This window comes from Paludibacterium paludis (assembly GCF_018802605.1).
Lineage (GTDB): Bacteria > Pseudomonadota > Gammaproteobacteria > Burkholderiales > Chromobacteriaceae > Paludibacterium > Paludibacterium paludis.
Genome location: NZ_CP069161.1, coordinates 1,023,492 through 1,249,910 on the forward strand (window position 1 = coordinate 1,023,492; position 226,419 = coordinate 1,249,910).

Sequence of the window (226,419 nt, forward strand, 5' to 3'; positions counted from 1 at the left end):
GTGGTCTGACGATGCCCGCGTTACGTTCGAGTATTTGTGATGAAAAAAAGATTCGCTATCGCATTCTTTCCAGTGCTCGGCGCAGGGCTCCGGTTCGGGGTGGCCATCTTTCTGGCGTTATCCCTTGCGGCGTGCGCGACGCTGGGAAACCGGAAACTGGCCGATCTGGATCTTCTCCAGGCCGAGGCGCTGACCGCCCAGGATGCCGGCGGGCAAACCGGTATCGCCGCCAGGCTTGGCAAACCTCAGAGCGAAATCGTTTTCTCCGATGGCGGGCGCGTATGGGTATACAGTTACGTTCGACAGACGCCGAAGTGGCAAAATTTCACCAATGTTGGATTCTTGTTCAAAGCGCAGAGCAATTACGCCAAAGAATTCGTCGTGTATTTCGACCGGACCGGCGTGGTCAGGAAATGGCGGCTGTCCGAGAATTCGGCGGAAGAAAAGACCGGTCTGGCGTATCAGTTGGCCCGCAAGCCCCGCGACGAAGCCACTTTGGCGCCAGATGCGAGGGATCGCGGAGCACAATGAAGCGGGCCGAGGGTGTTACAATGGAGAATTGCCATGGTCCTATGCCATTGTCGATAACCTGATTTGCGAGACCGCTCATGACCACCATCCGTCAGGAAGATTTCATTCAGAGTATCGCTGATGCGTTCCAGTACATCAGCTACTACCACCCCGTTGACTACATCAAGGCGCTCGGCGAAGCCTGGCGGCTGGAGGAAAGTCCCGCCGCCAAGGACGCCATGGCCCAGATCCTGATCAACAGCCGCATGTGCGCGGAGGGTCATCGGCCGATTTGCCAGGACACCGGTATCGCCGTGGTGTTCCTCAAGGTGGGCATGAATGTTCGGTGGGACAGTGCCCTGAGCGTTCAGGACATGGTCAACGAGGGCGTGCGACGCGCCTACAATGATCCGGACAACAAGCTGCGCGCCTCCGTGCTGCTCGACCCGGCCGGCGCGCGGCGCAATTCGCGCGACAACACGCCCGCCGTGGTGCACTATGAAATCGTGCCCGGCGACCATCTGGAGGTGATTTGCGCGGCCAAGGGCGGCGGTTCCGAGAACAAGTCCAAGATGGTCATGCTCAATCCGTCCGATTCGATCGTCGACTGGGTGCTGAAAACCGTTCCCACGATGGGCGCCGGCTGGTGTCCGCCGGGAATTCTCGGCATCGGCATCGGCGGCACGCCGGAGAAGGCCATGTTGCTGGCCAAGGAATCCCTGATGGCTCCGGTGGATATCCACGAACTGAAAGACAAGGCGGCCCGCGGTGAACCCCTGAGCCGTGTCGAGGAGCTACGCCTCGAATTGCTGGAGAAAGTCAACGCGCTGGGCATCGGCGCCCAGGGCCTGGGCGGTCTGACCACGGTGCTCGACGTGAAAATCCTCGACTACCCGACCCATGCGGCATCCTTGCCGGTGGCGATGATCCCGAACTGCGCCGCGACCCGCCACGTGCATTTTCATCTGGACGGTTCGGGACCGGCGCGGCTGGAACCGCCATCGCTCGCCGATTGGCCGGAAATCCCCTACGACATGTCCGCCGGCAAGCGCGTCGATCTTGACACCATCACCCGCGAGGAAGTCGCCAGCTGGCAGCCGGGGGATGTGCTGCTGCTCAACGGCAAACTGCTCACCGGCCGTGACGCGGCCCACAAGCGCCTCGCCGACATGCTCGCCAAAGGTGAGGCGCTGCCGGTCGATTTCACCAACCGCTTCATTTACTACGTCGGCCCGGTCGACCCGGTTCGCGACGAAGTGGTCGGCCCGGCCGGTCCGACGACGGCCACGCGCATGGACAAGTTCACGCGCCAGATGCTCGAGGAAACCGGTCTGCTGGGCATGGTGGGCAAGGCCGAACGCGGGCCGGCCGCGATCGAGGCGATTCGCGACAACAAGGCGGTGTATCTGATGGCGGTGGGCGGCTCCGCTTACCTGGTGTCCAAGGCCATCAAGGCGTCGCGCGTGCTGGCCTTCGAGGACCTGGGCATGGAGGCGATCTACGAGTTCGAGGTCAAGGACATGCCGGTGACCGTGGCGGTCGACGCCTGTGGCACCTCGGTGCACCTGACCGGTCCTGCCGAATGGCGCGTGAAGATCGGCAAGATTCCGGTCAGCGCCGCCTGAGGAATCCGGCCTCCGTGTTTCCCGCAAAGGGGCGGAGGCGGGAAATTTGCCATGGATCAGGGAACATGCTTGCCGCGCGATGCCCGGCCGCTGCCGGGCGACATGGCGAAATGAAGTTGTGGGATGATACGTCCATGGATCCGGAAACCGGCGATCAAGGAGAGTCTCGCGTGAGCAAGTCGCACTATCATCCGCTGAGTATCGGTCTGCACTGGCTGATGTTCATTCTGTTCGTCATCGCGCTGGCCGCGATCGAGATTCGCGGCTACGTTCCCAAGGACGCCGGAGCCGAGTTCCGCGCCCAGCTGCGCCAGTGGCACATCCTCTCGGGGTTGTTCGTGTTCGTGCTGGTGTGGCTGCGCATCGCGGTCAAGCTCCGTTTCGGCGCGCCCCCCATTCTTGGCGAATCGGCCTGGCAGGTCAGGGCCGCCCACGCGCTGCACGGGCTGCTCTATCTGGTGATGATCCTGCTGCCTGTCACCGGCGTGGTGTTTTCCCAGGCGGGGGGGCGGGAGATCGGTGTTTTCGGTGTGGTGCTGCCGATGATGGTCTCCCCCGATCCCGAACTGAGGGCACTGGTCAAGAACGTGCATGAACTGCTGGGCAACGCGGTGTATTTCCTGGTCGGTCTGCATGCCGTCGCGGCCCTGTGGCACCATTTCGTGCTCAAGGACGATACGCTCAGGCGCATGCGTTTCAAACAGGACTGACTCAGCCGTTCTCGTCGATGACCACGTCGGTGCCGACCGGCGTGGCGTCGAACAGCTCGATCACGTCGTCTCCCCGCATGCGCACGCAGCCTAGCGAGGTGGGCGTGCCGAACGCGACATGCCTGCCCGCGCCATGGATGTAGATATTCCTGTCGTGGCTGTCCACCTCGCCGCCAAGATTGCGTCCCGGCTCCATGCCGCACAGCCAGAGAATCCGCGTGAGAATCCAGTCCTTGGCGGGGTAGTCGCGGTGCAGGGCGTCGGTGTATTTCCAGGGCGTCACTTCCCTGCGGAAAATGATTCTGTCGACCTCCACGCCATCTCCGATCTTTTCGCAGACACGGTGCCAGCCGCGTGGCGTTTTGTAGCTGTTGACCCGCTCCCCCGGACCGTTTTTCGCGGTGGACACGAGGTATCGCCGGGTTTCCCTGCCCCATTCGTCGAACCGGACGAGCGTCTGGCTTTTCAGCCCGATGCGGATCCAGGGCGCGCCGTAGGCGTGGGGATTCGGCTCTGTGGGTAACAGCGGCGCGGCCAGTTGCGCCTGGATGGCAAACGATTCTGTGCCGTCTGCCGGTGGTGACGCATCGCCGGCCCGGCATGCCGGAACGAGCAACAACAACAGGAAGAGCGGTTTCATGTCAGGAGCGGCGAGCGGCAAAAAACTCTCCCAGAAGCGCGGCCGACGCGTCGGCCTGGTGACCGCCGAAGACGGCGGTGTGATGATTGAGCCGGGTCGCGAAAAGATCGATGACACTGCCGGCCGCGCCGGTTTTGTCCTCGCGCGCGCCGAATACAACGCGATCCAGCCTGGCATGGAGAATGGCCCCGGCGCACATCGCGCACGGCTCCAGCGTCACATAAAGATCGCAGCCTGACAGCCGGTAATTGCCCCGTGCGGCGGCCGCTTCACGCAGTGCCTGCATTTCCGCGTGGGCGGTCGGGTCGTGCGCGCCAAGCGGCCGGTTGTAACCACGGCCGATGACACGGCCTTCGCATACCACCACCGCACCCACCGGCACTTCCCCTTCGGCGAAGGCTTTTCTTGCCTCCTCCTGGGCCATGCCCATGAAACGGTCGATTTGAGCCTGATCGGGCGCCAGTCTCACCGGCGGATGTTCGAGCAGCGCGTGGTCGAGATGCCGGCGCTCTTCCTCAGTCAGGTCCTGCCAGTGCGCGCCGCGGCGGGCGGCTTCAAGGGCGTAGAGCAATTTGCGGGTGACCGTGTGCCCGCGCGCCTTGAGCGTCAGGAAAGCGGACACGACGCCGAAGGTGTCGAGGCTTGACGCGGAGTCGATGCCAAGTTCGCGTAGCGCCAAGATGGCGGCGGGAGGCAGGGGCGGGGTGGTCAACGGCACGATACGATCCGGAACAGGTGATGGCGGAATTATACGCGCTGGGCGGCAGCGTAGGGGTATGGACAGATTCGCGGTCAAGTTTGCTGTCAGGACGTCGATATATGAATAATACTTGTCATAGTGTAAGTCTTATAGCATGAAGATTACTCTCCACATTCCTTCCCGGAGTCTTCCGCCGGATACGGCGCCCGCGCTCAAATCTCTTGCCGGCAATGGGCAAGGTTCAGCGGGGCAGGCGGCTTCTCCATCTTATATCCTGTCGCTGGGTAAAGAAAAAACTCCCGCGGATAATCCGCTGTACAGCGATCTGCTCAATGGCGCGGACAGCATCAAGCAGCAGCGCAAGGCGTCGATCAGCCAGCGCGCCGCCCAGCTTAAGGAGGAGATCAAGTCGCTGCGCAAAATGCTGGCGATGGCGACCCGGGAAAACGCCAAGGGATTCATCGCGAGTCTGGCACGGCTCTCCCAGGAGTTGCGCAGTCTGGTCGGCGCGCTCAAGGGATCGGAAGGCGACGCGCCGCCGTCGTCCGTGACGACCGTGCAAGCCGGGGGCGGTGCCGATGCGGCCAACGGGGAGCAAGCGCAAATGGATGAGACCAAGGGGGACGGGAAGTCCGCCGACGCGCCGACAACCGTTTCCGCCACCGGCGAGGAGAAAACGGAAGCGGATGCGGGTCAGGGATCCGTAGCCGTGGCTGCCGGAGCATCGGTCGACCCGCAAAAGGATCCGGATGCCGCCCTCAAAGGTGAACTGGCCCAGATGGCCGGTGATTTGAAAGCGATACACCGGCATATCAAGCAACTGCTCAAGAGCGCGCCGCCCGACCGCGATACCCGGGAGCAGATGGAAAAGATCGAAAAGCAATTGACCGACAGCCTCAAGGCGTTGACGACGCAGGAAAACAGCGAGTCGAATCAGGTTTCCGTCGAGATCCGGAGCGGCGGCCCGGACGTTGGGACAGGTTCGGGCAACTGACAGGCTTTTCTGATACCGGAATACCTCCATCTTTGATATGGTTGATTTGTAATCGATCAATTAAAGGTGTTGTATGTATTTTCGGTTTTTTATGTCTATTTCGTTATTCTCTATGGTTGGCGGCTTGGCCGGCTGCGCCACCAACAAGCCGATCGTGCTGCGCTATGAGACAGGTATGGTCGCGCAGTTCTATGCGGATTCCCCGGACGATGCCGAGAAAGCCACCATCAAGGCGGCCGAGGCGCATTGCGCCAAGCTCTCAAAAGAAGTGGTGGTGGTCAAGATGGATACCGGCTATCGCGGCAAGACCGACGAAACGGTCAACAAGGCGCTCAACGCCGCTTCGTCCAATCCGTTCACTCCGCCGGTGATCAAGCCCTTCATCAATGCGTTCTCGGAAAAGAATCCTTATTCCACCACGCTGACATTCCGTTGCGAATGAGCGGCTGAAAGCGTTTTTGCGCCGGCCAGAAGGCTGATCAACCGGGATCGGGTATCCACCGAGAAACTTCGCAGGAGGCCGGCCACGTGGTTCTTGGCCGTACCGGCCGACATGCCCAGCTCCCGGGCGATTTCCTTGTTGCGCTTGCCCGACAGCAGCAGGCGCAGCACATCCTGCTGCCGCGGCGTCAGCGGCGGCCTGCCGACACGGGCGAGGCAAGGCGCCCGCTCGCGAAGGGCGGCGAACAGATCGGCCGGATCCTGATCGAGCGTGATGCCGTTCCCGGGGCCCGCCCCGAAACGTAGCGGCACGACGCGTGCGCCGGGATAGCGCGCGGACAGTGCGCGGCAGAGTCCCGGTGTCTGCGCGCCGCCCAGAAGTATCAGCGCCGGCGGCCCGCTCAGCACCGAGTCCAGACCGGCCGGATCGTTCGATTCGGCGACCCCGTGAAATCCCCGTTCACGAAACAGGCAGACCAGGGCGTAGCGGATGAGGGGATGCGGGTCGACAATCGCGATGGCGGAAGAAATGGCGCTTTGGGGTCGTGTCATGACGTGATGGCCTTTGTGAGGTCAGCAATGCTTGCCAGGCGGTTTTTCTGTCCGTTGTTTCACCTTGCCCGTCATCGTGCTGACCGGATAGGGGAACGATCTGGCGCGCATTATATTTGGCGCCGTGTTCTTGTCCAGAAATATCCTCCTATATTTCACATCGATACTTTATATATCGAAATATGTTTTGACCGACCGTCCAATTTATTTCGGGTCGTTTCTCTTTTTTCATCGGTATCGTCCTGCATTTTGTCGTATTCGTTTTTTTTAATAACTGGGTTCATATTTAATGCATATGAATGAACTGCGTTCTCCATGCCAATAGGCACATTTCTGCCCTGGGCGGAAATTGGTATATCTGATGGTGGTTTACGAAAACGCTTAATCGGTTATCAGGAGAAACGGTTAAATGAAAAGGGTAAAACGTACAAGCCGCTGGGCCTGCATGATTTACGCGGGCCTTTGGCTGGCAGGGTGCCATGGAGGCGGAGGCGGTGGTACGGAGGGCGCGACCTTGCCTCTTGAGGTGCTTGGCGCGCGGGGCGGAACGCTGCTTGCCCGCGCCGGCCATTGTCCCCAGGGGGCGCGCCTTGTCTGGCGCGATGCGCGAGGAACGGTGGTGGCCGATGGCGAGCGGGTGGATGATCCGGTTCCCGACGAGGCGCTGACCGTGACCGCCACATGCGGCGACCGCCGTGCCGGCGCCGTGCTTGCGGTGCGTTCTGTGTTCTCGACCTCTTCCGCGTTCGCCATCCTCCGCGAGGACGGAACGGTGACGGCCTGGGGAAGCCCGGCGGCGGGTGGTGATATGGGGGGCCGCGAACCGCGCGGGGCGATTCAGATCGCCGCGAGCGAGCGGGCTTTTGCCGCGCGCGGCAGGGATGGAGGTGTCGTGGCCTGGGGCGATGCGGCGGCGGGTGGAGACATCGGCAGACCGCTGTCCGGAATCGCCGGGTTGTACGGTTTGCACCGCGGATTTCTCGCGCGTGGCGCGGATGGGCGCGCGCATGTCTGGGGCAGTGCCATCCGGCCGTTCGACGAGGACGGTAACCAGGACAACCTGTCCGATGTGCTGGATGCGCCGGCGCTTGACGCGTTGCGCAATGCCACTCATGTCGTGTCGAGCCTTGGCGGACACGCGGTGTTGAAACGGGATGGCCGCGTGGCCGCCTTTGGCGATGCGCAGGTTGGCGGCGACGTTTCCCCCGTTGCCGACGATTTGTCGGATGTGGTGCGTCTGGTGGCGACGGATTACTCGATGGCGGCATTGCTCGCGGACGGTCGGGCGGTGGTCTGGGGGGGCGTGACCGATCCGGGCGTGCATGCGGGGGGGCTGTCGGGCGGTGTGCTCTCCCTGGCTTCCAACAGCGCGGTACATGCCTTGCTGCACGCCGATGGTTCGGTGAATGTGCTTGGAGTCGGTCTCCTTGGCCGGGGTGAAGAGATCAGCGGGGTACGTGGCAGGTTGACCGCGGTGCGACGGATTTACGCCAGCAAGACGGCGTTTGCCGCGCTCGGCCACGACGGTCGTGTGGTCGGCTGGGGAGATGACGAACGGATCGGGGAAAGCTTCCGGGAGGTGGAACCGCGCCTGCGCGATGTCGTTTCCATCGCCTCGACGGAAACGAGCTTCGCGGCATTGACGCGGGATGGCCGGGTCGTGACCTGGGGAGAGGCGCGCACCGGCGGCGACAGCCGGGCGGTGGCGCCGGAACTGACAGGGGTGGCGCTGCTGTTCGCCAATGACTACGCCTTCGCCGCCTTGAAAACCGATGGCACGGTGGTGACCTGGGGCGCGGCGGGCGAAGGGGGGGACAGTTCGTCCGTCCGCGGGATGCTGCGTGATGTCCGCGCCATTCACTCGACCCCCCTTGGCGGTTTTGTCGCGATTCGCCGCGACGGCACGCTGGTGGCATGGGGCAGCGCGTCGGCCGGAGGCGTGCTGCCACGCTCGCACGCGAGTCGTGTCCCCCATTCCGTCGTCAATTCTTTACGGAGTCAGTACCGATCATGATCAAACGCATTGCTTGCCTGGCGGGTCTCGCGGTGGCGATGTCCGCGGGCGCGGCCGAACCGATGGCAGCGGGGTTGATTGTCAAATACCGCGATGCCAGGGGGGTCAGGGCTTTGGCTCTTTCCGCGCCCCCCGTAGGCGACGAGGTACGGGCGCGTGCCGCGTCGGTGAAGTCTCTGGCGCGCCGCCTGGGATCTTCGATCGATTACCGCGGCATCATACCGAGCGGAGCTCTGGCCTTCGCGTCGCGCAGACCCATGAAACTGAGCGTTGCCCTGGCCCTGAGCCGCAACGTCAGCCAGGACGCCGCCGTTGAGTACGCGGAGCCGGATCTCCTGCTCAAACCGCTGTCGGTCTCGTCTCACGCGCGGTTTGCCGGACAATGGGCCCTGCACGGCAGTACCATGGCGGGCGGGGCGCTGAATGTCGCCGATGCATGGCGCATAACGCGTGGCGGCGGCGTGACCGTCGCGGTGCTCGACAGCGGGTATCGGCCGCACCGGGACCTCGCACGCAATGTTCTGCCCGGCCATACCTTTATTTCCGATGCCGACAATGCGCGCAACAGCGTCGGGCGCGAGGCGGGCGCCGTGGATCCGGGAACGTACCGGGCGGAGGACGAATGCGATGCGGACTCGCCGGCGTCTGACAGTAACTGGCACGGTACCCAGGTGGCGGGAATCATCGCGGCCAATGGCGCGGTGGCGGGGGTGGCGCCCGAGTCGCGCATCCTGCCGGTCCGCGTGCTGGGGCGTTGCGGTGGAAAAATCAGCGATGTGGTCGCCGCCCTGTACTGGGCCGCCGGCCTGCCCGTTGCCGGCGTGCCGGACAACACCAGCCCGGCGCGCATCGTCAATCTGTCGCTGGGCGCCGAGCTGCCCTGCATGCATTCGATGCGCAGAGCCATCGCCGATCTGTTCCGGCGGAATGTGCTGGTGGTCGCGGCGGCCGGTAACGCGGCGCGCAACGCACGCAATTCGATGCCGGCAAGCTGCCCGGGCGTGCTGAGTGTCGCGGCGTCGGACCGCAACGGCAATATCGCCTATTACTCCAATTACGGGGCAATGGTATCCATGACGGCACCGGGGGGCGATCAGTCCCGCGGTCCGGATGAAGGGATTCTGGTGGTGTCCAACGATGGCCGGACCGTGCCCGGCGGGGACAGTTACGACCATTCCCAGGGCACGTCGATGGCGGCGCCCCATGTCGCGGGCGTCGCGGCGCTGGCCCTTGCCGCCAACCCGGCGCTGACGGCGGCCGACCTGAGAAACCTGCTGATCCGTACCGCCCGCCCGGCACCGGGGGCGTGCCCGGGATGCTCTGCGGGGATTGTCGATGCCGCCGCGGTGGTCGGGGAGGCGGCAAGGCGACGTTCCGGGACGGTCAGATAAAGTTCCCGTCGGCAAAGCGCAGGTTGACCGTCGTATCGTTGAACAGCCCGGCGTTGTGCCGGGCCTTCTCCGAAAGGAGGCGCAGCAGCACGGCCTTGCCAAGGTCGTCGCTATTGAGCGCGCCGGGTTTGTCATTGCCGACAAGGCGCAGTTTCACGGCTTCCCGCCAGGGCCCGGCTCCCTGGTAAAAGGGCAGCAACGGCCTGTCGCAGGTGAACAGCGCGATATCGGCGTCGCTGTGCAAGATGGCGCGGGTGGCGGTGCCGACGACTTCGCGGCCCAGACCTCGCCCCCGATGATCCGGGTCGGTGGCCACGCAGCTGAGCCCCGCCGCCTGGAATATCTCCTCCCCGTGGTGAAGCGGAAATCGTACGACCGCCGCGTAACTCACGACCCGGCTGCCTTCCATGACGAAGAAGCTGAGTGCTTCGAGCGCCGGATCATGCATGGGCGCCTCATCGGGCTCCAGCTCCGGATACACCCGCTCCTGCAGCGCCGCGAAGGCGAGACGCAGATCCGCAGAGGCATGCTGGTAGGGAAGACAGTATGGAGTCATGATGGTGTGATCGGAGTTGCCCATGTCCGGCCAACATTGTGCCTGAATTGTGAGCCAAGGGCGATCTACGTGACGCGCGTTTTGGTTGAGTCCGTCAAGATGGGGTAACTATTTCGGCCTGAACTCCGGTCAGATTTGTGGTTTACATCCCCAATAGCGGGGGTGTGCTATCGGTTAACGCCTCGGCAGGCTCCGCCATCGAATGCTGCGGCATATAGCGATTCTGTCGCTGCCATTCTTCGTTCTGCTCCATCAACACCGCGCCAATCAAGCGCCGGAGACTGGCTTCGTTCGGGAAGATCCCGACCACGTTGCTGCGGCGTTTGATTTCCTTGTTCAACCTCTCCAGCGTATTGGTCGAATGGATCTTGACCCGGTGGGCCGCCGGGAAGTCCAAGTGCGCCAGCACGTCATATTCGGCGTCATCCATGATCGCCGCGGCCTTGGCGAACTTCGGTCGTAGCTCATCGGCCACTTGTCGCCAGGCCTGGTGGGCGCGGCTTGCGCCGGGCTGCTGGAACACCTGCCGGATCAGCGTACTGACCAGCCCCTGGTGCGACTTCGGCACGCACACCAGGACGTTGCGCATGAAGTGCACGCGGCAGCGCTGCCAGGTGGCGCTAAACACCTGGGCGATCGCGGCTTTCAGCCCTTCGTGGGCGTCCGAGATCACCAACTTCACGCCGGAAAGACCGCGCTGGCGCAGCCCACGCAGGAACTCGATCCAGAATTCCTTGGCCTCGGATTCACCGATGCCCAGCCCCAGAATCTCCCGCCGGCCATCCTGATTCACCGCGCAAGCCACTATGGCGGCGACCGACACCACCCGTCCGCCCTTGCGCACCTTCAGGTAGGTCGCGTCCAGCCACAGATACGGCCATTCGCCCTCAATGGGACGCGTCAGAAACGAGTCAACGCGTTCATCGATGCCTTTGCACACTTCAGAGACTTGGCTCTTGGAGATGCCGGTCATGCCCATCGCCTGCACCAAATCATCGACCTTGCGGGTGGAGACGCCATGGATCCATGCCTCCTGGATCACCGCGGCCAACGCTTGTTCCGATAGTCGCCGAGGCTCCAGGGATGACGGGAAATAGCTGCCTTGGCGCAGTTTCGGCACATGAAGATCCAAAGAGCCCAGCCGCGTGTGCAGCATGCGATCACGATAGCCATTGCGGTAGGCCTGGCGTTCGCCGTTACGCTCGTGTAGATCGGCACCAATCTGGTGGCTGACCTCGCATTCCATCAGGTCCGCCAGAATCGACTCCACCAGGGATCGTAAAAAGTCACCCCCGCCCTGTTGCTTGAAGCGGTCGATAAATGCCATGCTGTCATGGGTCATCGGGTTCTCCGTTTTGGTAAGGGTTGGTCTTCGCAAAATCAACCTTACCGGAGTTCTTCGATGGCCATCTACCATTCCGCCTGATTTACACCACTTCCGTGGACTCTATCCGCGTTTTCTATTATTGCGATTCAGCTCTGGTTTATCTGACGGGTTTGCCCTGTTTGAGGGGATGGCATCAATAATGGCGTTACGTTGGGTTTCATTCCCAAATTTGATATCTTGGCTGCTTTCACATTGTTTTCGTGTTTTTTACTTAGTTCATTTGCTACTCGAAATACGGTGACTAGTGGTTTGAAACGATAAGGTGCGGCTTGGTTTGCGAGTTTATAACCATATTTTGTGAAAGATTTTTTGTATTTATCGAGAGTGTTGTCAGATAGCTGGATGTTATTGTCACTAGCCGTGCATGGAGCCATATTCGGCTCGCTATGAGCTTCCAACATGTTATGCACATATGGGGCGATGCCATTGTTATGGGTGTCAGCCTGCTGAATGCGCTGGTTGGCGGTAGAAGAGGGATAAATGAAAGGCATAGGGGCTCCTTGATCGTCAGGCTGTGCGATGAGTGCAGTACAGATTTAGCTGGACTCGGCAGTCGTTGTTTGTCGTGAGATTCTCATGGAAAACCCTATAACCTTCTTCCAAAAAATGCTTTTTTCTCTCGACTTGCCGCCAACCTTCGATCTGGTGCAGCCGGACGGGGCAAAAGCGTTGTATCGGGATATGCAGAGGCTGCGGGAGGAGCGGCTCGTGCGGGGCGCCCCCAACGTGGCCGATAATGCCGATGACAGCACCGATTACCTCATGCGCGCGCGCTCCTCTACCGGCGGTTATTTGTCAAAACCGTTCACGGACGACATCGAGTTGCCGCTGAAGCTCGGCTGATCCAGATGGATGCCGAAGCCAGTTTCTCCGGGGAGGAGATCCGGTCTCAGTGTCAGTTCAGGAATCAGGTAGTAACCGGCATTCTGTTTGCGAAATGGAATGGGGGCGTCCGTCCAGAGTGAATCCAGCCGTTGCCCCAGCTCTTCGCTCACCGTTGCGAATCCGGCTTCGCCAAGCTTGCCTGTGCGGTAGACCACATAGGGTGGCAGGACCTCGAATCCCGGGTAGAACAGAATGCCGTGCTGGATAGAGAATGTCGTCGATGGCGCCGTTGATGCCTCGTGGCGCATAGTGAGATGCCCAGCCACCGACCGTGACCACCAGCATGGCGCGCTTGCCGGCCAGCAGCCTTCTCCATAGCGAATTCCCCAGCGTGTGTCGGAATGCTCCCCAATACCGTAGGCAAAGCCGCAGGCATAGACACGTTCGACCCACCCTTTGAGGATGGCCGGCATCGAGAACCACCACAAGGGAAACTGCAGTATCACGGCATCGGCCCAGCGCAGTTTGTCCTGTTCTTGTTCAATGTCGGAGCGCTGCGTGCCGTTTTCGTACACGTCTTGCGAATCGCGTGACGGGTCTAAACGGATCTCTTTTCTCGCTACCGTGTTGTCAGCCGCATCCAGTACGGCCTTCCAGTCCATCGCGTATAAGTCGGACACCTGAACGGTATGGCCTGCCTGCTCCAGGTGGCGGATGATGAAGTTTTTGATCGAACCGTTCAAGGAACGTGGTTCGGGATGGGCGTAAACAAGCAGTACATTCATGGCATGGTGACTCCACCGGAAAAGGGAATCACGATAGGCCCGTACAATGTATAGTTGAAATGAATTTTTATTACGCCAGCTATTCCTATGAACAATGCCTTGCGCCAACTGGATCTGAATCTCCTGGTAACGCTCGATGCCTTGCTTGCCGAGCATAATGTGACCCGAGCCGCCGAGCGCCTGCATCTGTCCCAGCCTTCGGTCAGCGTGCAGTTGGCCAAATTGCGGAATGTGTTCGACGATCCCTTGCTGTTGCCCGGTCCGCGCGGCATGCGACCCACCGCTCGTGCCGATGAGCTAAGAGAACCTCTGCGTCAAGCGCTGGACGCGCTGGAGCGAGCGGTCACACCCGGGCGTGTCTTCGACCCGGCTCTCGCGAGTCACACCTGGCGTGTCGCCGCGACCGACTACGGCGCTTCAACAATCCTGTTGCCAGCCCTGGCCGACTTGCGCGAGGCGGCGCCCGGTACGCGGTTGACGCAGGCGGTGCGTGCGTGTCTTGAAGGGGCTTGGGACGCGTGTTTGAGGACATGGATTCATGCCCATGTCGAGGCGTATGTCCAGACTTGCCGCAAGCATGATATCGTCATGTATAAGCTAAATAAATAATGGCTTTATCAAATAGTTAAATAATGTCATTCTTGACCCGTTGCAGGAAATCCTCGAGAGGGGGCGGGCTCCGCCGGAGCTTGGGTAACGGGTGAACCAAGGGGTGTGGCGCTGCTGATTTATTACGGATTGTGCTTGTGACACGTGCCGACCTGTCTCGGACATACCGCACTTATCCCCTATATGGAGACTGTTGTGGAGAAGATCGACTTCAAAAAACGTAATAAGGCGCTATACCAACCACCGACAAAAGAGTTTGTCTTGATCGACGTTCCGACAATGCAATTCGTGATGATCGACGGTGAAGGCGACCCCAATACCGCGGACAGCCATCGAAAGGCCATCGAATGGCTGTATTCGGTCAGCTACGCCATGAAGTTCGCCGCCAAAGCCGGCGCCGGCCAGGATTATGTCGTCCCGCCGCTGGAGGGGTTATGGTGGGCTGACGACCCGCAGAGTTTCGTCGACCGGCGCAAGGATCAATGGCGATGGACCATGATGATCATGGCCCCGGACTTTATCGATCAGACCATGTTCCAGGATGCGGTCGCCAAAACATCGAAAAAATTCGGCGCGCCTCCGACAACGCTGAGACTGGCGGCTTACCAGGAAGGACCTTGTCTCCAGACGATGCATATCGGCTCGTACGATGACGAAGGTCCGACCCTTGCGCGATTGCACGATGAAATCATGCCGTCGCGAGGCTATGGATTCGCCGGCCCTCACCACGAAATCTATATAGGTGATCCGCGCAAGGTCGAACCCTCGAGACTGAAGACGATTCTGCGTCAGCCGGTGCGGCCGGCTTGAGTGGATGAATCCCGCTCAAGCCGTCGCCCTGCCACGGTCAGGCGTACATCTCATTCAGTTGTCGCTGCATTTCTTCGCCTGATACTTGTTTCTTGTGCGTGGCGATGGTCCAGGTATTGCCGAACGGATCGATCACGCGGCCTTCGCGCGAGCCGAAAAACATATCGGTCACCGGGCTCAATTCCTTGGCGCCTTCCTTGATGGCCAGCGCGAACGTGGCATCCGAGTCGGGGACGTAGATTTGCGCCAGCAAGGGCTGCTCCGGCCAGCCTTCCATCGATTCGCCCAGGTTGATGCGCGAGTCGCCGAATTTCAATTCGCAGTGAACCACCTTGCCGTCCGGTGTGTTCAGGCGCAGCAGTTCTTCCGCACCGAACACTTTCTGGTAAAACTTCACGGCATCGGCCACGCTGCTGACGATGCTGTTTGGAGTGATGGTGCTGACGCCTTCAGGTTTTCCTGTGGTATTCATCGATCTCTCCTTCGATTAGCCAACGTGCGCAATGACATGGCAATCGCTGCCATGGAATAAATATCCATGGTGGACCTGACCTTTGCAAGAACAGATTGCCGGCGACTGACTGACGAAGCTGGCATGCTCTTGCATGGATGCCCTGCCAGCCAAGTCGTCGGCCCTGGAAAATGCCTGCAACCTGCATGAGCAGAGCGATTCATGAGCATCTCACCGATGCTGAACGTCGGGAAATCAACATACTGACCACAGAAGCCCGCGGAAAATCGAGGGATAACCCCATGGTTATCGACTTTTTTTCCGTGCGTACCTGGACCCGATGATCGGCCTGAGTCACCCCTTGGCGATATGGGCGAACCGGCTGCCTTGATGCGGGACGAAGCGGTGCGGGCTCCAGGCATGTGAGCGCCAGACTTTCCGCATGGAGTATTCCTTCCCATTTCATCTGATATTCACTATATCGAGATGTTTCTTGGTTACGTTGTTTAAATACAATTTATTGTGTATTAAATTGCTTTTTTGTTGGATAAACAACATTTATCGGGAGTTATCTTGCGTGATCGACTTTACGGTTAAATCTATAATTTTGTGTGTTAACGAGGAAAAGTCGTCAGGAAGTACGCTATGTTGGATTTAAGCTTCAGTAAGCCCAGTGAGATCGTCAAGCGACTTTGCGAGCGTCTGCGTACGGAGCGTCTGGCGTCGCAGATGACGCAATCCGAGGTGGCTGCCCGCGCTGGCATCGGGACCAATACCGTGTCCAATCTGGAGGCAGGGCGCAATGTCGGATTTGAGAATATCGTCCGCGTCGCCATGGTCCTTGGGCGTACCAAAGAGCTTGAGGGCCTGTTCTTGCCGAGATTGGACAGCCTTGACGACATTCGCCGCTATGAAAACAGCGCCAATCGTCGTCGTATCAAGAGGAAGCCGGGCAATGCTTGAGCAAGTGGACGTGTACTACGAGGGCTGGAATGAGCGGTGGCGATGGGGCACGCTGATGTCGACGACCGCTATCACTGGTCGCCCTCAGATTGTGTTTGAGTACAGCCAGGAAGCCAAGCAAAAAGGTCTGGAGCTGTCATCCTATACGTTGCCGCTCAAGGGCGCTCAGCTGCGTCGAGGTTTTCCATCCCACCAGTTGGGTTTGCCCGGGCCTGTCTATGACGCATTGCCCGATGGGTGGGGCATACTGTTGATGGATCGTTTGTTCCGGCGCCGAGGTCTCAACGCGGCGCGTATCGGAGCACTGGAACGACTGGCTTACATCGGCGGCAATGCGATGGGGGCCATGTCGTTCGAACCCGTTGCGCCTGAGGGGCTGGCGCCGCAAGTGCATATCCCGCTGGACCTGCTGGCCGCCGAAGTGCGGGAAGTGCTTCATGGGGACGGCGGGGAATTTCTGCAAAGATTGCTGCTCGTGGGGGGCGCCCTCACGGAGCCCGGCCAAAAGCACTGGTCTATCGCAACCCTCAAACCGGTGAATTCACCACCACTGCCACGTCGGGATTTGACGCTTGGCTGGTTAAGTTCCCGGCCAGGGATGAGCATGCGGAGGTGTGTGCTATCGAAATGGTCTATGCCGAGTGTTTGCGAATGTGCCAGATCCAGACACCCGACACGCACTATTTCAGTCTGCCCAATGGACTGGCGGCATTCGCCAGCAAACGTTTTGATCGCGAAGGCGATCTGCGCGTGCCCATGCAAAGTCTCGCCGCTTTCACCGGAGCGGATTATACGTCTCCGGGAGCCTTGGACTACGTGAATTTCTTGCGCGCGACCCAGATGTGTACCAACGATGTACGAGAGAAGTCGGTTGCCTTCGAGCGTGCCGTCTTCAATGTCGTGTTCAACAATCGGGACGATCACCCCAAAAATTTCGCCTACTTGATGTCGCCAAGTGGCGACTGGAAACTGGCGCCGGCTTACGACGTGACCTTCTGCGAGGGGCCTGGCGGATATCACCAGATGGATGTGATGGGTGAGGCATTGGCCATCGATCGCGCCGCGATGTTGCAACTTGCTGAGGAGGCCGAGGTTTCCGCGGAGGACGCACGCAGCATCATTGACGGCATTTGCGAGGTAGGCAGCCGGTTTGCCGCAATCGCCGATAGCCTGTTTCCGCAGCTTATCACCCGGGACACCCTGCACATGATCCAAAGCCGCATCGACCAGAATGGTAGTCTGCTACGCAAGGGTTAGGTCGTCACGAACGCGCTGAAATGAATTGTCAAACTACTGTTCACAGAATTCCTGACACCTCCGACAATCGGAATTGACCTGACAGTCGGGCTCCGTCAAAACGGGAGACTGTCAGGTCAAGTCTGAACTTCTTACGTTTTTATGCATGTCTGCGGTCAGAATACTAGCGCTGTGCTCCTCGGCGGTTTTCTCCCCGCTTGCGCAGCATTTCATACAGCTGGCCAGGCCCCAGCAGCGTATCGCGGATGCCGTCGCGCACCCGGCTGGAGTTGAGTGCCTGAGAGCTCATGCTGTTGTGGGCATCCAGCGCGTCCATGATGGCGTTCAGCAGGGAATTGGCCAGGTCGGGCGAGTTGGAGAACTGCTCCTTGGTGTTGTTCATCGCCTGGTCGATCAATAGTTCATCTTCCAACAGCTTGCCCTTGATCACGCCATCCACGTAGACCAATTGGTCGCCGTCGGTCAGCTCGCCTTCGAACAGGCCGTTCACCTTGGCGATGATCTCGTCCAGCAGCGCCTTTTCCTTGTCCTGCAGCGCGCCAGAGCCGGTGGCGTCGATGGGCGGTAGCTTGGGCGTTTCGCCTTCGGAGAGGTTGAGCCGCTGCCGGCCCTTGTCGCGAAGGGAGTGGTGGGTCAACACCAGCTTGGACAGGTCTACCGTCTCGCGCTCGCGGCCAAACTCCAGCAGCGGGATCAGGCGCTTGTAGAACAGATAGCGCTTCTCGATGTCGGTGTTGCCGTAGTCGAAGATCTGCGACAGGAAGGCATACAGCCGCAGATAGGCGCCCATATCGCCCTTGAACAGCAGCAGCGCGTCCTGTTTGTCCTTGGCGGCCTGGGCGGCGGCTTCGTCCTCTCGGGCCAGGGCGTCGATGCGTTCCTGCTGCGCGGCGCCGTAGCGTTTGAGCAACCGGTCCGCAACGGGCGCGATGGCGGCGACCAGATCGCTTTGCTTGGCCTTGGGATTGGTCTCCACCGCGGCCACCCGGTCCACTTCGAAGTCGTCGTAGTAGCCCAGGGAATCCAGCTTGGCGCGCAGGTCATACACCAGATGCGGGTCAGTGCAGGCCTCCAGCTCAGCCGTCTCGTAATAGGTCTTGAACGCGGCCAGAATGGCTTCCGGCTCGTTGACGAAGTCCAGGATGTAGGTGGTGCCCTTGCCTGGATGGGCGCGGTTCAGGCGAGACAGCGTTTGCACCGCCTGTATGCCGCCCAGCATCTTGTCGATATACATGCCGCACAGCAGCGGCTGGTCAAAGCCGGTCTGGAACTTGTTCGCCACCAGGAGCAAGTGGTAATCAGGCGTGGCGAAGGCCTCGCGGATGTCGCGGCCATTGAGGCCAGGGTTCAGCTCGGCGCTGGCTTCCGTCACGGCTTCCGGGAAGGACTCGCTGTCTTCCACCTCGCCGGAAAAGGCCACCAGGCAGCCCAGCGGATAACCCTGGCGCTTAATGTAGCCGGCGATGGCCTTCTGCCAGCGCACGGCCTCCTTGCGCGAAGCCACCACCACCATCGCCTTGGCCTTGCCGTCCAGCAAGGGCTGAACGTTTTCGCGGTAGTGCTCCACCACCACTTGAACCTTCTGGGCGATGTTGTAGGGATGCAGGCGCACCCACTGCATGATGCCCTTCATCGCCTCGCTGCGCTCCACCGTCTTCTCGTCCCACTCCTTGCCCTCGTTGGCCAGCTTGAAGGCCATTTTGTAGGTGGTGTAGTTCTTCAGCACGTCGAGGATAAAGCCTTCCTCGATGGCCTGGCGCATGGAGTAGACGTGGAACGGTTCCGGCTTGCCGTCCGCGCCCTTGCGGCCAAACAGCTCCAGCGTCTTGCCCTTGGGCGTGGCGGTAAAGGCGACATAGGTCAGGCCGTCGCTGCCGGCGCGCGCGGCCATCTGGGCGGCCAGCACGTCCTCGGTGCCGATCTCGCCGCCATCTTGCAGTGCTTGCAGCTCTTCGGCCGAGAGCAGCTGTTTGAGCTTGGAGGCCGCTTCGCCGGTTTGCGAGCTGTGCGCCTCGTCGGCGATCACGGCGAAACGCTTGCCCTCGGTGGCCGCCAGCTCTTGCACCGCTTCCAGCGCGAAGGGGAAGGTCTGGATGGTGCAGACGATGATCTTCTTGCCGTCCTTCAGTGCTCGCGACAGTTGCTGGCTCTTGCTGCCATGCTCGTTGGTGATGGTGGCCACCACGCCGCGCGTGCGCTCAAAACTGAAAATCGCCTCCTGCAGCTGGCTGTCCAGCACGGTGCGGTCGGACACCACCAGCACGCTGTCGAACAACTTCTGGCCTGCCGCGTTGTGGAGGTCGGCCAGGAAGTGCGCGCTCCAGGCGATGGAGTTTGTCTTGCCGGACCCGGCAGAGTGCTGGATCAGATAGCGCAGCCCCGGCCCGTTTTCGCGCACATCGGCCACCAGCTTGCGGGTGGCGTCCAGCTGGTGATAGCGCGGGAAGATCATGCCGGTCAGCTGCTGCTTGTCGTTGCGTTTGGCAATCAGATAGCGGCCCAGAATTTCCAGCCAGCTGTCGCGTGCCCACACCTCTTGCCACAAGTAGCCCGTAGCCGGCGTATACGCCGCCGGGTCATTGCCCGCGCCGCCGTGGTTGCCGCGGTTGAAGGGCAGGAAGAAGGTTTGCGCGCCGGCCAGGCGGGTGGTCATCATCACTTCGCTGTGGCTCACCGCGAAATGCACCAGCGCGCCGCCGGGGAAGCTCAGCAAGGGTTCGACGAGCTTGCCCTTGGGCGCCGGCTCGCGGTCAAAGCGGTATTGGTCCACCGCATCCTGCACGCTCTGGGTGAAATCGGATTTCAGCTCCACCGTCGCCACGGCGATGCCGTTGAGGAACAGCACCAGGTCTATCGCTTCCTGCGGGTTGTTCAGCGAGTGACGCACCTGCCGCACCACGCGCAGCCGGTTGGCGGCGTAGCGCTCGGTGATGGCCGGGTTCAGGTCGAAAGCCGGCTTGAACTGCGCCAGCATCAGCTTCTGTTTCAGGCCCAGCATGTCGATGCCGTGGCGCAGCACGTCCAGCGCGCCATGCTCGTTCATCTGCTTGCGCAGGCGCTCGGCCAGCACCGTCTTCGCCTGCGCGCCGTGGGTGGCCTGCAGCTTCTGCCAGCTGTCGGCCTGGGCGGCTTCCAGCCAGGCGATCAAGTCCGGCATAAACAGGGCGTGCTGCTTGTCGTAGCGCGCGTTGTCGCCTTCGGCATACAGCCAGCCGTGGGCGGCAAGGTGTTGGCAAATCTCGGTTTCGAAGTGGTGTTCCCGGTGCAGGTTCATGGCGTGCTTCGTTTTGTTTTTGTGCCCGGTTGGGCTCAGGATTCGAGATAACAGCGTTCAATCAGCGGCTTGGCCTTTTCCAGATCGTCAGCGGTGCGCAGCGTCAGCTCCAGATCTCCCGTGCCCCAGTGGCCTATCCCGCTCACGTCGCGCGAGAAGTTGTCTTCCAGCGCCACCTGCTTGGGGTCCAGTTTCAGCGTTACCTGCAGCCGCTTGGGCAGCGCCACCACGCAGGCGAAGTTCTTGATGCGGCGGAAGGCGGTATACAGCTTGAGCTGGCGCTCCTGCACGTCTTCGCCCAAAGACAGAATGAACGCCGTCAGCGCGGCATACAGTTCGCGGATCTCCGGGCTGTTTTGCGCCAGTTGCTCTTCATGGGTCTTGTCGCGGGCAGTTTTGGAAGAGGAGGGCGCGGCCGACTCGTCCGCCGCTTCGGCCGGGGCCACGTCCAGCGCCTTTTCGCTGATAGTGTTCACCCGCTCCAGCAGCAACAGGTCGGGGTCGAAAAAGCGGTAGCGGATCAGCTCGATATTGCGCGGAATCTGCTGCACGGCGTGTTCGTCGTAGCGAGTGAAGTCGCTGGCAATGCATAGCAAGCGGGTGCCTTTCCACTCGATGTCCTCCACCGCCTGCTTGCCAAGCTTTTCCATCACCAGCCAGTTGAACTCGGCCTTGTGGTCCAGCAGCCAGTCCAAATAGAACAGGCCCTGGTTGATCACGTTTTCGTTGCTGGCGCGCTTGTATTCGATGATCACCGGGCAGCCGTTCTCGTCCAGCCCCAGCGAGTCGATGCGGCCGCGATGGGTTTTGCCGGTGGTGTATTCGCTGGCCAGAAAGCGCACGCCCAGCAGCGTTTCCATCTGGCCTTCCACCAGGTTTTGCAGCTGGCGCTCGCGCTTGGCGTGATAGGCGGCCAGCTCCACCGTCTGGCTGCCGTTGCAGCGGAACAGCTGGATAGTGCTCATAAATCCGCCACCCAACTATCGTCATACCAGGCATCCTGCAGTTCGCTGGCATTGGCCTCGGAAACCGCCGGATAGCCGCGAACCCAGGCCAGCAGCGCGTCGCGCTGTGCTGGTGTCACGCTGCCACGTTCCCATGTCGTGACAAAGCCGCCGGTATCGCCCCCGCCATAGGCCAGACCCATGCGCTCTACCACTTCAATCAAGGCATCTACATAGGCATCACATGCAGCCTCATCAAGTGGCGCATGAAAACGCACATTGAGCGCAAAACCCAGCTCCTGAAATTCGCCAACATGGAATTTCTTTCGCTGGCGGCGGTTCCAGTTGGTGAGGCGGCGTTGGGAGAGGCGGGGCAAAGTTTTCATCTATTTACCTTGTGTTTTTATTGGCAAAGCCTGCCAGCGCAGGATGCGTGCGCGGCGATGTCCAGCTTGCGCGTTGAACCGCAGGCCGTCAGCCGCCGTGGGCATGGTGTTCATGCGGCGCTTGCCTCCGGTTGCCAGTTGCGCACGTCGATTTTTCCGGTGACGGCGGCGGAGATCAGTGCGGAGCGGCGTTCTTTGAGGAGGGTGATAGCTACACCTACGTCATGGCTTAATGCGTCAAGCTTTTGAATTGCTTCATTCAGGTGAATCACAATTCGATCTTGCTCTTCTAGGCTTGGTAACGGTATTTGAAAGCGACTGATTTGGTCGCATGTTATTGCGCCTTTTGTGCTGCCCACACTATCGCTTTCTGTGCGCAAATTTTCATAAGCACTTTCCAAAACTCGAAGCAAGAAATCCTCACTTAATACGTCGATATTTGGTGATATATAAGCGAGATGCTGGTTAATTGTTGCTTTGAATCCAAGTTTGGTCGCCATGCCGCGTGTTTTACCTTGGCCTGTTATGCCCAAGAGCATAGTAGGAGGAGATATAACAGGAAGATGGCACTCTTTCAAAGCGAATTCAGTCACAAATTGGTCTGACTCAGTTACTTCTTCTTGGTTAACAACTGAGCTATTTAGCCAAGGAAAACCTTCCTCGGCCCAATAGTCCGGGTTGTCTCTGCTTGGTGTCGAGCCATTTCCAATTTTTGCCAAGTAGCGTAAAGGTGATGTTTCCCAATGCGCCGGCACCTCTCCCAGCCACGCAATGCCAGAGTCCTTCATCGGCGCATCCGGGTTCAAGCCCTTGGTGACGGCGTGGGAGATCACGGCTTGGCGCTTTTCGGCCAATAGCGCGATCAGTTTTTCCTGCTCGGCGATGAGGGCATCGATTTTGGCGGTTTCACTATCGGTAAATGTAGCTATGGAGAGCAGCTCATCTTTGTCAGGAAGCGCAAATTTGATCTTTTCTACATCTAAAGATGACAGATGCTTTACAGTTGTGGAGTAAGTAACATCATTAATAGCTTTTAATGGAATAGGAAGGCTATTTCGGATAAGCGATGATAGTGCTAAATCACCAATGCGCACGCAACACATCCGCTGATTTAGGAGAGCTGGTTCTGAGCCGAGCCAGTATCCAACATTAAAATCACCGTCCATCCCTATCAGGATGTCACTACGCGTGACTTCGGCGGCCTTAATATATTCACCGCTATATTTTGTTGCGGTAGTGGCCGAATCCAGATCTCGAATGCGAATGAGGGGGTAGCCACTAGACTCGGTAAAAAGTGCTGAGTTGAAAGGATATCCGTTAAATACCGTAGCAATATCTCTCAGACGAACTATACGCCAATGCACCGGCACCTCACCCAGCCACGCCACGCCGCTATCTTTATATTCCGCATAGGGCCGCAAACTCATTCCGCCAACTCCCCCAGCATGCGCAGGATGTTGGCCGACACGGCTTTCAGCTCTTCGTCGATCTCATGCAGACTGCGCGGCGGCTCGAACACGTAGAAGTGGCGGTTGAAGGGGATTTCGTAACCCACCTTGCTCTTGCTCTCGTCTATCCAGGCATCCGGCGCGTGCGGCAGCACTTCGCGCTCGAAATAAGCCTGAATGTCTTCGGTGAGCGGCACGTTCTCGGTGTCGCGCAGCGCGCTGTCCGGCTGCGGCTTGCCTTTTTGCTTGCCCTTGAGACCGAGCACGATGTTGCCGGCTTCGTCGCGCAGCGGGCGCTCCACGGTTATGGTGGTGTAGCCGAATTCCTCGTTCTTGAACATGCGCGACAGCGGGGCCAGCTTGACCTTACCGCCGGCCGGCGCTGCCGGTTTTGTGTCGGTGCTGCTGACGATGCGGCGCTCCACTTCCTTGCCGTCGGCGTCCAGCACGGTGGCGAGGTCGGCTTCGATGAATTCGCCATACAGGCGCGAGATATCGCTGATGTGCTGGTCCGACATTTCCTTGCGCTTGCTGCCCAGGCTCTTGCGCATCTTCTGCCAGAAGCTGCTGCCGTCTATCAGTTGCACCCAGCCCTTGCGGTCTTCTTCCTTGCGGTTGGACAGCACCCAGACATAGGTGGCGATGCCGGTGTTGTAGAACATGTCGGTGGGCAGGGCGATCAGCGCTTCCAGCAGGTCGTTTTCCAGCACGTAGCGGCGGATTTCGCTTTCGCCGCTGCCGGCGCCGCCGGTGAACAGGGGCGAGCCGTTGAGCACGATGGCGAAGCGGCTGCCGCCGTCCACCGCCGGGCGCATCTTGGAGATCAGGTGCAGCAGGAACAGCATGGAGCCATCGGACACGCGCGGCAGGCCGGGGCCGAAGCGGCCGTCGAAGCCTTTGTCCAGATGCTCCTTGCGCACCTCTTTTTCCACTTTTTTCCACTCCACGCCAAACGGCGGGTTGGACAGCATGTAGTCGAACTTGCGGCCGGCGTGGCCGTCGTCGGACAGGGTATTGCCGGCGATGATATTGCCCACGTCCTGGCCCTTGATCAGCATGTCGGCCTTGCAGATGGCGTAGGACTCGTCGTTCAGCTCCTGGCCATACAGGGTCAGGCGGGCCTGCGGGTTGTGCTCGGCCAGGAATTCGTCGGCCACCGACAGCATGCCGCCGGTGCCGGCGGTGGGGTCATACAGGGTGCGCACGGCGTGGGAGCCTGCCAGCAAGACGTCGTCGTCTTGGTGGAACACCAGATTCACCATCAGGCGGATCACTTCACGCGGGGTGAAGTGTTCCCCGGCGGTTTCGTTGGAGAGTTCGGCGAACTTGCGGATCAGTTCTTCAAAAATCAGGCCCATCTGCATGTTGTCCACTGCTTCCGGATGGAGGTCGATATTGGCGAACCTCTCCGTCACCAAGTACAAGAGGCCGGCTTTGTGCAGGCGATCGATCTGGGTGAAGAAGTCGAAGCGCTCGAAAATGTCGCGCGCCTCTTCCGAAAAGCCCTGGATGTAGCTGTAGAGGTTTTCGCGGATGTGGTCCTGATCGCCCTTGAGCCTGGTGAGGTCCAGCGGGCAGGTGTTGTAGAAGATCTGCCCGGCTGTGCGTTTGAGGAAGGGATCGGGATTCAGTCCCTGTGCCTGCTTGGCCGCGTTCTCGGCCAATACGGAGTTTTTGGTGGCATCCAGCACGCAATCCAGGCGGCGCAACACGGTGAAGGGCAGGATCACCTTGCCGTAATCGGATTGTTTGAAGTCGCCGCGCAGCAAGTCTGCGACGGACCAGATGAAAGCGGAGAGGGTTTGCTGGTTCATGGGGTCTTGTATTGCCTCAGTCAGTCATGACTGAATGCCATTTGGCTGAAATTGCCGTCCATTATACGGTGCCAATGCCTGCTATGGCGTGATCTTGATAAGGTTTGCACCGTCCGGACTGACTTATGTCATACGAGGCGAAGTCTGGATCATGCTTGGTGTGAATTTCAATCAAAAAAGTAGAAAGTCCCACTGGATCTCGAGATCGTGAAGGGATAACCGTCCGGGTGCTTTGGCCTCATAGACTGAGAAGCATGATGAACAGATGATCATTTCTGAGTATGAGTGTCTGGCCGGCTGTTAAGCGATATCAGGGAAAGTCCCCTGGCATTATTCGGCATGACCCCTCCCGCTAGATGCGGTGTGAACGGTTCCAACCCGGCTGCAGGAATTCCGGATCAGTATTGTGTGGAAAGTTGAAATCTGGATCTTGTTGTCGTTTTGCCTGTCACGGACCGACCCCTGGCCTCCGGACAAAAAAAGGGCCGGCATGGTTGCTGGCCCTTTTCACTCTGGAGTCACTCGATCACTAAACCATCAGCGCTCTATCATTCCCACTCGATCGTTGCCGGCGGCTTGCCGCTGACGTCGTAGACCACGCGGTTGATGCCGCGCACCTCGTTGATGATGCGGTTCGACACCTTGCCCAGCAGGCTGTAGGGCAGCTCCGCCCAGTGCGCGGTCATGAAGTCGCTGGTGACCACCGCGCGCAATGCCACGACGTAGTCGTAGGTGCGGCCGTCGCCCATCACGCCCACCGATTTCACCGGCAGGAACACCGCGAAGGCCTGGCTGGTCTTGTCGTACCACGACAGGCCGTCCTCGTCGCGGGTGTTGCGCAGCTCTTCGATGAAGATCGCGTCGGCGCGGCGCAACAGATCCGCGAAATCCTTGCGCACTTCGCCGAGGATGCGCACGCCCAGGCCCGGGCCCGGGAACGGATGACGGTACACCATGTCGTGCGGCAGACCCAGCGCCACGCCCAGCTCCCGGACTTCATCCTTGAACAGCTCGCGCAACGGCTCGAGCAGTTTGAGGTTAAGGGTTTCCGGCAGGCCACCCACATTGTGGTGGCTCTTGATGGTGTGCGCTTTCTTGGTCTTGGCGCCGGCCGATTCGATCACGTCGGGGTAGATGGTGCCCTGGGCGAGCCAGCGCGCGTTGGTGAGCTTCTTGGCTTCGCGCTGGAACACTTCGACGAATTCGGCGCCGATGATCTTGCGTTTCTTTTCCGGGTCGGTTTCACCGGCGAGCTGGCCCATGAAATCGGCCGAGGCGTCGACATGCACCACCTTGACGCCGAGGTTCTTCGCGAACATGTCCATCACCATCTGGCCTTCATTCAGGCGCAGCAGACCATGGTCCACGAACACGCAGGTCAGCTGGTCGCCGATGGCGCGATGGATCAGCGCGGCGGCCACCGAGGAGTCCACCCCGCCGGAGAGGCCGAGGATGACTTCTTCGTCGCCGACCTCGGCGCGGATGCGCGCCACGGCGTCATCGATGTAGTTGGGCATCGTCCAGGACGGGGTCGCGGCGCAGATGTCCAGCACGAAGCGGTGCAGCATTTCACGGCCCTTGCGGGTGTGGGTCACTTCCGGATGGAACTGCACGCCGTAGAGGCGGCGGCGCTCGTCGGCCATCGCGGCGACCGGGCAGGAGTTGTTGCTGCCGATCACGGTGAAGCCCTGGGGCGGTACGGAGACCTTGTCGCCGTGACTCATCCAGACTTCAATCACATGCTCGCCATTGGGCAGGGTCTTGTCCGCCAGTCCGTCGAACAGGCGGTTGGCGACCGTGCCGACTTCGGCGTAGCCGAATTCGCCGACGTGTCCGGATTCGACCTTGCCGCCCAGCGATTGCGCCATCCACTGCATGCCGTAGCAGATGCCGAGCACGGGGATGCCCAGTTCGAGAAGGGCGGGATCGGCCTGGTAGTCGCTTTCGTACACCGAGTTCGGCCCGCCCGAAAGGATGATCCCGGCCGGATTGAATGCACGGATTTCTTCGATCGGCATGTCGAAGGAATGCAGTTCGCAATAGACGTGGGCCTCGCGCACGCGGCGCGCGATGAGCTGGGTGACCTGGGAGCCGAAATCGAGGATGAGGATCTTGTCCATGCGTGTCCTAAGGTGAGTCTGAATCAATAATCAAAAAGGTATGAGGTCAATCGTTGCCCCTGGCCGGTTCTTCCCGCCGGCGCATCAGCGGCCGTGAGCGTTCCGGAATGCGGTCGCTGCGGGCGAACAGGAGCAGGATGCCGAGCAATACCATGCCCAGCGACAGGACGTGACTCATGCGCAGGGAAGCCGAATCGTAGTAGTAGACGGCCGCGCCGCCATAGACCAGCATCGGGGCGCTGACCAGGGTCGATTTGTTGAGTCCGTCCACGATAATCAGCAGCACGCCGGTCGCGGCGAGCAGCAGGGCGAGCAGGGTGGCGGTATCCGGCAGCAGCGAGGTGCTCTTGAGAAACCAGGCGGAGCCTAGCGTGATGAGAACGATCGGGGCGGCAAGACTCTGTTTCATCGCCTTACCCCTTGTTGCGCATCAAGCGCTGCTTTTCCCGCTGCCATTCGCGGTCCTTCTCGGATTCCCGTTTGTCGTGCTGCTTCTTGCCCTTGGCAAGGCCGACATCGGCCTTGATCCTGCCTTTGGCGTAGTGCAGGTTGAGCGCGATCATGGTGTAGCCCGCACGCTCCACCTTGCCGATGAAACGGTTGATTTCGCTTTCGTTGAGCAGCAGTTTGCGGGTACGGGTCGGATCGGGCTTGACGTGGGTCGAGGCGGATTGCAGGGGCGTGATGTGGGCACCGAACAGCCAGAAGGCGCCATGCTGCCAGATCACGTAGCTTTCCTTGAGCTGAACGCGACCGGCTCGAATGGCCTTGACCTCCCAGCCTTCCAGCACAAGCCCGGCTTCCACGCGATCCTCGATGAAGAAGTCGTGAAACGCCTTGCGGTTGTCGATGATGCTCATGCAGGGATCCTTGAAATAATCCGATATTCTAGCAGACTCGGGCGTCAGGCTAAAGTTGCGCAAATTCAGCGGCTTGGCGATCCCGGTCTTGCCGGGGCTTTCCGGGTCAGGTAACGTAACGGTTTTTCGTCAGACAGATCATGCAGGTTGTAGAAAAGAGCGTTCTGGTGATGCACACTCCGGCGCAGATGTTCGCCCTGGTGGATGCCATCGACAACTATCCGCGGTTTCTTCCCTGGTGCGGCAATACCGAGGTGCATTCCCGGGAAAACGGGCATGTCGTGGCCAGCCTGCATATCGACTACCTCAAAATCCGCCAGCATTTCACCACGCGCAACATCAATACGCCCGACTCGGAAATCCTGATGGAGCTGGTGGACGGGCCGTTTAGGCATCTGGACGGACGCTGGCGCTTTCTTCCCCTGGGCCAACGCGGTTGCAAGGTCGAATTCCGCCTGAGTTACGAATTCTCCAGCCGCGTGCTGGAAAAAATCATCGGCCCGGTGTTCGGGCATATTTCCGGGACCCTGGTGGACGCCTTCATCAAGGAAGCGGACAAGGTCTATGGCGATGACTGAGACGGTTCGCGTCGAAGTGGCGCTGGCCACTCCCGAGCGTCAGGCATTGATCGCCCTCGAGGTTCCCGCCGGTACCACGGCGGCGGAGGCGGTCGCGCTGTCGGGCATCGCCGCGCGCTTTCCGTCACTCGACGTGGCGGCGATGCCGCTGGGGATTTTCGGGAAAACCGTGCCGGGTAGCCGGGTACTGATCGAGCGCGACCGGGTCGAACTGTACCGGCCCCTGATCGCCGACCCGAAAACCGTGCGCCGCGATCGAGTCGAGGCCGAACGGGCGGCGAAGCGAAAGAAAACCGCCTAGCGTTCGCGCCATCAACAGAAAAACGCCGCATCATGCGGCGTTTTGTCATCGTGCGATACCCGCCATTCATCATGGCTCCTGGGCATCATCCTCCGCGGAGAACACCCGGTTCTTGCCGGCGAGTTTGGCCTGGTACATCGCCCGGTCGGCCCGCTCGATCACTTCCATGTCGGTTTCGCCGCGATGCCATTGGGCGACACCGGCGCTGAAGGTGATGACCAGCCGGTCGTCATTGGCGAGGAAGAACGTACGCGTCAGCTCGCGCTGCAAACGCTGGATGGTCTGCATCGCTTCGGCCGGCGCGGTGTCCGGCATCAGGAGCACGAACTCCTCCCCGCCGAAACGCGCCACGATATCGGCCGGGCGCAGATTGTGGCGGATCACATCGACCAGGTACTTGAGCGCGTCGTCGCCGGCGAGGTGACCGTAGCGGTCGTTCAATTGCTTGAAATTGTCGACATCGATCAGCGCCACGGACAGCGGCGTTCCGCTGCGTTCGGTGCGGCTGATCTCCCGCTCGAAAAACTCCGCGAGGCCATGACGGTTGTAAGCGCCGGTCAGCTGGTCTTCCTTGACCTTGGCGCTTGCCGCTTCCAGCGCGGACTCCAGCTCGCGGATGCGCTCCTCGGCCGCTTCCACTTGATTGCGGGCGGATACGAGTTCGTCGTGGGATTCGCGCAGGCCGGTCTGCATGTTCGCCGTGTCGTCGAGCAGTTCGCCGACGATGCGGGTCAGGTGCTCGACATCCTGGGTTTCCTGCAGACGGACATTGTGGGCGCTGATGCGGGAATAGAACTCGCTGGTGCTGTCCGTCATGCTGCCCAGGCGGGCGATGAAGCTGTCCAGCAGCGCCTTGAGCGAGTTGGTGGCTTCGTCGAGCGAGGTCTTGAGCGTGCCCTGCTTGCGGATGACTTCCTTGAGATTGGTTTCCAGCAGATAAACCTGCTGCATCGACAGGGGCTCGTGGGCCAGGACTTCCTGCAAGGAGCTGACCTGCCCGACCAGGTAACTGTCGTCGCGGTTCAGCTGGGCGATGTTTTCCAGCATCAGCCGGATCAGTTGTGTCAGGCTGGTGACGAGACGGCCTTCCTGCTGGGCCTGCAGCTCCAGACGGATCATGAAGGAGCGCAGGCGGGCCATGAAGCTTTCCAGCGTCGTGGCATCGCTGACCGTATCCAGATCCCGGATCAGGGTTTCCAGCATGTCGACCAGCTCGGGGAAGCTGACGAGCCGCGGCTCGAGACCGTGTTTCAGCGCGAAGGCGAGGGCGCGCTGCCAAGTGTTCCAGCTCGCGCCATCGGAGATTTCTCCCAGTTCGACCAGGGAGGCTTCGCCCGCGGACTCGGCGTCGGCGTTCGTTTGGACGCCGGGCGCATCACCCTGTCCCGAAGTCCAGTTCTGGATCAGGCCGACCAGTTTCTGGTTGAGTTCTTCGGGCGAATTGCCGTAATTGATCAGGACCCGGTCAAGGGTCGATTGCTTGAAGTGCTGCGGGACCTCGGGGTTGCGCAAGTCCCAGGCGCGCAGGAGGTTCTGGATCAGCGCGCCCCAGGATTGGGCCAGCGCCATGTCGCGGGCGGCATCCTGCACATAATCGATGACCAGTTGCGGTACCTGCTCCCAGCGGCTCTCCTCGATGACCTGCTTGAGCCGGCTGAGGGTGACGCGGGCGGCGACGCTTTGCGCCTGCAGGGATTCGATCGCCCGGTACAACTGGGTGGCGAGCTTGTTTTCCCGCTCGACGGGGGTGCCGGTCAATTCGTGGTAGACGCGCTCGAAGTTTTCCGGAGTCGGCAATAGCTTGCGGACACTCAGTTGCTTGAGTGTTTCTCGAGCGACCTCGATCGGGTTGCTTGTCGTCATTCTCCAGAACCTGAAAATCGTGTGACCGGCCATTATGCGATGCATCCGTGCGAAACGTCATCTGGCCGGGTCACGGCCGGGACCTTAGCGGGGTGGGTTCCCGTTATTCGAGCCGAGCAATTGGAAAAATACCTCACCATTGCGGATCATGCCAAGCTCGTTGCGTGCCCGTTCCTCCATGGCGTCGGTCCCTTGCTTCAAATCCCGGACTTCGGCGTCGAGCGCGGCATTGCGGGCGATCAACTTCTGATTGGTCGCCCGCTGCTCCTGCAACTGCTTGTCAAGTTGCCATACCCTGAGCCAGCTGCCCTTCCCGAACCAAAGCGGCCATTGAAGGGCAGTGATCAGAATCACCAGGGTCAGGGTCAGCCAACGCATGACTTACTTGATATGGTAGAACGCCGCACGGCCCGGATACCAGGCGGCTTCGCCCAGTTCTTCCTCGATGCGCAGCAACTGGTTGTATTTGGCCATGCGATCCGAACGCGACAGGGAGCCGGTCTTGATCTGCATGCAATTGGTGGCCACGGCGAGGTCGGCGATCGTGCTGTCCTCGGTTTCGCCCGAGCGATGGCTCATTACGCTGGTGTAGCGCGAGCGCTTGGCCAGATCCACGGCCTTGAGCGTTTCCGACAGGGTGCCGATCTGGTTGACCTTCACCAGCAGCGAATTGCACAGGCCCTGACGGATGCCTTCGGCGAGAATGGCCGGGTTCGTCACGAAAATGTCGTCGCCAACGAGCTGGATGCGATCGCCAAGACGGGAGGTCAAGAGCTTCCAGCCTTCCCAGTCATGTTCGCTCATGCCGTCTTCGATGGAGATGATCGGGTAGAGGTTGACCAGATTCTCGAGGTAGTCGGCGAATTGCGCGGAATCCAGCGACAGGCCTTCGGCCGTCAGGTGGTACTTGCCGTCGCGGTAGAACTCGGAGGAGGCGCAATCGAGCGCCAGCATCACGTCCTGTCCGGCGACGTAGCCGGCGGCGTCGACCGCTTCCAGAATCAGCTTGATGGCTTCTTCATGGGTCGACAGGTTGGGGGCGAAGCCGCCTTCGTCACCGACCGTGGTGGCATAACCCTTCTTGTCGCAGATCTTCTTGAGCGTGTGGAAGATCTCTGCGCCGCAGCGCAGCGCTTCGCGGAAGGTTTGCGCGCCGACCGGCATGATCATGAATTCCTGGATGTCCAGGGTGTTGTTGGCATGCGCGCCGCCGTTGATGACGTTCATCATCGGTACCGGCAGGGCCATCGGGCCGGCGCCGCCAAGATAGCGGTACAGGGGCAGGCCGGAGTCCTCGGCGGCGGCGCGGGCGACGGCCATCGAAACCGCGAGGAGGGCGTTCGCGCCCAGGCGGCCCTTGTTGTCCGTGCCATCGAGTTCGATCAGGGTCTTGTCGATGAAGGCCTGGTCATTGGCGTCAAGGCCGATGATCGCTTCGCAGATCTCGGTGTTGATATGTTCCACGGCCTTCAGGACACCCTTGCCGAGGTAACGGCTCTTGTCGCCGTCACGCATTTCGAGGGCTTCCTTTTCGCCGGTCGAGGCGCCGCTGGGCACGGCGGCGCGGCCCATTACGCCCGATTCCAGCAGAACATCGGCTTCCACTGTCGGGTTGCCGCGGGAATCGAGGATTTCGCGGGCGACAACATCGATGATCGAACTCATGGTACTCCCCTTACGAATAGACGATTGATTATAGAGGTATGGCCGGCATGCCGGCCGTCAGGACAGCGAGTGCTCCGCAAACCCCCGCTCCTTGACCAGACTGTCGATGGCTTTGAGGGTGGACAGCAGATCCTTCATGCGGTCGAGCGGCCAGGCGTTCGGCCCGTCCGAAAGCGCCGAAGCCGGATCGGGGTGCGTCTCCATGAAAATCCCGGCTATGCCCGCCGATACGGCGGCGCGCGCCAGTACAGGCACGAATTCGCGCTGTCCGCCGGACACGTCGCCCTGACCGCCGGGCAACTGGACGGAGTGGGTGGCGTCGAACACCACCGGGCATGCCGTCTCGCGCATGATAGCCAGGGAGCGCATGTCGGAGACGAGATTGTTGTAACCGAAAGAGGCGCCGCGCTCGCAAACCATGAAACGGTCTTCGCTGAACCCCGCGTCAAGGGCGGCGGCGCGCGCCTTGTCGACGACGTTCTTCATGTCGGCCGGCGCCAGGAACTGGCCCTTCTTGATGTTGACCGGCTTGCCACAGCGGGCGACGGTGCGGATGAAGTCGGTCTGGCGGCACAGGAAGGCCGGGGTTTGCAGCACGTCGACCACGGCGGCCACATGCGGCACGTCTTCCTCGCTGTGCACATCCGTCAGCACGGGCACGCCGATCTCGTCCCTCACCTTGGCGAGGATGGCGAGACCCCGTTCCATGCCGAAACCGCGGAACGACGAACCGGACGACCGGTTCGCCTTGTCGTAGCTGGACTTGTAGATGAAGGGCATGCCGATCTCTTCGGCGATTTCCTTCAGTTTTCCCGCCGTTTCCAGCGCCTGGGCCTCGCTCTCGATGACGCAAGGACCGGCGATCAGGAACAGGGGGTGGGCAAGGCCGGCTTCGAATCCGCACAGCTTCATGGTCAGTGTCCCTGCTTGTCGCCCTTGTGGCTGAGCGCGGCTTTCACGTAGGCGATGAACAGCGGGTGCCCGTCGCGTGGCGTGGAGGTGAACTCGGGGTGGAACTGGCAGGCGAAGAACCAGCGATGGTTCTTCAGTTCGACGGTTTCCACCAGCTTTTCATGGCCGGCGGAGCGGCCGCTGATGGTCAGACCCGCCGCCTCGAGGCGCGGCACGTAGTAGTTGTTCACCTCGTAGCGGTGGCGGTGGCGCTCGACGATCTCGGCCGAACCGTACACGGTCTGGGCGAGGGAACCGGGCACCAGGTCGCACTGCTGACCGCCCAGACGCATCGTGCCGCCGAGGTTGGAGTTCGCGTCGCGGGTTTCCACCTTGCCGTCGTGGTTGACCCATTCGTCGATCAGCGCGACCACCGGGAATTCGGTGGACGTGTCGAATTCGGTCGAGTTGGCGCCGGCCATGCCCGCCATGTTGCGGGCGTATTCGATCAGCGCGATCTGCATGCCAAGGCAGATGCCCAGGTAGGGGATGTTGTTCTCGCGGGCGTAGCGGACCGCCCGGATCTTGCCTTCCACGCCTCGCTTGCCGAAGCCGCCGGGAACCAGGATGGCGTCCATTCCGGCCAGGGCGTCCACGCCGTTGCGCTCGATCTCTTCGGAGTCGATGTAGTGGATGTTGACTTCGCTGCGGGTGTGGATGCCGGCGTGCTTGAGGGCCTCGGACAGCGACTTGTACGATTCGGTGAGGTCGACGTATTTGCCGACCATGGCGATGTCGACGCTCGCGGTCGGGTGCTCGAGCGCGTCGATGATGCCGGACCAGACGGAGAGATCCGCGGCGGGCAGATCCAGCTGCAGCTGCTCGCAGATGATGTCGTCGATGCCCTGCTCGTGGAGCATCGCCGGCACCTTGTAGATGCTGTCCGAGTCGTAACAGCCGATCACGGCGTTTTCCTCGACGTTGCAGAACAGGGCGATCTTGCGCTTCTCGTCAAGCGGCAGCTCGCGGTCCATGCGGCACAGCAGGATGTCCGGCTGGATGCCGATCTCGCGCAGCTCTTTCACTGAGTGCTGGGTGGGCTTGGTCTTGATCTCGCCGGCCGTCGCGATGTACGGCACGTAGGAGAGGTGTACGTACAGGGTATTCTTGCGGCCCAGGTTGGAGCGCATCTGGCGGATGGCTTCCAGGAACGGCAGCGATTCGATGTCGCCGACCGTGCCGCCGATTTCCACGATGGCCACATCGGCATCGCCCGCGCCTTCGCCGACCTTGAGCTTGATCTCGTCGGTGATGTGCGGAATCACCTGTACGGTGCCGCCCAGGTAGTCGCCGCGGCGCTCCTTGGTGATCACGGATTCGTAGACCTGGCCGGTCGTGAAGTTGTTGCTTTTCTTCATCTTGGCGTGGATGAAGCGCTCGTAGTGGCCAAGGTCGAGGTCGGTTTCCGCGCCGTCCTCGGTGACGAAGACTTCCCCGTGCTGGAAGGGGCTCATGGTGCCCGGATCCACGTTGATATAGGGATCGAGCTTCAGCATGGTGACTTTCAGCCCGCGCGATTCGAGGATGGCTGCGATGGACGCGGCGGCAATGCCCTTACCGAGAGAGGACACCACACCGCCGGTTACGAAGATGTACTTGGTCATGGAATTACGGCCCTGTGGGAATCCGGGATTCTAACCCAAAACGGGGTGGTTTTTGAACCGCCCGCGCCAACTCTTTTTTGCCGCCGGCCCCGTTTCCGCCCCCGGGCGTCGCTTCGGGGCTGGTCCGAAGGCTTGTCCCGAAGCATCGCGGACAGTGTTGATTTAGGGGAAAAGGCGACAACTCTCAAGCGAATTCGACTTTGACAGGGAATTTCCGGTAGAATCTTGGTTTGGATCAATTTAACCATGGTGCGGATGGGCAACATTCGCCGCGTCCGTCGCCTGTCAGGCTTGAGCATCTGCCTGTATTTATGATATAAAGCCGGTTTTACCGGTTTTGGGAGTCTTAACCATGGCGCGAGTTTGCAAAGTCACCGGCAAGCGTCCGATGACCGGGAACAATGTTTCCCACGCCAACAACAAAACGAAACGTCGTTTTCTGCCGAACCTGCAGTACCGCAAGTTCTGGGTAGAAAGCGAAAACCGCTGGGTGCGCCTGCGCGTGTCCAACGCTGCATTGCGTACCATCGACAAGCTGGGCATCGAAGTTGTCCTGGCCGATCTGCGCGCTCGCGGCGAGATCTGATTCTGCGGCTCACCACGATAGCGATACTGAGGTATAACCATGCGCGACAAGATTAAGCTTGAGTCCACCGCTGGCACCGGCCACTTCTACACCACCACGAAGAACAAGCGCACGATGCCGGAAAAGATGGAGATCAAGAAGTTCGATCCCGTTGCACGCAAGCACGTGCTCTACAAGGAAACCAAGCTGAAATAAGCCGGTTCTCCCTGAAATAAAAAACCCTTCACTGTCCGATGTGAAGGGTTTTTTATTGCCCGGATTCCGTTCCGCTGCCGGGTGGCGAACCGGCGGTCAGCGGCGGCCCAGTTCCTTCCTCACCAAAACCAGATCGCTCCAGGCGCGCGCCTTGTCCGGCAGGTTGCGCAACAGGTAGGCGGGGTGGTAGCTGACGATCAGCGGCGTGCCGCGGTAATCGTGAACCTTGCCGCGAAGCGACTGGATCGAGGCATCCGTCTGAAGCAGCGTGTGCGCGGCGAAACGGCCCAGCGCAAGAATGAGCGCTGGTTTCAGATGGTGGATCTGCGCGGTGAGGAACGGCTCGCACGCGGCGATTTCATCCGCGGACGGGTTGCGGTTGCCCGGCGGCCGGCATTTGATCACGTTGGCGACATAAATGTCCTTGTCGCGATCAAGTCCGATGGTGGCGAGCATGGTGTCCAGCAGCAGTCCGGCGCGCCCGACAAACGGCTCGCCTTGCCTGTCCTCGTGCTCGCCCGGCGCCTCCCCGACGATGAGGATGCGCGAGTCGGGGTTGCCGCGGCCGAATACCGTCTGCGTGCGGGTTTCGCACAGGCGGCAGGCGCGGCAGGTGGCGACTTCGTGCTGCAGCGTTTGCCAGTCCGGGAAGACGGGAATGTCGGCGGGTTCAGGCGAGGACGGCGCCGCCACGGGTATTTCCCGGCCCGGAGCTTGCTCTTTGGGCAGGGACTCGTCCAGGGCCTGCCCAACGCCGTCCCGCTCATCCGGGCAAGGAGAATCCATGGCCGGGTGATCGGCGAAACAGCCCGGTCGGGGAAGCCATTGCGGGCCCAGCCCCAGCGCGTCGATCACAAGGTCGCGTCGGTTCACGTGCGCTTCTCCATCATTACCGCATGTTCCCGCCCGGTGCCGAGCGGATAGTAGTGTTTGCGCAGGCCGGTTTGCTCGAAGCCCAGCGAGAGGTAAAGCGCCCGCGCCGCCAGATTGCTTTCCCTGACTTCGAGCAGCATCCTCGCCGCGCCGCGCTCTTTGGCGGTGCCGAGCGCGTGTTCCATCAGCCTGCGGCCGAGCCCTTCGCCCCGGCGCCGGGCGTCGACGATCACTTCCAAGAGTTCCGCGTCATCAAGGCAGTGCATCACCACGGCGGCGCCGCAGGGCATGTCTTCATCGCACATCAGGTGTACTGTGTAGCCCGCTTCAATAGCGTCGCGCCATGCGCGCTCACTCCACGCCGCATCGCTATCGCGGGCGCAGGCAAGGATGGAAGCGACGTCGTCCTGTCCGGCGTCCCTGATCCGTATCATGCGCGCAAGGCCTGTTGTTCGCGCGAGGTCAACGCCACCTTGTTGCGCACGTACAGCAGCTCCGCCTGCTCCGGCGCGGTACGCGGATAGCTGCCGGACTGCGCGAGGCGCAAGAGGGCGCGGGCATCGGGCCGCAGCTCCGGGCGGATGGCGGTCAGGCCGAGCGCAGCGGCCTTGCCGCTGTCGGCGAGTCCGTCGCCCGCGCCTTGCCACGTTCCTTGGGGCAGGCTCACCGTGCCAAGAGGGCCCACGCCGATGGGCGAGAGCCGTTCGATGCCGTTTTCCGCGACGCGGTAGGTCGCGTGGTAGACCTCGCCCATGCGGGCATCCAGACAGATCAGCCAGTCGCCGGCTGGCGCCTGGATGGCGACACTGTCGAGTGTCGGCACGCCGATCACGTCAAGCCCCGCCGAGAACGCCAGGCCCTGGGCGATGCCGCAGGCGATGCGCACCCCGGTGAAGGATCCCGGTCCTTGTCCGAAGACCACCGCGTCGAGATCGCGCAGCGCGATGTCAAGCTCGCCGAGAAGTTCACCAAGACGGGGCAGGGCAAGGTCCGAATGTTTCTGGCCGACAGGCTCGTGGCAGTGCGCGATCCGCCCCTGATGGCTTATGGCGAGGGACAGGTAGTCGGTGGAGGTGTCAAGGGCAATGAGATTCATCGGGTAAGGCGTCCTGCGTGAAACGAACCGGGCCCGTGATTATAAGCCCAGTTCCTCCACCCAGGCGAGCGCGCCCATGTGGCACTGGTTGAGCGTGGCGGCGTCCAGTTGCAGCAGCTCGGACAATTCGGGCACGCTCGACAGCCGGTTGTCCTCGCAGGCGCGTGCCAGCTGAAGATAATTGCCGAAGGGACCCTGAGCGTTGCGCAGGGCGAGGATGGCCGCTTCGGACAGCTGGATGTGCTCAAGGATCGACTGCATCGGCATGTCGAACAGTACATCGAGCAGGCTGAACATGCCGACGATGAACAGGTCGTCGCAACGTTCGTGAGGCAGTCCCTTGCTGCGTCCCATCTGTTCCATGAAACGTCCGCGCGTGATGGCGGTTTTCTGGAGGGCCGGGGGCGCGTGGGCATCGTCGGAAGCGGTGATCAGCAGCAGCGTGAGCCAGCGGTAGAGCTTGTGGTAGCCAAGCACCGTCACCGCATGACTGAACGAGGTGATGGTGGTGTTCAGGCCCGCCGCCGCGGAATTCACGTAGCGCAGAAGTTTGTACGAGAGCGCCACGTCCCGCTTGAGGATCGCCTCGATCTCGTGGATATCCGCGTCCTGGCGCAGCAGATTGAGCAGTGTCAGCGTATTGCTGAAGGTGGGATGGATGACTTTGGCCGTCAGGGTCTCCGGCTGGGCGAAGTAATAGCCCTGAAAACCGTCCATGCCCAGTTCGCGGCAATCGTGGAACTGCTCGTGGGTTTCCACGCATTCGGCGATGCGGATCACCGGATAGCTGCGCAGGCGCGACGCCGCCATCTGGAACTGCTGTGTGTCGTGCTGTTGTACGTTGAGTTTGACGTAATTGGCGTAATCGAGAAACGCCGCGCTTGGCGCTTCAAAGGAAAAATCGTCGAGCGAGATCCCGAAGCCGAGCGCGCGCAGGTGCCGTACCCGCGAAATCAGATCGTTGGAGGGCACGACCCTGGGCGAGAGATCGAGAATCACGCGGCGCGGGGGGAGCAGTTCCAGAAAATCGCTGGTCAGCATCGCCGCGCCGACATTGATGAACGCGAGCTTGTTGCCGATCAGCCAGCTGGTCCCCATGTCGTTCAGGGTGTTGACCAGAACCTGGGTGTCGGCCATGAGTTCGGAAGGGTGTCCCGCGCTCATGGCCAGCTTGTTTTCCCGGAACAGCAGCTCATAGCCGATGAGCTGCTGGTTCCGGTTCAGGACGGGCTGTCTCCCGATGTAGGCGTTGGCGGTCGGCATGTTCTCTAGATTATTGGGAAATCAGTTCGGACAGCCGAACCTGGCCCGTTTGCCCGTCGCTGCCGGACAGAAGATCCTCCATGTCCAGAACGAGCACCACCGATCCGTCTCCGGACAGGGTCGCGCCGGCGACGCCCTTGGGGCGGATGTTCTGCAGAGGCTTGATCACCACGTCGTCCCGGCCGACGAACGAGTCGATGGCGAGAATGAAGGACTTTTCCGCCGATTGCATGAGCACGCCGAAGCAGGGCTTCTGGGTCTGCTCCCAGCCGAGCAGTCCGGCGAGGGTCTTGAGCGGCAGGATCTCGTCGCGCACCACGATGGTGGGTTTGCCGGACACTTCCTGAATGGCGGAACCGTCGATCGTGATGATTTCGCGAACCATCGCCAGCGGAACGGCGAACGGCTGGTTGCAGGCGCGCACCACCAGCACCGGCAGGATGGCCAGGGTCAGCGGCAGCGAGATGCTGATCCGCGTGCCTTCGCCCGGCACCGAATTGATGTCGATGCGTCCGTTGAGTTTCTGGATGTTGGTGCGGACCACGTCCATGCCGACACCGCGGCCCGATACGCTGGAGATCTGGTCCTTGGTGGAGAAGCCCGGCAGGAAAATCAGCTGCAGGCACTGCTTCTCGTCCAGCGAGTTGGCGGTTTCGACGTCGATCAGGCCCTTTTCGATGGCCTTGCGGCGCAGCGCGTCGGCATTCATGCCGCGTCCGTCGTCGGAAATCTCGATCAGGATGTGGTCGCCGACCTGTTCCGCGGTCAGCTGGATCACCGCCTGCGGCTTCTTGCCGATCGGAATGCGATCCTGGGGCAGCTCCACGCCATGGTCGACCGCGTTGCGGACAAGGTGAACCAGAGGATCGTTCAAATCCTCGATCATGGTCTTGTCCAGTTCGGTTTCCTCGCCGCTGAGCACCAGTTCCACTTCCTTGCCCAGTTGGCGCGCCAGGTCGCGCGCGAGGCGAGGATACTTCTGGAACAGGCGGCCGATCGGCTGCATGCGGGTTTTCATCACCGCGTTCTGCAGATCGCTGACCAGCAGGTCGAGCTGACTGATCGATTCGTCGAGCGAGCGCAGCGTGTTGGTATCGTTGTTGCCCTGCAGGATTTCGGTCCGCAGCGTGGTTAGCCGGTTCTTGGTCAGGCCGATTTCGCCGGACAGGTTGAGCACCATATCGAGGCGTTGCGTATCGATACGGATGGTGTTTTCCTGTCCACCGCCGCTGCCGCCGCCAGTCGGTTTGCTCTGCACTTGCTGCTTGGGGGCTGCCGCCGGCGCGCTGGGCGCGGCGGCCGGAGCGGCCTCCTGATGAACAGCGGGAGCCGGAGCGGCAGGCGCGGGGGCTGTTGCCACGGGCGCGGCGGCCGGAGCGGGCGCCGGCGCGGCGCCGGATACCGCTTGGTGCAGGGTATTCCAGTCCGGTTCGCCAGGCGTCTGGGACGCCGGCTGCGGCGCGGGGGCGGCCGAAGGCGCGGGCGCCGCGGCCTGTGCCGTGGCGGCGCTGGGCGCTTCGCCGGCGAGTACCGCATCGAGGGCCGCCAGCAACGCCGGATCGGCGGCGCCCGGCATCAGTCCCTGGCCCAGGGTGCCGAACATGTCCTGCACGGTGCCCGTTGCGCTGAGAATGACATCCAGGATTTCCGCCGTCAGCTTCAGTTCGCCGTTCCTGAGTTTGTCGAACAGGTTCTCGGTTCGATGGCAAAGCGTCACCATCGGCGTCACGTTCAGAAAGCCCGCGCCGCCCTTGATGGTATGGAACCCCCGGAAAATATCGTTGAGCAGCGCACGGTCCTCCGGACGCTTCTCCAGCTCCACCAGCTTGTTGTCGACATCCGAGAGGAGGTCGTTGGACTCCATCAGGAAGTCTCCCAACAACTCTTCCATTCCTCCGAATTCACTCATGGTGACTCTCCCGCGTATTCAATAAGCGTTCCGACCCGGGGGATCAGAAACCGAGACTTTCGAGCAGGTCGTCGACCTGCTGCTGGTTGGCGACCACGTCCGAGCGGCCTTCCGGATTGATGACCGGACCGTTGAGCAGGCCCGGATCGATCTCCGCCTTCTTCTCCGTGGGCGAGTAGGCGATCAGGAAAGACAAGAGCTCGGTCTCGATGATCTTGACCATGTCCATCATTTTCTTGATGACCTGCCCTGTCAGGTCCTGGAAGTCCTGCGCCATCACGATATCCAGGAGCTGGGTGTTCGTCGCTTGCGTCTGGGCCGGCACCGACATCAGGTAGTTGCGGGTATCGGCGGCCAACTGGCGGAATTCGTCGACCGACAGCTGGTTGGCGTACAGCTTGCTCCAGCGGTCGCCGAGCGCCTGGGCCTGGGCTTCCATCGCATCCTGGATCGGTCGCGCGATATCGGTCGCGTTGAGCACCTTTTCGGCGGCGCTCTCGGTCAGGGTGGCGATGTAAACCAGACGGTCCTTGGCGTCCGGGAGGGTTTCGGCCATGCGCTCGATGGACTTGTCATAGCCCATGTCCCTCATGGCATCGTGCAGGCGGCGCGTGAGCTGGCCGATATCCTCGTACATTTTTATCGGGTCGGCGATGACCGCTCCCCCTATGGTCAGCACTGCAGCCGGTGCCGGGGTTGCGGCAGCTTCCACCCGAGGCGCGTCCACCGCAGGCGCTTCCTCATGAGGCTGCATGGCGATGGAATCGAACAGAGCTTCGAGTTCCGGCGAATCGCCGCTATCCAAAATATGATCCGGCACGATAAATCCTCCTGAATACAAACCCGGCACAGACGGGCAACACGGCGTTTATTTGTTCATGGCCTGGAAGATCTTGTTCATCTTCTCTTCCAGGGTCGCCGCAGTGAATGGCTTCACAATGTAGCCGCTGGCGCCTGCCATGGCGGCTTCGATGATGTTTTCGCGCTTGGCTTCCGCCGTAATCATCATGAAGGGCAGGTGCTTGAGCTGGGCATCGGCGCGGACGGCCTTGAGCAGCTCGATACCCGTCATGTTCGGCATGTTCCAGTCGGAGACGATGAAGTCGAAATGCTGGGTTTTCAGCTTGTGCAAGGCCACCTGGCCGTCCTCGGCTTCGTCCACGTTGGTGAATCCGAGTTCCTTGAGCAGGTTGCGCACGATCCGTCGCATTGTCGAAAAATCGTCGACCACAAGGAAGCGCATGTTCTTGTCTGACATCGAGGTATTCCTGAAATGGTTCAATAGTCCCGTTGGCTGTAATTCTAGCTGTTACCTCTGCAAGAAAGGAATCAAAGTTTCCGCAAGGACAACGGGATCAAATTTGGCGACGTAGGCGTCCACCCCTACGCTCGAGCCCATGGCCCGGTTCGCGTTGGACGACAAAGACGAGTGCATGACGACCGGAATGCCATTGAAGCGGACATCCGATTTGATCAGGCGGGTCAGCACGTAGCCGTCCATTTCCGGCATTTCCGCATCCACCAGAATCATCTTGAGATTGTCATGCAGCGACTCCCCCTCGCCGAAGTGGCGTTGTGCGAGCAGCTGCAGACGCTCCCAGGCTTCGCGTCCATTGGTCGCCTGCTGGAACTTGATGCCCATTTTTTCGAGCACGCTGGTGATTTCCTTGCGCGCCACCACCGAGTCGTCGACAAAGAAAATATACTGGTCGCTTTCCAGACTGGCGGTAGGGATGTCCGGCACGCGGGATTCGCCGACCACGCTGGCGAGAATCTGCTCCACGTCGAGAATGGAGACCAGTTTTCCATCGTCCAGTTCCGTGATCGCGGTGATCAGGTTGTTCTGCGTCGCCGCGTTGCTCTGCATCATGTTTTCCGGGGCGCGCACCTTGTCCCAGTCCACGCGGATGATGCGGTCGACCGAGTCGACCAGGAACGCCTGGGTGCTCTTGTTGAACTCCGTCACGATCATCGTGTCGTAACGGCGTCCCGAGCTTTCCGCCTGGATGAACTTGGCGAGCGAGATCACCGGAATGATGTTGCCGCGCAGCGACAGCACCCCCTCCACCCCGAAGGGCATGTTGGGTGTCTTGGTGATGGCCGGGGTCTGCGAGACCTCGCGAACCTTGAACACGTTGATGCCGAATGTTTCACGCGTTCCGAGCGAGAACAGCAGGATCTCCATCTTGTTGGAGCCGGCAAGCTTGGTGCGCGCGTCGACAGTGGCAAGCAAGGAGGCGTCATTCGCAGGCATGGTCAATCCCTTCCCGATTCTTCTGGTCAGTCAGTTTGTTCGATCTTGAGCATTTCGCGCAGTTTCATCGACAGCTTCTGCGGCTCGAACTTCGAGACGTAGGAGTCGACGCCCACGGATTCGCCCAGCTTCTGGTTGGACGAGCCCGACAAGGAGGAGTGCATCAGCACGGGGATGCCCTGAAAACGCGGATCGCTCTTGATCATCTTGGTCAGCATGTAGCCGTCCATCTCGGGCATTTCCACGTCGGTGAGCACCAGGTGGAGAATGTCGCTGAGCTTGCGGCTGGCCAGCTCGGCCTGGGTCGCCATGCGCTGCAGTTCTTCCCAGGCCTTCAGACCGTTGATGGCGGACGCGTACTTGATGTTCATCACTTCGAGCGTGCGTTCGATCTGCTTGCGCGCCACCACCGAGTCGTCGGCGAAGAACACCATACGCTCGACCTGGATCGGCTTGATGTTGATGAACAGGTGGGCGTCCTCGGTCAGGGTGGTCTCGGCGAGCACCTTTTCCACGTCCATCATCATCACCAGCGAACCATTGTCCAGTTCCGTCACGGCGGTCACGAGGCCGGCCATGCGGTTGGTGATCATGTCGGGCGGCACGCGCATCGCGGACCAGTCCAGACGCAGGATGGTATCGACCGATTCAACCAGGAAGCCCTGGGTGTGGCCGTTGTACTCGGTGACGATCATGATTTCGGGTTTGCTGCCGGTCACGATTCCCGCATACTTGGCAAGATCGATGACAGGCACCAGTTGTCCCCTCAGACTGACCATCCCCTCAACCGAAGAGGGCATTTCCGGAGCGGACGTGATCTCCGGGGTCCGCATCACTTCGCGAACCTTGAAGACGTTGATCCCGAAGACTTCTTTCCGTCCCGTGCGTTGATCCTGACCCAGGGAGAAGAGCAGGATTTCCAGTTTGTTCGTCCCGGCCAGTTTGGTTCGGGCATCAATTTTTTTGAGAAGCTCTGACACAGAAACCTCCGCAGCATCTTTGTGTGGCGTAACTCATATATTCCCTTTATACGCCAGTTATAGGTCTTTCCCGCGGTTTTTTGACACTGAAATTTTGCCATTGCCAAATTGGCGCGGTTAGGCATGTGTAATTATCATACTGTTTAAGCGAATTTTACAAATATCAGATCGAAAATGCCCGATACTCGTTCAAAATTGGCCGACCAGCAGAAGCTTGAGGCGGCGTTCGAGCAGTTCAACGCCGTTTCCGGCCAGTTGATCGACGCGTACAACCAGCTCGAGTCGCAAGTCAATGTGCTCAATGCGCAGCTTGACGAGGCCAACAACGAACTGCGCCGCCAAGTGTCCGCCAATGCCGCGCTCGCCGAGCGTTTCGCCATGCTGCTCGCGGCTTTGCCCGCCGGCATCGTCGAACTGTCGGCCGAGGGCCGCGTCCTCGCGGAAAACCCCGCCGCCGTGGCGCTGCTGGGCGGCAGCATGGCGTTGGGCTCCTGGCCTGACATCGAGTCCCGGCTTGGCGAGCCGCAGGCCGACAAGACCTATCGCGTGACGGATCCGGGGTCGGGCGCGGAACGCCTGCTGACCCTCGAATTCACCGCCTTGCCGGCCTTGGGCGGACGCATCGCGCTGCTGCAGGACGTGACCGAACTGCACCGTCTTTCCCATGAAGTGGCCCGCCAGCAGAAGCTCGCGGCCATGGGCGGGATGGCCGCTTCGCTGGCCCATCAGCTCAGAACACCGCTCTCCACCGCGCTGCTTTATGCCGCCAATCTCAAGCAGGAAGGGCTGCGCGAAGAGGACCGCCAACGCTTCCTCGACAAAATACTAGCAAGACTGAGGGCTCTGGAAGGGCTGATTCAGAATATGTTGAGCTTTGTCAGAGGAAGAGTGGGAGAAAGGGAGCCGCTGGCCCTGTCTTCGGTGGTCGAGGAGCTGGTGGCCGTGGTGGCCCCGCAATGCGCGACCCGTGGCGTCCGTCTGGAGTGCGGACAGCCGTCCGGAGCCGGCCCTGTTCTGATGGGCGATCGCAAGGCCTTGCTCGGCGCCTTGACCAATCTGCTGGAAAACGCCCTCCACTACACCCCGGCCGGAGGCGCCATCCGCCTGGAAGTCAGCGAGGATGCCGGGCAGGCGGTGATCAGTGTGGAGGACGACGGCCCCGGCATTCCGCCGGCCTGCCTTGACCGGTTGTTCGAACCGTTTTTCACCACCCGGTCGGGCGGAACGGGACTGGGACTTGCCATTGTCAAAAAAGTAGCGGAAGAATTAGGGGGCAGGGTGTCCTGCTCCAACCGTCGGCAAGGGGGCGCCAGATTCGAGGTGTGCCTGCCGACGCTGGGCCATCATCAGGCCGGAGACGGCCAGGGAGGGGCGGAATGAAACCGTTGATCAAGATTGAAGGCACAACCGGGCGCTTGATGCTGATCGGTCAATTCGACTTCAACATGCACAAGGATTTTCGGCAGGCGAGCCAGGAGCTGCTCGACAACCATTCCATCAATGAAATTGTTGTCGACTTCGACCAGGTCCCCTTTCTTGACAGCTCGGCGCTGGGCATGCTGCTGCTGCTCAAGGAGCGGGCCGCCGCGCAGAAAAAGACCATGGTGCTGAGCAATTGCCACGAGACCGTGCAACAAGTGCTGGAAATCGCCTGCTTCAATAAAATGTTCACGATCCTGCGGTGAGGTCCGGAGCGGTTCATGCGGATTCTCGCGCAGGTTTCGGCGCCCACGCGTGCCGCCTTGCGGTCCGACCCGTGGTTGAACGGCTTTGACTGGCATTTCCGGGAAGACGGTCTGGCGTCCTACGACCTGCTGATTGTCGAGGAGGGCGATATCCCGGCGCACCGGCAGGGGCCGGTCTGGATGTTCGGTGGCGGGCTCTCCGGTTTCGATTGTGGCGAGGGGGTTGAGCATTTTCCCGCGCCCGTGGACATGGCCATGCTTTCGGACCGGTTGCTCGCGCTGATGTGGACTCGCGGGCAACTGCTGCCCGCGTGCCTGGCGCGGCTCCCCCTGATGCTGGAAAACGGGGCGCTTTCCATGGCAACCCGGCCGTCGGCGGCCATGCCGCGAGAGAACGGCCATTTTCATCTTCGTGTGGCGCCGTTGCAAACGCATGGCGGCGACATGGCGTTGAGAGTCGATCTGCCGGATCAGACCGTGCTGGCGTTATGCGACGCCATAGGGCATGGCGAAGAGGCGGGCCTCGACTGTGTGCTTTTCGCTCTGCAACTGGCCGAAATGTTGCCGTGCATGGGGTTCGGGCCGCATTTTCTCCGGGCGCTCGACCGTGCTGTCGGCCGGTGTCTTGAGCGCGGGCGTTTTGTGGCGGCCGGTTTTTTGTGTGTCGACTGGCGGTCGGGGCGTGTCCGGATTTTCAATGCCGGCATGCCCGATACCCTCATGGTGCTGCCGGGGCGGCCTGTCGAGCGGTTCGCCTCCGAAGCGCCTCCGTTCGGGCTGGGAATGATCCCCGAGTCCGTTTCCTTTCGATCCTCCGCGTTGCAGCCTTGTTCGCACTGGGTAATGTCCAGCGATGGCGTGGACGATGCCGCGCTGGGCCAAGAGGTTTTGCGCGCCGGCGAGGATTGCCTGTGCGGAGTCGCTGGCGCGGCCGGCAGTGCTATTCCCGTGATACGGACCCCGCTTGCCGAGGACGATGCCTCGCATATCCTGTTCGCCATTTCCCGCCGCTGACTTTCGCCTGACCGGTTGGCCAATGACCCTTGCTATCTAAATATTTTTTTAAATTTTCCTTGCGCTTCGGTCTATTTTGAATGAATACCTTGAGTATCACCATGTCAAATGTTTCCGTAGTGGAAGCCAGGAAATGACAAAAATATTTGCCGTAAACAAGACGTTTCGGCTTGCGATCGCGGTGGGTGCGTGTGTTGTGCTGTTTGTGCTGTCAGGGGTTGGATTGCCGGCCTGGAGCGTCGCGTTGGCCGGCTGCGCGGCGGTTGTCATCCTGCTTCCCCAGCAACGTCAGGGCGAACATCTCCCGGTTTCCGAAGCGTCAAGTCCGGCGCGTCCGGACATGTCCCTGAGCGAACTGGCCGAATTTGCGCATCACCACGCGGTGTCCGCCAGGGAGGAGTCGGTTCGCGTCCAGACACTGGTCAATGATGCCGTGCGGACACTGGTGGAGAGTTTTTCCGGATTGGCCCGCGAAGCCGAACAGCAACTGGCGCTGGCCAGCTCTCTTGCCCGGGGCGAGGCGGCGCTCGACCAGATGGACATGTCGTTCAAGCAGTTCGTCGAGGAAATCGCCGCCGCCATGGCGGAGTTTGTCGACAAGACAGTGGAAAACAGCCGGCTGGCGATGCTGCTGGTCGAGCACATGGAGAAAGTCGTCGGACAGGTGGGGGCGGTGCACGGCCTGCTTGACGAGATCCACACCATCACCAACCAGACCAACATGCTGGCCCTCAATGCCGCCATCGAGGCGGCCCGCGCCGGGGAAATGGGCCGGGGTTTCGCCGTGGTGGCCGACGAGGTGCGCAGCCTGTCGGCGCGAACCCAGAGTTTCAACGACGAAATCCGTTCCATGATGCTCGGGGTGCGCGACTCGATCAACGATGCGGAAAGCCTGATTCATCAGCTCGCCTCCCAGGACATGATGTTCACCTTGCAAGCCAAGCAGAAACTTGGCGAGACATCCGGAAAAATTTCCGATCTGGACGCCCGTATCGCCGAGTCGGTCACGACGCTGACCCACGGCGTGGAGCGGCTGTCCTCCGAGGTGAACGACGCGGTGCGGTGCCTGCAATTCCAGGACATGGTGTCGCAACTGGTCGGTCACGTGGGGCGCCGCCTTGAAGGCATCGAAGAGGTCATGCTGCTGGCCCGCGAGTCGGGTTCGGGTGGCGTGGACGGGCATGCGCTGTCGAACGCCATCGCCGACTGGCAGGGAAGGCTTGAACGCAATCCCGTGCGCCAGGAAGGAATGGACAGCGGCAGCGTGGAACTGTTTTGAATGAGCGGGAAGGCCGTAACGTTATGCCTAAAAAAATTCTCACCGTCGACGACTCCAACTCCATCCGCCAGATGGTGTCGTTCACCTTGAAAAGCGCAGGCTACGAGGTCGCCGAAGCGCCGGACGGGAATGCCGGCCTGCAAAAGGCCCAGTCGGACCGTTTCGATCTGATTCTGACCGACCAGAACATGCCGGGCATGGATGGCCTGACGCTGATCCGGCACCTGAGAAAACTTCCGTCCTATGGTGCGACGCCGATCCTGATGCTGACCACGGAGTCCAGCGACGAGATGAAATCGCTGGGGCGCGCGGCGGGCGCCACCGGCTGGCTGGTCAAACCGTTCGACCCGCAAAAATTGCTGGATGTCGTCAAACGTCTGGTCGGCTGACATGCCGCACCCAAGGAGGCCGCTGTGAGCTTCGATATGTCCCAGTTCCATCAAGTGTTTTTTGATGAAACGGAGGAACATCTTGCCAGTATGGAGTCTCTGCTTCTGGCTTTGCCCATCGAGAGTCCCGATCCGGAGGATCTGAACGCGATTTTCCGGGCGGCCCATTCGATCAAGGGCGGCGCCGCCACCTTCGGCTTCGATGACCTGGCCGATCTGACCCATGTCCTGGAAAACCTGCTTGACCGCATACGCAAGGGCACCATGCCCCTGACGCGCGAGAGCGTCGATATCTTTTTGCGCGCCAAGGACATGCTGGCGGACATGCTCGGCGCCCACCGCGGCGGCGACGCCGCCGATGCCGACGCCGTGAACCGGGTGAAGGAAGAGCTGGTTCGCATCGCTCAGTCGCAGGACGGCGGCGCCGGCGAAGCGGTGCCGGACGACGCGCCGGCCGCGGCTTCGGGCGGCATGACGCACACCCTGTCCATCGAGATTTCCGCCGGCGCCGAAGGCGTGGAGAGCCTCCTGGAAAGCCTGGCCCTGGAGGGTGATCTGACGATCTTGAAGCGGCCGTCCGAGGATGATTCCTCCCCATGGGTCGTGCGTCTGGTTGGCGCCCTCGATGCGGGCGAGGCGGCGGAAACGCTCGCCTTTGCGCTCGTTCCCGAGGCCTTTCATGTCGTCGCCGGGTCGGCGCTCGAAGAGTCGGACGGTTTTGGTCTGTTCCTCGATGAGTCCTCGGATTCGCTGGCGGCACCGGTGACGGCGGCTACCGGGAACGAGACGGTGGAGGACGACTCCGGGTTCGGGTTGTTCGAGCCCTTGCCCGCCACGGGCGATACCGAGACCGGTATCGAAGGATTCGGCCTTTTTGACGCGGTCTCCGCTCCGGAACCTCAGCGCAAAACGGAGCCGGTTCCCGCCGCCTCGGCCGCGCAACCTCAAACCGCCGGTCATCCGGGCGCCAAGGGCGGAGAAAACTCCATTCGGGTCAACATCGAGAAAGTGGACTTGTTGCTGAACCTGGTCGGCGAACTGGTGATCACCCAGTCCATGCTGATGCAGTCGGGCAGCCGGCTCGACCCCGCCGAACACGAGCGTTTGCTTGACGGCATCGGGCAACTGGAGCGCAACTCGCGAGAACTGCAAGAAGCGGTGATGTCGATCCGCATGACGCCGATTTCCTTCGTTTTCAATCGTTTTCCCCGTGTAGTGCGGGATCTGACCGCCCGTCTGGATAAGGAAGTCGAACTGAAGATGATCGGCGAGAATACCGAGCTGGACAAAGGTTTCATCGAAAAGCTTTCCGATCCGCTGACCCACCTGGTGCGCAACAGTCTTGACCATGGCATCGAGTCGCCCGAGGAGCGCTCGCGCAAGGGCAAGCCTCCGGTGGGGCGGTTGACGTTGAGGGCTTTCCACCAAGGCGGCAGCATCGTCATCGAAGTGACCGACGACGGGGCGGGTCTGGACCGGGAACGCATCCTCGCCAAGGCGCGCGAACGAGGCATGACAGTCAGCGAGGCACTGTCGGACAACGAGGTGTGGAACCTGATTTTCGAGCCGGGGTTTTCCACCGCGAGTGTGGTGACCGACGTGTCGGGACGCGGCGTCGGCATGGATGTGGTCAAGCGCAACATCATGTCGATGGGCGGTCATGTGGACATCGACTCGCTCAAGGACTTCGGAACCACCATCAGTATTCGCCTGCCGTTGACGCTGGCGATCATGGACGGCATGTCGGTGCGCATCGGCGAGGAGATCTACATCCTGCCCCTGTCGTTCATCCTCGAATCCCTGCAGCCGCCAACCTCCGATGTTTACACCGTTTCGGGCAAGGGGCTGGTCGTCAACGTGCGCGGCGAATACCTGCCGATCGTGCATCTGGCGGGGCTGTTCGAGGTGTCAGGCGGCAAGGCGACGCCCTCGGAAGGCATTCTGGTGATCGTCGAATGCGACGAGAGCCGTCTGGCCCTGATGGTGGACGAACTGATCGGGCAGCAGCAGTTCGTCGTGAAAAACCTGGAAACCAATTACCACAAAGTGGACGGCATTTCCGGCGCCACCATTCTGGGCGATGGGCAGGTGGCCCTGATCCTGGACGTCACCACGATTGTCCGCAGCAATCAGAAGCAGGCTCTGGCGGCGAATGGCGGTATGGCGACGGTTGCTGGCCTGGCATAAGGAGAATCTCTATGAACGCGACCGACAGTGCGGCCGGCTCGGCCGCCCGGCAATCGTCCCGGGAACTGCTGGTGTTTACCCTGGGCAGTGAAGAGTACGGTATCGACATTCTCAAGGTTCAGGAAATTCGCGGTTATGAATCGGTGACGCGCATCGCGCGCGCCCCGGCCTTTATCAAGGGTGTCATCAACCTGCGCGGCAGCATTGTGCCGATCGTGGACATGCGGCTCAAATTCGCGCAGACGGAAGCGACGTACAACCCGTTCACGGTGGTCATCATCCTCAATATCCTGGACCGCACCGTTGGCATCGTGGTGGACGGTGTGTCGGATGTGGTGGACCTGACTCCCGAGGCCATCCGCCCCGCGCCCGAGTTCGGGGCCGCCGTCGATACGGCGTACATCCACGGCCTTGGCGCGATCGGTGAACGGATGGTGATTGTCGTGGATATCGAGCGGCTGATGAGCAGCGAAGAGATGAGCCTGGTGGATGACGCCGTGCGCGCTCAGAACAACGTGTAAAGGGGAGGCGGATCATGTCGAGCATGAAAGTCAGGCACCGTTTGACGCTGGGCTTCGGTGTGTTGCTGGTGGTTATCGGGGTGGGCATGGGCAGCGCGGTGCGGGAGTTGGGCAACCTTTCGGGCAGCATCAAGGAAACGTCCAGGGTCCATGTGCCTCGCGCCAAGGCCGCCAACGCGACCATCGACAACATCAATGTGGTGGGACGCGGAACACGCCAGTTGCTGATCGACGACCGGCCGGCGGAAATCGCCGACATCAAAAACAAAATGACCGCCGCCTGGAAAGCCATGAACGACGCTCGCCAGGAGCTTCGCTCGGTACCCGGCGACAAGCAGAGCATGGCTTTGCAGGAGATTTTCTTCCAGACCGACGACGTGCACCGCCAGAAGGTCGACCGCTTCATGACGCTGCTCGATGCGGGCAAGCACGATGAAGCCCGGACCTATTTGCTGGCGGAGATGCGTCCCGTGCAATTGAAGGCGATCGACGCGGTCGACGCCCTGGTCGATTACGAAGAAAAACAATCCCAGGATCTGGCCAACGCCACCCTGGATGAGGCGGTCGGCGCGGTGCGCTTCCTCTACGTGATGCTGGCCGTTTCGGTGGTGATCGGCCTGACCGCCGGTTGGCTGATCACCCGCGGCCTGATGCGCCAGCTGGGCGGCGAGCCGGACGAGGCGGTGCAGTTGATGGAACAACTGGCCGCCGGCGAGGTGACATCGGAATTGACGGTGAAGAAGGGCGACACCTCGAGTCTGTTCTTCCACATCCGGCGCGCGGCGGACAAGGCGGTGGAGAACATCCGGGTGCGCATCGCGCTGGACAACGTGAGCACCAGCGTGATGATCGCCGACAACGACCGCAACATCATCTACACCAACCGCAGCGTGGGCGACATGCTGATGCGGGCGGAGGCGGATCTGCGCCGGGCGCTGCCGCAGTTCGACGCGCGCAATGTGCTGGGGGCGAACATGGACATCTTCCATCGCAACCCGGCGCATCAGCGGGAATTGCTGGCGAACCTGCGCGGCACCTACCGGGCGGAAATCAAGGTCGGCGGGCGGGTGTTCGCGCTGGCGGCCAGTCCGGTGTTCAACGCGCGCGGCGAGCGGTTGGGCTCGGTGGTGGAATGGAAAGACCGCACGGACGAAGTGCATGTGGAGGAGGAAGTGGCGGCGATCGTCGGCGCGGCGGCCAACGGCAACTTCGAGGCGCGCATCGGCATGACGGGCAAGGACGGCTTCTTCAAGGTGCTGGGCGAAGGGGTGAACAACCTGCTGGATGTGACGAGCCGGGGGCTGAACGACATCGCGTCGGTGCTGGCGAGCCTGGCGCGCGGGGATTTGACGCGGACGATCGAGAGCGACTACCAGGGATTGTTCGGTTCGCTCAAGAGCGACACCAACACCACGGTGGAGCGGCTGCGGGAAATCGTCGGCGACATCAAGGAGGCGACGGACGCGATCACCACGGCGGCGCGGGAAATCGCGGTGGGCAACAGCAACCTGTCGAGCCGGACGGAGCAGCAGGCGGCGAGCCTGGAAGAGACGGCGTCGAGCATGGAGGAGATCACCAGCACGGTGAAGCAGAACGCGGAGAACGCGAAGAAGGCGAACCAGCTGGCGAGCGGCGCGTCGCAGATCGCCACGCAGGGCGGAGCGGTGGTGGGGCAGGTGGTGTCGACGATGAGCGAGATCAACGACAGCGCGCGCAAGATCGTGGACATCATCAGCGTGATCGACGGCATCGCGTTCCAGACCAATATCCTGGCGCTGAACGCGGCGGTGGAGGCGGCGCGGGCGGGCGAACAGGGGCGGGGCTTCGCGGTGGTGGCGAGCGAAGTGCGCAATCTGGCGCAGCGTTCGGCGGCGGCGGCCAAGGAGATCAAGGCGCTGATCGGCGATTCGGTGGACAAGGTGGAGTCCGGGTCGCGGCTGGTGGACGAGGCGGGCAAGACGATGGAGGAGATCGTCTCGTCGGTGACGCGGGTGGCGGACATCATGAGCGAGATTTCGGCGGCGTCGATCGAGCAAAGCTCGGGGATCGAGCAGGTGAATCTGGCGGTGACGCAGATGGACGAGAACACGCAGAAGAACGCGGCGCTGGTGGAGGAGGCGGCCGCGGCGGCGGAGTCGCTGCAAGAGCAGTCGCAGTCGCTGGCGCAGGCGGTGTCGATTTTCCGGCTCGACGCGGCGTCGGGGCGCGCGGTGCCTGTGGCGCGTCAGCGGTCGTCAGCCATTCCGACCCTGAAGACTGTCGTGACTCCGGCTCCCGCTTCTGTTTCGGGCGACGTGCCGCGGGCGATTCAGGGGGCCAGGACCGACAACGACGAGTGGGAAGAGTTCTGAGCCATCGATCAGAAGCGGGGGAGTATCGATCATGAGAGTGACGGTCAAGCACCGCCTGACACTGGGATTCGGCATCCTGCTGGCGGTCATTGCCGCCGGGCTGCTGCTGGCGCGCCACGAGATCCTGGGTCTGTACGATGGCATTCAGGACCTGACAACGGTTCACGTGCCGCGCGCCGAAGCGGCGAACCATCTGATGGACGAGCTCAATCAGCTCTCGCGCAATCAGCGACTGATGTTCGTGGACGACCGGGCTTCCGACCGGGACGATATCCGCGACAAGATCCGCACGAGCCAGGCTCTGGTCGGCCAGATCCGCAAGGCGCTGCGGGCCATCCCGGCGGAACCGGACAGCGCGCGCCTGCAGGATGAATGGGATGCGATTTATCGCAATCATGATGAAACATCCGATCACCTGATGGCGTTGTTCGGAGCGGGCAAGCTTGATGAGGCGAAGGCGTATTTGCTCGATCACCTGCGGCCGATCCAGTCGCGCCTGATCGCCACAATGCAGAAAGTGGCCGATTACGAGGAAACCCAGGCGAAAAAACACGCCAACGAGGCAATGGAAGGCATGGCGTCGACGCTCAATAACCTGGGCATCATGCTTGCCGTCTCCGCGTTCATCGGGGTGATCGCCGCGTGGTGGATCACCCGTTCGCTGATGCGCCAGCTGGGCGGCGAGCCGGACGAGGCGGTGCAGTTGATGGAACAACTGGCCGCCGGCGAGGTGACATCGGAATTGACGGTGAAGAAGGGCGACACCTCGAGTCTGTTCTTCCACATCCGGCGCGCGGCGGACAAGGCGGTGGAGAACATCCGGGTGCGCATCGCGCTGGACAACGTGAGCACCAGCGTGATGATCGCCGACAACGACCGCAACATCATCTACACCAACCGCAGCGTGGGCGACATGCTGATGCGGGCGGAGGCGGATCTGCGCCGGGCGCTGCCGCAGTTCGACGCGCGCAATGTGCTGGGGGCGAACATGGACATCTTCCATCGCAACCCGGCGCATCAGCGGGAATTGCTGGCGAACCTGCGCGGCACCTACCGGGCGGAAATCAAGGTCGGCGGGCGGGTGTTCGCGCTGGCGGCCAGTCCGGTGTTCAACGCGCGCGGCGAGCGGTTGGGCTCGGTGGTGGAATGGAAAGACCGCACGGACGAAGTGCATGTGGAGGAGGAAGTGGCGGCGATCGTCGGCGCGGCGGCCAACGGCAACTTCGAGGCGCGCATCGGCATGACGGGCAAGGACGGCTTCTTCAAGGTGCTGGGCGAAGGGGTGAACAACCTGCTGGATGTGACGAGCCGGGGGCTGAACGACATCGCGTCGGTGCTGGCGAGCCTGGCGCGCGGGGATTTGACGCGGACGATCGAGAGCGACTACCAGGGATTGTTCGGTTCGCTCAAGAGCGACACCAACACCACGGTGGAGCGGCTGCGGGAAATCGTCGGCGACATCAAGGAGGCGACGGACGCGATCACCACGGCGGCGCGGGAAATCGCGGTGGGCAACAGCAACCTGTCGAGCCGGACGGAGCAGCAGGCGGCGAGCCTGGAAGAGACGGCGTCGAGCATGGAGGAGATCACCAGCACGGTGAAGCAGAACGCGGAGAACGCGAAGAAGGCGAACCAGCTGGCGAGCGGCGCGTCGCAGATCGCCACGCAGGGCGGAGCGGTGGTGGGGCAGGTGGTGTCGACGATGAGCGAGATCAACGACAGCGCGCGCAAGATCGTGGACATCATCAGCGTGATCGACGGCATCGCGTTCCAGACCAATATCCTGGCGCTGAACGCGGCGGTGGAGGCGGCGCGGGCGGGCGAACAGGGGCGGGGCTTCGCGGTGGTGGCGAGCGAAGTGCGCAATCTGGCGCAGCGTTCGGCGGCGGCGGCCAAGGAGATCAAGGCGCTGATCGGCGATTCGGTGGACAAGGTGGAGTCCGGGTCGCGGCTGGTGGACGAGGCGGGCAAGACGATGGAGGAGATCGTCTCGTCGGTGACGCGGGTGGCGGACATCATGAGCGAGATTTCGGCGGCGTCGATCGAGCAAAGCTCGGGGATCGAGCAGGTGAATCTGGCGGTGACGCAGATGGACGAGAACACGCAGAAGAACGCGGCGCTGGTGGAGGAGGCGGCCGCGGCGGCGGAGTCGCTGCAAGAGCAGTCGCAGTCGCTGGCGCGGGCGGTGTCGATTTTCCGGCTCGATGCGGCTTCCGCTGCGGGCGGACCGCGTGGAGGGCGCCATGGGACAGCCCGTACTTGACCGCGACTTGTCCTTCACCAGCGCGGACTTCCGGCGGATCCGCGAGATGGTGTACCGGCAGGCCGGCATCTCGCTTAATGAGACCAAGGCGAACATGGCCTATGCCAGACTGTCGCGGCGCCTGCGCAAGCTGGGACTGAACAATTTTTCCCAATATCTGGATTATCTGGGCGAGCATCCGTCAAGTCCCGAATGGCAGGCATTCATCAATGCCTTGACGACCAATCTGACGGCGTTCTTTCGCGAGTCGCACCACTTCGACGAACTGGCCGGGTTGTTCGCGGCGGCGCAACCGGGCGCGCCATTCCGGGTCTGGAGCGCCGCGGCGTCAACCGGCGAAGAGCCTTACTCGATCGCCATGACCCTGGCGGCGGCACGCTCCCGTCCGGGCAAGATCGAAATACTGGCGTCGGATATCGATACCCAGGTTTTGCAGGCGGCGGCGAGCGGCATCTACCCGATCGAACGTCTGGCCAAACTGGACAAGGCCTTGGTGCAGCGTTTTTTTCTCAAAGGTCGCGGGGCGTTCGAAGGGCAGGCGCGAGTGAGGCCGGAAGTGTCCGGGATGATCCATTTTTTTCAGTTGAATCTGACATCGCCGAACTGGCCGGATCTGGGCCGCTTCGACGCCATCTTTTGCCGGAACGTGATGATCTATTTTGACAAGCCGACACAGTTGCGGCTCCTGGAGCGGATGGCGGCGCTGATGACCCCGTCCTCGCGGCTTTTTCTCGGCCATTCGGAAAACATCCAGTTTCTGACCGGTCTTTTCGTCTCGAGCGGGCGGACCAGTTACCGCCTGGCTTCCGCCTCGCGGAGCGAGCCATGACAAGCACGGCGCGCAAGATTCGTGTGGTGGTGGTCGACGATTCTGCCCTGATTCGCAGCTTGCTGACTTCCTTGCTTAACAGCGCGCCGGATATCGAGGTGGTGGCCACGGCCTCCGACCCCATCGTCGCGCGCGAACGGATCCGGGAAACCTCGCCCGATGTGGTGACGCTGGACGTCGAGATGCCTCGTATGGACGGGCTTGAGTTCCTGCGCCGTTTGATGCGTTTGCGTCCAACCCCGGTGGTGATGATCTCGTCGCTCACCGGCCGCGGTTCGGAAACCTCGCTCGCCGCGCTGGAGCTCGGGGCGGTGGATGTCATCGCCAAGCCGGTCAGCGATGTGGCGCGCAACATGGAGCGCTACGCGGAACAGATCCGCGACAAGATCCGGGCCGCCGCCGGCGCGCGCGTTTTCCATCCTCAGCGCTTTTTGTCGCATGGACCGTTGTCCGCGCCGTCCTCCGCCGCGCATGGCAAGTTCGATGCGCTGGCGATTGTATTCGTCGGCGCCTCGACCGGCGGCACGGAAGCGATCAAGGCCTTTTTGACGCAACTGCCGGCGGACTTTCCTCCGGTGTTGATGGTTCAGCACATGCCGGAAAACTTTACCCTGTCGTTCGCCCGGCGTCTTGACTCGCTGTGCGCGATGAATGTGAAAGAGGCGGAGGACGGCGACAGGATCGAAAAAGGCTGGGCCTACCTGGCTCCCGGGCATTCGCACATGCGCATCCGCCGCGGTGGCGGCGGTTATGTGGTTGCGCTGGACAAAAGCGATCCGGTCAACCGCCACCGCCCGGCCGTGGATGTGCTGTTCCGTTCGGCCGCCGTCGAAGTCGGACGCCACGCCGTCGGCGTGATCATGACCGGCATGGGCAAGGACGGGGCCGAGGGCATGCGGGAAATGAAACAGGCCGGGGCCTGGAATATTGCCCAGGATGAAGCCTCATCCGTGGTGTACGGCATGCCGCGCGAAGCATTGCGTGCCGGCGGCGTGGATGAAGTGTTGCCGCTGAACGCCCTGCCGCTTCGGGTCATCGAGCGATTGCAGGGCCGGGGCTGACATGGCGGCGGCCGGCCAGCCTGGTTTCGGGTATTTCGATGCCCAGTTCCAGCTACCCGCCGTGAAGCTTCTGCCGGGCGAGTATCTGGCCACGCGCGCTCCGCAGTTGCTGGTGACGGTGCTGGGATCCTGCGTGGCGGCCTGTTTGCGCGACAGGAAAACCGGCATTTCGGGAATGAACCATTTCATGCTGCCGGAAGGCGCGCCGACCGGTGACCAGGGGCCCGTCACCCGTTTTGGCATGTTTGCCATGGAACGGCTGATCAACGACATGCTCAAGTTGGGGGCGAGCCGGGAAGGGCTGGAAGCCAAGGTGTTCGGCGGCGGCAACGTGCTGCATGGCATGAAAATCGTCAACATCGGCGCCCAGAACGGCAATTTCGTGCTCGATTATCTGGCCAACGAGCGTATTCCTGTGCTGGCCGAGGATCTGCTGGGCGAGCATGCCCGCAAGGTGTATTTTTTCACGGACACCGGCAAGGTGATGATCCGGCGCCTGAAGTCCGAGCGGCTGCCGACGGTGGCGCGGGAAGAAGCCCGCTACCGGGATACCGTGGAGCATTCCGGCAGCGGCGACGTCGAATTGTTCGACTGAGCGGTCACTTTTCCAGAAGGTGGCGCTTGTCCTTGACCTTCGCCCATTCCTCGTGATCGGGCAGCGGATCTTTTTTCGCGGAGATCACCGGCCATTCCCGGGCCAGTTCGGCGTTGATGCCGAGGAAGGCCTGCTGGTCCGCCGGCAGATCATCCTCGGGGTAAATCGCCTCGACCGGGCATTCGGGCACGCACAGGGTGCAGTCGATGCACTCTTCGGGATCGATCACCAGAAAATTGGGCCCTTCATGAAAACAATCCACCGGGCAGACATCCACGCAATCGGTGTATTTGCATTTGACACAGGCTTCGGTTACAACATAGGCCATGTTTTTGTGCTCCCCGCTGAAAGTTGACTATTCCAGTCAACATTTTAGCGAGAAATTCCTTCCGTGTTGAATACTGAAATGCCTTCCGTGCGCGGCCGTTTCGCGCCGAGTCCCACCGGTCTTTTGCATGCCGGTTCCCTGACCACTGCCGTGGGCAGTTTTCTTGAAGCGCGTACGCGCGGCGGCCAGTGGCTGGTGCGCATCGAAGACCTCGACCCGCCCCGCGAAGTGCCGGGCGCCGCCGACGAAATCCTGCGCACGCTCGAGCGCCTGGGGTTCGAATGGGATGGCGACGTGGTCTACCAGAGCCGGCGCCATGACCTCTACCGCGACGCGCTCGATACGTTGCGGCGGGCGGGAAGCGTGTACCCGTGCACCTGCACACGCCGTGAAATCGGTCTGGTCGCGCACCGGGGCATCGACGGCCCGGTGTATCCGGGCACCTGCCGCGGCGGCTGCCGCGAGTCGCGCAGCGCGCGCGCCTGGCGTCTGCGGGTAGGCGAAGACCCGGTGTCTTTCGACGACCGCCTGCAGGGGCGGGTATCCCAGAGCCTGGAAAACGAGGTCGGGGATATCGTGCTGCGGCGCGCCGACGGCTTTTGGGCCTATCAGCTGGCCGTGGTGGTGGACGATGCCGAACAGGGAGTCACCGATATCGTGCGCGGCGCGGACCTGCTGGTCTCAACCCCCCGGCAGATCGCCGTCTACCGGGCGCTGGGGCAAGCGGTTCCCGGCTATTGTCACCTGCCGGTGATGGTCAATGCCGCCGGCGAGAAGCTCTCCAAGCAGACGCTCGCGCCGGCCATCGATCCGGATGAGGCCGTGAAGGCGCTGTGTCAGGCATTGCGGCGGCTTGGCCATACTCCGCCGGCGGATCCGGGTTCGGTCGCCGAAGTGTGGGCATGGGCCATGGAGCACTGGTCGATAAGCCGGGTGCCGGCCGCTCCGGTTACCGTGATTTCTTGACGCCGAACGGTCACGGACGTGACAAATTACTCGCTTGCCATTTGCCTGCCGAGTGGGGATAATCCGGCCATCGTGCAGGAGAGAGCAGCGCAAGCTGCCGCCGAAGGCGCAAGCGCACCCGCAATCGCTCAGGCAAAAGGACTGCACCATGCACGCCGCAAGTCGAGTACTTCGCGTGCCAACTCTGGAGAGCGGCGCCTTGACGGCGCCCACCGAAGGGGCTAACGGCGTTCTCGCCGGAAAATCTCAGGTTGCCGGACAGAGGGGTGTGAGAAAGAGGAAGAATTCTCCCCCTATTGAGGACGCGACATGACGGCCCCGCAACGTACCCCGCTTTATCAGGAACACCTCGCAGCCAACGCCAAAATGGTGGATTTCGCCGGCTGGGAGATGCCTATCAATTATGGTTCCCAACTGAAAGAACACGAACTCGTTCGCACCGACGCGGGCATGTTCGATGTATCGCACATGACGGTGGTGGACATCACCGGCGCCGATGCCAGGAACTGGCTGCGCAAACTGATCGCCAACGACGTCGACAAGCTCGCTTTCGAGGGCAAGGCCCTGTATTCGGGCATGCTCAACGAAAAGGGCGGTGTGGTGGACGACCTGATCGTCTACCTGACGGCCACCGGCTACCGCATGGTGATCAACGCCGGCACCACCGAGAAGGATCTGGCCTGGATGGAGCGCGAATCGCGCGGGTTCGACGTCGCCCTCTCGGTGCGCCGCGACCTGGCGATGCTCGCCGTGCAGGGGCCCAACGCCATCGACAAGGTGTGCCGCGTCAAGCCCGACTGGGCCGACGCCGTTCGCGCGCTCAAGGTCTTCCAGGGCATGCCGTTCGACGGCTGGTTCGTGGCCCGCACCGGTTACACTGGCGAGGACGGCCTGGAAATCATGATTCCCGAAGCCGAAGCGGCCGGTTTTTTCCGGGCGCTGATCGGCGCCGGTGTCGCGCCGTGCGGCCTGGGCGCCCGCGATACCCTGCGTCTTGAGGCCGGCATGAATCTTTACGGCCACGACATGGATGAAACGGTTTCCCCGCTGGAAGCCGGCATGGGCTGGACCATCGCCTGGGAGCCGGCCGATCGCCGCTTCAACGGCCGCGAAGCCCTCGAAGCGCAAAAGTCGGCCGGCGTCGCCATGAAGCAGGTCGGCCTCGTGCTGGAAGGCCGCGGCGTGTTGCGCGAAGGCCTGACCGTTCTGGTCGATGGCGTTGGCGAAGGCGTCATCACCAGCGGCACCTTCTCGCCCACGCTTAAGCATTCCATCGCCATCGCCCGCGTGCCTGTCGGCACCGGCGAGACCGCCATCGTCGATCTGCGCGGCACACCGACACCGGTGCGCGTGGTGAAGATGCCGTTCGTGCGCAACGGTAAAAAAGTTTTCCATTGAGTCGTCCGAATTCCCGAGGAGAATTGTATGAGCCACATCCCCGCTGATCTGAAATATGTCGAGAGCCACGAATGGCTGCGCCAGGAAGCCGACGGCACCGTGACCGTCGGCATCACCGAGCACGCCCAGTCGCTGCTCGGCGACATCGTGTTCGTCGAACTGCCGAAAGTCGGCGCCGTGCTCAAGGCCAACGACCAGGCCGGCGTGGTGGAGTCGGTCAAGGCGGCTTCGGACGTGTATGCGCCGGTGGCCGGCAAGGTCGTGGCGGTGAACGAAGCGCTGGAAGGCGAGCCGGAGCTGGCCAATAGCGAACCGTATGGCGAAGGGTGGTTTTTCCGGATCGAGCCGGCCAATCCGGCCGATCTGGACGGTCTGTTGAGCGCCGACGCTTACGCCAGTGAAATTGCCTGATCCAGTGTGACAAAAAAGCCTCGCGACCCCGGTCCCGGGGCTTTTGTTCATGGTTTGACTGTTATCCCCATCCGGAACACCACTATGTCGCTATCCCGTCTTTTCCATCACGACGAATTCATTGCACGTCATATCGGCCCTTCGGCCGAAGAGCAGTCCGCCATGTTCGGCGCGATCAAAACCGCTTCGCTGGACTCCCTGGTCGATGAAACCGTGCCGTCCGATATCCATTTCGGCCGCGCGCTCGATTTGCCCGATCCGGTCACCGAGCAGGAAGCGCTGGCCCGTCTGGGCGCCATGGCCGCCAAGAACCGCGTGATGAAGTCCTACATCGGCATGGGCTACCATCCGACCATCACGCCGAACGTGATCTTGCGCAACGTCCTGGAAAACCCCGGCTGGTACACCGCGTACACGCCATACCAGGCCGAAATCGCCCAGGGGCGCCTCGAAGCGCTGCTCAACTACCAGCAGATGGTCATCGACCTGACCGGGCTGGATCTGGCCAATGCCTCCTTGCTCGACGAGGCCACGGCCGCCGCCGAGGCGATGGCCATGGCGCGACGTGTGTCCAAGGCGGGTTCGATGAAGTTTTTCGTGGATGCGGGCGTGTTCGCGCAAACCCTCGATGTCCTGAAAACCCGGGCCCGCTACTTCGGATTCGAGCTGGTCTGCGGCCATCCGGAAGAGGCCGGTAACGACGAATACTTCGGCGCGCTGTTCCAGTACCCTGGCCAAAACGGCGAGCTGACGGATCTGTCCGGCCCGATCGCCGCGGTCAAGGCGCGCGGCGCGGTGGCCATCGTGGCGTCCGACATCATGGCGCTGGCCCTGCTCAAGTCGCCGGCCGAGCTTGGCGCCGATGTGGCGGTGGGCTCGACGCAGCGCTTTGGCGTGCCGATGGGATTTGGCGGCCCGCACGCGGCGTTTTTCGCGTTCCGCGACGAGATGAAACGCTCGGCCCCGGGCCGCATCATCGGTGTCTCGGTGGACGCGCGCGGCAAGACCGCGCTGCGCATGGCGCTGCAAACCCGCGAGCAGCATATCCGCCGTGAAAAGGCCAACTCCAATATCTGTACCTCCCAGGTTCTGCTGGCCAATATCGCCGGCATGTACGCCGTTTATCACGGACCCCAGGGGGTACGCCGTATCGCTTCGCGCATTCACCGTCTGGCGTCGGTGTTCGCTCACGCCCTGCGCGGCGCCGGCCGCACGCTCGCGGCGCAGGCCTTCTTCGATACCGTGATGGTTCAGGCGGGCACCGAGGCTTCGCGTATCGCGGCCGAGGCCGTGGCGGCGGGATACAACCTGCGTATCGCCGACGGCGGCCAGCTCGGTGTGGCGTTCCATGAAGCAACGAGCCTGGAGGATCTGGCGTTCCTGATCCGCCTGTTCACCGGCCGCGACGCCGACATCGCGGCGCTCGATGCTTCCGCTTCCGATGCCGTTCCGGCGTCCTTGCGTCGCGAAAGCGCGATCCTTTCGCACCCGGTGTTCAATCGTTACCACACCGAGCACGAAATGCTGCGCTATCTGAAGCGCCTGGAAAACAAGGATCTGGCGCTCAATCATTCGATGATTTCGCTCGGCTCGTGCACCATGAAGCTCAATGCCACCAGCGAGATGATCCCGATCACGTGGCCGCAGTTCGCCGATATCCATCCGTTCGCTCCCCGCGATCAGGTGCAAGGTTATCTGGATCTGATCGAATCGCTGTCCGGGCAGCTCAAGGCGATCACCGGTTTCGACGCGATTTCACTGCAGCCGAACTCGGGCGCGCAGGGCGAGTACGCCGGCTTGCTGGCGATCAGCCGCTATCACGAATCGCGCGGCGAAGGTCATCGCGATGTCTGCCTGATTCCGCGTTCCGCGCACGGCACCAATCCGGCCAGCGCGCAGATGATGAACATGAAAGTGGTGGTGGTCGACTGCGACGAGGCGGGCAACATCGATGTGGCCGACCTCAGGGCCAAGGCCGAAGCGCACGCGGCCAATCTGTCCGCGCTGATGATCACCTATCCGTCGACGCATGGTGTCTTCGAGGCGGGGGTTCGGGAGATTTGCCGCATCGTGCATGACCATGGCGGCCAGGTGTACATGGATGGCGCGAACCTCAACGCGCAGGTCGGCCTGACCCGTCCCGCCGATATCGGCGCCGACGTGAGCCACATGAACCTGCACAAGACCTTCTGCATCCCGCATGGCGGCGGCGGCCCGGGCATGGGTCCGATCGGCCTGAAGGCCCACCTTGCGCCGTTCATGGCCGACCACGTGGTCGCGCCGGTGCCCGGCGCGCAGCCCGGGCAAACGGCGGTCAGCGCCGCGCCATTCGGTTCGGCGTCCATTCTGCCGATCTCCTGGATGTACATCACGATGATGGGCGCGGAAGGCATGAAGCGTGCGACCCAGGTGGCGCTGCTGAACGCCAACTATGTGGCGGCGCGCCTTGCCGGACATTACCCGGTGCTCTACACCGGGGCGAATGGCCGTGTGGCGCACGAGTGCATCATCGATCTGCGCCCCCTGAAGGCCGCCTCCGGCATTACCGAGGTGGATATCGCCAAGCGCCTGATGGACTACGGATTCCATGCGCCGACCATGAGCTTCCCGGTTCCGGGCACGCTGATGATCGAGCCGACCGAATCCGAGTCCCGTGCCGAGCTTGACCGCTTCGTCGCCGCGATGATAGCGATCCGCGAAGAGGTCAGGAAGGTGGAAGAAGGGGCATGGCCGGCCGACAACAACCCGCTCAAGCACGCGCCGCACAGCAAGGCGGACATCGCCTCCGAGTGGGACCGTCCCTATACCCGTGAAGAAGGTCTGTTCCCGCTGCCTTTTGTTTTCGACAACAAGTTCTGGCCGTCGGTGAACCGTATCGACGATGTCTACGGGGATCGCAATCTGGTCTGCAGCTGCCCGTCGACGGACAGCTATCTCTGAACCCGGGTTGGCGAGCCCTTCCCCCGGTAATGCCGGAGGGAGGGACCGCACCGCTCAAACAGCTCGGTCACGCGCGTGATCGAGCTGTTTTTTTATGCCGGCGGTGCCGCGGGACAGATACGTCTCCAGATAACTCCCCAACTCGGCGCTCTCCCTTGCGATGTCGCGCAAGGTTTCCGCCACCTGGCGGGCCGGCCAGATATTCTTGTCCGCGCGCCACCGGGCGATCCGGTTCGCCGCCTCGCCGTTCGGTGTCGCCCATTGGGCGAAGGGAAGGCCGGCAACGTCCCGCTTGAGTAATCGTTGCGCCTGTCCGGCGAGCGTCCTGACGATCCTCGAGCGGTCCTTCTCCAGTCCCGCGAGTCCCTGCAACGCCGTGGCAATGCCGCGCAGGGTGCCGATGTTGCTGTTCTTTTCGCGACTTTGCGGATTTCTGACCAGCTCGGGATGAGCGTGCAGGAGATCCGAGATCGTCAGATCCTGCAGCCGGCTTCCGCCTTGAAGGGCCGAGGCATAGTTGGGTAATAGCGCTCGGCCCGGATTAAGGGTCAATGCCGTTTTTTCCTTGCTCTTGATGACGTCCAGCAAGGCTCTGGCGCTGATGGGCTGTATCGCCAGACGCGTTTTTTCATTTTCATCCAGTCCTTGACCATAGGCTCGTTTGAGCGCGTTGGATAGCGATTTGACGAGCCGTTCGTTGGATTCTCGAAGGGTGACCAGATGATCGGATATCGTGTGGGTCGGCATGGTTTGCCCGGTGCGGGAACGCAACAATTGCTCCCTGAGCGAGACTTTGTCCTGATCAAGCTGGGATGTGTTTTTGCCAAGAGTCCGCTTCATGACAATATGCTTGTCCGGATGAAGCTGATTCAGGCGGTTCAGAAAGGCATTGATAGAAAGCGACATGGTGGTTTTTCCGTAAATTCTCCCGACAACGATGGGGGGCGATCCGCGCCACCCGGGTTCCCTCGACTGGCCGGTTTCAGTCCCGGCCTTCACAAGGTTTACCGCGCAAATAGCGAGTCTGCGCGTTGGCATCGGCAAAGCGCTTTTAAAAAACAGCTTTCGGCTAAGTGGCCGAATGATGGGGGGCCATGCATTTACCGAAGAAATGTACGCGCGACAGGCATAAGCAAACATCGGAATGTTCCGTAAAATCCGCAGGTAATCTGTTATATTTCGTTTGCATTCCGTAAACGGAGAGTTATTCAAATGCGCACCGCACGATTACTTGTGTCCGCCCTGTTCTTGTCGCTTGCCGCTGTTTCGACAGCCAAGCCTCTGGCGGTTTGCACCGACGCGAGCCCGGAAGGCTTCGATGTCGTCCAGTACAATTCGCTCGTTACCACCAACGCTTCGGCCGATGTACTGATGAACCGGCTGGTCGAGTTCGATGAAACCGCGAGGAAAGTGGTGCCGTCGCTGGCCGTGTCGTGGAAGATTTCCCCGGATGGCCTGAACTATGAGTTCGCGTTGCGGCGCGGGGTCGCGTTCCACTCCACTCCCTGGTTCAAGCCGGGTCGGCCATTCAATGCCGATGACGTGGTGCAGACCTTCGACCGCATGCTCAACCCCGGCAACCCCTGGTTCAAAACTTCGCCGACCGGCTACCCCCATGCCCAGTCGTTGTCCCTGAACAAACTGATCAGGCGCATCGTCAAGGTCGACCCTTATACGGTTCGCTTCGAACTGAACTATCCGGACGCGACCTTTCTTTCCGATCTGACCATGGGGTTCGCGTCGATTTATTCGGCCGAATACCTTGAGCGCCTCTTGGCCGAGGGGCGTCAGGGCGATCTGAACCAGAAACCGGTGGGAACCGGGCCGTTTGTGTTTTCCGGATACGTGAAGGACAGCGTGGTGCGTTACCAGGCGAACCCGGCCTACTTCGGCGGACGCCCGAAGGCGTCCGCGCTGATCTTCGCCATCACGCCGGATGCGGCCACGCGCTATCAACGCCTGGCCGCCGGCGAGTGCCAGATTGCCGTGGGGCTAAAACCCCAGGATGTCGCTTCGGCGCGTGCCAACCGGCAGTTGCGGGTGCTGGAAGCCCCCGCGTTCATGACCGCCTTCGTGGCCTTCAATACGCGCAAGAAACCTTTTGACGATGTCCGGGTGCGCAAGGCGGTGAACCTGGCATTCGACCGGCAGGCCTACCTGTCAGGGGTGTTCGCGGGCAGCGCCTCGCCGGCGACGCTGGTGTTCCCGCCCTCCGCGTGGGGCTATGCCCGTGATGTGAAACCCTGGCCGCATGACATTGCCGCCGCCAAAAAACTCATGGCGGAGGCCGGGCTGGGCTCGGGTGTCGAAACGACGCTATGGGTACGTCCTTCGGGCAGCGTGCTCAACCCGAACCCCCGGCTCGGCGCGGAGCTGCTGCAGTCGGATCTGGCGAAGATCGGCATTCGCGCCCAGATCCGCGTGATCGAATGGGGCGAACTGATCAAGCGCGGCAAGGCCGGCGAACATGATTTGCTGTTCATGGGCTGGTCGGGCGACAACGGCGACCCGGACAATTTCCTGACGCCTCAGTTCAGTTGTGCCGCCGTGGAGTCGGGCACCAATTTCGCGCGCGTTTGCGATCCCAAGCTGGATGGCTGGATCAAGAGCGCCAAGGCGACCAGCGATGTGAAAACGCGCACGGGTCTGTACCGGAATGCCCAGAAGCTGATTCATGACGACGCCCTGTGGCTGCCGCTGGCGCATCCGACTGCTTACGGTGTTACACGGGCAACGGTCACCGGGTGGCATGTCAGCCCCTTCGGGCGTCTGCACCTGGAGACGGCGGCGGCAAATTAGCCTGGCTTGCTTAAGATCAATATGGAATAAATTGGGCATCATATTGGTCTTTTTGGTCGGGCGCGTGGCGCGGTATGGTAGTCGGGTGTAATGCCATCCGACTATTTCCGCGAAAAGGATCCGCGATGAAACTCGAGACCCTGGCCGTCCATGCCGGCTATTCCCCCGACCCGACAACCCGCGCCGTTGCGGTGCCGCTTTATCAGACAACGTCGTACGCCTTCGACAGTACCCAGCACGGCGCCGATCTGTTCGATCTGAAAGTGCAGGGCAACATCTATACCCGGATCATGAACCCCACCACCGATGTGCTGGAAAAGCGCGTGGCGGCGCTGGAAGGCGGAGTGGGGGCCCTGGCCCTGGCCTCGGGGATGTCCGCCATCACCTATGCGATCCAGACCATCGCCGAAGCCGGTGACAACATCATCGCCACCAGCACGCTGTACGGCGGCACCTACAATCTTTTCGCCCATACCTTCCCGCAGTTCGGCATCGAGGTGCGTTTCGTCGATTACAAGGATCCGTCGGCGATCGCCGCTTTGGTGGACGAGCGAACCCGGGCGGTGTTCGTGGAGTCGATCGGCAATCCGCTGGGGAATGTGGTGGATTTCGCCGCGTTCGCCGAAGCGGCGCATCAGGCCGGTCTGCCGCTGATTGTCGACAACACCGTGCCCAGTCCCTACCTGTGCCGACCCTTCGAGCACGGGGCGGATATCGTGGTGCACTCGCTGACCAAGTATATCGGCGGACACGGCAACAGCATCGGCGGCATCATTGTCGATTCGGGCAAATTCCCCTGGGCCGAACACAAAGCGCGCTTCAAGCGCCTGAATGAGCCCGATCCGTCCTACCATGGCGTGGTCTACACCGACGCGCTCGGGGAGGCCGCCTACATCGGCCGTGCCCGCGTGGTGCCGCTGCGCAACACCGGCGCGGCCCTGTCGCCGTTCAATGCGTTTCTTATCCTGCAGGGACTGGAAACCCTGGCGCTGCGCATGGACCGCATTTGCGACAATACCCTGCGTGTGGCGCGGTTCCTGTCGGAGGACCCGGCGGTCGAATGGGTCGAATACGCGGCGCTCGAAGGGCATCCATCGCGGCCGTTGGTGGAGAAATACTTCGGCGGACGCGGTTCGGGCATCCTGTCATTCGGTATCCGTGGCGGAGCGGAGGCCGGGGGTCGTTTCATCGATGCCTTGAAGCTGGTGACCCGGCTTGTCAACATTGGCGACGCCAAGTCCCTCGCTTGCCACCCGGCCACCACCACGCACCGCCAACTGTCGCCGCAGGAGCAATTGCGCGCCGGAGTTCGGCCGGAACTGGTGAGGCTCTCCATTGGTATCGAGCATATCGACGATATTCTCGACGATATCCGCCAGGCCCTCGCCGCCGCGGCCCGTTAACGACCACCCGCCGCGTCGCCTCCGTGCCCCGCGAGGAACAGCCGGGCCAGTTCCATGGCCTGGCTGCCTCCCGGGTTGAAAAGTCCCGCATCGGCCATGTCGGCAAGATCGTCTTGGGGCGCCGCCTCCGGGGTTTGGCAGATCAGCCCCATGTTCCATCCCGGAAAAATCCGTTCGTCGGCGTATTCCCGGCACAGGAGGCGCAGCCGCGTGTGCCGGGAGTCTTTCCGTATCTCACTGAACAGTTCCCCCACGGCGGCATCGGGACCTTCCAGTATCTGCAGAAATGCCTCATGAGCGTGAACGAGCAACCCGGTGATGTCGTGTACGGCATTGTGGCGACGCCAGTGCTCGACGAGCGCGGGCAAGCTGGCGGCGGACAGCGCCGGTCGGGCATGGCTGGTGTAGATGAGGCGCAGCATCGATGGATCCACTGAAATCCGGTATGAAGGAAGTATAGCCATGGGGCCGGGGGCGACAGACGGGAGGAAGAAAGCGGGTGGGTGAAATAACGTGTCGCCGTTTTGCCTTTTTTGCGACACGTTGCCCAACGAGCGCCGGGCGGAGCACAATGCCGGCTTTGCCGCTCCGTTTTCCTGGCGGGCGGCCGTTTTTGCTGGAGACTCCGGGTGACGACCCTCAATATCATCGGCACCGGCCGGGTCGGCCGCGTGCTGGGCCGCCTGTCGCGCGGCCATGTCCGCATCGGCGCGCTGTGCAATCGCCGCCTTGCCACGAGTGAAGAGGCCGCCGCCTTCATTGGCGAAGGCGAGCCGCTCGATCCTGCCGGTCCGCTGCCTGCTGCCGATCTGTGGCTGCTTGCCGTGCCCGACGACGCGATCGCCCCGGTTGCGCAAACGTTGCGACCCTGGGTTCGGGCCGGCGATACCGTTTTTCATGCGAGCGGCGCTTCCGAATCCGCCTTGCTCGGGGTGTTGACCGAACGCGGAGCGCTTGTCGCCAGTGTTCATCCCGCGCTGTCCTTCGCCGACCCGCTTCGCAGTCTCGATGCGTTTTCCGGTACGCTGTGCGCGCTGGAAGGCGACACACGGGCGCTGCCCGGTCTGGAAGACTGGGTGCGCGCGATCGGAGGGCGTCCGTTTCGGCTGTCTCCGGGCGGCAAGGCGGCCTATCACGCCGCCTTGTCGATGGCGGCGAATTATCTGGTGGCGCTCAATGCGCTGGCCATGAAAATGGCGTCGAAGGCGGGTGTGGAATCCGGTGTCGCCGGTGAACTGGTCGGCGCGCTGATGAGTCAGACACTCGGCAATACGTTGGCGCTGGGACCCGCGGCGGCGCTGACCGGGCCGATTTCGCGGGGCGACGCGGGAACCGTGACGCGCCACCTCGCCGCGATGGCGGATGATGCCGTCGTGGACGGCGCGTACCGGGCCATGGGGTTGGCGACGCTCGAACTGGCCGAGGCGCGCCTGTCCCGGGAGGGGGCCGGCGCGCTGGATGCCCTGCTTCGCGGCCGCTAAGCGGCGTGAACGACAAAAATCGCCGGGCGCTTGTGCAGGTTGGGAAGGGTTTTTGGCCAATCGCGGACGCGATGGCTGACGATGAGTTGTTCCGGCAGCGTCAGGTCGCAGGCGACGGCAAGACGCGTCGCGGGCGAGAGCACGGCGAGCAGGTGTTCGAGCATTGCGTGGTTGCGGTACGGCGTCTCGATGAACAACTGTGTTTCATTTTCGCGGCGTGACCTTTCCTCCAGCGTCTTGAGTGTTTTGGCGCGTTCGGCGGGCTCGACCGGGAGATAACCCCGGAAACTGAAACACTGGCCGTTGGCGCCCGATGCCATCAGCGCCATCAGGATGGACGACGGCCCGATCAGCGGCATCACCGGGATGCCGCGGGCGTGCGCCCGCGCCACCAGTTGCGCGCCGGGGTCGGCAACCGCCGGACATCCGGCTTCCGAGATCAGCCCGACGTCATGTCCGTCAAGCAGGGGAGCGAGCAGAGCATCGATATCGCTGTCTGGCGTGTGTTCATTGAGCGTGCCCATCGAGAGTTCGCGGATCGGGGTTTCCACACCGAGCGCCTTCAGATGCCGGCGCGCGGTTTTTTCCGATTCGACGACAAAATGGCGCAGGTGGATCACGGCGGCGCGGTCCGGTTCGGGCAGCCAGGCGCGGTTCTCGTCGCCAAGAGGGGCGGGGATCAGGAACAGTGTCGGCATCAGAGGATCTCCACGCCTTCTTCGGTCAGCATCGTGACGAGATTGAATAATGGTACGCCGATCAGGGCGTTCGGGTCGTCCGATTCGATGCGCTGCATCAATACCCCCCCGAGCGCCTCGCTCTTGGCCGAACCTGCGCAATTGAGCGCGTCCGGTTCCCGGGTCAGGTAGTTTCGGGCCATGCTCTCGGTGATCGGGCGCAGGGTGACGCGCGTGATGCCGACCGTTTCGCGCACCTGCCCGGTGCGGCTATTGCACAGGGCGAGAGCCGAGTGAAACACGACGGTGCGTCCGCCCATCCACATCAACATGCACACGCCGTCCTCGAACGATCCGGGTTTGCCGATCTGGCGGCCGTCCAGCAGTGCGACCTGGTCCGAGCCGATGATCAGCGCGTCAGGAAAGCGTTCGGCGAGCGACATGGCCTTGGTGCGCGCGAGGCGGGTCGCGGTGTCGAGCGCCGTTTCGCCTTCAAGAGGGGTTTCGTCGCAGACCGGCGCAACGGCATCGAAAGGAAGGCCCAGGCGGGCGATGATTTCCCGGCGGTAGGGGGACGTGGAGGCTAGAATGAGTCGCATGGTGGTGAATGCTTGATTCTTTTGACAAAACGTGGTCCCGGATTATATCATGCTGCGTTTATGTCTAACCCGATTTTGATCGATCCGCTCCGTTACGCCCGGGAAGGGCGTGCGCAGTCCGGCAAATTTGCCGTGGCGGCGCTGGATGCGCGCGTGCTGAGCGACCTTGCCGACGAGCGCGGGGAAGTGTCCTGGACACTGACCGGTTTCGTCGATGCGCTTTACCGGCCCTGCCTGAGGCTCGTGCTGGAAGGAGAGGTTACCGTCGCCTGCGTGCGCTGCCTGGACAACATGGCCTTCCGGCTCGAAACCGATTCGGTGATCACCCTGTTCACCGATGAAGCGAAGATGGAGGCGGCCGTGGAAGCCGACGAATCCCTCGACGCGGTGCTGGTCGCCGCCGACGAGGAGTTCGACGTCGCGGCGCTGATCGAAGACGAAATCATCATGGGCTTGCCCCTCTCGCCGAGTCACGGCGAGTGTGGGGAGGAACATCTCTTGCGCGCCAAGTCGGACCGGCTCAACCCGTTCGCGGTGCTGGCGACGCTTAAGGGATCCAAGTCCGAGTAACCGTATTAGCTTGAATTTCTTAGGAGTCGATCATGGCTGTTCAACAGAACAAAAAATCCCCGTCCAAGCGCGGCATGCACCGTGCCCACGATTTTCTGACTGCTCCGGCCCTGGCCAAGGAGCCGTCCACCGGTGAAACCCACCTGCGCCACCACATCAGCCCGAACGGCTTCTATCGCGGCCGCAAGGTCGTGAAGGCCAAAGGCGAGTAATTTCATCCCAGCCTCCTGTCTTTCATAACAACAGGTAGGTTAACTACCGTACACGTTGATGACTATCACCGTAGCGGTTGATGCAATGGGCGGTGACGTTGGCCTCAAAGTCACCGTCCCGGCATCGATCCGATTCCTCAAAGATCATTCCGACGCCAGTCTCGTTCTTGTTGGTGACAGTGCCGCGCTCGACGCGGAACTGACCGGCATCGATCCTGCGTTGCGTCAGCGCATCCGTGTCCAGCACGCCTCTCAGGTCGTGGATATGGATGAGGCGCCGCAGCTGGCTCTGAAGAACAAAAAAGATTCCTCGATGCGGGTCGCCATCAACCTCGTCAAGTCCGGCGAGGCCCAGGCGGCCGTGTCCGCCGGTAATACCGGCGCGCTCATGGCCACGGCCCGTTTCGTCCTTAAAACCATTCCCGGCATCGATCGCCCCGCCATTGCCAAGCTCATGCCCTCCGTGAAGGGCACGACGTGCATGCTGGACCTGGGGGCCAATGTCGACAGTTCGCCCGAGCAGTTGCTGCAGTTCGGCATCATGGGTTCCGAGCTGGTGTCCTGTTTGCAGCAGCGATCCAATCCGACGGTCGGGTTGCTCAATATCGGTTCCGAAGATATCAAGGGAACCGAGAGCATCAAGCGCGCGGCGGAACTCTTGCGCGGCTCCGAGCTTAACTTTTATGGTAACGTCGAAGGCAATGACGTCTACAAAGGCACTGTAGATGTGGTAGTCTGCGACGGTTTTGTCGGCAACGTGGCGCTCAAATCAGCTGAGGGGCTGGCGTACATGATTGCCGCATTCCTGCGCGAAGAACTCATGCGGAGCTGGTGGACACGGCTCTGTGCCCTGGCGGCGATGCCGGTACTGCGACACTTCAAGAACCGTGTCGATACCCGCCGTTACAACGGCGCCAGTTTTCTGGGGCTGCGGGGCATCGTGGTGAAAAGCCACGGCGGAACCGACGAGCTGGGATTTCGTTACGCGCTGGAGCAGGCCCGCGAGGAAGTCCGCTCCAACGTGATCGGTCACATCGCCGACCGGGTCGCCCATCAATTACAAAACCTCAAGCGATCCGAGGCGGAAGCGAACTGACTCTACATTCTATGGTGCATTCCCGCATTCTCGGCACCGGCAGTTTTCTGCCTGCCAATGTGGTCACGAATGCGATGCTGGCCGAACGTGTCGATACGAGCGACGAGTGGATCGTCTCCCGTACCGGCATTCGTTCGCGCCGCATTGCCGACGATCAGGACAAGACCAGCGACCTGGCCCTCAGGGCCTCGCGCGAGGCCATCGCCCGCGCCGGCATTTCGCCCGCCGACATCGACCTGATCATCGTGGCCACGACCACGCCGGACATGGTGTTTCCCAGCACGGCTTGCCTGCTTCAGGAAAAACTCGGCATTCACGGCTGCCCGGCGTTCGATGTCCAGGCGGTCTGCAGTGGTTTCATCTACGCGCTGACCACCGCGCACAATTACATCAAGAGCGGCATGGCCCGTACCGCCCTGGTGGTGGGGGCCGAGATCATCTCGCGCATCCTCGACTGGGAAGACCGACGCACCAGCGTGCTGTTCGGCGATGGCGCGGGCGCCGTGATCCTCGGAGCTTCCGATTCGCCCGGCATCCTGCATGCCAAGCTTGCGGCCGATGGACGTTACAAGGATATTCTCAACACACCGGCCCAGATCGCCGGCGGCAAGATCCAGGGTTTGCCCTATCTGAACATGGACGGCCCGGCGGTGTTCAAGTTCGCCGTCAAGGCTCTGTCGGACATCGCGTCGCGTACGCTCGCAGAGGCGGGAATGCCGCAGAGCCGGCTCGACTGGCTGGTGCCGCATCAGGCCAACCTGCGCATCATCGAAGCGACGGCCCGCCATCTGGGCCTGCCGATGGAGCGCGTGGTGGTGACCCTGCCGGAGCAGGGCAATACCTCGGCCGCTTCCATTCCCCTGGCTCTTGACGCGGCCGTCCGTGACGGCCGCATTCAGCCCGGTCAAACCATCCTGCTAGAAGGTATCGGCGGCGGTTTCGCCTGGGGCGCCGTTCTGCTTGAAATCTGAATTTCACTGGAGAGACTATGGCTTTTGCCTTTCTTTTCCCGGGACAGGGGTCCCAGAGCCTCGGCATGATGGACGGTTTCGCCGAGTTGCCCGTGGTGCGGGAAACATTCGACGAAGCCTCCCGAGTGCTGGGCGAGGATCTGTGGGCCATGCTTGGCGCCCCCACGGCCGACGCCATCAATGCCACCGTGAATACCCAGCCTGTCATGTTGACGGCCGGCGTCGCCGTCTGGCGAGCCTGGCAGGCACGCGGCGGGCAGTTGCCGGTCGCTCTGGCCGGGCACAGCCTTGGCGAGTACACGGCGCTTGTCGCCGCCGGCGCCCTGGCCTTCGAGGATGCGCTACGCCTGGTTCGTCTGCGCGCCGTCGCCATGCAGGAAGCGGTACCGGAAGGCGCGGGAGCGATGGCCGCCATCCTTGGTCTTGACGACGAGTCCATCCGCGCGGCCTGTGCCGAAACGGCGCAAGGCGAAGTGGTCGAAGCGGTCAATTTCAATTCTCCAGGCCAGGTTGTCATCGCCGGAGGCAAGGCCGCGGTCGAGCGCGCCATGGAAGCGTGCAAGACCCGCGGCGCGAAACGGGCGTTGCCGCTGCCGGTTTCGGTGCCTTCCCATTGCGCGTTGATGCGTCCCGCCGCGGATCGTCTGGCCGCGGCTCTGGCCGATGTGATCATCCATACCCCTGTCATCAACGTGACGCATAATGTGGACGTGACCTGCCACGAGGAGCCGGATGCGATCCGCGATGCGCTGGTGCGCCAGTTGTACAGCCCCGTGCGATGGACCGAAACGGTCGCCGCGCTCGCTGGCGGCGGCATCACCAGGATGGCCGAGTGCGGACCGGGCAAGGTGCTGGCCGGTCTTGCCAAGCGCATCGATGGCAACGTCAAGTGTTTTGCCCTGACCGATATGGCCGCCATGGATGCGGCGCTCGCGGAATTGGCCTGAGTGAGGAGAAAATCCCATGCTGTTGAAAGATAAAGTCGCGGTCGTTACCGGTGCCTCGCGCGGTATCGGCGCCGCCATCGCCGAAGCCCTGGCCGCCGAAGGCGCGAAGGTGATCGGCACGGCAACGAGCGAGAGCGGGGCGGCCGCGATCGGCGAGCGCCTGGGAGCAGGTTGCGCCGGACGCGTATTGAACGTCACCGAAGAGGGCGCGGTTGAGCGCTTGATGGATGAAATCACCGCTGAATTCGGTGAAATCGCGATTCTTGTCAATAACGCCGGCATCACTCGTGATACTCTGCTCCTGAGAATGAAGGACGAGGATTGGGATGCGATCATGGAGACCAATCTGAAGTCGGTTTTCAAGGCTTCCAAGGCCGTGCTGCGCGGCATGATGAAGGCGCGTTCCGGGCGCATCGTCAATATCGCGTCGGTTGTCGGCGTGATGGGCAATGCCGGACAAGCCAATTATGCTGCGGCCAAGGCGGGCATCATCGGTTTTACCAAATCGATGGCGCGTGAGGTCGGAAGCCGTGGCATCACCGTCAACTGTGTCGCGCCGGGCTTCATCGACACCGACATGACCCGCGCCCTGCCCGAAGCGCAGCGCGAGGCGCTGGTCGGGCAGATCTCGCTCGGCCGGCTGGGCGATGCGAAGGATATCGCCGATGCCGTGGTTTTCCTGGCATCGGAGAGAGCGTCGTATATCACCGGACAAACCCTGCATGTCAACGGTGGCATGCTGATGCCGTGATCGGCGCAGTTTTCAGGAATTTCGCTGAATTTAGGTAGGCTACTCTAATTTTTTTTTGTAGAATACTCGGGTTTTGTTATCCCGAGACAGAAAGGTAAAGGGTTTAAACAAATGGAAAACATCGAACAGCGTGTTAAGAAGATCGTTGCTGAACAACTCGGCGTCAACGAAGCCGAAGTCAAGGTCGAATCTTCTTTCGTAGACGACCTGGGCGCCGATTCCCTTGACACCGTTGAACTCGTGATGGCACTGGAAGAAGAGTTCGAGTGCGAGATCCCCGACGAAGAAGCCGAGAAGATCACCACCGTTCAACAAGCCATCGACTACGTGACGGCCCACCTGAACAAGTAATCCGGTTCGATCTGACGGGGACCTCTGTCGTCGGTGTCATGCACCGCGGACAGGGGTCTTTTTGCGAACGGGTTCCAAACAACCGTTTGAATCCGTTTTAACCTGATCAACATGCATTCGGGAGTAGGCCCTCCCTCCCTACGCGGAGAAAGCCCCGTGTCCAAACGAAGAGTAGTCATTACCGGCCTGGGCCATGTGTCCCCGGTGGGCAACGATGTCGCCACCGGCTGGGCCAACCTGCTGGCCGGCAAGTCCGGCATCGCCGCCATTACCCGTTTCGATGCCAGCGACATGGCGTGCCAGATCGCTGGCGAGGTCAAGGACTTTGCCATTGGCGACTATATCTCGCCGAAAGAAGCGCGTCGCAACGACCTGTTCATTCATTACGGCATCGCCGCCGCGCTGCAGGCGATCGCCGATGCCGGTCTGGACGACATCCCCGGCCTCGACCGTACCCGTGTCGGTGTCAATATCGGCTCGGGCATCGGCGGCTTGCCGCTGATCGAGGAAACCGGTGTGGATCTGATGCAGGGCGGCCCGCGCAAGATCGGTCCGTTCTTCATTCCGGGTTCCCTGATCAATCTGATCGCCGGCCAGGTTTCCATTCTCAAGGGATTCCAGGGACCGAGCTACGGTATTGTGTCCGCGTGCACCACCGGTGCGCATTGCATCGGCGATGCCGCGCGACTGATCCAGTACGGCGACGCCGACATCATGGTGGCCGGCGGTGCGGAAGGCGCCATCTCGCGCCTCGGCATCGGGGGCTTCGCTGCGATGAAGGCGCTCTCCACCCGCAACGACGATCCGGCCGCCGCCTCCCGCCCGTGGGACAAGGGACGTGACGGTTTCGTCATGGGCGAAGGAGCCGGCGTGGTGGTGCTCGAGGATTACGAGCACGCGGTCAAGCGCGGCGCCCGCATTTATGCGGAACTGGCCGGCTTCGGCATGAGCTCCGATGCTCACCATATCACCGCCCCTTCTAGCGAAGGCCCGGCCCGCGGTGTGACCAACGCCTTGCGCGACGCCCGTGTCAATGCGGACGAAGTGGACTACATCAACGCCCACGGCACATCCACTCCGCTGGGGGACGCCAATGAGACCGTGGCACTGAAAATGGCGCTGGGGGATCATGCCTACAAGGCGGTGGTGAACTCCACCAAGTCGATGACCGGCCATCTGCTGGGCGGCGCCGGTGGCGTCGAGGCGATCTATTCGATCCTGGCCCTGTACCATCAGGTCTCGCCGCCGACCATCAATATCGACGAACAGGATATCGAAGCCGGTTGCGATCTGGATTACGTCAAGGAAGGCGCCCGCCAGATGCCGATCCGTGTGGCGATCTCCAACTCGTTCGGGTTTGGTGGCACCAACGGCACGCTGGTTTTCAGGCGCGCCTGATTTCCGGAATTCACCTTCGGCCAAAACCGCTGCGGTATCGCAGCGGTTTTTTTATGCCAAGTAGTTGGTGCAACGATGGCGGAGTAGGCCGGATCTTGCGTTCTGCCCTCTTGCGCAATACGGGGCACATCATGCTGGTTGCGTTTTCGCCCGGGGAAAGATACCGTCGGATTAACCGGTTCGGAGTCGATCCGGACGGGCATGCGGTGCAAAGAGAACCCATGTCGCCTGGTATGTTAATGTGGAGAACGGACAATGCTGGTCAATGGCATAGCCCAACACACCATCGATGCCGGAGACCGGGGGCTGGCATATGGAGACGGTGTGTATCGCACTCTGGAGTGCCGCGAAGGACAGCCATTGCTGTGGGATCTGCATTTCTCCTGCCTGGCGCGCGATGCGGCGAGCCTCGGTTTGCCCGCGCCCGACGCCGACATACTGCTTGACGAGGTTCGCGCCGAGTCGGCGGGCATGCGTCGCGCCATCGCCAAGATCATCCTGACCCGGGGATCGGGCCGCCGCGGTTATGCGATCCCCGATGAGACCGTTCCCGCGCGGCTGGTCGCGGCCTTCGAGTGGCCAGGTTATCCGCCGGAGTGGAATCGCGACGGCATTACCGCGCGTGTCTGCGATCTGCGTCTTGCCTTGCAGCCCCGGCTCGCGGGCATCAAGCATCTGAACCGGCTCGAACAGGTGCTGGCCCGCTCGGAGTGGCGCGATCCTTCTATCCGAGAAGGGCTGCTGCTCGACTCCGAAGGCTTTGTTGTCGAGGGAACCATGTCCAACCTGGTTCTGGTTCGGGGCGGGGAGTTGCTGACTCCGCGGCTGGATCGTTGTGGTGTGAATGGCTGTTTTTTGGCATGGCTCGCCGGTGTGCGCCATGTGAGATCCGAGCGCTTGACGCTCGCCGAGGTGTTGGCGGCCGATGAGGTGTGGTTCGGCAATAGTCTGGCCGGTATTTGGCCTGTGGCAGAACTGGATGGACGACGCTGGACGGCGTTTCCCGCCGCTGGCGAACTGGCGAGCCGCTGGGCGGAGCGCCGCTGATTCCGGCTTAACTTTTCTTTACGCCGGTCGATAATGGAAAGCAGGGTGATCGCCAGCGGTCGCCATTCCGGATCCACCCCATCAGGAGGTCCCATGTCCACTATTCCCACGGGCAGTACGCAGTCTTTGACAGGCGGTGCGCAGGCCGCCGGAACGGCCGCTTCGCAAACCGGCAAAACCGGTACGCCGGCCAGTGCCACCAGTATCGAGATGAAGGTCAAGTCCGAATCCAACGTGCAGATTCTCAAAGCATCGCTGGAAGTGTCGATCAACAGCGGCAATCAGTCACAGCAACTGGTTTTCCGGGCGGCCATCGACAAAATCAACGAGGAGCTCGAACCCTCTCTCGGCCCCGATGCCATTCAGCATGCCTCGAATCAGGACAACTCGCCCGAAGCGACCGCCGCGCGCATCGTGGCGATGTCGACCGGCCTGTACGGGGCCTATTCGGCCCAGCATCCCGGCGAAGATCCGAAGGAGGTCGCGAAGAAGTTTGTCGACATCATCCGTTCCGGTGTCGACAAGGGATTCAAGGAGGGCCGGGATATTCTCAAGTCGCTCAACGTGCTGCAAGGCGATGTCGCCAGCAATATCGACAAGACCTATGATCTGGTACAAAAAGGTCTGGATTCGTTCTTGTCCAAAATGACAGGAACGGACGCATCCGGTGGCGGAACGGGAACCGGTGCGGATAAAAACGCTTAATACCTTTTGGTAATAAAAAGATAGTATCAGATTATTTTTTAGGATAACGGGAGTGCGTTATAGTGAGGACACGCCGGTCGATCACGGGATCGCCGGTCTTGCGTTCCTCCTCTCAATGTAATGGGATTCGTGTGATATCTCAGGCCGGGCCCAAGGGCCCGGCTTCTTTCTGCCGGGCCGACTATGACGAGTCTGATGGACATCCCTTTGCCGGATGCGGGAGTGGAGCCGGTCGCCGTCGTTCTCAATCCGCTGCTGACCGCCTTGGGATTCGAGCCATCGCCTCTTGTCCACCAGGCGGGGCGGATTTCCGCCTTGCATGAAGACTGGACGTTCTCCTCGGTGTTCCAGCCGGTTTTTTCGCTCCGCGCGACGGATGAGGCGCCCGGCTATATGGGCGCGGAAGCGCTTGTCAGAGTCAGGGACGGAAACGGGCATCCGATTCCCCCGCCCATGTTGTTTGCCGCGGAAACATCACCTCGCCGCACTGTGTATCTCGATCGCTTGCTGCGCTGCCTGCATGTCGCCAATTACCGGCAAAGCCGGATGTCGGCGAGGATGCTCTTCCTCAATGTCAATGCCCGGCATCTTGCCAATGTCAGCGAACATCACGGGCAGTTTTTCTCCACCGTGCTGGAAAAGCTGGGCATGGATCCGGCCCTGGTTTGTCTCGAAATCGTCGAAGATGCTGTCGATGATCCGGCACGATTGCTCCTTGCCGTACAACGCTACCGTCAGTTGGGGTTTGCCATTGCCCTTGACGATTTCGGGCAGGGCGCTTCCAACCTTGAACGCGTCTGGATGCTCGAGCCCGATTTCGTCAAGATCGACAAACGGTTGATGCGGCGTGCCCTGATGCGCCCGGATCTTCGAGACAAACTGGCCAGCCTTGTCGACATCCTGCACCTGAACGAGGCCAGGGTCATTGCCGAAGGCATCGAGAGCGAATGGCAGCTCGCGATCGCCCGTGAAGCGGGCTGTGATTTTGCCCAGGGCTATCACCTGGGGCGACCCGAGGCGTTTGTCGTTTTGTGATGTTCTGAATAACCGCTTATGGTGTGATCCTGATCGTTGGGATTCTCTTTTTTTACCGGGCAAGAAAGACCGCTTCCGGTATGGCGGCATGACTTTCCCGGTTCTGACTTCTCTTCGGCTGATGGAAGTCCGCATTCGGCTATTTCATAATTCCTCTGTATTCTTGAATTAACGAATCCGAAATGAGGAATCTTGGCCGGCGGATTAATCTGTCATTCTCATGCAAAAGATAAATATAAATAAAGCATAAGAAATGCCTTCGTGAATTCTTGAATATCAGTCAAATGGAAAATCTGAGAGGCAGATACGAAATGAGTCCGGAGGAGGTGCTATGTCTTACTCGATTGTTTTGCCAGAGGACTTCACCGAAGAGCAGCGTTGTTTCGTGGAGAAATTCAAGGAAACCATTCAGCTGCTGTCTGATCAGACGAATGATACATTGTTTGGAGTGAAGGATGTAACATCACGCCATATTCTTTCCACTGATCATTTTGCAAAAATAGTTTCATTGCAGTATGGCCGAGATGTGGAAGGGCGTATGGATTATGACATGCCCTGCGAGGGAACCGCGCAATTTGCCGACTGCTTTATCCGAGAAGATCGGCAACTGATCCATGGAGGAAATATCAACAAGAGCATGACAATGCTTAATGTTCATCATTACGGCGACGGGCTCCATGCCAGGGTATTTTCCAAGCATCTGCTCAAACATTTCGACTCTAACTCTGTGTTGGGCACGATTTACCATGGATACGAAATTCAGATAGCCAATTTCTTGAGCCTGATGCCGAACTATATTCTGGAATTCGGGGGGGGCTGCAGCATCGAGCAGGTGGAAGGAAGCCTGGACATCGACTCGGTGACGTTGACCGAATACGAGCAGGAAATCTGCTTCTTGCTGTTATTGAATTGGGATTTCGGCCAGATAGCCGCTTTCATGAACAAATACCGTCCCAAGACTCATGGGAAGGCGCGTGTGGCCGATTCCATCATCAAAAGCAAAAACAGGATTTGCGAGAAGATCGGCCTGCCGTCCGCGACAGTCAGTGCTCTGCGCGATGCCCTGATCGGTCTTGGGGTTCATCGGAAAATGCCGCAATCGCTATTCAAGCGCTTGATCGGATCCAAGCCTATCGGGTGAAGCGATCCGAACCAAGATGCGATGCCGGACAACTGAACATCAGCACCAGTGGCTCCTCGCCGTTATTGATCAATGAATGCTCCACCATGGGAGGAATGGAAAACGAGCACCGGGCACCGACTCGACAGGATTGCCTGGTGCCGTCAGTCATGCCCGCGAGGTGTATTTCTCCCTCCCCTGACAGAATGTGGTAGTGTTCTTCTCCTTGATGGTGATAATGGGGATTGACACGATGGCCCGGCGCAATACGGGTGATATAGGTGCCGAATGATTCATCCCCCAGTAGTTTGACGATGGTTATGCCGGCGATCGTGTCGCAAACGCCTGAGTGCAGCGTTGTATCCCAGTTTATAATTTCCATTTTTAATAACCTATTGTCATTGTGACGTGAAAAATAGTGTATGGAGTTGCGTGTCAGTCGCGTTTCTCCAGTAAATTGGACTTATTTTTTTTGCGCATCTTGGTTATCCTGCTTGGCGTTGGGCCAAATGGTATGACCGGGATGTGGCTAATTGGTATTGTGCCGGCCGTTGTCGGTTTGGCTGTCCAATATTGACTGTGACTGGTGTCGGAATTGAAAGTTGCCGGATTTTTTGGTTGTCATTGTTTTTTGTGATTTCACATTTTGCTTTTGGGGTCGGTTCGAATGTCGAATGGTTAGTGTGGGGTATTGGATGCCATATTTTGTTCATGCTGTTTTGCTAGAAAAATGAGCTTTTAGAGATATCATCATGAACAGTTCAGTCGACAAGATGGAATTCATCGGGATGGCGCTGACGCAATTGCAGCGCTTGGTGGATGACCTGCCTCCAGGCGAGAGACGTACGGCAATGCACTGGCATTTATCGCAGATCATGGTTGCCTGCGGCGAATCACGGCAGTTGCTGGATAGGGTCAGCGGCTCCTTGCACACAATGAACGAAGTGCTGGACGGGATTTCCAGGCTCCTGCATCACCTGGACGAGCGGCCCATTCAGGCTCATTACCTCGCCGGAATGATCGCCATGCTCAGGCGGCAGGCCGGTGGGGCTCCACCCTGAGGCGACCGCTTGATGGTGCAATGGGCGAGGCCGCAAGGCGGGCGGGATCCCGGAACCTTGTGCTTAGTCGGTATTTTCTACAAACCATTCGATATGCCGTCCTTCCTTGCCGATGCCGTGACGCCTTAGCGCGTCGGACAAGGCGGCGGCAAAGGCCTCCTGGTCCGCGATCCCTTCGTAAACCTCCATCCACGTTGTCGCGTCATCGCATTTTCGCATCAGTCTTCCACGCACGCCGCCGTGTTCGGCCAGCCAAGCCTGCATCGCCTTGAGTGTCTCGGCATCGGGGCTGTCGATGCCTGTCAGCCGGTAGTAGATGTAAACATTGCGCTTCATCGGCGGTCGCTCCGGGAAAATTTGGCTTATGATAAGCCAATTCATGGGTAGGTGAACTTGCGAGGGGGACGTGTTGTGCCGCAGGGAATCAAGACCTTGGCGGTCGTCGGTGTCGGGTTGATCGGCGGATCGTTTGCGTTGTCGCTGAAAAAGGCAGGTCTGGTGGAGAGGGTTGTCGGCGTGGGCCGCAGCCTGGAAAACCTGGAGCGTGCCTTGGAATTGGGCGTGGTTGACGCGATTACCCGTGATGCCGCCGAGGCGGCCGCGGAGGCCGACGTTGTTTTTCTGGCGACTCCGGTCGGTCAGATGGAGCGCGTGCTGCGGGCGATGGCGCCCGTTTTGGCGGCAGGTACGCTGGTGACCGATGCGGGCAGTACCAAATCCGATGTGGTGGCGCTGTTCCGCGCCTGCTTGCCGACGCATTTGCGCTGGTGTGTGCCGGCCCATCCGATTGCCGGCGCGGAAATGTCGGGCGCCGCCGCCGCGCGTTATGGCCTGTTCGAGAATCGCGATGTGATCCTGACGCCGCTCCCTGAAAGCGATGCGGATTCCAGCGAGCGCGTTGCCGCGCTCTGGAAGGCCTGCGGCGCGCACCTGCACTGCCTGACGCCGGCCGGACACGATGCCGTCTTTGCCTCGGTCAGTCATTTGCCCCATCTTCTGGCCTTCGCTTATGTTGACATGATTGCGGGTATGCCGGATGCGCGGACCCGTTTCGATTTCGCGGCGACAGGATTCCGCGATTTTACGCGCATTGCCGGCAGCTCTCCCGAAATGTGGCGGGATATCGCCCTCGCGAACCGGGACGCCCTGCTTGGCGAGCTGTCCGCCTATCGCTCCGCGCTTGACGCGATGGTGTTGGAGATCGAGCGCGGCGAGGGCGGGGCCCTTGCCGAACGTTTTACCCGCGCTCGGGAGGCGCGCCACAACTGGTATCAGTCGTTTCTGAAAAAGGGGTGAGCGGCGAGCGCAGCGCGTGCGCGATGACCGCGAGCTTGTCAGCGGGCTCCCAGCCGGGAGGTTTCAGGATTTTACCGTCCGCGCGTTTGACGACCTTGCCATCCTGACATTTGCGCAGGTTGGCTTCGTGAATGGCCTGGGTCATCGCCTCGACGGGCATGCCCTGGGAGAGGAGCAGACCGGTCAGGACATTGAGCAAATCCACGCCTTCGGCCGTCAGTTCCGCCATCGCCTCCACTCTGGTCGCTTCATCGCCAGACGCGGCCATGTCCTTGAAGGCGGCAAGGGCATCGGTGAACTCCCGCCATTCTTCCCCGACCATGGTTTCCCACATCGCCAGCGTTGTTTCCCGATGACCGGGTTGTGCGGGAACCGGCATGTCAAAGCGCCGCATGAAGTCACGGCGCAAAGCGAAAAAATCACTCATTGCATCACTATCCGATGGTTATTCGTCGCAGTGTACCGGATGCGGATCTCATGTGGCGAACCCGCGCCAAGCACGATGACGGGTATCGGTGTACCATGCTCATGGATTTGAAAAATGCATATTCTGTGTTTTTACTTGCCGGGAGCGCTACCATGAGCCATGGTTTGCCGGAGTTCGTTGTGCGTCAGGCGGAACCTGACGATGCCGATCGTATCGCGGAACTGTATACCCAATTGACGGGAAATCCCGGTGTGCGAGTGTTGCCCGCCCGCATCGCCAGCCTGGGCCAGGATGCCAATGCCAGGCTTTTCGTGTGCGAGTACCTGGGCGAGGTGTGCGGCACCGCGCTGGTCGCGCTGTGCGCCGATGCGATGTTCGGGCGTCAACCGTTCGGTGTGGTGGAAAATGTGGTGGTGGACGATGCCTTGCGCGGCAAGGGTGTCGGTTCGCTCCTGCTCAGGCACGCCGAGGCTTTTTGCCTGGCTTCGGATTGCTCGAAAATGATGCTGATGAGCGGTCGAGAACGGGATGACGCTCATCGCTTCTTCGAGGCCGCCGGATTCACCGGCGCTGTCAAGCGGGCCTTCGTGAAATACCGGCGCGACATGGCGTTGCGCATCGATGCGCAGGCCGAAGCCGAGCCGGTCTGATCCGTCACCGGCCGCGCAGCGCGGCGAAGCGGTCGAAATAGTCGGGGAAGGTCTTGGCGACGCATCCCGGATCGTTGATGGTGACCGGCACGCCAAGCAGGCTCACCAGCGAGAAGCACATCGCCATGCGGTGATCGTCATAGGTGTCGATCGCGACATTCGGAATCAGCCTGGCCGGCGGCGTGATGCTCAGGAAGTCGGCCCCTTCCTCCACGATCGCGCCGAGTTTGCGAAGCTCGGTGGCCATGGCGGTCAGGCGGTCGGTCTCCTTGACCCGCCAACTGGCGATATTGCGCAGCGTTGTGGTGCCGTCGGCGGCCAGCGCCGCCACGGCCAGTGTCATGGCCGCGTCCGGGATGGCATTCATGTCGGCGTCGATGGCCTTGAGCCGCCCGTTGCCCGACGCCTCGATCCAGTCGTCGCCCAGGCGCACCTCCGCGCCCATCATGGCGAGCGCCTCGGCGAAGCGCACATCGCCCTGGATGCTGTCGCGGCCGACGCCGTGAACCCGCACCGGTCCTTTCCCCAGCGCGCCGGCGGCCAGGAAGTATGAGGCGCTGGACGCATCGCCCTCCACGCGGATCTCGCCGGGAGACCGGTAGCTGCCGGCCGGAACGAGGAAACGTTGCGCATCCAGCGTAACGACCTCAATGCCGAAGCGCCGCATCAGATTGAGGGTGATCTCGATGTAAGGGCGGGAAATCAGCTCGCCCTCCACGGTCACCACGCATTCGCGCCCGCACAGGGGCAACGCCATCAGCAAGGCGGTGAGAAACTGGCTGGACACGTTGCCCCTGACCGGAATCTCGGCGCGCTCCACTTTTTTGCCCGGTGCGATGGCGAGTGGCGGATAACCTTCCATGCCCGTGTAGCGGATGTCCGCGCCGGCAAGGCGCAAGGCATCGACCAGATCGCCGATCGGCCTCTCCCGCATGCGCGGCACGCCGTCGAGGACGTAGTGCCCGTCGCCAAGCGCCAGTGCGGCGGTCAGGGGACGGAATGCGGTGCCGGCGTTGCCCAGGAAAAGCTCCGCCTGGCGGGCCGGGAAGCGACCTTCCGCACCGCGCACCAGAAAATCCCGGCTTTCGTTGTGTTGCGTTATGCCGACACCGAGCGTTGTCAGCGCCTTGAGCATGTAACGGATATCGTCGGCGTCGAGCAGGCCGCGCACCAGGGTCTCTCCCCGCGACAGGGCGGCCAGCAGCAGGATGCGGTTGGAAATGCTTTTGGAGCCCGGGAGGGTCAGGTCGCCGGCCAGACCGGCGACGGATGGGAGAGTCAATTGTTCCATGGCGTTCGGAGTGTCTTTTGAGAGGTTCTGGGTCTGATCACACTCTAACAACCCGAAGCCACTTCGCGCAACGCGCGGCTCGGAGCAACGTCCGCGCTTCTGGTAAACTGGCGGGCTGTCTCAATTACAAGCAGTCGATCGATCATGACCGTACCCGTCATTACCCTGGATGGCCCTTCCGCATCGGGAAAGGGCTCCGTGGCTTCGCTGGTGGCCTCCCGGCTCGGATTCCATTACCTGGATTCCGGCAGCCTCTATCGCCTGGTGGCGCTGCTTGCCCTGCGCCGCGGGGTTGCGCTGGACGACGCGGCGGCGCTGGCTTCGCTTGCGCTGACGCTGCCGGTGCGTTTCACGGGAGGGCGCATCGTGGCCGAAGGCGATGATGTGTCCGACGCGTTGCGTGCCGAAGAGGTCGGCAACGGCGCGTCGAAAGTGGGCGCCCTTCCCGAAGTACGCGCCGCGCTTCTCGAGCGACAGCGGGCATTTGCCGTCGAACCAGGCCTCGTCACGGACGGACGCGACATGGGGTCGGTGGTCTTCCCCGATGCCGCTCTGAAGGTGTTTCTGACCGCGGACGCCGCGGTTCGCGCGGATAGGCGCTATAAGCAGTTGATCGGCAAGGGAGAATCTGCTAACCTCGCACAAATTACGCAGGACATCATTGAACGGGACGCGCGTGACGCGGCCCGGGCGGTGGCGCCCTTGCGTCAAGAGCCGGATGCCATGCTGCTGGATACCTCTGCCATGACAATCGACGAGGCTGTCGACCAGGTCGCTCAGTGGTACGCCAGTCGGCGGTCATCCGGTTTGTGATTTTTTGTCAGGGCGGTTTGTGCATCACAGCATGCTCCGCCCAGTGTTCAACCCTCAACCCCGCATCCCGAAGTCGGGGATGCACGTGTGAGTAATCTTAATGACTACCCTCGCTATGGAAAACTTTGCCCAGCTGTTCGAAGAAAGCCTGACCCTTCACGATATGCGCGTGGGCGAAGTGATCACTGCCGAAGTCGTGGCGGTTGATTCCAACTTTGTAACCGTCAATGCCGGTCTGAAGTCCGAATCCCTCATCAACGTCGACGAATTCAAGAACGACAAGGGCGAAGTCGAAGTCGCCGTTGGCGATTTCGTTACCGTCGCTATCGATGCCCTGGAAAACGGCTTCGGCGAAACCAAGCTGTCCCGCGAGAAGGCCAAGCGCCTGGCGGCCTGGATCGAGCTGGAAGAGGCGCTCGAATCCGGCAAGATCCTGTCCGGCCTGATCAGCGGCAAGGTCAAGGGCGGCCTGACCGTCATGGTCAACGGCATCCGCGCGTTCCTGCCGGGCTCCCTGGTCGACGTGCGTCCGGTGAAAGACACCACCCCGTACGAAAACAAGCAGGTCGAATTCAAGGTCATCAAGCTGGACCGCAAGCGCAACAACGTTGTCGTATCGCGTCGCGCCGTTCTGGAAGAGACCCTGGGCGAAGAGCGCAAGGCTCTGCTGGAAACCCTCAAGGAAGGTGCCGTCGTCAAGGGTATCGTCAAGAACATCACCGACTACGGTGCGTTCGTTGACCTGGGCGGCATCGATGGTCTGCTGCACATCACCGACCTGGCATGGCGCCGCGTCAAGCACCCGTCCGAAGTCCTCGCCGTCGGCGACGAAGTCGAAGCCAAGGTGCTCAAGTTCGATCAGGAAAAGAACCGCGTATCCCTCGGCCTCAAGCAGCTGGGCGAGGATCCGTGGGTCGGCCTGTCCCGTCGCTATCCGTCGGGCACCCGCCTGTTCGGCAAGGTGACCAACCTGACCGACTACGGTTCCTTCGTGGAAATCGAGCAGGGTATCGAAGGTCTGGTGCACGTTTCCGAAATGGACTGGACGAACAAGAACGTTCATCCGTCCAAGGTTGTTCAAGTTGGCGACGAAGTCGAAGTCATGATCCTCGAGATCGACGAAGACCGCCGTCGTATCAGCCTGGGCATGAAGCAGTGCATGGCCAATCCGTGGGACGAATTCGCCCAGAACTTCAAGAAGGGCGACAAGCTCAAGGGCGCGATCAAGTCGATCACCGACTTTGGCGTGTTCGTCGGCCTGCCGGGCGGCATCGACGGTCTGGTTCACCTGTCCGACCTGTCCTGGAGCGAAGCCGGCGAAGAAGCCGTTCGCAAGTTCAAGAAGGGTGACGAGGTCGAAGCCGTTGTCCTGTCGATCGACGTCGAGAAGGAACGCATCTCCCTGGGCATCAAGCAGCTCGAAGGCGATCCGTTCAACAACTTCGTCGCCATGAACGACAAGGGCTCCATGGTCAAGGGCACCGTCAAGGCCATCGATCCCAAAGGTGCAGTCATCCTGCTCGACAGCGATGTTGAAGGCTATCTGCGCGCTTCCGAAATCTCGCGCGACCGCGTGGAAGACATTCGCACCCACCTGAAGGAAGGTGACGAAGTCGAAACCATGATCATCGCTGTGGATCGCAAGAGCCGCTCCATCAGCCTGTCGATCAAGGCTCGCGACGCCCAGGAAGAAAACGCCGCCCTGAAGGGCCTGCAGTCCGAAAACGTGTCTGCCGGTACCACCAACCTCGGCGCGCTTCTGAAGGCGAAGCTGTCCTCCGGTAGCAACGAGTAAGGGGCGCCATGACCAAGTCTGAGCTGATTGCGAGGCTGGCAGACAGACTTGCCGAGCGCAATTCTCAGTTGGTCTACAAGGACGCTGAGCTGGCCGTCAAAACCATTCTGGATGCGATGGCCGGCAGCTTGTCCCGGGGGCAGCGCATTGAGATACGCGGCTTCGGAAGTTTCGATCTGAACTACCGTCCGCCGCGTGTCGGCCGCAACCCCAAGTCAGGCAACAGCGTCTCCGTTCCTGAGAAATATGTGCCGCATTTCAAGGCCGGCAAGGAACTGCGCGAACGTGTCGATCTGTCGCTGATGGCGGAGACCGGCATCAAGGTGGTTCTTTAGCTCCTCTGCCTTAATCTGTGAGTAACCGGGCGCCGCGTTTACGCGGCGCTTTTTCTATCGGGTTCCGAGATGTGACTTGGGTTGGCGGCCTCATTCGTTTAAACTTGCACTCCGGCACTTTCAAACCAGGAATTGATCATGCGCTATCTCGTGCGGATTGTTGAAATCGTCCTGCTCATCCTGCTCGTCGCCATTACGGTGCAGAACAGCCATAATGTCGAGTTCCGGCTGTTTCTCGGACAATCCTGGAATGCGCCGCTGATTGTTTTCCTGCTGCTGTTTTTCGTGGCGGGCGCCGCTGTCGGCCTGATGGCGGCCTTCACCTATTATCTGCGGATGCGACGCGAGCTTGGGCGCCTGAAAAAGGAGCTCAGACAAAAGAACGCATCGCGCGTGCTCTCCGACCCGAGCGACGCCATCGCCGACTGACCGGTGAGCGTGGGACTCTGAAAGGATATCCTGTTGGATCTGGATCTTTGGTGGCTGCTGCTCTTGCCAGCCTTTTTCCTGCTGGGCTGGTTGGCCGCGCGCGTGGACATGCGCGCCGTACTGACACAGGCCAAGAGTGTTCCCGCCGGTTTTTTCCGCGGGCTCGATGCCCTGGTCGACGATAAAACCGATGTGGCGGCGCGAGCGCTGGCCGAAGTGGCGAGGGCCCAGCAGTCCTCGCTCGAATTGCCGATGACACTCGGCAAGCTCTATCGCAAGCGGGGCGAGAACGACCGCGCCATCCGTCTGCACCAGTCGATGCTCGATTCGAGCGACTTGCCCGCCGAACATCGCGACAGCGTGCTGTTCGAGCTGGCGAGGGATTTTCGCAAGGCGGGACTGGTCGATCGGGCGGAAGAAATCCTCCTGAAACTCCTCGATGGCAATATGGCGTTGAACGCGCGCCGCGAATTGCTCAACATTTACCAGCAGGACCGCGACTGGAGCAAGGCCATCGACACGGCCCGGGCATTGCGCAGCGATGCCCATTCGTTCCAGCACGAGGTTGCCCAGTTCCACTGTGAGCTGGCCCAGGGTGAGCTGTTCCGCTCCAACCTCGAGGTGGCGCGCGACTTGGTCGACAAAGCTCTTCATGCCAATCGAAAATGTGTTCGCGCCAACTTGTTGAAAGGCGATATCGCCTTTACCGAGGAGCGCTACGAAGAAGCGATCGACGCCTGGCAGGGCATCGAGAACCAGAATTACGAATACCTGAGCATGGCGGCCGAACGGTTGTTCGACGCCTATGAAAAACTGGGCAAGCCGGCCGAAGGGATCGCCTTGCTGCGCGGTTATCAGAAGACCTTCCCGCAGCTGGATCTGACGGATCTGCTCTACCAGAAGATCGCAACCTACGAGGGCGAAGCCAGGGCGCTGGAAGCGGCGCGCGAAAGCGTTTATGCCCGTCCCACCCTGTCCGGCGTGTATCGTCTGATCGAGGCGCAAATGACGGGGATGTCGCCGGAGGGCCGCATGGACGCCGAGGTGGCCCGGGCCGTGCTGCAAAAGCATGCGCTGCGTCTCTTGATGCACCGGTGCAAGTGCTGCAATTTCCGTTCGCGCGCTTTTTTCTGGCATTGCCCCGCGTGCGGCGAATGGGAAAGTTTTACCCCGAACCGATCCGAAACCCATTGATGTAGACACAGGACTCCTGAATGAACCCACTTGCCGCCCCTGGTTTTGCCTCCACCACGACGTCGCCCGTGATTGTGGCGCTGGATTTCGCCGATCCGAACAGCGCGCTGGCGTTCGCCGCGCGTCTGGATCCATCCCAGTGCCGGGTGAAGGTGGGAAAGGAGCTGTTCACCGCTTCGGGCCGCTCGCTGATCGACGCGCTGGTCGCCCGGGGGTTTCAGGTGTTTCTGGATCTCAAGTTTCACGACATTCCCAATACCGTCGCCCAGGCCTGCAAGATGGCCGCCGAGTCCGGCGTCTGGATGGTGAATGTGCATGCCAGCGGCGGGCGTCGCATGATGGAAACCGCTCGCGAGGGTCTGGCGCATTACAGCCAGCGACCCTTGCTGATCGCCGTGACGGTGCTGACCAGCATGGAGGCGGGCGATCTGGCCGAAGTCGGCATCGCCGTTCCTCCTGCCGAGCATGTGCTGCGCCTTGCCTCCCTGACCCGCGATTGCGGTCTGGACGGCGTGGTGTGCTCCGCCCTGGAAGCGCCCTTGCTCAAGAGCGAGCTGGGGGCTGCGTTCCGGCTGGTGACCCCGGGAATCCGGCTGTCCGATAGCGCGGCCGACGACCAGCGTCGCGTGATGACGCCGGTGTCGGCCCTGGCCGCCGGCGCCGATTATCTGGTGATCGGCAGGCCGATCACCCGCGCTGACGCCCCGCTTGACGTGCTCTACAAGATCAATCGCGACATTTCCCTTTATCAGGCTGAACACTCATGAAAATCACCGTTATCGGCTCCGGCTATGTGGGCCTTGTAACCGGAACCTGCCTTGCCGAAATGGGCAACCAGGTGTGTTGTCTGGATGTCGATCCGGCCAAGATCGCCATCTTGCGCCAGGGCGGTATCCCTATCTACGAGCCGGGCCTTGACGAAATGGTCAAGCGCAACGTGGCAGCCGGCCGCCTGTCGTTCACCACGGATGTGGCGGAGTCGGTGGCTTTTGGCGACATCCAGTTCATCGCCGTGGGTACGCCCCCGGACGAAGACGGCTCGGCGGATCTGCAGTATGTTCTGGCGGCCGCCCGCAACATCGCCGAGCACATGGACGACTACAAGGTGGTGGTCGACAAATCCACCGTTCCGGTGGGCACCGCCGACAAGGTCCGCGATACCATTGCCGCGACCCTGGCCCGGCGCGGCGCGGACATTCCGTTCAGCGTGGTGTCCAATCCGGAATTCCTCAAGGAAGGCGCGGCCATCGAGGACTTCATGAAGCCCGATCGTGTTGTGGTCGGCGCCGAGGACGAGAGGGCGATCGACGTGATGCGCCGCCTTTATTCCCCGTTCCAGCGTAACCACGACCGTATCCTGTTCATGGATGTGCGCTCGGCCGAACTGACCAAGTACGCGGCCAACGCCATGCTGGCCACACGCATTTCGTTCATGAACGAACTGGCCAACCTCGCCGAGACACTGGGGGCCGATATCGAGCTTGTGCGCCGTGGCATCGGTTCCGATCCGCGCATCGGCTATCACTTCCTGTATCCCGGCGCCGGATACGGCGGCTCGTGCTTCCCCAAGGACGTGAAGGCCCTGGTGAGCATCGGCAAGGAAAACGGCCATCCGCTGCGTGTCCTTGCCGCCGTGGAAGCGGCGAACGATGCCCAAAAGCTGCGTCTCGTGGACAAAGTCGTCGCCCGCTTCGGCGAGGATCTTTCCGGGCGCCGTTTCACGATCTGGGGCCTGGCCTTCAAACCCAATACCGATGATATGCGCGAGGCTTCGTCGCGGGTGATCATTCGCGAGCTTGTCCGTCGCGGCGCGAGCGTTGCGGCTTTCGACCCGGTCGCCTCTCACGAGGCCAGCCGGGTGCTGGAGGACGTCGCTGGCGTGGATTTCGCCGAGGACATGATGGATGCCCTGGACGGCGCGGACGCCCTTTTGATCGTGACCGAATGGAAGCAGTTCCGCAGCCCCGATTTCGAACAGATCCGCGCGCGTCTGAAAGCGCCGGTGATCATCGACGGACGCAATATGTACGATCCGGCCTGGGTGCGCGGATTGGGATTCGATTATCTGGCGATCGGACGCTGAAGACCGGTATGAGTGTGCTTGAAAACTGGGGATTGACCCCGGAGACGCTGTCGTCCAGGCTGGCGGCGGCCAAGGTGCTGGTGGTGGGCGATGTGATGCTCGACCGTTACTGGTTTGGCGATGTGAACCGCATTTCGCCGGAGGCGCCGGTGCCGGTCGCCCGCATTGACCGCAGCGAGGAGCGCGCCGGCGGCGCCGCCAATGTGGCGCGCAATATCGCCAGCCTCGGCGGGCAGGCGACCCTGTTGTCGGTGGTGGGCGACGATGAGCCGGGCCGGGCGCTTGAAGCGCTGATGCGCGCCGACGGCGTGCGCACCGAGTTTCGCCGCGACGCCTCGATTTCGACCACGATCAAGTTGCGGGTCGTGGCCCGGCAGCAACAGTTGATCCGGCTCGATTTCGAAGACGCGCCGAGCCACGAGGTGCTGGCCGATTCGCTCGATGCGTTCGAGGCGGCGGTGGATGGGCACGATGTCGTCATCCTGTCCGACTACGGCAAGGGCGGCCTCGCCCACGTAACGAAAATGATCGAGGCGGCGCGCCGTCATGGCAAGCCGGTGTTGATCGATCCCAAAGGCGACGATTACGCGAAATATGCCGGCGCCACCTTGCTGACGCCCAACCGCAGTGAGTTTCGCGAAGTGGCGGGCAGCTGGAAGGGCGAAGAGGAGCTGGTGCGCAAGGCGGATGCCCTGCGCCGTGAACTGGCGCTCGATGCCCTGCTCGTGACGCGCAGCGAAGAGGGCATGACCCTGTTCACCCAGGATGGCGCGTTGCACCAGCCGACGCTGGCGCGGGAAGTGTATGATGTGTCGGGCGCCGGCGATACCGTGATCGGCACGCTGGGCCTGATGATGGCGGCAGGCCTGCCCATGCCGGCCGCCATGTCGCTGGCCAATGCCGCGGCCGGCGTCGTGGTGGCCAAACTGGGAACCGCGGTGTGCAGTCGGCAGGAGCTGTTCGCGGCCTGACAGATGAAGGAATTCGCATGACTATCGTCGTTACCGGCGCAGCCGGCTTTATTGGTTCGAATATCGTCAAGGGACTCAACGAGCGTGGCATCACCGATATCATCGCCGTCGACAATCTGACCCGCGGCGACAAGTTCCGCAATCTTGTCGATTGCGAGATCGCCGATTACATCGACAAGCTCGATTTCATCGCGGGCATCGAAGCCGGCGATTTCGATGACAGCCTGGATGCCATCCTGCATCAGGGGGCCTGCTCGGACACCATGAATCATGATGGCAAGTACATGATGGAAAACAACTATCAGTACACCATGACATTGTTCGAGTTTTGTCAGGACGAAGAAATTCCGCTGCTGCTCGCCTCCAGCGCCGCGACCTACGGCAAGGGCGAGGTGTTCCGCGAAGAGCGCGAGTTCGAAGGCCCGCTGAATGTTTACGGCTATTCCAAGTTCCTGTTCGATCAGGTTCTGCGCCGTCGCATGGCGGACGGGTTGACCGCTCAGGTCGCCGCCTTCCGTTACTTCAATGTGTACGGCCCCCGCGAGCAGCACAAGGAACGAATGGCCTCCGTGGCTTTCCACAACTTCAACCAGTATCGCGAACACGGCAAGGTTCGCCTGTTCGGCGGATGGGACGGCTGGGGAGACGGCGAGCAAAGCCGAGACTTCGTGTCCGTCGAGGATGTGGTCAAGGTCAATCTGTTTTTCCTGGACAACCCCGACCTGTCGGGTATCTTCAATCTGGGCAGCGGACGTTCCCAGCCATTCAACGACGTGGCGGTCAGCACCGTGAACGCCTGCCGTCGCCATGAAGGTCAGCCGCCATTGACGCGCGAGGCGATGATCGAGGCGGGTATCCTGGAATACATCCCGTTCCCGGATGCGCTCAAGGGCAAATACCAGAGCTTTACCCAGGCGGATATCGGCAAGCTGCGCGATGCCGGTTACACCGAGCCGATGCTGACGGTCGAAGAGGGTGTCGGCCGCTATGTCGATTGGTTGATGAGCCGGTGATACCTTCCGGGACGTTCCGTCCCGATCTTTTCGGCAATGGGCGTTTTATGGATGCCCGTTGCCGCCCTTCCCGATTAATCTTCTCCGGTGATCGATTTTTCTCCGGGGAAACCATGGCTTCCATCGTCGCTTCCTTGCAGGACTCCGCGCTGGGCGGGAAAGTGAAAACGGCACGCGGCGGCTCCGAGCGTCTGTCCGGCCATACGACCGGCGCGATGCCATCGGGGGGGATCGCCAGGCGATCCGGGATGCACCGGCTCTGGCGGGCAGGAACGGTACCGCTGCCGATGCGCGACCGGCCAAGAGCGGCATGAGCCGCAGGCGGGCATACGATCGCACGGGCATGTCGTCGCGGTGACCGACAGGGGTATAATCCGTTTTCCATCGGAGAAACGCTCGTGTACAAAACCCTGGAAGATTTCGTCGGTCACACTCCGCTCGTGCGCCTCAAGCGCCTGCCTGGCGTGACCTCCAATGTGGTTCTGGTCAAGCTGGAAGGCCACAATCCCGCCGGCTCGGTCAAGGATCGTCCCGCCCTGTCCATGATCCGTCGCGCCGAGGAGCGCGGGGAGATCCGGCCCGGCGACACGCTGATCGAACCGACCAGCGGCAATACCGGCATCGCGCTGGCCATGGCTGCGGCCATGATGGGCTACCGGATGATTCTTGTCATGCCCGAGAACTCCAGCGCGGAGCGGGTGCAGACCATGCGCGCGTATGGCGCCGAGGTCATCCTGACACCCGCGTCCCGCTCCATGCCCGGATCGATCGACGAGGCGCGGCGCCTGGAGGCCGAAGGTGTCGGCCGTATCCTTGACCAGTTCGGCAACGAAGACAATCCGCGTGCGCACGAAGAGGGCACCGGACCGGAGATCTGGCAGGATACGGAAGGACGGGTTACCCACTTCGTGTCGAGCATGGGCACCACGGGAACCGCTATGGGTACCGGGCGTTACCTCAAGAGCCGGAATCCGGACATCGTCATCGTCGGGGTGCAGCCGGAACCGGGTAGCCAGATTCCCGGGATCCGCAAATGGGAGGACGCTTACCTTCCGCGCATTTGCGATTTTTCCCGGCTGGACCGGCTGATGCAGGTGTCGCAGAGCGAAGCGGAAACCATGGCGCGGCGCCTCGCCCGCGAAGAAGGCATTCTCGCCGGACCCTCGTCGGGGGGCGCGCTGGCGGCGGCGCTCAAAGTGTCGGCCGAAGTGGAGAATGCCGTCATCGTCAGCGTGGTCTGCGACCGTGGCGACCGTTATCTGTCGACCGGGCTCTTTGCCTTCCCGGACCGTTAAACCGTCAGCAAAAGCGAACCTTCATGGCTCAGCATGTCTTCACTCCCGTCTCGGACGGTACGCTCAGTCCGAGGGACTGGTACGAACAGGCGCTCGCGCAGAACGGTTTCATCCGCGATGAAGCCCAGGCCCGGGCCATCGAACGGCTCGACACGCTCTGGCACGCGCTGGTGGATTTCAAGCAGCGGCGCAACCGTTTTCTCGGGCGCAGCCTGCGCAGCCCCGAGGTGCCTAACGGCCTTTATCTGTGGGGAGGCGTGGGACGGGGCAAGAGTTTCCTGATGGATGCTTTTTTTACTTGCGTGCCTTATCAGCGCAAGCAACGGGTGCATTTCCATCATTTCATGGCGGAGATTCATCGCCAGTTGGGATCGCTCAGCAAGGAGCCCGACCCCCTGGTCACCGTCGCGGATCGCATCGCCAGAACCACCCGGTTGCTGTGTTTCGACGAGTTCCACGTCAGCGATATCGCCGATGCGATGATACTTTCCCGCCTGCTCGAGGCGCTGTTCGCACGTGGGGTGGTCATGGTAATGACTTCAAATTATCCCCCGGACGGACTTTATCCTAATGGGCTGCAGCGCCACAATTTTCTTCCGGCGATCGATTTGCTCAAGTCGAACCTTGAGGTGATCAATGTGGATGGCGGCAATGATTACCGTTTAAGGGAACTGACACGAGAACCGTTGTTCATGGTACCGGCCGGCGAGGCCGCCGATTTACGCATGTCCGCGCTGTTCGACAAATTGGCGGGAGGGCAGGAGCCGCTGCCTGGCGAGTTGACCGTGCTGGGGCGCACGCTTCATGCGCGCCGTCACGTGCATGGCGTGATCTGGTTCGATTTCGACCGGATTTGCGACGGACCCCGCGCGCAAACCGACTATCTGGAACTCGCCCGCGATTACCATACCGTGTTCGTTTCCAATATCCCGAAGCTGGAGGCTCGCGATGCGTCGCAGGCCCGGAGGTTTACCTGGCTTGTCGATGTGTTTTACGACCATCGGGTGAAGTTGGTGGCATCCGCCGCCGTCGACGCGGAGGGGCTGTATACGGAAGGGGTGCAGTCCGGGGAGTTTTTTCGTACGGCAAGCCGCTTGACCGAAATGCAGTCGCAAAGCTATCTGGCTTTGCCGCATCTGGTTGACCAATTCCAGCTGGATCCTTCCCGCAGCGTGGCGCTTTAAGAACCGGCAAAGAAAAAGCCTGCTCGGGAGAGCAGGCTTTTCGGATCGACAAAGAATCGCGTCAGACGCGTTTCTTGAACGCGCCGCCATCACGGGTGTCGATTTCGATCTTGTCGCCGATTTCCACAAAAGCCGCAACCTGGATTTCGAACGTGGTGCCCTTCAGGCGGGCGGGCTTCATGACCTTGCCGGAGGTGTCGCCGCGAACGGCGGGCTCGGTGTATTCGACTTCGCGAACGATGGTGGTCGGCAGTTCGACGGAGATCGCCTTGCCTTCATAGAAGGTCACGTCGCACACGTCTTCCATGCCGTCGACGATGAAGTTCAGGGTCTCGCCCATGTTGTCGGCTTCGACTTCGTACTGATTGAACTCGCTGTCCATGAAAACGTACATGGGTTCGGCGTAGTAGGAGTAGGTGCACTCCTTGCGATCCAGAACGACGACGTCGAACTTTTCGTCAGCCTTGTACACGGCTTCGGAGGCGGCGCCGGTCAGCAGGTTTTTCATCTTCATCTTGACGACAGCGGCATTGCGGCCAGACTTGTTGTATTCAGTCTTTTGCACGACCATCGGATCGTTGCCGATCTTGAAGACGTTGCCTGCGCGGAGTTCCTGTGCGGTTTTCATTGCTCAAAGTCCTGTTTGGAAAACGTTTTCCGTAAAAAAACGGGCTATTGTATCTGGTTTTGCACAAATTGCACCAGTCGCCCCGCAAGATCGCCGTTTTCCCGCAAGAAGGCCGCCCAGCGGTGTGAGTGCATGGCCAGTTCCGGCAGATGAACCGACATGGCGCGCCAGATGGAGGACATCGACGCCGACCGGTTCCAGCACTGCTGTGCCTCGATCAGCGCCGCCGCCGCGTCCGGCGAAAGCCCTGTGGTATAGCGGCGGAGAAAGGCATCGAGCTTCACGAGGTGGATATCGTCTTCCTGAGGATAAATGTGCCACAGAAACGGCCTTTCGGCCCATTGTGCCCGAACGAAGGAGTCCTCTCCCCTGACTATATTGAAATCACTGTTCCACAAGATTCTGTCGTAACCTTCCTGGTCGGTGAACGGCAGGATTTCGAGCGTCAGGGCATCCTGCGCCAGACGCTCGCCGGGCCGGAGTTTGGTGCCAAGCAGCGGTTCGAGGCTTTCCAGCACACGGCCTTCGGGGATGCGGCAGTGGATCGGACTTTCGTGTTCCCGCCAGGCCTGAAGCAGGCTGGCCAGCGCGGGGTTGGGGTAGGAGAACAGGCTGACGTTCAGGACATCGAACGGTGGCTGGCGGCTCGCCTGGGCAAGTCTCACGGCTTCGGGCACATACCGCTCCATCAGCAGTCCGCCCGTGGCCCGACCGAATCCGGGGAAATAAAATGTTTTCACGAGACCGCGCGCGGGATGGACCGACCGCATGCCATGGCAGCCCTCCACCCAGTCTTCGGCCGACAGGTATTCGAGATTGATCCACACCGGCGCGGGGCGGCGCGCCGCCATCGCATCGAGCACCGATTCGGGCAGATCGCAGGCGAAGGCCTCCACGACCACATCGCCGGGTACCGCGTCGCTGGCCGTGTCGTCCCAGCGCATCAACCGGATTCCCTGGCATGTCTGGTCGGCAAGACCGGGATCCAGGTCGCGGATCAGGGGTTGCGCGGCCGCCAGATCGTCGACCCAGAGCCTCACCGAGTGGCCGTGCTCTCGGACCAGTTGCTTCGCCAGTCTCCAGGTGACTCCGATGTCGCCGAAATTGTCGATGACTTTACAGTAGATGTCCCAGTTCAGGGCTGGCGTGGCTAGCATGGTGCAAGAAGGGAAGTCATACGTGGCGCAAGTTTACCATTACCTGACGCATTGTCGTCATGGCTTGGCGGGGGCCCAGGAGGTATCATGCAAGGCAGTTCTGCCGATCTGTCGAAAAAGGACATCATGAAATTTGTTTCAGGTTCCCTGCTACGCCGTTGCGCGGTAACGCTGTGCGCCCTCCTGGCTGTGTGGGCGGGATCCATGGCCGCTCTGGCCGTCTTCGTTCCCGACCTGATACGGAGCAGGGCGGAGGCCTATGTGGCCTCGCTCGGGCGGCATCTGACGCTCGGACAGGTTTCTCTGGAACCATGGTCGATGACGCTCAGGCTCGAGCAGGTGGCCTTGAGCGACAAGGACGGCTCACTGCTGTTCTCCGCGAAACGTGTCGCGGTGAATACAACGCCGACCGCGCTGCTTGTCGGGCAATGGCGCGCCAAATCCTTTTCCTTCGATACCCCCCGCCTGACATTGCGCCGCGAACGGAATGGCTCCTGGAATCTGGCGCGTTTCCTGCAGGATGCCGCCGGACCGGATGCCGCCGATTCAGGAACGACGCCATCGGTCATCGTCGATGAGCTGGATATCCGGCATGCCGCGATCGCGGCCACCGATCTTGGCGCGCCGAACGGCGAAGCGGACTGGCATGTCGGCGAACTCACTCTGAATCTCGTCAACCTGTCCACCCAAGCCCGGGATGGCAATTATGCCTTGACGGCGGGAATGCCGGACGGCACGCGGCTGGCCTGGCACGGCACACTGAACCTGCAACCGTTCGATTCTTTCGGCGAAGCGAAAATCGAAGGGCTGCCCGTTGCCGATCTGTGGCCGTATCTTGGCAGCCAGCTGGCGATCAAGGCTCCCCGAGGACGCTTGAGCGCGGAGGCCACGTACCATTTGAGCTTGCGCGGCGCCAAACCGAAACTGACATTGAGTCCCCTGACGGTTTCGCTCGCAGACTTCAAGGCGGAAACGCCGGATGGCCGCTCCATGGCCGCGCTGAAGACTTTCCGTCTCGAGGACGGCATTTTCGATCTGGCAAAGCAATCGGTGTTCTTCAAGCGCGCCCGGCTGATGGGAGGCGATCTTAACGCACGCCGCGACCGGTCCGGACGCATCGACTGGCAGGCGGCGATCAAGCCCGGCCCGGCCCTCACATCGTCTCCATCCGGGGGAGGCGGTTGGAAATTCCGTGTCGCCGATATTACGGCGGAAGGCTGGCACCTGAATGTGACCGATGAAAGTTTTGTCAAACCGCTGACTCTGGATACCGGTATCGCATCGCTGACCGGCAGTTTGCAGTTGACGCCGGACGACGGGATATCGCTGAACCGCATGACAGCGCGACTGGCCGGTCTGTCTCTGGCCTCGGCGGGGCGGGATCCCTGGTTCAGGCTCGATGAGCTGTCGGTATCGCAAAGCGACATACGGGAAAAGGACCGACAGATCGCTCCTGGTAACGTGACGCTCAACGGCTTGTCTGTCTCCATGCTCAGAAATGCGGCCGGCCGCCTCGAAACCCTTGACGATCTGCGGCGCGTTCCCTTGCCTGGAGCCAGGGCGCGCAATACCGATGCCGCGAAAGGCTGGAATGTCGTGCTTCCTGATGTCGCCCTGGCGGACGGGGCGGTGCGTTTGACCGATAAGAGCTTGCCGTCGCCGCTTTCTGTCGATTTGAACCGGATGACGGGACAATTGCTTTCCGATGACGACGGGCAGCTCGCGTACAGCCTGACCGGGATGCTTGGCGGTGGCAATGTCGATGTGGAGGGCATGCTTCGGCCTGAGCAGGGCAGCCTGCACGCTGTGGTCAAGACCCGTTCCGTTCCGCTCGCCCTGTTCGCGCCCTATGTGTTGTCCGGCAAGCCGTTGCGGCTGGCGGGAGGGACGCTGGCAACCCGGCTCGATATTTCGGCCGGCCGCGACAAGGCGCTGGTGGTTCGGGGAGAGGCCTCGGCGGATTCGGTCTATCTCTACGAAAAGGGTGTGGCAAAACCGCTGGTCGGATGGCGTTCGCTCAAAGCGAAAGGATTGGATCTGCGTCCGGCTTCGCGCGTCTGGTCGGTTTCGGATGTGCTTCTGGAGCAGCCGGAGGCCCGCCTGACCATCGAGGAAAACCGCAAGCTCAACCTGGCTCGTCTTTTGAGCCGGCCTGAGGCTCCCGTCCGGGAAGACGCCGCCCCGGCGGCAACAGATGCCGGCCCCGGCGCGATCCGGGTCAAGGCGATTCATATCGCCCGGGGTGACATCGAGTTCGCCGACCACAGCATGCAACCGGCCTTCTCGTCCCGGATTCATCATTTGCGCGGCAGTTTGACCGGGTTTTCCAATGAACCCGGCCATTCGGGAGTTGTCACGCTGGATGGCGGGGTGGATCGCTATGGCGATGTCAAGGTTCGCGGGCGGCTTGTCCCGACCAAGGCCGCCGACAACTCCGAGTTTTCGCTGGTGTTCCGCAATGTACCGATGAACTCGCTCAATCCGTACTCCATGAACTTTGCCGGCTGGAAGATTGAAGATGGCCGCTTGGGGGTAACACTTCACTACACGATGAAAGACCAACGGCTGGACGGCGACAACCGGATAGTCATCCAGTCCATCCGTCTTGGCGATGAGGTGACGGCGCCAGGCGTTTCCCGGTTGCCGTTGCGGTTGGCGGTCGCTGTTCTGGAGGATAGTGACCGGCGTATCGACCTGAACGTACCCGTGCATGGCAATCTGAATGATCCGAGCTTCAGTTATGGCCATCTGGTGTGGCAGGCGATCGGCAATGTTATCCGCAAAGTTGTCACGGCCCCTTTCAGGGCTCTGGGTGCTTTGCTGGGCAAGGAAGGATTTGACACGATTCGCTTTGTTCCCGGCGAAGCCGGGCTGGCTCCTCCCGAGCGTGAGAAACTTGAGGAACTGGGGCAGATGCTCGCGCGGCGTCCGCAGCTGTCTTTGCAACTGGGAGGCGGCTATGATGATTCCGTCGATCTGCGTGCCATGGCGCGGGCGCGCGTCGACCGGGCCATCCTGAAAGTCCAGGGTTTCAGTCCGGCCCATTCCGAGCCGCTGCCGGAACCCGATGTATCCGCTACCGAGACTCAGGAGGCGGTCAGGACGGTATTCGCCGCCAGGGTCGGACGTCTGACACTGCTGGCCCGGCGCCTGTCGCCCTCTGCGCCGTCCGGAGCGGCATTTGCGCGGCAGCTGCGTGAAGAAATGATTTCCCGCGAGTCGATACCTTCGTCGGATCTTGCCGAACTGGCGAACGAGAGAGTGGCGGCGGCGCACAAACTTCTGCTGGGCACGCATCCGGAGCTGGCATCCCGGGTCACGGTTCTTCCCCCCGCGAAGCTCCGTGCCGAAGAGGCCGGCGTACCACTGAAACTGGAGTTGGGAACGGCTCCGAGGCCATCTTTGTAAACATTTCCGGCATTTTTCTCTTTGATATCGGTCAAGGCCATGCATTACACTATGTAGTGTAATACATGGCCTTGATTTCCATATGTTGTGGAATTATCCAAGGCCGGAGGCGAATGCAATGAATCTGAATTTTCCGGGCCTGCTCGACGAGCAAGTCATTTCCCGAGAAGTCCTGCTGGAGAAATATGCCAAGAATGGCGAATCGAGCGCCGCCGAGGTGCGGCGCCGGGTAGCCGGGGCGCTGGCCTCTCCGGAAAAACAGCCGGAACAATTCGAGGAAGCCTTCTATACCGCCCTGGAAGAGGGGTTCATCCCGGGTGGCCGCATCAATTCCGCGGCGGGGACCGATCTGAGGGCCACGCTGATCAACTGCTTTGTCCAGCCGGTTGGCGATTCGGTCAGCGAGGAGCAGGGGGGGAAACCCGGAATCTACGAAGCATTGTTGCAAGCGGCCGAAACCATGCGCCGTGGCGGCGGGGTCGGCTACAACTTCAGCCGGATCCGCCCGCGCGGCGCCCGCGTCAAGGGCACCGACAGCCGGGCGTCCGGACCGGTATCGTACATGCGCGTGTTCGACCGCAGTTGTGAGACGGTCGAATCGGCGGGCGCGAGGCGCGGCGCGCAGATGGGGGTTCTCGACTGCGACCATCCCGATATCCTCGATTTCATCCATGCCAAGGACCAGGGCGACCTGCGCAATTTCAATATGTCCATCGGGGTCTCGGATGCCTTTATGGCCGCCGTGGAAAACGATGGGGACTGGGAGCTCGCTCACGAGGCGGAGCCCTCGTCCGACGCCTTCCCCGATGCGTACCGGCGAGAGGATGGCCTGTGGGTGTACCGGCGTTTGCGCGCTAAGGATGTCTGGCGCGACATCATGCAGTCCACCTACGATCATGCCGAGCCGGGCGTGTTGTTCATGAGCAGGATCAATCAGGACAACAACCTGAGTTACTGCGAAACCATCGAGTCCACCAACCCGTGCGGAGAACAGCCGCTGCCGGATTACGGTTGCTGTGATCTGGGATCCATCAACCTGACCCGTTTTGTCCGTCATCCTTTCAGTGAATCGGCCTCATTCGATTTCGACGCTTTCGCCAAAGTCGCCAGACAGGCGGTGCGCATGCTCGACAATGTGCTGGACCTCACGGTCTGGCCACTTGAAATGCAGCGCCAGGAGGCGATGAACAAGCGCCGTATCGGTCTTGGCATCACGGGACTTGGCGATGCGCTGATTCTGCTGACCCTGAGGTACGACAGCGAAGAGGGGCGGCAGATGGCGGCGCGTATCGCCAGGACCCTGAGGGATACCGCCTACGATGCCTCGGTGGATCTCGCGATCGAGAAGGGAGCCTTTCCGCTGTTCGATGCCGAGCGCTATCTTGCCGAACCGCATTGCGCGAGCCGTTTGCCCGATGCCGTCAAGGCGCGGATCCGGAGGCACGGGATCCGCAACTCCCACTTGCTGTCGATTGCCCCGACCGGGACCATTTCGCTGGCTTTCGCTGATAATGCGTCCAACGGCATCGAACCGCCGTTTTCCTGGTTCTATACGCGCAAGAAACGCATGGCTGACGGTTCCACGCAGGAATACCTGGTGGAGGATCATGCCTATCGTCTTTACCGGCTGACGTTCGGCGATACCTCGCATCTTCCGGAGTATTTTGTTTCGGCGCTGGACATGAGCGCGCTTGACCACATGCGTATGGCCGCCGCGGTGGCTCCGTTCGTCGATACGGCGATTTCCAAGACGGTCAATGTGCCGGCAGATTATCCGTTCACCGAATTCGAGCACCTTTATCTCGAGGCGTGGCGCGCGGGTCTGAAAGGCATTACCACGTACCGCCCCAACTCGGTGATCGGTTCGGTGCTGTCCGTTGAACCTCAGCGGGAGACTCCGCAGGATCTGGCCGCGAGCCAGGAGTTGGATCCGGATCGGCGTATCGCGCTCAACAGCGCGCCCAGTCCCGCGCTGGCGAGTCTCAAATGGCCACACCGCCCGCGGCTGAAGGATGGCAATCCATCCTGGACGTTCATGGTGGAGCATGAGAGCGGAAATTTCGCCGTGTTCGTCGGTCATGTGGAAAACGGGCGGGCACACGCGTTCGAATGTTGGGTCAACGGTAATGAACAGCCGCGAGGCCTGGGCGCCGTGGCCAAAACCCTGTCGATGGACATGCGCTGCCGGGATCGAGCCTGGCTTGCGCTGAAGCTCGAATCGCTGTCCCATACCCAGGGCGACAAGCATTACGAGGTGTTCATCGGGGACGAAACCTTCCACGCGAGCAGTGCCGCCGCGGTTCTGGCGCGGATCGTGCGTTATCGCGCCGAGGCGCTGGGCAGTCTCGCGTTGCCCGACGGCGAGGCGACGCCCGTCATGGATGCGCTGTTCGCCCGCAAGGAACCGAAATCCGGAGCGGACGGCACCATGAGTTGGTCCGTGGATGTCGTGAATCCGCAAACCTCCGACGATTTCGTGCTGTTCCTCAAGGAGCTGGTGTTGCCCAACGGACAGCGCCGGCCCTATTCGGCCTGGATGGCCGGGCGTTACCCGCGGGAACTGGACGGGCTGTGCAAAATGCTCAGTCTCGACATGCGGGTGATCGACCCGGCGTGGATCGGCATGAAACTGCGCAAATTGCTCAGTTATGCCGAGCCGCAGGGGGACTTTTTCGCGAGGATTCCCGATAGCGAAAAATCCCAGAGCTGGCCCTCCACAGTGGCATACGTGGCGCGGTTGATCATCCACCGTTTCGCCATGCTCGGTATCCTGACCGAAGAAGGATTTCCTGTCGAGGAAATGGGCGTGATGGTGCCCGAGCAGGGAGATCTGTTCGGTGGCGGCGAACGCCGGATGCTTGCCCTGACGAGCGGCAAGCCGTGCCCGGAATGCGGAAACCACGCCCTGATCAAGCGCGATGGGTGCGAGTTCTGCACCGCATGCGGGCATGTCGGGGCATGCGGGTGATATTGCCACTTATTCTCAGGTGATTGCAAAGCCGGACTCCGTCTTCATGGCGGAGTTTTTCTTTTGGAAAGACTCTCGGCGGCAGTACGGCGTTTCCTTTTTCGCACGTCTCTTTCATTATCCTGGCAATGCCATTTTCTTGTTTCTGCTGTGCTTGTTCCCCGGACATCAGATACGAGTGGGTTTCCCATATCGTTCTGACAAAATCGCGCATCTCTCTCACCCTTGAACTTCCCTGAACGCTTGCCTGTCCAGAATCCGGTAGGGTGGCCACGCGTGGTGTCACGTGTTTATCTGTTCATGAATCGCAGGGGGAGGAATATGACCAGGACCCTTGGTTTGCGACCATTGTCGTGGATGGCCGCCTATTTGTTCGTGGCAGGCTGCTCGGGAGGCGGCCAGACGAGCGAAATACGTGCCGAACGTATTGTCCGGGACATGTCCACACGTGAAAAGGTCGGACAAAAAATCATGATGGCATTCCGTTACTGGTGTTCCGGGGAACGTCCGGATTGCACCGAAGGAATGACCGAGTTGCCGGATGCCGCCTTGAGCGCATTGCGCGCCAATCATATTGGCGGGGTTATTCTATTTGCCAATAATTTGACTGGCATTGATCAGACCAGACGGCTGACCGAACGAATCAAGTCTGCGGCACAAGGTTCCCCGGTTCAACTGTTGGTGGGTGTCGACCAGGAGGGGGGCAACGTGTTTCGGCTGCCCCGCACGCTGTCGACGCCGTTTTCCGGCAACATGGCGCTGGGCGCGGCATTCGAAGGCACGAAGCGGGATCAATTGGCCTTCGATCAGGGAAGGGTATTGGCTGCGGAAATGGCGGCGGCGGGATTCAATGTCAATTTTGCTCCGGTTGTGGACGTCAATAGCAATCCGCTCAATCCGGTCATCAATGTCCGTGCTTTTGGCGATGACGCCGCAACGGTCGGTCGGCTGGGGAATTCGATGGCGGAGGGCATGAAGAGCGAGGGAATGATCGCAACCTTCAAGCATTATCCGGGGCATGGCGACACCGAAACGGATTCGCACTACGGACTGCCGGTGGTGAAAAAAACGCGCCGTGAAGCGTATGCCGTCGATTTGGCGCCCTATCGCGATGCCATCGCCGCCGGACGGGCTCCCGAAATGATCATGACCGCCCATATTCAGTATCCGGCGCTGGACAACTCGTTGATCCGGACTCGCACCGGCGAGCAGATGATTCCGCCGGCCACCATGTCGCGGGTCATTCAGCACGATATTTTGCGCGGGGAGTTCGGTTTTGGTGGTGTGACGGTGTCCGATGCGCTGGACATGAAAGGTATCGCTGACTTTTTCGAGCCGGACGATGCCGTGATCAAGGTGTTTCAGGCCGACGTCGATATTGCGCTGATGCCCGTCGAGTTTCGCACGGCTTCGGGCGCGAAGCGGCTGTCCGTGCTGGTCGATCGCGCCGCTGCCGCTGTCGATGCCGGCCTGATCGATCGCGCCGCTGCCGCTGTCGATGCCGGCCTGATCGATCGCGCGGCTCTTGATCGCTCCGTACGCCGGATTGTTGCGATGAAGCTGCGCCATGGCATGGGGCATCCAAAGCCGCTGCCTTCCGCCTCTGTCATCGGCAGCCCCGATCATCGGGAGCTGGAAAAGCATATTGCCCATCTATCCGTTACCGCCTTGCTTAACCGGAACGGCGTGTTGCCCCTGAAAGCCGAGGGGAAGCGGATTTTCATCATGACTCCCTGGGGCGAGCAGGCCGAAGCGATGCGACGCCGTTTCGACGAGCACGGCTACCGTTCGGTCAAGATGGGCAAACTCGCCTCGATGACATGGAGCGATCAAAAGCGGGCGATCGATGAGGCCGACATCGTTGTGCTCGGTACTCTGTCGACAGGGATGTCGCCTGTCGAGCGCAATGGCGATCCCGATGCCGGGATTTCTCGTGTCACGGCGTTTGCCGGTCTGGAGCGGCAGCCCTTCACCTCATCCGGTTCTCTGGTATTCAATGTCGAGGAGGACGCGCCTTCTTCGGTCTTGGCCATGCGCGCTGCGGGACCCTGGGAAATGCAGAGGATGCGTTACGCCATGGAGTACGCCAAAAACCAAAACAAAGTGATTGTTCATGTGTCGATGCGCTCGCCTTACGATGTCGTCAATTTTGATGATATTTCCGATGCGACACTCGCCACATATGCTTATTACGGCTATGAAAACGGCTGGCGCGGACAATCCTTGCCCGCGGCCGTCGATGCCATGCTGGGATACTCGCCATTGTCGGGCAAACTTCCGGTTGCGATCTACGAGCTGCGACCGGATGGTTCGCCAGGAGCGCTGCGTTATTCGCGCGGATTCGGATTGCGTTACTGATCCTGCGCGAGCCACATCATGCCGGTTTCGCCAAGCGTCACGAGTCCCATGCCGAGCCCATTGACCGGCAGGCGGTGTGTCACCTCGCCATTAGGCGCGATGACAACGCTGCCGCCAAGCTGTCTGGCGCCTGGCTCGTTCAGCGACATCGGCCAATTGCACTGGACTAGCCAGGCCGAGGCGGTCCGGGCCAATTGCCTGGCGTTGGGCAAGTAATCGATACCGTCCGCTCCATCGGGGATCGCGCTGATTATGCTGGGCCAGAAAATCATGTCGACACTACCGGGAGGAAGCTGCCTGGCAAGAAGAGCCAGATCCAGCACCTCCCTGCACAGCACAGAGGTGGTGCGCAAATGGCCCAGATGGCCGATAGCGCGGGTGTGGCCGGTTGTCAGGAACGTCTGCTCGCTGGGCGTCAATCCGTTCTTGGCGACGGTGGCTGCCAGGTTGCCCGAGGCGTCGATATGTACGTGGACATTGAATGGCGCGTGGCTTTCCGGCGGAACGAGTGTGCCGAACAGGGCGGCAATACGCAGTGAGCGGCAGTGTGCCCGGATACGATCCAGCGCTTCCGCCTGGGCACGGGATTTTGCCTCCTCCCGGATGCCGCGATGAAAGCCCGGCACGGACAATTCGGGAAAGACGCAAATTTTGGCCCCGTGTTCCGCGGCAAGGGCAAGATATCGGGTTATGGTGGCAAGGTTTGCGTGTGCCGTTGGCGCCATGGGCATTTGCGCGATGGCGAGTCGAGTACCGGCGGAACGTGTCGCGCCGAGCGTTCTGTGGAAAACGGTTTCGTCCGGATCGACCGACATTCTGGGGGGGATGCCTCCGGTCCCGGTTTCGAATCCGGAACGCTTCAGCAGACGCAATGAGGATTCGTTCGCGCATTTGAGCACCGCAAGAAAATGATGTGCGCCATATGTGCCGGCCAGTTCCGCGATCATCTCGGTGACGGCTTCCCCCGCATAACCGTTGCCCCAGACATGGCTGGCGAACACATAGGCGATTTCCGCATGGCGGTCTTCGTAAACGCTCGCCTGGACAAATCCGATCAACCCTTGTTCGGGGTGCCGGACAACCCAGTTCAGGCGATATTCATCATTATGCGGATTCCTGCGCTCCTCGAGGCGTTCGAAGCGTTCCTGCAGCCATCCTATGGATGGAGGAGGCGTGTTTTCGTAGCGATAGATTGCCGGGTCGCTTAAGACATGGAACATTTCTTTGGCGTGCTGGCGGGTCTGGGGTTCCAGGATGAGGCGGGGGGTGTGAAGTGTGCGCATGGCGGTCCGTGGGCAAGCCGTTGGTGTTCGGGTGGTACCATTGGGGTTTGTCATCATAACATTTCAATGTCATGTTTACTGGCTTTCATGTGAGCATCGGCGGGAATGACGCGGTACTTTGGCGTTTGTCTTCCCTTTATATGGCTGTTATGCGAGTGCCGGAGTCTGATGAGGACAACAATGGAGCCTTTTGAAATCAATGAGTTCGGGCAGCCTGTCGGGCGTGTCGTCGAAGGATGGCGCGGTGCGAGGCAGCCGGAGCGGATCGCGATGGCGGGACGTTATTGTGAACTGGCGCCGCTGGATGCCGGGCGTCACGGAGAGGACTTGTTCACGGTGTTGAGTGACAGTGGTCTCGCCAATTGGACATATCTGACCATGCCGGCGGAGCGCGCCGCTTTCCTTGAGTGGTTGCGGGCCATGGAGTCGTCCGCCGATCCGCTGTTTTTTGTGATTCTGGTGAAGGGTAAACCGGCGGGGATGGCCAGCTATTTGCGTATCAATCCCGCCGATGGGGTCATCGAGGTCGGATGGCTGCATTTTTCTTCCGGGCTGCAACGCTCCGCGGCGGCGACCGAAGCCATGTACCTGATGATGCGGCAGGCCTTCGCGTGGGGATACCGGCGTTATGAATGGAAATGCAATACGCTCAATCGCCCTTCCTGGCGGGCGGCCGAGCGTCTCGGGTTTACCTATGAGGGCACGTTTCGCCAGGCAAGGGTCGATAAGGGACGCAACCGCGATACCGCATGGTTTTCCATTCTGGATCGGGAGTGGCCAAATGTGGAGCGCGGATTCGTGCGCTGGCTGTCGGCGGAGAATTTCGATAGGGAAGGTCGGCAGAGTCGTCGTCTGCAAGACTGCCGAGAGCCATCCTGACGTGAGAGATATGAGCTTTCGGTGATGTGGGTTTGCATATTGGTTGTCCTGTTTTGGTGTTAATACCCATTGTGGTTAATGACATAGCGCAAGCCTTGGCGTGAAAAAGTCATGACAATGGAGATGATGTGGTAATGCCGCATTACATAACACATGGAAACAGAGATAAGGACGAACCATGCTGCAGAAACTGACGCTCAGGGCGAGGTTGTTGTGGATGACCGTGGTGGTTGCCGGTTTATCGACCCTGCTTGGCGCTCTGATGATCCACGCCATTGAATCGCAGATGATGAATGACCGGCAGGACCGGATACGCGGTCAGGTCGAGAATGCGATGAGCCTGCTCAAGTATTACGAACGGATGTCCAGCGACGGGAAAATGAGCGAAGCGGACGCGCAACGCGATGCGAAACAGGCGCTGACGGCTTTGCGTTTTGATGGCAAGGAGTATTTTTTCGTGCTGGACAAAAGCATGCGCTGGCTTGCGCATGGCACCAGTCCGGCACTGGTCGGCAAGGACATGCACGGCGTAAAGATTCCCGAGGGCGGAAATCTCGGGACGTTGTTCGACGAGACCCTGCAGCGCGGCCGCGGTAACGGATTCGTGCACTTTTCCTGGAGCAAGCCGGGAGCCGAAACGCCCCAGCCGAAAATGGCCTACATCGACACTTCTCCTCGCTGGGGATGGGTGGTCGGCACAGGCCTGTATCTTGACGACATTCATGATGCCGTAGTGGAACAATGGCTCAGCATAGGTGTGCAAGTGCTGGTGATCATTCTGGCGACGGTTGGATTGGGCATGTTGTTGCAGCGCAGTGTGATGAGAGAGTTGGGGGCGGAACCCGCCGTTGCGGCAGGCATCGTGCGACAGATCGCCTCAGGACAGCTGTCGACTCCGGTGACGGTTCGCCAGGGCGATAAAGACAGTCTGATCGCTCATATTGCGCACATGCAGGAAGAGTTGCGGAGCATGGTCTCCGCCATCGTCGCCAGCGCGGACGAGGTGCGCCGGCTGACGGAGGAAGTGGTTGGCGGTGCAGGCGAAGTGGCCGACAACTCTCGCCAGCAGAGCGAAGGAGCGACCTCGATGGCGGCCTCGATCGAACAGTTGACGGTGAGCATTACCCACTTGTCCGAGCATGCCCGTGATGCCCGCGCCTTGTCCGAAGAGTCCGGATCCTTGTCGGCGGATGGTGGCGAGGTGATTTCCCGCGCGGTTGGAGAAATGCGGGAAATCAATCGGACTGTGGATCAGGCCGCCGAGTCCATTGATGAGCTGACCGCCAAAACGGAAGCGATTTCCAGCATCATGCAGGTGATCCGCGATGTCGCCGACCAGACCAACCTGCTCGCCCTCAATGCGGCCATCGAAGCGGCGCGGGCCGGCGAGGCCGGGCGGGGATTCGCGGTCGTGGCCGACGAGGTTCGCAAACTGTCGGAGCGAACCGCCACGTCGACGCAGGAGATCGCCGGCATGATCGGGGATGTGCAAACGGGGTCAACGGCGTCCCGCGAACGGATGAACGAAGCCGTGGACAGGGCGAAGACCGGGCTTGCGCTGGCTGAGCAGGGCGGCGAATCGATTGGCCGCATCAGACAGAGCGCCTCGGGCGTGGTGGGCGTGGTGCAGGATATTTCCTCGGCGCTTAACGAGCAGGGCATCGCCAGTCAGGACATTGCCCGCCATGTCGAGCAGATCGCCCAGATGGCGCAAGTCAATGCCGAAACCGCGAGCCGAACTTCCGACAGCGTTGAACGCATGGGACAGGTAACGGAGAAGCTGCGTGCGATTGTGGGGCGGTTTTGTGTTGAGTAATGTGCCCCTGAGTACTGGGGGTAGAGGCCAACAATGATTCGGAGGTGTTGACCCATTGACCTTGATTTGAATAGCGCATGAATCAGATGGTTGATTTATACCCGCCAGACAATACGGGCATCTCGCAGGGAATGCAATGCCAACATGGCTTGGTGTTCCGACCAATCATGGTCACAGCAGGCTTTCATCACGATGCGGCAACAAGTTGATTTGATTCGCCGGCAACGTGATGAGGTGAGCACGATTGAACGGTTTCTTGAAGATCGGGTTGTCGGATGAATCATACACAATCGGGTTAAAGGGGGGCGTGCCGATCTCCAGACCGATGAGTACGTCTGTTGTCATGAAGATCTCCCCGAAGATGAAAAATACCCCAGCAGGTTTGAGACCTGCTGGGGTTTTCGGTCGGGCTGACCATCTCGTTAATTACCCCGAAGGGCGGTTTGCCACTTAACCTAGATTTTTACTTGAACTTGTAGCGGGCATTAACGTAGAAGAATCGACCGAGATAGTCACCCTGATTGGGAACGAAGTCGGCTTTGCCCGATGCATTCGAGAAGATGGGGGCTTTATTGAAAACGTTGTTTACCCCCACGTTCAGAGTGAGATCTTTGATTGGCTTGAATGTCATATCCAGATCCCAAACGGTATAGCTCGGCACATATGATCCGTCATAATGCTCCATATCCGTCGGATCCACTATGTTACGCACGCGCGAGTAGCTGCGTGCCGTCAGGGCATATTCCGAGCCTCCGTTTTGGTAACTGGTTCTCAGATGATTGCGCCATTTGGGAGCCATCAGACTATCCAGGCGGCTAAGAACGGAGCTGTTCGGGATCGTCGATTGTTTGAACGTCAAAATCTGGTTATAGGCTTCGCTGAATTTGAGCTTGCCGTATGCCCCCATCGACAGTTCATACGTCATCGCAAAATCAATCCCGTCGGTCTGCGTTCTTCCAATATTCTGGAATGGTGCTGTAATACTGTTGATGCGACCACGATCCAGTCCGGGATATTGAGCTTCCAGGGCTGGGTTGCGCGGATCTCGCCCGATGTTAGCCGCGTAACGATTGTCCTCATTGTTGAGAGTGTATTGAGCATCTTGCGGCTGAATCGTGCCGCGCTGCAGTATTTGATACCAGTCAAGGCTGACAGCCAGCTCTTTGGTGGGTTGCAGGACGATGCCAAGAGAGTAGTTGTTGGCTTTTTCGGCCTGCAGGTTCGGGTTTCCTTCCATATAGTATTTGGGCTGATAGACGCATTGTCCTTTGCCGTACCCAAGAGGGATGCAACGCTTCCAGTCTGCAACCGTTACATAGGCTTGAGTGTGTGCATACATTTCCGGCAGCGTTGGGGCCTTGAAGGAGGTAGTTGCCGAGCCCCGAACCAGAACGGAGTCCCAAGGTCTCCAGGAGAAAGCAAGTTTGGGGTTGACGGTGTTACCAAAGTCACTGTAGTGGTCTGCGCGCGCTGCAACCTGAACTTCCAGCTTTTTCAGGACAGGAATGCTGAATTCGCCATAAATCGACGCTACAGTACGGCTTCCACTCGATGCAGATCCCCCTTGGTTACTAATATTCTTGGCCTGCACCAGACGGTCAGGGGTATCTTCCATGGACTCATGGCTTACCTGCGTGCCCCAAGCAAAACCCAGATTCCCTGCTGGCAATGCAACAAGTTCACTATTTGCCATTTTGAAGTCGACTGCCTGAAGCTTCGATGTTGCTGTACGTCGGGTGTTGGTCAGCATCGATTTGACAACGCTCGACGGGTTGTTGAGCGTGAATGGATCGTATCCTCCTTGCCCAAGGACACCATTTTGCAGTTGGGTCTTGGCCATGTCCTTCAGCAATTGATTATTGACTTCATCCTTAATACGGTTCTCATTGATGTTGATAGCCGTATCGATATCCCAATTTCCCAACGTGCCGCGGAAACCTGCAACGAACCGGTAGGTATCGCTGGTAACTTTTTCTGTTTGGGGGCCAGCTTCTTGCACCGAGCGGTTAAATACAAGTTGATTACCGGGGGCGAACCCAGGCAAGGTTGCCAGGGCCGGGTTGGTTGACCCGGCGGTCTGCATTACCATGCTCTCGAAGAAAGGGGCGCCTCTGCCATAAGTCGTTTCATTCCGGTAGTAACCGAACTCTGCGAACAGTTCGTTCTGGGCATTGAGCTTTTTGGTGTAAATGGCGGCAATGCCTAAGCGATCTTGACGTGGCGCCAGTTGCGAGGAGCGATCCGTGTAGCAGAAAGCGTCGCCTCGTTCATCGGTTTCAATACTTCCTCGGCAGATCGGATTCGGCAGATTTTTTCCACCGGACGAATAATTTCGGTAGCCGCCACCTGCATAGGTTGTACTACGCTCGTCTGCACCATTAAACCTGCGGTGATCTCCGGTTCGGGTCGCATCATGTTTATCACTCAACGTGGGTTCACGATGGTAGACATCAAGGGAGAGCAGCAGGTTGTGGCCATCTTCATCCAGACTGCCGAAGCCGGCGGTCAAGTTGCCACTGAACGAACCCCCATCACCTCGTTGATAGGCCCCGATTCGAGAAGATCCTTCGATGCCTTGATAGTTACGCTTGGTTTTGAAGTTGATGACGCCAGCGACAGCATCCGAGCCATAGATTGCTGAAGCTCCATCGCGCAGAATTTCCACCGATTCGATTGCCGATAGCGGGAGGCTGTTCAGATCAACAAAAGTGTTGGTGGCATTGTTTGCGAACCCATAGTTGGCAAGGCGGCGTCCATTGAGAAGCACCAAGGTGTACTTCTCGCTCATACCACGCAGAGCGGCACTCGCTCCACCTTTGGCGAAGGACGCGGACTCCGATCCATTGAAGGAACTGGTCACCGAGGGTAATTTCTCTAGCAGTTCTACGACAGTGGTGGCCCCGGTTTTTTCGATATCGCCTTTCTTGATGATTTCGACAGCCGTTGGCCCTTCGCGGTTAATGCGCTTGATGTTGGAGCCAGTAACCGTGACACGCTCCAGTTGTTCTGTCTTGACCGGGTCGGCTGCATGAGCCATAGAAATACCTGCCATGCCTATGGAGGCAATGGCATAAGCCAAATGCTTCAGTTTCATTTTGTTCCCTTATCTCTCGATTGTTTCCGGGGCTGCCGGAATGACTTTAGAATTTCCTGCTACTGTTTGAGGACGAAAACAGGCCGAAAAATGTTATTTGTCATTGTTATGAAAAGTATTAACTTTTTATTTGATAGTCAAACAGAATAATCATATTGATCAACGAACCTTCTGGCTTGACGCTTGGTAAGACACGCTGTGATTCTTCGCCTGAAAGCATTTTTTGCAACGGGTGATACAAGGGACTGGTGTACGAGAAGGCTTTTTGTTTGGCCAGTTTGTGTAGTAGTTGTTTGAATTTATTGAAAAATAATTGAATTAACCTACGTGCCATTCTTGAAGCATGGAACAGGCGACTAGGGCAGCGGAGCCTGTAAGAAAAAGGATCGAATAGTGTTGCTGATATACAACGTTGTTGTAATTATGCGACATTGATGTGTCCGCAGCTTGATTGCCTTCGTGCATGTGGTGCTTTTTCTGAACTTGCCAGAAGGTGATCCTCTATGCGCGTGATTCATGTGAGCAGAAGGTTCGAGTCCTGGTGTTTGTTCTAGGTCGCCATGATAGAGGCTTCTGGAAGAGACAAAATCTCGGACGGATCTGTGGAAAATTTTTTGGAATGGCAATTGCTAGTCGGTGGCTTGGGCTGGGGGCGGTAATGCCTGCACCCGCTCTCGCCTGGACGCATGAGCCGATCAAATCACGGCCCAAGTCCCTATGATGAGCAACAGGACCAGAACGCCCAGTAGCACCTGGGTGGTGCTGCGTTCCTTTTGCAGCAGTGCCTGCAGTGAAGCGCTGCGAGCCTCCATCTGGTTGATTTTGGTTTGCATGGTGGTGCGGGCCTGATCCTGCTCCGCGAGCGACAGTAGCATGGTCTCGCCATTGAACATTTGCAGATTCGGCAGTGTGCAGACGCCGATCAGGCGGGATACCTTGTCCCTGAAGTAAAGGCCGGAGCGTTGCAATTCATCTTTCCACTCGAAGGAGAAGCCCTGGCTGGCATAAAAGGCATGCTTTTGCAGTTTGTCGTCCTCGCTGGCTCCCGCCGGCATGGTGATCATGCCTGGGCTGACCGCGTAGTCCGGATAACTCGCCTTGGTCCAGGCGATGACCGAGGCGAACAGAAAGGCATCAACGCCGGTACCTCGCATCATGTCACTGGGAGAAATGCCGTTTTTCGGGCCGAACGTGACCGATCGGCTGGGGTGGTCGACCCTCACCCAGGCGCAGTTGTACACGGCATGATAATGGGACTCCTCGCCATCAAGCCGATGCCATTCATTGGCATCATTTTGAAGGAAGCTCCGATATTGAACGCGATAGAAGTCGGACTGCTCTGTCGTGGCACGGCTGGTGTGCAAAATCCCATAGAAGACAGTCGGCGCCTGGTTGACGATCAGGACGCTTTCGGCCAATGGCATGGCAAGGTTGGCCAGCGTGTTTTCGTTTTCCGGCGCACGGAAACTGGTGTCGTCCTTGGCCGTCTGCGCGGTAGCTTGGTCGGAGGATGTCATGTTTATATGATAACCCACGTGACTGGAATTGTACTCCCCGTCGCAGTGGCACTATGACAGTGCTCGACGGGGCCATCTTGGTGCGCGGATCGAAGACTTCGGCGTGATGCAAACACCTTTTCGGGCGCCCTCCGTTGGCACGGCACTTGCATTATAGACAGTGCGTGAGACCCCCAAGTCTTGCCGCGTTGTTCGTACTCTGTCATGCGATGCTTTTGCGGAGCCTATCGGCTCCGTTTTTTTTGCCCGCTGCGCGCCGTATAATGTTTCCCTTGAACACCGGGGGTGCCCTGACGGGCTGAGACAGACCCCATTACCTGATCCGGGTCATGCCGGCGTAGGGAGCGTGTCGCGTCCGAGCGTGCCCGTGCCCATGCTGCGCAGAAAGGCCGGGGAGACGCAATAATGAAACGACGAATGATGACGGCGCTTTTGCTGTCTTTGTCCCTGGCCCAGGCGGCCGAACTGCGGGTGATCACCCATTCCTCATTCGAGTTGCCCAAAGACCTGATCGCAGGATTCGAACGGCAGCATGGCGCCCGCGTCACCATCATCAAGGCGGGCGACGCAGGGGAAATGGTCAATAAGCTGATCCTGACCCGCGCCAACCCTATCGCTGACGTTGTCTATGGGATCGACAATACCCTTATCGGTAAAGCCCGGGCGGCAGGGGTTCTCGATCCGGTTCAACCGGCGATGCCTGTGGTGAAAGAGGCCTTGCCCGGCGCAGTCAGTACCGACTATGGGTACATCACCCTGAACATTGATAAGGCTTGGTTCTCCGCGCACAAAAAACCGTTACCCGCGTCTCTCGAGGATCTGGCCCGGCCCGAATGGAAAAACCTGCTCGTTATCGAGAATCCCGCCACCTCCAGCACCGGGCTTGGTTTTTTGCTGTCGACCATCGAATATATGGGCGAGGATCCGGCGTTTGCGTATTGGCGGCGGCTCCGGGACAACGGCCTTAAAGTGGTGAAGGGTTGGAGCGAGGCCTATAACACGGAGTTCACCCGCAACGGTGGCTCACGCCCCATCGTGCTCAGTTACGCTTCGAGTCCGGCCGCGGAGGTGTTCTACAGCAAGACGGCACTGAAAGAGGCGCCGACCGGCAATCTATTGCTGCCGGGCAGCGTTTTCCGTCAGATCGAAGGCGCGGCAACCCTCAAAGGTGGACGGGAAAAGGCCCTTGCAGTCCGCTTCATCGCGTTTTTGCGATCCGCTCCGGTGCAGGGCGCCATTCAGACCAGCATGTGGATGTACCCGGTTACCGAAGGCGTGACCATCAACCCGGTTTTCCGGTTCGCGGAGCGTCCGCGTTCCCACTCTACGCCGTCCGAAGAGCGCATCCGCAAGAATGCCCCGGGCTGGGTGTCCCGTTTTAACCGTACCATTTTGCGCTGATGGAGCGTTTGGGCAAGTGGTGGTTCGCTCTGCCGCCGCTGGGTTTTTTGTGCGTCGCTTCGCTGATTCCGGTTGTGTCGCTTCTTATGGAAGGGCGGGCGGCGGCCTCCATGGCGCTGCTGCTGGATCCATCCACTCAATGGCGGTTGGGGTGGTCTGCCGCGCAGGCTCTGGCGACCTGTCTGGTGGTTCTTCTGCTGGGCGTGCCTTTGTCGTGGTTTGTCGCGCGCCATGCTTTTGCCGGGCGCAGCCTGTTGCTTCGACTGATGATGCTGCCATTCGTAATGCCGACACTGGTGGCCGGCGTAGGAATTCTCACGCTATTCGGCTCTGGTGGCATACTCGGATGCGAGCTTGATGAGTCGGCTTGGCTGCTACTGTATGGCAATGTGTTCTATAACCTGCCTCTGGTGTTGCGGGCGGGGGTCGAAGGATTTTCCCGTGTGCCGGACAGCCATGTCAGCGCCGCGCGAGTCCTGGGGGCCGGCCGCGTGTCGGTGTTTTTCCGGATTGAGTGGCCGCAAGCGTGTCCCTGGTTTTTGTCGGCGCTGTGCATGGTCTTCCTGTATTGCTTTTCCGGATTCGGTATCGCGCTGCTGCTGGGCGGCTACCGCTATGCCACCGTGGAAGTCGAAATTTATCGCATGGTCGCCTATGAGCTGAATCTTGGCGATGCGGCTGTCCTCGCTGCTGTGTCCATGGGGTTTGCTGCCGTGGTGGCGCTGCTGCACGGCATGCTGGAGCGGCGCCTGGCGCGACCGCTGGCGGGGCACGCCCTTGCTCTTAGGCCGGTGACCGGTTGGCAGGCCATCACCCTGGCGGTATGTTGCCTCTCGTTATTGATGGTGTTTCTTTTCGCTCCACTCGCCGCCATTGTCTGGCGAGCGGCAGCAAGCGGTGCCTGGCATATTTGGCTGGAAGAGGAGACCCGCGTGGCTCTGCTCAATACCCTACGCTTTACGGCATTGACTCTTATTGGGGTAACGACCATCGGTTTGTGCCATGCGTTCGCATCGCGACACCCCGTCATGAGGGCGATGGCATGGTTGCCTGTTGTTGTTTCTCCTGTCTGTGTGGCATTCGGCTTGTTGGTGGTTTACCCGGGATGGTCTGCGAGCCTGGCCTTGCTGTTATCCGGTTATGTACTGTTGGCCTATCCATTTGTCGCGCGCAGTGTCGCCAACTCGCTGGACAGCTTGCCGGATTCGTGGCTTGCGGCATCACGCACTTTGGGGCGCGGAACGTTCTCTACGCTTTGGTTCGTGGTTCTGCCGCTTGTCGCCCCGGCATTGCGAAGAGGGCTGGCGTTCGCCGCCGCGACGGCCGTGGGGGAATTCGCTGTGACTCTCTTCTTATCCCGTCCTGAGTGGATGACCCTGACAACCTTGATCTATCAGCGACTTGGCCGGGCCGGGCAGAGCAATATCGATGCGGCTTCCTGCCTGTCTGGCGGGCTTCTGATCTTTGCCTTGCTGGCATTCGTATTGATCGAATGGCCCGACCATCGAAAGGAAAACCGTGCTTGAACTGGATGGCGTGTCGGTGCGCCTTGGCGATCGTTCAATCCTTGATGATCTCGATCTGGTGCTGGCCAGAGGTGAAAGGCTGGCTATCCTCGGACCCTCCGGGTGCGGGAAGAGCACGTTGCTGAAAGTTATCGCCGGACTTGTTCCGCCCGAATGCGGAGACGTTCGTTATGACGGTTTGTCTCTTTGTCATACCGCGACGGAAGACCGGCACTTCGCCCTGATGTTTCAGGAGTTTGCACTGTTTCCCCATCTGAATGTGCTCGACAATGTCGCATTCGGTTTGTGTGCCCGAGGCGTTCGCCGTCGCACGGCAAGGCGTACGGCGCAAAGCATGCTCGAGAGTCTGGGCTTGGCCCATCATGCCGGATCCAGGGTCTGGTCGTTGTCCGGTGGGGAGCAGCAACGCGTTGCGCTGGGTCGGTCCCTGGTGACGCGACCCCGGGTGATGTTGCTCGATGAACCGTTTTCCAGTCTTGACGCCCATTTGCGCAAGGCCTTGCAGGAAGAGTGCATCGCCAGATTGTCCGCGGAAAACACCGCGACCATCCTGGTGACGCACGACCGGCATGAGGCTTTTTCCATGGCTCATCGGGTGGCGGTGATGCATCAGGGGCGCTTTGTGCAGGTTGGCGCGCCGGAGGCATTGATGGCGGCGCCGGCGACACCCTGGCTGGCAAGGTTTCTCGGCTTCGAGAATGTGGACGAAGACAGGGCGATTCCCGACGAAGCGTTTCTTCTGGGCGATGCCTACCCGCGAGCCACTATTCGTTCGGTGACCTGGGGTGTGGGTCAGGTTCTTCTTGAGGTGCAAAGCGAGTCGGCGGGATTTTACCGTGTCCGGATTTCCGCGAGGGAACTTGGCGTGCTGGGCATCCGGCCTGACCAGGGGGGGCAGATCGGGTTGGCCATCGATTTCAGCAAGGTCATCCATTTTTGCTGAGGCGCGCTCATTTTTTTGAATTTATCTCCCTCTACTGCTTCGGGTATAGGCTTCCTAGCTGGTTGGTGTGTTGTGTTTCATCAACATAGTGATGTTTTGTGGATGACAGAGGTGGTGTGGCAAGTCCATTTATTATGAATTTTGTTGTTTTATGGTTTTCCTGAATGGCATTGATTGTTGGTTAAGTATTTGATGTTTAACTGATAGTTTATTAAAAATTGGTGTTTTTTTGTGCAGGGATATTGTAGTTTGCAAAAAAACAACATGTGTTGGATAAACATCACCCTCCGGGACGTTTAGCGTTTGTTATTTATGTCGGATTCATGAAATAGTTTTATGGGGGTCAACGGAGATCACTATCGACGTTGCTTCATATAACAACTCTACCCAGGATCTGGAGAGAAAAACATGGTCTACAAAAGGAAAACGCTGGTGGTTGCCATTGCCCTGATGGGCTCTGGCCTGGCCTCGTCATCGGCCTGGTCGGCCGAAGCTGGCACAGAGAAACTCGAACGCATTGAAGTGGTTGGTTCCAACATCAAGCGCATTCAGAAAGAAGGCCCGTCGCCGATCGAGACGCTCAAGCGCGCGGATATCGAAAAAACCGGTGCAAGCACCGTCGCCGAGCTGCTGCTCAAACTGCCATCCAACACCGCCGGTTTCAGCGAGCAGGGCGCCGGTCTGCAAAGCGCCCCGGGCACGTCCAGCGTGGGGTTGCACGGTCTTGGTCCCGACAACACCCTGGTTCTGCTTAACGGCCGTCGTATGACCGGCTACGGCATCGCCCAGGGTGGTTTCACCAACTTCGTCGACCTTAACAGCATTCCGGCCAGCGCCATCGAGCGCATCGAAATTCTCAAGGATGGTGCTTCGGCGATTTACGGTTCCGATGCCATCGCCGGCGTGGTCAACATCGTGACCCGCAAGAACTACCAGGGGATCGAAGGCAAGATCGGTTACGGCACCAGCAGCAAGAGCGATGGCACCGAAACCACCTCCAACCTGACCATTGGCGTGGGCGATCTGGAAACCGATCGCTACAACTTCCTGGTAACGCTGGATACCTATGATCGCAGCAAAATTGCGATGAAAGATCGGGATTTCTCCAAGGATTCGGACACGAGCTCCCGTGGCGGGATTGACGCGCGTTCGCCGACCGGCGCCATTCCTTCCTGGTTCGACAAGACCGATCCGTACGTCGATCCGGATACCGGTATTCAAGGTGCATGGAAAGTCTTCGGGAATTGCCCGACAACGCCGGTTGGCGGAAAGTGTCTGTTCAATGCCAACCCGCACATGAACCTGATGGACAAGGCCGAGCGCCGCGGCGTGCTGGGTGAATTCAACTTCAAGTTCAGCGATACCTTGTCGGCGTTCGCCGAAGCGGCCTATACCCGCAACAAGGACTGGTCGCAGATCGCGCCGACGCCGAGTTCAGGTAGGGTTCCTGCCGGCGTCGCCGGTAACCCAGTCAACAAAGACTCACGGTTCGTTTGGCGCCTGATGGGGCTGGGGGATCGCAAGACGCTGATTACCTCCGACACCTATCGCGCGCTGGCCGGATTGCGCGGCTCGCTGTCGTCCTGGGACTGGGAAACCGCGCTGGGCTATAGCCGCAACGATGTGGACAGCGCGAGTGAGAACTTTGCCAGAATCAGTGCGCTTGATGAGGCCATTGCCAATCAGCAGTTGAGCCCGTTCCTGCCGGTCGATCCGGCGGTCATGGCCAGCCTGCGTTATAAACCCTGGACCAAGGGCCGCTCCTCCATCACCTTCTGGGACTTCAAGCTCTCCAATCCGGAAGTGGCTCAGTTACCGGGCGGCGCCGTGGGCGTGGCCATCGGGCTCGAGGCGCGGCGCGAAACGGGACGCACCTGGTCCGATGCCGCCGCGGAAGTCGGCGATGTCATCGGCCAGGGAGGCGCGTCGATGAACGCCAACCGCAATACCCGCGCGGCCTACATCGAAGTCAATATCCCGGTCTCCAAGTCGTTCGAGCTGCAATTGGCGGAGCGCTACGACTACTACAACGACTTCGGCGGCGCCTTCAATCCCAAGGTGGCGTTCCGCTGGCAGCCGGATAGTCGGGTGATGCTGCGTGGCTCCTACAGCACCGCGTTCCGTGCGCCGTCGTTGCAGCAGCTGTATACACCGGGTTCGACGGGTTATAACAATTTGCGCGATCCTGTGCGGTGCCCTGTCGTGACTACTGACAATATTTATTGTGGTTACTCCACACCGGTGACGAACGGCGGCAACTCGAAACTGCAACCTGAGAAGTCCTATAACAGTTCAGTTGGATTGGTGGTCGAGCCGTTCAAGTGGGCGTCGTTGTCGATCGACTACTACCGCATCAACAAGACCAACGTGATCAAGTCGAATGATCAATACGTGCTGAACAATTTCCCGGGACTCGTGACTCGCAATGCGAGCGGTGATATCGAAAATATCGACAGCCCCTACATGAATATGGGCCGCGAAGTGATTCGCGGGATCGATTCTTCGCTGATCCTGCGTGGAGATCTGGGCAACCTCGGCAAGCTGACCTACACCGCGGGTCTGAACTACCTGATCAGCGATCAGATTCAGGATTTCACCGGTGGTCCGCTTTACGAAAACGCCGACCTGATCGGCGCGGTGAAGACCCGCATGCAGCACACGGTGAGCTGGGACATCGGCCCCTGGTCGCCGTCCTTGACCTACAACTACATCGGCGGCTACAAGGATTACAGCCACGACAATGTGACCGGTCATACCGTCGGCGCGTACGACTTGTTCGATGTGCAATTGCAGTATTCCGGCATCAAGAACGCCCGAATCACCGCGGGGGTCAAGAACGTGGCCAACAAGAAGCCGCCGCTGTCCACCTTCGGCAACTACGCGAGCACTGGTTTCAACACCGATCTGTACTCCGCGCAAGGCCGTTTCTTCTACATGAACGTGGGTTACAAGTTCAAATAATCATTCATGCATGAAGCGTAAAACCGCGAAGCTTGTCGGGCTTCGCGGTTTTTTCTTTATGATTTCATTGCATTTTTCTGCGTGTGTGCTATTGAAAATTTTATAAGCGTTGCTTATTCATGTCCCATATTGCTTTCCCAAAACAACACGCCTGTTTTCGGAAAGTGACATATATTGTCCGACAGGATGTTGCATTGCACCAACCTTGTGCATCATGTCAATATCGGTGCAAATAATCGTAGGATATTTCATTATTTCCTTATGATTTGATGTTGGTAAGCGTTTGAATTTGTTTGATAATTTTGCTATTTTTGTTTTGGCATGATTGTTGCTTTGTAACGAAAAAGCAACACTGTGAAGGTGCTGTGTAGACAGGTGAAATTTTTTGTTGTCACCTTGATGTAAATCATGAAATTATCATTGGTGTGTGCGGTCGCTGGATACAGTCGACGAAAAAACAAAAAGCGCACGCAAGCCTTACTTTGAGAGATAAGGAAACTTCAGGTGGTGGTTGCCAGGATGTCACGGAGTCTGTCTCTGTTACCGCTGCAGCCGTTGAAACTTAACCCGTGTGAACAGGCTGTCTAAAGCCTGGATCGGTGTGCCGGATTTCGCCCACGAGGCGCTTGACGGTGCCTTCTCAACACGTTTTTGCAATAGGTAATAGTCATGTGGAATATGATCGTTGAAGTCAGCATTATGTCGGGCGGCCTGGTCCCCCTGTTGGCTTTCATCTTGCTGGGAGTGATTGCCGTTGTTATCGAGCGCTTCTACTTCTTTCAGCGCGTGCTGAAAACCGGCCACGATATCGAGCACGATATCAAGCAGGTGAACGGACGAAACCTGGAGAAGCTCAACCAGGTTGCCAAGCACTACGAGCAATCCATTCAGGCCCGCATCCTCAAGACCGCCGTCGAGTCGGCCAATGACGACGCAGACACCCTGGATCGCCGCATCGAAGAAACCATCCTCTGGGACATTCCCAAGCTGGACAAGAACATCTGGCTGCTTGACAGCGCCGTGACGCTCGGCCCGTTGCTCGGCCTGTTCGGCACCATTATCGGCATGATTCAGTCCTTCTCCGTTCTGGGCACCAGCGGTACCGGCAACCCGACCGCGGTGACCGGCGGTATCGGCCACGCGCTGATCGCGACCGGTGGCGGCCTGATGATCGCCATCATTGCCGTTTCGTTCCTGAACTATTTCAACAAGCGCATTCGCCTGGCCGGTCACCAGAACGAACTGATCAAGGTCATGCTGATCAACCGTCTGGCCTCCAACGCCGGAGCCGCGACTGTCGCTGTTGCCGAAGCCCGTCAGCCCAAGACCGCTCCCGCTTCCTCCGCTGCCCAGGGAGCGTAAGTCATGAGCAACCGTCATCGTTATTTCGAGCAGAAGGAAGCTCGGATCGAGATCGTGCCGATGATCGACATCATGATGTTCCTTCTGGTGTTCTTCATGGTTGTGACCCTGAAGATGATCGAGGGCGCGGGTATCCCGATGCAGCTGCCGGGATCCTCGACCGCCGAAACCCTCAAGCCGCCGGTCAAGGTCACCGTATCGGTCACCGACCAGGGTGAGTTGCGTTATGAAGGCAAACCGACCACCAAGGACGCGCTGTCCGCTCAGTTGAAGTCCGCCAAGGCGAGCAACGGCAAGGTCGACGTGATCATTGCCGGTGACAAGACCGTGGACCTGCAGAAGCTGATGGAAGTGTTCGATATCGTGCGCGGCGCGGGTATTACCAATGTCGGTATTGCCGCCAAGAAGTCGGCAGCGTAAGGAGGCGGATGATGCCTATGTCTGCTGCACCTTATCCCGGCCCGCTCTGGCCCCAGGGGCATAAGCGGGAACGCAACACGTTATCGTACGGCAAGGCTTTTGCCATTGCCCTGGCGATCGAAGTGGCCGCTACCGCGGCGGTTTTCGGAGTAGTGGGTCTGCAGGGTGAAAAGAAGCCGGAGGAGCCCCAGACCATGCAGGTGGTCGATATTCCGCCTCCGCCTCCGCCGCCCAAGGAAGAGCCGAAGCCCGAGCCCAAGCCCGAGCCCAAGGTCATCGAAAAGGTGATCAACAAGCCGGTGCCTCAGCAAAAGGCGATCAAGGAAACGTCGCCGGAACCGCTGGAAACCCCGAAGGCCATGCCCGACGGTGTCAAGTCGAGCGGTCCGACCATTCCGACCGAGGTGGGCACCAAGACCACGGCTGGCAATGGCGCGCAAGGCACGGGGCCGGTGATCAAGGGGCTGGTTCCCATTCACAAGGTTCAACCGGACTATCCGCGCCAGGCCTTGCAGGATGAGATCAATGGCGAAGTGGTTGCGATCCTGACCGTGGGGCCCGATGGCCGGGTCTCGCATGTCGAGATCAAGAAATCGAGCAACCGGATTTTCAACAACAGCGCCAAGTCGGCATTGATGCAGTACCGCTTCCAGGCTGACGGCGCGACTCACCTGGCAGAAATCGCGATCGGCTTCAATATCACGGACGCCCAGTAAGGGCGGGATGCCTGCGAGTCCGAAGACCGGCCCATGGCCGGTCTTTTTATTGTCCTTGGCAGGGCGGGATGGCGGTGAAGCAGTCGGCGCGCCAATCATTGAGCCGGATTGTTAATTGTCTTGAAATCTTCTGATATATTGCAATTCTGATCTGATGCTATGAAGTCTGGAAGTGGGCGGGGAAGTGGATGAATACAAGCAGGTTGTTGATCGTGCGGAGTTATGGTGTGCGCGCCGTGGCCCTCTTTCTTCTGTCCGTGTCAGCTGGTTGGGCATCGGTTGGAGACCGGGGAGTCGTGGTCCCCGATGCCCCGGTGTTCACTGTCGCTTGCGAGAGTCAGCTCGAAACGACCCGACGTCAGATCGCCCGTTTCGAAGAAGGCCGTTTCGATAGCGACCTGATGCGCGCATGGAACCGCATGCTGGTAGATTTGAATGCCGTCTGGCAGCCCGCCAGCCTGTGGGCCACTGTCAGCCCCGATCCTGACTTGCGTCGTGCGGCTGAGAAATGCGATCTTGCGTTCACCTCCCTGTTCAACGAAATCACCCAATCTCCAAAGCTGTATGCGCGGTTCCGAAACTATGTGGCGGTCGATGTCGTGGACCGTTCCGCCCGTGAATCGATCCTGCTCGATTTTGAAAGCAGCGGTGTCAATTTGCCTGCGCCGGCCAGAGGAAAGGCGCTGGCGATTTTTGCCGAAATTGGTCGTTTGCAACAGGCTTTTGCACGCAATCTGCGCGAAAACACCACGCGCCTGGTTTTCACGGAAGAGGAACTCAAAGGGGTGGATCCGGGGTTCCTGGCTGGCGAGCCCAGAGACCGGGAGGGGCGATACCTGATCGGTTTTGACGCGCCGGAGGCCGATGCCGTCATGTCATCGGCCCAGAGCGGTGCTGTCCGGCAGCGCTACAGCTTCGCGCTTAGCCGACGCGGCGGATCCGAGAACCTCGTGCTGCTGAACCGGATCGTTGTGTTGCGCAAGGAGCTGGCGCGTCTGATGGGATATGCCGGTTTCGCCGACTGGGAGTTGCGCTCCCATATGGCCGGCAGCGCCCGCGAGGTCAATAGCTTTCTTGCTGAAATCAAAAAGCGTGTCGAGCAACTGGAGCGCAATGAACTGGACTTGCTGACTTCGGAAAAGGCACGACGGAGCGGCCGGGACGAGGCGCGTCTTGAGCGCTGGGATGTTTCTTATTACCGGGACAGCTACATCGCCTCCCACTACCGGGTGGATGCCAGCGATATTCGCAAGCAGTTCCCGACCGGTGCGACGGTCGATTGGCTGCTGCTGGTGGCCAGTCGGCTGTACGGCCTGGATATCCGGCCTTCCGAGGCGTTGCCGGTCTGGCACGAGGACGTGCGCGGGTACGATGTCTACGACAAAGCCAATACCTGCTACCTCGGATCGTTCTATCTGGATCTTTTCCCGCGGGACGGCAAGCTCAAGCAGGACGCCACCATTGCCTTGCGCAGCGGCAGTCAGATCGAGGGCATTACACCGGTCAGCGTACTGGTTGCCAACTTCAGCCGTGACAATCTCGGCCAGGAAGAACTGTCGACGCTCTTTCACGAGTTCGGGCATGTCATGCACGGGGTGCTGTCGCGGGCGCGTTACCAGGTGAACGCCGGAACCAATGTGAAGATCGACTTTATTGAGGCGCCTTCGCAGATGTTCGAGGAGTGGGTGCGGCGCAAGGAGGCGCTGGCGCTGTTCACCGAGGCTTGTCCGAGCTGCCGTCCGGTGGATCTGGGCGTGGTATCGCGCATGAACGAAGCGCGCCAGTTCGGCCGTGGCATCGAGTATGGTCGTCAGTGGTTGTATGCCGCCTACGACATGTCGCTGGCCGGCGCGCGTCCTGGCGATGCCATGAAAACCTGGAGCGCGATGGAGTCGGCATCGCCTCTGGGGCATGTGGAGGGGACCCAGTTCCCGGGGATTTTCGATCACATTGTCAGCGGGGGCTACGCCGCTGGCTATTACGGCTATATGTGGTCGCAAGTCCTGGCTCTGGATATGTTGTCGGCTTTCGGGGACAACGTGATGGATCCGGTGGTCGGGCTGCGTTTCCGCAAGGAAATCCTGGAAAAAGGCGGGGAAGCGTCCCCTCAGGCACTGGTCAGGGCGTTTCTCGGCAGAGCGCCATCCTCCCAGGCCTTTTTCGCGGAAATCACCGGCCAGCGGCAGATTCCGAGTGTGGCCCAGGCAAGGCGCTGATCCTGGCCGCGCGTTGCAACGGCCGGTCAGTTGTCGGCGATCGGCAGTTGCAACGTCTCTTTGACCTCCTCCATGACCACATAGCTGCGCGATTCGTTGGCCGCCGGCAGTTGCAGCAGAATTTCACCCAGCAGCTTGCGATACATCGACATGTCGGGCAGTCGCGCCTTGATCAGATAGTCAAACTCCCCGGAGACCAGGTGGCATTCCAGAATTTCCGGAATATTGCACACGTCACGCCGGAATGCGTCGAAAATATCTCCCGATTTGGCGGATAGCTTGATCTCGACGAATACCAGCAGCTGAGCGCCCATCGCTTGGGGGTTCAGCCTCGCGTAATACCCTTCGATCACCCCTTCCCGCTCCAGCCGGCGCACCCGCTCGGTGCAGGGCGTGGTGGACAAGCCGATGCGTTCGGCCAGCTCGGTCATCGAGATCCGGCCATGGCTCTGCAGCAATCGGAGAATCTTCAAATCAAGCTTGTCGAGTCTCCGTTCGACAGGTAGATTTTTTTTCATATTTCCCCTGTAAATCAGGATTTTTTCAGATCAATTACCTAGTCGAAAGGTAAATTATAGTCAAAAAAATGCCTTCTGAATGAATATACTAACGGAATTCCCTGATCCAGAAAAACCGGTTTTCAAGCCGGACGCAAACGCAACGTGGAGAGTCTGTTCATGAAGGTGATCGTATTGGGTGGTGGCGTAGTCGGTGTTTCGACCGCTTGGTATCTGGCCAAGGCCGGATGCGAAGTAACAGTCGTCGATCGGGCCGAGTCTGTCGCCATGGAAACCAGTTTTGGCAACGCAGGGCAAATCTCCCCGGGATATTCCGCTCCCTGGGCCGCTCCCGGAATACCGCTAAAAGCCATCAAATGGTTGTTCCAGCGCCATGCCCCGCTGGCGTTCCGCCCGGATGGATCCCTGTACCAACTGCGCTGGATGGCGCAGATGCTGGCTAATTGCAACGAAAAGTCCTATGCCGTCAACAAGGCCCGCATGATGCGTCTGGCCGAATACAGCCGCGACAAAATCCGCGAGTTGCGCGAAGAAACCGGTATCGCCTATGAAGGCCGTCAGGGCGGCACGCTGCAGTTGTTCCGCTCTCAGGCGCAAGTTGACGCCATGCAGAAAGATATCGCCGTGCTTGAAGAGTGCGGCGTGCCGTTCCGCGTTCTCGATCTCGCTGGATGTGCTCAGGTCGAGCCGGCGTTGGCGCGTGTCGGAGACAAGATCAAGGGCGGCTTGCAATTGCCGAACGATGAGACCGGGGACTGCCATCTGTTTACTAGACAGCTCGCCGAGCTGGCCAAAGCTCGTGGCGTGGCATTCCGCCTGGGCGTCAGCGTTGACGGTCTTGAGGTGCGCGGTAATACGGTCACGGCCGTGCGTATCGGGCAGGAGCGGCTCGAGGCGGACCATGTGGTGGTCGCCATGGGCAGTTACTCGCGCGATTTCGTCAAAACGCTCGGCATCGATATCCCGGTTTACCCGGTAAAAGGCTATTCGCTGACCGTGCCCATCACCGATGCGAGCGCCGCTCCGGTGTCCACCATCCTCGATGAAACCTACAAGGTGGCGATTACGCGTTTCGATGACCGGATCCGCGTAGGAGGCATGGCGGAATTGTCGGGTTATAACCTGGATCTCAATCCGCGCCGGCGCGAAACGCTGGAAATGGTGGTGACCGATCTGTATCCGCAAGGCGGGGATGTGGCGTCGGCCTCTTTCTGGACCGGTCTGCGGCCCATGACGCCGGATGGCACGCCGATCATCGGTGGCACGCGATTTGCCAACCTCTCGCTCAATACCGGCCATGGCACCCTGGGCTGGACCATGTCCGCCGGGTCCGGCAAGGTTCTGGCCGACGTGATTACCGGACGTGCACCGGAGATCCGTATCGATGGTCTTTCCTTGCAGCGTTATGCGGCAACCGGCGAAACGCTGGTTGTGCCGTTGTCCACGGCCGGCACGGCAGGGGCGTAAATCATCATGCGTCCATTGCTTGCCACGATCCGGCTGGATCGCTTGAAGCACAATTACCTGCTCGCGCGTCGCTTGCATGGTGGCAAGGCCATCGCGGCGGTGAAGGCCAACGCGTATGGACACGGCGCCGTCGATTGTGCGCGGGCGCTGTCCGGCGTGGCGGACGGCTTTGCCGTGGCATGCCTCGAAGAGGCGGTAGAGTTGCGCGATGCCGGTATCGGTGAACCCATTGTCATGCTTGAAGGCGTTTTCGAGGCCGATGAACTTGAGGTCGTATCGGCTCTCGACCTGTGGCCGGTTGTTCAGAACGACGAGCAACTGGCCATGGTGCTGGCCGCCGATGCGCCGGGGTTGTCCCGTATCTGGCTGAAAATGGACTCGGGCATGCATCGTGCCGGATTCGCGCCGGCCGAGTACGCGGCAAAGCACGCGCAACTGATGGCGAGCGGGCGCGTTGGCAAGATTGTGCGCATGACGCATTTTGCTTGCGCGGACGAGCCGGGTTTGCCGACAACCCAGGCCCAGATCGAAACATTCGACGCGGCATGCCGTGGTTTGCAGGGCGAGGAAAGCCTGGCCAACTCCGCCGCCATCGCCGTTCACCCGCGGGCCCGCCGCGACTGGGGGCGGCCCGGGATCATGCTCTATGGTGCTTCCCCTTTGCCCGAAGGCTGTCCTGAAATGAGCGGACTGCAACCCGTGATGCGTCTGACAAGCCGGGTGTTCGGGGTGCGGGAGTTGCCTCCCGGAGAGGCGGTCGGTTACGGTGCGACATTCACCACGGATCGGCCTACCCGTGTCGGGCTTGTGGCTTGCGGCTACGCCGATGGTTACCCTCGTATCGCGCCTTGTGGCACGCCGGTCGCTGTCGATGGGCTGCGCACCCGTGTGATCGGCCGTGTTTCGATGGATATGATGACCATCGATCTGACGGATTTGCCGTCGGCTGGCATCGGCAGCGAAGTGGAGCTGTGGGGCGATGTCGTGGGTGCCAATGAAGTGGCCGCGAGCGCAGGAACCCTTGGCTATGAAATCCTGTGCAATGTGAAGCGTGCCCGCCGCATCGTGCTGTGATCCGTCCCAGTGAAAACGGCGCACCGGGTGTTGAAACCCGGCGCGCCGTTTTTTTATGCCCGACGCGATCAGTTTTCCGTGCGCGTGGCGGACTGTTCTTTCAGGTAGCTTTCAAGGGCGTGCCCGGCGGAAAGGATGTGGAAACGAATGAAGGCTTCGGCTTCATCGGCTTTCCCGGCCTTGCACAATTCCAGAAGCTGAGTGTGCTCCTGGTGCGCCAGATGCATGGTGCGGGTGAACAGGATCTGCATGCGCGTGTAGCGGTCGGTTTTATTGTGCAGCTGCTCGATGAGCGCAAGGGTGTTGGGACGTCGAGCGCTGCGGTAGAGAGCCAGATGAAAGCGGGAGTTCAATTCTCCCCACTGCCGCACATCGTTGGCCTGCAGAGCTTTCTCGAATTCAGCCAGGGTATCTTCCGCCAGGCGCAGATCGGCCTGGGTTTGACAGGGGATGGAGGCCTTGAGCACCGAGCCTTCCAGCATGGCGCGTATTTCCAGCAGCTCGAGAATGTCGTCGAGCGACAGCTTGGAGACCAGCGCGCCCTTGTGATCGATGATCTGGATCAGGCCCTCGGCCTCCAGCTGGCGCAAGGCTTCGCGCACGGGGACGCGGCTGACGCCATATTCGTTGGATAGCGCTTCCTGGCGCAGCTGTTGGCCATCGGCGAACTCGCCGGACAGGATGCGTTGTCGCAGTGACTCGGTCACGGCGCTGGTCAGCGTCTGGCGCTTGATCGGCTGGAGTATTGTCATAGGTATCGTCGGCCGTCGGTGGGTTCGGTTCGGTAATGCTATTGTCCTTTGATTATACGGTCCCTGCTGTTGCTGACAAGAGCATTGATGACAGTTTGATGGCGTGATCGGGTGTCCGGCCGAAAATGCCACACCCGTGACAATAACTGAAAAAATCGTGCTAAAACAATGATTTTGGTGCTGTGGCGGGATGGCGCGACGATGCTTGATGGCCTGCTTGCGCCGAAAAACGAAAAAGCCCCGTAAAAACGGGGCTTTTTCAAGAATTTGGGGTGGATGATGGGACTCGAACCCACGACAACCGGAATCACAATCCGGGACTCTACCAACTGAGCTACATCCACCACTGAATGACGGTGCAGGATCAAGGCGTGCTGGGGTGGATGATGGGACTCGAACCCACGACAACCGGAATCACAATCCGGGACTCTACCAACTGAGCTACATCCACCACTGATGCTTTGATACTGGCGCGCCCGACAGGATTCGAACCTGTTACCCCCGGCTTAGAAGGCCGGTGCTCTATCCACATGAGCTACGGGCGCTCATGCCGAGGCGCGTCTGGACTGGTCGGGGTGGTGGGATTCGAACTCACGACCCCCTGATCCCAAATCAGGTGCGCTAACCAGGCTGCGCTACACCCCGACGACAGAGTCAGCAACTATACGGATCGAAGCAATATCTGTCAATACCCGTTGAGCGATATGGCTGTTCGATGAGAAAATGGGCAATTTCGCCGGTTGTCTGTCCCGAGGCTTGGCGAGCCGGATAGTTCGAACCGTTGCTAATTGAAGGATTGCGCATGAGCCATGCCAAACACTCCGCGACTCTCTTGATGTCGTGCCCAGATCGCAAGGGCCTGGTCGCCGCGATCGCCAACTTTTTGATGACATATAATGCCAATATCATGCATGCCGACCAGCATCAGGATGTGGCCGAACAGCTGTTCCTGATGCGGGTCGAATGGTCGCTCGACGGTTTTACTTTACCGATGGACGATTTCGCGAAGGCGTTCGCTCCGATCGCCGCCGAGCACAACATGACCTGGAAAGTGTCGCTGTCGTCCCGCAAGCCCCGCATGGCGATTTTTGTGTCGCGCTACGAGCATTGTCTGGCCGACCTGCTGCACCGCTGGCGCATCGGCGAGCTCGACTGCGAGATTCCGCTGATCATTTCGAACCATGAGGATTGCCGGCGCCTGGCCGAGTTCAACGGCATCCCCTTTCACGTCATTCCCGTCAGCCGCGATAACAAGGCCGAGGCCGAGGCGCAGGCATGGCATCTGATGGACGAGGCGGGGATCGACCTGATCGTGCTGGCCCGCTACATGCAGGTGCTTTCCCGCGACTTCGTGACGCGTTATCCGTCGCGCATCATCAATATCCATCACAGTTTCCTTCCCGCTTTCGATGGCGCCAAACCGTATCACCGGGCTTTCGCTCGCGGCGTGAAACTGATCGGTGCGACCAGTCATTACGTGACCGAAGTGCTGGATGACGGTCCGATCATCGAGCAGGAAGTCACACGCATTTCACATCGTGACGATGTGGAGGATCTGATCCAGAAGGGGAGGGATCTGGAAAAAGTCGTGCTGTCGCGCGCCGTACGCTGGCATCTGGATGACCGCATTCTTTCATACAGCAACAAAACGGTGATATTCGATTGAACCCCCTGGCTGCTTTCATCGATGATGTGATCGACTTGGCGAGATTCCGTGTCGCCATGCTCGAGCGTTACCAGTATCCATTCTGGGTGCAGGCTCTGGTGGCATCGGCACTCGGAATCGTGAGCGCGGCCTCCGCTCCGCAGATCGGTCGCCATTACGGCTTGTTCGTTGTCGTGTTCGCCCTGTTCACCTGGCTGTCGGTATGGCTGATGTCCAGGCTTCTTGGCGTGTGGACCCGACTTTGCGGACAGCCGGTGTCACTGCCCCTCACCGGTCTGTTGCTGGGGGCCAATGCGCTCTCGTTCCTGTCACCGCTGACCAGCTGGTTGCCTCAGGATGTGGCCGTCGGATTGCTCATGGTCATGCTGCTCTACCAGATCTGCCTCATCGTCAATGCCATCGCGGTGGTTTCCGGTCTGTCCCGTATCGTGACGCTGCTGGGCTTTGTTCTGGCCACTCCACTGCTCATGCTCCTGATGCTGGGGCCGACGGTGCTCGGCATTCTGGCGCTGGGCTGGTTCTACGGCTTCATTCCGCTTTCCGGCGATATCGCGCAATTTCTGCCCGCCGGCAGGTAATATCCGTCGCCGGATAGCAAACATGGCGGGGAGTGCCCGCCATGTTTTTTGAAGCCGGAGTGGGCGGAGGTTATTACACGTCGACCTTGGCGATGTAACGGGCGAGTCCCAGCATGCCCCTGACCGCGTCGCCCTTGGGGGATTCCTCGGTGCGGAGTCTGGCATAGCGGCGCAGGATGGTCTTGGCCTCGGTGGAGAGTTCGACTTCGGACTCCGGAGAGGAGACGAGGGCGATGCGCTCTATGTGTCCTTGCGGCCTGGCCTGGCCCTGGGCGATCGCCAGATACACCTTGTGCGAGTTCATCGGGGACAGGTGATCGAAAAGATACAGCATCGAATTGATGCGCAGTCCCGTTTCCTCCCTCAGCTTGCGGATCAGCGTCTGCGAACGCAGCTCACCCTTGATGGCCCGGCCACCCGGGAGGTGGTAGCGGCCCCCATGGATGGCCGTCACCAGAACGCCGTCGGGCATCTCGATGATCGCTGTCGCACGCCGGGCGAGGTTGGGGTTCGGGTCGGGACGTTCCCGCCCTTCAGGATGTTGTCTCATGGGAATCGGATCGTTTATTCTGTGAACCAGGAAACCCCGGGTCTCTTGTTCGGACCCGGTGGTAGCAATATTGTAATGGAACATACTGGCATTCGCACGATGAACAGACCCTTTTTTAAAGAGAAAGTTTCGTGCGCAACTGTGCCCCCAATGAGATGGTTAACAACCGAAGGTGGCCGGCCCCGGCCCGGGGGCCTACCAGACGCCGCGTTCCAGTTTCGCGCGCAAGGCCGGGTAATGTCCGGCAAGGAACACCGGGTGGGGTTTTCCCGAGGCGCGCTGGATCTCGAAATCCTTCTGCGCGAGCCGCACGTAACGGCCCAGCAGCAAAATGGCCATCAGATTGATCAGCGCCATGGCCCCCATGGCCAGATCCGCCATATCCCATACCAGGGCGAGGCTCCCCACCGAGCCGAACATGACCATGCCCAGCACCATCAGGCGGAACAGGCGCAGGGTTGTCTTGTTCCGCGTCAGGTATTCGACATTGCCTTCCGCATAGGCGTAATTGCCGAGAATCGATGAAAAGGCGAACAGGAAAATCGCGATGGTCACGACCGCGTTGCCCGGCTGGCCAAACTGCGTTTCGACGGCCTTTTGCGTCAACTGGATGCCGTTCAGTCCGGACTCATGGGCTCCGGTGAGCAGAATGATGGCGGCGGTCGCGGTGCAGAGAATCATGGTATCGACAAAGACGCCGAGCATCTGGATCAGTCCCTGGCTGACCGGGTGGCGGGCGTGGGCTGTCGCCGCGGCATTGGGCGCGGAGCCCATGCCGGCCTCGTTGGAAAACAACCCCCGCTTGATGCCCATCATCATGGCCTGATTCACGGCGTGCCCGGCCACGCCCCCCGCTACCTGGCCGATGCCGAACGCGTGGGTGACGATAAGACGCAACAGATCGGGCAGCGCCGCGCTGTTCATGACGACGATAACCAGAGCCATACCAAGATAGATGAACGCCATGAACGGGACCAGCCATTGAGCCAGTCTGGCGATCGCGCGAATGCCTCCGAAAATCACCGGGGCCGTCGCCAGCACCAGGGCGATCCCCACCAGGCGCGCATCCCAGCCCCAGGCACCGGCCGCGGCGGCGGAGATCGAATTGGCCTGAACCGCATTGAAAACGAGGCCGAAGGCAAGGATCAGCAGAGCGGCGAACACGCCGCCAAGATGTTTCTGACCCAGACCCTGCTTGATGTAATACGCCGGTCCGCCGCGATAGCTGCCGTCCCTGTGACTGACCTTGAACAGCTGTGCCAGCGTCGACTCGGCGAAGGCGCTGCCCATTCCGATAAAGGCGGTGATCCACATCCAGAACACGGCGCCCGGTCCGCCGGCGGCGATGGCGATCGCGACACCCGCCATATTGCCGGTGCCGACCCGGCTTGCCAGACCTGTTGCGAATGCCTGAAAAGGCGTGATGGTGTTCTTCCCCTTGTCGCGCTCGGCGAACATTTCCCGGACGGCCTGCCCAAGCAATCTCAGTTGGATAACCCGGGTGCGCAGAGTGAAGAAAACACCAGTTGCGATCAGCAAATAGATGAGGATGTGGCCCCAGAGAACCGAGTTGCCCTGGATGATGAGTGCGTGCAGATACTGCATGAATGTCCTTTTCCGTCGGTTTTGAGGGAAGTTTTCGGGGATAGGGGGAATGATCCGTGTTCCCGATGGACATTGCGGATGTGTGATGGTTCTGCTTTTGTTTTTTTTTGCGGAAAACCCGTACGAAATGGCGGGAGACGGGACGGAAGCCGCCCCCGTCCGGTATTACTCGCCGTCGTCCAGGGACTGACGCAGCGATTCGAAGAACGAGTGGATCCGCCCGATCGAATCGGACAGGGCGGCGAGCCACTCTTCGCGGCGGGCCGGGTCGTCTCCGATGAACGGCCGCATTTCCGGATCGGGATGGTGTTCGAACGCCAGCGCCATGATCGGGGCCAGCGCGTCGGCGTGATCGGTATCGTCGAAAAGCAGTCCCCAGTCGTCGTTGAAAAGCGCCATGCCTTCCATGAAACCTTGCGCCCACTCGTTGCCGGCATGGTCGCCGTCGTCAAGCCAGGGCAAAACCGGCTCCGCGCTTTTGAGCGTGTGGGCGATATCCAGCCAATGCCCCATCAGGAGACTGACGAATCGTTCCAGGGATTTGACGGAAGGAAAGGCGTCTTCGTCATCGAATGCCTCGCCGAGAATGGCCGGCAGACAATCCTGCGGTTTGAGCGGCTCGGGACCGGCGAGCAGTGCCGTGAAAAAACCGTCCAGCCGCTCCAGATTCATGGCGCCTTGCGCCTGAAAGCGTGCCAGGGTATCGCTCAGTGTCTGGTAGTCTTTGTCGGAAAGCGGAGTGTGGCTCATGATGGCTGGCCGTCGGATAAAAGCGCCATTATCCGCCAAATCCGGCAAGGGCAGGCATCACTTTTTCCTGAAAGCGCAAAATCCGGGGCGCGGACCGATTTTCGGATGATTGCGGCAGGTATCCGGCCGTTTGTCGTAGATCGTGCAGCGCCGGCTGCCCGGATCGAGGTAGCGGCACTCGCCATTGGCACGCCGTGTCAGGGTGAACAGGCAACGCTTGTGGTTGAAATGCTCGATGATGCCCTGGCGGGCCAAGCGTTTCGCCAGGCGACGAGGCTCCTCTTCCAGGTCGAAGGGGTCAAGGACGCCCATGCGTACGAGGTCCGGCAAGCGGACCTCGACAGGCAGGCTGCAGCAGCTGGCCGCGCAGCTGTCACATAAAAAACTCTTGAAACGGACCCAGGTTTCGGTCCGGTCGATATCGGCGCTCATGGCAAGGCAGGGTGTCTACGGTGGAGGTGCGACTCTACCACGATGCGCCGGTTTCGTGCGGCGTCACCCCTCCTGACGCGCCGGTTTTCCGGCGAAAAGCGCCGGGTAGCCGGCCGGGTCGAAACGTCTTGCCATGAACAGCATGAGCACGGTGACGGCGGCGAGCATCAGCCAGGCGCCGGCGAACCCCCGCGTCGTGTCGCGGATGATACCGGCGGCAAGGGGCGAGAGCGAGGCGAGTGTGTAACCTGCGCCCTGGACGAACGCCGCGAGCCGCCCGGCGTGCGCCGGATCCGGCAGGTGGTCGAGCGTGACGATCAGCGTCAGCGGGAAGATCCCGCCAATGCCGAAGCCGAGCAGCACGATCCACAAATACGCCAGAGCGCCTTGCGTCAGAATCAGCCCGGCGAAGCCGACGATCACGCCGACCAGCGCCGCCAATACCACAGGACGGCGATCCGGCGAACGGGAAGCCAGCGCTGGCAGGACCAGGCCCGACACCACTTCGGCCCCGGTGAGTAATGCCAGCATCAACCCGGCATGCGTTTTGCCGTAGCCCAACTCAACGAAATAGGGCGGGAGCCAGGCCAGTACGCAGGTATAGGAGGCGGTACCCAGACCGAAGAAAACGCCGAGACTCCAGGCGCGCGGATGCCGCGCCATGCCCGTGTCGCGAATGGGGGTGGCGACGACGGGACGGTTGCCGACCTCATCGCGGATCATGAACCATGCGGCCAGTCCCAGCGCCGCAAGGGCGGACCAGGACGCCAGCGCGCCTTGCCAACTGCCGGCGAGGCGTTCCGCGGCGGGCGAGAGGGCGGCGGCCAGCGCCGCACCGCTCATGATGGCCGTCACATAAAGCCCCATCGGCAAGGCCACTTTCTCGGGAAAATGGCGTTTGACGATCCCCGGCAGCACGGCTTGAACGACCGCGATGCCGGCTCCCGCCGAAATGGCGGTGAGAATGAGCGGCAACGGGCCGCCGGCCCATAGCCGGGCGAGGTTGGAGACACCGATCAGGGTCAGCGACGCGGCAACGGTGCGGTGTTCTCCGTAGCGCGCGGCGAGGCGGGAACCCGTGTTCATCGCCAGGCCCATCGCCAGCACGGGCAGCAGGGTCAGGAGCGAGAGCAGGCTGTAGCTCAGGGGAATGGTGTGCCGGATCGAGTCAAGCAACGGCCCGATGGCCGCCATGGCGGGACGCAGGTTGAGGCCGGCAAGAATCAGGGCGAGGGCCAGCTTCACTGAGCGGGCGCGCGACGGCGGGGGGGAGTGGCTCATGGTGTGGTCCAGAAACGTATGGATCTCCATTGGAGCCAAACGGGAAATTCACATCAAATTGAATATTTAAAATGAGTATTTGTAAATATTAATGGGATAAACGCTCCCGCCGGCATTCCGGCCGGGAGCGTCTGCATCGGTCGTTACGCGCCGGATCCGTCCGATTCGCGGCCTTCGCGATCCGCGGTGCGCTTGTCGTAGTAGTCCTTGTTGGCCAGATAGTGCTGGTAACGGGCCTCCTTCTTGGCGGCGCTTTCGGCCAACTGCCGGGCTTTCTCCTCGGCGTCGGCTTTCTTCTTCGCTTCCTTGGCCGCTTTTGATGCCTGGCGGCGCGCCTCTTCGGCGGCCTCGATCGCGGCCATTTCCTCGCGGCTCTTGGCCGGGCCGGTTTTCTCGAACCAGGCGACGGACTCCACGTGGGCGGTGTGCGGGAACATATTGATGATGCCCGCGGACTTGAGGGTGTAGCCCTTCAGGTGCACCAGGATGCCGGCATCTCGGGCCAGCGTGGCCGGATTGCAGGAGACGTAGACGATCCGCTTGGGGGCGGTGTCGTCGGTGATCGCCTTCAGAAGCTGCACGGCGCCATCGCGCGGGGGGTCGACGAGCATCTTGTCGAAGCGGCCAAGAGCGGCGAACGATTCCTCCGTGACCTCGAAGAGGTTGGCCATCTCGTAGCTGACGCGATCCTCAAGACCGTTGTGCGTAGCGTTCTCGACCGCGCGTCGCACCAGCGCCTCGCTGCCTTCCATGCCGTGCACGGTGGCGCCGCTGCGGGCGATCGGCAACGTGAAGTTGCCGATGCCGCAGAACATGTCGGCGATGCGCTCGCCCGGCTGCGGATCGAGCAGTTTGAGCGCCCGCGCGACCATGACCGCGTTGATGCGCGGATTGACCTGGGTGAATTCGGTCGGATAGTAGGGCATCTCGACGGCGAACTCCGGGATGGTGTAGGTCAGGCGCGGCGCATCCATGGGATAGATCGGATAACAGGAGTCCGGGCCGTGCGGCTGCAGCCAGATCTGCAGGGGCCGGCCGGGCCGGCCGTGGCGATCCGAGAAGGCCTTGAGCAATGCTTCGTCACCGCTCGTGATGGCGTCCATGTTGCGGAATACCAGTACATCGACCTTTTCACCGACCGCGAGTTCGACCTGCGGCATGCGCTCCTTGATCGACAGCCGGACGATCAGCTCGCGCAGCGGCAGGATCATGTCGGAAATGTGCGGCGGCAGAATGTGGCATTCGCTCATTTCGGCGATATAGCTGGAGCGCTTTTCGTGGAAACCGACCAGCACGCCGCCTTTCTTTTCCACAAAACGTGCCGACAGGCGCGCCCGGTGGCGGTAGCCCCAGGCCGGCCCCGCGATGGGCGGCAGCATCTGTTCGGCGCGCACCTTGCCGATGTGCTTGAGATTGTCTTCCAGCACGCGCTGCTTGATGGCGACCTGGCCGGTGAATTCCACATGCTGCATTGAACAGCCGCCGCACACGTCGAAATGGGGGCAACGGGGTTTGGCGCGCAGGAAACTCTCCCGCAGCACCATGGTCGTATCCGCTTGCTCGTAGGTGGGCTTTTTGCGGTAAGCCCTGTATAGTACTTTTTCGTAGGGCAGGGCGCCGTCGATGAAAAGGGTCTTGCCCTCGACGCGCGCGACCCCGCGGCCCTCGTGGTCCAGAGACTCCACCAGGGCAATCGTTTGGGACGAATTCATGTTTTCTCGTCAAATCAACCACTAAAGATGGGATTTTCTCAAAAAGCGGCGTATTGCGCAGAGGTTTTTTGTTGCCACCCGGAATTATGAAGTCAAAACACGCGTTCCTGGCCGGAGTCGGCCTTGTCTGTCTGTCCATCGCCGCGCGAGCCGGTGGTACTATTCCCATGCCCGATGTGACCGTCAATGATGCAGGGCGGCATGTCGTCATCAATCTGCCGCAAACCCGGCTTTTCCTTTTCGACAAGGGACAACTGGTCAGGACATTTCCCGTCGCCGTCGGCAAGATGCTGACGCGCACGCCCACCGGCTCGTTCGAAGTGACTGGTATCTATCGCGATCCGGCGTGGCACGTGCCGCGCTCCATCCAGGAAGAGATGCGCGCGCGCGGCAAGCCGGTTCAGACCGTCGTGCCTCCCGGCGCCGACAATCCGCTGGGACGGATGTTCATCCGCTTCGGGGAACCGGGGCTCGGACTTGGCATCCATGGCACCAATGCGCCGGGCAGCGTGCCCGGATTCCGCAGCCACGGATGCGTGCGGATGAAAAACGAGGATGTGCTGGCGTTGGGCGGCATCGTTTCGCCCGGCACCGAGGTGACCGTGACCTATCAGACCGTTCTGCTCAACACCGACGGCAACGGCGATTTGTGGTTGACGGTCTACCACAATCTTTATCAGCACGACGACGTGTCGATGCGCCTGCTTGCCGATACCCTGCTGGCCTGGCAGAAGGATAATGGCCGCACGTTGTACGGCAAACGGGTCGATGACGCGTTGCGCGAGCGCTCCGGTCGTCCCGTTTGCCTCAGTTGCGCGCAACCCCGCCCCGCGAAAACCGATGCGAACTGGGCCGCACTGCGCTGGCTTTCCACGCCGTCGCGCGAGGAAGGGCCCGCGACGGTCACGGCGCCGATTCCCGGCGAGCGCGGCAGCGCGCGCCAGAGTCTCGCCCCGCAACGCCTGTCGCGCAGCTGACGCTCAGCTTCTCCTGGCGAGCTCCGCGACCCTGAGAAGGGCGCGCTGGTAGGCGTCCGTCCAGGGGTAGCAGCCGGACAGGCGCAGGCAGTTGCGGTAACGGCCGCGCGCCGAATACATGACTCCCGGCACGACCGTGATGCGTTCGGCGAGCAGAATTCGGAACATCTCCAGCGTATCCGCGCCACCAGGCAGCTCCACCCACAGCAGGCACCCGCCCGATGGCGCCGTCGCTCCGGTTCCTCCCGGAAAATGTGTGGCGACGAACCCTCTGAGGCGGTCGATCTGTTCCTTGTAGTGACGTCTGAGCAGACGCAGATGATGGTCGTACCCACCCGTTTCCAGGTAGTCCGCCAGCGTTTCCTCCAGCAGCCGCGGTTGCGCGAGGGAGCTGGCGAACTTCAGCCGCATGACGTCGCTGCGGTAACGGCCGGCGGCCAGCCAGCCGATCCGGAATCCCGGGGCCAGTGTTTTGCTGTAGCTGGAGCACAGCAGCACCCAGCCGTCGGTATCGAAGGCCTTGACCGCGTCGGGGGGCGATGCGCCATAAAACAGATCGGCGTGCGGCGCGTCCTCGATCAACGGAATCCGGTAGTCGTTGACCAGCCGGGCCAGACGTTTTTTGGCATCCAGGGGCATGGTGCTGCCCAGCGGGTTGTGTACGGTCGGCATCGCGACGATGGCGTTGAGGCGTTTTTCGGAAAGCAGCATCTCCAGCGCGTCCAGCGACATGCCGGTATCCGGATGTGTCGGGATTTCGATGGTTGAAAGGCCAAGGCTTTTGAACAGGGGCAGCAGCGCGAAATAGGTCGGCGATTCGAGTCCGACAGTGTCCCCGTGCTTGCACACCGCGCGCAGCGCCAGCTGCAGCGCTTCCGTGCAACCGTTGGTGATCAGGATATCGTCGGCGGACAGCACGCACCCCCAACTGACCGTGCGTTGCGCAATCTGTCGCCGAAGCCGTTCAGAACCGGGTGGGAAAGGGTAGTCGGTGGCGAGTTCGGGGTGCTGCCGGACCAGCCGGTTGAGGGTGTGCTTGAAGCGTGTTGTCGGGTAAAAGTCGCTGCCGCGGGGGCTGGCCAGCGACAGGTCGATGTACCCCTCCATGGCCTGGGCTGTCATCACCGCTTCGATGGTGTCGACCACCTCGCCGGAAGGGCTCGCCACACTCTGCCTCCTCATGCGTGGCAACGGCAGCGCCGCCGCGGGTTTTTTGACGTAAAAGCCCGACTGGGGGCGGGCTTCGATATAGCCGCGGTCCTCGAGCGCCCGGTAGGCCATCAGGATGGTGGACGGACTGACCTTGTGCATCTTGCAGGCCTTGCGCACCGAAGGCATGCGCTCTCCTTCGACGATCACGCCGTTTTGGATCAGCGTGATCCACTCCTGGATCAGTTGCTGGTACAGCGGTTCACCTGTCATGGCCGGATCTCTCCTGTCGGGTGCGATACAATTTTCGTCCATTTGTACCATAACAGTTTTACAATAACCAAACTGTTATGGTCTCAATTGATATTTTTTGCGTCTGTTATGGACCGGGCGGGGCCGTTAAAATGCCCCCCATCAATGTTTTCTCAAGGATGGACCGATGAATTTCCTGGCGCTGATCATGTATCTGGTCATCATGGGCATCACGCCCGGCCCGAACAATCTCGTGCTGGCTTCCTCGGGTGTCAACTTCGGCTTTTCTCGTACCGTTCCCGCGCTGATGGGCATGGCGCTGGGGCTGGGTGTGCAGGTCGGCGCCATTACCCTGCTGCTGGGCAGCCTGGTCGCCTGGATCACCGCCATCCAGATCTGGCTGGCGCTGGCCGGCTGTCTTTATCTTTTGTGGCTGGCCTGGGGCATGGCGCATGCCGGTCGGCCCGGAGAGGCGAGAGCCGCGCGGCCCATCGGTTTTGTCGGAGGGGTACTGTTCAACTGGCTCAATCCCAAGGTGTGGCTGATGGGATTCAATATCACCATGGTGTTCCTGCCGTCCGGCATGGATCCCTGGCGCGCCGCGCTGCTGTTTTCCGTGGCGACGTTCGCCACCTCATTGCCGTGCATCGCGGTCTGGGCCGGCGGTGGCGTGGTGATCGCCCGCTTCCTGCACAGCCCGTTGCGTCTGCGCGCGTTCAATTGCACGATGGCGGCGATGCTGACGGCGACCGCGGTATGGCTCTTGGTGCAAATGCTGCCGGCCGATTCCTTCGCGGCGATCCAGGGCATGGTGTGATATCGCTTCGAGACCGATTTGCGGGCGTTCCGGCCGGCGACTACAATAAGCCTCCCTAGCATTGGCTTTCTATACCCTACCGATCATGATCCGTACCCGATTCGCCCCGAGCCCCACCGGCTTCCTGCACATTGGCGGTGTGCGCACCGCACTGTTTTCCTGGGCCTACGCCCGCAAGAACAACGGCACCTTCGTGCTGCGCATCGAAGACACGGATCTTGAACGTTCCACGCCCGAATCGGTCAAGGCCATTCTGGACGGCATGAACTGGGTGGGGCTTGCCCACGATGAAGGTCCGTTCTACCAGACCCGGCGCTTCGACCGTTACAAGGAAGTGATCGCTACCCTGCTGGATAGTGGGCATGCCTACTACTGTTACAGCTCCAAGGAGGAGCTGGACGCCATGCGAGCCGAGCAGGAGGCGCGTGGCGAGAAACCGCGCTACGACCGCCGCTGGCGTCCCGAGCCGGGCAAGACCCTGCCCGCCGTGCCGGAGGGCGTGACCCCCGTGGTGCGTTTCCGCACCCCGCTTGACGGAACCGTGGCGTGGGACGACGCGGTCAAGGGCCGCATCGAGATCCGCAACGAAGAACTCGATGACCTGATCATCGCCCGCGGCGACGGCAGCCCGACCTACAATTTCTGCGTGGTGGTCGACGACTGGGACATGCGCATCACCCACGTGATCCGCGGCGATGACCACGTGAACAACACGCCACGCCAGATCAACATCCTGAAGGCGCTGGGCGCGCCGCTGCCGGTGTACGGTCACCTGCCGATGATCCTCAACGCCGACGGCCAGAAAATGTCCAAGCGCCGCGACGCGGTGAGCGTGGTCGACTACGCCGATCAAGGCATTCTTCCCGAGGCCCTGCTCAATTACCTCGCGCGTCTTGGCTGGGGGCATGGCGACGACGAGTTCTTCGACATGACGCAGTTCGTCGAATGGTTCGAGCTGTCTGATGTGAGTCCGTCCCCGTCGCGCTTTAACCGCGAAAAACTCCTCTGGCTCAATGCGCTGCACATCAAGGCGGCCGATCCGGCGCGTCTTGCCGGCCTGATCTCCCCGCGTCTTGCCGCGGCCGGTATCGATCCGTCGTCCGGTCCGGCCCTGTCTGATGTCGTCACGCTGCTGCGCGACCGGGTCCAGGATCTGAACGCGCTGGCGGATGAGGCCGACTATTTTTACCGCAAGCGCCAACCGTCCGCCGAGGATGTGGCCAAGCACCTGCCCGACGGCGCGAAAGAACGCATGGAGCGTTTCGCCGCGCAACTGGCCGCGCTCGATGACTGGAGCGCGGAGGCGATCCATGGGCTGTTCAAGCCGTTCTGCGCGGAAGAAGGCGTCAAGATGGGACAACTTGGCATGCCGTTGCGCGTGCTGGTGTGCGGCACGACCCAGACTCCGTCGGTGGATGCCGTGCTGGCCTTGATCGGCAAGGATGAAGTGCTGCGTCGTCTTCACGCGGCGTGATGGTGGTCCGGCCCGGCGACGGGCCGGTGATGCCATGGGCCTGGCGAGAAAACGCTTGGCCTTCTCTTCATAATCGGCAATACTTTTTCTATTCAGCGACAAAGATGATTTACATTTGTCGGGGATAACGAGAACACAAAGTGCCGTTGAACGAGGAGAAGCCCAATGAAAACCCTGACATCGAAGCGCAATCCTGCCAAAGTGCTGCTGTGGAGCGGCTTGCTCGTGGGCATTGCGATTTTTCTGCTGACGCCGTCGGCGCACGCCGCCGCCTTCATGCTCTGACATACCGTCGCCGCGCCTTGCCGGGGAGCCGGTCCGCCGGTTCCCCACGAACCGTACCGGGCTCCCTTCGCGCTTCACCCCATATCCGGTCTCTTTCCGACGGCGTGGCTCAATGTGCTTCGCTTCTCTCCCTCTCGATCACGGCGTCCATCTCTGCGCTTCCGCTCCGTCGCCCGAGCCTTTCCGTGTGAGCGTGATGCCGGGGCCGGTGAGGCGCTTCCGGCTGGCGGACCAAACCATGGCGACCAAGACCCGGTCCGGTCGCCAACGCGCCACAGGCATGGGGCATGGTACCCGCTGTCCTGAAGACGGTTGAATCCGGAGTGGCGGTCAATTGAGTGATAGTGAATTTCCATAAAGTTTTCAGGGTATCTGTCGATAATGGGTTGACGCTTTGCATTGATGGTTCATAACATCATCAGTAACTTGCTTTGGTACCTACTATGAAGACACTTCGTCCCCTTCGTCTGGCGTTGCCTGGCGTGTTCCTTGTCCTGACCGCGTGCGCCACGGCCCAGGCTCCGTCCGAAAAGACCGCGCCCGTGGTTCGAACTCCGCAAGCCCGGCCGGCCGAGGACGGCATGACCGGTGTCGGATTTGTCGGGCCGGGCATCGAAGCCGAAGCGCCCAGGACGGTGGTCAAGGAAGTGAATCCCTACCAGCCCGTGACCATTCGCGTGACCGGCAGCGGCACCGCGCCGTACTCCAAGGCGCTGACGCCCTCGCAACGCAAGCTGTTGTCGCTCAGGGCCGCCCGCCTGGATGCCTTCCGCGCCATTGCCGAACAAGTGCAGGGCATGAAATTGATCGGCAACAGTACGGTGGCCAACATGATCGCGACCAGCGACGGTTTTCGCACTTATGTGGACGCCTATCTGCGCGGTGTGAACATCGTATCCAATGCCATGCAGCCGGACGGCACCAGCGAAGCCGTGGCCGAGATCGTGCTGGACAAGACGTTCTATCAGGAATTCCGGCGCGCTCTGGAAAAAACCGGCAGCGTCATGAAAGCGGCGCAGGAGTCGCCGGCAAATGGCAGCGAGCAGCGCGAAAATGCCGCGCCGCCGCGCTATAGCAGCAATTACTACGTTTCCCAATGATGAACTGGACTGTTGTGTTGCGCCGGATTGCCGCCCTGGGGGCGGCTTTTGTTTTGGTTTCGGGGCTGGTGCGCGCCCAAAGCATTACCGCCCGGGGAGCGGCGCCCCTTGATGCCGGCCGTTCGGCCGCGCGCGAGTTGGCGATTCAGGATGCCGTCAACCAGGCCGCGCTGAGTGTCGGCGCCCGGGTCGAATCGGCCGAGATGCTGGAGGGGGGGCGCTACCGGGAAACCGGCAGCCTGACCGCCTCGCCGCTGGGCGGCAAGGTGAAGGTGCTCAGCGAATACGCCGAGGGGGGCCTCTACCACGTCAAGATTGCCATCGATACGCCCGACAGAGCGGCCGAACCCGCGCGCTCGGCCAGTACCGATCCGTCCTGCGCCGCGCCGGGCGGGCGGTCACTGCGCAAGAAACTGGTGACGACCTGGTTCGCTGTCCGGGATCCGGCCGATGCCTCCGATCTGACCGGGCTGAGTACGCGCCTGCCCTCCGTGCTGGCCGAGCGCCTTGGCGCCCGTCCCGCGTTGTCGGTGACCGATGCGGGGGGGATCGGCGTATTGCCGGACGCCCGCATGAGCGACCCGCGGGCCGGCTCGGACAATGTCCGTCTGATCGGCGCGAAAGAAGGCGCCCAGTTTGTCGTGGCCGGTCGTGTCGTTTCCACGTCCGTGACGTCCCGGTTTTTGCGGCCTACGCTGTTCGAATCCCATAACACCAGCCAGCAGGGCGTTTATTACGACGGTCCGCTATCAGGAATACTCGGCGGCGCGGTGAAATACGTGCCTACCGAGCGTCAATTCGATGCCGAAATCTGGTTGTATGACGCGCTGACCGGCGCCGTTTTGCTCAACGACCGGATTTCGACTCTGGCCCGCGGCGGTTCCGTGGTGCCCGCCAATCCGGTGCCGTTCGGTTCGGCCGCGTTCTGGCGAACCGATTATGGCCAGGCGATCGACGGTTTGCTCGACAAGGCGGTGGCAAAACTCGATGCCACACTGTCATGCATTCCGTTTTCCGCGAAGGTGGTGGAAGTCGACGACACCGGCAAAAGCTATATTTCCGCCGGAGGACTCGATGGTCTGAAAGTCGGCGACAAGCTGCTTTTGTACCGGCAACAGTCCCGTGCCGCCGGAAACAATCCCGAGCTTGGCATTGCCGAAACCCTGGTGGGAACGGTCTCTCTCGTGCAGATCCAGCCCCGGCTCTCGATCGCCGTCGCCGAGGGCGGGGGCAAAGCGGCGCAGGCCGGCGATATCGTTCGCTATCAACCCAAACGCTGATTTTCCTTTGCCGGTTTCCCTGTGTCCGGCCGTCAGTTCCGAGCTGTCCGGCCGGACAGTCACCTTGCTTTCCTCCTTGCCATTCCTTGCCTGTAAGTCATAACACTCAAAAGGCGGGCTTGGTGACATTCTTCTTTACTCCTGCCATTCCTTCATCCTGAATCCCGACGCCCGCGCCTTCCTGCGAAAGGTTCTACCATGCTGTTTTTCACGTTGCGCGGGCGAAGGTCCCCGTTGTTTTTCCTGCTTGTTTTCCTGGTGTCCGCACGGCTGTCGGCGTGCGAGCCCCCCTCGCCGGTGACCGAGGCGTTGCTGCGCGACTATCCCACGGAAATCGCCAGTGTCACTACGTTCCGGACCACGGGGCTGAGCCGTCAGGAGGCCGACGACTTTCTCAAGAGTGCTGCGGGGAGTCGGCTGCTGGACGCGCTGGGCAAGGCGGATCCCGGTGCCGCCGCCGATACGCTTTACGCCCGCGCCCTTGATCTCGTGCTGTCGGGCAGCGATGCGCCGCGCCTGATTTCTCCCGCGGAATCCTTGGTCAAGCTTGTTCCCCACGGGCAGTCGGTCAGTGCTTACAGCGCGTATTTCACGACAATGGACGAAGTGGAGCGCATCGACGGGGAAGGGCGGTGCTTTGCCGATGCTTTCGCCGTGCCCGTGCGCAGCGAGGCGGCGCGCTATGATCTCTATGCGATCGAACCTCGGTCCGCGGACGCGCTGATGTTCGCAAGCACGATCGCGCCGGCCCGGGAGCTCGATGGCAAGGTGATCCGGCGTGGAGGCGCCATGCAATACCTGGTGCCCAATCGCAAGGACTGGAGCGAACCGCGAAAACTCCGGGAGCTGGCGCAATGACCGCTTATGATCCTGCCCGCGTGAAGGCCGCCGCCTCCGCGTTGCGGGCGGTGATGGCGCGCCATGCCGGAGCCGATGCTCAGGCACGGGCCCTGTCGGAGGCGCTCGCGCCTTTTTTGGCGCAGGCCATCTCGGGAACGGCCGGACCGATAGAATGGTCCGCGATTCCTGGCGCCACCTTGTTCAGCGAAGGCGGACTGGGACGCTATCCCGATCTTGAGGCCGCCTATGCCAGTTTTCGCATCGAAGTGTCGGGCGGGAGCAGTCCGGTTCTGGAGCGCTTGAGAAAAAAGCGGGGCGGCCATGACTGAATGACCGGTCCCGTGTGTCTTTCAGTGCCGGGGGGCGTCAAGGATGGGTATGCCCTGCCCGCCGCGGCGTTCGCGCCGGTCGAAGAAATGCCCCATCAGGCTCAACAGCGGCCGGCGCCGGTTGCGCAAGGAGAAGACGACCTCGCTGAGCGTTTCCGGGGAACTTCCCGTGCGTGCCGCGGCAAGCGCGGCGCTGGCCTGCGGCAGCCGGTACCATGGTAGCCAGGGGAAGAGGTGGTGGGCGATATGCAGATTGAAGTTGAGGATCACGAAACGCGACCACAGCGGCACCGTGGCGCAATCGTGGGATACGCCGTCCTGCTCCCAGAGCGACAATCCTTCATGGTCCTCGGCGAGTATCGGAGCTTCGGCGTGATGCGGCAGGTTCAGCATTTCCACCATGGCGAGCAGGAACACCCAGACCGGCAAGTAGAAGCCGGCGAGTGTGCCCAGCGCCTCGTGGCGCCAGGCGATGACGAAAACGGTGGCGTAGCCTGCCAGGTAGACACAGGCGAAGAGCAGTTGCTTGCGGTTACGAATCGACCGGTCTCCCGCCGCGCGCGCCCTGAACGGGGCGAGCCAATGGCCGAGGAAGTGGTTGGCGGCGATCATGGGGATCCAGTATTTCCACATTCTTTCCAGACGGTGGGCTTCCTTTTCTGTCATGACGGCGAATTTGGCGATCATCGCGCGGTTTTCCGGATCATGGACCGGGTGGGCGGTCCAGGCATGGTGCGCCAGATGATTCTGTTTGCGCACCAGATAGGGCAGGCCGATGAACCAGGCGGCTCCGTGCCCGACCACATCGTTGAGAAACCGGCTGGCCGCCACGGTGTTGTGGGTGGCTTCGTGCATGATCAGGTACAGCTGCACGAGAGCGAAGCCGGCCACCAGCCAGGCCGCCAGGTTCGACAGCAGCGCGTCGGCGTTCCACAACGTCCAGGCGGCGCCCATCAGCGCGATATCGGCCAGCCACACCAGCACTGTCCAGGGTTTTTTTTCCTGACCGGGAAATGCTTTGCGAATTGCCAGCCATTGGTCTTTTGTCATTGCTCGGATCCTCCCCGTGTATTGGATAGCCCGCTGGCGGCGAGCCTTGGCGAAACGTCAAACCAGCCTGGCCGCGAGTTGTGCGAATGCCTGGTCCATCGTGGCGATTTCTTCCTCGAAACCATTGGCCTGAGGCGAGTCGTCGAACCGGCGACGGACAAGCATCAGCGCATCGAAGCGCGCGCCTTCCCGCCAGTACCATGCCGGCAGGTACGCGGTAATGGCGAAGCCCATGGCCAGCATGCGGCGGGTCAACTGATGTTTGTCTGCCAGAATCCGCGCGCAGACATAGTCGGCCTTCCCATGCGTGGCAAGAAACCGTTCGAGGTCGTCGGCCAGGCCGTTTTCTTTCGGGGCCGCCCCCGTGTAGCCGCCCAGCGTCAATGCTCCGATCCGCGCATCGAAGGTGTAGCGGAAACCATCCGTTTCCTGTTCGTGTTCTGTGCCGACCAGGCAGTCCTCGGGATAGGGGCCGGGCCGTATCGCCAGGCCAAGAGGCGCATAGACGGCGTCGCGCAGGAAGTCCCAGTGAAGCATCGCGCGTTGCGCGGGCGTGACATGGATGAACCGGCCGGCGGCCGGCGGATGCACGGCGGTCATGTGGTATTCGCGAACACCGTCCACGGTATTGGGCCCCCCATCGTGGCCGACCAGCACCGAATCGATCAGTTTGCGCATGGCGTGAAGGGCGACGGGGTGGCGCATGGAAAAATACCCCAGCTCCGCGGGATCCTGCGGCATGCAGTCAAGGCAATGGCGGGCAAGGCGCGTGACGATGCCAAGGTGGCGCAATTCCGGCAGTACCACGCCAAAGCACGCTTCGCGCGAGCGATTCCAGGCATGCCGGGCCAGGCAGGCGCAGGCGCCGATTCCCTCCGGCGTGTCGAGGACGAACCAGCGATGACTGCCGTCTTCGATGCCCGCGCGAATGAACCCGTCGTCAAGGCATGGGTGGCTGGTATCGCCGTAGGTTCTCCGGAAAAGCCGGACCAGGCCCGGGCAATCGTCAGGCGTGGCCGGCCGGATGGCCCGATCCTCAATGTTGCCGGACAGAAACGGGGCCGTTGTTTCGTGGCACGTTGCGCTGTGTTTTGTGTGCATGGAGTGTCCGATCGGTGGTTATCGGCTTTCTGCCATGGAGGGGCATGCCCGTGTCGCGAAGCGGCGGGCGAATGTTTTCTCGGGAAATTTTCTTCCATGCTACTGCGTGGATGGATGACCCGAACCTGATAATAAAGTCAGTAAGGGTATTGTTTTTTCGGAAAGAAAAACCGCCCGGGTTTAGGTGCCGGGCGGTGGAGGGGGTCTTGAACCTGAAGGAAGATCAGCCCTGGGCCAGCCAGTTGCCCGGGTGGGATTCGAGCCAGGTCTTGAGTGTTTTGGCGTCGTTCACGCGCGCGGCGCTGCCGCCGGCGGCCAGCAGCACGATGATCAGCGGCTGGGACCCGATGGTGGCCTGCATCACCATGCAGCGCCCGGCCTCCTGGATGTAGCCGGTTTTTTGCAGGGCGATCTCCCAGTCGCCCTCACGCACCAGCGCATTGCTGTTCTTGTAGTGCAAAAGGCGGTTGCGGACGATGTGCACCTCGTGTTCGGGGGTCGTGGTGAAGTTGCGGATCAGCGGGTAGTTCTCCGCGGCGCGCACCATGCGGGCCAGATCCGCCGCCGTCGATGTGTTGCGGGTATCCAGTCCGGTCGGTTCGTAGAACACCGTGTCCTTCATGCCCAGTTGGCGGGCTTTCTGATTCATTTTCGCCACAAAAGCGTTCAGACCGCCCGGCGAGGTACGGGCCAGGGCGTTGGCCGCGCGGTTTTCCGAGGACATCAGGGCGAGGAGCAGCATTTCGCGGCGGGTCAGGGTCGTGCCGATGGCCAGCCGCGATGTGGTGTTCTTGAGGCGGTCGATCTCGGCGTCGGTGACGGTGACCGGGTCGTCCATCGGCACGCCCATGTCGAGCAGCACCATGGCCGTCATCAGTTTGCTGATCGACGCGATCGGCATCCGTTGTCCCGCATTCTTCTCGTAAAGGGGCTCGCCGGTCACGCCGTTGAGCACCAGCACGGACTGGGAGCTCAGGTGCGGACCGCCCGGACTGAAGGTCTGCATGCTGGCGTGGCGCAGGTTGCTGCGCCGGATGCTGACGGGCGGCGGAGCGGGTTTTCGCAGGGTGATGGAGACTTTGGAAGGGGTTTTGCGTACCGCGCTTTTCACCTGGGCGGTCTTGTTGCGCGCGCCCGGCTTCTTGGCGATATGGTGGGCAGCGGCATGCGTTTTGCGCGGCTCCTTGGCTGTCTGGGCGACAGCGGCCACCGGCATGGCCAGTGACGCGGCGACCAGCCAGCGTACGATATTCTTCAGCATCGTGTCTTTCCCGTGGGTCATGCGAAAAAAAGCTAATCCAGTCTATTTTAAATCAAACAAATGACTCGTGTAGGAGCATTTTTCCTTTTGTGGAACGACTATCAAGACAAGCGGTTTTTTTGACGTCCATGGCGTAAAATCTTTCCTGTTCCACCGCCCCGAAAGGTCATGCCGTGTCCACTGTAAATGACAGTCCGTTTCGTCTTCATCTGCCTTACCAGCCCGCCGGCGATCAGCCCGAGGCCATCCGGCGTCTGGTCGAGGGCATCGAGGACGGCCTGTCCTACCAGACGCTGCTGGGTGTGACCGGTTCCGGCAAAACCTTCACCATGGCCAATGTCATCGCCCGCACCGGCCGACCGGCCATCATCATGGCGCACAACAAGACCCTTGCCGCGCAGCTGTATTCGGAAATGCGGGAGTTCTTTCCGGATAACGCCGTCGAGTATTTTGTTTCGTACTACGACTACTACCAGCCCGAAGCCTATGTGCCCAGCCGGGACCTGTTCATCGAAAAGGACTCGAGCATCAACGAGCATATCGAGCAGATGCGCCTGTCGGCGACCAAATCGATTCTCGAGCGGCCCGACTGCATCATCGTGGCGACCGTGTCGGCCATTTACGGTATCGGCGACCCGGGCGAATACCATCAGATGATCCTGCACCTGAAGGAAGGTGAGGCGCTGCCGCAGCGCGAGATGATCGCGCGCCTGGTGGCCATGCAGTACGAACGCTCCGACATGGATTTCGCGCGCGGTACTTTCCGGGTGCGCGGCGATATCATCGATATCTTCCCCGCGGAAAGCGCCGAGACCGCCATCCGGGTGTCTCTCTTCGATGACGACATCGAGACGCTGACGCTGTTCGACCCTCTGACCGGAGCGACGCGCCAGCGCGTCGGGCGCTACACCGTGTTTCCATCCAGCCACTATGTGACGCCGCGCGACACGGTGCTCAAGGCTTGCGAGAAAATCAAGGCCGAGCTTGGCCAGCGTATCGAGACTTTCCAGAGGGAGGGCAAGCTGGTCGAAGCCCAGCGCATCGAGCAGCGCACCCGTTTCGATCTGGAGATGCTCTACGAAATGGGCTTTTGCAAGGGCATCGAAAACTATTCGCGGCATTTTTCCGGACGGGGTCCGGGCGAGCCGCCGCCGACGCTGATCGACTACCTCCCGAAAAACGCCCTGATGTTCATCGACGAGTCGCACGTCACGGTGCCGCAGATCGGCGCGATGTACAAGGGCGACCGGGCGCGCAAGGCCAATCTGGTCGATTACGGTTTCCGGCTGCCCTCGGCGATCGACAACCGGCCGCTCAAGTTCGACGAGTTCGAGCGCCTGATGCCCCAGACCGTTTTCGTATCGGCCACCCCGGCCAATTACGAAGCCGAGCATGCCGGGCAGGTGGTCGAGCAGGTCGTGCGTCCGACGGGGCTCGTCGATCCGGTGATGGAGGTGCGCCCGGTCGCCACTCAGGTGGATGATCTGCTGTCGGAAATCAAGGCGCGCAGCGACGCCAACGAGCGGGTGCTGGTCACCACCCTGACCAAGCGCATGGCCGAGCAGCTGGCCGACTACTATACCGAGCACGGCGTGCGGGTGCGCTACCTGCATTCGGACATCGACACGGTGGAGCGGGTGGAAATCATCCGCGACCTGAGGCTCGGCATGTTCGAGGTGCTGATCGGGATCAACTTGCTGCGCGAAGGGCTGGATATCCCCGAAGTCTCTTTGGTGGCGATTCTCGACGCCGACAAGGAAGGCTTCCTGCGCTCCGAGCGTTCGTTGATCCAGACCATCGGCCGGGCGGCGCGCAACCTCAACGGCAAGGCCATCCTCTATGCCGATGTGATTACCGACTCGATGCGCCGCGCCATGGACGAAACCGAACGCCGCCGCGCGCGACAGATCGCGTTCAACGAGGCCAACGGCATCGTGCCCAGGGGCGTGAACAAGAAAATCAAGGACATCATCGACGGTGTCTATTCCGCCGAACCGGATCGCAAGCGGTTGGTCGAGGAGGCGCGTGTGGCGGTGATGGACGAGAAAGCCCTCGCCAAGGAGCTCAAGCGGCTGGAGAAGGCCATGTCGGATGCCGCGCGCAATCTGGAGTTCGAAGAGGCCGCGCGCCTGCGCGACGAACTGAAAGCCCTGAAGGAAAAGGCCTGGATCAACGGTTTGTGAGCACGGGAGAGACACGGAAGATGGAACGCTGGCTGTTTGTCTGCATGGGCAATATCTGCCGTTCGCCGACGCTGGAGGGCGTGATGCGCGAACGCATCGCCAGAGCCGGGCTCACCGGCCGGCTCGAGGTCGATTCCGCGGGCACGGGGCCTTGGCACGCGGGCAAGGCGCCCGACGAGCGCAGCGCCCGGGCGGCCGCGCGCCGGGGTTATGATCTGACGCCCTTGCGGGCCCGTCAGATCGTGGCCGGGGATTTCGAGCGCTTCGACCTTATTCTCGCCGCGGATCGGGACAACCTCGCCTGGCTTCGCGAACGGTGCCCCGAGATCCACCTGCACAAGCTGCGGCTGGCGTTGTCGGTGCTGGAGGACGGCGCCGAGATTCCCGATCCCTACTTCGGCGGCGAGGATGGTTTCGAGCGGGTGCTGGATTTGGTCGAGGCCGCCTGCGACGCATGGCTCGCCGGGCGCTTCCACGGCGACGCCTGACGCGGTAAGCTCTGGGCAAAACAACGACAAAGAGTCATTCACCGAATGCCCAACGAACCCATCTCGCTGCCCAAGCCGATCGAGGTCGCGCCAAGCCACACGGCCGATATCGTCCTGCCCAGGCTGACGGGCCGCCAGCCGCTGGCCCGGCAAGTGGTGATCGCCATCGGCTCGTCGACCGGGGGAACGGAGGCGCTGCGCGTGCTCCTGACCGCCCTGCCGGCGAACATGCCGCCGATCCTTATCACCCAGCACATGCCGGAAATGTTCACCAAGTCCTTTGCCGCCAGGCTTGACAGCCTGTGCCGGCTGACCGTCAAGGAGGCGGCGGACGGCGAGCGCCTGCAGCCCGGACATGTCTATATCGCGCCCGGGCACTCTCACTTGCTGGTCAAGCCCGCGCCGACCATCGGCTTCGCGGTCGGACTGAGCCGCGCGGATCCGGTGAACCGCCACCGCCCTTCGGTGGATGTGCTGTTCCGCTCGCTGGGCAATCTGGTCGGTAAAAATGCCATAGGTGTGATTCTTACCGGCATGGGGCGCGATGGCGCGGCCGGCATGCTGGAGATGAAGGAGGCCGGCGCGTATAATATCGCCCAGGACGAGGCGTCCTGTGTGGTCTTCGGCATGCCCAAAGAGGCCATTGCGCTGGGCGCGGTGCATGAAGTCCTGCCGATCGCCTCGATGGCCGGGCGCCTTGCCGCGCTGGCCGTGCAACGACAACCTTCAGCCTGACCGACGCCGCCCTATGCCCATCACTTCCCTGCCCGTGCTTGTCGTCGAGGACGACGCGGATCTGCGCGAAGCCATCGTCGACACTCTGACCCTCGCCGGCTATGCCACGCACGAAGCGAGCGACGGGTCGTCGGCGCTCGCCAAGCTCGAACGTCATCCGATCGGACTCGTGGTATCCGACGCCCAGATGGAACCGATGGACGGCTATGCGCTGTTCGATGAGGTCAAGCGCCGCTATCCGGGCATTCCCTTCATCCTGATGACCGCTCACGGGGTGATCGAGCGGGCGATCGACCTCTTGCGCGCCGGAGCGAGCCATTATCTGCTCAAACCCTTCGAGCCGGCGGCGCTCATCGCCGAGGTCGGCCGCCATATCCTGGCGATGCCGGAAGGCCCGGGCGACGACGTGGTCGCCGAGTCGCCGGCGATGCGGCAGGTGTTTTCCCTGGCGGGGAGAGTGGCGCGCAGCGACGCGACCGTGTTGCTGTCCGGGCCCTCCGGCACCGGAAAGGAAGTCCTGGCGCGTTACATCCACCGCCATTCGGCGCGCTCGGGCGGGCCGTTCGTCGCCGTCAACTGCGCGGCGATTCCCGAAACCCTGCTCGAATCGACCCTGTTCGGGCACGAGAAGGGCGCCTTCACCGGCGCCGCCCAGACCATGCCGGGCAAGTTCGAGCAGGCCCAGGGCGGCACCTTGCTGCTCGACGAGGTGACCGAGATGCCGCTGGCCCTGCAGGCGAAACTCTTGCGGGTCATTCAGGAGCGCGAGGTCGAGCGGGTGGGCGGCGCGAAAACCATTCGTCTCGACATCCGCCTCGTGGCGACCACCAATCGCGATATCCAGTCCGAGGTGGCGGCCGGCCGGTTCCGCGAGGATCTGTTTTTCCGGCTGAACGTGTTCCCGCTGAAATTGCCCGCGCTGTCCGAAAGGCGCGAGGATATCCTGCCGTTGGCACGCCGTGTGCTTAAGAAGTACTCGGAGGCCGCTTCGCGCTCCGGCTTGTCCCTGTCCGGCGAGGCCGAGCGCGAATTGACGGCCCATAGTTGGGAGGGTAACATCCGCGAACTGGAAAATGTCATTCAGCGGGCGGTCATTCTTGCCGCCGGGGCGGAAATTCTTGCCGCCGACCTGATGCTGCAAGGACAGTTTTCCGGTGAGGGACTGGTTACCCCCGCCCCGGTGAATCCGGTGTCCGATGACGCGGACATGCGGTCGCTGGAAAAAAGGCATATATTGGAAACGTTGGCGGCCACGGGCGGCGTGAAAAAGCTCGCGGCGGAAAAACTGGGCATCAGCGAGCGGACCCTGCGCTACAAGCTGCAGCGGTACCGCGACGAGGACGCTGAGGGATCCGGCGAGGATCCGGCCCCGTCGCCGACATGAGATATACGGAGCAACCATGTCAATACAAGGTGTCGACCAGCTTCTTGGCGAGTTGAACGCCGCGTCGGCGCTGGCCGCCGGAAAGGCGCCGCCCAAGACGGATCCTGCGGCCGGTACCGTGGATTTCGGCGATGTGCTGAAGGCCACGATCGAGCAGGTGAACTCGGCGCAGCAGACCTCGCAGGAGATGCAGAAGCAATTCGAGCTGGGCGAAGAGGGGGTCAATCTGCAGGACGTGATGGTCTCCCTGCAGAAGGCCAGCCTGTCGTTCCAGACCATGGCCCAGGCACGCAACAAATTGATGAGTGCGTACCAGGAAATCATGAATACCCAGGTTTAGCGCTGTTTTCGATTCACGCCGACAGCGGTGAGACCTAGAGCTGAAACCACTGTATGGCTGATCTGGCAGAAAACGCTACTCCCGCTTGGCGAATGCGGCTGAACGAGGCGGTCGACCGCTTCAAGGCCCTTCCCAACAATCGAAAGTTCCTCTTCCTCGGTGCGCTGGCGGCGATTTTCGCGGTCATCGTCGGTGCAGTCGTGCTCAACCGCGAGCCGGCCTACAAGGTTCTGTTCTCCAACCTGTCCGACCGCGACGGCGGACAGATCACCGCGTCGCTGCAGGCGATGAACGTCCCCTATCAACTCGGCAACGGCGGCGTCATTTCCGTGCCGTCCGACAAGGTGTACGACGCGCGTCTGAAGCTTGCCGCCCAGGGTTTGCCCAAGGCCGGCGGCGTCGGCTTCGAACTGATGGACAACCAGAAGTTCGGCATCAGCCAGTTCGCCGAACAGGTCAACTACCAGCGCGCCATCGAAGGGGAACTCGCGCGCACCATCGAATCCATCCAGTCCGTCGAAACGGCGCGCATCCACATCGCTACGCCCAAGCAGAGCGTGTTCGTGCGCGAGCAGCAGCAGACCACCGCGTCGGTGATGCTCAGCCTGTTCCGCGGCCGGGTGCTGGACGCGGCCCAGGTGGCCGGCATCGTCAACCTGGTGTCCAGTTCCGTGCCCGGGCTCACCGCGAAGAACGTCACCGTGGTGGATCAGGACGGCAATCTGCTGTCGCGCATCCAGGACCCTGACAGCGCGTCGGGCACGCTCGACCAGCGCCAGCTCTCCTATGTGCACCAGATCGAGGACGATTACGTCAAGCGCATCGAAGCCATCCTCGAGCCGATTTTCGGCAAGGGGAACGCCCGCGCCCAGGTCACGGCCCAGCTGGATTTTTCCGAGACGGAGCAGACGTCCGAAACATTCCGCCCCAATTCCAGTCCGAATCCGTCGGCCACCCGCAGCCAGCAGATCGTCGAGAAGCTCGGCAAGGGCGTGCCGTTGCCCGGCGGTGTGCCGGGCGCGCTGTCCAACCAGCCGCCGTCCGCGGCCTCGGCGCCGATCACCCTGCCGCCTGGCGCCGCGCCCGGCACGCAGACGCTGTCCGGCCAGCCGATGGGCACGGATGCCACGCTAGAACGCGACATCACCACCAATTACGAGGTGGACAAGACCATCCAGCACACCAAGCTGCCCAAGGGCAGCATCAAGCGGCTGACCGCCGCGGTGGTGGTCAATTACCGCAACATGCCGGACCGCAACGGGGATTTGAAGCCGACGCCGCTGACGGCGCAGGAAGTCCAGCAGATCAATAATCTGGTGCGGGACGCCATCGGCTACAATACCCAGAGGGGCGACACGATCAATGTGGTCAACGCCGCGTTCGCCGATGCGGTGGCGCCGGTCAGCGTGCAGGAAAAAGTGGTCGATTACGTGACGAACAACGGCACGTCGATCCTTAAGTATTCGCTTCTGGCCATCGCGATCCTCTACCTGGTGTTCGGCGTGGTGCGCCCGATCATGCGCGATATCGTCAAGCCGCCCAAGCCGCCGCGCGACGAGAAGGCGGAGGCCGCCGCAGGGCGCCTGCTCGCCGTGGCCGACGACGAGGAAGGGGAGATCGAGATCGGCGAGGACGGCAAGCCGCGCCGCGTCGCGCGCAAGGGCCTCTCCGGCGGCGGCGACGACGAGACGGTCGACGAGAAGGAACTGCAGCGTCGCCAGTACACCACGAATCTCGAGTCGGTGCGCGAGATGGTGAAGGCCGATCCGCGCATGGCGGCCCAGATCATCAAGGAATGGATCAGCTCCGATGAGTGACAACGGAATCAGGCGCAGCGCCATCCTGCTCTTCAGCCTGGGGCAAGCCGAGGCGGTCGAGGTCTTCAAGTACCTCGGTCCCAAGGAGGTCCAGAAAATCTCGCTGGCGATGGCCGCCATCAACAACCTCAACTACGAGGAAATCGGCAAGGTGCTCGACCAGTTCCGCGAGGAGTGCGCGGCGCGGGCGAGCCTTGGCGCCTCGGACGAATACCTGCGCAATGTGCTGATCGAGGCGCTCGGCCCGGACAAGGCGGCCAACCTGCTTGACAAGATCATGCAGGGCAACGACCACAGTGGCATCGAAAGCCTCAAGTGGATGGATCCGTCCTCGGCCGCCGACCTGATTCGCAACGAGCATCCGCAGATCATCGCCACGATCCTCGTGCATCTGGATCCGGACATGTCCAGTTCCATCCTGCAATTCTTCCCGGAGCGCATGCGCAACGAGGTGCTGATCCGCACCGCAACCCTGGAGGGGGTGCAGCCGCAGGCGCTGCGTGAATTGAACGACGTGCTGACCCAGCTTTTGTCCGGCTCGGACCGCATCAAGAAGAGCGCCGCGGGCGGCGTCGCCATGACCGCGGAAATCCTCAATTTCATGGGCGGCAACGTCGAGGCGTCGGCCTTGGGCTATATCCGCGAATACGATCCGGAACTCGCGCAACGCATCCAGGACAAGATGTTCGTCTTCGAAAACCTGCTGGATATCGACGACCGTTCGATCCAGACCATCCTGCGCGAGGTGCAGTCCGATTCGCTGGTGGTCGCGCTCAAGGGCACCAGCGCCGAACTCAAGGACAAGATTTTCCGGAACATGTCGCAGCGCGCCGCGGAAATGCTGCGCGACGACCTGGAGTCCAAAGGGCCGGTCAAGCTCTCCGAGGTCGAAGCCGAACAGAAGGAAATCCTCAAGATCGTTCGCAAACTCGCCGACGACGGTCAGATCGTGCTAGGCAGCAAGGGCGGTGATGAAGGACTCGTCGAATAAGACCATCATTCCGGCCGGCGAGCTCGAGGACTGGCAAAGCTGGCAGCCCAGGGAGCTGCTGCCTTCGCTGGCGACACTGACGCCCGGGGACCTCGCGCGCCTCGTGGTGAAGGCGCGCGGCCCGATGGTGAGTCCGGCCTCGCTCGAAGAGCGCCTGCAGTCCGGGGCGCTTCCCGAGCCGGAGCCGGAAGTCTTCCACGTCGAGCCGATGCCAGAACCCCTGTCGAGCGAAGAGCCCGAACCCGAGCCGCCCGCCTACCCGACCGCCGCGGAGCTCGAAGCCATCCATCAGGATGCCTGGCAGAGCGGTTACCAGGCGGGTCACGAGGCCGGGCTGGTAACCGGCAAGGAAGAGGGGTTGGCGCTGGGGCTCGCCGAGGGCCGCGAAGCGGCGCGCGAGACGTTCCAGGCGGCCTGGGAGCCGCTGCGGCAGCTGTCCGGCGAGTTCGCCGCCTCGCTGTCCCGTCTGGAGGAGGCCCTGGCGCCGGAGTTGTTGACGCTGGCCCTGACCTTTGCCGAGCGGCTGGTCGGCGAGCACCTGGCCTGCCGGCCCAACGCCATCGAGGCCATGCTGCGCGAAGCCTTGGCCAGCCTTCCCGCTACCCTGGCGCAAGGCCGCCTGCGCGTCAATCCGGCGGACCTGGAGGTGGCGCGCAATTTTCTTGAAACCGAAACGCCCGAGACCATGTGGCAATGGATCGAGGATCCCGCCATCGAGCGCGGCGGATGTTTGCTGGAGACGCCCCAACTTCGGCTGGATCTGACCCTTGCGAGTCGCAAGGCCGAACTCCTGGCGGCCCTGCCGGGCGGGACGGATGACGATGCCGGCCTCTGACTGGCTGGAGCGTCAGGCGCGGTACCTCGCCGACTGTGCGCGCACGGTCGGGGAAACCCCCTTGTCGGCCCCCTGCGGGCGCTTGACCCGCGTTACCGGCATGGTGATGGAAGCGGTGGGGCTCAAATTACCGGTGGGCAGCGCCTGCCGCGTCGATTTGCCCGATGCGCCGCCTGTCGAGGCGGAGGTGGTGGGGTTTTCCGGGGACAAGGTGTTCCTGATGCCCTTGACCAATGTGCAAGGATTGCTGCCGGGCACCCCGGTACGGCCGCTCGCGGCGAACCATCCGCCGAGATTCAACAAGCCTTCCGCCGCTCCCCGGGTCAACGGGCCGGGCGGTCGTCAGGTGCCGGTGGGCGCCAGCTTGCTCGGCCGGGTGCTCGATTCGCTTGGCCGGCCGCTGGACGGGGCGGGGCCCGTGCACCCCGAAGCCTACTATCCGCTGCACAGCCAACCCATCAATCCTCTTGACCGTTCGCCGGTGCATGACGTGCTGGATGTCGGGGTGCGCGCGATCAACGGCTTGCTGACCGTCGGGCGCGGGCAGCGCCTCGGCCTGTTCGCCGGCTCGGGCGTGGGCAAGAGCGTGCTTCTGGGCATGATGGCCCGTTTCACGCGCGCCGATGTGGTGGTCGTGGGCCTGATCGGCGAACGGGGGCGCGAGGTCAAGGACTTCATTGACAACATTCTGGGCGAAGACGGCCGCCGCCGTTCCGTGGTGGTCGCCGCGCCGGCCGACATGCCGCCCTTGATGCGGCTGCATGGCGCGGCCTATGCGACGGCCTTGGCCGAGTACTTTCGCGACCGGGGCCTCGACGTGCTTTTGCTGATGGACTCGGTGACCCGCTACGCGATGGCGCAGCGCGAAATCGCGCTTGCCATCGGCGAGCCGCCAGTCACCAAGGGCTATCCGCCTTCCGTGTTCGCCCGCCTGCCGCAACTGATCGAACGGGCCGGTAACGGCCCGGAAGGCGGCGGTTCGATCACCGCGTTCTACACCGTGCTTTCCGAGGGCGACGACCAGCAGGACCCCATCGCGGATTCGGCGCGCGCCATCCTTGACGGCCACTTCGTGCTGTCGCGCGAGCTGGCCGAGTCCGGCCACTATCCGGCCATCGATATCGAGCAGTCGATCAGCCGCGTGATGGTGGATGTCGTCAGCCGCGAGCAGATCGATCTTGCCCGGCGTTTCAAGCAGCTCTATTCCCGGTACCAGCGCAACCGCGACCTGATCAGCGTCGGGGCGTACGTGCCCGGCTCCGATCCGTTGCTGGACGAGGCGATCCGCCGGCAGTTGCCGATGGTCGGTTTTCTGACGCAGCCGATGCACGAATCCCATGACTATGCCTCGACGCTGGAACAGCTCTCCGACGTTCTGCTCTAAGGCCGAATCGTGAGCGAGAGCAAGTATGTCCTGCTGATCCGTCTCTCCGCGGAAAAGGCCGATGCCGCGGCAGAGCGCATGCGCCGGGCTCAGGCGAACCTCGCCAATGCGCAAAACAAGCTCTCCCAGCTCAATGCCTTTCTCGCGGAATATCGTCAGAGACTGTGCGATGGCGGCATGGAGGGGATGTCGATCGCCCGCTGGCAGGACTGGCGGCTTTTTCTCGCCCGGCTGGATGAGGCGGTGGTCGTGCAGCAGCGCGATGTGGATCGTGCCACCCAGCATTTCGTGCTGGAACGCCATGCCTGGCAGGAGGCGCGCAAGCGGCTCAAGGCGTTCGAGAAGCTCCTCGAACGGGAAAACGAGAAACAGCGCGCCGCCACGGCGCGGCGCGAACAGAAGACCACCGACGAATTCGCCGCGCGCCGTTTCTGGGATCGTACCCATGGCGAAGAGGAATGATCTGGCACATTAATTGCTAGGGTGAGGCTATCTTGCAGGGAGATCCTCACATGACGATTCCAACGCTACCCGGCGCTTCCGTGCCCTCGTCCGTTCAGGGCGGAGCGGCCATGCCCGGCACGTTCGGCTCCGCCGCCGATGCCGCGGGAGGCGCCGATTCGGGCCTGTTCGCCCAACTGCTCGGCATGCGCATGATCACCCTGGGAGGGGTGACCGGCACCAGCGCGAAAGAAGGCAAGGATGATGGCGAAACCACCGATGCGGCCCGTCCGGCCAAGACCCGGGAGGCCGACAAGAGCGCGCCGGCGCTGACCGACCCGTTGCAGATTGTCGCGCTTCAGCAGGTCAAACCGGAAGACGCACCGATCGTGCCGAAGACCTCGCGGGATGAGGGGGTCAAGGAGGAGGCCGTCGAGTCGCTAACGGAACAGGCGCCCCGGCATCATTCCGCCCGGACAGCGGACGACCTGCAAAATTTGCCGGGCGGCAAGCCTGTCGCCGCGACATTCTTGCCGGTCGAGACGCATGCCGCGCAGACCGGCAAGCCGCAAACGGCCCTTCCGGTGTTTTCCGTGCCGACGCCGGTGAGCGATCCGGCCTGGGGACGCGCGGTCGGCAGCCAGGTCATCGCCATGGCCAACCTGAAAATGGACAAGGCCAGCATCGAAATCAATCCGCCGCAACTGGGACCGATCGAAGTCACTCTCAAGCTCGACGACAAGAGTGCGCAAGTGGTGTTCACCGCGGCCAGTCCAGCGACGCGCGACGCCATCGAAAACAGCCTGCCGCGCCTGTCCCAGATGCTGTCGGCAGGCGGTCTGCAGCTGACCGACGCCCAGGTGTTTTCCGGGCAGCAGGAGCAGCGCCAAGCCCAGTCCTCCCGGCAGGACGCGCGTCAGAACCGCCAGGAGGCGCCGCCCTCCGAGGACGGTCTGGACGCGCTGGCGTCCATCAAGGCCGCGCGCAACATGCTCAGTATATTTGCCTGAAAATGTGAAAAGTATTTGACCTCTGTTCAGTCGTGGCGGAAAACTGGAAAATAGCCACGGGATTTCGTTTAGAATTCCCGGATGACAACCGTTCGGACATAGACAGAGATATGGCGGAAGAAAAGAAGCCCGAAAAGGAAAAGAAACCTGGCGGTGGCGGCAACAAGCTGATGCTTGTCGTCATCATCCTTCTTGTTTTGCTGCTGGGCGCCGTGGGCGGTCTGGCCTACTACATGTTCACCAGCGCCCATACCGCGCCGGCGGGCGATGCTGCCCATCAGGAAGACGTCAAGAAAGAGGCCAAGAAGAAACACGACGGTCCGCCCGTGTTCGAAAAGATGGAAACCTTCGTGGTCAACCTGTCGGGGGGCGGTTCGCTTCTGCAGATCGACATGCAGGCGCAGCTGCAGGACGAGGAGGCGAAAAAACGGTTTACCGACTACATGCCGCGCATTCGCAGCGGCGTGCTGCTGCTTCTGTCCTCCAAGTCGGCCGACGAGCTGTCGACGCCCGACGGCAAGGTCAAGCTCAAGGCCCAGGTGAAGCAGATCATCAACGAATCCATGGATGCGGGTGAAGAGGAACTGGTTCAGAGCATCGAATTCACGTCCTTCATCATCCAGAACCAGTAAAGAGCCATGGGCGACGATATCCTGTCCCAGGAAGAGGTCGATGCCCTCTTGCGGGGTGTCACCGGGGAAGACGCCGACGAGGACGGCGGCAAGGACGCGGAAGGTGTCCGCAGCTACGACATCGGCCGTCAGGAGCGCATTGTCCGCGGCCGCATGCCGACGCTCGAGATCATCAACGAGCGTTTCGCCCGCAACCTGCGCATCGGCCTGTTCAACTTCATCCGCCGCAACGCCGAAATCTCGGTGGGGCCGGTGCGCGTCCAGAAATACTCCGAGTTTATCCGCAACCTGGTGGTGCCGACCAACCTGAACCTGGTTCATGCCAAACCGTTGCGCGGCACGGGTCTGCTGATCTTCGATCCGGACCTGGTGTTCCTCGTGGTCGACAACCTGTTCGGCAGCGACGGCCGTTACCATGTCCGCGTCGAAGGGCGCGACTTCACCCCGACCGAGCAACGCATCATCCGGCGCCTGCTGGACGTGGTATTCACCGAATGTCAGAAAGCCTGGGAGCCGGTCTATCCGATCGAGTTCGTCTACCTGCGCTCGGAAATGAATACCCAGTTCGCCAATATCGCCACCCCGACCGAAGTCGTGGTGGCGATGACCTTTCACATCGAGCTTGGCGCCGGCGGTGGGGATTTTCACATCTGCCTGCCGTATTCCATGGTCGAGCCGATTCGCGATATCCTCTCGAGCACCATGCAGGCGGACCGTACCGAGGTGGATAACCGCTGGGTCAGCCTGATGTCGAAGCAGGTGCAGGCGGCCGAAGTCGAGCTGGTGGCCACGCTGGCCGAGACGCGCGTGACCCTCGGGCAGGTGCTCAATCTCAAGGAAGGCGACGTGATTTCCCTCGAGATTCCCGAACGGCTGGTGGCGGACATTTCCGGCATCCCGGTGTTCGAATGCCACTACGGTACCCTGCAGGGCAAGTATGCTTTGAGAGTGGACGAGATTCTCGCCGGCGCCCACGAGTTCGCCGAACAGATTCCGGCCGACAAAGAACAGAAAGAAGAGTGAAAGCACCATGAGTACTGCTGCAGACGGTTCCGAAGAAATCTCCATGGACGACTGGGCGTCGGCCATGGCCGAGCAGGCCGAATCCGATGCCGCGATGACGGCGGAGGAACCGGTGCCCGCCAGCAATCTTTTCCAGGAGCTGGGGCACGAGGAGGCGGCCGCTCCCGTGCCGGGCAATCTGGACATGATTCTGGACATTCCCGTGCAGTTGACGGTGGAGCTGGGGCGCACCAAGATCGCCATCCGCAACCTGTTGCAACTGGCGCAAGGATCGGTGGTGGAGCTCGATGGTCTGGCCGGCGAACCGATGGATGTCCTCGTCAACGGCTGTCTGATCGCCCAGGGTGAGGTGGTGGTGGTGAACGACCGGTTCGGTATCCGTCTGACCGACATCATTACCCCGGCCGAACGTATCCGGCGGCTGCAAAAGTGAGGCGCTCCGCATTCTTGCTCGCGCTGGCGCCGGGATTCGCGGTCGCCGCGCAAAGCGCCGCCGCCGTGGCGCCCTCGCCGGTGGCGAGCCTCGCGCAGGTGCTGTTCGGCCTGGTGCTCGTCCTGGCGTTGATCCTGGGCGCGGCCGCCCTGTTTAGGCGTTTCTCGGGGGCGATGGGGGGCGGATTGCCCGGCCGCATCAAGCTGGTCAGCGCCCTGATGGTCGGGCAGAAGGAGCGCGTGGTCATCGTCGAGGTGGGGGAGGAATGGCTGGTGCTGGGCGTCACCGCGCACGCCATCAATCTGTTGTCGCGCATGCCGCGCTCCGAAACGCCTCCCGGCGAGGTGCTGCTGCCGACCGATCCTTTCGCCCGCTGGCTCAAGGCGGCCATCGACAAGACACGCAAACGCCCGGATTCCCCCACGTCATGAAACGAGCGACACGACTGCTGTTCGGGGCCCTGCCGGCCCTGCTTCCCCTCGCGGCGCAGGCGGCGGGGCTGCCCCTGATGACCAGCACGCCCGGAGCGGGCGGGGCCCAGACCTATTCGCTGAGCCTGCAGATGCTGCTGTTCATGACGAGCCTGAGCTTCATCCCGGCCATGCTGCTGATGATGACCTCGTTCACGCGCATCATCATTGTGCTGTCCCTGCTGCGTCAGGCGATGGGCACCATGACGGCGCCCTCGAACCAGATCATCGTCGGCATGTCGCTGTTTCTGACGCTGTTCGTGATGGGGCCCACCCTCGATCAGGTCTACGCCAAGGCCTGGGTGCCGTTTTCCGAGGACAAGATCAATTACATGCAGGCGCTGGACGAAGCGTCCAAGCCGATGAAAGCCTTCATGCTGCGCCAGACGCGGGAAAAGGATCTGGCGTTCTTCATCGAAATTTCCCAGTCGCCCCGGCCGGCCACGCGCAACGATGTTTCCCTGAAGACCCTGATTCCCGCCTATGTGATGAGCGAAGTGAAGACGGCGTTCCAGATCGGCTTCATGGTATTCATCCCGTTCCTGATCATCGATCTGGTGGTCGCCACCATCCTCATGGCGATGGGGATGATGATGGTGTCGCCGGCGCTGATATCGCTGCCCTTCAAACTGATGCTGTTCGTGCTGGTGGATGGCTGGACCCTGCTGATGGGCTCGCTGGTCCAGAGTTTCTACACCGGCTGACCAAGGAGAGGCCATGAGTCCGGAATCCGTCGTCAATCTGATGCAGGGCGGCATGTACATGCTGATCATCGTCTCCGCGCCCGTTCTGCTGGTTTCCCTGCTGGTGGGCCTGTTGGTCAGCGTGCTGCAGGCGGCCACGCAGATCAACGAAATGACGCTGACTTTCATTCCCAAGCTGCTGGCGCTGTTTCTTACGCTGGTGCTGGCCGGGCCATGGATGATCAATACGCTGATCGATTACACCACGCGCCTTTATCACAGCATTCCTTCCATGATCGGCTGATGATTTCCATCTCCGACACTCAGATCAACGCGCTGATCGCGGGTTTTGTCTGGCCATTTTCGCGGATCGTCGCCTTGTTCATGGCCGATCCGCTTTTCTCCACCCGCGTGGTGCCGCGCCGCTTCAAAGCCGGGCTCGCGCTGGTGCTGACGGTGTTGCTGGTGCCGATCCTGCCCCCGATGCCGGCGGTGCCGGTGGTGTCCGGAGCGGGCGGCATCATTCTGGCGCAGCAGCTCCTGATCGGTTTTGCCATGGGATTCGTGATGCGCCTGGTGATGGGCGCCGTGGAGTTTTCCGGGTTGCTGATGAGCAACCAGATGGGGCTGGGCTTTGCGGTGGCCTTCGATCCGCTGCGCTCGGCCCAGGTGCCCGCCGTTTCCCAATTGCTGTCGACCATGACCTTTCTGCTGTTTCTCGGTTTCGACGGACATCACGTGCTGATCGGAACCCTCGCGGAAAGCTTTGTGCGCCTGCCGATCGGGCAGAGCGTGGATGCGCTGACCTACCGGCATCTTGTCGAGTGGGCCGGGCATATTTTCGCCTGGGGCTTGTGGCTGTCCCTGCCCGTGGTGACATCCTTGCTGGTGGTGAACCTCGCCATCGGGGTGATGACTCGTGCCGCCCCCCAGTTCAACATCTTTTCCTTCGGCTTTCCGCTGACGCTGTTCGTCGGCTTTGGCACGCTCTACCTGGTCTTGCCGCTTCTGGTTCCCGCCGTGGAGGAGATCTACCGACAGGGCTTCGCCTTTATTCTGCTCATGCTCGGCAAGAAGGGTTGACAGCGGAAAAGGGCGGGGCTGCCCCCGGCTTCGGATTCTGCTAAACTGACCCGATTTCGATTCTCGCAAGACTGAGGCGATTATGGCTGGCCACAGCAAATGGGCAAACATCAAGCATAAGAAAGAACGCGCCGACGCGAAGCGCGGCAAGGTCTTCACCCGACTGATCAAGGAAATCACCGTGGCGGCGCGCCTCGGCGGCGGTGACGCGGACACCAATCCGCGCCTGCGCCTGGCCATCGACAAGGCGCTTGACGCCAACATGCCCAAGGACAATATCCAGCGCGCGGTGGATCGCGGCAGCGGCAACCTGGAAGGTGTCGATTATGTCGAGATCCGCTATGAAGGTTACGGCATCGGCGGCGCGGCCGTGATGGTCGATTGCATGACCGACAACAAGACGCGCACCGTGGCGGATGTCCGCCACGCCTTCTCCAAATACGGCGGCAACATGGGCACCGACGGTTGCGTGGCCTTCCAGTTCACCCATTGCGGTTACCTGGTGTTCGCGCCGGGCGTCGACGAGGATGCCCTGATGGAAGCCGCCCTGGAGGCGGGCGCCGACGATGTGGTGACCAACGACGACGGCTCCATCGAAGTGATCACGGCTCCGTACCAGTTCACCGACGTCAAGGCCGCGCTGGAAACCGCGGGCTTCAAGGCCGAAATGGGCGAAGTGACGATGCGGCCGCAAAACGAAACGGTGCTGACCGGAGATGATGCCGCACGCATGCAAAAGCTCCTGGACGCGCTGGAAGATCTGGACGATGTCCAGGAGGTATACACGTCGGCGGTGATCGAGGAATAATCGCCGCGCGACACGACTCGAGGAACCCGCGGTGCCCGGCAGCGCGGGTTTTTTTTATAGGTTTCCGGGAGTTTTCATGGCCTCACCGCACCGTGAGCGACGCCTGCGCCTTCTGGCTTCGCTGGGCGACGCTGTCGCGATCCTGCCTACCGCGCCGGAGCGCGTCCGTAACGCCGACTGTTTTTTCCCGTTCCGGGCCGATAGCCACTTTCTTTACCTCACCGGCTTCTCCGAACCGGAGGCCCTGCTGGTGCTCGATGGCAGAACCGGCAGATCCGGCCTGTTCTGCCGGAAAAAGCATCCGGAGCGCGAAATCTGGGACGGATTCCGCCACGGCCCGGCCGGTGCCGCCGAGCGCTTCGGTTTCGACGATGCCTGGCCGATCGATGAGCTCGACGAGCGCATGCCGGACCTCTTGGCCGGCCGCGAAGCCGTCCACTGGCCGGTCGGCAAGGATCCGGCCTTCGACGCCCGTGTCGCGGGCTGGCTCCAGTCGGTGCGTCTGCGGGAGCGCCAGGGCGTGTCGGCGCCGTCCGTGTGCGTCAATGTGCTGGATGCCATCGACGAGATGCGCCTCGTGAAGGACGCGGACGAAATCGCGCTGATGCGGCAGGCCGGAAGCATTTCCGCCGGCGCCCATGTCGCCGCGATGCGGACGGCGCGCCCGGGACTTTTCGAGTATCAGGTCGAAGCCGAGATCGTGGCGCATTTCATGCGGCATGGAGCGCGCCAGCCCGCCTACGAGAGCATCGTGGCCGGAGGCGCCAACGCCTGCACCCTGCATTACGTGGGAAATCACGATGTGCTTCGCGACGGCGATCTTTTGCTGATCGACGCCGGCTGCGAGTACCAGGGCTATGCCGGAGACATTACCCGGACTTTTCCTGTCAATGGCCGGTTCACCGGGCCGCAGCGCGATGTCTACGAGATCGTGCTGGCCGCGCAGATGGCCGCCATTGACGCCATCTCGCCCGGCGCGCCGCTGACCGCGCCGGCGGACGCCGCGCTGACGATTCTCGCGCAGGGCATGCTCGATCTGGGATTGTTGGGCGGCTCGCTCGACGGCGTGCTGGAGTCGGGCGCCTGGAAACAGTTCTACATGCATGGCATTGGCCACATGATCGGACTGGATGTGCACGACGTCGGCAGGCGGCATGTCGCGGGTGGCGTCCGGCGCTTTGAAAGCGGTATGTGCACGACGGTCGAGCCGGGGCTTTACATCCGTCCGGCACCCGGCGTGCCGGAAGCCTTCCACCACATCGGCATCCGTATCGAAGACGATGTGCTGGTCACGGAGACGGGCGCAGAGGCGTATACCCGCGATGTACCCAAAACCGTGGAGGCCATCGAAGCCCTGATGAGTGAACGGGATTGAATGAAAGGAAACGCGATGACGGATCATGCTGATGTGGTGGTGGTGGGCGGTGGCCCGACCGGCGCGCTCGCCGCGCTGGGATTCGCCGCCCGGGGGCGGCGCGTCATTCTTGTCGAGGCCCGTGCCGAGCATGCCCCGCTGAACGACGCCCGCGCCATTGCGCTCTCCGAAGGGAGCCGCGCGATTCTTGCCCGGCATGGCGGATGGAGCGACTCGCTCGGCGCAACGGCGATCGATACCGTGCATGTGTCCCAGCAGGGGGCGTTCGGCCGCACGGTGATCCGGCGCGCGGATCTGAATCTGGCGCATCTGGGGTGGGTGGTGGATTACCCGGCGCTGACCCGTCATCTTGACGCCTTATTGGCATCCGCATCCGTCGCGGTGCGCTGGAGCCGCAAAGCGGTGTCGGTGACTTCACTGTCAGGTTATGCCGCCGTGCAACTGTCCGATGGCGAGATGCTCACCGCGCGCCTGGTGGTCATGGCCGAGGGCGGCGAGCTGGCGACCTCGTTGCCCGGCGTGCGTCGTCATGTGCACGATTACCGCCAATGCGCGTTGCTGGCGCGCGTCGTAACGGAACGTCCGCACGGCGGCACGGCGTACGAGCGCTTTACCGACAGCGGCCCCCTGGCGCTGCTGCCGCACGGCGAAGGGTACATGATGGTGTGGACGCGCTCGCGCGATGAAGCGGAGCGTCTTCTTGCCGCTGCGCCGGGCGTGCTTGCCGCCGAACTGGCCGCGGCGCTGGGCGACCGGTTGGGACCCTTGCATTCGGTGTCCGACCTGGCTTGCTTCCCGCTTGCCCTGCGGCAACTGAATACCGTGGTGAGCGGCCGTGTGGCCTTGATCGGCAATGCGGCGCAAACCATGCATCCGGTCGCGGCGCAGGGGTTGAATCTGGGATTGCGCGACGTGGATGCGCTGATCCGGCTGGCCGGCGGCGCGGCGGATCCAGGAGCCAGCGGCATCCTGTCCGCATACCGGCGCGCCCGCCGGATCGACAGCCATGCCGTGGTGGGATTCACGCACGGGCTGATCCGCCTGATCGACTCGGACAATCCGCTGATGAAGCGCGCCAGGGGCGTCGGAATGGCGGTGCTGGACAGCGTCCCCGGCCTCAGAAAATCGTTTGCGGGACACCTGGTTTACGGTGTCGGCACTGGCCGGCGCTGACGGAGAATCTTATGACTCGACATTACGACATTATTGTCGTCGGTGGCGGACTCGTTGGCGCGAGTCTCGCGCTGGCGCTTGGCCGGCAAGGTCGGCGCGTGGCGCTGGTGGAAGGACAGGATGCGCGGTTCGATGACCTGCGGACCGGTTGGGACCCGCGCGTCTATGCCGTGAGTCCGGCCAACCGGGCATTTCTGGACAGTTTGTCGGCCTGGCCCGATATGGAGCGGGTCGGCGTCATCGAAGCCATGCGCGTCCGGGGCGACACTCATGGACTCATCGAATTCGACCGTCACGACGCCGGCAGCGAGGCATTGGCCTGGATCGCGGAAAACCGCTGGATGCTGGCCGCGCTGTGGCGGCGCCTTGGCGAAGAGCCGGGCGTCGAGCGGCTGACCGGCGCCAGGCCGGCCGGCCTTGAGCGCTCCGAACTGAAAGCGGCGCTGACGCTGGATGACGGCTCGGTGCTCGAAGCGCCGCTGCTGGTGGGTGCCGATGGCGCCAATTCCTGGGTGCGGCGCGAAATCGGCGTCGAGGCGAGCGTTAAACCTTACGGGCAATCCGGCGTGGTCGCCAATTTCGAGTGCGAAAAACATCACGGCAACATCGCCAGACAATGGTTTTTCGGGGACAGTGTTCTTGCTTGGCTGCCGATGGCGGGGAACCGAATTTCGATTGTATGGTCAACCTTTCAACCGGAGCGGCTGACAGAATTGGACGATGCCGAGCTCGCGCACGTTGTGGCGGGGGCCGGAGGCGGGGAGTTGGGCGCGTTCACCACGCTGACCTCCGCCGTCGCCTTCCCGTTGCGGCTGATCCGTCCCGATGCCACGGTGTCCCGGCGCGTGGCCCTGGCGGGCGACGCGGCGCACACCGTGCATCCGCTGGCGGGGCAGGGCGTCAACCTGGGTTTCCAGGATGCCGCCACGCTGGCGGGTCTGATTGGCGGTGCCGGCGATCCTGGCGCCTGGATGCTGCTGCGCCGCTACGAACGGGATCGCCGCGAAGCGGTGCGCACCATGCAAATGGCCTGCGACGGTCTGTTTACCCTGTTCCACGGCCGTGACGTGCCTGGCCTGGCATGGCTGAGGAACACCGGTCTGTCGTTGACCAACCGGCTCGCGCCGGTGAAGCGGCAGTTTGTCCGACATGCGATCGGCTTTTGATCTCCCACCGAGGAATGGAATGAAAAAAATCGTGAAGAGGCTGGCGATGGCCGGTTTCATGCTGCAGATGGTCGCCTGCTCGGCCGGTAACGCCGTGGAGCCCGAATCGCTCGATTCGGTGAAAGCGGCGTTCCAGAAACGCTTCGCCGACCGCAAGGTGCTCAGTGTCGCGAAAACCCCCGTGAAGGGCATGTATGAGATCGTGCTCAAGGGCAATCAGGTCATTTATTCGGACCAGAAGGCCGAATACCTGTTCATCGGCGATCTGATCGACGTGAAAAAGAACGCCAGCCTGACGGAAAAGCGCCAGAGCGAGCTGAACCGCATCGACTGGAGCAGCCTGCCGCTGGATCTGGCGGTCAAGGAAGTGCGCGGCAATGGCGAGCGTCGTCTGGCGGTGTTCACCGATCCTGACTGCCCGTTCTGCAAGAAACTGGAGCGCGAGGGTCTGAATGGCGTGACCAACGTGACCATCTACACTTTCCTGTACCCGCTGACGGACTTGCATCCCGATGCGCGGCGCAAGTCACTGCAGGTCTGGTGTTCGAAGGATCGGGTGGCGGCCTGGAGCGGTTTCATGCTCGAAGGCCGCGCGTTGTCAGGCCCGACGGACTGCGCCAATCCGCTTGACCGTATCAAGGCCCTGGGCGAGAAACTCGGCATCACCGGCACACCGGGGCTGATTTTCGGCAACGGGCAGATGGTCGCCGGCGCGATCGACCGCAGTGAAATCGAGGAGCTGCTCAACCGGAAGTGATGGATGCGGGTTTTTCCTGTACTATCTCGCCCATCCCGCCGTCTTGGGGCGGGATGGGCTAACATTACAACGACGGTTACACCGCTCGACCATGCAAAGGATTGATCATGTCTGATCTTGCTACTCTCTTCACTCAGGCCCAGGCCGATGTCAAAACCCTGTCCGAACGTCCCGACAACCAGTCGCTGCTGCAACTGTACGCCCTGTACAAGCAGGCGACCGAAGGCGATGTCAGCGGCGAGCGCCCGGGCATGATGGATTTCATCAATCGCGCCAAGTACGATGCCTGGGAAAAAATCAAGGGCATGTCCGCCGAAGAGGCCATGCAGGCTTATATCGATGTGGTCAAAGGCCTGATGGCCTGACCGGTTCGCCGCATCCGCATAAAGGACGGCCGGAGCTCCTGCGAGTTCCGGCCGTTTCAATTTGGCAAGGATTCCCTTGCCTTTCCCAGGTCCTGCTCCGCTATGGTAAACGCCTAGGAGCATTCCGAAATACTGCCAAGACGGACAGGTTTTGGCGATTTTCCCCCATTTTCGCCGGAACCCTTCCGATCGTTGTCGGGTCTATATGTCCATAAGTGTTAAAATAACCATGGACAATATAACATGAGTGATTTATCGGAAAGCTCCTATTCCACCGCGAGCCGATTCACCCACGCCCTGCCATGGCTGGTTGCCATGGCCTTTTTCATGCAGGCGCTGGATACCACCATTCTGAACACCGCGTTGCCGGCGATGGCGATTGATCTGCACCGGTCGGCGCTGGATATGGAAGGCACGGTGATCAGTTATGCGATGACGGTCGCGCTGCTGATCCCCGTCAGCGGTTGGCTGGCCGACCGCTACGGCACGCGGCGCATTTTCATGGCGTCGGTCGGCGTCTTTACCGCCGGTTCGCTGTTCTGCGCACTGTCGACACATCTGCCCATGCTGGTCCTCGCGCGCATCGTGCAGGGCTCCGGCGGCGCCATCATGACCCCGGTGGCCCGGCTTGCGCTTATGCGTTCGTATTCGCGTACCGAGTACGTCAAAGTACTCAGCCTTGTCACACTGCCGGCGCTGCTCGGGCCGGTGCTGGGACCTCTGCTGGGCGGCTGGCTGGTGTCGGTGGCGAGCTGGCATTGGGTCTTTCTGATCAATCTGCCCGTCGGCATTGCCGGCATTCTGCTGGCCCGGTCGATCATGCCCGATTTCCGCTCGGAAGGATCACCCTTCGATGTTGCGGGATTTATTCTGTTCGGATCCGGGCTCGTTGCCGTGTCGCTCGCTTTGGAAACGGTGGGAGGAGGGGGCGTGCCGCTGACGGCTGTGGCCGTGCTCGGGCTGGGAGGGCTGGCCCTGCTGGTGGCCTATGTGCGCCACGCCCGCCGCGCCAGCGCGCCACTGTTTTCCCTTGCCTTGTTTCGTTCGCGGGCATACAACGCCGGCGTGCTCGGCAATCTGGTCACCCGTCTGGGCAATGGCGGCATCGCCCTGCTGCTGCCCCTGATGATGCAGGTCGGTTTTGGCGACGACGCCCGAACCGCCGGGGTACTGATGATGCCGGTGGCGCTGGCCGCCATGCTGGCAACGCCTCATCTGCCCACGCTGGTCGGCAGACTGGGCTTCCGTCGGACGCTGGTGGGGTTTACGCTGGTGACCTCTGTGGCGACCGCGGGACTCGGATTGATTTCGGCGACGACACCGATGTGGATCACACTGCCGTTGCTGATGGCATTCGGCGCTGCCAGCGCGGTCGTGCTGGTGGCCGGCAACACCCTGGCGCTCGGCGATGTGCCGCCGGAGCTCGCCAGTCAGGGCAATAGCCTGGTTACGGTATCGCAGCAACTGTCCATCAGCCTCGGTGTGGCCTGTGCCTCATCGGTACTCAATCTGTTCCGCCCGGACAACGCGCAAGGGCTGGCCCTGGTCCCCTCATTTCACGCCACATTTGTCGTATTGGGCATCATGACGCTGGTTTCCTCCCTGGTGTTTGCCAGACTCAGGCCCGGGGACGGGCGCCATTTGCAGGGAAGCGCTCCAGCCGTGCATATGGACTGACCGGCGCTTGCCTCGAGTTTCGTGAAAGAACGTGCCGTTTTATCCGGCGCATCATTGTTGCGCCGTTTCTGCGACTGTCCGTCCGGGCAGTTGCCAGGACGGCGCGGCCTGCTTTACGTGTGTTGTTTTTCTTCACTTCTAAACATCTTCCCTGTAATAATCCCCAACGTGTCCCGCGTTTTTCAAGGACAGTGAAAACTGTCCATCCCGCTGATTCTCCATGAGTTTCTCCTCCCCGCGTTGTGCCGGTCGGCGTGACATCTCATCTTTTTGTCATTAATTCGAAATGATTATTTCAGTTTGTTGAAATATTGGTGAGTTATAAATCCACGTCCGCAACACAGCCGTACTGACTTACGCAGGAGACGAGATGTTTTTTCTGGATGAGGAACCGAGGAAAGAGGCGCGCATCGAGATCATCCCGATGATCGATGTGATGATGTTTCTCCTGGTGTTCTTTGTGCTGATCAGCCTGAATGTGATTCCGACCAGCGGTCTGTCCACTCAGCTGCCCAACGCCAAGAGCGCCACCACATCGACCGCGCCCGCCAAGCCGCTGATCGTCACCGTGACGGTGGATGGCAAGCTGCAATTGAACGGCGAAGATGTCACTCCCGCTTCACTCAAGGCGAGGTTGTCCGAGCGCAGCCACGAGCCGGAGGCCGCTGTGATCATCAAGAGCGATGGCAAAGCGGAAATGCAAAAAGTGGTCAATGTCATGGATATCGTTCGTGACAGCGGCATCAAGAAAGTTTCCATTGCCGCGCGCAAGGCCTAAGGACATGACTCACGCAACGATTACGACGCCGCCGTCCCGTCCCTGGGCGCTCAACGCCTGGTGGCGCGATGGCGTCGCCTGGAGCTGTTCGGCCCTGACCATCGCGGCCATTGTCGGTCTTGAGTCATTGCCGGCCATCGAGCATGCCAAGCCGGAGCAACCGGCGATCGAGATCCAGTTGGCCGACATCAAGGATCTGCCGCCGGATCCGCCGCCTCCGCCCAAGGCCGTGCCACAGCCGCAGACGCCTCCGGAGCGCACTCCGGTTGCCACCCCGCAGCCGCAGGCACTGGCTCCTTCGCCATCCCCGGTCGCCGCCCAGCCTGTTCCGGCTCCCGCGCCGGCTCCTGTGGCGCCCGCCGCGAAAACCGAAGCGCCGCGAGTGGAGCCGCCGCGCCCCGTCAGCAACGCCTCGGCGAACCATGGCTACGAAGCGCGCGTCCGGGCGCTGATCGAAGGGCGCAAAGCCTATCCGACCGGGCGGCAGGCCGCCATCGAGAAGCCTCGCGGAACTGTTCACGTGTGCGTGAATGTGTCGCGAAGCGGGGCGAGCCAGGGGGTGAGCATCAAGGAAGGCTCCGGATCGGCGCTCCTGGATACGGCGGCCAAACGGCTGCTGCAGTCGATCGATTATCCCCCTTTCGGGGAAGCGGTCTTCGCCGGGGAAGACACCCATACCATTTGCACAGAGCTCAATTACGAGCCACCGACAAGTTGAATCACTGACAACACGCCTTGCTAAGGGGATTGAAATACATGAGTGCTAAGCGAATGATGCGTCACACGCTGGCCGCCGCGCTGACGGCGGTCTTTGCCAGCGGTGCGCTGGCTGACGGGGCCAAGACCTCGGAACTGGGAACCATCACCATCATCGGCGAGGGCGACAAGCTCGGTTCCGGCCTGCTTCAGCAGGAAGACAGCGGACGGGCGCGCAGTAACGTCAGCCGTTCCTCCCTGGAAAAAGAACGCCCGACCTCCAACCCGTATCAGGTCATCAACATGCTGCCCGGCGTGAACGCCGTCAGCACCGATGCGTCCGGATTGTTTGGCGGTTCGCTGAACCTGCGCGGTTTTAACGCCGATCAGATCGGTTTCACCGTGAACGGCATGCCGGTCAACGATTCGGGCAACTTCGCCGTGTACCCGCAGGAATTCCTCGACAACGAGAACCTCTGCCAGACTTTCGTGACCCAGGGTTCCACGGATACCGACGCGCCGCACATCGGCGCGACCGGCGGCAATGTGGGCTTTTCGACCTGCGATCCGGAAGACAAGAGCCGCGTACGCGTGATGCAGACCTATGGCAGCAACCGCCTGTCCAAAACCTTCGCGCGTTTCGATACCGGGCGTGTGCTGGGCGATGCGGCCAAATTCTACGTGTCGTTCTCGCACGCCGAGGCGGACAAATGGAAAGGCCTGGGCTCGGCTCGCCGCGACCACGTCGACGCCGGCTTCCGTCTGGATCTGGGTTCCGGTAGCTACCTGAATGGTTCGCTGCTCTGGAACAATGCGGTCAACCACAATTTCTATACCCCATCCCTGAAAGAGCTTCAAAACGACTATTTCGTCGATTACGCGACCACTTTCCCGGGCCATCTGACTCCGGTGAAAGGAACGGCGCAGGATGAGAGCACTGTGGCGACGAAGCCTCAGTTCTACAAGCTGTCGCAGAATCCTTTCCGCAACTTGATTGCTTCGGTCAATGGCGTGTTCAAACTGTCCGACAAGGCGACGCTGAAAGTGTCGCCGTACTTCTGGTACGGATTCGGCACCGGCGGCACGCAGCAGCAAACCCTGAAGGAAAGCGGCGCCATTCTGGCCAATGGCGCCAAGAGCGGCAAGGTTGACCTTAATGGTGACGGCGACACGCTGGACACCATTATCGTGGCGAACAGTTCTGTAACGCGTACCTTGCGCCCCGGTCTGACGGTTAGCCTCAACTACCAGCTTGACAAGCATGCGCTCAACGGCGGCATCTGGATGGAACGCGCGACCCACCGTCAGACCGGTCCTGCCGTACCGGTGAACAGCGATGGCACTGCGACGGATATCTGGCTGCAGTCCCCCCAAATCACCCGTCCGGACGGTTCCCTGTACCAGAGCCGCGACTGGAAAACCATCACCACCGCCGTGCAGCCGTTCTTCCAGGACACCATGTCTTTCCTGGATGACAAGCTGTCGGTCACGGCCGGCGCCCGTTATGCGCACGTGAAGCGTGATTTCAACAACTATGCGAATGAAGGATCCGGCGCCGCATCCATGCTGGATTACCAGGTCTCCAAGAGCTACAACCAGTTCCTGCCGAGCCTGTCCGCGCGTTATTTCGTGACTCCCGCGCACCAGGTGTTCGGCAGCGTGGTGAAGAACTTCCGCGCCCCGCCCAACTTCGCGTACACCGCGACCAACGGCAATGTCGCCGTGGTCAATGGCAAGGTTGCTGTCGTTAACGAAGTGAAACCGGAAACCTCGGTGAACTTCGAGCTGGGGTACCGTTATCAGTCCGATCTCGTCAACCTGAGCGCCACCCTGTTCCGCAACAATTACAAGGATCGTCACCTGACCTGGAAAGATCAGCTGAGTAACAGCTATTTCATCAATGCCGGCGACGGTGTGAACCAGGGCGTGGAGCTGGAGGCGGGGACGGCGCCGTTCCATGGCGTGTCGGCCTATGTGTCCTATACGCATAACGACAGCAAGGCTTCCTCGGATCTGGATACGCGTGCGGGCACCTTGCCGATCAAGGACAAGAAGTTCCCGATGACTCCTGACAACATGTTCGGTCTGACCCTGCAGTATGCCCAAGGTCCGTTCTATGTTCGCGGCAAGATGAAGTACACCGGCAAGCAACAGGCCACGCTGATGAACGATGAATCGGTGCCAGGCTACACCACATTCGATCTGGATGTGGGGTACCAGTTGCCGAACACCGCGTTCTTCAAGAACCCGATGGTGCGCGCGAGCGTGACCAACCTGACCAGCAAGCGTTACTGGACGCCGAGTTCGCCGGGTATCAATGCCCAGAAGGTCGGCAACTTCACCGGCAGCACTCTGTATTATCTCGTCGGCCAGCCGCGCGCCGTCAGCGTGACCGTGTCGTCCGACTTCTGAGTTTGACGCAGCAAGGCAAGACCGGCGGGGGCTCGCCCCCCGCCTTATCTCTCGAGAGCACAGCAATGAATATCGATTACACCCTCCTGCACCAGATCACTTTCTACACGATGTTCGTGTGCCTGGCCCTGGCCGTTTTCGTGGCGGTCGAGCGCCTGTTGTTCTACATTTTCACGCTGCGCCACGCGCGGCAGCTCGAAGAGCTGGTGACCGGCCACAAGGGCCCGCTGGAGACCCTGCCCGATGAAATGATCGGTCATGACTCGGTGCCGGCCCAGGCGGTGCGCCGCATGATCGAAGAGCGCAGCCGCGTGACCAATGCGCACGATGTGCAAAGCCTCTCCAGCGCGATCTTCCTGGCCCTCAAGGCGCGTTTGCAACGCAATCTGTGGGTGCTTGACACCATCGTCACCGCAGCGCCGCTGCTGGGGCTTCTGGGTACGATTCTCGGCATCATCGAAACGTTCACCACGCTGGCGACGTCCGGTGTGTCCGATCCCAAGGGCGTGTCGGGCGGTATCGGCACCGCGCTGCTGGCAACGGCGCTCGGCATCGCGATCGCACTGTTCGGCCTTGCGTTCCTCAACCATTTTCACGATCGCGTGGATCGCATCAGCGAGCATCTGAAAGTGCTGCTGCTGCGCGCATCGATCAATAAAGCCTGAGTTCTTCGGATTCCGGATTGACAGCGGAGCCGCGACGGTTTCCCCAATGCATGCCCCGAGGTTGGTTGGCCAGCCTCGGGGCATAATCTTTGGCCTGCTTTTACCCGATACGTCAGGCTGTGAAGTTGTGTCTATTTTTCTGTCATGCTATTGTTTTCCACAAAATGTGGAGTAATTTTTATGTATATAGCTATATATTGTGGTTCAAGTCATGGCGATCAGCCGGAATTCACGGAAGTGACCCGAGCCTTCGGCGCGCTTCTGGTCGAGCATGGTCACTCGCTGGTCTACGGGGGCGGGCATGTCGGCTTGATGGGCGAGATCGCCGACAGTGTGTTGGCGGCAGGTGGTCATGTAACCGGGGTGATGCCCAAGCATCTGGTCGATCGGGAACTGGCGCATCCTGGCGTGCAGGTGATGCATGTGGTCGACGACATGCATCAGCGCAAGGCAAAAATGGCCGAACTGGCCGATGCCTTCATCGCTTTGCCCGGCGGCGCCGGCACCATGGAGGAGTTGTTCGAGGCCTGGACGTGGGGACAGCTTGGACTGCATGCCAAACCCTGTGGCGTGTTGAACATGCATGACTATTTCGGCCCGCTGCTCGCGTTCGCCGCCCGCATGGTCGATTGCGGGTTCATGAAACAGCCTTACCTCGACATGCTGCAAGTCGGTGAAACACCGGAAAACCTGCTGGCGAAAATCGAGCGTTACACTCCGCCCCCGATGAAGTGGAGTTCTGCCGCAGACCGCCGTTCATGAGCACGCTCTCCGCGGTAATTGTTGAAAGCGCTGCAGCGGGGCAGGGCAGTCGCACGCGAGGCCGATCCTGCGTATCGGGAAACTCTTTGCCGAGCGGGGGCGCGCAACCTTCCCGCCGCAGTCGGCATGGCGGGATGCCTGATCGTCCGGCGATACCCTGTCTATCCTGGCTTGCGCTACAATAACCCGGTTTTCTCCATGTTCCCCACTGCCACCATGCCTTCTTCCCTGCGCCTGCGGGTGCTTGCCTCCGGCGGGCCGTTGCAGGATCCATCCCGCGTCGAACGCGCGCTGTTGCGTTTCGAACAGGCCGGATTCGCCATTGACAATGCCATCGCCGCTGACCGGCGGTTCGGCCGTTTCGCCGGTACCGACGAGGAGCGGCTTGCCGACTTCTCCTGCCTGACCGATGGCGGGGCGCCGATGCCGGATCTCTTGATTCCGACTCGCGGAGGATACGGCATGGTGCGTCTTCTGGGGGATCTCGATTACCCCGCCCTGTGCCGCGGCATGAAAGAGTCCGGCGCGATTCTGTGCGGCTACAGCGATGTCACGGCCTTGCAGATGGCGCTGCTGGCAAAGGGCGGGATAGTCAGCTTCTCCGGACCGATGCTCAATTCCGACTTCGGCGCGCCACGCATGAGCCGGTTCACTCTGGACCGTTTCCGTCTTGCGCTGTCCAACCCGGTGTTCCGCGTCGAGGCCAAGACCGGCAGGTCCGAATCGCTGGATCTGGAAGGCACCCTGTGGGGGGGAAACCTCGCCGTTATCTGCCAGCTTGTCGGCACACCGTATTTGCCGGCGATCGAAGGCGGCATTCTGTTTCTCGAAGATGTGGGCGAGGAGCTGTACCGAATCGAACGCATGCTGTTCCAGCTGTTTCACTCGGGGATTCTGGCACGGCAGAAGGCCGTCCTGATCGGCCGGATCACCGGAAGCAAACCTGATTTTTATGATCCGGACGGATATACAATAACGGCGGTGCTGGAGGCGATTCGCCGTCGTCTCGATGTGCCGGTGCTCGATGGACTGGCCATCGGGCACGTGCCGGACATCCTGTCGCTGCCGGTCGGCGCCCATGCCCGGTTGACCGGAGCGGAAGACGGCTATGCCCTCGAAATCGGCGGCTACCCCTGGCTTGAGGAGCGGGCCGCGCGAGTCAACTGGGAGGCGTTTGCCCAGTAACGTTCATCCGGGGACTGGCCAGTACGAGGAATAAAGGTTTAAAGTGAATCGTACCTTGCCAGGACTTGCATGATGACAACGAGAACAGAACACGATCTGCTTGGCGCGCGCGAAATTCCCGACCGGGTTTACTGGGGCATTCATACCCTGCGCGCCGTCGAAAACTTCCCGATTACCGGCCAGACCATCAGCGAATACGGCGATCTGATCACCGCCTTCGCCATCATCAAGCAGGCCGCCGCCCTGGCCAACCGCGATCTAGGCCTGCTGGACCCCGTGCTGTGCGATGCCATCTGCCATGCCTGCGATCTGCTGCGGGAGGGGCATTATCACGGCGAGTTCGTCGTGGATGTGATCCAGGGCGGCGCCGGCACGTCGACCAATATGAACGCCAACGAGGTGATCGCCAACCTGGCGCTCGAACACCTTGGCAGGCAAAAGGGCGACTATGCCTTCCTTCATCCCAACGAACATGTGAATCTCAGCCAGAGCACCAATGATGTCTATCCGTCGGCGCTGCGTCTGGCGACCTGGTTCGGGATCTGGCGCCTGCAACTGTCCATGCAGGCGCTGAAGGAGGCGTTCGCGGCCAAGGCCGACGAGTTTCGCGATGTGCTCAAAATGGGGCGCACCCAGTTGCAGGACGCCGTGCCGATGACGCTGGGGCAGGAATTCCAGACCTATGCCGTCATGCTCGGCGAGGACATCCTGCGTCTTAGCGAAGCGGGTAATCTGATGATGGAGATCAATCTGGGCGCCACGGCGATCGGCACCGGCATCAACTCGCATCCCGATTATGCCGGCAAAGCCTGCGATCACTTGCGCCAACTGACGGCGCTCGATTTTGTCACGGCTCCCAATCTTGTCGAAGCGACCCAGGATTGCGGCGCATTCGTTCAGGTATCCGGCGTACTGAAGCGCGTGGCGGTAAAACTGTCCAAGACCTGCAACGACTTGCGTCTCCTGTCGTCCGGTCCGCGCGCCGGGCTTAACGAAATCAATCTGCCGCCCAGACAGGCCGGTTCGTCGATCATGCCGGGCAAGGTCAATCCGGTCATTCCCGAGGTCGTGAATCAGGTGGCCTTCGAGGTGATCGGCAACGATGTCACGGTCAGCTTCGCGGCCGAGGCGGGACAGTTGCAGCTTAATGCGTTCGAGCCGGTGATCGCCTACAGCCTGTTCCGCAGTCTCAAGCATCTTGCCGCGGCCTGCGACACACTGCGCGAACACTGCGTGGTCGGCATTACCGCCAACCGCGAGCATTTGCGCGAGATGGTGACGCGCTCCATCGGACTGGTAACGGCCCTCAGTCCCTACCTCGGTTATGAACTCTCGACAGACATCGCCGCCGAAGCGCACGCCAGCGGCGCCAGCGTGCACGATATCGTGCTGGCCCGGGGCCTGATGAATCCCGAGGAGCTCGAACGCGTTCTTCAGCCGGAATCACTGACTCGGCCGCGCAAGCGGGAAGCGTAACCTTCCTCAGTAGTGAGGCGGAATTTCGTGTCCGGCGGGAGCGGTCCCGCCGTCCGCCTGCATGCCCTTGACGTGCTGGTAGAGCAACCGCATCTGTTGTTGCAACAGATCCATCTCCCGTTGCTGGCGGGCCACGGTCTGGTTGAGGGCGTCGAGCAGCTCGTCCTGGAAGGCGATCCGCACTTCCAGCTCGGCGATTCTGTCTTCCATGGGGGATGCCTTTCTGTTTTGCGTTCAATGGGGGGTCGATTCTAAGCCACCGCCGCCTGACTGGCCAACAGCCGTCAGGCGGCGTTTTTGCATTCGCGCGACAGGTATTGCCGGCAATTATCTGATCTGCATCAAACGTTTTGACATGAATAGTTCATATTTATACTATTCCTTCATGAAAAAAACACCGGATCTGCCATCTTCCCTGGCGAACGCCGCTGAACGGCTGGAACGCATCGGCCAATTGGTTCCCGACGACCATAAACAGCTGGTGATGCTGCGCATGATGATGAAACTTGCGACCGGCGCCATGAACAACCGGATGCGGGATCTGCTGCGCCAGCAGGATCTGCATACGGTCAGCTTCACGGCGCTCACCATGCTGATCAACGATGATGGAACCCCCCTGAATCCTTCCGAGTTGTCCGCCATGACCGGCGAATCCCGGGCCAACATCACCCGAGTGTGCGACGAAATGGTCGCGCGCGGACTGCTCAACCGTTGCGGCAACCCGGACGATCGACGGCGCGTCGACCTGACGCTGGCACCCAATGGCCGTGACATTCTTCATGCCCTGATGCCGCAAGTGCATCGACTGATCCTGGGGCCGCTGGCGGCACTCGATCAGGACGAGCGCGACGCGCTGGAGCGCATTTTGAAAAAACTGATCCATGAACTGGACAATCAGCCGGTCCGGTGAGGCCGGAGCCATCAATCGCGAGGCACACACATCATGAAACTTTCTCCCCTGGCGGCCATGATCCTGACGGCATGGTTGTCCGCCTGCGCGGTTATTCCGCCCGATGGGGCCATCCCCTCCCGGCTCGATGCGAAAGGCGCGGAGCGGATGGACCGAATGCCGGCGGGTGCTGAAGAGTGGCCGCAAGACCAGTGGTGGCACCGTTACCGGGATCCCCAGCTTGACGGCCTGGTGACCGCCGCGCTGGCCGGCAGTCCATCCATGGCGTTGGCCGCCGCCCGTTTCAAGCAGGCCGAAGCGCGTCTTTTGGCCAGCGAAGCCTCCGATAAGGTCAATGCGACGATCTCCGGCAATGCGACACGCCAGCGTTACCCCGAGCACGACATTTATCCGCCGCCTCTGGCCGGCAGCTGGAAAAATCACGGTCAACTGCAAGCGCAAGCGGCGCTGGAGATCGATCTGTGGGGGCGCAACCGGGCGGCGATCGCTTCGGCGGTGGGCGAGCGCGAGGCAGGCCGGGCGGATCGCGCGGAGGCGGCGAGAGTCTTGGTCGCCGCGGTCGCGCAAGGCTACTTTGCCTGGCTGGCCGATGAAGCGCGATGGCGTGTTTCCCAGCGGCAAAGCGAGGTGCTGACGGCCCAGACCGGCCTGGCGCAACGACGCGTCGCCGCCGGGCTCGATCCGGTCAGCGCGCTCGATGCGGCGCGCGAAGAACTGGCCGTCGCGAAGGCGCAAACCGAGCAACTGGATGCCCAGCGCCTGCGCGACCGGGAAGCGCTCCGGGCACTGGTGGGTGGCGACGCCCGTCACATCGAATCGTTGCGGGTCAGGAGCTTGCCGGAACCCGCCGCCGGACTGCCGGCGACGTTGGGGTTGCACCTGCTGTCGCGTCGGCCGGATCTGGTCGCGGCCAAATGGCGTGTCGAAGCGGCCGTTCAATCGGTCAAGTCGGACGAAGCGGCGTTCTATCCCGATGTCAATCTGACCGGCTTTTTCGGTTTCAACTCCATCGGTCTGGAGAATCTTTTGCAGGCCTCCAGCCGCGGACCGGGAATGTCCGCCGCGTTTTCCTTGCCACTGTTCGACAGTGGACGCTTGCGCTCCCGGCTCGGGGTGAGCCGCGCCCAGCGCGATGCGGCCATCGCGCAATACAACCAGACCCTCGTCAATGCCGTGCAGGACGTGGCCGATCAGGGGTTGGCATGGCGCGGACTGTCTCGTCAGAAAGACGAACAAACCCGCGCGCTGGCCGCTGCCGACAGGCAGCGCCAGGCGGCGGTGCGACGCTCGGCGTCCGGTCTGGCCGACCGTCAGACGACGTTGCGCGCCGAATTGCCGGTACTCAAGGAACACGATCAATTGTTGCAAGTAAACAAAGCCATGTTGCTCGCCGACGTGGCGCTGACAAAAGCGCTCGGGGGTGGTTATCACGCCGTCTCCCCGTCCGGCACGACGACCTCTGGAGACACGCAATGAGCCAAGCACCCAACCCCAACGCGGCCAAACGCAAACCGATGATGACCGCGCTGGCGGCCGCCTTTCTTCTGGCCGGCGCCTGTTACGCCCTGTATTACACGCTGGTGTTGTCGCAGCGTGAGGAAACCGACAATGCCTATGTGGGCGGTAACCTTGTGGCGTTGACTTCCCAGGTCAATGGTACGGTGGTCGACATTCGCGCTGATGAAACGCGCTTTGTCAAAGCCGGCGAGAATGTCGTGATGCTGGATCCCGCCGACGCCGAGGTGGCATTGCGCCAGGCGGGCGCGCAGCTTGGCGAGACGGTGCGGCAACTGCGCCAACAGTATGCCGGGGCGGGACAGTACGACAAACTGGTCGCTCAGCGCGCGAGCGATCTTGCCCGCGCCGAGGCGGATTATCAGCGCCGCCAGCCGCTGGTGGCCGATCAGGTGGTGTCCGCCGAGGATGCCGACCATGCCCGTCGGGCGATGGAAGCCGCGCGGGCGGCTCTCGAGGCGGCCAGGCGGCAAGCCGAGGCCGCTCATGCCCTGGTCGATGGTGTTGAGTTGCAAAAACATCCCACCGTCCTCAAGGCCCGGGCGAATTTTGTGCAGGCCTGGCTTGCCGCGCGGCGCAATGCTCTGGTGGCTCCGGTATCCGGCTACGTCGCCAAACGCAGTGCCCAGGTCGGTACCCGCGTCAGTCCCGGGACCACGGTTTTGAGTATCGTGCCGCTCGATCAATTGTGGGTGGATGCCAATTTCAAAGAGTCGGAGCTGGCCAATATCCGGATTGGCCAGAAAGCGAAAGTCACTACCGACATGTATGGCGGAAAAGTTGTATACGAGGGCAAGGTGGTGGGTCTGGGCGCCGGCACGGGCAGCGCCTTTTCCCTGTTGCCCGCGCAGAACGCCACCGGCAACTGGATCAAGGTCGTGCAGCGGGTTCCTGTCCGGATTTCGCTCGATCCGAAAGCCCTGATGGAGCATCCGCTGCGCATCGGCCTGTCCACCACCGTCGAAGTCGAAACCCGCGACCGGTCGGGACCGGTTCTGGCCGCCACGCCGGCCAACCAGTCCTTGTACCAGACGCGGGCGCTGGCGCAGCCGTTGCCTGAAGCCGACGCGTTGGCCGACAAGATCATCGCCGGCAACGCCGGTCATTGAGCGGGGAGCCTGCCATGAGCCAATCCCTCGCTGCCGGGCGCAACGAAGCCCCGGAGCCGCTCAAGGGCGGGAAGCTGGCGATCCTGACCATTGCCGTGGCGTTCGCCACTTTCATGGAGGTACTGGACACGACGATCGTCAACGTCTCCGTGCCGCATATCGCCGGTGACCTTGCGGCGAGCCCCACGCAGGGGACATGGGCGATCAGCTCCTACGGTCTGGCGGCCGCCATCGCGGTGCCGTTGACCGGGTGGCTTGCGCAGCGCTTCGGTCAGGTGCGCATGTTCGTGCTGTCGGTGATTCTGTTCACGCTGATGTCGGCGCTGTGCGGCCTAGCCACGAGTTTGCACGGCCTTGTGGCGTTCCGTTTTTTGCAGGGGCTGGTGTCCGGTCCGATGGTGCCCCTGTCGCAGACACTGCTGTTGTCCAGCTACCCTCACAATAAAAAAGGACTGGCGCTGGCGCTGTGGGCGATGACCGTGGTCGTGGCGCCGATTTTCGGGCCGATGCTGGGCGGTTATCTGACCGACAACTTCAGTTGGCCGTGGATTTTCTACATCAATCTGCCGGTGGGAGTCTTCGCCGCCATCGTGTCGTGGTCGTTGCTCAAGACGCGAGAAACTCCGACGGAGAAAAAACCGATCGATCTTGTCGGGCTCGTGCTCTTGTTTGTCGGCGTGGGCAGTCTGCAGATGATGCTCGACAACGGTAATGATCTTGACTGGTTCAATTCGACATTCATTGTGGCGCTGACCGTGATCGCGGTGGTCTCGCTGGCTTTCCTGGTGGTCTGGGAGCTGACAGACCACCATCCTGTTGTCGATCTGTCCTTGTTCCGCTTGCGCAATTTCCGGTATGGCGTATTGACTCTTTCGCTGGGCATGTTCTGCTTTTTTGGCAGTACGGTCATCTTCCCCTTGTGGCTGCAAACGGTTAAGGGGTATACCGCCACCTGGTCGGGACTCGCGACGGCGCCGGTGGGGATTCTGGCGTTTTTCCTGTCGCCGCTGGTGGGAAAGAATATCCAGAAGCTCAATTTACGCATTCTGACCTCATTCGCTTTCGTGGTGTTCGCCACGACAATGTTCTGGTTCGCCAGCTTTACGCTGGATACCGAGTTCGGGCAACTGATCTGGCCGCGTTTGCTGCAGGGCATCGGCGTGGCATGTTTCTTCGTGCCGCTCAACCAGATCATTCTGTCCGGTATCGGTCCGGACCGGATGGCCGCAGCCTCGGGATTGTCCAATTTTTTCCGGACATTGTCGGGCAGTTTCGCGACGGCAATCGTGACATTCATCTGGACGCACCGGCAGGAAATGCACCACGCGCGCCTGACCGAGTACGTCGCCGCGGCCAATCCCTCGACCCAGGATTATCTGGCCCGTCTTGGCGATGCCGGCATCAAGGGATCATCCGCCTACGCCAGTATCGAACAGACCCTGTCGCAGCAGGCTTATATGCTGGCGACCAGCGAGGTGTTCTGGATGATGGGGGTGATTTTCCTGTTGCTGATTCTTGTTGTCTGGCTGTGCCGCCCGCCGTTCGGCTCCGTGGGAGGGCCGGGAGGGGGGCATTGACGAGGCAATAAAAAACCGGGGAGATGTTCCACCCCGGTTTTTTATTGCCTTCGTAGCCGGTGTCAGAAATAAAAACTGGCGCCGACCTTGGCAAGATGCACGCCGCGATTGGACAGCACTGTTGTGCCGTTGTATCTCAGTTCGTTGCCTCCGAACAGATATTCGTATTCGCCACGCAGCGCAAAGCGCTTGCTCAGATAGAGTTGGCCGCCAAGACCCAGTCCGAGTTTTAGCGAGTTGCGCGTGCGGCTTTCACTGACTTCCGATCCGAACGGTCTGAGGCCTTTTGCCTGGAATTTGTCCAGGCGGACCGTTCCTTTGGTGGACACTGAGTTCACGCTGACCTTGCCGTACACGCTGAACCGGTCGTTCACCGGATTGATGCCCAGCAGCGCGACGCGCAACGAGGTCATGTCCATGGAGGCGCTGCCCGTGGCGTTGGCGAACGGTTTCGTCTGACCTTGTTCCGTGGCCGAGCCGTCGATACGGGCCGACGCCCGGCCAAGATTCGCGTAGGAGACCTCGACCGCGGAGTTGGGCCCCAACTGGTAGCCGCCGCCCAATTCCCAGATCGCTCCTGGCGATCCGCTGCTGCCGGAGCGAAATTTCAGATCGATCTTCTCTTCCTCCATGTTGGGCGTCACGGTATGTATGTGGCCCGAGTAGCCTGACGGGTTGTAACCGGTGTTGGCGAACACGTAGAGTCCCGAGTCCGCGGCCCGGGCCGCCAGGGGGGCGAGAAGCAGGGCAAGAATGGCGTATTGTTTCGTCATGAATGGTATCCTCGAGAGTGAGCGGTTATGGAACGGACGGAGTACGTGAACCCCGATGGATTGAAGAAAAAGTCTACGGAGGGAGAGCGTGGCGCGGATATGAGCGGGTTCCGCAAGAGGAGGGGGAATCGGCTGGAGATCGCCGCGATTTGTCCTGCCTACCGCTTCCGTCCCGGGCAAGGGCCAGGGACGGTTCGAGCTAGGGTCAGAACGAAATAGCGACGCCAATCTTGGCCAGATGGATGCCGGAGCCTTTCAGGATGGTCTGGTCATTCACGGCAACGTTTGTTTTGCCGAACAGGTACTCGTATTCGCCACGCAACGCGAATTGCTTGTTGACCCGATATTGCATGCCCATGCCGATACCAGCCCGGACAGAGTGATCGGAAGCCGATTTGGTGTCGAATTTCTTGAATGTGGTTTTCGTGTTATGTGTCCTGTTTTCCACCTCCGCGTGCTTTAGCGTCAAGGAGGCGCGGGTATTGATGGCGTTGAGGCTGGCCTTGCCATAAAGATCCAGATCCTGAGTTACCGGATAAAGTCCGAGTACCGCGAAGCGATATGCCGAGGTGTTGAGGGAAACCTGTCCGGAGCCCGACTTGGCGATGGATTGCCCGTTCATGCGCGCGGTGCCCGAGCCCGAGAAGCCGGACGAGGACGATCCCAGATCGGCGTACGACAGTTCCACCGCCAGGCCGGGCCGGATGGTGTAGCCTATGCCCAGCTCCCAGATGGCGCCGAACTTCTTGCTGTTGTCAAAGCGCAGTTCCTCGCGGGACTTGTCCGCCTGGAAAGCCAGGGTTTGTCCACTGAGCGAGCTGGTGTTGTAGCCCATGTTGCCAAGTGCGTAAAAGCCGGAGTCGGCTGCCTGCGCCATGCCCGCCGTCAGTAAAAAGGCGGTAAGCGCGATGTTTTTTTTCATGACGAATCCCTGATGCGTGTCGTTGGAAACGCCCGGTACGAGAATGCCCATACCCGGCAACCACGCAGTCTAGGAAGTTCGGCGATATGAGGTAATGAGCGTATTCCGGTTTGGCAGGAGGGTGGGGATGATCGGCGTGTCGGATGATGCCTGTCACGGTGGATCAAGCCGGAATAATGCGATGGATCTGCCCTTTTGCGAACAGCAGGCTCAGCAGCGGCAAGGGGGAAAACGTTTCATCGACGCCCAGGGCCGCATCGGTCGCGTGCTCCAGGGTATGCGAGGTTTGCAAGGCCTCGAGAAAGCGGCCTTCCGCAATCGGCAGGGCTTTCACGTCAATCCGCCCTTGCTCCCTTGTCACCATGGCGCACTCGGGCAGGTTCAGCGAACCGGCAAAAGACGGATCGGGAGCAAGGTGGGCGAGCCACAGGCTTGCCACAGGATACGAAGAGAGAATGACACCGAAGGATGGAATGAATTCCAGGCGAAGGGCGGGCCAAGTCTCACCGGGAAGCGAAGCGAGCATGTCGAGGCTTGCCGGTCGGGTGTCTCGCGCGTAATAGGCGCGATGCGCCAGCCACTCGAGCGCCGCCACATCGGCCAGATAGGAAGGCAGCCCGTTACCGGTCCGGGCGATGAACTCTCCCAGTTCCGAGCCAAAATCATGCAGATTGCCGCTGCGGGAGGGCGCTGTCGCCAGAAACCGTCTGCCGATGAGATCAAAGCAGGTATCGCCGACCAGTTGGCGGCATACCGGATAGGTTCGGGACAGGGTATCCAGCAACGCCAGGCGATAATTGCCGCGGTAAATGGCGAGCGCGGCCTCCGTGACACCCGGCGGAGGGGCGCTTGGCGGGACATCCGAGGCGATGGCGTCGAGCAGCCCGGTTTGCCAGTCGGTGAAATCAGTGCCCATGGCGCTTCTCCAGGATGGCGCGCGCGCGACCGGCTTCGGCCCGCAGGCGGTGCAACGGCGGAATGGACTGATCCCATTCGATCAGGGTTGGCTTCGGTCCAAGGGTGGCGACCACCGATTCGAAGAGTGTCCAGACCGCTTCATCGATCGGGTGATCGTGCGTGTCGATCAGCATCCCTTCCCGTGTGGAGTGACCGGCCAGGTGTATCTCGCCGATGATGTCGGCGGGGAGCGCTTTCAGAACAGCGTCGATGTCGGTGCCGAGGTTCGCGCGGTTCACGAAAAGATTGTTCAGGTCGAGCAGTACGCCGCATCCGGTAAGACGCGATAATTCCGCGAGAAACTCGCCCTCATTCAGGGTATTGCCCGGGTAGTCGGCGTAGCTTGACAGGTTTTCCAGAAGAAGCGGCCGTCCCAGCGCATCCTGGGCTTCGCGGACATGACTGGCCACCATGGCCAGGCTTTCTTTGGTGCGGGGAACCGGCAGAAGGTCGTTCACATAGCGATGCGCGCCATCATGGTTGAAGGCCAGATGTTCCGATACGGCGGCCGGTTCGATCCGGTCGATCAGCCGGCGCAAGGCCGCAAGCAGACCGCGGTCGGGCCGTGCCGGCGAAGCCAGCCCCAGCCCGACTCCATGAAGGGAAACGGGCCAGTGCTCCCGAACCCTGCCGAGCATGTCCAGCGGCATTCCGCCTTCGATGAAGTTTTCGCTGTGCACTTCCACCCAGCCAAGCGGAGGAAGGGTGTCGAGCACTTCCCGGTAGTGCGGCGCGCGCAGTCCGATGCCGGCGTCAATCGGCAATGCAGTCATTCCGGCTCCCGCATGATATTGCTGATCCGGTGAGTGTACCCGATTGCGCCATCGGGCTGTTTTACCCTGTTCCCGAAACGGGTGGCCTGCCGCTTTACATCGCGTACGGTTGGGCCTAGGCTGATCGAATCTTGATGGCATAGGAGCCGGCGGCGTGGGCAGAGCGTTTGTCTGGCTGGTGGTCTGTGCGCTTGCGGCGATGGCGCCTGCTTGCGCGCGCGAGTCGGTGAAGTTGGGGGCGGAGGAAGACTGGTCGCCGTTTTCCGGACTGGACAATGGGCGTCCGGCCGGATTTTCCGTGGAGGTCATTCGTGCCGCATACGATGCCGTCGGCCTGGATGTCGAGTTCGTCCCGTACCCCTATGCCCGCTGTTTGAGCCTGACGATGAGCGGCGCCTTGCCGGGCTGCTTCGATATCATCCGCAACCAGGAACGCGAGAGCGCGTTTCTGTGGCCGTCCCGCCCGCTGTTCAGGGCCAGGATCGGCATCTTCGTGCGCAAAAACTATCCGGCCCCCGTCGTCCGGCCCGAAGAGCTGTCAGGTCGCTCCGTGGCTGTGACGCACGGTTACGAGTACGGCGATGCGATCGACAGGAATGCGACGATCCGCAAAGTGGAAGGCCTGCGCGATGAATCGGGGTTTCGCATGCTCAAGGCCGGTCGGGTGGATTACATGCTGGCCTACCAGAATGTCGCGGATCACGTCTTTCGCCAGTGGGACCAGGATTTCGGCGGCCAGTTCCGGATGGCCGGTACGGCGTACGAAGCCGCGCTGTTTGTCGGGTTTTCCCGCCGGCACCCGCAATCGGCGCGCTATGCGAAGCTGCTGGACTTGGGGTTGGAGATCATTCAGGGCAACGGCCGCTATCGCCAGTTGCAAGTGCGTTGGGGTGTCGAGTGACATTTCCGGGGAAACGGGAGGCGAGCCCGCCTCCCGGTGGCATTACGCCTCGGTCAGATCGAACGGGCCGCTATGCACGAACACCAGCTTACAGGCTTCGAGATAGCGCGCGTCGTGAATGCGCCCGCCCTTGATGTAGCCTGTCTGGCCTTTTTCCAGGACAACGGGTTCGCCATCCTTGACCAGCCCTTGCGGCGTCTGACGATAGAACTGAACCGCCATGCGCCCCTCGATCACGACGGTCATGTCGTCGCCAGGGTGGAAATGCGGGGTTTCTTCGCTGCCAGCGGCCCATTGCTCGAGAAAGACTTCCACGCCATCCGGGTTTTCCGGGAGGGTGGTGCGGATCAGGAATCCGGCAGGCCCGTCCTCGGGGGCGATGTGGTGGCGCCAGACATCGCTGGTATCGGCGGTGAGGGTCAACGTATCGTGGGACATGATGTGCTCCTTGCTGCGTGACGGAAACGGCGGGACGCATTCCCGCCGCTTTCGCGATGTGTCGGAAAATGTTGTTGTGTGCAGTGTAGCGTGGCGGGCATGGGCTTGCGCTGACCAGGATCAGGACTGGTTCAAAGAAGATCCGCGAAAACCGGCAAGCCGGCCCGGACAACCAGCAGGACAAAAGCTCCCAGCGTGGATCCCAGCAGCGCCATGCCCACAAACTCGCTCTGTGTTTTCAGCGCCGATGTAAAAACCAGCAGGTTGGCCGCGATGGGTAGCAGCGGCATCAATGCGAAGACGCGGATTTCCAGGGGAGTGAGCCACCCCCTCGCTCCGCAGGCGCCGATCAGGATTACGGTGAGCACCGCGGCGCACAGAACACGTGAAACCAGCAGCCCGAACAACGCGTTCCATGGAAGACGGCGTAGCGAAACTCCCGCGACACTCATTCCGACCAGCGCCATGCCCAATACGGAGGTGATCAGAGCGGCACCCTCCAGGAGTCCCGAGAGCGGCGCGTTTTGGCTCAGCGCCGTGGCGAACCCGGCTGCGCGCAAGCCGAACGCGGCCAGCGCGCAAGGCAGGGCGGGAAGGCTTAACAGTTTGCCCGCCAGATGCCCCGGCGATAGCCGGTCGCTGGCCATCAATGCGTAGCCCACCGTGTTGCCGAACAGCATCCCTCCCACGTACATGGCGGTCATCGCCAGCATGCCTTCCGTGCCGTATAGGGCCTGGGCGATGGGCACTCCGAACCAGCCGATATTGAAATAGCCGAATGCGCAACGCAAAGTTCCGGCGGCGATCCATCTTGCGAAATGACGGACAAATAACGAGGCGGTCAGGGCCATCATCGCGCTGACGGCGAAAGACAGTCCGCACAGTGTGAGGAAGGCTCCCGTGTCGGACTGGAGTGCGCCTTTGAACACGGTCAGCGGCACGAAAACATACAGCAGGGCCTTGCCGACCCCCGCTTGCGACAGGCTCGTGGTCCTGCGCGCGACATAGCCGGCGCCGACATAAACACCGGGCGGCAGAAGTTTGGGGAGGAGAATGGCTAGGGCGCCAAGGCTCATGGCGATCTCGCTGGCCAAAGGGCCGGTAGTGACAGACGGGGCGCATCGTAAGGGGGCGAGCGTTTTATGGGAAGAGCCACTTTGCCCGGGTCACTCTGAGCCAGTTTCGGGCAGGATGTTCTCGTCGAGCACGGCAAGCGCATTGGCGAAGTCCAGCCGGCTCATCGCCTGGTTAAGCCGCGCCGCCTGACCGGGAGGCAGCCGGTGCTCGAGAGCGTTGCGCAGCGCCTGGTATCGGGTCAGCGCCGCCATATTGTTTTGCCGGAGGAGTCTGCGCCATTCCTCGATCTGTTCGCGATTCATCGTTTGACCGGCGGGTGGTCGCTCAAGGCCGTCGCTCCAGCGGCGCAATGCGTCCAGGGCTTGCGCAAGATCGTCGCCGACACGGTCGAGGTGTTCCGCCGCCGGCACCGCGTCGCCTGCGCGCAAGGCGTGTTCCGCCTCGAGTGTGGTTCGCGCCAGCCGCTCTGCGCCGAGCGACCCCAGTTCACCGCGCAGCGCGTGCATCAGGCGGGCCGCATCATCGAATTGTCCTTGTGCGAGAGCCTGGCGGGCCAGGCTTACCGGGGTGTCGCCGCGCTCGACAAGAAGTTGTATCGAATCGCGCAAGGTGGCGCCGAAATGCGGGTCTTGCCGTGCTTTGTCGTGGAGGATGGACAGACGCAGGGGGGCGGGGTCCCCCGATGGCGCGGGGGACGGGCCGGACGTCGCGGGATCTTTTTTCCCCAGATACGTTGCCAGGGTATCGAGCAATTGCCGGATATCGATCGGTTTCGCGACAAAATCGTCCATCCCCGCCGCCAGACACTCATTGCGTTCACTTTCCAGCACGCCGGCCGACATGGCGATAATCGGGACCGACAGTCCCAATTCGCCGCGGATCCGGCGCGTGGCGGTGAAGCCGTCCATGACCGGCATCTGCACGTCCATCAGGATAAGGTCGAATTCTCCGGGGGTTGCGCGCAAGATATCCAGCGCTTCGGCGCCGTTGGCCGCAATCGCGACACCGATACCCTCGCGGGTCAGCAGCGACTCCGCCAGCGTCTGATTGAACGTATTGTCCTCGACCAGCAGCACGCGGCCTTGCAAAGCTTGGGCAGGCCCCGGTTCCGGCAAGCGGGCGGCAGGCTCGGGCCTGGTGCGCGAAGCCAGTCCCGTGGTTATCGCGTCATGGAGAGCGGAGGCCGTGACGGGTTTGACCAGAATGGCGTCGGTCAGCGGTTTGGCGGCCAGGATATCCGGCGACTCCCGTTCAAAGGCTCTGACCATGAGCAGGATGAGGCCTTCGCGGAACCGGGGGCTGCGCCGCAAGGTTTCGATCGCGGACAGATGCTTCGCCGTGACAAAACGGCCGTCGATCAGCAACGCATCGGGCATCGCCCCCGCGGAGCCGGTCAATTCGCCAAGCGGCGCGAGCGAGGTGTCCGTCATGGCCCGCCATCCCAGGGCGCCGACGCTCAGGGCCAGGTCGGTTAGGACGATGTCGCTGTCGGAGAGAACCATCAATGTCAACGCCTGCGTCCGGGACGAATGCGCCGGCGTGACACTGTCGGCGGACGCATGAAACGGCAGGGTGACCGTGAACGTGGAGCCCTTGCCGAGTTCGCTGCTGACATCGAGCGTTCCTCCCATCGCCGAGGTCAAGCGCTTGACGATGGCCAGACCCAGCCCGCTTCCGCCAAAGCGGCGGGTGACCGAGGCATCGGCCTGCGTGAATGCGGAAAACCCCCGTTGCAGTTGTTCTGCGCTCATGCCGATGCCTGTGTCGATGACATCGAAAGCCAGCCAGATGAGCTCTCCGCGCCGGTTGTGCTGACGTATGCGCAGTGAAACATGACCGCGCTCGGTGAACTTGATGGCATTGCCGCACAGGCTGATCAGGATTTGCTGCAAGCGCAATCCGTCGCCGACCAATGCCCGCGGAATCCCGGGCGACAGGCCGATGGACACCTCGACCGGTTTGTCGCCGACTCCGACGGTCATCATGGTCGCCAGAGCGTCGATGACGTGGGACAGTAAAAAGGTTTCCCGGACAATCTCCAGCCTGTCGGCCTCGATTCTCGAAAAATCCAGAATGTCGTTGATGATACCGAGCAGCGCGCGGCCCGCCGCACTGATCATGTCGAGGTATTTGCGCTGATCCGGTGTGAGCGGTGTGTCGGCGAGCAGTTGCGTCATGCCCAGTACGGCATTCATCGGAGTGCGGATCTCATGGCTCATGTTGGCGACGAACGCGCTCTTGGCGCGGCTCGCTTCTTCCGCGGCATCGCGGGCTTTTTCCAGACCGAGCTGGGCCAGTCTCGCTTCGGTTGTGTCGCGATTGACACCGACCATGCGCATCGGCCGCCGCTCCGAATCCCGGATGAGAAGGGCGGTGGCCGCGATATAGCGCACCGCGCCATCCGGCCCGAGGATGCGGAACTCGGTGTTGAAGTCCTCATCGCGATCCAGCGTGGCTTGCAGTTGCGCCTCCGCGTCGGCGATATCCTCCGGATGCACTCTGGTGCGCCACATGCCGTAATTCACCACGGTTTGTTCGGATGGCGGAAAAAAATAGAGACTGAACATACGCGAATCCCAAATCAGATCGCCGCTCTGCATATTCCAGTCCCAGACGCCCATTCCAACTGCGCGCGTGGCGAGGGTCAGCCGTTCGGACAGGGCAATGATCTGGTTCTCCTGCGCCTTGCGCTCGCCAATGTCGTCGATCTGGATGATCAGATCCTGACCGTTCTCACTCTCCAGCCGCGACACCCTGACCTGTACCCAGACTTCCGCGCCCGACTTGTGCAGATAACGCTTTTCCAGCTGGTAATCGTCGATCTCGCCGTTCTGCAGGCGTTCGAACATGCCAAGAGAAACGGCCAGATCCTCGGGGTGGGTGAGCCGATGGGCCGGCAGCGCCAGCAATTCTTCTCGGGAGTAGCCCAGCATGCGGCACAGCGTCTGGTTGACCTCGTAAAGCTGACCATTGCCGTGGGCGAGGGCGAAACCGGTGGCGGCAAAGCGCATGGCGTTGCTGAAGCGGCGTTCGACAAGCTGGCGCGCCTCTTCGCGAAAACGGCTCTGCCCCGTGCTGGCGGCCAGAAGCAAGGGGGATACGACGGACAGGAGAATCGGCAGATAGATCAGGATGATTTCCCAGCGGTGCCGGATCGGCGGCAGGACGAACCATCCGAGCGATACCGTCACGCACGTGGTGACCGCCCCGGCCAGGACAACGAGGGCCGTGGCTTCGATCGTCAGCCAGATGGCGGCGAAGGAGAGCGCGATGACGAGATAGATGAACGGGAAGGGCAGATGGCGGAATACCAGCATGGAGAGCAGAACGGCGCCCGACGTCGCGGCCAGCGACGGCAGGGACAGCATGCGCGACACGGTGCGATCGATGTCCTGCCGCAGGAGCAGCAGCATGATGGGCAGGAACGAAGCGAGGCCGATCGTGGCGCCGGCGAACCACGATGGCCAGATGGCGGAGAATGACGCATAACCGTGCAAGGCGATGAAAGCGGCGCCGAGGGTCGCGCCCAGCAGTGCCGGCAGCAGGCAGCCGGACAGCATCAGTTGCAGCAATCCTGCCGGATTGCGGTCGAACGACGGCCATTGTCTGCCAGAGCGCAGAAGCAGGGCCGCGGTCGAGGATTCGGCCAGATTGGCCAGCGTCATGGAGACCGCGAGGGCGAGCGGGTCGCCGTAGGCCATTCCCGCCGTGATGTTGCTCGATCCCGCCGCCAGCAGCAAGGAGGGCCAGCGGCCGGGCGGGGCGCAGGCCAGCCAGCCGGCGAGTCCGGCATTGGCGAGCCAGAGTGTGGCGATGTTGCCCTGCTGACGCGACAGCATGATACCCAGTCCCGCCAGCAGAAAATACACCAGCCCGCAGGCAATCGCGCTATTGCCCAGCCTTTCGGTCGGGCGTGTTCGGTGATGGGACATGGCGAATCGCTCTTCCGGTAAGTAACGTGTGAAGAAGGCTCACCAGCACTGACCATGAATTCCTGTGACGACAGGGCGCACGGCATTGCATGGTTCCGATTTTCTCGGGGGCGCCTGTACCAAAGGACAGCTCCCGGACTCTTCCCGGCAGAATCGGTGAAGCCAGTCCATACTTGGTGGTGTCGGCATGCCTCCATTTTTTGCGGATAGCATTGGTATTGAATCTATGTTCGAAGTACCCACTGACAAACCTCCAGTCATATTGATCGTCGATGACGAAGCGACGAATATCAAGGTTCTTCATGAAGCGGTGGCCGAACTGGGCGAGGTGATTTTCGCCAGTAATGGCGTATCCGCCCTGGAGAGGGCCCGCGCGCTCAGGCCCGATGTCGTGCTGCTGGATATTGAAATGCCGGGTATGGACGGATACCGGGTTTGTCGTGAACTCAAGGTCGATCCGGTGACCGCCGAATGCGCGGTCATTTTTGTGACGGCCGACAATAATCCGCTTCATGAGCTTCAGTCGCTGAATCTGGGGGGCGCGGACTTCTTGCAAAAGCCGATCAATATCCCCGTTGCCCGGGCCAGAGTCAAAACCCAGCTCGCGCTCAAGCGTCAGGCAAGCTGGCTTGCCCAGGCCCGGCGTGATCTGGACGAAGTGGTGCACAATCTGCCCGCTTTCATCGCGTACTGGGATACCGGGTTGCACAACCGCTTCTGCAATGATCTGTCCGGAGCCTGGTTCGGTGTGATGGCGCGCGGCATGTTCGGGATGACACTTCCCGATCTGGTGGGCGAGGATGTGCATGCCGCGATGCTGCCGGCGCTCAGGCGGGTGCTGGAAGGAGAAAATGCCGCATTCGAACTGGATCTGACCCAAGGCGAGCGGGGGTTGCGCTATGCCCAGGCTTCCATGGTCTGCAACAGCGAGAATGGCAAAACCACGGGTTTTTTGCTGCTTCTGACCGATATCACCGCGCGCAAACTGGCCGAGCTGCAGTTGTTCGAAGAAAAGGAGCGGATCCGGATCACGTTGAACTCCATCGGCGATGCCGTTGTTTCAACGGATGAGCAAGGTGCCGTCACCTTCCTCAATCCGATTGCCGAGGCGATGACCGGATGGCGCGGAAGGGATGCTGTCGGCCGTCCGGTCGAGACCGTGATGCGTTTGACGGACAGCGAGACGAAAGCATTGACCCGAAACCCGGCCCGGCTCGCTCTCGAAGAGAAGCGGATTGTCGGGATGGGCGTGAATTTCACGCTTTTCACGCGCGATGGGCGGGAGTGCAGCGTGGAGAGTTCGGCGGCGCCGATCATGGATCACAAAGGGCAGGTCACAGGGGCCATCGTGGTGTTTCACGATGTCAGCGAAGCGCGAGCCATGGCGATCAAGATGACGCATCTTGCCCACCACGACGCGCTGACGGATTTGCCCAACCGCATGTTGCTGATGGACCGTATGGATCAGTCGCTGCGGCAGGCAAGCCACAACGGTACCCGCATCGCCCTGATGATTCTCGATATCGACCAGTTCCAGTTGATCAACGACGCCATCGGTTACGCCACCGGGGATGCGGTGTTGCAGCAGATATCGTCGCGAATCCAGACATTGCTGCGAACGACCGATACCTTGTGCCGGCAAGGAGGGGACGAGTTCATTTTGTTGCTGCCCGGTCTGGATTCTGTGGAAATGGCAGGAGAAATGGCCGAGTCGCTGATGGCCATCTGCGCAACGCCGTTTCCTGTCGGGGAGCATGCGTTGACACTCAGCTTTTGTATCGGGATCAGTGTGTATCCGGACGACGCCAGTGATCGCGAGTCGCTGCTGCGTCATGCCGATTCGGCCATGTTTCGGGCCAAGCAGAACGGACGCGGCCATTACCAGTTCTTTTCCAGCGACATCGAAGAATTGCTGCTGGCCCGGCATCTGATCGAGCGGCACTTGCGGGAGGCGCTGGAGCAAAAACTGCTGGATGTGTTTTACCAGCCCAAGGTCGATGTGGCGACGAATGCGATCGTCGGTGTGGAGGCTCTGCTGCGTTTGCGCAGACCGTCCGGGGAGCTGGTGTCTCCCGCCCAGTTCATTCCCCTGGCCGAAGAGTCGGGCCTTATCGTGCCGATCGGCCGTTTCGTGCTGCACAAGGCGTGCGAGCAGGCCCGAGCCTGGCATGATGCGGGATTCGATGTGAAGGTCAGCGTCAATATCTCGGCCATCCAGTTCGCCGGCAGGGACTTCCCCGCGCTGGTGCAATCGGTACTGGCCGAAACCGGTATGAAAGCCAGCCGGCTGGAGCTGGAGATCACCGAGGGGGTCCTGATGACCGATGTGGACACGGCCCGCTCGACACTGTCCTCGCTCAAGGCCCTGGGCGTTCAGATCGCCATTGACGATTTCGGTACGGGGTATTCCAGCCTCGCCTATCTCAAGCGTTTTCCGCTGGATGTGCTCAAGATCGACCAGTCCTTCGTCCGGGACATGCTGACCGATAGTAACGATGCGGCGATCATTTCCGCGATCATTACGCTGGGTGACAGCCTGGGCATGCAACTGGTGGCCGAAGGCGTGGAGGAGGTCGCCCAGGCCGAAGCGCTGAGGCGGCTGGGATGTCCGGTCATGCAGGGCTATCTGTATTCCCGCCCCTTGCCCGCCGAGCAAATGACGGAACTGCTGGCGCGTGGGTTTTAGCGCGGCGGCGCCGGTGCGCCGGTCGCCGCCGCGCTTGTCTCACAAGGTCAGGGCTTCCCTGTCCGCGGCCGCCGGGCGGGGAGATGCCTCCCGGGCAACCAGGAATTTCTCGAAATGCAGTTGCCGGTCAGCCGGGTCGGGGAACCACGTCACGGACTGCTCGATGATCGGCGCCCAGTACGGTTCGACGATGCGATAAACAAAGTCGTGATCCAAGGCCTCCGATTCGACAACCCCCGCGCGCGGATGGTCATGCATCCATTGCATGCCGGCGATGATGCTCGAGACGACCTGCAGGCTTGTCGCGTTGTTGCACACCGCCATTTTGCGCGCTTTGCCGATGGAGAGGTTGGAGCCGATCCACAAGGCCGGATGGCGATCGCTGATGAGAAAAACACCGAGTTCATCGATCCCGCTGACAATCTCGTCCTTGATGACATGGCTGGCATGGATTCCGTCTGTCGTTCCATCTTCCAGCAGACGCATCGAGGCGACGGCGTCATCGCAGGGATGGTAGGCATAATAGGACGTGGGGCGATAGAGGACATCGCCCCGATCGTCGCGCAGAGTCAGATAATCGGCGATCGACACCGCTTCGTTGTGCGTGATCAGAAAGGCCTCGAAGTCGAGGAAATTGGGACTCCAACTGCGCACTTTCAGGGTGTGGGCGGGTTGGTCGATCATGATGGCCGCTCCGCATCCGTCATCGTGCCTTCTGCCGCCGACCGGCAGGAACGGCTCATGGCTTCCCCAGCCGAGTTCCGCCGGTTGCAGGCATTCCGTCACCAGTCCTTCGACCGACCATGTGTTGAGAAACTCGTCCTCGGCGCGTGTCCGGCGGGTGATCTGGGTGTCGCGTTCTGAAATCTGGATGACACGGATCCCCAGATGCCTGGCCAGTTGCGCCCATTCCGAAGGCGTTTCCGGCTGAGGACACGGCTGGCCGCTTGCCCGGGCCATCGCGATCAATCCCCGTTTCATCAATACCGACACAAAGCCCGGGTTCGCGCCATGCGCGACGATCGCCGTACTCCCGCCTTGCGAGGTTCGCTGCAGTTCGAGCATGGATTCGCGTAACTGGTAATTGGTGGTGGCGATTCCCGCCGTGCCATGATCGTATTCCCACGGTTCGATGCAGGTGTCCAGATAGAGTGCCTGCGAACGCTGGGCGAGGCGGATCAGGTCGGTGCTGGATACCGAGGTGGCCAGATTCAGAAGATAACTGCCCTCCTCCAGCCAGGGTGTCAGAAGCGGCTGGTAATTGTCCCGGGCGATGCGCTGCTCGAACAGCTTCACCTTGAACTGCGCGGCGGCTTTTCTGGCTTCCGGCGTAGGGCATGGCTCGAAGGCCACGATGTCGCAGCCGGGAAAATGCTTGTCCAGTAAAGGCAGGATGCCTTGCCCGATATTACCCAGTCCGATGATGACGATACGTTGAATCAATTCCATTCCCCTTGCAAGTAACCATTGCCGTGGTGGCGAAGAAAAGAAGGCGGTATTGTCAGCGCGAGGCCAGGAACAGGCGTTTGTTCACGCCTGTCACGATCAAGGCGAGGATGAGCAGAATGTTGACCAGTCCGGCCACAGCTTCGGTCATGGCGGCATGCTCGAACATCGCCTGGTTGCCGATCCGCAGGAAATCGACCGATTCGCGGATGGCCGGGAAAATGAAAATGTGCGTGTTCAGCGCCACGAGAACAAAGCCGATGCCTTTGGCTTTTTGCCAGGCCGTCCGAGGCAGGCCGCTCATGACCATGCCGGTCAGCCCGACCACCCACATGGCGGGAATCGTGACGTAAAGGGTGCCGGCCAGCACGAAGTTGCGGCTGAATGCCAGGGCTTCACGACTTTCCGCGACAGCGCCCGCGACGATGTAAGCGACGATGCTGCCAAGAAACAGGGAGAGGCCAACAAAATGCAGGGTTTTGAGTAAGGTCTTCATGGTTTTCCTATCAGTTAAAATATTCCAAAGTTGTCAGAAACCATATTCCATTGCCGTTGCGCGAAGCACCGACGGCGTCTTCGTGTCCGTGATCTCCACATCCCATAAGGAAGGGGACGCAGGCTCCACTGTCGCCAGACATGAGACCAATCCGTGCGTCTCGGGAGGCCAGAACAGGTGGCAGGCGTGACGGCCCACCGATACCGGGCCTTGCCCTCGTGTCAGCGCGGGCATGACCGACAGGCTGGACGGGTGAAGGTGAAAACCTGTTCCGACCAGCTTGACCAGGCTTTCCTTGCCGGCCCATAGCCGCCTCAACGATACGGCGTCGATCTGCGGGCTGATTTGCCGTTCTTCACGGCTGGCAATCAGTCGATAAAAATGCTGAAGATCGGTGAAGCTCCTTTCACATTCGATATCCACGCCTATCCCGGCGCGGGACAGGCCGGCGAGCACGGCTCCCCGGCAATGGCTGAGATTGAACTGGATGGCCTCGTTGAGCAGATAGGGCTTGCCGAACGAGGTTCTTCCGATGACCACGTCCTCCATCCGTATTCCCTGCGCACAGGCCAGCAGACGTCGTATCCAGTAGGCCGCGCGGCAGCGTTCCGTTCGCCGGTCCGCGGCCGGAAAGCGGAACAGGAAGAGGCTGGGCCGATCAAGCGAGATGCATGACAGGCGCTCCAGTTCGGCTGACCGAATCCGTTGCCAGCCGCCCGGTACGGTTACGTCTCCAGTCTCGCGCGCATCCATTTCGCCGCTTTCGGCATGAAGTCGAAAAAGTAGTTCTGGCAGACATGCGCTTCATCGGGGTACAGCATCGTGCCGGTCTTGTCCGGCCCGGCCCAGGCCGCGATGCGCTGGCAGTTATCGGCGGGGAAAACCATGTCATTGCCGCCATGGATGCAGAGGATCTGCCCGCGGGGCGCCGGCAGGTCCGACACCGTCAACTGCCGTTCGGCCAGCGCCGCCATCTCGTCATCGCCGCCGGCTTTGAACACATAGCGAAAGTCGTGGCGCACGCGCGGATTGATCTCACGGTAATTGCGGACATCGAAGGCGCCGGACAGGTTGATGGCGGCGCGGAAGGCGTCGGCATGAGCGGCCAGGCAGCGTAAAGCGAGAAGCCCCCCGAAGCTGACGCCGAACACGCCAAGGCGGTTAGGGTCGACGCGACGGTGGCTTTTCAGGACAGCCAGAACCTCGTCCATCACGGCTTCGAACGGGCAATGCATGGCACTCTTGCCGAGCAGCTCCCCCTGACCCGGACCATCGAAAATCAGGCAACTGATCCCCTGGCGCAGAAAATACCGGGCGAACTGATACAGCTCGACTTCCTTGGCCGAATCGAGTCCATTGATGAGGACGACGGTTGGGGCCGGGCCTTCCGCTCTCGCATGGAACAGGTATCCGGGCAGTGTGTGCGGGCCGAAGGTGATGCGCACCGGTTCGGATGCTGTTGGCAATGCCGGCGCCGCCAGCCGGAACGCTTCGGCGACCTCCCGCCGGCATTGTTCCTTGCGGTCCGTGTCCTGGAAAAACATGAATTCCGCCCAATGGTAGGCGGCCGCGGCCTGGAGTCTGGTTCTCGCGGCCTCGTCCGGCGATTGATCCCGGCTTTCCGCCATCCAGGTATCGCCCCGGTGTTTCCAGGCCTCGAACCACTGAGTCCAGAAACGGGGCGGGTCGGTTTGCACCACGGGGTCAATGTCGCGGCAGACGTGAACGATTTCCCCCCACTCGGTGCCGCCGAACATCATGCGGGGGAAGAAATAATGCAGTTGGGCGAACGTGTCCGGATGGATCGTACTCATGGTTGCGCACCTTGCAAGTCGTGGTGGAAAACAGGGATCAGCCGTGCTTCGTCGAGGGTGTCGAGCAAGGTCTGTTTGATGACTTTGCCGTTCTTCCCCCGGGTGAAGGCCTGCTGTGCCGGGACCAGATATTTGGGATGCTTGATGGGGCTGAGCGCTTCCCCGATGCGGGCGCGCAAGGCGGCCAGCGTGTCGTCGGTGTTGTCCTCCGTCCGGAAAAACACCACCGGCACCTGCCCGTCGCCTTGCGGGTCGTCCGCTCCCGCAACGGCCAGCTCGATAATGCCCGGTACCGCGCAGAGCACGTCTTCGAGCTCTTTGGGGTAGACGGTGAATCCCTCGCCCAACAGCACCACGTCGTCAAGACGGCCTTTGAGCGTCAAAAAGCCCTGGCTGTTCATGAATCCCGCGTCCCCGGTCTTGAGCCAGCCCGCCTCGATTTTTCCTTTCGACCTCGGGGACGCGGAGGCCGCGTCCCAGTAGCCGGCCATGTTGCCGGGCGAGTCGACCCAGACTTCGCCGATCGTTCCGGCGGGAACGGGCTTGCCGCGCGTGTCGCGGACCTCCAGTCTCACGCCGCCGGCCGGCCGGCCGACAGTGCCTTTGCCGGCATCGTGCTCTTCATGATGCAGCCAGCAGAAAGGGCCGGTCGTTTCCGTCAGGCCGTAACCCTGCAGCCACAGGCAATCGAGTCTGGATTGGGCCTGTTCGAGCAAATGGCGGTCCATCGGCGCGCAACCGTAGGCTATCAACTCGAGCGACGCAAGGTTGCGGCGCGCAAGATCGGGGTCGCGCAAGGCCTGCGCCAGGCAATAGGGAGGGAGCATCAGGTGGGTCGCGCCATGGCGCTCGGCCAGCGACATGACTTCCGTGTGGGCCCCTGCATCGACGATCAGCGCCGAACCGGCATGAATACCCGCCAGCATCAGCAACTGACCGACCATATCGATGATGCTCGCGTCCAGCAGGATCCTGGCCGCGCCGTGCAGGCGCATGGCGCTGGCAACCTGACGGCCCTGGGCGAGCAGGCCGCGCTCCGACAGGCAGACGCCTTTCGGGGTACCCGTGGTGCCGCTGGTGTAGCACTGCACAAGAATCGTGTCGGCAAGGCGGGCTTCCCCGGGAAGCGGCCGATTCCGCATCGTCTGGACGGCGCCATCGTAACGCAGACCACGTCCTTCGACGCCGACTCCGGTTTTGCCGGTGCCGACGGTCCAGTCGGCCTGTGCATCCGTGGCGATACTGCCCAGCTCCCACCGGCTGCCGCGTGTCAGGCCTTCCAGATAAATCAGGGTCAGGCCAAGGTAGCTGGCGGCGATTTCCAATTTGACCAACGGGTAGGTCTCGCCATCGGTGATGAGCAGGCGGTCTCCCGGTTTGACTTCATTGTCATTGAGGAAATGCACCACGTCATGCACATCGTCAAGCAGATCCCGGTAACTGAGTGAACGGCCATCCACAACGACCGCCGTACCGGATGGCTCGCGCGCTTCCGTCTGGCGTAATGTTTGGTAAAGTGAAGGCATCACAGATCTCTCAGGCAAGGGTCCGCGCGCGGTTTTCAACGGCCGCGACGATATCGCGCACCGTTTTCATGTCGGCAAACCTCAAACCGGCGAGCTCGACCTTGCAGGCTTTTTCGATCGAGACCAACAGGCACACGAACTCGGTGGAGTCGAGTTCCAGATCATTTTCCAGGTGCTGATCGAGGCTGAGGTCCGCGGTGTCGACGCCGAGATAGTCCGCCAGAGCCGCAATCACATGTTGTTCAAATGTTGAATCCATGGTTAATGCTCCTTGATCATTCATTAAGAAAAACGGGTCAAAGAAAGGCTTGCCGCACAACCGCCAAAGCCGCGTCCGTTGATGAGAACGCGATATAACGTCGCTTCTGTCAGTTGCTGGATGAAACGGGTATCGTCTTGCCGGGAATCGCCATGAAGGGGGAAGGGCAACATGGCCTGCTTTTTCAGCATCAGCGATGCCAGGGCGCAATCGAGCGCCCCCGCCGCGCCGAACAGTTGACCGAATGCGGCTTTGGGCGCGGTTATCGGTGTCCTGGCCCCGACCGCATGCCGTATCGCCTGAATTTCCTGCCGATCGGCGTCGACGCTGGCCATGCCGTCTGCCACGACGCAATCCACATCGCGATTTCCCGCCGCCGCGCGCATGGCCTGCTCCAGCGCGTGATGCGTGGCGGGCATGGCCCGGTCGAAGCCCGGTTCGTTGCGCAGGGCGGACGATTCGACGATCGCATAGGGTTGGCGTCCGCGCCTGGCCGCCCGCTCTTCGGATTCGAGGATCAGGAAGCAGGCGCCTTCGGCCGGGACAAATCCTTTGGCCCCGTCGCTGAATGGCGCGTAATGACCATCCTGGCTCAGTGTGTCCGACGATGTCTTCAGCGCGGCATAGATGAAGTCGGTGTCGATGGCCTCCGAACCTCCCGCGATGGCGCAGTCCAGCTTCCCTGTCTCGATCAGTCGGGCGCCCATTCCGATGCTGACAAGCCCGCTGGCTCTGTCGGCCATGACCGTTTTACTGTATCCCTTAAGGCCTAGATGCAGCGATATCTGCCCCTGAACGGCGGCGGGGAACCAGGCCGTGGCCTGAAACGGGCTGACTTCGCGGGAGCACCCGCCTTCCTGATACAGGTGGCGCAGCTCCCGGTCCGTATAGGCCCATCCGCCGAAACAGTTGCCGACGATGGTGCCGGTGCGCCAGACATCCAGAGACGCCGTGTCGAGTCCCGCATCGGCGAGCGCGCGTTGCACCGCAACCAGGCCAAGATGGCTGAAGCGGTCGATTTTCCGGGCGTTCCGCACGGACAGTCCGGAGGTGATCTGCTCATCGGAAACCGTGGCCGCGTGTCCGCCCAGGGCTTCCTTGTAGGAGGTGGTCAGCTGCCCGGCGATTGCCCGATGCCAGGCGAAGTCCGGGTCATCGCATTGAGGGGTGATCAGACCGATCCCGGTGATGACGGCTCGTCGTGTAGTCATGATTGGGACTCCTCGTCGCGGTAGCGCCGGAAAACCACGGCGCTATGAATTCCGGAAAACCCGCTGGCGGTTTTGAGAACATGGTCCATGCTCGCCTTGCGGCCAATATTGGGGACGTAATCGAGAAAACAGTCCGGATCGGGCTCTTCGTAGTTGATGGTGGGCGGAACCTCCTGGTGCATCAGGCTCAGCACGCAGGCCACGGCCTCGATGGCATTGGCGGCGGAGAGCGCATGACCGTTCATCGATTTGAGCGAGCAGACCGGGATGGTTTTGGCGTGATCGCCCATCAGCTTGACCAAAGCGAAACTTTCATTGGCATCGTTTTGCGGGGTCGAGCTGCCATGAGCGTTGACGTGATCGATCGCTTCCGGTGAGATTCCCGCGTCTTCGACCGCCAGCGCCGCGGCCCGGCACAGCGCTTCGCCGTCCGGAGGCAGGTCGGTCATGTGATAGGCATTGCAGGTGGAGCCGAAGCCGCTCAGTTCGGCGAGAATGCGCGCGCCTCTGGCGCGGGCATGCTCGTAAGACTCGAGCACAAGCACACCGCTTCCTTCTCCGAGCACGAAACCGTCCCGCGTCTTGTCAAAAGGACGCGAGGCGCGCTCCGGGCAATCGTTGCGGCTGTTGGTCAAGGCGCCGATGACATCGAATGCCGCCATGGCCAAGGGAGTGAGCGGCGCTTCGGAGGCGCCGGCGAGCATGATGTCGGCGTCTCCGGCGCGGATGCAGTCGAGCGCGTATCCCAGCGCATCGAGGCCCGCGGTGCAGCCGGTCGCGAGGGACATGACCGGACCGGCCGCGCCATAATGGCCTGCGACCGCGCTGGTGGCGCCGTTGAATCCTGCGTTCAGGTACAAATCGGCGGGAACGGCATGGCTGTCGACCGGACCGGTCGCCCGTTCCGTGCTCGCCAGAAATACGCGCTCCATGTAAGGCGTCCCGGCGATCGCCGTGGCGATGCACACCCCGGTGCGCTCGCCGGCCAGCGTTCCGGCATCAAGGCGCGCGTGTTCGACGGCCATGGCGCTCGCCGCCATGGCGAAATGCACGTAGCGATCGGTGCGGTCCGCCAGCGCCTTGGGAATACGCCAGTCGCCCGGGGTGAATCCCTCGACAATCCCCGCGATTTTCGCGGTGAGTCCATCGGTCGGGAAAGCGGTGATCTTGCGGATGCCGGGGCGGCCGGCCATGCAGTTGTTCCAGAATTCCCGGTGGCCGAGTCCATTGGGGGCGACAACACCCAGCCCGGTGACGACAACGCGTCCAGTTGCAGGTTTGGTCATGATCAGTAGTTCCCCAATCCGCCACATACATTGAGCGCCTGCGCCGTGACTCCGCCCGCCTGCTCCGACGCGAGGTAGGACACCATGGCGGCCACTTCATCCGGTTCGATATAGCGGCCCAGCGGCACGCGCTCCTCGATCCGGCGTTTTGCCTCGGCTTCGTCGACCTGCCAGAGTTTGGCGTAGTGATTTCTGACATTGCGCGCCATCTCGGTTTCGACGAATCCCGGGCATACCGCATTCATGGTGATGCCGCTGCCATTGCGGGCCAATTCCAGTCCCCAGGCCTTCGTCAACCCGACGACACCATGCTTGGAGGCCGAGTAGGGCGCGCCATGAAGGACGCCTTGCTTGCCGCCGGTGCTGGCGATATTGATGATGCGCCCCCCCGATGGCATGACTCCCTGTGACAGAACCGCGCGCGTCATGAAAAAGACGCTATCGAGGTTGGTGGCCATGACATCGCGCCACAGTTCAGTCGGGATATCGGCGGTGATGCCGCCGCCTCCTCTGCCGGCACAGTTGACCAGGACATCGATCCGGCCCGTGGAGGCCGCCGCCTGGCGTATCGTTTTTTCCACCTCGTGCTCGTCGCGGACATCGCAAGTCATGGTCAGCACGGGTTGACCGCATTCCGCTTCGAGCTGAGCCGCCGCCCGGGCCAGCGCATCTTCGCTTCGGGCTGTCAGAATGCAGCGAAAGCCGTCCTGGGCCAGCCGCCGGGCGATGGCCAAGCCGATGCCGCGGCTGCCGCCGGTGATAAGTGCGGTTTTCATGGTTGCCGCTCCCCTCGCGTATTCAGTTTTTTGTCGATGGTCATGATCGTGGCGCGGCTATTGGCATTGATGCTTTGCGCCACACGCTGCTTGGCGACTTCGGCGTCGATGCCCAGGGATACCCAGTATTCGCGGTTGAGGACGACCTTGTGCCAGGATGTCACCGTGACGCCGCCCGGCCGCTGTTCGAGTTCCCAACTGCCTTTATGGGCGGTGAGGGCATCCGGCGGAGCGGGCTGGAAATAATTGATGCAGCCGTTGGCGCAATGGCGAATGGTGCGGATCACTTCGTCGTGATCGCCGACACGAACCGTCATGGTGTAAATCTGATGCTCGCCATCGTCGTATTCGGTATCGATGCGGCTGCAGTGGGGCAATAGCTCCGGCCAGTAACTGTATTTCCTCAGCAACTGGTACACGGCTTCCGCTTCGTGGCCAATGTCGACGGAAATCTCGAATTCATGCGACCAGAGCCGCTGCTCAAGCGTTTCCTTGATGGCGGCCAGTTCCCTGTCGCTGTTGGCATTGACGATATCCACCATGTACTGCAACGCCGCCTCCGGCGTTTCAATGCCGGGAACAATGCCTTGCACGTTCTCCCGCACGGTGAATTCGTGCCAGAGTTCGATATGACATGTATTTTGCGCGACTTTTTTGAAGACCCATTTACCCGCCATATCCGTGACCAGCGGCATGGGCCTTTTCTGACGAAAACCGATGGAGAGGTAGGTCTGATTCAGTTTCCGTTCGGACTCCCAGAGGAACAGCGCCTCTTTGCCCCATGCCGTCAGCCGGATATGCTGCGTGCCGTCCGATTCGTCGAGTACCCGGGCTTGCAGGCAGGGTGGAAAATGTGTTGGCCAGTTGCTGACATCCCGGCAGAATTCATAGGCTTCTTCCGCAGGACAATGAACTGTTATTTCGTGAACAAGCTTCATCCTTACTCCTGTTTTTTATCGATCAAAGCAACTACTCTGCACCACGAGGCATCCGCCTTTTCCAATTTCACTGGAAAACAGCTTAAAATGAACTTTTTATCGAGAGGCAATTTATCCAGATTTGCCAGACGCTCAAGCTGGCAATATTCGTTTTCCCTTCCAAACATATGGGCCGGCCAGAGAACGGACTGATCCCGGTTTTTAAGGTATTCGGTGACCATATAAGAAAAGGGTTGGTCCAGGCTGAAACTGTCGATGCCGATAATCTTGACTCCACGCTCGACGAGTAACGCGACCGAGTCGCGGCTCAGGCCTCTGAATTTCGTGAAATAGGCCGGTGTTCCCTGATATTTGTCCGCGCCCGTCATGATCAGAGCGATGTCTCCAGGCAGTATTGAAAGATTTTGTCGTGACAATGCCGATATGATTTCCTCAGGCTGAATGGGGCCTTGGGTTTCCGGATCGACTTTGATCACGAAAGCATGGGCGTAACACCACTCGAGAGGGATATCGGTAATGGTTCGCGCCGGCTCTCCGCGGGAGGTTTTGTCTCCATAATGGAATGGCGCATCCATGTGTGTGCCGGTATGGGTGCTCAGGCGATAAAACATCAGCGATAATCCTTTCCCATCGGGAAAGTCGCGATGATCCATGCCGAATCCCGTTTTCCATTTTATCCATTGAAATATCCGGTAAACGTAGCCCTTGTTTTTCAGGTACATCAGGGCGGATCCCAATCGGTCACCTCCCTCTTTGTGAAGGATGACGGTTATTTTGACCGGGTCAGGTTCCCATTTCTCCGGATCAACGGAAACGCTTAAATCGATCAGTTCATACGGGTTGGAGATCATGCTTGATAACCTCGGGTGATATTTCGCTAAGACAGCCATCCGTCATTTTCAACACACGGTCCGCGGCATCGAAATATTCGGCATCGTGACTGATGACAATCAGTGTTTTGCCTTCGGCTTTTAATTCGCGCAGGAGCGTGCGATAAAAGTACCGTTTGAATTGGGGGTCCTGATCGGCGGCGAATTCATCCAGCAGCAGACAGTTTTGCCCCGAGGCCAGAGCGGTGAGCAATGCCAATCGTTTTGTTTGCCCTTGCGACAGGGTGGTGCAACTTAACCTGCCATCGATGTACCCGACCTTGCCTGTCAGCCAGAGTCGTTCGATCAGACGGGCGACGGTCTCGGCGGAGGGGATATTGCCGTCCAGCGCGAGCAGCCTGTCGAAGACATAAGGACTGGCTTCGACCATCGCGCATTCAACCAGATGGGCGTTTTCCAGGGGCTTGCCATCGACTTCGCGTACCCCGTGGTGAGCCGGATACAGTCCGGTCAGCAGCTTGAACAGGGTGGACTTGCCCGATCCGTTTCCTCCTACGATGAAGGTGATCTCTCCTCGCCGTACGGTCAGATCCATATCGCCGATTGACCGCTCTTCGTTCGGGTAGCGGTAGCGCAGGCCCTGCAGAGAAAGGGTTTCGCTGGGCGTGTGACGGATTTGGGGCGGACGTGTCGGGGTGGTCAGCGGTAAAATCCTGCGTATGCTGATGGTGGCGTTCAGCACTTTTCCGATATTTTCCAGTAGCACGGTGATCGGACTGATGAGAAATAAGGTGGCCAGCACGAAGTTAAGCTGAAGCGTTTTATTTTTTACTGAAAAAAACCACTCGGGGAAGGCAATAATCGCCAGAATGAGGCTGATGGTGATGCCGTGCCCCCAGTTGAGATTGAAGGCATCCAGCCAGGCGATTCTTTTTCTTCTGGCGAGCAGCTCGGTAAGCGCTGATGCCGTGGATTTGCGTTGGTACTGTTGTCTGGCCCGACTCAGACGCAGTTCGATGGCGCCTTTGAAAAAGGCTTGGTAATGACCGTGCAATTCATCAATCTTTGTGCGAATCAAATCCAGATGCTTGACGACTTGAGAATTAATTATGTACGACACGCCTACGGCGCAAGCGACGACCAGTCCGTATGTCAAAAAGCCGCGTGGCGACTGAATCGCCAGGTAAATGAAAACCCCCGCCAGCAGTAATGCATTCAAAACAAGCTCGGGCAGGATTCTCATGCCCTGATAAATCACCTCGAGGTCTCGCGTTAGTGCGGAGTAACCTTTAGCAATTCCAATGCGTTCAAGATCACGGTATGTGCACAGAATCAAACTGTCTGCCAATTTCTTGTGAATCTGGTAGCTGACATCTTCGGCAAAAATGTCAAGAGACAGTTTGGTGATGAAACCGGCGGCAATAATGGCGGAAATGAGCAGGCCGCCTTTTAGTACCTGGGCTCCCATGTCTCCGTCAGTTCCGACTTTGGATACCATGGAAATGAATTGCATCTCCGACCAGCAAAAAATCAGGCCGGTGCACAGCGAGAGGATCAGTTGAAAGTAATGTTTCCGGGATAATTTCATATGAGACTACCCGCGTGTTGTGTTGCTGCAAATGCATTCAAGTTTGACATTCGTCATACTCCGTTCCACGGTCTTCGGATAAAACAAGTGTTTTCCCGCCAGCGTCTTCCACAATCCATCCGGAAGATCGTCATTTCCCACTTCACGTTGCTGCAGACAAATTTCAGAAACAGGGTTTGCTTATAAAAACCATTTCATAAGTGTGGTTATTTGCCGATATTATGCCTATGGTCTTTTGTTTTGAATAGTGTTTTGTCATTTATATTGTTTTTATGTATTTCATAAAAGCAACAGTCGCCTTGAGCACAGCGATTTTTCCGGGGGCGCATAGGAGGTGAGTTAGCGGGGAACGCTGCCGTGAAGGTGATGCCTTCTTGCTGAAGGCGTGACATGACCGATGGCGGCAGTCGGAGCGCTGAAGCACTGGGCCTCGTGAATTGACCGGCAAGTTGGATGGATCCGCTTTCGCGGGAAAAATGTGGATCAGGGGCGATGCAAGAACCCTGTCCAGGGAACTCCGCCAGGGGTTCCCTTGACGCGGGTCAGGACGTCAGGAGAGGTCTGAGGTGCAATGCGGGCAGCGCGTCGCGTTCAAGGGAATGGACGAACAGCAGTAACGGCAGGATTTTGTGTCGGGGGGCGTTTCCGCGGCGGAGGCCGGTTCCCGTTTCAGACGGTTGACGGCTTTGACCAGCATGAAGATGGCGAAAGCCACAATGGTGAAACTGACCAGGGCATTGATGAACAGACCGATGTTCAACGTGACGGCGCCCGCCTGTTTTGCGGCCGCGACAGACACATAAGGCCCGGCTTGTTTGGCGCCATCTTGCAGAACGACAAACAGGTTGGAAAAGTCGACATTGCCGATCAGAAGACCAATCGGTGGCATGATGATATCGTCCACCAGCGATTTGACGATCGAGCCGAATGCCCCGCCGATGACCACGCCCACAGCCAAGTCGATGACATTGCCTTTTACGGCAAACTCTTTGAATTCTTTCAGAATGGACATGCCGTTCCCCTTTTTTTACATGCGCGCAATGGTAGCGTAACCGGCGATGATCGCCAAATCGGGCTCAGTCCGGATAGCCATTCGGATTGTTCTGCTGCCAGCGCCAACTGTCACGGCACATATCCTGCAGCGTGCGCGTGGCTTGCCATCCCAGAACCTCCCGGGCGCGGGCAGGATCGGCGTAGCAGCAGGCCACGTCGCCATTGCGCCGGGGGGCGATGACATAAGGAATGGTATGGCCGCAGGCATCGGAGAATGCCTTAACCATATCCAGCACCGAGTAACCCTGACCTGTTCCCAGATTGAGCGTCAGTACACCTTCAACGGCTGTGAGGGTTTGAATGGCTTTGACATGGGCGACGGCAAGATCCACCACATGGATGTAATCACGGACTCCGGTGCCGTCATGGGTCGGGTAATCGTTTCCGAAGACATTGAGCGCGGCCAGTTTGCCGACGGCCACCTGACTGATGTAGGGCATCAAATTGTTCGGAATACCGTTCGGATCCTCGCCGATCAATCCGCTTTCGTGCGCTCCTGCCGGGTTGAAATAGCGCAGCAGCCCGATTTGCCAGCCCGGTTCGGCTTTGGCGACATCCTCGAGGATTTCCTCCATCATGCGTTTACTGCGGCCGTACGGGTTGGTGATCACCCCGATCGGACAGGTTTCGTTGATGGGAACGGACAGGGGGTCGCCGTAGACGGTTGCTGACGAGCTGAATACGATGCGCCGCACGCCGGCCTTGCGCAGGCTTTCCAGCAACACCAGCGTGCCGACAATATTGTTTTCGTAATAGCGCAGTGGTTGGGCAACGGACTCGCCCACCGATTTGAGCGCGGCAAAGTGAATGACGCCATCCACCGGGTGATCCGCCAGAATCCGGTCCAGTGCCTGTCCATCGCGAATGTCGGCTTGGTAAAAGGTGAGTTCCCGCCCGGCGATGCTTTGCACGCGCCGGAGAGATTCGGGTTTGCTGTTGCAGAAGTTATCAACGGCAACGATGTCGAAGCCTGCCTTGAGCAGCTCGATGCAGGTGTGCGAGCCGATGTATCCGGCTGCGCCCGTGACAAGTACGGTGGGTTTTCTGGTGTTCATTTCGGTTTGGCTGATGAGTTCCGGGTTGAATGAAGGTTCGCGTTGCCAGTGCTGCTCTGAATGCTGCGTGCGATCAGGTGACAAGGTATACCGCAAGATGATGCGAAGCACAAATGACAATAGAGCAAAAACAAAGGAAACGGCGCCGATTCTCTGACGCGGGTATTGTTACCAGGGGGCATGCCGGGTGGATGCGCAAGGTGATCGGCAAACGAGTTGCCGGGTCTTATGCGCGAAATGCGAAAAACCCCAGCCAAACCAATGACTGGGGTTTCTAAGCGGTAATGCCGTTAAGGTCAGAACGGAATATCGTCGTCCATATCGTCGAACTTCTGCACCGGCTTGGCCTCCATGCGGCGCGGAGCCGGGGGCGGAGCGGATTGCGCTTCCTGACGCGGAGCCGGCGCGCTGTAGCCGCCACCGTAATCGTCGCCACCGTCCATCGGGGCGCTGCCGCCGCTGTTGCGGCCACCGAGCATCTGCATGCGGTCACCGCGGATTTCGGTGCTGAAGCGATCCTGGCCGGTTTCCTTGTCCTGCCATTTGCGGGTGCGGATCGAACCTTCCACGTAGACTTGCGAGCCTTTTTTCAGATACTGCGCGGCCACTTCGGCGGTTTTGCCGAAGAACACCACGCGGTGCCACTCGGTGCTTTCCTGGCGCTGGCCGGAAGATTTGTCCGTCCAGGTGTCGGTCGTGGCGACGGACAGCGTGGCCACGGCGTCGCCCGAAGGCATGTAACGCACTTCGGGATCGCGGCCGAGGTTGCCGACAAGAATCACTTTGTTGACGGACGCCATTAATAGGTCTCCTGAATCAATTGTTTTACGGATGCCTCATCCCAGGACTGCTGCGATACCTTGAGGTAGGCCACATGCTCGTCGCCGATGACCACCGCCTCGCGGACTCCCTGTTTGGCGGCCAGCCGCCGGGACAGGTCATGCGGATCGCCGCGCCAGTCCTCGCCGATATGGAACATCACCGACTTGACCGCTTCCGGCGCTTTCATGGTCGCCGCCAGCACGAGCCAGGACAGCATGATCAGCCCGGTGAAGGTGAAAACCCCGGTGGTACCGTAGCGGGCGTACAGGGCTCCCCCCGCCGCCGCGCCCAGGAAAAGGCCGAACGATTGGGCCGTATTATACACACCTATGGCCGTACCCTTGGCATCGGCCGGAGCGATCTTGGAGATGATGGACGGCAGGCTCGCTTCGAGGATGTTGAAGGCCACGAAGTAGCAAGCCAGCCATGCGACGATCTGCCAGAACGTGTCGAGCGCCATCGCCATGCCCAGCTGCGCCACGGTCATCAGCGCAACGGCCGAGACGAAGACCGCCTTGAGCCGTCCGCGCTTTTCGCCGACGATGATGGCTGGCACCATCAGGAAAAAGCCGATGGTCACCACCGGCAGATACACCAACCAGTGGTGCGACTTGTCGAGATGGCCGGTGCCGATCAGGGCGAAGGGGATGACGACGAACATCGCCATCTGAGCGCCGTGCAGGGCGAAAATCCCGTAGTTCAGGCGCAGTAGTTGCGGGTTGGTCAGCACGTCCCGAAGCCGGGAGGTATTGGTTTCGGTGTCCGAGTGAAAACGCGACACGGCCGGATCCGGAATGATGTACTTCACGCCGATGAGCGCCATCAGCGTCAGTATCCCCGTCAACGTGAAAATCCCGTCCACGCCGATCCAGTGGGCGAGCAGGGGGCCGAGCACGAGGCTGACCGCGAAGGTGACGCCGATACTTGCGCCGATCATGGCCATCGCCTTGGTGCGGTTCTCTTCCCGGGTCAGATCGGCGAGCAGGGCGGTGACCGCCGCGGAGATGGCTCCCGATCCCTGGATCACGCGTCCGAGTGTCAGCATTTCGATGCTGTGGGCACGGGCGGCGACAAAACTTCCCGCCGCGAACAGCAGTAGTCCGCCGTAGATGACCTTCTTGCGGCCGATCCGGTCCGAGAGCATGCCAAGGGGCAGCTGGAGCAGAGCCTGGGTCAGTCCGTAACTGCCCATGGCGATGCCTATCCAGGTCGGACTGGCCGCTCCCGGCAGCCCATGGGCGTATAGCGCGAAAACCGGTAGCAGAAGAAACATGCCGAGCATGCGCAGGGCATAGATGCCGGCCAATCCGGCACTGGCACGAAGTTCAAGCGAAGTCATTGGGTCGAGTTGTAAATGGTATCCAGCCCATAACGCGGCGGCCCCGTTATGGGATGACACGAATGATTCCGGTAGAGTCCGCCCGAGCAAGTCAGGTATATTAGCAGGTTAACCGACTGATCGTGAGTTAGGCATGGATACTATCCGCATACGTGGCGCCCGAACGCATAACCTCAAGAACATCGATCTGGATCTTCCGAGGGATCGACTGATCGTGATTACCGGCTTGTCGGGATCCGGCAAGTCTTCGCTGGCGTTCGATACGCTGTACGCGGAAGGGCAGCGCCGTTACGTGGAATCCCTGTCGGCCTATGCACGTCAGTTCCTGCAGTTGATGGAAAAGCCCGATGTCGACCTCATCGAAGGTCTGTCGCCGGCGATCTCCATCGAACAGAAGGCGACCAGCCACAATCCCCGTTCAACGGTCGGCACCGTGACGGAAATCCACGACTACCTGCGCCTGCTGTACGCACGGGTCGGCGATCCGCATTGCCCTGAGCATCATGTTCCCCTCGCGTCGCAGACGGTGTCCCAGATGGTGGATCATGTGCTGGGCATGGAGACGGAAACGCGGGTGATGATCCTGGCGCCAGTGATCACCGGACGCAAGGGCGAGAATGCCGATCTGTTCGAGGATCTGCGCGCCCAGGGTTTTGTGCGGGTCAGGGTGGATGGCGAAGTTCTCGATATCGATGCCATCCCCAAGCTCGACAAGAACAAGAAGCACACCGTTGAAATCGTCGTGGATCGACTCAAGGTGCGCGAGGACATGAAGCAGCGTCTCGCGGAAAGTTTCGAGACGGCGCTGCGGCATGCGGACGGACGTGCCATCGCGGTGGAAATGGACAGTGGCGCCGAGCACTGGTTCTCGGCGACCTTCGCATGTCCCGTGTGCTCCTACAGCTTGCCCGAGCTCGAACCCCGGCTGTTCTCGTTCAACAATCCGATGGGCGCGTGCCCGAAGTGCGATGGCCTGGGCGAGATGACGTTCTTCGATCCGCGCCGCGTTGTCGCGCATCCGGAGTTGAGCCTGGGAACGGGAGCGATCAAGGGCTGGGACAAACGCAACCAGTTCTACTTCCAGATGCTGCAGAATCTGGCCGATCACTACGGTTTCGCTCTGGACGACGCATTCGAGACCCTGCCAGAAAAGATCCAGAAAGTGGTGTTGTACGGATCCGGGCGCGAGGCGATCGATTTCAGTTACCTGTCCGAGAAGGGGACGCGTTTTACCCGCAGCCATGCTTTCGAGGGCATCATTCCGAATCTTGAGCGGCGCTATCGTGAAACCGACTCCATGGCGGTGCGCGAAGAACTGTCCAAGTATCAGAACAACCAGCCCTGCCCGCACTGTTCCGGATCGCGGCTGCGCCTTGAAGCGCGCCACGTATTCGTCGGTGGCCGTACCCTGCATGAAATCAACCAGATGTCGTTGAAAGAAGCCGCGGTGTTTTTTGCCGGCCTGGCATTTCAGGGGCAGAAGCAGGCGGTTGCCGAAAAAATCATCAAGGAAGTGCGCGAGCGTGTGTCTTTCCTGAACAATGTCGGTCTTGACTACCTGTGCCTTGCCCGGTCCGCCGATACCCTGTCCGGCGGAGAAGCCCAGCGTATCCGTCTGGCCAGTCAGATCGGCTCGGGCCTGACCGGCGTCATGTATGTGCTGGACGAGCCGTCCATCGGCTTGCATCAGCGGGATAACGACCGTCTGCTGGCGACGCTGGTGCGCTTGCGGGATATCGGCAATACCGTCATCGTGGTCGAGCACGACGAAGATGCGATCCGGGCGGCCGACTACGTGGTCGACATGGGGCCGGGGGCAGGGGAGCATGGCGGTAATGTTCTGGTGGCCGGCACGCCCGCCCAAATCGCCGCGAGCGATGCCTCGGTCACCGGCGCCTACCTCTCCGGGAAACGCCGCATCGGCCTCGAAGGCGAACGCCGCGCCGTCAACCCCGAGCGAATGCTGGAATTGCGCGGCGCGCGGGGCAATAATCTGAAAAACGTCACGCTCAGTCTGCCGCTAGGCATGCTGGTTTGCATTACCGGGGTATCCGGGTCGGGCAAGTCGACGTTGATCAATGATACCTTGTACCGGATCGCGGCCCGCGATTTGAACGGTGCGAGCGAAGAGCCGGCGCCTTATGATGAAATTGTCGGACTCAATCATCTGGACAAGGTCATCAATGTCGACCAGAGCCCGATCGGCCGCACGCCGCGTTCCAATCCGGCGACGTATACCGGGCTCTTCACCCCGATTCGCGAGTTGTACGCGGGGGTGCCCCTGTCACGGGAGCGGGGGTACGGCCCGGGGAGGTTTTCCTTCAACGTCAAGGGCGGGCGATGCGAGGCCTGTCAGGGCGATGGCGTCATCAAGGTCGAAATGCACTTTCTGCCGGACATCTATGTGCCGTGCGACGTGTGTCATGGCAAGCGTTACAACCGCGAGACGCTGGAAGTCCTCTACAAGGGGAAGACGATCCACGAAGTGCTCGACATGACGGTCGAGCAGGCGCTCGACTTCTTCTCGGCGGTGCCCACCGTGGCGCGCAAGCTGCAAACCCTGATGGATGTGGGGCTGGGCTATATCCGTCTGGGGCAGTCGGCCACCACCTTGTCCGGCGGGGAGGCGCAACGTGTGAAGCTTGGGCTGGAGCTTTCGAAGCGCGATACCGGACGAACCCTGTATATACTGGACGAGCCGACTACCGGTTTGCATTTTCACGATATCGATCTGCTGTTGAAGGTTCTGCACCGGTTGCGCGAGAATGGCAATACGGTTGTCGTGATCGAGCATAACCTGGATGTCATCAAGACAGCCGACTGGTTGATTGATCTTGGGCCGGAGGGCGGGGCCGGCGGCGGCCAGATTATCGCGGCGGGAACGCCGGAAACCCTGGCGGCTCACCCCGTCAGCCATACCGGACGCTATTTGCGTCCCATGCTGGATAAATCCTGAGAATTTCAGGGTAGAATAGATGACGTCCCAACACACATCGGACATGTCTCACAGGCAGGACATGAACAAGAGGAACGCATGCTGACGCTTGGTAAAATCGACCACATCCGGATCTCGGTCTCGGATGTTCCCAAGGCACTTGCCTGGTATCAACGGGTTCTGGGACTCGCCCCGGATCCGCGCTATCGCAATTTGCAGGAGGCCCCGCACAGCGTGTGGATGATCGCCAATCCGAGCAGCACCGTACGCCTGGCGCTGTATCAGGATCGCGGCTCCAGCGGCGCATCCGGCTCTGTGGCGTTCGTGGTGAGCGGCCAGGAGTTCGTCGACTGGATCGACCGGCTGGCCGGCGAGCGGGTTGTCAGTCGGGATGGCCAGACCATTGCCCGCGACTCCGTCAAGGATCACGGCTTCTTCTGCGCCATTGCCTTTGTCGATCCGTTCGGCAACGGATTCGAGATCGTCAGTTACGATCACACCTGGCTTGCGGGAAAACTCAAACTCAAGATAGAACGGCGTCCCGCCAAACAGGTATGAAAAAAACCGCCAGGCAGATCCTGGCGGTTTTGTTTTGGGGGCTGAGATCACAGGATGATGCCGCCGCCCAGGCAGATATCCCCATCGTAAAGTACGGCTGATTGGCCGGGTGTTACTGCCCATTGCTTTTCGCGGAAGGACAGGGTTGCCCGACCGTCGACGACATCGTCAAGCGTGCAATCCGCATCCGGCATCCGGTAACGGTTTTTCGCGGTATAGGCGCCGGGCGCGGGAGCTTCGTCGAGCGTCCAGGACAGGTCCGACATGGTCAGCGACGGCTTGAGCAAGAGCGGGTGGTCATGCCCCTGCACCACGATCAGCCGGTTGCCCGGAATGTCTTTGCCCGCAACGAACCACGGTTCTCCCTGGCCGCCGATGCCCAGTCCCTTGCGCTGGCCGAGCGTGTAATACATCAGTCCCATGTGTTCTCCGACCACTCGCTCGTCGGGCGTGACCATCGGACCGGGACTCGTCGGCAGGTAGCGTTGCAGGAATTCTCGGAATGGGCGCTCTCCGATGAAACAGATCCCGGTGCTGTCCTTCTTGGCGGCGGTCGGCAGGCCGGCTTCGCCGGCCAGACGGCGCACTTCGCTCTTGCGGATGTCGCCCAGGGGGAAGAGGGCGCGGGAGAGCTGCGACTGGTTCAGGCGATAGAGGAAGTAACTCTGATCCTTGGTCTCGTCGACCGCTTTCATCAGGTAGTGACGTCCATCGCGCTCCGCTTTGCGCGCATAGTGGCCGGTAGCGATGCAATCGGCTCCCAGCGACATGGCGTAATCGAGAAACGCCTTGAACTTGATCTCGGCATTGCACAGCACATCCGGGTTCGGTGTCCTGCCCGCGGAATATTCCTTCAGGAAATAGGAAAACACCCGATCCTTGTATTCCCTGGCGAAGTTGACGACCTCCATGTCGATGCCGACGATGTCGGCCACACTCATGGCATCCAGCGCGTCCTCCTTGATGGAGCAGTACTCGCTGTCGTTGTCGTCTTCCCAGTTCTGCATGAACACGCCGATGACTTCGTGGCCCTGCTGCTTGAGAAGCCAGGCTGTCACCGAAGAATCCACGCCGCCGGACATACCGACGACGATCCGTTTCTTTCCCGTCACGGGGCCGTCCTTCTTCAAAATGCTTAATGGTAACAGAACCTTGTGTCGATGGATATTCCGCTATTGACAATCGTTATCATCCGCATCTATTATCAAATTGAGATTAACTTTCATTCTCACAGGACCGCCATGTACGTCTGTCTTTGCAATGCCGTTACCGATACCCAGATCCGCCATGCCGTTCTGGGTGGCGCCGCACGCATGCGCGATCTGTCGAACTGCCTGGGTGTCGCGGCCGACTGCGGAAAATGCGCATGCGCGGCCAACGCCATCCGTCGCGAAACGCTGCTCCAGATCGAGGAAGCCCAGTCCTTGCCCGATGCCGCCTGACATTTTCACGCGCGCTTCCCGCTTCCAAGTGCGGAATCCTCTGCCATAATGTGAGGATCCCCGCGACAGGAGGCTATGCCATGCAAGGCGATAAAAAAGTCATCAAATATCTCAATCAGGTTCTGAAAAACGAACTGACCGCCATCAATCAATACTTTCTGCACGCTCGCATGTACAAGAATTGGGGCCTGTCCCGCCTCAACGAGCATGAATACCATGAGTCCATCGATGAAATGAAGCACGCCGACGCGATCATCGAACGGATTCTGTTTCTCGAGGGACTCCCCAATCTGCAGGACCTGGGCAAACTCTACATCGGGGAAAACCCCGAGGAAATGATCGCCTGTGACCTGAAGCTGGAGCGGGAAGCCGTTCCGCTGTTGCGCGAGGCCATCCACTACTGTGAAACCGCCAAGGACTATGTGACGCGCGACCTTCTGGAGGACATCCTGGAGAGCGAAGAGGAACACATCGACTGGCTGGAAACGCAGCAAGGGCTGATCGCGAAAGTCGGCGTGCAGAACTACCTGCAAAGCCAGATGGATGCGGACTGACCGGTTGGCGGTATCGGTATTGCAATGAAAAAGGGCGGCCCGTGCCGCCCTTTCGTTTTTTGCCCGGGTCTCCCGGTCATTTCGCCTTGCTTTGCAGCGGCGCGGAGGCCGATGCCTTCGCGGCTTGCTCCATCTCCTCCGCTTCCGCCTCCCAGGGAAGCGCGACTTTCTTGTCGCGGATCTTCAGGGTGCCGTCGTGGAAATTGACCGCGGTGGATAGCTGGCCCTTGTCCTGGGCGAGATAGCCCTGTTCGATCCACTGGGCAAGCTGACTGTCCAGAAGATTGCGCGCCAGATTGTCGATTTCCTTGAGGTTGGGTTGCTCCTCGGCGCTTTCGTCTACGGTGAAGAGGTTGCGCGCTTGTGCCACCACCAAATTTTCTAGCGTTTGCCGCGGCAGGCTGAATTTGGCGTCCGCGTCGAAGCGACGGATGAACAGCAACGGATCCTTCAGGTCGTTCGCCTTGAAACCATTGAGCGCGAGAGAACCTTCGAGACTGGCGTCGCCGCTTGGCATGCGCAGGAAGAACTCGTTGATGAGCAGGCGCGGGTTATTCTCCAGCAGCGGGATGCCATAGGTCTTGATGGCATCGATATACTGCTTGCGAAGCTCGGCCGGCTCCACGCCTTCGAACGGGATGCGGCCCAACTCCTTGTCCAGCCGTGTCAGCGTCGGCCCGTGCAGGTGGTTGGCCGACACGTCAAGACGCATCGGACCGTAGCTTTGTCCGTTGACCGTGAACGTTTCGAAGCCAAGCTTGCCCCGGGAGTTGATGAACTCATCCTGCTCGCTGGTCACGATCTGGTAGGCAAAATTCTTCAATTCGACGTTGGACGGCTTGAACTCGCCGGACGGATTGATGAATTCCCCGACCCGCACCCTCGTGAGGACATAGAGCAGTTCATTGAGCTTGATGCTGTAAGGAACGCTGTCTTTCCAGTTGAGCTGGACGCCGCCCACCGACAGTTCGCTGGTGCCAAGGTGAACACCGCTGTTGCCGGGACGGACATCGGACAGGTAGCGCAGGTTGTCGAAGCGCACGCCACCACGATTCGCCGCTTCGAGCAGGAAGCCGGGTGACACGGCTTCCGTCTTGTATTCCTGATAACCGTGCTTGTAGTCGACCTTGAGGTCGAACCCCTTCCACTTCATCTTCACGCCGGCAAGCGTTTCCTCGTAGTCGAAGGACGGTATGCTGACCGACAATTCGCCGCCGCCGCCAAAGCCCAGCCGGTTGATGACCGTGATCGGTTCCTTGTCCCCGAAAAAGCGCTTGAGCGTTTTCCTTGTGCTGTCGCTCATGTCGAATTCGGTCTTCACCAAGGCGCGGGCGGGGTGGAAATCGAAACTTCCGAGCCCCGGGAGCGGTCCATGCTTGATGGTATGGGTGAATTTGATCGTAGAACCGAGCAACGGCCTGAGGTTGTCCGGCAGCATGCTTTCATACGGCCCGGACAGCTTGCGGTTGAACACCAGTTCTGTGGTTTCCCGCGAAGAGAACCAGCCGCGTTCGTAACTGTGCGACTTCACCTTGAACAGGGGCAGGGAGGCCAGCATGCGATGCTGTTCTTCGAGCGTCTCCTGGGCTTTCAGGCCGGACCAGTACGCGGTTCCGCCGTAGATGGCGAACAGGCCGCCAAGCGAGGAGAGGGCAACAATCAGTCGTCGTTTTTGCAACACGGGGTTATTTTCTGCGTGAACGAATAAAGGTAGGGCTTTATGTTACACCATCAAATGCCCAAACGTACCCCTTAGGGAGGGCGTTGATGTCACAAGTTGGAAAAATCACATACAATAGAGCAAATTCTCTAGAAAAAACCATGATGAGGTACTCGAAGTAATGGAATGGATCAATGGACTGGTCAGTCTGCCGTGGTGGGGCTACGTTCTCGTCACGCTGGGCCTGACCCATATCACGATCGCATCGGTCACGATTTTCCTGCACCGTCACCAGGCGCACCGCGCCCTGGACCTTCACCCCCTTCCCAGCCATTTCTTCCGTTTCTGGCTGTGGCTGACCACCGGCATGGTGACCAAGGAATGGGCCGCCATTCACCGCAAGCACCATGCCCGCTGCGAAACCGCGGAAGATCCGCACAGTCCTGTCGTGCTGGGCATCCGCAAGGTGCTGACCGAAGGCGCCGAGCTTTACCGCGCGGCGTGCAAGGATCACACCATCATGGAGAAGTTCGGCCACGGCACGCCCGACGACTGGCTGGAGCGCCATGTCTATTCGCGGCACAGCGGCAAGGGCATCGCCCTGATGCTGGCGATCAACCTCGTCCTGTTCGGGCCGATCGGCCTGACCATCTGGGCGATCCAGATGGTGTGGATTCCGTTCTGGGCCGCCGGCGTGATCAATGGCATCGGCCATTACTGGGGTTACCGCAATTTCGAGAACGAGGATGCGTCGACCAATATCGTTCCCTGGGGCATCCTGGTGGGAGGCGAAGAGCTGCACAACAACCATCACACCTTCGGCACTTCCGCGAAGTTTTCCTATAAGTGGTTCGAGTTCGATCTGGGGTGGACCTATATCCGCGTTCTCGAGACGCTGGGCCTCGCCAAGGTCCGCAAAGTGGCGCCGCGACTCCAGGAGAACGAAGGACAGCATCAGATCGGCGTCGCTCAGCTGCAAGCGGTTATCGCCAACCGCTATGCGGTGGCGGCCCGTTACGCCCGTGAACTCAAAAGCGTCTACGCGTCCGAGCTGGAGAAGTTGCGTCATTCGGCCGCGCTCCCGGAATTGGCGGGACTGAACCTGTCGCGCAAGATGAAGGTCTGGCTCAAGCAGGACGCCAAGGACACGCCGGCCTCGGAGCGTGATCAATTGGCGCGTCTGCTGGAAAACAGCCAGGTGCTCGAGACTATCTACTCGATGCGCCAGGAACTGACGCGTCTTTGGGAGCGTTCCACATTGACCCGCGACGAGCTGCTTCGCGAATTGCAGGACTGGTGCGTCCGTGCCGAAGCGAGCGGGATCCAGGCGCTGGAGCAGTTCGCCTTCGGCTTGCGCCGCGCCGCGATGGCATGACCTTCCCGATTCCGCTGCCAAAAACCGGCCTTGTGGCCGGTTTTTTCTTGGCTTGGGCGGCGCAGGGCCTGGACGCCGGACAACCTTGCTCGGTCTTATATTCCAAAAAGTAATATAAACTTTATTATAATCAATTTTATATTATTTGTTGAGTGTGGCTAAATGATGCTTTACCAAGTCCTTTGGCTACTCCGATGGCAAACGAGAACATCCTTTCCCTGATCGGCAACACCCCGCTGGTCAAGGTCAACGGTCTGGATACCGGCCCCTGCGAACTCTATCTCAAACTGGAAAGCCACAATCCGG

General features: G+C 61.0%; 214 protein-coding genes, 4 tRNA genes, 1 pseudogene and 3 riboswitches (2 of these 222 running past the window's edge). Of the genes and pseudogenes, 132 read left to right on the forward strand and 87 right to left on the reverse strand.

The window, feature by feature from the left end:
- The 4 genes from JNO50_RS04600 to JNO50_RS04615 form a co-directional block, all read left to right on the forward strand.
- Nucleotides 1–40, forward strand: the 3' end of a protein-coding gene (locus tag JNO50_RS04600; RefSeq protein WP_189535158.1) for a hypothetical protein. Its footprint begins 827 nt before the window's first position; only the last 40 of its 867 coding nucleotides appear in the window; the start codon falls outside the window, past its left edge; the stop codon is at nucleotides 38–40.
- Nucleotides 40–531 carry a hypothetical protein gene (locus JNO50_RS04605; protein WP_189535160.1) on the forward strand — a complete coding sequence of 164 codons (492 nt, stop codon included), beginning with the start codon at nucleotides 40–42 and terminating at the stop codon, nucleotides 529–531. The genes JNO50_RS04600 and JNO50_RS04605 overlap by 1 nt, the downstream gene beginning before the upstream one ends.
- A 77-nt stretch (nucleotides 532–608) precedes the next feature.
- Entirely contained in the window at nucleotides 609–2,135 is a 1,527-nt protein-coding gene (locus tag JNO50_RS04610; protein ID WP_189535161.1) for a fumarate hydratase, read from the forward strand.
- Nucleotides 2,136–2,305: 170 nt separating this feature from the next.
- A complete protein-coding gene (locus JNO50_RS04615) occupies nucleotides 2,306–2,845 on the forward strand; it encodes a cytochrome b (protein WP_215796491.1) in 540 nt (179 codons plus the stop codon).
- 1 nt (nucleotide 2,846) lies between these two features.
- Here JNO50_RS04615 and JNO50_RS04620 read toward each other — a convergent pair whose 3' ends face one another.
- Both JNO50_RS04620 and tadA read right to left on the reverse strand, forming a co-directional pair.
- Complete coding sequence (locus tag JNO50_RS04620; RefSeq protein ID WP_189535166.1) at nucleotides 2,847–3,485, reverse strand: L,D-transpeptidase; 639 nt, start codon at nucleotides 3,483–3,485, stop codon at nucleotides 2,847–2,849.
- A gap of 1 nt (nucleotide 3,486) precedes the next feature.
- On the reverse strand, nucleotides 3,487–4,203 hold the full coding sequence (gene tadA / locus JNO50_RS04625) for a tRNA adenosine(34) deaminase TadA (RefSeq protein WP_229804763.1): 717 nt from the start codon (nucleotides 4,201–4,203) through the stop codon (nucleotides 3,487–3,489).
- A gap of 136 nt (nucleotides 4,204–4,339) precedes the next feature.
- On the opposite strand from tadA, the gene JNO50_RS04630 reads away from it, so the two are divergent.
- Together JNO50_RS04630 and JNO50_RS04635 are read left to right on the forward strand one after the other, a co-directional pair.
- Entirely contained in the window at nucleotides 4,340–5,179 is an 840-nt protein-coding gene (locus tag JNO50_RS04630) for a hypothetical protein (RefSeq protein WP_189535168.1), read from the forward strand.
- 112 nt (nucleotides 5,180–5,291) lie between these two features.
- Complete coding sequence (locus JNO50_RS04635; RefSeq protein ID WP_215796492.1) at nucleotides 5,292–5,621, forward strand: hypothetical protein; 330 nt, start codon at nucleotides 5,292–5,294, stop codon at nucleotides 5,619–5,621.
- Here JNO50_RS04635 and JNO50_RS04640 read toward each other — a convergent pair.
- Nucleotides 5,588–6,172 carry a response regulator transcription factor gene (locus JNO50_RS04640; protein ID WP_189535172.1) on the reverse strand — a complete coding sequence of 195 codons (585 nt, stop codon included), beginning with the start codon at nucleotides 6,170–6,172 and terminating at the stop codon, nucleotides 5,588–5,590. The genes JNO50_RS04635 and JNO50_RS04640 overlap by 34 nt on opposite strands.
- A 409-nt stretch (nucleotides 6,173–6,581) precedes the next feature.
- Here JNO50_RS04640 and JNO50_RS04645 point away from each other — a divergent pair, with 409 nt between their 5' ends.
- On the forward strand, nucleotides 6,582–8,186 hold the full coding sequence (locus tag JNO50_RS04645; protein ID WP_189535174.1) for an RCC1 domain-containing protein: 1,605 nt from the start codon (nucleotides 6,582–6,584) through the stop codon (nucleotides 8,184–8,186).
- Nucleotides 8,183–9,577, forward strand: a complete 1,395-nt coding sequence (locus tag JNO50_RS04650) for a S8 family serine peptidase (protein ID WP_189535176.1) — start codon at nucleotides 8,183–8,185, stop codon at nucleotides 9,575–9,577. Before JNO50_RS04645 ends, JNO50_RS04650 begins: the two co-directional genes overlap by 4 nt.
- Here the strand turns inward: JNO50_RS04650 and JNO50_RS04655 are convergent.
- The 3 genes from JNO50_RS04655 to JNO50_RS04665 form a co-directional block, all read right to left on the reverse strand.
- Nucleotides 9,570–10,133 (reverse strand): GNAT family N-acetyltransferase, encoded by a 564-nt coding sequence (locus JNO50_RS04655; RefSeq protein WP_215796493.1) that lies wholly within the window; start codon nucleotides 10,131–10,133, stop codon nucleotides 9,570–9,572. The genes JNO50_RS04650 and JNO50_RS04655 overlap by 8 nt on opposite strands.
- Nucleotides 10,134–10,275: 142 nt before the next feature.
- The gene (locus JNO50_RS04660; RefSeq protein ID WP_189535180.1) at nucleotides 10,276–11,475 is read right to left on the reverse strand and encodes an IS256 family transposase; all 1,200 of its coding nucleotides are present in this window, start codon (nucleotides 11,473–11,475) and stop codon (nucleotides 10,276–10,278) included.
- Between the two features lie 131 nt (nucleotides 11,476–11,606).
- A complete protein-coding gene (locus JNO50_RS04665) occupies nucleotides 11,607–12,011 on the reverse strand; it encodes a hypothetical protein (RefSeq protein WP_189535182.1) in 405 nt (134 codons plus the stop codon).
- Between the two features lie 85 nt (nucleotides 12,012–12,096).
- Between JNO50_RS04665 and JNO50_RS04670 the strand changes: the two genes are divergently transcribed.
- Nucleotides 12,097–12,363 carry a hypothetical protein gene (locus JNO50_RS04670; RefSeq protein ID WP_189535184.1) on the forward strand — a complete coding sequence of 89 codons (267 nt, stop codon included), beginning with the start codon at nucleotides 12,097–12,099 and terminating at the stop codon, nucleotides 12,361–12,363.
- Here JNO50_RS04670 and JNO50_RS04675 read toward each other — a convergent pair.
- Nucleotides 12,309–13,130 carry an NAD(P)H-dependent oxidoreductase gene (locus JNO50_RS04675; protein WP_229804765.1) on the reverse strand — a complete coding sequence of 274 codons (822 nt, stop codon included), beginning with the start codon at nucleotides 13,128–13,130 and terminating at the stop codon, nucleotides 12,309–12,311. The genes JNO50_RS04670 and JNO50_RS04675 overlap by 55 nt on opposite strands.
- Before the next feature lie 87 nt (nucleotides 13,131–13,217).
- Between JNO50_RS04675 and JNO50_RS04680 the strand changes: the two genes are divergently transcribed.
- Nucleotides 13,218–13,739 (forward strand): LysR family transcriptional regulator, encoded by a 522-nt coding sequence (locus tag JNO50_RS04680; protein WP_215796494.1) that lies wholly within the window; start codon nucleotides 13,218–13,220, stop codon nucleotides 13,737–13,739.
- Between the two features lie 144 nt (nucleotides 13,740–13,883).
- Nucleotides 13,884–14,549: a GyrI-like domain-containing protein gene (locus JNO50_RS04685; protein ID WP_215796495.1), complete on the forward strand. Its 666-nt coding sequence runs from the start codon at nucleotides 13,884–13,886 to the stop codon at nucleotides 14,547–14,549.
- A gap of 37 nt (nucleotides 14,550–14,586) precedes the next feature.
- On the opposite strand, the gene JNO50_RS04690 is transcribed toward JNO50_RS04685, so the two are convergent.
- Nucleotides 14,587–15,021 carry a VOC family protein gene (locus JNO50_RS04690; RefSeq protein WP_189535186.1) on the reverse strand — a complete coding sequence of 145 codons (435 nt, stop codon included), beginning with the start codon at nucleotides 15,019–15,021 and terminating at the stop codon, nucleotides 14,587–14,589.
- A 624-nt stretch (nucleotides 15,022–15,645) separates the two neighbouring features.
- Here JNO50_RS04690 and JNO50_RS04695 point away from each other — a divergent pair.
- From JNO50_RS04695 to JNO50_RS18895, 3 genes and pseudogenes are all read left to right on the forward strand, one after another.
- Nucleotides 15,646–15,963, forward strand: a complete 318-nt coding sequence (locus JNO50_RS04695; protein WP_189535188.1) for a helix-turn-helix domain-containing protein — start codon at nucleotides 15,646–15,648, stop codon at nucleotides 15,961–15,963.
- A 55-nt stretch (nucleotides 15,964–16,018) separates the two neighbouring features.
- A pseudogene (locus JNO50_RS19190) lies at nucleotides 16,019–16,258 on the forward strand (HipA N-terminal domain-containing protein); the annotation flags it as partial.
- Nucleotides 16,259–16,473: 215 nt separating this feature from the next.
- Nucleotides 16,474–17,220 (forward strand): type II toxin-antitoxin system HipA family toxin, encoded by a 747-nt coding sequence (locus JNO50_RS18895; protein WP_229804777.1) that lies wholly within the window; start codon nucleotides 16,474–16,476, stop codon nucleotides 17,218–17,220.
- 163 nt (nucleotides 17,221–17,383) lie between these two features.
- Here JNO50_RS18895 and JNO50_RS04710 read toward each other — a convergent pair whose 3' ends face one another.
- The 8 genes from JNO50_RS04710 to smpB all read right to left on the reverse strand — a co-directional run bounded on the left by JNO50_RS04710 (nucleotide 17,384) and on the right by smpB (nucleotide 28,066).
- Complete coding sequence (locus JNO50_RS04710; RefSeq protein WP_189535190.1) at nucleotides 17,384–20,494, reverse strand: type I restriction endonuclease subunit R; 3,111 nt, start codon at nucleotides 20,492–20,494, stop codon at nucleotides 17,384–17,386.
- 35 nt (nucleotides 20,495–20,529) lie between these two features.
- Nucleotides 20,530–21,459, reverse strand: coding sequence for a DUF5655 domain-containing protein (locus tag JNO50_RS04715; protein ID WP_189535192.1), 930 nt, complete (start codon nucleotides 21,457–21,459; stop codon nucleotides 20,530–20,532).
- On the reverse strand, nucleotides 21,456–21,824 hold the full coding sequence (locus JNO50_RS04720; protein ID WP_189535194.1) for a YggL family protein: 369 nt from the start codon (nucleotides 21,822–21,824) through the stop codon (nucleotides 21,456–21,458). Before JNO50_RS04720 ends, JNO50_RS04715 begins: the two co-directional genes overlap by 4 nt.
- Before the next feature lie 110 nt (nucleotides 21,825–21,934).
- Nucleotides 21,935–23,251, reverse strand: coding sequence for a restriction endonuclease subunit S (locus JNO50_RS04725; RefSeq protein WP_189535196.1), 1,317 nt, complete (start codon nucleotides 23,249–23,251; stop codon nucleotides 21,935–21,937).
- Nucleotides 23,248–25,086 carry a type I restriction-modification system subunit M gene (locus tag JNO50_RS04730; RefSeq protein WP_189535198.1) on the reverse strand — a complete coding sequence of 613 codons (1,839 nt, stop codon included), beginning with the start codon at nucleotides 25,084–25,086 and terminating at the stop codon, nucleotides 23,248–23,250. Before JNO50_RS04730 ends, JNO50_RS04725 begins: the two co-directional genes overlap by 4 nt.
- 548 nt (nucleotides 25,087–25,634) lie before the next feature.
- Entirely contained in the window at nucleotides 25,635–27,206 is a 1,572-nt protein-coding gene (guaA, locus tag JNO50_RS04735) for a glutamine-hydrolyzing GMP synthase (RefSeq protein ID WP_189535200.1), read from the reverse strand.
- A gap of 46 nt (nucleotides 27,207–27,252) precedes the next feature.
- Entirely contained in the window at nucleotides 27,253–27,615 is a 363-nt protein-coding gene (locus JNO50_RS04740; protein WP_189535202.1) for a hypothetical protein, read from the reverse strand.
- Between the two features lie 4 nt (nucleotides 27,616–27,619).
- On the reverse strand, nucleotides 27,620–28,066 hold the full coding sequence (gene smpB / locus JNO50_RS04745) for an SsrA-binding protein SmpB (protein WP_189535204.1): 447 nt from the start codon (nucleotides 28,064–28,066) through the stop codon (nucleotides 27,620–27,622).
- A 140-nt stretch (nucleotides 28,067–28,206) separates the two neighbouring features.
- Here smpB and JNO50_RS04750 point away from each other — a divergent pair, with 140 nt between their 5' ends.
- Both JNO50_RS04750 and JNO50_RS04755 read left to right on the forward strand, forming a co-directional pair.
- Nucleotides 28,207–28,644, forward strand: coding sequence for a type II toxin-antitoxin system RatA family toxin (locus JNO50_RS04750; RefSeq protein WP_189535206.1), 438 nt, complete (start codon nucleotides 28,207–28,209; stop codon nucleotides 28,642–28,644).
- Entirely contained in the window at nucleotides 28,637–28,945 is a 309-nt protein-coding gene (locus JNO50_RS04755; protein ID WP_189535208.1) for an RnfH family protein, read from the forward strand. The genes JNO50_RS04750 and JNO50_RS04755 overlap by 8 nt, the downstream gene beginning before the upstream one ends.
- A gap of 69 nt (nucleotides 28,946–29,014) precedes the next feature.
- Here the strand turns inward: JNO50_RS04755 and JNO50_RS04760 are convergent, their stop codons facing one another.
- The 5 genes from JNO50_RS04760 to JNO50_RS04780 all read right to left on the reverse strand — a co-directional run bounded on the left by JNO50_RS04760 (nucleotide 29,015) and on the right by JNO50_RS04780 (nucleotide 35,028).
- On the reverse strand, nucleotides 29,015–30,808 hold the full coding sequence (locus JNO50_RS04760) for a GGDEF domain-containing protein (protein WP_189535210.1): 1,794 nt from the start codon (nucleotides 30,806–30,808) through the stop codon (nucleotides 29,015–29,017).
- Nucleotides 30,809–30,892: 84 nt separating this feature from the next.
- Nucleotides 30,893–31,186 (reverse strand): cell division protein FtsB, encoded by a 294-nt coding sequence (ftsB, locus tag JNO50_RS04765; RefSeq protein WP_189535211.1) that lies wholly within the window; start codon nucleotides 31,184–31,186, stop codon nucleotides 30,893–30,895.
- A gap of 3 nt (nucleotides 31,187–31,189) precedes the next feature.
- Nucleotides 31,190–32,473, reverse strand: a complete 1,284-nt coding sequence (gene eno, locus JNO50_RS04770; protein ID WP_189535213.1) for a phosphopyruvate hydratase — start codon at nucleotides 32,471–32,473, stop codon at nucleotides 31,190–31,192.
- A gap of 57 nt (nucleotides 32,474–32,530) precedes the next feature.
- Entirely contained in the window at nucleotides 32,531–33,385 is an 855-nt protein-coding gene (gene kdsA / locus JNO50_RS04775) for a 3-deoxy-8-phosphooctulonate synthase (protein ID WP_189535215.1), read from the reverse strand.
- A gap of 2 nt (nucleotides 33,386–33,387) precedes the next feature.
- Nucleotides 33,388–35,028 (reverse strand): CTP synthase, encoded by a 1,641-nt coding sequence (locus JNO50_RS04780; protein ID WP_189535217.1) that lies wholly within the window; start codon nucleotides 35,026–35,028, stop codon nucleotides 33,388–33,390.
- A gap of 352 nt (nucleotides 35,029–35,380) precedes the next feature.
- Between JNO50_RS04780 and rpmB the strand changes: the two genes are divergently transcribed.
- Together rpmB and rpmG are read left to right on the forward strand one after the other, a co-directional pair.
- Entirely contained in the window at nucleotides 35,381–35,614 is a 234-nt protein-coding gene (gene rpmB, locus JNO50_RS04785; protein WP_008953151.1) for a 50S ribosomal protein L28, read from the forward strand.
- 39 nt (nucleotides 35,615–35,653) lie between these two features.
- The gene (rpmG, locus tag JNO50_RS04790) at nucleotides 35,654–35,809 is read left to right on the forward strand and encodes a 50S ribosomal protein L33 (protein WP_017506994.1); all 156 of its coding nucleotides are present in this window, start codon (nucleotides 35,654–35,656) and stop codon (nucleotides 35,807–35,809) included.
- A gap of 96 nt (nucleotides 35,810–35,905) precedes the next feature.
- Here the strand turns inward: rpmG and JNO50_RS04795 are convergent, their stop codons facing one another.
- From JNO50_RS04795 to JNO50_RS04835, 9 genes are read right to left on the reverse strand one after another with little or no spacing between them, the layout of a single operon-like run.
- The gene (locus JNO50_RS04795) at nucleotides 35,906–36,682 is read right to left on the reverse strand and encodes a uracil-DNA glycosylase (protein ID WP_215796498.1); all 777 of its coding nucleotides are present in this window, start codon (nucleotides 36,680–36,682) and stop codon (nucleotides 35,906–35,908) included.
- Nucleotides 36,679–37,116 (reverse strand): ribosomal protein S18-alanine N-acetyltransferase, encoded by a 438-nt coding sequence (rimI, locus tag JNO50_RS04800; protein ID WP_189535220.1) that lies wholly within the window; start codon nucleotides 37,114–37,116, stop codon nucleotides 36,679–36,681. Before rimI ends, JNO50_RS04795 begins: the two co-directional genes overlap by 4 nt.
- Nucleotides 37,113–37,778: a tRNA (adenosine(37)-N6)-threonylcarbamoyltransferase complex dimerization subunit type 1 TsaB gene (tsaB, locus tag JNO50_RS04805; RefSeq protein WP_189535222.1), complete on the reverse strand. Its 666-nt coding sequence runs from the start codon at nucleotides 37,776–37,778 to the stop codon at nucleotides 37,113–37,115. Before tsaB ends, rimI begins: the two co-directional genes overlap by 4 nt.
- 39 nt (nucleotides 37,779–37,817) lie before the next feature.
- Nucleotides 37,818–39,041, reverse strand: a complete 1,224-nt coding sequence (locus JNO50_RS04810; RefSeq protein WP_189535224.1) for an EAL and HDOD domain-containing protein — start codon at nucleotides 39,039–39,041, stop codon at nucleotides 37,818–37,820.
- Nucleotides 39,042–39,051: 10 nt separating this feature from the next.
- A complete protein-coding gene (locus JNO50_RS04815; protein WP_189535226.1) occupies nucleotides 39,052–40,950 on the reverse strand; it encodes a chemotaxis protein CheA in 1,899 nt (632 codons plus the stop codon).
- A 43-nt stretch (nucleotides 40,951–40,993) separates the two neighbouring features.
- On the reverse strand, nucleotides 40,994–41,770 hold the full coding sequence (gene cheZ, locus JNO50_RS04820) for a protein phosphatase CheZ (protein WP_189535227.1): 777 nt from the start codon (nucleotides 41,768–41,770) through the stop codon (nucleotides 40,994–40,996).
- A gap of 48 nt (nucleotides 41,771–41,818) precedes the next feature.
- Nucleotides 41,819–42,208 carry a chemotaxis response regulator CheY gene (gene cheY / locus JNO50_RS04825; RefSeq protein ID WP_189535229.1) on the reverse strand — a complete coding sequence of 130 codons (390 nt, stop codon included), beginning with the start codon at nucleotides 42,206–42,208 and terminating at the stop codon, nucleotides 41,819–41,821.
- A 51-nt stretch (nucleotides 42,209–42,259) separates the two neighbouring features.
- Nucleotides 42,260–43,204, reverse strand: coding sequence for a chemotaxis protein (locus JNO50_RS04830; RefSeq protein ID WP_189535231.1), 945 nt, complete (start codon nucleotides 43,202–43,204; stop codon nucleotides 42,260–42,262).
- Nucleotides 43,205–43,230: 26 nt separating this feature from the next.
- Nucleotides 43,231–44,184, reverse strand: coding sequence for a chemotaxis protein (locus JNO50_RS04835; protein WP_189535232.1), 954 nt, complete (start codon nucleotides 44,182–44,184; stop codon nucleotides 43,231–43,233).
- Nucleotides 44,185–44,358: 174 nt separating this feature from the next.
- Between JNO50_RS04835 and JNO50_RS04840 the strand changes: the two genes are divergently transcribed.
- From JNO50_RS04840 to cheD, 12 genes are all read left to right on the forward strand, one after another.
- Complete coding sequence (locus JNO50_RS04840; protein WP_229804767.1) at nucleotides 44,359–45,564, forward strand: sensor histidine kinase; 1,206 nt, start codon at nucleotides 44,359–44,361, stop codon at nucleotides 45,562–45,564.
- A complete protein-coding gene (locus tag JNO50_RS04845; RefSeq protein ID WP_189535234.1) occupies nucleotides 45,561–45,869 on the forward strand; it encodes an STAS domain-containing protein in 309 nt (102 codons plus the stop codon). Before JNO50_RS04840 ends, JNO50_RS04845 begins: the two co-directional genes overlap by 4 nt.
- Before the next feature lie 15 nt (nucleotides 45,870–45,884).
- Complete coding sequence (locus JNO50_RS04850) at nucleotides 45,885–46,883, forward strand: SpoIIE family protein phosphatase (protein ID WP_189535236.1); 999 nt, start codon at nucleotides 45,885–45,887, stop codon at nucleotides 46,881–46,883.
- Nucleotides 46,884–47,016: 133 nt separating this feature from the next.
- The gene (locus tag JNO50_RS19120; RefSeq protein WP_189535238.1) at nucleotides 47,017–48,162 is read left to right on the forward strand and encodes a methyl-accepting chemotaxis protein; all 1,146 of its coding nucleotides are present in this window, start codon (nucleotides 47,017–47,019) and stop codon (nucleotides 48,160–48,162) included.
- Nucleotides 48,163–48,185: 23 nt separating this feature from the next.
- A complete protein-coding gene (locus JNO50_RS04860) occupies nucleotides 48,186–48,551 on the forward strand; it encodes a response regulator (protein WP_189535240.1) in 366 nt (121 codons plus the stop codon).
- A gap of 90 nt (nucleotides 48,552–48,641) precedes the next feature.
- Nucleotides 48,642–50,738 (forward strand): chemotaxis protein CheW, encoded by a 2,097-nt coding sequence (locus JNO50_RS04865; protein ID WP_229804773.1) that lies wholly within the window; start codon nucleotides 48,642–48,644, stop codon nucleotides 50,736–50,738.
- 11 nt (nucleotides 50,739–50,749) lie between these two features.
- Nucleotides 50,750–51,259, forward strand: a complete 510-nt coding sequence (locus JNO50_RS04870; protein ID WP_189535244.1) for a chemotaxis protein CheW — start codon at nucleotides 50,750–50,752, stop codon at nucleotides 51,257–51,259.
- Nucleotides 51,260–51,273: 14 nt separating this feature from the next.
- Complete coding sequence (locus JNO50_RS19195) at nucleotides 51,274–53,610, forward strand: methyl-accepting chemotaxis protein (protein ID WP_215796499.1); 2,337 nt, start codon at nucleotides 51,274–51,276, stop codon at nucleotides 53,608–53,610.
- A 31-nt stretch (nucleotides 53,611–53,641) separates the two neighbouring features.
- Nucleotides 53,642–55,873 carry a methyl-accepting chemotaxis protein gene (locus JNO50_RS19200; protein WP_215796500.1) on the forward strand — a complete coding sequence of 744 codons (2,232 nt, stop codon included), beginning with the start codon at nucleotides 53,642–53,644 and terminating at the stop codon, nucleotides 55,871–55,873.
- Nucleotides 55,854–56,702, forward strand: coding sequence for a CheR family methyltransferase (locus tag JNO50_RS04885; RefSeq protein ID WP_189532158.1), 849 nt, complete (start codon nucleotides 55,854–55,856; stop codon nucleotides 56,700–56,702). Before JNO50_RS19200 ends, JNO50_RS04885 begins: the two co-directional genes overlap by 20 nt.
- On the forward strand, nucleotides 56,699–57,763 hold the full coding sequence (locus JNO50_RS04890; RefSeq protein ID WP_189532160.1) for a protein-glutamate methylesterase/protein-glutamine glutaminase: 1,065 nt from the start codon (nucleotides 56,699–56,701) through the stop codon (nucleotides 57,761–57,763). Before JNO50_RS04885 ends, JNO50_RS04890 begins: the two co-directional genes overlap by 4 nt.
- Nucleotide 57,764: 1 nt before the next feature.
- The gene (gene cheD, locus JNO50_RS04895) at nucleotides 57,765–58,358 is read left to right on the forward strand and encodes a chemoreceptor glutamine deamidase CheD (protein ID WP_189532161.1); all 594 of its coding nucleotides are present in this window, start codon (nucleotides 57,765–57,767) and stop codon (nucleotides 58,356–58,358) included.
- Nucleotides 58,359–58,362: 4 nt separating this feature from the next.
- Here cheD and fdxA read toward each other — a convergent pair whose 3' ends face one another.
- Nucleotides 58,363–58,686, reverse strand: coding sequence for a ferredoxin FdxA (fdxA, locus tag JNO50_RS04900; RefSeq protein WP_189532163.1), 324 nt, complete (start codon nucleotides 58,684–58,686; stop codon nucleotides 58,363–58,365).
- Nucleotides 58,687–58,764: 78 nt separating this feature from the next.
- Here fdxA and gluQRS point away from each other — a divergent pair, with 78 nt between their 5' ends.
- The 4 genes from gluQRS to gcvP all read left to right on the forward strand — a co-directional run bounded on the left by gluQRS (nucleotide 58,765) and on the right by gcvP (nucleotide 64,401).
- Nucleotides 58,765–59,652: a tRNA glutamyl-Q(34) synthetase GluQRS gene (gluQRS, locus tag JNO50_RS04905; RefSeq protein ID WP_189532535.1), complete on the forward strand. Its 888-nt coding sequence runs from the start codon at nucleotides 58,765–58,767 to the stop codon at nucleotides 59,650–59,652.
- A 65-nt stretch (nucleotides 59,653–59,717) separates the two neighbouring features.
- Nucleotides 59,718–59,806: riboswitch (glycine riboswitch) on the forward strand.
- 20 nt (nucleotides 59,807–59,826) lie between these two features.
- Nucleotides 59,827–59,924: riboswitch (glycine riboswitch) on the forward strand.
- A 37-nt stretch (nucleotides 59,925–59,961) separates the two neighbouring features.
- Nucleotides 59,962–61,050, forward strand: a complete 1,089-nt coding sequence (gene gcvT / locus JNO50_RS04910; RefSeq protein ID WP_189532166.1) for a glycine cleavage system aminomethyltransferase GcvT — start codon at nucleotides 59,962–59,964, stop codon at nucleotides 61,048–61,050.
- A 27-nt stretch (nucleotides 61,051–61,077) separates the two neighbouring features.
- Entirely contained in the window at nucleotides 61,078–61,461 is a 384-nt protein-coding gene (gene gcvH, locus JNO50_RS04915; RefSeq protein WP_189532167.1) for a glycine cleavage system protein GcvH, read from the forward strand.
- 84 nt (nucleotides 61,462–61,545) lie between these two features.
- Complete coding sequence (gene gcvP, locus JNO50_RS04920) at nucleotides 61,546–64,401, forward strand: aminomethyl-transferring glycine dehydrogenase (protein ID WP_189532169.1); 2,856 nt, start codon at nucleotides 61,546–61,548, stop codon at nucleotides 64,399–64,401.
- 54 nt (nucleotides 64,402–64,455) lie between these two features.
- Here the strand turns inward: gcvP and JNO50_RS04925 are convergent, their stop codons facing one another.
- Nucleotides 64,456–65,541, reverse strand: coding sequence for a hypothetical protein (locus JNO50_RS04925; protein ID WP_189532171.1), 1,086 nt, complete (start codon nucleotides 65,539–65,541; stop codon nucleotides 64,456–64,458).
- Between the two features lie 72 nt (nucleotides 65,542–65,613).
- On the opposite strand from JNO50_RS04925, the gene JNO50_RS04930 reads away from it, so the two are divergent.
- Both JNO50_RS04930 and JNO50_RS04935 read left to right on the forward strand, forming a co-directional pair.
- Nucleotides 65,614–67,200 (forward strand): ABC transporter substrate-binding protein, encoded by a 1,587-nt coding sequence (locus JNO50_RS04930; protein ID WP_189532173.1) that lies wholly within the window; start codon nucleotides 65,614–65,616, stop codon nucleotides 67,198–67,200.
- A 125-nt stretch (nucleotides 67,201–67,325) separates the two neighbouring features.
- Nucleotides 67,326–68,603, forward strand: a complete 1,278-nt coding sequence (locus JNO50_RS04935; protein ID WP_189532175.1) for an O-acetylhomoserine aminocarboxypropyltransferase/cysteine synthase family protein — start codon at nucleotides 67,326–67,328, stop codon at nucleotides 68,601–68,603.
- Here JNO50_RS04935 and JNO50_RS04940 read toward each other — a convergent pair.
- The gene (locus JNO50_RS04940; RefSeq protein WP_189532177.1) at nucleotides 68,600–69,025 is read right to left on the reverse strand and encodes a BLUF domain-containing protein; all 426 of its coding nucleotides are present in this window, start codon (nucleotides 69,023–69,025) and stop codon (nucleotides 68,600–68,602) included. The two genes, JNO50_RS04935 and JNO50_RS04940, sit on opposite strands and share 4 nt — an antisense overlap.
- A gap of 207 nt (nucleotides 69,026–69,232) precedes the next feature.
- Between JNO50_RS04940 and JNO50_RS04945 the strand changes: the two genes are divergently transcribed.
- On the forward strand, nucleotides 69,233–70,084 hold the full coding sequence (locus tag JNO50_RS04945) for a Rossmann-like and DUF2520 domain-containing protein (protein ID WP_189532179.1): 852 nt from the start codon (nucleotides 69,233–69,235) through the stop codon (nucleotides 70,082–70,084).
- Here the strand turns inward: JNO50_RS04945 and JNO50_RS04950 are convergent.
- Nucleotides 70,081–70,782 (reverse strand): SAM-dependent methyltransferase, encoded by a 702-nt coding sequence (locus tag JNO50_RS04950; RefSeq protein ID WP_189532181.1) that lies wholly within the window; start codon nucleotides 70,780–70,782, stop codon nucleotides 70,081–70,083. The genes JNO50_RS04945 and JNO50_RS04950 overlap by 4 nt on opposite strands.
- The gene (locus tag JNO50_RS04955) at nucleotides 70,782–71,360 is read right to left on the reverse strand and encodes a Maf family protein (protein ID WP_189532183.1); all 579 of its coding nucleotides are present in this window, start codon (nucleotides 71,358–71,360) and stop codon (nucleotides 70,782–70,784) included. The genes JNO50_RS04950 and JNO50_RS04955 overlap by 1 nt, the downstream gene beginning before the upstream one ends.
- A 60-nt stretch (nucleotides 71,361–71,420) precedes the next feature.
- Here JNO50_RS04955 and JNO50_RS04960 point away from each other — a divergent pair, with 60 nt between their 5' ends.
- The 12 genes from JNO50_RS04960 (at nucleotide 71,421) to JNO50_RS05015 (ending at nucleotide 81,584) form a co-directional block, all read left to right on the forward strand.
- Nucleotides 71,421–71,930, forward strand: coding sequence for a YceD family protein (locus tag JNO50_RS04960; protein WP_189532186.1), 510 nt, complete (start codon nucleotides 71,421–71,423; stop codon nucleotides 71,928–71,930).
- Between the two features lie 32 nt (nucleotides 71,931–71,962).
- On the forward strand, nucleotides 71,963–72,142 hold the full coding sequence (rpmF, locus tag JNO50_RS04965; protein WP_189532188.1) for a 50S ribosomal protein L32: 180 nt from the start codon (nucleotides 71,963–71,965) through the stop codon (nucleotides 72,140–72,142).
- Between the two features lie 58 nt (nucleotides 72,143–72,200).
- Complete coding sequence (plsX, locus tag JNO50_RS04970) at nucleotides 72,201–73,238, forward strand: phosphate acyltransferase PlsX (RefSeq protein WP_189532537.1); 1,038 nt, start codon at nucleotides 72,201–72,203, stop codon at nucleotides 73,236–73,238.
- 11 nt (nucleotides 73,239–73,249) lie between these two features.
- A complete protein-coding gene (locus JNO50_RS04975) occupies nucleotides 73,250–74,209 on the forward strand; it encodes a beta-ketoacyl-ACP synthase III (protein WP_189532190.1) in 960 nt (319 codons plus the stop codon).
- A 17-nt stretch (nucleotides 74,210–74,226) separates the two neighbouring features.
- Complete coding sequence (gene fabD, locus JNO50_RS04980; RefSeq protein WP_189532192.1) at nucleotides 74,227–75,156, forward strand: ACP S-malonyltransferase; 930 nt, start codon at nucleotides 74,227–74,229, stop codon at nucleotides 75,154–75,156.
- A gap of 16 nt (nucleotides 75,157–75,172) precedes the next feature.
- Nucleotides 75,173–75,907: a 3-oxoacyl-ACP reductase FabG gene (gene fabG / locus JNO50_RS04985; protein WP_189532195.1), complete on the forward strand. Its 735-nt coding sequence runs from the start codon at nucleotides 75,173–75,175 to the stop codon at nucleotides 75,905–75,907.
- 111 nt (nucleotides 75,908–76,018) lie between these two features.
- Nucleotides 76,019–76,258, forward strand: coding sequence for an acyl carrier protein (gene acpP / locus JNO50_RS04990; RefSeq protein ID WP_189532197.1), 240 nt, complete (start codon nucleotides 76,019–76,021; stop codon nucleotides 76,256–76,258).
- A 156-nt stretch (nucleotides 76,259–76,414) separates the two neighbouring features.
- Complete coding sequence (gene fabF / locus JNO50_RS04995) at nucleotides 76,415–77,656, forward strand: beta-ketoacyl-ACP synthase II (RefSeq protein WP_189532199.1); 1,242 nt, start codon at nucleotides 76,415–76,417, stop codon at nucleotides 77,654–77,656.
- A gap of 255 nt (nucleotides 77,657–77,911) precedes the next feature.
- Nucleotides 77,912–78,703 (forward strand): aminodeoxychorismate lyase, encoded by a 792-nt coding sequence (gene pabC / locus JNO50_RS05000; RefSeq protein ID WP_189532201.1) that lies wholly within the window; start codon nucleotides 77,912–77,914, stop codon nucleotides 78,701–78,703.
- Between the two features lie 93 nt (nucleotides 78,704–78,796).
- On the forward strand, nucleotides 78,797–79,408 hold the full coding sequence (locus JNO50_RS05005) for a DUF5610 domain-containing protein (RefSeq protein WP_215796502.1): 612 nt from the start codon (nucleotides 78,797–78,799) through the stop codon (nucleotides 79,406–79,408).
- Nucleotides 79,409–79,603: 195 nt separating this feature from the next.
- Nucleotides 79,604–80,443, forward strand: a complete 840-nt coding sequence (locus tag JNO50_RS05010; RefSeq protein ID WP_189532203.1) for an EAL domain-containing protein — start codon at nucleotides 79,604–79,606, stop codon at nucleotides 80,441–80,443.
- A 331-nt stretch (nucleotides 80,444–80,774) separates the two neighbouring features.
- Nucleotides 80,775–81,584, forward strand: a complete 810-nt coding sequence (locus tag JNO50_RS05015; RefSeq protein ID WP_189532205.1) for a hypothetical protein — start codon at nucleotides 80,775–80,777, stop codon at nucleotides 81,582–81,584.
- Here JNO50_RS05015 and JNO50_RS05020 read toward each other — a convergent pair.
- Nucleotides 81,574–81,945 carry a cupin domain-containing protein gene (locus JNO50_RS05020; protein ID WP_189532207.1) on the reverse strand — a complete coding sequence of 124 codons (372 nt, stop codon included), beginning with the start codon at nucleotides 81,943–81,945 and terminating at the stop codon, nucleotides 81,574–81,576. The two genes, JNO50_RS05015 and JNO50_RS05020, sit on opposite strands and share 11 nt — an antisense overlap.
- A gap of 370 nt (nucleotides 81,946–82,315) precedes the next feature.
- On the opposite strand from JNO50_RS05020, the gene JNO50_RS05025 reads away from it, so the two are divergent.
- Nucleotides 82,316–82,624, forward strand: a complete 309-nt coding sequence (locus JNO50_RS05025; protein ID WP_189532209.1) for a hypothetical protein — start codon at nucleotides 82,316–82,318, stop codon at nucleotides 82,622–82,624.
- A gap of 63 nt (nucleotides 82,625–82,687) precedes the next feature.
- Here JNO50_RS05025 and JNO50_RS05030 read toward each other — a convergent pair whose 3' ends face one another.
- Nucleotides 82,688–82,960 carry a DUF4936 family protein gene (locus JNO50_RS05030; RefSeq protein WP_189532211.1) on the reverse strand — a complete coding sequence of 91 codons (273 nt, stop codon included), beginning with the start codon at nucleotides 82,958–82,960 and terminating at the stop codon, nucleotides 82,688–82,690.
- Nucleotides 82,961–83,035: 75 nt separating this feature from the next.
- Between JNO50_RS05030 and JNO50_RS05035 the strand changes: the two genes are divergently transcribed.
- On the forward strand, nucleotides 83,036–83,920 hold the full coding sequence (locus tag JNO50_RS05035) for a prephenate dehydrogenase (RefSeq protein WP_189532213.1): 885 nt from the start codon (nucleotides 83,036–83,038) through the stop codon (nucleotides 83,918–83,920).
- On the opposite strand, the gene JNO50_RS05040 is transcribed toward JNO50_RS05035, so the two are convergent.
- A complete protein-coding gene (locus JNO50_RS05040; RefSeq protein ID WP_189532215.1) occupies nucleotides 83,862–84,347 on the reverse strand; it encodes a pyrophosphohydrolase domain-containing protein in 486 nt (161 codons plus the stop codon). The two genes, JNO50_RS05035 and JNO50_RS05040, sit on opposite strands and share 59 nt — an antisense overlap.
- A 152-nt stretch (nucleotides 84,348–84,499) precedes the next feature.
- Here JNO50_RS05040 and JNO50_RS05045 point away from each other — a divergent pair, with 152 nt between their 5' ends.
- Nucleotides 84,500–84,997: a GNAT family N-acetyltransferase gene (locus JNO50_RS05045; RefSeq protein ID WP_189532217.1), complete on the forward strand. Its 498-nt coding sequence runs from the start codon at nucleotides 84,500–84,502 to the stop codon at nucleotides 84,995–84,997.
- A 4-nt stretch (nucleotides 84,998–85,001) separates the two neighbouring features.
- Here JNO50_RS05045 and aroA read toward each other — a convergent pair whose 3' ends face one another.
- Nucleotides 85,002–86,288, reverse strand: coding sequence for a 3-phosphoshikimate 1-carboxyvinyltransferase (gene aroA, locus JNO50_RS05050; protein ID WP_189532219.1), 1,287 nt, complete (start codon nucleotides 86,286–86,288; stop codon nucleotides 85,002–85,004).
- Between the two features lie 144 nt (nucleotides 86,289–86,432).
- Between aroA and cmk the strand changes: the two genes are divergently transcribed.
- The 12 genes from cmk (at nucleotide 86,433) to zapE (ending at nucleotide 97,400) form a co-directional block, all read left to right on the forward strand.
- On the forward strand, nucleotides 86,433–87,101 hold the full coding sequence (cmk, locus tag JNO50_RS05055; RefSeq protein WP_189532221.1) for a (d)CMP kinase: 669 nt from the start codon (nucleotides 86,433–86,435) through the stop codon (nucleotides 87,099–87,101).
- A 100-nt stretch (nucleotides 87,102–87,201) separates the two neighbouring features.
- Nucleotides 87,202–88,896: a 30S ribosomal protein S1 gene (rpsA, locus tag JNO50_RS05060; protein ID WP_229804550.1), complete on the forward strand. Its 1,695-nt coding sequence runs from the start codon at nucleotides 87,202–87,204 to the stop codon at nucleotides 88,894–88,896.
- An 8-nt stretch (nucleotides 88,897–88,904) separates the two neighbouring features.
- Nucleotides 88,905–89,231 (forward strand): integration host factor subunit beta, encoded by a 327-nt coding sequence (locus JNO50_RS05065; RefSeq protein ID WP_189532223.1) that lies wholly within the window; start codon nucleotides 88,905–88,907, stop codon nucleotides 89,229–89,231.
- Nucleotides 89,232–89,369: 138 nt separating this feature from the next.
- Nucleotides 89,370–89,660: a LapA family protein gene (locus JNO50_RS05070; protein WP_189532225.1), complete on the forward strand. Its 291-nt coding sequence runs from the start codon at nucleotides 89,370–89,372 to the stop codon at nucleotides 89,658–89,660.
- A 33-nt stretch (nucleotides 89,661–89,693) separates the two neighbouring features.
- Entirely contained in the window at nucleotides 89,694–90,854 is a 1,161-nt protein-coding gene (gene lapB / locus JNO50_RS05075) for a lipopolysaccharide assembly protein LapB (RefSeq protein ID WP_189532227.1), read from the forward strand.
- A gap of 20 nt (nucleotides 90,855–90,874) precedes the next feature.
- On the forward strand, nucleotides 90,875–91,621 hold the full coding sequence (gene pyrF / locus JNO50_RS05080) for an orotidine-5'-phosphate decarboxylase (protein WP_189532228.1): 747 nt from the start codon (nucleotides 90,875–90,877) through the stop codon (nucleotides 91,619–91,621).
- Nucleotides 91,618–92,937, forward strand: a complete 1,320-nt coding sequence (locus JNO50_RS05085) for a UDP-glucose dehydrogenase family protein (protein ID WP_189532230.1) — start codon at nucleotides 91,618–91,620, stop codon at nucleotides 92,935–92,937. Before pyrF ends, JNO50_RS05085 begins: the two co-directional genes overlap by 4 nt.
- An 8-nt stretch (nucleotides 92,938–92,945) precedes the next feature.
- A complete protein-coding gene (rfaE1, locus tag JNO50_RS05090) occupies nucleotides 92,946–93,908 on the forward strand; it encodes a D-glycero-beta-D-manno-heptose-7-phosphate kinase (protein WP_189532232.1) in 963 nt (320 codons plus the stop codon).
- Nucleotides 93,909–93,925: 17 nt separating this feature from the next.
- Nucleotides 93,926–94,921, forward strand: coding sequence for an ADP-glyceromanno-heptose 6-epimerase (rfaD, locus tag JNO50_RS05095; RefSeq protein ID WP_189532234.1), 996 nt, complete (start codon nucleotides 93,926–93,928; stop codon nucleotides 94,919–94,921).
- A gap of 113 nt (nucleotides 94,922–95,034) precedes the next feature.
- Nucleotides 95,035–95,235, forward strand: a complete 201-nt coding sequence (locus tag JNO50_RS05100; protein ID WP_189532236.1) for a hypothetical protein — start codon at nucleotides 95,035–95,037, stop codon at nucleotides 95,233–95,235.
- A gap of 84 nt (nucleotides 95,236–95,319) precedes the next feature.
- A complete protein-coding gene (gene cysM / locus JNO50_RS05105; protein WP_189532238.1) occupies nucleotides 95,320–96,216 on the forward strand; it encodes a cysteine synthase CysM in 897 nt (298 codons plus the stop codon).
- Nucleotides 96,217–96,239: 23 nt separating this feature from the next.
- On the forward strand, nucleotides 96,240–97,400 hold the full coding sequence (gene zapE, locus JNO50_RS05110) for a cell division protein ZapE (RefSeq protein WP_189532240.1): 1,161 nt from the start codon (nucleotides 96,240–96,242) through the stop codon (nucleotides 97,398–97,400).
- Between the two features lie 61 nt (nucleotides 97,401–97,461).
- On the opposite strand, the gene efp is transcribed toward zapE, so the two are convergent.
- Both efp and earP read right to left on the reverse strand, forming a co-directional pair.
- Nucleotides 97,462–98,028 (reverse strand): elongation factor P, encoded by a 567-nt coding sequence (efp, locus tag JNO50_RS05115; protein WP_189532241.1) that lies wholly within the window; start codon nucleotides 98,026–98,028, stop codon nucleotides 97,462–97,464.
- A 44-nt stretch (nucleotides 98,029–98,072) separates the two neighbouring features.
- Nucleotides 98,073–99,185 carry an elongation factor P maturation arginine rhamnosyltransferase EarP gene (earP, locus tag JNO50_RS05120; protein WP_189532243.1) on the reverse strand — a complete coding sequence of 371 codons (1,113 nt, stop codon included), beginning with the start codon at nucleotides 99,183–99,185 and terminating at the stop codon, nucleotides 98,073–98,075.
- Between the two features lie 87 nt (nucleotides 99,186–99,272).
- Between earP and JNO50_RS05125 the strand changes: the two genes are divergently transcribed.
- The 3 genes from JNO50_RS05125 to JNO50_RS05135 all read left to right on the forward strand — a co-directional run bounded on the left by JNO50_RS05125 (nucleotide 99,273) and on the right by JNO50_RS05135 (nucleotide 107,919).
- Complete coding sequence (locus tag JNO50_RS05125; RefSeq protein WP_189532245.1) at nucleotides 99,273–102,593, forward strand: DUF748 domain-containing protein; 3,321 nt, start codon at nucleotides 99,273–99,275, stop codon at nucleotides 102,591–102,593.
- A gap of 118 nt (nucleotides 102,594–102,711) precedes the next feature.
- On the forward strand, nucleotides 102,712–105,561 hold the full coding sequence (locus JNO50_RS05130; protein ID WP_189532247.1) for an adenosylcobalamin-dependent ribonucleoside-diphosphate reductase: 2,850 nt from the start codon (nucleotides 102,712–102,714) through the stop codon (nucleotides 105,559–105,561).
- Nucleotides 105,562–106,035: 474 nt separating this feature from the next.
- Nucleotides 106,036–107,919, forward strand: coding sequence for a glycoside hydrolase family 3 protein (locus JNO50_RS05135; RefSeq protein ID WP_229804563.1), 1,884 nt, complete (start codon nucleotides 106,036–106,038; stop codon nucleotides 107,917–107,919).
- Here the strand turns inward: JNO50_RS05135 and JNO50_RS05140 are convergent.
- Nucleotides 107,913–109,202, reverse strand: a complete 1,290-nt coding sequence (locus JNO50_RS05140) for a GNAT family N-acetyltransferase (RefSeq protein WP_189532249.1) — start codon at nucleotides 109,200–109,202, stop codon at nucleotides 107,913–107,915. The two genes, JNO50_RS05135 and JNO50_RS05140, sit on opposite strands and share 7 nt — an antisense overlap.
- A gap of 180 nt (nucleotides 109,203–109,382) precedes the next feature.
- Between JNO50_RS05140 and JNO50_RS05145 the strand changes: the two genes are divergently transcribed.
- A complete protein-coding gene (locus JNO50_RS05145) occupies nucleotides 109,383–110,081 on the forward strand; it encodes a GNAT family N-acetyltransferase (RefSeq protein WP_189532250.1) in 699 nt (232 codons plus the stop codon).
- Nucleotides 110,082–110,259: 178 nt separating this feature from the next.
- Complete coding sequence (locus tag JNO50_RS05150; protein WP_189532252.1) at nucleotides 110,260–111,897, forward strand: methyl-accepting chemotaxis protein; 1,638 nt, start codon at nucleotides 110,260–110,262, stop codon at nucleotides 111,895–111,897.
- A 171-nt stretch (nucleotides 111,898–112,068) separates the two neighbouring features.
- Here JNO50_RS05150 and JNO50_RS05155 read toward each other — a convergent pair whose 3' ends face one another.
- The 3 genes from JNO50_RS05155 to JNO50_RS05165 form a co-directional block, all read right to left on the reverse strand.
- Nucleotides 112,069–112,242 carry a hypothetical protein gene (locus JNO50_RS05155; RefSeq protein WP_189532254.1) on the reverse strand — a complete coding sequence of 58 codons (174 nt, stop codon included), beginning with the start codon at nucleotides 112,240–112,242 and terminating at the stop codon, nucleotides 112,069–112,071.
- Between the two features lie 118 nt (nucleotides 112,243–112,360).
- Nucleotides 112,361–114,991: a TonB-dependent receptor plug domain-containing protein gene (locus JNO50_RS05160; RefSeq protein WP_189532257.1), complete on the reverse strand. Its 2,631-nt coding sequence runs from the start codon at nucleotides 114,989–114,991 to the stop codon at nucleotides 112,361–112,363.
- Between the two features lie 695 nt (nucleotides 114,992–115,686).
- Nucleotides 115,687–116,508, reverse strand: a complete 822-nt coding sequence (locus JNO50_RS05165; RefSeq protein WP_189532259.1) for a hypothetical protein — start codon at nucleotides 116,506–116,508, stop codon at nucleotides 115,687–115,689.
- Between the two features lie 271 nt (nucleotides 116,509–116,779).
- Nucleotides 116,780–116,870, forward strand: a riboswitch (TPP riboswitch).
- Between the two features lie 43 nt (nucleotides 116,871–116,913).
- On the opposite strand from JNO50_RS05165, the gene JNO50_RS05170 reads away from it, so the two are divergent.
- From JNO50_RS05170 to JNO50_RS05205, 8 genes are all read left to right on the forward strand, one after another.
- Nucleotides 116,914–117,909, forward strand: a complete 996-nt coding sequence (locus tag JNO50_RS05170; RefSeq protein WP_189532261.1) for a thiamine ABC transporter substrate-binding protein — start codon at nucleotides 116,914–116,916, stop codon at nucleotides 117,907–117,909.
- A gap of 110 nt (nucleotides 117,910–118,019) precedes the next feature.
- A complete protein-coding gene (locus tag JNO50_RS05175) occupies nucleotides 118,020–119,435 on the forward strand; it encodes an ABC transporter permease (RefSeq protein ID WP_229804552.1) in 1,416 nt (471 codons plus the stop codon).
- Nucleotides 119,428–120,378, forward strand: coding sequence for an ABC transporter ATP-binding protein (locus JNO50_RS05180; RefSeq protein ID WP_189532264.1), 951 nt, complete (start codon nucleotides 119,428–119,430; stop codon nucleotides 120,376–120,378). The genes JNO50_RS05175 and JNO50_RS05180 overlap by 8 nt, the downstream gene beginning before the upstream one ends.
- 408 nt (nucleotides 120,379–120,786) lie before the next feature.
- Nucleotides 120,787–123,339: a TonB-dependent receptor plug domain-containing protein gene (locus tag JNO50_RS05185; RefSeq protein ID WP_189532266.1), complete on the forward strand. Its 2,553-nt coding sequence runs from the start codon at nucleotides 120,787–120,789 to the stop codon at nucleotides 123,337–123,339.
- A gap of 669 nt (nucleotides 123,340–124,008) precedes the next feature.
- Nucleotides 124,009–124,701 carry a MotA/TolQ/ExbB proton channel family protein gene (locus tag JNO50_RS05190; protein ID WP_189532268.1) on the forward strand — a complete coding sequence of 231 codons (693 nt, stop codon included), beginning with the start codon at nucleotides 124,009–124,011 and terminating at the stop codon, nucleotides 124,699–124,701.
- Nucleotides 124,702–124,704: 3 nt separating this feature from the next.
- The gene (locus JNO50_RS05195; protein WP_189532270.1) at nucleotides 124,705–125,121 is read left to right on the forward strand and encodes an ExbD/TolR family protein; all 417 of its coding nucleotides are present in this window, start codon (nucleotides 124,705–124,707) and stop codon (nucleotides 125,119–125,121) included.
- A 17-nt stretch (nucleotides 125,122–125,138) separates the two neighbouring features.
- A complete protein-coding gene (locus JNO50_RS05200; RefSeq protein WP_189532273.1) occupies nucleotides 125,139–125,837 on the forward strand; it encodes a TonB family protein in 699 nt (232 codons plus the stop codon).
- A 188-nt stretch (nucleotides 125,838–126,025) separates the two neighbouring features.
- Entirely contained in the window at nucleotides 126,026–128,053 is a 2,028-nt protein-coding gene (locus JNO50_RS05205) for a M3 family metallopeptidase (RefSeq protein WP_189532274.1), read from the forward strand.
- Nucleotides 128,054–128,079: 26 nt separating this feature from the next.
- On the opposite strand, the gene JNO50_RS05210 is transcribed toward JNO50_RS05205, so the two are convergent.
- Nucleotides 128,080–128,571 (reverse strand): winged helix-turn-helix transcriptional regulator, encoded by a 492-nt coding sequence (locus JNO50_RS05210; protein WP_189532276.1) that lies wholly within the window; start codon nucleotides 128,569–128,571, stop codon nucleotides 128,080–128,082.
- 159 nt (nucleotides 128,572–128,730) lie between these two features.
- Between JNO50_RS05210 and JNO50_RS05215 the strand changes: the two genes are divergently transcribed.
- The gene (locus tag JNO50_RS05215) at nucleotides 128,731–130,038 is read left to right on the forward strand and encodes a D-amino acid dehydrogenase (protein ID WP_189532278.1); all 1,308 of its coding nucleotides are present in this window, start codon (nucleotides 128,731–128,733) and stop codon (nucleotides 130,036–130,038) included.
- A 6-nt stretch (nucleotides 130,039–130,044) separates the two neighbouring features.
- Nucleotides 130,045–131,112 carry an alanine racemase gene (gene alr, locus JNO50_RS05220; protein WP_189532280.1) on the forward strand — a complete coding sequence of 356 codons (1,068 nt, stop codon included), beginning with the start codon at nucleotides 130,045–130,047 and terminating at the stop codon, nucleotides 131,110–131,112.
- A 68-nt stretch (nucleotides 131,113–131,180) separates the two neighbouring features.
- On the opposite strand, the gene JNO50_RS05225 is transcribed toward alr, so the two are convergent.
- The 5 genes from JNO50_RS05225 to JNO50_RS05245 form a co-directional block, all read right to left on the reverse strand.
- A complete protein-coding gene (locus JNO50_RS05225; RefSeq protein WP_189532282.1) occupies nucleotides 131,181–131,864 on the reverse strand; it encodes a GntR family transcriptional regulator in 684 nt (227 codons plus the stop codon).
- 268 nt (nucleotides 131,865–132,132) lie between these two features.
- Nucleotides 132,133–132,208: transfer RNA gene (locus JNO50_RS05230), tRNA-His, on the reverse strand.
- A gap of 31 nt (nucleotides 132,209–132,239) precedes the next feature.
- Nucleotides 132,240–132,315: transfer RNA gene (locus tag JNO50_RS05235), tRNA-His, on the reverse strand.
- A 17-nt stretch (nucleotides 132,316–132,332) separates the two neighbouring features.
- Nucleotides 132,333–132,409, reverse strand: a tRNA-Arg gene (locus JNO50_RS05240).
- A 22-nt stretch (nucleotides 132,410–132,431) separates the two neighbouring features.
- Nucleotides 132,432–132,509: transfer RNA gene (locus JNO50_RS05245), tRNA-Pro, on the reverse strand.
- Nucleotides 132,510–132,666: 157 nt separating this feature from the next.
- Between JNO50_RS05245 and purU the strand changes: the two genes are divergently transcribed.
- Together purU and JNO50_RS05255 are read left to right on the forward strand one after the other, a co-directional pair.
- Nucleotides 132,667–133,530 carry a formyltetrahydrofolate deformylase gene (purU, locus tag JNO50_RS05250; RefSeq protein WP_189532283.1) on the forward strand — a complete coding sequence of 288 codons (864 nt, stop codon included), beginning with the start codon at nucleotides 132,667–132,669 and terminating at the stop codon, nucleotides 133,528–133,530.
- Entirely contained in the window at nucleotides 133,527–134,108 is a 582-nt protein-coding gene (locus tag JNO50_RS05255) for a hypothetical protein (protein WP_189532284.1), read from the forward strand. Before purU ends, JNO50_RS05255 begins: the two co-directional genes overlap by 4 nt.
- A gap of 73 nt (nucleotides 134,109–134,181) precedes the next feature.
- On the opposite strand, the gene JNO50_RS05260 is transcribed toward JNO50_RS05255, so the two are convergent.
- From JNO50_RS05260 to rlmD, 6 genes are all read right to left on the reverse strand, one after another.
- Nucleotides 134,182–134,658, reverse strand: a complete 477-nt coding sequence (locus JNO50_RS05260) for an NUDIX domain-containing protein (protein WP_189532286.1) — start codon at nucleotides 134,656–134,658, stop codon at nucleotides 134,182–134,184.
- Nucleotides 134,659–134,853: 195 nt separating this feature from the next.
- On the reverse strand, nucleotides 134,854–136,263 hold the full coding sequence (locus tag JNO50_RS05265) for an alanine/glycine:cation symporter family protein (RefSeq protein ID WP_189532288.1): 1,410 nt from the start codon (nucleotides 136,261–136,263) through the stop codon (nucleotides 134,854–134,856).
- Between the two features lie 165 nt (nucleotides 136,264–136,428).
- On the reverse strand, nucleotides 136,429–137,013 hold the full coding sequence (locus tag JNO50_RS05270) for a UPF0149 family protein (RefSeq protein ID WP_189532290.1): 585 nt from the start codon (nucleotides 137,011–137,013) through the stop codon (nucleotides 136,429–136,431).
- Between the two features lie 57 nt (nucleotides 137,014–137,070).
- Nucleotides 137,071–137,445, reverse strand: a complete 375-nt coding sequence (locus tag JNO50_RS05275) for a YkgJ family cysteine cluster protein (protein WP_189532292.1) — start codon at nucleotides 137,443–137,445, stop codon at nucleotides 137,071–137,073.
- Between the two features lie 63 nt (nucleotides 137,446–137,508).
- On the reverse strand, nucleotides 137,509–138,726 hold the full coding sequence (locus JNO50_RS05280) for a cyanate transporter (protein ID WP_189532294.1): 1,218 nt from the start codon (nucleotides 138,724–138,726) through the stop codon (nucleotides 137,509–137,511).
- Nucleotides 138,727–138,869: 143 nt separating this feature from the next.
- Nucleotides 138,870–140,438, reverse strand: a complete 1,569-nt coding sequence (gene rlmD, locus JNO50_RS05285; protein WP_189532301.1) for a 23S rRNA (uracil(1939)-C(5))-methyltransferase RlmD — start codon at nucleotides 140,436–140,438, stop codon at nucleotides 138,870–138,872.
- Between the two features lie 86 nt (nucleotides 140,439–140,524).
- Between rlmD and JNO50_RS05290 the strand changes: the two genes are divergently transcribed.
- Nucleotides 140,525–141,415: a L,D-transpeptidase gene (locus JNO50_RS05290; protein WP_189532303.1), complete on the forward strand. Its 891-nt coding sequence runs from the start codon at nucleotides 140,525–140,527 to the stop codon at nucleotides 141,413–141,415.
- Between the two features lie 3 nt (nucleotides 141,416–141,418).
- On the opposite strand, the gene JNO50_RS05295 is transcribed toward JNO50_RS05290, so the two are convergent.
- Nucleotides 141,419–142,837 (reverse strand): aminotransferase-like domain-containing protein, encoded by a 1,419-nt coding sequence (locus JNO50_RS05295; protein WP_189532305.1) that lies wholly within the window; start codon nucleotides 142,835–142,837, stop codon nucleotides 141,419–141,421.
- Between the two features lie 166 nt (nucleotides 142,838–143,003).
- Between JNO50_RS05295 and JNO50_RS05300 the strand changes: the two genes are divergently transcribed.
- The 6 genes from JNO50_RS05300 to JNO50_RS05325 all read left to right on the forward strand — a co-directional run bounded on the left by JNO50_RS05300 (nucleotide 143,004) and on the right by JNO50_RS05325 (nucleotide 148,941).
- Complete coding sequence (locus tag JNO50_RS05300) at nucleotides 143,004–143,633, forward strand: LysE family translocator (RefSeq protein WP_189532307.1); 630 nt, start codon at nucleotides 143,004–143,006, stop codon at nucleotides 143,631–143,633.
- An 82-nt stretch (nucleotides 143,634–143,715) separates the two neighbouring features.
- The gene (gene gltX, locus JNO50_RS05305) at nucleotides 143,716–145,107 is read left to right on the forward strand and encodes a glutamate--tRNA ligase (RefSeq protein WP_189532545.1); all 1,392 of its coding nucleotides are present in this window, start codon (nucleotides 143,716–143,718) and stop codon (nucleotides 145,105–145,107) included.
- Nucleotides 145,108–145,835: 728 nt separating this feature from the next.
- Nucleotides 145,836–146,492, forward strand: a complete 657-nt coding sequence (locus JNO50_RS05310) for an LPP20 family lipoprotein (protein WP_189532309.1) — start codon at nucleotides 145,836–145,838, stop codon at nucleotides 146,490–146,492.
- Nucleotides 146,489–147,772 (forward strand): flagellar assembly protein T N-terminal domain-containing protein, encoded by a 1,284-nt coding sequence (locus JNO50_RS05315; RefSeq protein ID WP_229804554.1) that lies wholly within the window; start codon nucleotides 146,489–146,491, stop codon nucleotides 147,770–147,772. Before JNO50_RS05310 ends, JNO50_RS05315 begins: the two co-directional genes overlap by 4 nt.
- A 198-nt stretch (nucleotides 147,773–147,970) precedes the next feature.
- A complete protein-coding gene (locus tag JNO50_RS05320) occupies nucleotides 147,971–148,630 on the forward strand; it encodes a hypothetical protein (RefSeq protein ID WP_189532311.1) in 660 nt (219 codons plus the stop codon).
- Complete coding sequence (locus JNO50_RS05325; protein WP_189532313.1) at nucleotides 148,627–148,941, forward strand: hypothetical protein; 315 nt, start codon at nucleotides 148,627–148,629, stop codon at nucleotides 148,939–148,941. The genes JNO50_RS05320 and JNO50_RS05325 overlap by 4 nt, the downstream gene beginning before the upstream one ends.
- A gap of 21 nt (nucleotides 148,942–148,962) precedes the next feature.
- Here JNO50_RS05325 and JNO50_RS05330 read toward each other — a convergent pair whose 3' ends face one another.
- From JNO50_RS05330 to JNO50_RS05340, 3 genes are all read right to left on the reverse strand, one after another.
- Complete coding sequence (locus JNO50_RS05330) at nucleotides 148,963–149,991, reverse strand: fatty acid desaturase family protein (protein WP_189532315.1); 1,029 nt, start codon at nucleotides 149,989–149,991, stop codon at nucleotides 148,963–148,965.
- 57 nt (nucleotides 149,992–150,048) lie between these two features.
- Nucleotides 150,049–151,092: a GNAT family N-acetyltransferase gene (locus JNO50_RS05335; RefSeq protein ID WP_189532317.1), complete on the reverse strand. Its 1,044-nt coding sequence runs from the start codon at nucleotides 151,090–151,092 to the stop codon at nucleotides 150,049–150,051.
- A 223-nt stretch (nucleotides 151,093–151,315) separates the two neighbouring features.
- Nucleotides 151,316–152,353, reverse strand: coding sequence for a D-alanyl-D-alanine carboxypeptidase family protein (locus JNO50_RS05340; protein WP_373298317.1), 1,038 nt, complete (start codon nucleotides 152,351–152,353; stop codon nucleotides 151,316–151,318).
- 173 nt (nucleotides 152,354–152,526) lie between these two features.
- On the opposite strand from JNO50_RS05340, the gene uvrB reads away from it, so the two are divergent.
- From uvrB to aspA, 32 genes are all read left to right on the forward strand, one after another.
- Nucleotides 152,527–154,536, forward strand: a complete 2,010-nt coding sequence (uvrB, locus tag JNO50_RS05345; RefSeq protein WP_189532319.1) for an excinuclease ABC subunit UvrB — start codon at nucleotides 152,527–152,529, stop codon at nucleotides 154,534–154,536.
- Nucleotides 154,537–154,556: 20 nt separating this feature from the next.
- A complete protein-coding gene (locus tag JNO50_RS05350) occupies nucleotides 154,557–155,024 on the forward strand; it encodes a low molecular weight protein-tyrosine-phosphatase (RefSeq protein ID WP_189532320.1) in 468 nt (155 codons plus the stop codon).
- 45 nt (nucleotides 155,025–155,069) lie between these two features.
- Complete coding sequence (locus tag JNO50_RS05355) at nucleotides 155,070–155,759, forward strand: chemotaxis protein CheB (protein ID WP_189532322.1); 690 nt, start codon at nucleotides 155,070–155,072, stop codon at nucleotides 155,757–155,759.
- Between the two features lie 13 nt (nucleotides 155,760–155,772).
- Nucleotides 155,773–157,143, forward strand: coding sequence for a sigma-54-dependent transcriptional regulator (locus tag JNO50_RS05360; protein ID WP_189532325.1), 1,371 nt, complete (start codon nucleotides 155,773–155,775; stop codon nucleotides 157,141–157,143).
- A 16-nt stretch (nucleotides 157,144–157,159) separates the two neighbouring features.
- Nucleotides 157,160–157,483 (forward strand): flagellar hook-basal body complex protein FliE, encoded by a 324-nt coding sequence (fliE, locus tag JNO50_RS05365; protein ID WP_189532327.1) that lies wholly within the window; start codon nucleotides 157,160–157,162, stop codon nucleotides 157,481–157,483.
- Between the two features lie 53 nt (nucleotides 157,484–157,536).
- Nucleotides 157,537–159,300, forward strand: a complete 1,764-nt coding sequence (fliF, locus tag JNO50_RS05370) for a flagellar basal-body MS-ring/collar protein FliF (RefSeq protein WP_189532329.1) — start codon at nucleotides 157,537–157,539, stop codon at nucleotides 159,298–159,300.
- Nucleotides 159,293–160,291, forward strand: a complete 999-nt coding sequence (fliG, locus tag JNO50_RS05375) for a flagellar motor switch protein FliG (RefSeq protein ID WP_189532330.1) — start codon at nucleotides 159,293–159,295, stop codon at nucleotides 160,289–160,291. Before fliF ends, fliG begins: the two co-directional genes overlap by 8 nt.
- Complete coding sequence (locus JNO50_RS05380; protein ID WP_189532332.1) at nucleotides 160,272–161,126, forward strand: flagellar assembly protein FliH; 855 nt, start codon at nucleotides 160,272–160,274, stop codon at nucleotides 161,124–161,126. Before fliG ends, JNO50_RS05380 begins: the two co-directional genes overlap by 20 nt.
- Entirely contained in the window at nucleotides 161,107–162,510 is a 1,404-nt protein-coding gene (gene fliI / locus JNO50_RS05385) for a flagellar protein export ATPase FliI (RefSeq protein ID WP_189532335.1), read from the forward strand. The genes JNO50_RS05380 and fliI overlap by 20 nt, the downstream gene beginning before the upstream one ends.
- Nucleotides 162,511–162,519: 9 nt before the next feature.
- Nucleotides 162,520–162,972 (forward strand): flagellar export protein FliJ, encoded by a 453-nt coding sequence (gene fliJ / locus JNO50_RS05390; RefSeq protein WP_189532337.1) that lies wholly within the window; start codon nucleotides 162,520–162,522, stop codon nucleotides 162,970–162,972.
- A 50-nt stretch (nucleotides 162,973–163,022) separates the two neighbouring features.
- On the forward strand, nucleotides 163,023–163,961 hold the full coding sequence (locus JNO50_RS05395; protein WP_189532339.1) for a flagellar hook-length control protein FliK: 939 nt from the start codon (nucleotides 163,023–163,025) through the stop codon (nucleotides 163,959–163,961).
- A 110-nt stretch (nucleotides 163,962–164,071) separates the two neighbouring features.
- Nucleotides 164,072–164,593: a flagellar basal body-associated FliL family protein gene (locus JNO50_RS05400; RefSeq protein ID WP_189532341.1), complete on the forward strand. Its 522-nt coding sequence runs from the start codon at nucleotides 164,072–164,074 to the stop codon at nucleotides 164,591–164,593.
- Nucleotides 164,594–164,599: 6 nt separating this feature from the next.
- Complete coding sequence (gene fliM / locus JNO50_RS05405) at nucleotides 164,600–165,616, forward strand: flagellar motor switch protein FliM (RefSeq protein WP_189532343.1); 1,017 nt, start codon at nucleotides 164,600–164,602, stop codon at nucleotides 165,614–165,616.
- Between the two features lie 7 nt (nucleotides 165,617–165,623).
- A complete protein-coding gene (fliN, locus tag JNO50_RS05410; RefSeq protein WP_189532346.1) occupies nucleotides 165,624–166,049 on the forward strand; it encodes a flagellar motor switch protein FliN in 426 nt (141 codons plus the stop codon).
- A complete protein-coding gene (gene fliO / locus JNO50_RS05415; protein ID WP_229804556.1) occupies nucleotides 166,046–166,480 on the forward strand; it encodes a flagellar biosynthetic protein FliO in 435 nt (144 codons plus the stop codon). Before fliN ends, fliO begins: the two co-directional genes overlap by 4 nt.
- Nucleotides 166,477–167,223 carry a flagellar type III secretion system pore protein FliP gene (gene fliP, locus JNO50_RS05420; RefSeq protein ID WP_189532348.1) on the forward strand — a complete coding sequence of 249 codons (747 nt, stop codon included), beginning with the start codon at nucleotides 166,477–166,479 and terminating at the stop codon, nucleotides 167,221–167,223. Before fliO ends, fliP begins: the two co-directional genes overlap by 4 nt.
- A 13-nt stretch (nucleotides 167,224–167,236) precedes the next feature.
- Nucleotides 167,237–167,506 (forward strand): flagellar biosynthesis protein FliQ, encoded by a 270-nt coding sequence (gene fliQ / locus JNO50_RS05425; protein WP_189532350.1) that lies wholly within the window; start codon nucleotides 167,237–167,239, stop codon nucleotides 167,504–167,506.
- The gene (fliR, locus tag JNO50_RS05430; RefSeq protein ID WP_189532352.1) at nucleotides 167,506–168,285 is read left to right on the forward strand and encodes a flagellar biosynthetic protein FliR; all 780 of its coding nucleotides are present in this window, start codon (nucleotides 167,506–167,508) and stop codon (nucleotides 168,283–168,285) included. The genes fliQ and fliR overlap by 1 nt, the downstream gene beginning before the upstream one ends.
- Nucleotides 168,286–168,367: 82 nt before the next feature.
- Nucleotides 168,368–169,093, forward strand: coding sequence for a YebC/PmpR family DNA-binding transcriptional regulator (locus tag JNO50_RS05435; protein WP_189532354.1), 726 nt, complete (start codon nucleotides 168,368–168,370; stop codon nucleotides 169,091–169,093).
- Nucleotides 169,094–169,169: 76 nt separating this feature from the next.
- Nucleotides 169,170–170,468 (forward strand): aminopeptidase P N-terminal domain-containing protein, encoded by a 1,299-nt coding sequence (locus tag JNO50_RS05440; RefSeq protein ID WP_189532356.1) that lies wholly within the window; start codon nucleotides 169,170–169,172, stop codon nucleotides 170,466–170,468.
- Between the two features lie 15 nt (nucleotides 170,469–170,483).
- Nucleotides 170,484–171,641, forward strand: coding sequence for an FAD-dependent monooxygenase (locus JNO50_RS05445; RefSeq protein ID WP_189532358.1), 1,158 nt, complete (start codon nucleotides 170,484–170,486; stop codon nucleotides 171,639–171,641).
- 11 nt (nucleotides 171,642–171,652) lie between these two features.
- Nucleotides 171,653–172,807 carry a UbiH/UbiF family hydroxylase gene (locus JNO50_RS05450; RefSeq protein ID WP_189532360.1) on the forward strand — a complete coding sequence of 385 codons (1,155 nt, stop codon included), beginning with the start codon at nucleotides 171,653–171,655 and terminating at the stop codon, nucleotides 172,805–172,807.
- A 19-nt stretch (nucleotides 172,808–172,826) separates the two neighbouring features.
- Complete coding sequence (locus tag JNO50_RS05455) at nucleotides 172,827–173,564, forward strand: DsbC family protein (RefSeq protein ID WP_189532362.1); 738 nt, start codon at nucleotides 172,827–172,829, stop codon at nucleotides 173,562–173,564.
- Between the two features lie 107 nt (nucleotides 173,565–173,671).
- Nucleotides 173,672–173,929, forward strand: a complete 258-nt coding sequence (locus JNO50_RS05460) for an acyl-CoA-binding protein (RefSeq protein ID WP_189532364.1) — start codon at nucleotides 173,672–173,674, stop codon at nucleotides 173,927–173,929.
- A gap of 243 nt (nucleotides 173,930–174,172) precedes the next feature.
- Nucleotides 174,173–175,606, forward strand: coding sequence for an MFS transporter (locus tag JNO50_RS05465; RefSeq protein WP_189532366.1), 1,434 nt, complete (start codon nucleotides 174,173–174,175; stop codon nucleotides 175,604–175,606).
- Nucleotides 175,607–175,976: 370 nt separating this feature from the next.
- Complete coding sequence (locus JNO50_RS05470) at nucleotides 175,977–176,384, forward strand: ExbD/TolR family protein (RefSeq protein ID WP_189532367.1); 408 nt, start codon at nucleotides 175,977–175,979, stop codon at nucleotides 176,382–176,384.
- 4 nt (nucleotides 176,385–176,388) lie between these two features.
- On the forward strand, nucleotides 176,389–177,102 hold the full coding sequence (locus tag JNO50_RS05475; protein ID WP_189532370.1) for a TonB family protein: 714 nt from the start codon (nucleotides 176,389–176,391) through the stop codon (nucleotides 177,100–177,102).
- Nucleotides 177,103–177,140: 38 nt separating this feature from the next.
- Nucleotides 177,141–179,492, forward strand: a complete 2,352-nt coding sequence (locus tag JNO50_RS05480) for a TonB-dependent receptor (protein WP_189532372.1) — start codon at nucleotides 177,141–177,143, stop codon at nucleotides 179,490–179,492.
- 65 nt (nucleotides 179,493–179,557) lie between these two features.
- Complete coding sequence (locus JNO50_RS05485) at nucleotides 179,558–180,157, forward strand: MotA/TolQ/ExbB proton channel family protein (protein ID WP_215796503.1); 600 nt, start codon at nucleotides 179,558–179,560, stop codon at nucleotides 180,155–180,157.
- 237 nt (nucleotides 180,158–180,394) lie between these two features.
- Nucleotides 180,395–180,919, forward strand: coding sequence for an LOG family protein (locus JNO50_RS05490; protein WP_229804558.1), 525 nt, complete (start codon nucleotides 180,395–180,397; stop codon nucleotides 180,917–180,919).
- A gap of 198 nt (nucleotides 180,920–181,117) precedes the next feature.
- The gene (locus JNO50_RS05495; protein WP_189532381.1) at nucleotides 181,118–182,104 is read left to right on the forward strand and encodes an LD-carboxypeptidase; all 987 of its coding nucleotides are present in this window, start codon (nucleotides 181,118–181,120) and stop codon (nucleotides 182,102–182,104) included.
- A 72-nt stretch (nucleotides 182,105–182,176) separates the two neighbouring features.
- The gene (aspA, locus tag JNO50_RS05500; RefSeq protein WP_189532383.1) at nucleotides 182,177–183,580 is read left to right on the forward strand and encodes an aspartate ammonia-lyase; all 1,404 of its coding nucleotides are present in this window, start codon (nucleotides 182,177–182,179) and stop codon (nucleotides 183,578–183,580) included.
- Nucleotides 183,581–183,586: 6 nt separating this feature from the next.
- Here aspA and JNO50_RS05505 read toward each other — a convergent pair whose 3' ends face one another.
- Entirely contained in the window at nucleotides 183,587–183,790 is a 204-nt protein-coding gene (locus JNO50_RS05505) for a SlyX family protein (protein ID WP_189532385.1), read from the reverse strand.
- Nucleotides 183,791–183,965: 175 nt separating this feature from the next.
- On the opposite strand from JNO50_RS05505, the gene JNO50_RS05510 reads away from it, so the two are divergent.
- Genes JNO50_RS05510 through JNO50_RS05525 form a run of 4 tightly spaced genes read left to right on the forward strand, consistent with a single transcriptional unit; the run spans nucleotide 183,966 to nucleotide 188,691 of the window.
- On the forward strand, nucleotides 183,966–184,490 hold the full coding sequence (locus JNO50_RS05510) for a MarR family transcriptional regulator (RefSeq protein ID WP_189532387.1): 525 nt from the start codon (nucleotides 183,966–183,968) through the stop codon (nucleotides 184,488–184,490).
- 33 nt (nucleotides 184,491–184,523) lie between these two features.
- Nucleotides 184,524–185,966 (forward strand): efflux transporter outer membrane subunit, encoded by a 1,443-nt coding sequence (locus tag JNO50_RS05515; RefSeq protein WP_189532389.1) that lies wholly within the window; start codon nucleotides 184,524–184,526, stop codon nucleotides 185,964–185,966.
- Complete coding sequence (locus JNO50_RS05520; protein WP_189532392.1) at nucleotides 185,963–187,114, forward strand: HlyD/EmrA/EmrK family protein; 1,152 nt, start codon at nucleotides 185,963–185,965, stop codon at nucleotides 187,112–187,114. Before JNO50_RS05515 ends, JNO50_RS05520 begins: the two co-directional genes overlap by 4 nt.
- A gap of 14 nt (nucleotides 187,115–187,128) precedes the next feature.
- Nucleotides 187,129–188,691 carry a DHA2 family efflux MFS transporter permease subunit gene (locus JNO50_RS05525; RefSeq protein ID WP_189532394.1) on the forward strand — a complete coding sequence of 521 codons (1,563 nt, stop codon included), beginning with the start codon at nucleotides 187,129–187,131 and terminating at the stop codon, nucleotides 188,689–188,691.
- A gap of 62 nt (nucleotides 188,692–188,753) precedes the next feature.
- Here JNO50_RS05525 and JNO50_RS05530 read toward each other — a convergent pair whose 3' ends face one another.
- The 4 genes from JNO50_RS05530 to bufB all read right to left on the reverse strand — a co-directional run bounded on the left by JNO50_RS05530 (nucleotide 188,754) and on the right by bufB (nucleotide 192,116).
- Nucleotides 188,754–189,464, reverse strand: a complete 711-nt coding sequence (locus tag JNO50_RS05530) for an outer membrane beta-barrel protein (protein ID WP_189532396.1) — start codon at nucleotides 189,462–189,464, stop codon at nucleotides 188,754–188,756.
- Between the two features lie 205 nt (nucleotides 189,465–189,669).
- Entirely contained in the window at nucleotides 189,670–190,386 is a 717-nt protein-coding gene (locus JNO50_RS05535) for an outer membrane beta-barrel protein (protein ID WP_189532398.1), read from the reverse strand.
- Between the two features lie 163 nt (nucleotides 190,387–190,549).
- Nucleotides 190,550–191,302 (reverse strand): HvfC/BufC N-terminal domain-containing protein, encoded by a 753-nt coding sequence (locus JNO50_RS05540; protein WP_189532400.1) that lies wholly within the window; start codon nucleotides 191,300–191,302, stop codon nucleotides 190,550–190,552.
- Complete coding sequence (gene bufB / locus JNO50_RS05545) at nucleotides 191,292–192,116, reverse strand: MNIO family bufferin maturase (protein ID WP_189532402.1); 825 nt, start codon at nucleotides 192,114–192,116, stop codon at nucleotides 191,292–191,294. Before bufB ends, JNO50_RS05540 begins: the two co-directional genes overlap by 11 nt.
- A gap of 154 nt (nucleotides 192,117–192,270) precedes the next feature.
- On the opposite strand from bufB, the gene JNO50_RS05550 reads away from it, so the two are divergent.
- Nucleotides 192,271–193,017 (forward strand): substrate-binding periplasmic protein, encoded by a 747-nt coding sequence (locus JNO50_RS05550; protein ID WP_189532404.1) that lies wholly within the window; start codon nucleotides 192,271–192,273, stop codon nucleotides 193,015–193,017.
- A 42-nt stretch (nucleotides 193,018–193,059) separates the two neighbouring features.
- Here JNO50_RS05550 and JNO50_RS05555 read toward each other — a convergent pair whose 3' ends face one another.
- From JNO50_RS05555 to JNO50_RS05565, 3 genes are all read right to left on the reverse strand, one after another.
- The gene (locus JNO50_RS05555; RefSeq protein ID WP_189532406.1) at nucleotides 193,060–193,455 is read right to left on the reverse strand and encodes a cupin domain-containing protein; all 396 of its coding nucleotides are present in this window, start codon (nucleotides 193,453–193,455) and stop codon (nucleotides 193,060–193,062) included.
- A 131-nt stretch (nucleotides 193,456–193,586) separates the two neighbouring features.
- Entirely contained in the window at nucleotides 193,587–194,531 is a 945-nt protein-coding gene (locus JNO50_RS05560; RefSeq protein WP_189532408.1) for an AEC family transporter, read from the reverse strand.
- A gap of 90 nt (nucleotides 194,532–194,621) precedes the next feature.
- Nucleotides 194,622–198,464 carry a PAS domain-containing protein gene (locus tag JNO50_RS05565; protein WP_189532416.1) on the reverse strand — a complete coding sequence of 1,281 codons (3,843 nt, stop codon included), beginning with the start codon at nucleotides 198,462–198,464 and terminating at the stop codon, nucleotides 194,622–194,624.
- A 226-nt stretch (nucleotides 198,465–198,690) separates the two neighbouring features.
- Here JNO50_RS05565 and JNO50_RS05570 point away from each other — a divergent pair, with 226 nt between their 5' ends.
- Nucleotides 198,691–201,150 carry a two-component system response regulator gene (locus JNO50_RS05570; protein WP_189532418.1) on the forward strand — a complete coding sequence of 820 codons (2,460 nt, stop codon included), beginning with the start codon at nucleotides 198,691–198,693 and terminating at the stop codon, nucleotides 201,148–201,150.
- A 39-nt stretch (nucleotides 201,151–201,189) separates the two neighbouring features.
- Here the strand turns inward: JNO50_RS05570 and JNO50_RS05575 are convergent, their stop codons facing one another.
- The 16 genes from JNO50_RS05575 to JNO50_RS05650 form a co-directional block, all read right to left on the reverse strand.
- Entirely contained in the window at nucleotides 201,190–202,599 is a 1,410-nt protein-coding gene (locus JNO50_RS05575) for a saccharopine dehydrogenase NADP-binding domain-containing protein (protein ID WP_189532420.1), read from the reverse strand.
- Nucleotides 202,600–202,651: 52 nt separating this feature from the next.
- The gene (locus tag JNO50_RS05580) at nucleotides 202,652–203,092 is read right to left on the reverse strand and encodes a hypothetical protein (protein ID WP_189532422.1); all 441 of its coding nucleotides are present in this window, start codon (nucleotides 203,090–203,092) and stop codon (nucleotides 202,652–202,654) included.
- A 33-nt stretch (nucleotides 203,093–203,125) separates the two neighbouring features.
- Nucleotides 203,126–203,641 (reverse strand): 4'-phosphopantetheinyl transferase family protein, encoded by a 516-nt coding sequence (locus tag JNO50_RS05585; protein WP_189532424.1) that lies wholly within the window; start codon nucleotides 203,639–203,641, stop codon nucleotides 203,126–203,128.
- Between the two features lie 176 nt (nucleotides 203,642–203,817).
- Complete coding sequence (locus JNO50_RS05590; RefSeq protein ID WP_189532426.1) at nucleotides 203,818–204,906, reverse strand: alpha/beta hydrolase family protein; 1,089 nt, start codon at nucleotides 204,904–204,906, stop codon at nucleotides 203,818–203,820.
- Complete coding sequence (locus JNO50_RS05595; protein WP_189532428.1) at nucleotides 204,903–206,432, reverse strand: class I adenylate-forming enzyme family protein; 1,530 nt, start codon at nucleotides 206,430–206,432, stop codon at nucleotides 204,903–204,905. The genes JNO50_RS05590 and JNO50_RS05595 overlap by 4 nt, the downstream gene beginning before the upstream one ends.
- A gap of 10 nt (nucleotides 206,433–206,442) precedes the next feature.
- Nucleotides 206,443–206,691 (reverse strand): acyl carrier protein, encoded by a 249-nt coding sequence (locus JNO50_RS05600; protein WP_189532430.1) that lies wholly within the window; start codon nucleotides 206,689–206,691, stop codon nucleotides 206,443–206,445.
- Nucleotides 206,692–206,714: 23 nt separating this feature from the next.
- Complete coding sequence (locus JNO50_RS05605; protein WP_189532432.1) at nucleotides 206,715–207,902, reverse strand: beta-ketoacyl-[acyl-carrier-protein] synthase family protein; 1,188 nt, start codon at nucleotides 207,900–207,902, stop codon at nucleotides 206,715–206,717.
- Complete coding sequence (locus JNO50_RS05610; RefSeq protein ID WP_189532434.1) at nucleotides 207,899–209,188, reverse strand: beta-ketoacyl-[acyl-carrier-protein] synthase family protein; 1,290 nt, start codon at nucleotides 209,186–209,188, stop codon at nucleotides 207,899–207,901. The genes JNO50_RS05605 and JNO50_RS05610 overlap by 4 nt, the downstream gene beginning before the upstream one ends.
- Before the next feature lie 2 nt (nucleotides 209,189–209,190).
- Nucleotides 209,191–209,964, reverse strand: coding sequence for an SDR family NAD(P)-dependent oxidoreductase (locus JNO50_RS05615; protein WP_189532436.1), 774 nt, complete (start codon nucleotides 209,962–209,964; stop codon nucleotides 209,191–209,193).
- Complete coding sequence (locus tag JNO50_RS05620) at nucleotides 209,961–210,902, reverse strand: aromatase/cyclase (protein WP_189532438.1); 942 nt, start codon at nucleotides 210,900–210,902, stop codon at nucleotides 209,961–209,963. Before JNO50_RS05620 ends, JNO50_RS05615 begins: the two co-directional genes overlap by 4 nt.
- Before the next feature lie 2 nt (nucleotides 210,903–210,904).
- Nucleotides 210,905–211,753, reverse strand: a complete 849-nt coding sequence (locus JNO50_RS05625) for a cyclase family protein (RefSeq protein ID WP_189532440.1) — start codon at nucleotides 211,751–211,753, stop codon at nucleotides 210,905–210,907.
- Complete coding sequence (locus tag JNO50_RS05630) at nucleotides 211,734–213,320, reverse strand: ATP-binding cassette domain-containing protein (RefSeq protein WP_189532442.1); 1,587 nt, start codon at nucleotides 213,318–213,320, stop codon at nucleotides 211,734–211,736. The genes JNO50_RS05625 and JNO50_RS05630 overlap by 20 nt, the downstream gene beginning before the upstream one ends.
- Nucleotides 213,321–213,870: 550 nt before the next feature.
- Nucleotides 213,871–214,332, reverse strand: a complete 462-nt coding sequence (gene mscL, locus JNO50_RS05635; RefSeq protein WP_189532444.1) for a large conductance mechanosensitive channel protein MscL — start codon at nucleotides 214,330–214,332, stop codon at nucleotides 213,871–213,873.
- A gap of 64 nt (nucleotides 214,333–214,396) precedes the next feature.
- Entirely contained in the window at nucleotides 214,397–215,428 is a 1,032-nt protein-coding gene (galE, locus tag JNO50_RS05640) for a UDP-glucose 4-epimerase GalE (RefSeq protein WP_189532446.1), read from the reverse strand.
- Between the two features lie 296 nt (nucleotides 215,429–215,724).
- Entirely contained in the window at nucleotides 215,725–216,228 is a 504-nt protein-coding gene (gene ssb / locus JNO50_RS05645; RefSeq protein ID WP_189532448.1) for a single-stranded DNA-binding protein, read from the reverse strand.
- On the reverse strand, nucleotides 216,228–217,589 hold the full coding sequence (locus JNO50_RS05650) for an MFS transporter (protein WP_189532450.1): 1,362 nt from the start codon (nucleotides 217,587–217,589) through the stop codon (nucleotides 216,228–216,230). The genes ssb and JNO50_RS05650 overlap by 1 nt, the downstream gene beginning before the upstream one ends.
- A gap of 133 nt (nucleotides 217,590–217,722) precedes the next feature.
- Between JNO50_RS05650 and uvrA the strand changes: the two genes are divergently transcribed.
- The gene (gene uvrA, locus JNO50_RS05655; protein WP_189532452.1) at nucleotides 217,723–220,545 is read left to right on the forward strand and encodes an excinuclease ABC subunit UvrA; all 2,823 of its coding nucleotides are present in this window, start codon (nucleotides 217,723–217,725) and stop codon (nucleotides 220,543–220,545) included.
- Nucleotides 220,546–220,623: 78 nt separating this feature from the next.
- Entirely contained in the window at nucleotides 220,624–221,082 is a 459-nt protein-coding gene (locus JNO50_RS05660) for a VOC family protein (RefSeq protein WP_189532454.1), read from the forward strand.
- Between the two features lie 47 nt (nucleotides 221,083–221,129).
- Here JNO50_RS05660 and mnmA read toward each other — a convergent pair whose 3' ends face one another.
- Entirely contained in the window at nucleotides 221,130–222,164 is a 1,035-nt protein-coding gene (gene mnmA / locus JNO50_RS05665) for a tRNA 2-thiouridine(34) synthase MnmA (protein ID WP_229804564.1), read from the reverse strand.
- Between the two features lie 159 nt (nucleotides 222,165–222,323).
- On the opposite strand from mnmA, the gene JNO50_RS05670 reads away from it, so the two are divergent.
- Entirely contained in the window at nucleotides 222,324–222,524 is a 201-nt protein-coding gene (locus JNO50_RS05670; RefSeq protein ID WP_189532465.1) for a (2Fe-2S)-binding protein, read from the forward strand.
- 80 nt (nucleotides 222,525–222,604) lie between these two features.
- Entirely contained in the window at nucleotides 222,605–223,078 is a 474-nt protein-coding gene (bfr, locus tag JNO50_RS05675; protein WP_189532467.1) for a bacterioferritin, read from the forward strand.
- A 76-nt stretch (nucleotides 223,079–223,154) separates the two neighbouring features.
- Here the strand turns inward: bfr and JNO50_RS05680 are convergent, their stop codons facing one another.
- Nucleotides 223,155–224,759 carry a YdgA family protein gene (locus JNO50_RS05680; RefSeq protein ID WP_189532469.1) on the reverse strand — a complete coding sequence of 535 codons (1,605 nt, stop codon included), beginning with the start codon at nucleotides 224,757–224,759 and terminating at the stop codon, nucleotides 223,155–223,157.
- Between the two features lie 160 nt (nucleotides 224,760–224,919).
- Between JNO50_RS05680 and JNO50_RS05685 the strand changes: the two genes are divergently transcribed.
- Both JNO50_RS05685 and JNO50_RS05690 read left to right on the forward strand, forming a co-directional pair.
- Nucleotides 224,920–226,113: a DesA family fatty acid desaturase gene (locus JNO50_RS05685; RefSeq protein ID WP_189532470.1), complete on the forward strand. Its 1,194-nt coding sequence runs from the start codon at nucleotides 224,920–224,922 to the stop codon at nucleotides 226,111–226,113.
- 194 nt (nucleotides 226,114–226,307) lie between these two features.
- Nucleotides 226,308–226,419: the 5' end (the start) of a pyridoxal-phosphate dependent enzyme gene (locus tag JNO50_RS05690; protein WP_189532472.1), read on the forward strand. The gene runs 1,250 nt beyond the window's last position; only the first 112 of its 1,362 coding nucleotides appear in the window; the start codon lies at nucleotides 226,308–226,310; its stop codon lies beyond the right edge, outside the window.

Bases quoted from the DNA above. Each gene is read 5' to 3' on its own strand.
- JNO50_RS04605 (WP_189535160.1), top strand. From the start codon at position 40: ATGAAAAAAAGATTCGCTATCGCATTCTTTCCAGTGCTCGGCGCAGGG.
- JNO50_RS04610 (WP_189535161.1), top strand. From the start codon at position 609: ATGACCACCATCCGTCAGGAAGATTTCATTCAGAGTATCGCTGATGCG.
- JNO50_RS04620 (WP_189535166.1), bottom strand. From the start codon at position 3,485: ATGAAACCGCTCTTCCTGTTGTTGTTGCTCGTTCCGGCATGCCGGGCC.
- JNO50_RS04630 (WP_189535168.1), top strand. From the start codon at position 4,340: ATGAAGATTACTCTCCACATTCCTTCCCGGAGTCTTCCGCCGGATACG.
- JNO50_RS04635 (WP_215796492.1), top strand. From the start codon at position 5,292: ATGGTTGGCGGCTTGGCCGGCTGCGCCACCAACAAGCCGATCGTGCTG.
- JNO50_RS04640 (WP_189535172.1), bottom strand. From the start codon at position 6,172: ATGACACGACCCCAAAGCGCCATTTCTTCCGCCATCGCGATTGTCGAC.
- JNO50_RS04645 (WP_189535174.1), top strand. From the start codon at position 6,582: ATGAAAAGGGTAAAACGTACAAGCCGCTGGGCCTGCATGATTTACGCG.
- JNO50_RS04650 (WP_189535176.1), top strand. From the start codon at position 8,183: ATGATCAAACGCATTGCTTGCCTGGCGGGTCTCGCGGTGGCGATGTCC.
- JNO50_RS04655 (WP_215796493.1), bottom strand. From the start codon at position 10,133: ATGACTCCATACTGTCTTCCCTACCAGCATGCCTCTGCGGATCTGCGT.
- JNO50_RS04660 (WP_189535180.1), bottom strand. From the start codon at position 11,475: ATGACCCATGACAGCATGGCATTTATCGACCGCTTCAAGCAACAGGGC.
- JNO50_RS04665 (WP_189535182.1), bottom strand. From the start codon at position 12,011: ATGCCTTTCATTTATCCCTCTTCTACCGCCAACCAGCGCATTCAGCAG.
- JNO50_RS04670 (WP_189535184.1), top strand. From the start codon at position 12,097: ATGGAAAACCCTATAACCTTCTTCCAAAAAATGCTTTTTTCTCTCGAC.
- JNO50_RS04675 (WP_229804765.1), bottom strand. From the start codon at position 13,130: ATGAATGTACTGCTTGTTTACGCCCATCCCGAACCACGTTCCTTGAAC.
- JNO50_RS04680 (WP_215796494.1), top strand. From the start codon at position 13,218: ATGAACAATGCCTTGCGCCAACTGGATCTGAATCTCCTGGTAACGCTC.
- JNO50_RS04690 (WP_189535186.1), bottom strand. From the start codon at position 15,021: ATGAATACCACAGGAAAACCTGAAGGCGTCAGCACCATCACTCCAAAC.
- JNO50_RS04695 (WP_189535188.1), top strand. From the start codon at position 15,646: ATGTTGGATTTAAGCTTCAGTAAGCCCAGTGAGATCGTCAAGCGACTT.
- JNO50_RS04710 (WP_189535190.1), bottom strand. From the start codon at position 20,494: ATGAACCTGCACCGGGAACACCACTTCGAAACCGAGATTTGCCAACAC.
- JNO50_RS04715 (WP_189535192.1), bottom strand. From the start codon at position 21,459: ATGAGCACTATCCAGCTGTTCCGCTGCAACGGCAGCCAGACGGTGGAG.
- JNO50_RS04720 (WP_189535194.1), bottom strand. From the start codon at position 21,824: ATGAAAACTTTGCCCCGCCTCTCCCAACGCCGCCTCACCAACTGGAAC.
- JNO50_RS04725 (WP_189535196.1), bottom strand. From the start codon at position 23,251: ATGAGTTTGCGGCCCTATGCGGAATATAAAGATAGCGGCGTGGCGTGG.
- JNO50_RS04730 (WP_189535198.1), bottom strand. From the start codon at position 25,086: ATGAACCAGCAAACCCTCTCCGCTTTCATCTGGTCCGTCGCAGACTTG.
- guaA (WP_189535200.1), bottom strand. From the start codon at position 27,206: ATGGACAAGATCCTCATCCTCGATTTCGGCTCCCAGGTCACCCAGCTC.
- JNO50_RS04740 (WP_189535202.1), bottom strand. From the start codon at position 27,615: ATGAAACAGAGTCTTGCCGCCCCGATCGTTCTCATCACGCTAGGCTCC.
- smpB (WP_189535204.1), bottom strand. From the start codon at position 28,066: ATGAGCATCATCGACAACCGCAAGGCGTTTCACGACTTCTTCATCGAG.
- JNO50_RS04750 (WP_189535206.1), top strand. From the start codon at position 28,207: ATGCAGGTTGTAGAAAAGAGCGTTCTGGTGATGCACACTCCGGCGCAG.
- JNO50_RS04755 (WP_189535208.1), top strand. From the start codon at position 28,637: ATGACTGAGACGGTTCGCGTCGAAGTGGCGCTGGCCACTCCCGAGCGT.
- JNO50_RS04760 (WP_189535210.1), bottom strand. From the start codon at position 30,808: ATGACGACAAGCAACCCGATCGAGGTCGCTCGAGAAACACTCAAGCAA.
- ftsB (WP_189535211.1), bottom strand. From the start codon at position 31,186: ATGCGTTGGCTGACCCTGACCCTGGTGATTCTGATCACTGCCCTTCAA.
- eno (WP_189535213.1), bottom strand. From the start codon at position 32,473: ATGAGTTCGATCATCGATGTTGTCGCCCGCGAAATCCTCGATTCCCGC.
- kdsA (WP_189535215.1), bottom strand. From the start codon at position 33,385: ATGAAGCTGTGCGGATTCGAAGCCGGCCTTGCCCACCCCCTGTTCCTG.
- JNO50_RS04780 (WP_189535217.1), bottom strand. From the start codon at position 35,028: ATGACCAAGTACATCTTCGTAACCGGCGGTGTGGTGTCCTCTCTCGGT.
- rpmB (WP_008953151.1), top strand. From the start codon at position 35,381: ATGGCGCGAGTTTGCAAAGTCACCGGCAAGCGTCCGATGACCGGGAAC.
- rpmG (WP_017506994.1), top strand. From the start codon at position 35,654: ATGCGCGACAAGATTAAGCTTGAGTCCACCGCTGGCACCGGCCACTTC.
- rimI (WP_189535220.1), bottom strand. From the start codon at position 37,116: ATGATACGGATCAGGGACGCCGGACAGGACGACGTCGCTTCCATCCTT.
- tsaB (WP_189535222.1), bottom strand. From the start codon at position 37,778: ATGAATCTCATTGCCCTTGACACCTCCACCGACTACCTGTCCCTCGCC.
- JNO50_RS04810 (WP_189535224.1), bottom strand. From the start codon at position 39,041: ATGCCGACCGCCAACGCCTACATCGGGAGACAGCCCGTCCTGAACCGG.
- JNO50_RS04815 (WP_189535226.1), bottom strand. From the start codon at position 40,950: ATGAGTGAATTCGGAGGAATGGAAGAGTTGTTGGGAGACTTCCTGATG.
- cheY (WP_189535229.1), bottom strand. From the start codon at position 42,208: ATGTCAGACAAGAACATGCGCTTCCTTGTGGTCGACGATTTTTCGACA.
- JNO50_RS04830 (WP_189535231.1), bottom strand. From the start codon at position 43,204: ATGCCTGCGAATGACGCCTCCTTGCTTGCCACTGTCGACGCGCGCACC.
- JNO50_RS04840 (WP_229804767.1), top strand. From the start codon at position 44,359: ATGCCCGATACTCGTTCAAAATTGGCCGACCAGCAGAAGCTTGAGGCG.
- JNO50_RS04845 (WP_189535234.1), top strand. From the start codon at position 45,561: ATGAAACCGTTGATCAAGATTGAAGGCACAACCGGGCGCTTGATGCTG.
- JNO50_RS04850 (WP_189535236.1), top strand. From the start codon at position 45,885: ATGCGGATTCTCGCGCAGGTTTCGGCGCCCACGCGTGCCGCCTTGCGG.
- JNO50_RS19120 (WP_189535238.1), top strand. From the start codon at position 47,017: ATGACAAAAATATTTGCCGTAAACAAGACGTTTCGGCTTGCGATCGCG.
- JNO50_RS04860 (WP_189535240.1), top strand. From the start codon at position 48,186: ATGCCTAAAAAAATTCTCACCGTCGACGACTCCAACTCCATCCGCCAG.
- JNO50_RS04865 (WP_229804773.1), top strand. From the start codon at position 48,642: ATGGAGTCTCTGCTTCTGGCTTTGCCCATCGAGAGTCCCGATCCGGAG.
- JNO50_RS04870 (WP_189535244.1), top strand. From the start codon at position 50,750: ATGAACGCGACCGACAGTGCGGCCGGCTCGGCCGCCCGGCAATCGTCC.
- JNO50_RS19195 (WP_215796499.1), top strand. From the start codon at position 51,274: ATGTCGAGCATGAAAGTCAGGCACCGTTTGACGCTGGGCTTCGGTGTG.
- JNO50_RS19200 (WP_215796500.1), top strand. From the start codon at position 53,642: ATGAGAGTGACGGTCAAGCACCGCCTGACACTGGGATTCGGCATCCTG.
- JNO50_RS04885 (WP_189532158.1), top strand. From the start codon at position 55,854: ATGGGACAGCCCGTACTTGACCGCGACTTGTCCTTCACCAGCGCGGAC.
- JNO50_RS04890 (WP_189532160.1), top strand. From the start codon at position 56,699: ATGACAAGCACGGCGCGCAAGATTCGTGTGGTGGTGGTCGACGATTCT.
- cheD (WP_189532161.1), top strand. From the start codon at position 57,765: ATGGCGGCGGCCGGCCAGCCTGGTTTCGGGTATTTCGATGCCCAGTTC.
- fdxA (WP_189532163.1), bottom strand. From the start codon at position 58,686: ATGGCCTATGTTGTAACCGAAGCCTGTGTCAAATGCAAATACACCGAT.
- gluQRS (WP_189532535.1), top strand. From the start codon at position 58,765: ATGCCTTCCGTGCGCGGCCGTTTCGCGCCGAGTCCCACCGGTCTTTTG.
- gcvT (WP_189532166.1), top strand. From the start codon at position 59,962: ATGACGGCCCCGCAACGTACCCCGCTTTATCAGGAACACCTCGCAGCC.
- gcvH (WP_189532167.1), top strand. From the start codon at position 61,078: ATGAGCCACATCCCCGCTGATCTGAAATATGTCGAGAGCCACGAATGG.
- gcvP (WP_189532169.1), top strand. From the start codon at position 61,546: ATGTCGCTATCCCGTCTTTTCCATCACGACGAATTCATTGCACGTCAT.
- JNO50_RS04925 (WP_189532171.1), bottom strand. From the start codon at position 65,541: ATGTTTGCTTATGCCTGTCGCGCGTACATTTCTTCGGTAAATGCATGG.
- JNO50_RS04930 (WP_189532173.1), top strand. From the start codon at position 65,614: ATGCGCACCGCACGATTACTTGTGTCCGCCCTGTTCTTGTCGCTTGCC.
- JNO50_RS04935 (WP_189532175.1), top strand. From the start codon at position 67,326: ATGAAACTCGAGACCCTGGCCGTCCATGCCGGCTATTCCCCCGACCCG.
- JNO50_RS04940 (WP_189532177.1), bottom strand. From the start codon at position 69,025: ATGCTGCGCCTCATCTACACCAGCCATGCCCGACCGGCGCTGTCCGCC.
- JNO50_RS04950 (WP_189532181.1), bottom strand. From the start codon at position 70,782: ATGCCGACACTGTTCCTGATCCCCGCCCCTCTTGGCGACGAGAACCGC.
- JNO50_RS04955 (WP_189532183.1), bottom strand. From the start codon at position 71,360: ATGCGACTCATTCTAGCCTCCACGTCCCCCTACCGCCGGGAAATCATC.
- JNO50_RS04960 (WP_189532186.1), top strand. From the start codon at position 71,421: ATGTCTAACCCGATTTTGATCGATCCGCTCCGTTACGCCCGGGAAGGG.
- rpmF (WP_189532188.1), top strand. From the start codon at position 71,963: ATGGCTGTTCAACAGAACAAAAAATCCCCGTCCAAGCGCGGCATGCAC.
- plsX (WP_189532537.1), top strand. From the start codon at position 72,201: ATGACTATCACCGTAGCGGTTGATGCAATGGGCGGTGACGTTGGCCTC.
- JNO50_RS04975 (WP_189532190.1), top strand. From the start codon at position 73,250: ATGGTGCATTCCCGCATTCTCGGCACCGGCAGTTTTCTGCCTGCCAAT.
- fabD (WP_189532192.1), top strand. From the start codon at position 74,227: ATGGCTTTTGCCTTTCTTTTCCCGGGACAGGGGTCCCAGAGCCTCGGC.
- fabG (WP_189532195.1), top strand. From the start codon at position 75,173: ATGCTGTTGAAAGATAAAGTCGCGGTCGTTACCGGTGCCTCGCGCGGT.
- acpP (WP_189532197.1), top strand. From the start codon at position 76,019: ATGGAAAACATCGAACAGCGTGTTAAGAAGATCGTTGCTGAACAACTC.
- pabC (WP_189532201.1), top strand. From the start codon at position 77,912: ATGCTGGTCAATGGCATAGCCCAACACACCATCGATGCCGGAGACCGG.
- JNO50_RS05005 (WP_215796502.1), top strand. From the start codon at position 78,797: ATGTCCACTATTCCCACGGGCAGTACGCAGTCTTTGACAGGCGGTGCG.
- JNO50_RS05010 (WP_189532203.1), top strand. From the start codon at position 79,604: ATGGACATCCCTTTGCCGGATGCGGGAGTGGAGCCGGTCGCCGTCGTT.
- JNO50_RS05015 (WP_189532205.1), top strand. From the start codon at position 80,775: ATGTCTTACTCGATTGTTTTGCCAGAGGACTTCACCGAAGAGCAGCGT.
- JNO50_RS05020 (WP_189532207.1), bottom strand. From the start codon at position 81,945: ATGGAAATTATAAACTGGGATACAACGCTGCACTCAGGCGTTTGCGAC.
- JNO50_RS05025 (WP_189532209.1), top strand. From the start codon at position 82,316: ATGAACAGTTCAGTCGACAAGATGGAATTCATCGGGATGGCGCTGACG.
- JNO50_RS05030 (WP_189532211.1), bottom strand. From the start codon at position 82,960: ATGAAGCGCAATGTTTACATCTACTACCGGCTGACAGGCATCGACAGC.
- JNO50_RS05040 (WP_189532215.1), bottom strand. From the start codon at position 84,347: ATGAGTGATTTTTTCGCTTTGCGCCGTGACTTCATGCGGCGCTTTGAC.
- JNO50_RS05045 (WP_189532217.1), top strand. From the start codon at position 84,500: ATGAGCCATGGTTTGCCGGAGTTCGTTGTGCGTCAGGCGGAACCTGAC.
- aroA (WP_189532219.1), bottom strand. From the start codon at position 86,288: ATGGAACAATTGACTCTCCCATCCGTCGCCGGTCTGGCCGGCGACCTG.
- cmk (WP_189532221.1), top strand. From the start codon at position 86,433: ATGACCGTACCCGTCATTACCCTGGATGGCCCTTCCGCATCGGGAAAG.
- rpsA (WP_229804550.1), top strand. From the start codon at position 87,202: ATGACTACCCTCGCTATGGAAAACTTTGCCCAGCTGTTCGAAGAAAGC.
- JNO50_RS05065 (WP_189532223.1), top strand. From the start codon at position 88,905: ATGACCAAGTCTGAGCTGATTGCGAGGCTGGCAGACAGACTTGCCGAG.
- JNO50_RS05070 (WP_189532225.1), top strand. From the start codon at position 89,370: ATGCGCTATCTCGTGCGGATTGTTGAAATCGTCCTGCTCATCCTGCTC.
- pyrF (WP_189532228.1), top strand. From the start codon at position 90,875: ATGAACCCACTTGCCGCCCCTGGTTTTGCCTCCACCACGACGTCGCCC.
- JNO50_RS05085 (WP_189532230.1), top strand. From the start codon at position 91,618: ATGAAAATCACCGTTATCGGCTCCGGCTATGTGGGCCTTGTAACCGGA.
- rfaE1 (WP_189532232.1), top strand. From the start codon at position 92,946: ATGAGTGTGCTTGAAAACTGGGGATTGACCCCGGAGACGCTGTCGTCC.
- rfaD (WP_189532234.1), top strand. From the start codon at position 93,926: ATGACTATCGTCGTTACCGGCGCAGCCGGCTTTATTGGTTCGAATATC.
- JNO50_RS05100 (WP_189532236.1), top strand. From the start codon at position 95,035: ATGGCTTCCATCGTCGCTTCCTTGCAGGACTCCGCGCTGGGCGGGAAA.
- zapE (WP_189532240.1), top strand. From the start codon at position 96,240: ATGGCTCAGCATGTCTTCACTCCCGTCTCGGACGGTACGCTCAGTCCG.
- efp (WP_189532241.1), bottom strand. From the start codon at position 98,028: ATGAAAACCGCACAGGAACTCCGCGCAGGCAACGTCTTCAAGATCGGC.
- earP (WP_189532243.1), bottom strand. From the start codon at position 99,185: ATGCTAGCCACGCCAGCCCTGAACTGGGACATCTACTGTAAAGTCATC.
- JNO50_RS05125 (WP_189532245.1), top strand. From the start codon at position 99,273: ATGCAAGGCAGTTCTGCCGATCTGTCGAAAAAGGACATCATGAAATTT.
- JNO50_RS05130 (WP_189532247.1), top strand. From the start codon at position 102,712: ATGAATCTGAATTTTCCGGGCCTGCTCGACGAGCAAGTCATTTCCCGA.
- JNO50_RS05135 (WP_229804563.1), top strand. From the start codon at position 106,036: ATGGCATTCCGTTACTGGTGTTCCGGGGAACGTCCGGATTGCACCGAA.
- JNO50_RS05140 (WP_189532249.1), bottom strand. From the start codon at position 109,202: ATGCGCACACTTCACACCCCCCGCCTCATCCTGGAACCCCAGACCCGC.
- JNO50_RS05145 (WP_189532250.1), top strand. From the start codon at position 109,383: ATGGAGCCTTTTGAAATCAATGAGTTCGGGCAGCCTGTCGGGCGTGTC.
- JNO50_RS05150 (WP_189532252.1), top strand. From the start codon at position 110,260: ATGCTGCAGAAACTGACGCTCAGGGCGAGGTTGTTGTGGATGACCGTG.
- JNO50_RS05155 (WP_189532254.1), bottom strand. From the start codon at position 112,242: ATGACAACAGACGTACTCATCGGTCTGGAGATCGGCACGCCCCCCTTT.
- JNO50_RS05160 (WP_189532257.1), bottom strand. From the start codon at position 114,991: ATGAAACTGAAGCATTTGGCTTATGCCATTGCCTCCATAGGCATGGCA.
- JNO50_RS05165 (WP_189532259.1), bottom strand. From the start codon at position 116,508: ATGACATCCTCCGACCAAGCTACCGCGCAGACGGCCAAGGACGACACC.
- JNO50_RS05170 (WP_189532261.1), top strand. From the start codon at position 116,914: ATGAAACGACGAATGATGACGGCGCTTTTGCTGTCTTTGTCCCTGGCC.
- JNO50_RS05175 (WP_229804552.1), top strand. From the start codon at position 118,020: ATGGCGCTGCTGCTGGATCCATCCACTCAATGGCGGTTGGGGTGGTCT.
- JNO50_RS05185 (WP_189532266.1), top strand. From the start codon at position 120,787: ATGGTCTACAAAAGGAAAACGCTGGTGGTTGCCATTGCCCTGATGGGC.
- JNO50_RS05190 (WP_189532268.1), top strand. From the start codon at position 124,009: ATGTGGAATATGATCGTTGAAGTCAGCATTATGTCGGGCGGCCTGGTC.
- JNO50_RS05195 (WP_189532270.1), top strand. From the start codon at position 124,705: ATGAGCAACCGTCATCGTTATTTCGAGCAGAAGGAAGCTCGGATCGAG.
- JNO50_RS05200 (WP_189532273.1), top strand. From the start codon at position 125,139: ATGTCTGCTGCACCTTATCCCGGCCCGCTCTGGCCCCAGGGGCATAAG.
- JNO50_RS05205 (WP_189532274.1), top strand. From the start codon at position 126,026: ATGAATACAAGCAGGTTGTTGATCGTGCGGAGTTATGGTGTGCGCGCC.
- JNO50_RS05210 (WP_189532276.1), bottom strand. From the start codon at position 128,571: ATGAAAAAAAATCTACCTGTCGAACGGAGACTCGACAAGCTTGATTTG.
- JNO50_RS05215 (WP_189532278.1), top strand. From the start codon at position 128,731: ATGAAGGTGATCGTATTGGGTGGTGGCGTAGTCGGTGTTTCGACCGCT.
- alr (WP_189532280.1), top strand. From the start codon at position 130,045: ATGCGTCCATTGCTTGCCACGATCCGGCTGGATCGCTTGAAGCACAAT.
- JNO50_RS05225 (WP_189532282.1), bottom strand. From the start codon at position 131,864: ATGACAATACTCCAGCCGATCAAGCGCCAGACGCTGACCAGCGCCGTG.
- purU (WP_189532283.1), top strand. From the start codon at position 132,667: ATGAGCCATGCCAAACACTCCGCGACTCTCTTGATGTCGTGCCCAGAT.
- JNO50_RS05260 (WP_189532286.1), bottom strand. From the start codon at position 134,658: ATGAGACAACATCCTGAAGGGCGGGAACGTCCCGACCCGAACCCCAAC.
- JNO50_RS05265 (WP_189532288.1), bottom strand. From the start codon at position 136,263: ATGCAGTATCTGCACGCACTCATCATCCAGGGCAACTCGGTTCTCTGG.
- JNO50_RS05270 (WP_189532290.1), bottom strand. From the start codon at position 137,013: ATGAGCCACACTCCGCTTTCCGACAAAGACTACCAGACACTGAGCGAT.
- JNO50_RS05275 (WP_189532292.1), bottom strand. From the start codon at position 137,445: ATGAGCGCCGATATCGACCGGACCGAAACCTGGGTCCGTTTCAAGAGT.
- JNO50_RS05280 (WP_189532294.1), bottom strand. From the start codon at position 138,726: ATGAGCCACTCCCCCCCGCCGTCGCGCGCCCGCTCAGTGAAGCTGGCC.
- rlmD (WP_189532301.1), bottom strand. From the start codon at position 140,438: ATGAATTCGTCCCAAACGATTGCCCTGGTGGAGTCTCTGGACCACGAG.
- JNO50_RS05290 (WP_189532303.1), top strand. From the start codon at position 140,525: ATGAAGTCAAAACACGCGTTCCTGGCCGGAGTCGGCCTTGTCTGTCTG.
- JNO50_RS05295 (WP_189532305.1), bottom strand. From the start codon at position 142,837: ATGACAGGTGAACCGCTGTACCAGCAACTGATCCAGGAGTGGATCACG.
- JNO50_RS05300 (WP_189532307.1), top strand. From the start codon at position 143,004: ATGAATTTCCTGGCGCTGATCATGTATCTGGTCATCATGGGCATCACG.
- JNO50_RS05310 (WP_189532309.1), top strand. From the start codon at position 145,836: ATGAAGACACTTCGTCCCCTTCGTCTGGCGTTGCCTGGCGTGTTCCTT.
- JNO50_RS05315 (WP_229804554.1), top strand. From the start codon at position 146,489: ATGATGAACTGGACTGTTGTGTTGCGCCGGATTGCCGCCCTGGGGGCG.
- JNO50_RS05320 (WP_189532311.1), top strand. From the start codon at position 147,971: ATGCTGTTTTTCACGTTGCGCGGGCGAAGGTCCCCGTTGTTTTTCCTG.
- JNO50_RS05325 (WP_189532313.1), top strand. From the start codon at position 148,627: ATGACCGCTTATGATCCTGCCCGCGTGAAGGCCGCCGCCTCCGCGTTG.
- JNO50_RS05330 (WP_189532315.1), bottom strand. From the start codon at position 149,991: ATGACAAAAGACCAATGGCTGGCAATTCGCAAAGCATTTCCCGGTCAG.
- JNO50_RS05335 (WP_189532317.1), bottom strand. From the start codon at position 151,092: ATGCACACAAAACACAGCGCAACGTGCCACGAAACAACGGCCCCGTTT.
- JNO50_RS05340 (WP_373298317.1), bottom strand. From the start codon at position 152,353: ATGCTGAAGAATATCGTACGCTGGCTGGTCGCCGCGTCACTGGCCATG.
- JNO50_RS05350 (WP_189532320.1), top strand. From the start codon at position 154,557: ATGGAACGCTGGCTGTTTGTCTGCATGGGCAATATCTGCCGTTCGCCG.
- JNO50_RS05355 (WP_189532322.1), top strand. From the start codon at position 155,070: ATGCCCAACGAACCCATCTCGCTGCCCAAGCCGATCGAGGTCGCGCCA.
- JNO50_RS05360 (WP_189532325.1), top strand. From the start codon at position 155,773: ATGCCCATCACTTCCCTGCCCGTGCTTGTCGTCGAGGACGACGCGGAT.
- fliE (WP_189532327.1), top strand. From the start codon at position 157,160: ATGTCAATACAAGGTGTCGACCAGCTTCTTGGCGAGTTGAACGCCGCG.
- fliF (WP_189532329.1), top strand. From the start codon at position 157,537: ATGGCTGATCTGGCAGAAAACGCTACTCCCGCTTGGCGAATGCGGCTG.
- fliG (WP_189532330.1), top strand. From the start codon at position 159,293: ATGAGTGACAACGGAATCAGGCGCAGCGCCATCCTGCTCTTCAGCCTG.
- JNO50_RS05380 (WP_189532332.1), top strand. From the start codon at position 160,272: ATGAAGGACTCGTCGAATAAGACCATCATTCCGGCCGGCGAGCTCGAG.
- fliI (WP_189532335.1), top strand. From the start codon at position 161,107: ATGACGATGCCGGCCTCTGACTGGCTGGAGCGTCAGGCGCGGTACCTC.
- JNO50_RS05395 (WP_189532339.1), top strand. From the start codon at position 163,023: ATGACGATTCCAACGCTACCCGGCGCTTCCGTGCCCTCGTCCGTTCAG.
- JNO50_RS05400 (WP_189532341.1), top strand. From the start codon at position 164,072: ATGGCGGAAGAAAAGAAGCCCGAAAAGGAAAAGAAACCTGGCGGTGGC.
- fliM (WP_189532343.1), top strand. From the start codon at position 164,600: ATGGGCGACGATATCCTGTCCCAGGAAGAGGTCGATGCCCTCTTGCGG.
- fliN (WP_189532346.1), top strand. From the start codon at position 165,624: ATGAGTACTGCTGCAGACGGTTCCGAAGAAATCTCCATGGACGACTGG.
- fliP (WP_189532348.1), top strand. From the start codon at position 166,477: ATGAAACGAGCGACACGACTGCTGTTCGGGGCCCTGCCGGCCCTGCTT.
- fliQ (WP_189532350.1), top strand. From the start codon at position 167,237: ATGAGTCCGGAATCCGTCGTCAATCTGATGCAGGGCGGCATGTACATG.
- fliR (WP_189532352.1), top strand. From the start codon at position 167,506: ATGATTTCCATCTCCGACACTCAGATCAACGCGCTGATCGCGGGTTTT.
- JNO50_RS05435 (WP_189532354.1), top strand. From the start codon at position 168,368: ATGGCTGGCCACAGCAAATGGGCAAACATCAAGCATAAGAAAGAACGC.
- JNO50_RS05440 (WP_189532356.1), top strand. From the start codon at position 169,170: ATGGCCTCACCGCACCGTGAGCGACGCCTGCGCCTTCTGGCTTCGCTG.
- JNO50_RS05445 (WP_189532358.1), top strand. From the start codon at position 170,484: ATGACGGATCATGCTGATGTGGTGGTGGTGGGCGGTGGCCCGACCGGC.
- JNO50_RS05450 (WP_189532360.1), top strand. From the start codon at position 171,653: ATGACTCGACATTACGACATTATTGTCGTCGGTGGCGGACTCGTTGGC.
- JNO50_RS05455 (WP_189532362.1), top strand. From the start codon at position 172,827: ATGAAAAAAATCGTGAAGAGGCTGGCGATGGCCGGTTTCATGCTGCAG.
- JNO50_RS05460 (WP_189532364.1), top strand. From the start codon at position 173,672: ATGTCTGATCTTGCTACTCTCTTCACTCAGGCCCAGGCCGATGTCAAA.
- JNO50_RS05465 (WP_189532366.1), top strand. From the start codon at position 174,173: ATGAGTGATTTATCGGAAAGCTCCTATTCCACCGCGAGCCGATTCACC.
- JNO50_RS05470 (WP_189532367.1), top strand. From the start codon at position 175,977: ATGTTTTTTCTGGATGAGGAACCGAGGAAAGAGGCGCGCATCGAGATC.
- JNO50_RS05475 (WP_189532370.1), top strand. From the start codon at position 176,389: ATGACTCACGCAACGATTACGACGCCGCCGTCCCGTCCCTGGGCGCTC.
- JNO50_RS05480 (WP_189532372.1), top strand. From the start codon at position 177,141: ATGAGTGCTAAGCGAATGATGCGTCACACGCTGGCCGCCGCGCTGACG.
- JNO50_RS05485 (WP_215796503.1), top strand. From the start codon at position 179,558: ATGAATATCGATTACACCCTCCTGCACCAGATCACTTTCTACACGATG.
- JNO50_RS05495 (WP_189532381.1), top strand. From the start codon at position 181,118: ATGTTCCCCACTGCCACCATGCCTTCTTCCCTGCGCCTGCGGGTGCTT.
- aspA (WP_189532383.1), top strand. From the start codon at position 182,177: ATGACAACGAGAACAGAACACGATCTGCTTGGCGCGCGCGAAATTCCC.
- JNO50_RS05505 (WP_189532385.1), bottom strand. From the start codon at position 183,790: ATGGAAGACAGAATCGCCGAGCTGGAAGTGCGGATCGCCTTCCAGGAC.
- JNO50_RS05510 (WP_189532387.1), top strand. From the start codon at position 183,966: ATGAAAAAAACACCGGATCTGCCATCTTCCCTGGCGAACGCCGCTGAA.
- JNO50_RS05515 (WP_189532389.1), top strand. From the start codon at position 184,524: ATGAAACTTTCTCCCCTGGCGGCCATGATCCTGACGGCATGGTTGTCC.
- JNO50_RS05520 (WP_189532392.1), top strand. From the start codon at position 185,963: ATGAGCCAAGCACCCAACCCCAACGCGGCCAAACGCAAACCGATGATG.
- JNO50_RS05525 (WP_189532394.1), top strand. From the start codon at position 187,129: ATGAGCCAATCCCTCGCTGCCGGGCGCAACGAAGCCCCGGAGCCGCTC.
- JNO50_RS05530 (WP_189532396.1), bottom strand. From the start codon at position 189,464: ATGACGAAACAATACGCCATTCTTGCCCTGCTTCTCGCCCCCCTGGCG.
- JNO50_RS05535 (WP_189532398.1), bottom strand. From the start codon at position 190,386: ATGAAAAAAAACATCGCGCTTACCGCCTTTTTACTGACGGCGGGCATG.
- JNO50_RS05540 (WP_189532400.1), bottom strand. From the start codon at position 191,302: ATGGGCACTGATTTCACCGACTGGCAAACCGGGCTGCTCGACGCCATC.
- bufB (WP_189532402.1), bottom strand. From the start codon at position 192,116: ATGACTGCATTGCCGATTGACGCCGGCATCGGACTGCGCGCGCCGCAC.
- JNO50_RS05555 (WP_189532406.1), bottom strand. From the start codon at position 193,455: ATGTCCCACGATACGTTGACCCTCACCGCCGATACCAGCGATGTCTGG.
- JNO50_RS05560 (WP_189532408.1), bottom strand. From the start codon at position 194,531: ATGAGCCTTGGCGCCCTAGCCATTCTCCTCCCCAAACTTCTGCCGCCC.
- JNO50_RS05565 (WP_189532416.1), bottom strand. From the start codon at position 198,464: ATGTCCCATCACCGAACACGCCCGACCGAAAGGCTGGGCAATAGCGCG.
- JNO50_RS05570 (WP_189532418.1), top strand. From the start codon at position 198,691: ATGTTCGAAGTACCCACTGACAAACCTCCAGTCATATTGATCGTCGAT.
- JNO50_RS05575 (WP_189532420.1), bottom strand. From the start codon at position 202,599: ATGGAATTGATTCAACGTATCGTCATCATCGGACTGGGTAATATCGGG.
- JNO50_RS05580 (WP_189532422.1), bottom strand. From the start codon at position 203,092: ATGAAGACCTTACTCAAAACCCTGCATTTTGTTGGCCTCTCCCTGTTT.
- JNO50_RS05585 (WP_189532424.1), bottom strand. From the start codon at position 203,641: ATGGAGGACGTGGTCATCGGAAGAACCTCGTTCGGCAAGCCCTATCTG.
- JNO50_RS05590 (WP_189532426.1), bottom strand. From the start codon at position 204,906: ATGAGTACGATCCATCCGGACACGTTCGCCCAACTGCATTATTTCTTC.
- JNO50_RS05595 (WP_189532428.1), bottom strand. From the start codon at position 206,432: ATGCCTTCACTTTACCAAACATTACGCCAGACGGAAGCGCGCGAGCCA.
- JNO50_RS05600 (WP_189532430.1), bottom strand. From the start codon at position 206,691: ATGGATTCAACATTTGAACAACATGTGATTGCGGCTCTGGCGGACTAT.
- JNO50_RS05605 (WP_189532432.1), bottom strand. From the start codon at position 207,902: ATGACTACACGACGAGCCGTCATCACCGGGATCGGTCTGATCACCCCT.
- JNO50_RS05610 (WP_189532434.1), bottom strand. From the start codon at position 209,188: ATGACCAAACCTGCAACTGGACGCGTTGTCGTCACCGGGCTGGGTGTT.
- JNO50_RS05615 (WP_189532436.1), bottom strand. From the start codon at position 209,964: ATGAAAACCGCACTTATCACCGGCGGCAGCCGCGGCATCGGCTTGGCC.
- JNO50_RS05620 (WP_189532438.1), bottom strand. From the start codon at position 210,902: ATGAAGCTTGTTCACGAAATAACAGTTCATTGTCCTGCGGAAGAAGCC.
- JNO50_RS05625 (WP_189532440.1), bottom strand. From the start codon at position 211,753: ATGATCTCCAACCCGTATGAACTGATCGATTTAAGCGTTTCCGTTGAT.
- JNO50_RS05630 (WP_189532442.1), bottom strand. From the start codon at position 213,320: ATGAAATTATCCCGGAAACATTACTTTCAACTGATCCTCTCGCTGTGC.
- mscL (WP_189532444.1), bottom strand. From the start codon at position 214,332: ATGTCCATTCTGAAAGAATTCAAAGAGTTTGCCGTAAAAGGCAATGTC.
- galE (WP_189532446.1), bottom strand. From the start codon at position 215,428: ATGAACACCAGAAAACCCACCGTACTTGTCACGGGCGCAGCCGGATAC.
- ssb (WP_189532448.1), bottom strand. From the start codon at position 216,228: ATGGCGTCCGTCAACAAAGTGATTCTTGTCGGCAACCTCGGCCGCGAT.
- JNO50_RS05650 (WP_189532450.1), bottom strand. From the start codon at position 217,589: ATGACTTCGCTTGAACTTCGTGCCAGTGCCGGATTGGCCGGCATCTAT.
- uvrA (WP_189532452.1), top strand. From the start codon at position 217,723: ATGGATACTATCCGCATACGTGGCGCCCGAACGCATAACCTCAAGAAC.
- JNO50_RS05660 (WP_189532454.1), top strand. From the start codon at position 220,624: ATGCTGACGCTTGGTAAAATCGACCACATCCGGATCTCGGTCTCGGAT.
- mnmA (WP_229804564.1), bottom strand. From the start codon at position 222,164: ATGTCCGGCGGCGTGGATTCTTCGGTGACAGCCTGGCTTCTCAAGCAG.
- JNO50_RS05670 (WP_189532465.1), top strand. From the start codon at position 222,324: ATGTACGTCTGTCTTTGCAATGCCGTTACCGATACCCAGATCCGCCAT.
- bfr (WP_189532467.1), top strand. From the start codon at position 222,605: ATGCAAGGCGATAAAAAAGTCATCAAATATCTCAATCAGGTTCTGAAA.
- JNO50_RS05685 (WP_189532470.1), top strand. From the start codon at position 224,920: ATGGAATGGATCAATGGACTGGTCAGTCTGCCGTGGTGGGGCTACGTT.